Annotated in this window: 216 protein-coding genes, 7 tRNA genes, 1 pseudogene and 3 riboswitches (2 of these 227 running past the window's edge); of the genes and pseudogenes, 100 read left to right on the forward strand and 124 right to left on the reverse strand. The window is 62.9% G+C overall.

The genetic code is table 11. From position 1 onward, the window contains the following. A protein-coding gene (locus KSAC_RS07805; protein ID WP_102325522.1) for a 4-hydroxyphenylacetate 3-hydroxylase family protein crosses the window boundary here: on the reverse strand, positions 1-1,033 show its 5' portion. Its footprint begins 419 nt before the window's first position; only the first 1,033 of its 1,452 coding nucleotides appear in the window; it begins with the start codon at positions 1,031-1,033; its stop codon lies beyond the left edge, outside the window. Positions 1,034-1,054: 21 nt separating this feature from the next. Further along, positions 1,055-1,561, reverse strand: a complete 507-nt coding sequence (locus KSAC_RS07810) for a flavin reductase family protein (protein ID WP_132305008.1) — start codon at positions 1,559-1,561, stop codon at positions 1,055-1,057. Positions 1,562-1,996: 435 nt separating this feature from the next. Here KSAC_RS07810 and KSAC_RS07815 point away from each other — a divergent pair, with 435 nt between their 5' ends. Next, entirely contained in the window at positions 1,997-2,674 is a 678-nt protein-coding gene (locus KSAC_RS07815) for a DUF1028 domain-containing protein (protein ID WP_132305010.1), read from the forward strand. Between the two features lie 70 nt (positions 2,675-2,744). Here the strand turns inward: KSAC_RS07815 and speB are convergent, their stop codons facing one another. After that, positions 2,745-3,707 carry an agmatinase gene (speB, locus tag KSAC_RS07820; protein ID WP_118962787.1) on the reverse strand — a complete coding sequence of 321 codons (963 nt, stop codon included), beginning with the start codon at positions 3,705-3,707 and terminating at the stop codon, positions 2,745-2,747. Between the two features lie 686 nt (positions 3,708-4,393). Further along, the gene (locus KSAC_RS07825; protein WP_118962786.1) at positions 4,394-5,293 is read right to left on the reverse strand and encodes a 3'-5' exonuclease; all 900 of its coding nucleotides are present in this window, start codon (positions 5,291-5,293) and stop codon (positions 4,394-4,396) included. Positions 5,294-5,449: 156 nt separating this feature from the next. On the opposite strand from KSAC_RS07825, the gene KSAC_RS07830 reads away from it, so the two are divergent. Both KSAC_RS07830 and KSAC_RS07835 read left to right on the forward strand, forming a co-directional pair. Continuing rightward, complete coding sequence (locus tag KSAC_RS07830; RefSeq protein ID WP_132305012.1) at positions 5,450-6,439, forward strand: ion channel; 990 nt, start codon at positions 5,450-5,452, stop codon at positions 6,437-6,439. 25 nt (positions 6,440-6,464) lie between these two features. Beyond that, entirely contained in the window at positions 6,465-7,553 is a 1,089-nt protein-coding gene (locus KSAC_RS07835; protein ID WP_132305014.1) for a retropepsin-like aspartic protease, read from the forward strand. 10 nt (positions 7,554-7,563) lie between these two features. On the opposite strand, the gene KSAC_RS07840 is transcribed toward KSAC_RS07835, so the two are convergent. The 5 genes from KSAC_RS07840 to KSAC_RS07860 all read right to left on the reverse strand — a co-directional run bounded on the left by KSAC_RS07840 (position 7,564) and on the right by KSAC_RS07860 (position 12,953). Beyond that, positions 7,564-9,393 carry an ABC transporter ATP-binding protein gene (locus KSAC_RS07840; protein WP_132305016.1) on the reverse strand — a complete coding sequence of 610 codons (1,830 nt, stop codon included), beginning with the start codon at positions 9,391-9,393 and terminating at the stop codon, positions 7,564-7,566. Positions 9,394-9,483: 90 nt separating this feature from the next. Further along, positions 9,484-10,821, reverse strand: coding sequence for a DUF763 domain-containing protein (locus KSAC_RS07845; protein ID WP_132305018.1), 1,338 nt, complete (start codon positions 10,819-10,821; stop codon positions 9,484-9,486). A gap of 21 nt (positions 10,822-10,842) precedes the next feature. Then, a complete protein-coding gene (gene mntR, locus KSAC_RS07850; RefSeq protein WP_118962782.1) occupies positions 10,843-11,376 on the reverse strand; it encodes a manganese-binding transcriptional regulator MntR in 534 nt (177 codons plus the stop codon). Continuing rightward, positions 11,373-12,254, reverse strand: coding sequence for a formyltetrahydrofolate deformylase (purU, locus tag KSAC_RS07855; RefSeq protein ID WP_110547021.1), 882 nt, complete (start codon positions 12,252-12,254; stop codon positions 11,373-11,375). Before purU ends, mntR begins: the two co-directional genes overlap by 4 nt. Positions 12,255-12,278: 24 nt before the next feature. Next, positions 12,279-12,953 carry a peroxiredoxin gene (locus tag KSAC_RS07860; RefSeq protein ID WP_102325511.1) on the reverse strand — a complete coding sequence of 225 codons (675 nt, stop codon included), beginning with the start codon at positions 12,951-12,953 and terminating at the stop codon, positions 12,279-12,281. A gap of 90 nt (positions 12,954-13,043) precedes the next feature. On the opposite strand from KSAC_RS07860, the gene KSAC_RS07865 reads away from it, so the two are divergent. From KSAC_RS07865 to KSAC_RS07875, 3 genes are all read left to right on the forward strand, one after another. Continuing rightward, on the forward strand, positions 13,044-13,967 hold the full coding sequence (locus KSAC_RS07865; protein WP_110547019.1) for an MBL fold metallo-hydrolase: 924 nt from the start codon (positions 13,044-13,046) through the stop codon (positions 13,965-13,967). 55 nt (positions 13,968-14,022) lie between these two features. Further along, a complete protein-coding gene (locus tag KSAC_RS07870; RefSeq protein ID WP_110547018.1) occupies positions 14,023-15,309 on the forward strand; it encodes an NAD(P)/FAD-dependent oxidoreductase in 1,287 nt (428 codons plus the stop codon). A gap of 79 nt (positions 15,310-15,388) precedes the next feature. Further along, positions 15,389-15,958 carry a DUF1643 domain-containing protein gene (locus tag KSAC_RS07875; RefSeq protein WP_102325508.1) on the forward strand — a complete coding sequence of 190 codons (570 nt, stop codon included), beginning with the start codon at positions 15,389-15,391 and terminating at the stop codon, positions 15,956-15,958. A gap of 151 nt (positions 15,959-16,109) precedes the next feature. On the opposite strand, the gene dinB is transcribed toward KSAC_RS07875, so the two are convergent. Continuing rightward, the gene (gene dinB / locus KSAC_RS07880; protein ID WP_132306174.1) at positions 16,110-17,195 is read right to left on the reverse strand and encodes a DNA polymerase IV; all 1,086 of its coding nucleotides are present in this window, start codon (positions 17,193-17,195) and stop codon (positions 16,110-16,112) included. Between the two features lie 422 nt (positions 17,196-17,617). Between dinB and KSAC_RS07885 the strand changes: the two genes are divergently transcribed. From KSAC_RS07885 to KSAC_RS07895, 3 genes are all read left to right on the forward strand, one after another. Further along, positions 17,618-18,307, forward strand: a complete 690-nt coding sequence (locus tag KSAC_RS07885) for a YfdX family protein (protein ID WP_102325506.1) — start codon at positions 17,618-17,620, stop codon at positions 18,305-18,307. A 113-nt stretch (positions 18,308-18,420) separates the two neighbouring features. Then, positions 18,421-19,044 carry a hypothetical protein gene (locus tag KSAC_RS07890; protein WP_132306176.1) on the forward strand — a complete coding sequence of 208 codons (624 nt, stop codon included), beginning with the start codon at positions 18,421-18,423 and terminating at the stop codon, positions 19,042-19,044. Between the two features lie 222 nt (positions 19,045-19,266). Further along, complete coding sequence (locus KSAC_RS07895) at positions 19,267-19,527, forward strand: hypothetical protein (protein ID WP_174234098.1); 261 nt, start codon at positions 19,267-19,269, stop codon at positions 19,525-19,527. 24 nt (positions 19,528-19,551) lie between these two features. Here KSAC_RS07895 and KSAC_RS07900 read toward each other — a convergent pair whose 3' ends face one another. From KSAC_RS07900 to secA, 19 genes and pseudogenes are all read right to left on the reverse strand, one after another. After that, positions 19,552-19,950 carry a hypothetical protein gene (locus tag KSAC_RS07900; protein ID WP_102325676.1) on the reverse strand — a complete coding sequence of 133 codons (399 nt, stop codon included), beginning with the start codon at positions 19,948-19,950 and terminating at the stop codon, positions 19,552-19,554. A gap of 432 nt (positions 19,951-20,382) precedes the next feature. Next, positions 20,383-21,108, reverse strand: coding sequence for a response regulator transcription factor (locus tag KSAC_RS07905; protein ID WP_102325505.1), 726 nt, complete (start codon positions 21,106-21,108; stop codon positions 20,383-20,385). 131 nt (positions 21,109-21,239) lie between these two features. After that, positions 21,240-22,049: a bifunctional hydroxymethylpyrimidine kinase/phosphomethylpyrimidine kinase gene (thiD, locus tag KSAC_RS07910; protein WP_132305020.1), complete on the reverse strand. Its 810-nt coding sequence runs from the start codon at positions 22,047-22,049 to the stop codon at positions 21,240-21,242. 3 nt (positions 22,050-22,052) lie between these two features. Next, complete coding sequence (glmM, locus tag KSAC_RS07915; RefSeq protein ID WP_102325503.1) at positions 22,053-23,411, reverse strand: phosphoglucosamine mutase; 1,359 nt, start codon at positions 23,409-23,411, stop codon at positions 22,053-22,055. A gap of 50 nt (positions 23,412-23,461) precedes the next feature. Continuing rightward, positions 23,462-24,499 (reverse strand): dihydropteroate synthase, encoded by a 1,038-nt coding sequence (folP, locus tag KSAC_RS07920; protein ID WP_132305022.1) that lies wholly within the window; start codon positions 24,497-24,499, stop codon positions 23,462-23,464. Between the two features lie 96 nt (positions 24,500-24,595). Beyond that, positions 24,596-26,536 carry an ATP-dependent zinc metalloprotease FtsH gene (gene ftsH, locus KSAC_RS07925; protein ID WP_102325501.1) on the reverse strand — a complete coding sequence of 647 codons (1,941 nt, stop codon included), beginning with the start codon at positions 26,534-26,536 and terminating at the stop codon, positions 24,596-24,598. A gap of 130 nt (positions 26,537-26,666) precedes the next feature. Continuing rightward, the gene (tilS, locus tag KSAC_RS07930; protein ID WP_132305024.1) at positions 26,667-27,941 is read right to left on the reverse strand and encodes a tRNA lysidine(34) synthetase TilS; all 1,275 of its coding nucleotides are present in this window, start codon (positions 27,939-27,941) and stop codon (positions 26,667-26,669) included. 20 nt (positions 27,942-27,961) lie between these two features. Beyond that, positions 27,962-28,723: a tol-pal system YbgF family protein gene (locus KSAC_RS07935; protein WP_102325499.1), complete on the reverse strand. Its 762-nt coding sequence runs from the start codon at positions 28,721-28,723 to the stop codon at positions 27,962-27,964. A gap of 117 nt (positions 28,724-28,840) precedes the next feature. Next, positions 28,841-29,311 carry a peptidoglycan-associated lipoprotein Pal gene (pal, locus tag KSAC_RS07940; protein ID WP_102325498.1) on the reverse strand — a complete coding sequence of 157 codons (471 nt, stop codon included), beginning with the start codon at positions 29,309-29,311 and terminating at the stop codon, positions 28,841-28,843. A gap of 249 nt (positions 29,312-29,560) precedes the next feature. Continuing rightward, positions 29,561-30,925, reverse strand: coding sequence for a Tol-Pal system beta propeller repeat protein TolB (tolB, locus tag KSAC_RS07945; RefSeq protein ID WP_102325497.1), 1,365 nt, complete (start codon positions 30,923-30,925; stop codon positions 29,561-29,563). A 30-nt stretch (positions 30,926-30,955) separates the two neighbouring features. Next, positions 30,956-31,942: pseudogene (locus KSAC_RS07950) on the reverse strand (energy transducer TonB). A gap of 35 nt (positions 31,943-31,977) precedes the next feature. Then, positions 31,978-32,415 (reverse strand): protein TolR, encoded by a 438-nt coding sequence (gene tolR / locus KSAC_RS07955; RefSeq protein WP_102325495.1) that lies wholly within the window; start codon positions 32,413-32,415, stop codon positions 31,978-31,980. A gap of 2 nt (positions 32,416-32,417) precedes the next feature. Continuing rightward, on the reverse strand, positions 32,418-33,083 hold the full coding sequence (tolQ, locus tag KSAC_RS07960) for a protein TolQ (RefSeq protein WP_102325675.1): 666 nt from the start codon (positions 33,081-33,083) through the stop codon (positions 32,418-32,420). Between the two features lie 201 nt (positions 33,084-33,284). After that, on the reverse strand, positions 33,285-33,704 hold the full coding sequence (locus KSAC_RS07965) for a YbgC/FadM family acyl-CoA thioesterase (protein ID WP_102325494.1): 420 nt from the start codon (positions 33,702-33,704) through the stop codon (positions 33,285-33,287). Next, positions 33,694-34,767 carry a Holliday junction branch migration DNA helicase RuvB gene (gene ruvB, locus KSAC_RS07970; RefSeq protein ID WP_102325493.1) on the reverse strand — a complete coding sequence of 358 codons (1,074 nt, stop codon included), beginning with the start codon at positions 34,765-34,767 and terminating at the stop codon, positions 33,694-33,696. The genes KSAC_RS07965 and ruvB overlap by 11 nt, the downstream gene beginning before the upstream one ends. Beyond that, positions 34,764-35,384 (reverse strand): Holliday junction branch migration protein RuvA, encoded by a 621-nt coding sequence (ruvA, locus tag KSAC_RS07975; RefSeq protein WP_132305026.1) that lies wholly within the window; start codon positions 35,382-35,384, stop codon positions 34,764-34,766. Before ruvA ends, ruvB begins: the two co-directional genes overlap by 4 nt. Beyond that, the gene (gene ruvC / locus KSAC_RS07980; RefSeq protein WP_102325491.1) at positions 35,381-35,887 is read right to left on the reverse strand and encodes a crossover junction endodeoxyribonuclease RuvC; all 507 of its coding nucleotides are present in this window, start codon (positions 35,885-35,887) and stop codon (positions 35,381-35,383) included. Before ruvC ends, ruvA begins: the two co-directional genes overlap by 4 nt. 8 nt (positions 35,888-35,895) lie before the next feature. Continuing rightward, entirely contained in the window at positions 35,896-36,645 is a 750-nt protein-coding gene (locus tag KSAC_RS07985) for a YebC/PmpR family DNA-binding transcriptional regulator (protein ID WP_102325490.1), read from the reverse strand. A 57-nt stretch (positions 36,646-36,702) separates the two neighbouring features. Beyond that, positions 36,703-39,444 carry a preprotein translocase subunit SecA gene (gene secA / locus KSAC_RS07990; protein WP_110547079.1) on the reverse strand — a complete coding sequence of 914 codons (2,742 nt, stop codon included), beginning with the start codon at positions 39,442-39,444 and terminating at the stop codon, positions 36,703-36,705. A 247-nt stretch (positions 39,445-39,691) separates the two neighbouring features. Here secA and KSAC_RS07995 point away from each other — a divergent pair, with 247 nt between their 5' ends. The 11 genes from KSAC_RS07995 (at position 39,692) to KSAC_RS08045 (ending at position 51,589) form a co-directional block, all read left to right on the forward strand. Next, the gene (locus tag KSAC_RS07995) at positions 39,692-40,597 is read left to right on the forward strand and encodes a peptidylprolyl isomerase (RefSeq protein ID WP_243705148.1); all 906 of its coding nucleotides are present in this window, start codon (positions 39,692-39,694) and stop codon (positions 40,595-40,597) included. Positions 40,598-40,694: 97 nt separating this feature from the next. Then, positions 40,695-41,930, forward strand: a complete 1,236-nt coding sequence (gene argJ, locus KSAC_RS08000) for a bifunctional glutamate N-acetyltransferase/amino-acid acetyltransferase ArgJ (RefSeq protein ID WP_132305030.1) — start codon at positions 40,695-40,697, stop codon at positions 41,928-41,930. Positions 41,931-42,041: 111 nt separating this feature from the next. After that, positions 42,042-42,632: an RDD family protein gene (locus tag KSAC_RS08005; protein WP_118962773.1), complete on the forward strand. Its 591-nt coding sequence runs from the start codon at positions 42,042-42,044 to the stop codon at positions 42,630-42,632. Between the two features lie 192 nt (positions 42,633-42,824). Continuing rightward, positions 42,825-45,416, forward strand: a complete 2,592-nt coding sequence (locus KSAC_RS08010; RefSeq protein ID WP_110547009.1) for a mechanosensitive ion channel domain-containing protein — start codon at positions 42,825-42,827, stop codon at positions 45,414-45,416. Next, positions 45,409-46,143 carry a 2OG-Fe dioxygenase family protein gene (locus KSAC_RS08015; RefSeq protein WP_132305032.1) on the forward strand — a complete coding sequence of 245 codons (735 nt, stop codon included), beginning with the start codon at positions 45,409-45,411 and terminating at the stop codon, positions 46,141-46,143. Before KSAC_RS08010 ends, KSAC_RS08015 begins: the two co-directional genes overlap by 8 nt. Beyond that, a complete protein-coding gene (locus KSAC_RS08020) occupies positions 46,140-47,198 on the forward strand; it encodes a hypothetical protein (protein ID WP_132305034.1) in 1,059 nt (352 codons plus the stop codon). Before KSAC_RS08015 ends, KSAC_RS08020 begins: the two co-directional genes overlap by 4 nt. A gap of 223 nt (positions 47,199-47,421) precedes the next feature. Further along, entirely contained in the window at positions 47,422-48,558 is a 1,137-nt protein-coding gene (locus KSAC_RS08025) for an ABC transporter permease (protein ID WP_132305036.1), read from the forward strand. A gap of 5 nt (positions 48,559-48,563) precedes the next feature. Further along, positions 48,564-49,367, forward strand: a complete 804-nt coding sequence (locus KSAC_RS08030) for an ABC transporter ATP-binding protein (RefSeq protein WP_371207518.1) — start codon at positions 48,564-48,566, stop codon at positions 49,365-49,367. A 5-nt stretch (positions 49,368-49,372) separates the two neighbouring features. Then, the gene (locus KSAC_RS08035) at positions 49,373-50,326 is read left to right on the forward strand and encodes an MlaD family protein (RefSeq protein ID WP_243705149.1); all 954 of its coding nucleotides are present in this window, start codon (positions 49,373-49,375) and stop codon (positions 50,324-50,326) included. Continuing rightward, positions 50,323-51,000, forward strand: coding sequence for a PqiC family protein (locus tag KSAC_RS08040; protein ID WP_110547005.1), 678 nt, complete (start codon positions 50,323-50,325; stop codon positions 50,998-51,000). Before KSAC_RS08035 ends, KSAC_RS08040 begins: the two co-directional genes overlap by 4 nt. Positions 51,001-51,106: 106 nt before the next feature. Then, the gene (locus tag KSAC_RS08045) at positions 51,107-51,589 is read left to right on the forward strand and encodes a hypothetical protein (RefSeq protein WP_243705150.1); all 483 of its coding nucleotides are present in this window, start codon (positions 51,107-51,109) and stop codon (positions 51,587-51,589) included. Positions 51,590-51,624: 35 nt separating this feature from the next. On the opposite strand, the gene KSAC_RS08050 is transcribed toward KSAC_RS08045, so the two are convergent. After that, a tRNA-Gly gene (locus KSAC_RS08050) sits at positions 51,625-51,698 on the reverse strand. Between the two features lie 116 nt (positions 51,699-51,814). Then, a riboswitch (SAM riboswitch) is annotated at positions 51,815-51,895 on the forward strand. Between the two features lie 129 nt (positions 51,896-52,024). Between KSAC_RS08050 and metZ the strand changes: the two genes are divergently transcribed. From metZ to folE, 3 genes are all read left to right on the forward strand, one after another. Beyond that, complete coding sequence (gene metZ / locus KSAC_RS08055; RefSeq protein WP_102325479.1) at positions 52,025-53,227, forward strand: O-succinylhomoserine sulfhydrylase; 1,203 nt, start codon at positions 52,025-52,027, stop codon at positions 53,225-53,227. Between the two features lie 86 nt (positions 53,228-53,313). Further along, complete coding sequence (gene apaG / locus KSAC_RS08060) at positions 53,314-53,724, forward strand: Co2+/Mg2+ efflux protein ApaG (RefSeq protein WP_102325478.1); 411 nt, start codon at positions 53,314-53,316, stop codon at positions 53,722-53,724. A gap of 60 nt (positions 53,725-53,784) precedes the next feature. Continuing rightward, entirely contained in the window at positions 53,785-54,390 is a 606-nt protein-coding gene (gene folE, locus KSAC_RS08065; RefSeq protein ID WP_132305040.1) for a GTP cyclohydrolase I FolE, read from the forward strand. A 45-nt stretch (positions 54,391-54,435) separates the two neighbouring features. Here folE and KSAC_RS08070 read toward each other — a convergent pair whose 3' ends face one another. Both KSAC_RS08070 and moaB read right to left on the reverse strand, forming a co-directional pair. After that, positions 54,436-55,011, reverse strand: a complete 576-nt coding sequence (locus tag KSAC_RS08070) for a DJ-1/PfpI family protein (RefSeq protein WP_110547078.1) — start codon at positions 55,009-55,011, stop codon at positions 54,436-54,438. Positions 55,012-55,027: 16 nt separating this feature from the next. Next, positions 55,028-55,591, reverse strand: coding sequence for a molybdenum cofactor biosynthesis protein B (gene moaB, locus KSAC_RS08075; RefSeq protein WP_132305042.1), 564 nt, complete (start codon positions 55,589-55,591; stop codon positions 55,028-55,030). Positions 55,592-55,844: 253 nt separating this feature from the next. Between moaB and KSAC_RS08080 the strand changes: the two genes are divergently transcribed. From KSAC_RS08080 to KSAC_RS08090, 3 genes are all read left to right on the forward strand, one after another. After that, positions 55,845-57,323, forward strand: coding sequence for a carbohydrate porin (locus tag KSAC_RS08080; RefSeq protein ID WP_102325474.1), 1,479 nt, complete (start codon positions 55,845-55,847; stop codon positions 57,321-57,323). Positions 57,324-57,368: 45 nt separating this feature from the next. Next, positions 57,369-58,346 carry a phosphotransferase enzyme family protein gene (locus KSAC_RS08085; protein WP_132305044.1) on the forward strand — a complete coding sequence of 326 codons (978 nt, stop codon included), beginning with the start codon at positions 57,369-57,371 and terminating at the stop codon, positions 58,344-58,346. A 211-nt stretch (positions 58,347-58,557) separates the two neighbouring features. Further along, positions 58,558-58,743: a hypothetical protein gene (locus tag KSAC_RS08090; RefSeq protein WP_132305046.1), complete on the forward strand. Its 186-nt coding sequence runs from the start codon at positions 58,558-58,560 to the stop codon at positions 58,741-58,743. A gap of 60 nt (positions 58,744-58,803) precedes the next feature. On the opposite strand, the gene KSAC_RS08095 is transcribed toward KSAC_RS08090, so the two are convergent. From KSAC_RS08095 to budA, 5 genes are all read right to left on the reverse strand, one after another. Further along, positions 58,804-59,220, reverse strand: coding sequence for an NUDIX domain-containing protein (locus KSAC_RS08095; RefSeq protein WP_132305048.1), 417 nt, complete (start codon positions 59,218-59,220; stop codon positions 58,804-58,806). 86 nt (positions 59,221-59,306) lie between these two features. Next, positions 59,307-61,001 (reverse strand): alpha-keto acid decarboxylase family protein, encoded by a 1,695-nt coding sequence (locus KSAC_RS08100; RefSeq protein WP_132305050.1) that lies wholly within the window; start codon positions 60,999-61,001, stop codon positions 59,307-59,309. Between the two features lie 83 nt (positions 61,002-61,084). After that, positions 61,085-62,818 (reverse strand): D-lactate dehydrogenase, encoded by a 1,734-nt coding sequence (gene dld / locus KSAC_RS08105; RefSeq protein WP_132305052.1) that lies wholly within the window; start codon positions 62,816-62,818, stop codon positions 61,085-61,087. Positions 62,819-63,014: 196 nt separating this feature from the next. Continuing rightward, entirely contained in the window at positions 63,015-64,706 is a 1,692-nt protein-coding gene (alsS, locus tag KSAC_RS08110; protein ID WP_102325468.1) for an acetolactate synthase AlsS, read from the reverse strand. Between the two features lie 72 nt (positions 64,707-64,778). Further along, complete coding sequence (budA, locus tag KSAC_RS08115) at positions 64,779-65,582, reverse strand: acetolactate decarboxylase (RefSeq protein ID WP_371207534.1); 804 nt, start codon at positions 65,580-65,582, stop codon at positions 64,779-64,781. Between the two features lie 236 nt (positions 65,583-65,818). Between budA and KSAC_RS08120 the strand changes: the two genes are divergently transcribed. Next, on the forward strand, positions 65,819-66,223 hold the full coding sequence (locus KSAC_RS08120; RefSeq protein ID WP_102325466.1) for a hypothetical protein: 405 nt from the start codon (positions 65,819-65,821) through the stop codon (positions 66,221-66,223). Between the two features lie 86 nt (positions 66,224-66,309). Here KSAC_RS08120 and KSAC_RS08125 read toward each other — a convergent pair whose 3' ends face one another. Together KSAC_RS08125 and KSAC_RS08130 are read right to left on the reverse strand one after the other, a co-directional pair. Continuing rightward, positions 66,310-66,639: a chaperone modulator CbpM gene (locus KSAC_RS08125; RefSeq protein WP_102325465.1), complete on the reverse strand. Its 330-nt coding sequence runs from the start codon at positions 66,637-66,639 to the stop codon at positions 66,310-66,312. Next, positions 66,636-67,568 (reverse strand): DnaJ C-terminal domain-containing protein, encoded by a 933-nt coding sequence (locus KSAC_RS08130; protein ID WP_102325464.1) that lies wholly within the window; start codon positions 67,566-67,568, stop codon positions 66,636-66,638. Before KSAC_RS08130 ends, KSAC_RS08125 begins: the two co-directional genes overlap by 4 nt. Before the next feature lie 280 nt (positions 67,569-67,848). Here KSAC_RS08130 and KSAC_RS08140 point away from each other — a divergent pair, with 280 nt between their 5' ends. Beyond that, the gene (locus KSAC_RS08140; RefSeq protein WP_118962761.1) at positions 67,849-69,582 is read left to right on the forward strand and encodes a Na+/H+ antiporter; all 1,734 of its coding nucleotides are present in this window, start codon (positions 67,849-67,851) and stop codon (positions 69,580-69,582) included. Between the two features lie 71 nt (positions 69,583-69,653). Continuing rightward, positions 69,654-70,028 carry a hypothetical protein gene (locus KSAC_RS08145; protein WP_118962760.1) on the forward strand — a complete coding sequence of 125 codons (375 nt, stop codon included), beginning with the start codon at positions 69,654-69,656 and terminating at the stop codon, positions 70,026-70,028. Between the two features lie 68 nt (positions 70,029-70,096). Here the strand turns inward: KSAC_RS08145 and KSAC_RS08150 are convergent, their stop codons facing one another. Then, positions 70,097-71,095, reverse strand: a complete 999-nt coding sequence (locus KSAC_RS08150; protein ID WP_102325461.1) for an aldo/keto reductase — start codon at positions 71,093-71,095, stop codon at positions 70,097-70,099. Positions 71,096-71,329: 234 nt separating this feature from the next. Here KSAC_RS08150 and KSAC_RS08155 point away from each other — a divergent pair, with 234 nt between their 5' ends. Then, on the forward strand, positions 71,330-72,223 hold the full coding sequence (locus tag KSAC_RS08155) for a DUF2272 domain-containing protein (protein WP_102325460.1): 894 nt from the start codon (positions 71,330-71,332) through the stop codon (positions 72,221-72,223). A 36-nt stretch (positions 72,224-72,259) separates the two neighbouring features. Here KSAC_RS08155 and KSAC_RS08160 read toward each other — a convergent pair whose 3' ends face one another. Next, a complete protein-coding gene (locus tag KSAC_RS08160; protein ID WP_132305054.1) occupies positions 72,260-72,670 on the reverse strand; it encodes a rhodanese-like domain-containing protein in 411 nt (136 codons plus the stop codon). A gap of 149 nt (positions 72,671-72,819) precedes the next feature. Here KSAC_RS08160 and KSAC_RS08165 point away from each other — a divergent pair, with 149 nt between their 5' ends. From KSAC_RS08165 to KSAC_RS08185, 5 genes are all read left to right on the forward strand, one after another. After that, a complete protein-coding gene (locus tag KSAC_RS08165) occupies positions 72,820-73,842 on the forward strand; it encodes a cysteine synthase A (RefSeq protein ID WP_132305056.1) in 1,023 nt (340 codons plus the stop codon). Between the two features lie 82 nt (positions 73,843-73,924). Then, on the forward strand, positions 73,925-74,644 hold the full coding sequence (locus KSAC_RS08170) for a response regulator (RefSeq protein WP_102325457.1): 720 nt from the start codon (positions 73,925-73,927) through the stop codon (positions 74,642-74,644). 8 nt (positions 74,645-74,652) lie between these two features. Beyond that, the gene (locus tag KSAC_RS08175; RefSeq protein ID WP_102325456.1) at positions 74,653-76,206 is read left to right on the forward strand and encodes an ATP-binding protein; all 1,554 of its coding nucleotides are present in this window, start codon (positions 74,653-74,655) and stop codon (positions 76,204-76,206) included. A gap of 177 nt (positions 76,207-76,383) precedes the next feature. Next, positions 76,384-76,962 (forward strand): YqaA family protein, encoded by a 579-nt coding sequence (locus KSAC_RS08180; RefSeq protein ID WP_102325454.1) that lies wholly within the window; start codon positions 76,384-76,386, stop codon positions 76,960-76,962. A gap of 151 nt (positions 76,963-77,113) precedes the next feature. Beyond that, the gene (locus tag KSAC_RS08185) at positions 77,114-78,100 is read left to right on the forward strand and encodes an SDR family oxidoreductase (RefSeq protein WP_110546997.1); all 987 of its coding nucleotides are present in this window, start codon (positions 77,114-77,116) and stop codon (positions 78,098-78,100) included. Positions 78,101-78,138: 38 nt separating this feature from the next. Here KSAC_RS08185 and KSAC_RS08190 read toward each other — a convergent pair whose 3' ends face one another. After that, entirely contained in the window at positions 78,139-79,065 is a 927-nt protein-coding gene (locus tag KSAC_RS08190; RefSeq protein ID WP_132305058.1) for a 4-(cytidine 5'-diphospho)-2-C-methyl-D-erythritol kinase, read from the reverse strand. Further along, the gene (locus tag KSAC_RS08195; RefSeq protein WP_243705151.1) at positions 79,065-80,903 is read right to left on the reverse strand and encodes a tetratricopeptide repeat protein; all 1,839 of its coding nucleotides are present in this window, start codon (positions 80,901-80,903) and stop codon (positions 79,065-79,067) included. Before KSAC_RS08195 ends, KSAC_RS08190 begins: the two co-directional genes overlap by 1 nt. Positions 80,904-81,008: 105 nt before the next feature. Between KSAC_RS08195 and KSAC_RS08200 the strand changes: the two genes are divergently transcribed. After that, on the forward strand, positions 81,009-81,863 hold the full coding sequence (locus KSAC_RS08200; protein ID WP_207918665.1) for a uracil-DNA glycosylase: 855 nt from the start codon (positions 81,009-81,011) through the stop codon (positions 81,861-81,863). A gap of 181 nt (positions 81,864-82,044) precedes the next feature. Further along, positions 82,045-84,027 carry a lytic transglycosylase domain-containing protein gene (locus tag KSAC_RS08205; protein ID WP_102325449.1) on the forward strand — a complete coding sequence of 661 codons (1,983 nt, stop codon included), beginning with the start codon at positions 82,045-82,047 and terminating at the stop codon, positions 84,025-84,027. Between the two features lie 77 nt (positions 84,028-84,104). Here the strand turns inward: KSAC_RS08205 and KSAC_RS08210 are convergent, their stop codons facing one another. After that, positions 84,105-85,394 (reverse strand): hemolysin family protein, encoded by a 1,290-nt coding sequence (locus KSAC_RS08210; protein ID WP_102325448.1) that lies wholly within the window; start codon positions 85,392-85,394, stop codon positions 84,105-84,107. Positions 85,395-85,529: 135 nt separating this feature from the next. Beyond that, positions 85,530-86,711, reverse strand: coding sequence for an adenosyl-hopene transferase HpnH (hpnH, locus tag KSAC_RS08215; protein WP_102325447.1), 1,182 nt, complete (start codon positions 86,709-86,711; stop codon positions 85,530-85,532). A 452-nt stretch (positions 86,712-87,163) separates the two neighbouring features. On the opposite strand from hpnH, the gene dxs reads away from it, so the two are divergent. The 5 genes from dxs to hpnK all read left to right on the forward strand — a co-directional run bounded on the left by dxs (position 87,164) and on the right by hpnK (position 93,544). Next, on the forward strand, positions 87,164-89,179 hold the full coding sequence (dxs, locus tag KSAC_RS08220; RefSeq protein ID WP_373280094.1) for a 1-deoxy-D-xylulose-5-phosphate synthase: 2,016 nt from the start codon (positions 87,164-87,166) through the stop codon (positions 89,177-89,179). Next, the gene (locus KSAC_RS08225; RefSeq protein ID WP_132305062.1) at positions 89,176-89,838 is read left to right on the forward strand and encodes an ABC transporter substrate-binding protein; all 663 of its coding nucleotides are present in this window, start codon (positions 89,176-89,178) and stop codon (positions 89,836-89,838) included. The genes dxs and KSAC_RS08225 overlap by 4 nt, the downstream gene beginning before the upstream one ends. Positions 89,839-89,901: 63 nt before the next feature. Next, the gene (gene hpnI / locus KSAC_RS08230; RefSeq protein ID WP_110547314.1) at positions 89,902-91,080 is read left to right on the forward strand and encodes a bacteriohopanetetrol glucosamine biosynthesis glycosyltransferase HpnI; all 1,179 of its coding nucleotides are present in this window, start codon (positions 89,902-89,904) and stop codon (positions 91,078-91,080) included. Positions 91,081-91,186: 106 nt separating this feature from the next. After that, entirely contained in the window at positions 91,187-92,611 is a 1,425-nt protein-coding gene (gene hpnJ / locus KSAC_RS08235; protein ID WP_102325443.1) for a hopanoid biosynthesis associated radical SAM protein HpnJ, read from the forward strand. A 78-nt stretch (positions 92,612-92,689) separates the two neighbouring features. Further along, positions 92,690-93,544 (forward strand): hopanoid biosynthesis-associated protein HpnK, encoded by an 855-nt coding sequence (hpnK, locus tag KSAC_RS08240; RefSeq protein WP_110547313.1) that lies wholly within the window; start codon positions 92,690-92,692, stop codon positions 93,542-93,544. 24 nt (positions 93,545-93,568) lie between these two features. Here hpnK and trxA read toward each other — a convergent pair whose 3' ends face one another. From trxA to tsaE, 5 genes are all read right to left on the reverse strand, one after another. Further along, the gene (trxA, locus tag KSAC_RS08245) at positions 93,569-93,898 is read right to left on the reverse strand and encodes a thioredoxin TrxA (protein ID WP_102325441.1); all 330 of its coding nucleotides are present in this window, start codon (positions 93,896-93,898) and stop codon (positions 93,569-93,571) included. 74 nt (positions 93,899-93,972) lie between these two features. Continuing rightward, entirely contained in the window at positions 93,973-97,578 is a 3,606-nt protein-coding gene (gene addA, locus KSAC_RS08250; protein ID WP_132305064.1) for a double-strand break repair helicase AddA, read from the reverse strand. Next, positions 97,575-100,631: a double-strand break repair protein AddB gene (gene addB / locus KSAC_RS08255; RefSeq protein WP_132305066.1), complete on the reverse strand. Its 3,057-nt coding sequence runs from the start codon at positions 100,629-100,631 to the stop codon at positions 97,575-97,577. The genes addA and addB overlap by 4 nt, the downstream gene beginning before the upstream one ends. Then, on the reverse strand, positions 100,628-101,389 hold the full coding sequence (locus tag KSAC_RS08260; protein ID WP_102325438.1) for a nucleotidyltransferase family protein: 762 nt from the start codon (positions 101,387-101,389) through the stop codon (positions 100,628-100,630). Before KSAC_RS08260 ends, addB begins: the two co-directional genes overlap by 4 nt. After that, positions 101,386-101,853 carry a tRNA (adenosine(37)-N6)-threonylcarbamoyltransferase complex ATPase subunit type 1 TsaE gene (tsaE, locus tag KSAC_RS08265; protein WP_102325672.1) on the reverse strand — a complete coding sequence of 156 codons (468 nt, stop codon included), beginning with the start codon at positions 101,851-101,853 and terminating at the stop codon, positions 101,386-101,388. The genes KSAC_RS08260 and tsaE overlap by 4 nt, the downstream gene beginning before the upstream one ends. A 189-nt stretch (positions 101,854-102,042) precedes the next feature. Here tsaE and KSAC_RS08270 point away from each other — a divergent pair, with 189 nt between their 5' ends. Together KSAC_RS08270 and KSAC_RS08275 are read left to right on the forward strand one after the other, a co-directional pair. After that, complete coding sequence (locus KSAC_RS08270) at positions 102,043-103,068, forward strand: NAD(P)/FAD-dependent oxidoreductase (protein ID WP_110547328.1); 1,026 nt, start codon at positions 102,043-102,045, stop codon at positions 103,066-103,068. A 97-nt stretch (positions 103,069-103,165) separates the two neighbouring features. Then, the gene (locus tag KSAC_RS08275; protein ID WP_132305068.1) at positions 103,166-104,431 is read left to right on the forward strand and encodes a D-amino acid dehydrogenase; all 1,266 of its coding nucleotides are present in this window, start codon (positions 103,166-103,168) and stop codon (positions 104,429-104,431) included. An 88-nt stretch (positions 104,432-104,519) separates the two neighbouring features. Here the strand turns inward: KSAC_RS08275 and KSAC_RS08280 are convergent, their stop codons facing one another. The 3 genes from KSAC_RS08280 to KSAC_RS08290 form a co-directional block, all read right to left on the reverse strand. Then, positions 104,520-104,780 carry a hypothetical protein gene (locus KSAC_RS08280; RefSeq protein WP_102325436.1) on the reverse strand — a complete coding sequence of 87 codons (261 nt, stop codon included), beginning with the start codon at positions 104,778-104,780 and terminating at the stop codon, positions 104,520-104,522. A gap of 223 nt (positions 104,781-105,003) precedes the next feature. After that, on the reverse strand, positions 105,004-106,827 hold the full coding sequence (typA, locus tag KSAC_RS08285; protein WP_102325435.1) for a translational GTPase TypA: 1,824 nt from the start codon (positions 106,825-106,827) through the stop codon (positions 105,004-105,006). 186 nt (positions 106,828-107,013) lie between these two features. Then, on the reverse strand, positions 107,014-108,024 hold the full coding sequence (locus KSAC_RS08290; protein ID WP_132306180.1) for an adenosine kinase: 1,011 nt from the start codon (positions 108,022-108,024) through the stop codon (positions 107,014-107,016). A 426-nt stretch (positions 108,025-108,450) separates the two neighbouring features. Between KSAC_RS08290 and KSAC_RS08295 the strand changes: the two genes are divergently transcribed. Then, a complete protein-coding gene (locus KSAC_RS08295) occupies positions 108,451-108,903 on the forward strand; it encodes a bactofilin family protein (RefSeq protein ID WP_102325434.1) in 453 nt (150 codons plus the stop codon). A 100-nt stretch (positions 108,904-109,003) separates the two neighbouring features. Here KSAC_RS08295 and KSAC_RS08300 read toward each other — a convergent pair whose 3' ends face one another. Together KSAC_RS08300 and rnd are read right to left on the reverse strand one after the other, a co-directional pair. Then, positions 109,004-109,639 (reverse strand): GcrA family cell cycle regulator, encoded by a 636-nt coding sequence (locus tag KSAC_RS08300; RefSeq protein WP_408884757.1) that lies wholly within the window; start codon positions 109,637-109,639, stop codon positions 109,004-109,006. A gap of 149 nt (positions 109,640-109,788) precedes the next feature. Continuing rightward, complete coding sequence (rnd, locus tag KSAC_RS08305) at positions 109,789-110,976, reverse strand: ribonuclease D (RefSeq protein WP_102325432.1); 1,188 nt, start codon at positions 110,974-110,976, stop codon at positions 109,789-109,791. Positions 110,977-111,113: 137 nt separating this feature from the next. Here rnd and queF point away from each other — a divergent pair, with 137 nt between their 5' ends. Then, positions 111,114-111,593 carry a preQ(1) synthase gene (gene queF / locus KSAC_RS08310; protein WP_118962750.1) on the forward strand — a complete coding sequence of 160 codons (480 nt, stop codon included), beginning with the start codon at positions 111,114-111,116 and terminating at the stop codon, positions 111,591-111,593. 78 nt (positions 111,594-111,671) lie between these two features. On the opposite strand, the gene atpC is transcribed toward queF, so the two are convergent. From atpC to KSAC_RS08345, 7 genes are all read right to left on the reverse strand, one after another. Then, positions 111,672-112,097 carry an ATP synthase F1 subunit epsilon gene (gene atpC / locus KSAC_RS08315; protein ID WP_102325430.1) on the reverse strand — a complete coding sequence of 142 codons (426 nt, stop codon included), beginning with the start codon at positions 112,095-112,097 and terminating at the stop codon, positions 111,672-111,674. Positions 112,098-112,126: 29 nt separating this feature from the next. Further along, positions 112,127-113,602, reverse strand: a complete 1,476-nt coding sequence (gene atpD / locus KSAC_RS08320; RefSeq protein ID WP_132305072.1) for a F0F1 ATP synthase subunit beta — start codon at positions 113,600-113,602, stop codon at positions 112,127-112,129. 32 nt (positions 113,603-113,634) lie between these two features. Next, positions 113,635-114,516: a F0F1 ATP synthase subunit gamma gene (locus KSAC_RS08325; RefSeq protein ID WP_102325428.1), complete on the reverse strand. Its 882-nt coding sequence runs from the start codon at positions 114,514-114,516 to the stop codon at positions 113,635-113,637. A 16-nt stretch (positions 114,517-114,532) separates the two neighbouring features. Beyond that, entirely contained in the window at positions 114,533-116,071 is a 1,539-nt protein-coding gene (gene atpA, locus KSAC_RS08330; RefSeq protein WP_102325427.1) for a F0F1 ATP synthase subunit alpha, read from the reverse strand. After that, positions 116,071-116,667 carry a F0F1 ATP synthase subunit delta gene (locus KSAC_RS08335; RefSeq protein ID WP_102325426.1) on the reverse strand — a complete coding sequence of 199 codons (597 nt, stop codon included), beginning with the start codon at positions 116,665-116,667 and terminating at the stop codon, positions 116,071-116,073. The genes atpA and KSAC_RS08335 overlap by 1 nt, the downstream gene beginning before the upstream one ends. A gap of 307 nt (positions 116,668-116,974) precedes the next feature. After that, on the reverse strand, positions 116,975-118,405 hold the full coding sequence (locus tag KSAC_RS08340; protein ID WP_102325425.1) for an MFS transporter: 1,431 nt from the start codon (positions 118,403-118,405) through the stop codon (positions 116,975-116,977). Between the two features lie 94 nt (positions 118,406-118,499). Beyond that, positions 118,500-118,573, reverse strand: a tRNA-Gly gene (locus KSAC_RS08345). A gap of 224 nt (positions 118,574-118,797) precedes the next feature. On the opposite strand from KSAC_RS08345, the gene KSAC_RS08350 reads away from it, so the two are divergent. The 3 genes from KSAC_RS08350 (at position 118,798) to nusG (ending at position 119,742) form a co-directional block, all read left to right on the forward strand. Further along, positions 118,798-118,874: transfer RNA gene (locus KSAC_RS08350), tRNA-Trp, on the forward strand. Between the two features lie 134 nt (positions 118,875-119,008). Continuing rightward, complete coding sequence (gene secE / locus KSAC_RS08355; RefSeq protein WP_174234146.1) at positions 119,009-119,203, forward strand: preprotein translocase subunit SecE; 195 nt, start codon at positions 119,009-119,011, stop codon at positions 119,201-119,203. An 8-nt stretch (positions 119,204-119,211) separates the two neighbouring features. Continuing rightward, entirely contained in the window at positions 119,212-119,742 is a 531-nt protein-coding gene (nusG, locus tag KSAC_RS08360; protein ID WP_102325424.1) for a transcription termination/antitermination protein NusG, read from the forward strand. Positions 119,743-119,845: 103 nt separating this feature from the next. Here nusG and KSAC_RS08365 read toward each other — a convergent pair whose 3' ends face one another. Genes KSAC_RS08365 through KSAC_RS08375 form a run of 3 tightly spaced genes read right to left on the reverse strand, consistent with a single transcriptional unit; the run spans position 119,846 to position 123,666 of the window. Then, the gene (locus KSAC_RS08365) at positions 119,846-120,514 is read right to left on the reverse strand and encodes a PqiC family protein (protein WP_132305074.1); all 669 of its coding nucleotides are present in this window, start codon (positions 120,512-120,514) and stop codon (positions 119,846-119,848) included. Between the two features lie 3 nt (positions 120,515-120,517). Next, positions 120,518-122,182 (reverse strand): PqiB family protein, encoded by a 1,665-nt coding sequence (locus KSAC_RS08370; protein WP_102325422.1) that lies wholly within the window; start codon positions 122,180-122,182, stop codon positions 120,518-120,520. Beyond that, positions 122,179-123,666 carry a paraquat-inducible protein A gene (locus tag KSAC_RS08375; RefSeq protein WP_132305076.1) on the reverse strand — a complete coding sequence of 496 codons (1,488 nt, stop codon included), beginning with the start codon at positions 123,664-123,666 and terminating at the stop codon, positions 122,179-122,181. Before KSAC_RS08375 ends, KSAC_RS08370 begins: the two co-directional genes overlap by 4 nt. A gap of 95 nt (positions 123,667-123,761) precedes the next feature. Between KSAC_RS08375 and KSAC_RS08380 the strand changes: the two genes are divergently transcribed. After that, positions 123,762-123,836, forward strand: a tRNA-Thr gene (locus tag KSAC_RS08380). 222 nt (positions 123,837-124,058) lie between these two features. On the opposite strand, the gene KSAC_RS08385 is transcribed toward KSAC_RS08380, so the two are convergent. From KSAC_RS08385 to KSAC_RS08410, 6 genes are all read right to left on the reverse strand, one after another. Further along, a complete protein-coding gene (locus KSAC_RS08385) occupies positions 124,059-125,408 on the reverse strand; it encodes a GntT/GntP/DsdX family permease (RefSeq protein ID WP_110547305.1) in 1,350 nt (449 codons plus the stop codon). Positions 125,409-125,438: 30 nt separating this feature from the next. After that, entirely contained in the window at positions 125,439-126,872 is a 1,434-nt protein-coding gene (locus KSAC_RS08390; protein ID WP_132306182.1) for a TolC family protein, read from the reverse strand. Further along, positions 126,872-127,999 carry an ABC transporter permease gene (locus KSAC_RS08395; RefSeq protein WP_132305078.1) on the reverse strand — a complete coding sequence of 376 codons (1,128 nt, stop codon included), beginning with the start codon at positions 127,997-127,999 and terminating at the stop codon, positions 126,872-126,874. Before KSAC_RS08395 ends, KSAC_RS08390 begins: the two co-directional genes overlap by 1 nt. 4 nt (positions 128,000-128,003) lie before the next feature. Further along, positions 128,004-130,784: a ribosome-associated ATPase/putative transporter RbbA gene (gene rbbA / locus KSAC_RS08400; protein WP_102325417.1), complete on the reverse strand. Its 2,781-nt coding sequence runs from the start codon at positions 130,782-130,784 to the stop codon at positions 128,004-128,006. After that, entirely contained in the window at positions 130,781-131,767 is a 987-nt protein-coding gene (locus tag KSAC_RS08405) for an HlyD family secretion protein (protein ID WP_132305080.1), read from the reverse strand. Before KSAC_RS08405 ends, rbbA begins: the two co-directional genes overlap by 4 nt. Positions 131,768-131,916: 149 nt before the next feature. Beyond that, a complete protein-coding gene (locus tag KSAC_RS08410) occupies positions 131,917-132,420 on the reverse strand; it encodes a MarR family winged helix-turn-helix transcriptional regulator (RefSeq protein ID WP_371207715.1) in 504 nt (167 codons plus the stop codon). A 256-nt stretch (positions 132,421-132,676) separates the two neighbouring features. Here KSAC_RS08410 and KSAC_RS08415 point away from each other — a divergent pair, with 256 nt between their 5' ends. Then, on the forward strand, positions 132,677-134,833 hold the full coding sequence (locus KSAC_RS08415; protein ID WP_207918833.1) for an FUSC family protein: 2,157 nt from the start codon (positions 132,677-132,679) through the stop codon (positions 134,831-134,833). Here KSAC_RS08415 and KSAC_RS08420 read toward each other — a convergent pair. The 3 genes from KSAC_RS08420 to KSAC_RS08430 all read right to left on the reverse strand — a co-directional run bounded on the left by KSAC_RS08420 (position 134,814) and on the right by KSAC_RS08430 (position 136,822). After that, positions 134,814-135,416 carry a preprotein translocase subunit YajC gene (locus KSAC_RS08420; RefSeq protein WP_102325413.1) on the reverse strand — a complete coding sequence of 201 codons (603 nt, stop codon included), beginning with the start codon at positions 135,414-135,416 and terminating at the stop codon, positions 134,814-134,816. The genes KSAC_RS08415 and KSAC_RS08420 overlap by 20 nt on opposite strands. A gap of 135 nt (positions 135,417-135,551) precedes the next feature. After that, positions 135,552-136,169 carry a glutathione S-transferase family protein gene (locus tag KSAC_RS08425; RefSeq protein WP_102325412.1) on the reverse strand — a complete coding sequence of 206 codons (618 nt, stop codon included), beginning with the start codon at positions 136,167-136,169 and terminating at the stop codon, positions 135,552-135,554. After that, complete coding sequence (locus KSAC_RS08430) at positions 136,166-136,822, reverse strand: Rieske (2Fe-2S) protein (protein WP_132305084.1); 657 nt, start codon at positions 136,820-136,822, stop codon at positions 136,166-136,168. The genes KSAC_RS08425 and KSAC_RS08430 overlap by 4 nt, the downstream gene beginning before the upstream one ends. 178 nt (positions 136,823-137,000) lie before the next feature. On the opposite strand from KSAC_RS08430, the gene KSAC_RS08435 reads away from it, so the two are divergent. After that, the gene (locus tag KSAC_RS08435; protein ID WP_102325410.1) at positions 137,001-137,855 is read left to right on the forward strand and encodes an aromatic ring-hydroxylating oxygenase subunit alpha; all 855 of its coding nucleotides are present in this window, start codon (positions 137,001-137,003) and stop codon (positions 137,853-137,855) included. A 109-nt stretch (positions 137,856-137,964) separates the two neighbouring features. Further along, complete coding sequence (locus KSAC_RS17260) at positions 137,965-138,138, forward strand: hypothetical protein (protein WP_162900425.1); 174 nt, start codon at positions 137,965-137,967, stop codon at positions 138,136-138,138. Between the two features lie 177 nt (positions 138,139-138,315). Here KSAC_RS17260 and KSAC_RS08440 read toward each other — a convergent pair whose 3' ends face one another. Further along, complete coding sequence (locus tag KSAC_RS08440) at positions 138,316-139,590, reverse strand: chloride channel protein (RefSeq protein WP_132306184.1); 1,275 nt, start codon at positions 139,588-139,590, stop codon at positions 138,316-138,318. A 103-nt stretch (positions 139,591-139,693) separates the two neighbouring features. Then, entirely contained in the window at positions 139,694-141,382 is a 1,689-nt protein-coding gene (locus KSAC_RS08445; protein WP_132305086.1) for an alginate export family protein, read from the reverse strand. Positions 141,383-141,602: 220 nt separating this feature from the next. Here KSAC_RS08445 and KSAC_RS08450 point away from each other — a divergent pair, with 220 nt between their 5' ends. Together KSAC_RS08450 and KSAC_RS08455 are read left to right on the forward strand one after the other, a co-directional pair. Continuing rightward, on the forward strand, positions 141,603-141,941 hold the full coding sequence (locus KSAC_RS08450) for a P-II family nitrogen regulator (protein WP_102325407.1): 339 nt from the start codon (positions 141,603-141,605) through the stop codon (positions 141,939-141,941). Between the two features lie 26 nt (positions 141,942-141,967). Next, a complete protein-coding gene (locus tag KSAC_RS08455; RefSeq protein WP_371207733.1) occupies positions 141,968-143,308 on the forward strand; it encodes an ammonium transporter in 1,341 nt (446 codons plus the stop codon). Between the two features lie 110 nt (positions 143,309-143,418). Here KSAC_RS08455 and KSAC_RS08460 read toward each other — a convergent pair whose 3' ends face one another. Both KSAC_RS08460 and KSAC_RS08465 read right to left on the reverse strand, forming a co-directional pair. Then, the gene (locus KSAC_RS08460; protein ID WP_102325405.1) at positions 143,419-145,617 is read right to left on the reverse strand and encodes a TonB-dependent receptor; all 2,199 of its coding nucleotides are present in this window, start codon (positions 145,615-145,617) and stop codon (positions 143,419-143,421) included. A gap of 364 nt (positions 145,618-145,981) precedes the next feature. After that, a complete protein-coding gene (locus tag KSAC_RS08465) occupies positions 145,982-146,683 on the reverse strand; it encodes a TetR/AcrR family transcriptional regulator (protein WP_132305088.1) in 702 nt (233 codons plus the stop codon). 171 nt (positions 146,684-146,854) lie between these two features. Here KSAC_RS08465 and KSAC_RS08470 point away from each other — a divergent pair, with 171 nt between their 5' ends. The 4 genes from KSAC_RS08470 to KSAC_RS08485 all read left to right on the forward strand — a co-directional run bounded on the left by KSAC_RS08470 (position 146,855) and on the right by KSAC_RS08485 (position 150,760). Then, the gene (locus KSAC_RS08470) at positions 146,855-148,495 is read left to right on the forward strand and encodes an efflux transporter outer membrane subunit (RefSeq protein WP_308410035.1); all 1,641 of its coding nucleotides are present in this window, start codon (positions 146,855-146,857) and stop codon (positions 148,493-148,495) included. Between the two features lie 110 nt (positions 148,496-148,605). Further along, positions 148,606-149,019, forward strand: coding sequence for an RNA polymerase-binding protein DksA (dksA, locus tag KSAC_RS08475; RefSeq protein WP_102325402.1), 414 nt, complete (start codon positions 148,606-148,608; stop codon positions 149,017-149,019). Positions 149,020-149,117: 98 nt separating this feature from the next. Next, positions 149,118-149,192: transfer RNA gene (locus KSAC_RS08480), tRNA-Thr, on the forward strand. Between the two features lie 527 nt (positions 149,193-149,719). Next, positions 149,720-150,760, forward strand: a complete 1,041-nt coding sequence (locus KSAC_RS08485; protein WP_132305090.1) for an NAD-dependent epimerase/dehydratase family protein — start codon at positions 149,720-149,722, stop codon at positions 150,758-150,760. Between the two features lie 41 nt (positions 150,761-150,801). Here the strand turns inward: KSAC_RS08485 and KSAC_RS08490 are convergent, their stop codons facing one another. The 5 genes from KSAC_RS08490 to KSAC_RS08505 all read right to left on the reverse strand — a co-directional run bounded on the left by KSAC_RS08490 (position 150,802) and on the right by KSAC_RS08505 (position 156,625). Further along, complete coding sequence (locus KSAC_RS08490; RefSeq protein WP_118962737.1) at positions 150,802-151,254, reverse strand: hypothetical protein; 453 nt, start codon at positions 151,252-151,254, stop codon at positions 150,802-150,804. Positions 151,255-151,265: 11 nt separating this feature from the next. Beyond that, positions 151,266-152,975 (reverse strand): putative bifunctional diguanylate cyclase/phosphodiesterase, encoded by a 1,710-nt coding sequence (locus tag KSAC_RS08495; RefSeq protein WP_132305092.1) that lies wholly within the window; start codon positions 152,973-152,975, stop codon positions 151,266-151,268. Between the two features lie 107 nt (positions 152,976-153,082). Then, entirely contained in the window at positions 153,083-155,296 is a 2,214-nt protein-coding gene (locus KSAC_RS08500) for an EAL domain-containing protein (RefSeq protein ID WP_132305094.1), read from the reverse strand. Between the two features lie 10 nt (positions 155,297-155,306). Next, positions 155,307-155,462 carry a hypothetical protein gene (locus tag KSAC_RS17265; protein WP_165927304.1) on the reverse strand — a complete coding sequence of 52 codons (156 nt, stop codon included), beginning with the start codon at positions 155,460-155,462 and terminating at the stop codon, positions 155,307-155,309. A 41-nt stretch (positions 155,463-155,503) separates the two neighbouring features. Further along, positions 155,504-156,625 (reverse strand): lysophospholipid acyltransferase family protein, encoded by a 1,122-nt coding sequence (locus tag KSAC_RS08505; protein ID WP_243705154.1) that lies wholly within the window; start codon positions 156,623-156,625, stop codon positions 155,504-155,506. 232 nt (positions 156,626-156,857) lie between these two features. On the opposite strand from KSAC_RS08505, the gene KSAC_RS08510 reads away from it, so the two are divergent. Then, positions 156,858-158,045: an extracellular solute-binding protein gene (locus KSAC_RS08510; protein WP_132305096.1), complete on the forward strand. Its 1,188-nt coding sequence runs from the start codon at positions 156,858-156,860 to the stop codon at positions 158,043-158,045. Positions 158,046-158,047: 2 nt separating this feature from the next. Here KSAC_RS08510 and KSAC_RS08515 read toward each other — a convergent pair whose 3' ends face one another. The 4 genes from KSAC_RS08515 to KSAC_RS08530 all read right to left on the reverse strand — a co-directional run bounded on the left by KSAC_RS08515 (position 158,048) and on the right by KSAC_RS08530 (position 161,801). Next, positions 158,048-158,773 (reverse strand): CbtA family protein, encoded by a 726-nt coding sequence (locus KSAC_RS08515; RefSeq protein ID WP_132305098.1) that lies wholly within the window; start codon positions 158,771-158,773, stop codon positions 158,048-158,050. Between the two features lie 25 nt (positions 158,774-158,798). Beyond that, positions 158,799-158,989, reverse strand: a riboswitch (cobalamin riboswitch). A gap of 18 nt (positions 158,990-159,007) precedes the next feature. Further along, positions 159,008-159,637, reverse strand: coding sequence for a peroxiredoxin (locus KSAC_RS08520; protein ID WP_102325394.1), 630 nt, complete (start codon positions 159,635-159,637; stop codon positions 159,008-159,010). A 34-nt stretch (positions 159,638-159,671) separates the two neighbouring features. Further along, on the reverse strand, positions 159,672-160,808 hold the full coding sequence (locus KSAC_RS08525; RefSeq protein WP_132305100.1) for a lytic transglycosylase domain-containing protein: 1,137 nt from the start codon (positions 160,806-160,808) through the stop codon (positions 159,672-159,674). A 159-nt stretch (positions 160,809-160,967) separates the two neighbouring features. Further along, a complete protein-coding gene (locus tag KSAC_RS08530) occupies positions 160,968-161,801 on the reverse strand; it encodes an aldo/keto reductase (RefSeq protein ID WP_371207704.1) in 834 nt (277 codons plus the stop codon). A 185-nt stretch (positions 161,802-161,986) separates the two neighbouring features. Here KSAC_RS08530 and KSAC_RS08535 point away from each other — a divergent pair, with 185 nt between their 5' ends. From KSAC_RS08535 to KSAC_RS08550, 4 genes are all read left to right on the forward strand, one after another. Then, on the forward strand, positions 161,987-163,024 hold the full coding sequence (locus KSAC_RS08535) for a dipeptidase (RefSeq protein ID WP_132305102.1): 1,038 nt from the start codon (positions 161,987-161,989) through the stop codon (positions 163,022-163,024). Between the two features lie 81 nt (positions 163,025-163,105). Further along, positions 163,106-164,404, forward strand: a complete 1,299-nt coding sequence (ahcY, locus tag KSAC_RS08540) for an adenosylhomocysteinase (RefSeq protein WP_110547323.1) — start codon at positions 163,106-163,108, stop codon at positions 164,402-164,404. A 75-nt stretch (positions 164,405-164,479) separates the two neighbouring features. Further along, positions 164,480-164,878, forward strand: coding sequence for a DUF3597 domain-containing protein (locus KSAC_RS08545; protein ID WP_102325390.1), 399 nt, complete (start codon positions 164,480-164,482; stop codon positions 164,876-164,878). A gap of 97 nt (positions 164,879-164,975) precedes the next feature. Next, positions 164,976-166,055, forward strand: coding sequence for a transporter (locus KSAC_RS08550; protein ID WP_102325389.1), 1,080 nt, complete (start codon positions 164,976-164,978; stop codon positions 166,053-166,055). Between the two features lie 279 nt (positions 166,056-166,334). Here KSAC_RS08550 and KSAC_RS08555 read toward each other — a convergent pair. Next, positions 166,335-166,409 (reverse strand) — tRNA-Gly (locus KSAC_RS08555). Between the two features lie 216 nt (positions 166,410-166,625). On the opposite strand from KSAC_RS08555, the gene KSAC_RS08560 reads away from it, so the two are divergent. From KSAC_RS08560 to KSAC_RS08570, 3 genes are read left to right on the forward strand one after another with little or no spacing between them, the layout of a single operon-like run. After that, positions 166,626-167,588: a tetratricopeptide repeat protein gene (locus tag KSAC_RS08560; protein WP_118962729.1), complete on the forward strand. Its 963-nt coding sequence runs from the start codon at positions 166,626-166,628 to the stop codon at positions 167,586-167,588. Continuing rightward, positions 167,585-168,358: an LON peptidase substrate-binding domain-containing protein gene (locus KSAC_RS08565; protein ID WP_132305104.1), complete on the forward strand. Its 774-nt coding sequence runs from the start codon at positions 167,585-167,587 to the stop codon at positions 168,356-168,358. Before KSAC_RS08560 ends, KSAC_RS08565 begins: the two co-directional genes overlap by 4 nt. 44 nt (positions 168,359-168,402) lie before the next feature. Beyond that, positions 168,403-168,597, forward strand: a complete 195-nt coding sequence (locus KSAC_RS08570; RefSeq protein WP_102325386.1) for a Trm112 family protein — start codon at positions 168,403-168,405, stop codon at positions 168,595-168,597. Positions 168,598-168,660: 63 nt separating this feature from the next. Here KSAC_RS08570 and panC read toward each other — a convergent pair whose 3' ends face one another. Next, on the reverse strand, positions 168,661-169,515 hold the full coding sequence (gene panC / locus KSAC_RS08575) for a pantoate--beta-alanine ligase (protein WP_132306186.1): 855 nt from the start codon (positions 169,513-169,515) through the stop codon (positions 168,661-168,663). A gap of 156 nt (positions 169,516-169,671) precedes the next feature. Here panC and KSAC_RS17270 point away from each other — a divergent pair, with 156 nt between their 5' ends. The 5 genes from KSAC_RS17270 to KSAC_RS08595 all read left to right on the forward strand — a co-directional run bounded on the left by KSAC_RS17270 (position 169,672) and on the right by KSAC_RS08595 (position 174,630). Next, on the forward strand, positions 169,672-169,821 hold the full coding sequence (locus tag KSAC_RS17270; protein ID WP_162900424.1) for a hypothetical protein: 150 nt from the start codon (positions 169,672-169,674) through the stop codon (positions 169,819-169,821). Positions 169,822-169,912: 91 nt separating this feature from the next. Then, complete coding sequence (gene cysG / locus KSAC_RS08580) at positions 169,913-171,310, forward strand: siroheme synthase CysG (RefSeq protein WP_132305106.1); 1,398 nt, start codon at positions 169,913-169,915, stop codon at positions 171,308-171,310. Between the two features lie 189 nt (positions 171,311-171,499). Beyond that, on the forward strand, positions 171,500-173,473 hold the full coding sequence (locus KSAC_RS08585) for an FUSC family protein (RefSeq protein WP_243705155.1): 1,974 nt from the start codon (positions 171,500-171,502) through the stop codon (positions 173,471-173,473). Further along, entirely contained in the window at positions 173,473-173,667 is a 195-nt protein-coding gene (locus KSAC_RS08590; RefSeq protein ID WP_102325382.1) for a DUF1656 domain-containing protein, read from the forward strand. Before KSAC_RS08585 ends, KSAC_RS08590 begins: the two co-directional genes overlap by 1 nt. A gap of 12 nt (positions 173,668-173,679) precedes the next feature. Continuing rightward, a complete protein-coding gene (locus KSAC_RS08595) occupies positions 173,680-174,630 on the forward strand; it encodes an efflux RND transporter periplasmic adaptor subunit (protein ID WP_110547282.1) in 951 nt (316 codons plus the stop codon). Between the two features lie 172 nt (positions 174,631-174,802). On the opposite strand, the gene KSAC_RS08600 is transcribed toward KSAC_RS08595, so the two are convergent. Beyond that, positions 174,803-175,018: a hypothetical protein gene (locus tag KSAC_RS08600; RefSeq protein WP_102325380.1), complete on the reverse strand. Its 216-nt coding sequence runs from the start codon at positions 175,016-175,018 to the stop codon at positions 174,803-174,805. A gap of 179 nt (positions 175,019-175,197) precedes the next feature. Between KSAC_RS08600 and KSAC_RS08605 the strand changes: the two genes are divergently transcribed. Continuing rightward, positions 175,198-175,728 (forward strand): hypothetical protein, encoded by a 531-nt coding sequence (locus KSAC_RS08605; RefSeq protein WP_243705156.1) that lies wholly within the window; start codon positions 175,198-175,200, stop codon positions 175,726-175,728. A 20-nt stretch (positions 175,729-175,748) separates the two neighbouring features. On the opposite strand, the gene KSAC_RS08610 is transcribed toward KSAC_RS08605, so the two are convergent. Both KSAC_RS08610 and KSAC_RS08615 read right to left on the reverse strand, forming a co-directional pair. Then, positions 175,749-176,273 (reverse strand): nucleoside deaminase, encoded by a 525-nt coding sequence (locus KSAC_RS08610; RefSeq protein ID WP_132305110.1) that lies wholly within the window; start codon positions 176,271-176,273, stop codon positions 175,749-175,751. Between the two features lie 573 nt (positions 176,274-176,846). Continuing rightward, on the reverse strand, positions 176,847-177,098 hold the full coding sequence (locus KSAC_RS08615) for a hypothetical protein (protein WP_102325378.1): 252 nt from the start codon (positions 177,096-177,098) through the stop codon (positions 176,847-176,849). Positions 177,099-177,214: 116 nt separating this feature from the next. On the opposite strand from KSAC_RS08615, the gene KSAC_RS08620 reads away from it, so the two are divergent. Then, positions 177,215-177,532, forward strand: coding sequence for a helix-turn-helix domain-containing protein (locus KSAC_RS08620; RefSeq protein WP_132305112.1), 318 nt, complete (start codon positions 177,215-177,217; stop codon positions 177,530-177,532). Positions 177,533-177,623: 91 nt separating this feature from the next. Then, positions 177,624-177,956 (forward strand): hypothetical protein, encoded by a 333-nt coding sequence (locus KSAC_RS17520; RefSeq protein WP_243705157.1) that lies wholly within the window; start codon positions 177,624-177,626, stop codon positions 177,954-177,956. A 14-nt stretch (positions 177,957-177,970) separates the two neighbouring features. Here KSAC_RS17520 and KSAC_RS08630 read toward each other — a convergent pair whose 3' ends face one another. The 3 genes from KSAC_RS08630 to KSAC_RS08640 all read right to left on the reverse strand — a co-directional run bounded on the left by KSAC_RS08630 (position 177,971) and on the right by KSAC_RS08640 (position 179,567). Then, entirely contained in the window at positions 177,971-178,654 is a 684-nt protein-coding gene (locus tag KSAC_RS08630; protein ID WP_132305114.1) for a M15 family metallopeptidase, read from the reverse strand. Positions 178,655-178,717: 63 nt separating this feature from the next. Next, on the reverse strand, positions 178,718-178,951 hold the full coding sequence (locus tag KSAC_RS08635; RefSeq protein WP_243705158.1) for a DUF2171 domain-containing protein: 234 nt from the start codon (positions 178,949-178,951) through the stop codon (positions 178,718-178,720). A gap of 142 nt (positions 178,952-179,093) precedes the next feature. Next, positions 179,094-179,567, reverse strand: coding sequence for a hypothetical protein (locus KSAC_RS08640; RefSeq protein WP_243705159.1), 474 nt, complete (start codon positions 179,565-179,567; stop codon positions 179,094-179,096). A 224-nt stretch (positions 179,568-179,791) separates the two neighbouring features. Between KSAC_RS08640 and KSAC_RS08645 the strand changes: the two genes are divergently transcribed. Further along, positions 179,792-182,335, forward strand: coding sequence for an excinuclease ABC subunit UvrA (locus KSAC_RS08645; RefSeq protein ID WP_132305116.1), 2,544 nt, complete (start codon positions 179,792-179,794; stop codon positions 182,333-182,335). Positions 182,336-182,415: 80 nt separating this feature from the next. Here KSAC_RS08645 and KSAC_RS08650 read toward each other — a convergent pair whose 3' ends face one another. Continuing rightward, on the reverse strand, positions 182,416-183,816 hold the full coding sequence (locus KSAC_RS08650) for a GntT/GntP/DsdX family permease (protein WP_132305118.1): 1,401 nt from the start codon (positions 183,814-183,816) through the stop codon (positions 182,416-182,418). Here KSAC_RS08650 and KSAC_RS08655 point away from each other — a divergent pair. Beyond that, the gene (locus KSAC_RS08655) at positions 183,815-184,051 is read left to right on the forward strand and encodes a hypothetical protein (RefSeq protein WP_132305120.1); all 237 of its coding nucleotides are present in this window, start codon (positions 183,815-183,817) and stop codon (positions 184,049-184,051) included. The genes KSAC_RS08650 and KSAC_RS08655 overlap by 2 nt on opposite strands. On the opposite strand, the gene KSAC_RS08660 is transcribed toward KSAC_RS08655, so the two are convergent. Next, a complete protein-coding gene (locus KSAC_RS08660) occupies positions 184,045-184,575 on the reverse strand; it encodes a hypothetical protein (RefSeq protein ID WP_207918668.1) in 531 nt (176 codons plus the stop codon). The genes KSAC_RS08655 and KSAC_RS08660 overlap by 7 nt on opposite strands. Before the next feature lie 130 nt (positions 184,576-184,705). Continuing rightward, positions 184,706-185,317: a hypothetical protein gene (locus KSAC_RS08665; protein WP_243705160.1), complete on the reverse strand. Its 612-nt coding sequence runs from the start codon at positions 185,315-185,317 to the stop codon at positions 184,706-184,708. 323 nt (positions 185,318-185,640) lie between these two features. Here KSAC_RS08665 and KSAC_RS08670 point away from each other — a divergent pair, with 323 nt between their 5' ends. Then, on the forward strand, positions 185,641-186,594 hold the full coding sequence (locus tag KSAC_RS08670) for a hypothetical protein (RefSeq protein WP_243705161.1): 954 nt from the start codon (positions 185,641-185,643) through the stop codon (positions 186,592-186,594). 252 nt (positions 186,595-186,846) lie between these two features. Here the strand turns inward: KSAC_RS08670 and KSAC_RS08675 are convergent, their stop codons facing one another. Continuing rightward, positions 186,847-187,314, reverse strand: a complete 468-nt coding sequence (locus KSAC_RS08675; RefSeq protein WP_207918670.1) for a surface-adhesin E family protein — start codon at positions 187,312-187,314, stop codon at positions 186,847-186,849. A gap of 135 nt (positions 187,315-187,449) precedes the next feature. Here KSAC_RS08675 and KSAC_RS08680 point away from each other — a divergent pair, with 135 nt between their 5' ends. Both KSAC_RS08680 and KSAC_RS17275 read left to right on the forward strand, forming a co-directional pair. Continuing rightward, the gene (locus tag KSAC_RS08680; RefSeq protein ID WP_132305124.1) at positions 187,450-188,640 is read left to right on the forward strand and encodes an aldose epimerase family protein; all 1,191 of its coding nucleotides are present in this window, start codon (positions 187,450-187,452) and stop codon (positions 188,638-188,640) included. A gap of 81 nt (positions 188,641-188,721) precedes the next feature. Further along, positions 188,722-188,895, forward strand: a complete 174-nt coding sequence (locus KSAC_RS17275) for a hypothetical protein (RefSeq protein WP_162900423.1) — start codon at positions 188,722-188,724, stop codon at positions 188,893-188,895. Between the two features lie 26 nt (positions 188,896-188,921). Here KSAC_RS17275 and KSAC_RS08685 read toward each other — a convergent pair whose 3' ends face one another. Both KSAC_RS08685 and KSAC_RS17280 read right to left on the reverse strand, forming a co-directional pair. Beyond that, positions 188,922-189,113 carry a hypothetical protein gene (locus KSAC_RS08685; protein WP_102325369.1) on the reverse strand — a complete coding sequence of 64 codons (192 nt, stop codon included), beginning with the start codon at positions 189,111-189,113 and terminating at the stop codon, positions 188,922-188,924. A gap of 373 nt (positions 189,114-189,486) precedes the next feature. Then, positions 189,487-189,663 carry a hypothetical protein gene (locus tag KSAC_RS17280; RefSeq protein ID WP_162900422.1) on the reverse strand — a complete coding sequence of 59 codons (177 nt, stop codon included), beginning with the start codon at positions 189,661-189,663 and terminating at the stop codon, positions 189,487-189,489. Positions 189,664-189,884: 221 nt separating this feature from the next. On the opposite strand from KSAC_RS17280, the gene KSAC_RS17285 reads away from it, so the two are divergent. Further along, positions 189,885-190,046 (forward strand): hypothetical protein, encoded by a 162-nt coding sequence (locus KSAC_RS17285; RefSeq protein WP_165927305.1) that lies wholly within the window; start codon positions 189,885-189,887, stop codon positions 190,044-190,046. A gap of 30 nt (positions 190,047-190,076) precedes the next feature. Here the strand turns inward: KSAC_RS17285 and KSAC_RS08690 are convergent, their stop codons facing one another. Next, complete coding sequence (locus KSAC_RS08690) at positions 190,077-190,571, reverse strand: phosphate-starvation-inducible PsiE family protein (RefSeq protein ID WP_243705162.1); 495 nt, start codon at positions 190,569-190,571, stop codon at positions 190,077-190,079. Between the two features lie 273 nt (positions 190,572-190,844). On the opposite strand from KSAC_RS08690, the gene KSAC_RS17290 reads away from it, so the two are divergent. Together KSAC_RS17290 and KSAC_RS08695 are read left to right on the forward strand one after the other, a co-directional pair. Beyond that, positions 190,845-191,021, forward strand: coding sequence for a hypothetical protein (locus KSAC_RS17290; RefSeq protein ID WP_162900420.1), 177 nt, complete (start codon positions 190,845-190,847; stop codon positions 191,019-191,021). 176 nt (positions 191,022-191,197) lie between these two features. Next, positions 191,198-191,587, forward strand: a complete 390-nt coding sequence (locus tag KSAC_RS08695; RefSeq protein WP_207918672.1) for a hypothetical protein — start codon at positions 191,198-191,200, stop codon at positions 191,585-191,587. Positions 191,588-191,616: 29 nt separating this feature from the next. Here the strand turns inward: KSAC_RS08695 and KSAC_RS08700 are convergent, their stop codons facing one another. The 3 genes from KSAC_RS08700 to KSAC_RS08710 form a co-directional block, all read right to left on the reverse strand. Beyond that, entirely contained in the window at positions 191,617-191,949 is a 333-nt protein-coding gene (locus tag KSAC_RS08700; RefSeq protein WP_102325366.1) for a DMT family transporter, read from the reverse strand. A 5-nt stretch (positions 191,950-191,954) separates the two neighbouring features. After that, on the reverse strand, positions 191,955-192,161 hold the full coding sequence (locus KSAC_RS08705) for a hypothetical protein (protein ID WP_243705163.1): 207 nt from the start codon (positions 192,159-192,161) through the stop codon (positions 191,955-191,957). Between the two features lie 292 nt (positions 192,162-192,453). Next, a complete protein-coding gene (locus tag KSAC_RS08710; protein WP_132305126.1) occupies positions 192,454-193,527 on the reverse strand; it encodes a restriction endonuclease in 1,074 nt (357 codons plus the stop codon). Between the two features lie 129 nt (positions 193,528-193,656). Here KSAC_RS08710 and KSAC_RS08715 point away from each other — a divergent pair, with 129 nt between their 5' ends. Continuing rightward, the gene (locus KSAC_RS08715) at positions 193,657-194,274 is read left to right on the forward strand and encodes a GDSL-type esterase/lipase family protein (RefSeq protein WP_132305128.1); all 618 of its coding nucleotides are present in this window, start codon (positions 193,657-193,659) and stop codon (positions 194,272-194,274) included. Between the two features lie 79 nt (positions 194,275-194,353). Further along, positions 194,354-194,749, forward strand: coding sequence for a hypothetical protein (locus KSAC_RS08720; RefSeq protein ID WP_102325363.1), 396 nt, complete (start codon positions 194,354-194,356; stop codon positions 194,747-194,749). A 17-nt stretch (positions 194,750-194,766) separates the two neighbouring features. Here KSAC_RS08720 and KSAC_RS08725 read toward each other — a convergent pair whose 3' ends face one another. After that, positions 194,767-196,422, reverse strand: a complete 1,656-nt coding sequence (locus KSAC_RS08725) for a phosphoethanolamine transferase (protein ID WP_132305130.1) — start codon at positions 196,420-196,422, stop codon at positions 194,767-194,769. 231 nt (positions 196,423-196,653) lie between these two features. On the opposite strand from KSAC_RS08725, the gene KSAC_RS08730 reads away from it, so the two are divergent. Beyond that, positions 196,654-197,874 (forward strand): NADP-dependent isocitrate dehydrogenase, encoded by a 1,221-nt coding sequence (locus KSAC_RS08730; protein WP_110547269.1) that lies wholly within the window; start codon positions 196,654-196,656, stop codon positions 197,872-197,874. A gap of 88 nt (positions 197,875-197,962) precedes the next feature. After that, positions 197,963-198,559: a TIGR00645 family protein gene (locus KSAC_RS08735; RefSeq protein WP_102325660.1), complete on the forward strand. Its 597-nt coding sequence runs from the start codon at positions 197,963-197,965 to the stop codon at positions 198,557-198,559. A 36-nt stretch (positions 198,560-198,595) separates the two neighbouring features. Here KSAC_RS08735 and KSAC_RS08740 read toward each other — a convergent pair whose 3' ends face one another. The 9 genes from KSAC_RS08740 to rlmB all read right to left on the reverse strand — a co-directional run bounded on the left by KSAC_RS08740 (position 198,596) and on the right by rlmB (position 205,750). After that, positions 198,596-199,183 (reverse strand): DedA family protein, encoded by a 588-nt coding sequence (locus KSAC_RS08740; RefSeq protein ID WP_102325360.1) that lies wholly within the window; start codon positions 199,181-199,183, stop codon positions 198,596-198,598. A 387-nt stretch (positions 199,184-199,570) separates the two neighbouring features. Next, positions 199,571-200,212 (reverse strand): 5,6-dimethylbenzimidazole synthase, encoded by a 642-nt coding sequence (gene bluB, locus KSAC_RS08745; protein WP_174234092.1) that lies wholly within the window; start codon positions 200,210-200,212, stop codon positions 199,571-199,573. 583 nt (positions 200,213-200,795) lie between these two features. Then, complete coding sequence (locus KSAC_RS08755) at positions 200,796-201,665, reverse strand: aldose 1-epimerase family protein (protein ID WP_132305132.1); 870 nt, start codon at positions 201,663-201,665, stop codon at positions 200,796-200,798. A gap of 58 nt (positions 201,666-201,723) precedes the next feature. Continuing rightward, positions 201,724-202,245, reverse strand: a complete 522-nt coding sequence (locus KSAC_RS08760; protein ID WP_408884727.1) for a hypothetical protein — start codon at positions 202,243-202,245, stop codon at positions 201,724-201,726. A gap of 130 nt (positions 202,246-202,375) precedes the next feature. Beyond that, entirely contained in the window at positions 202,376-202,813 is a 438-nt protein-coding gene (locus tag KSAC_RS08765) for a CHRD domain-containing protein (RefSeq protein ID WP_118962713.1), read from the reverse strand. 307 nt (positions 202,814-203,120) lie between these two features. Further along, positions 203,121-203,243, reverse strand: coding sequence for a hypothetical protein (locus KSAC_RS17720; RefSeq protein ID WP_257997648.1), 123 nt, complete (start codon positions 203,241-203,243; stop codon positions 203,121-203,123). A gap of 46 nt (positions 203,244-203,289) precedes the next feature. Then, positions 203,290-204,294 (reverse strand): SDR family oxidoreductase, encoded by a 1,005-nt coding sequence (locus KSAC_RS08770; RefSeq protein WP_279433709.1) that lies wholly within the window; start codon positions 204,292-204,294, stop codon positions 203,290-203,292. Between the two features lie 107 nt (positions 204,295-204,401). Further along, the gene (locus tag KSAC_RS08775) at positions 204,402-204,752 is read right to left on the reverse strand and encodes a RidA family protein (RefSeq protein WP_102325357.1); all 351 of its coding nucleotides are present in this window, start codon (positions 204,750-204,752) and stop codon (positions 204,402-204,404) included. A 170-nt stretch (positions 204,753-204,922) separates the two neighbouring features. Further along, on the reverse strand, positions 204,923-205,750 hold the full coding sequence (rlmB, locus tag KSAC_RS08780; RefSeq protein WP_102325356.1) for a 23S rRNA (guanosine(2251)-2'-O)-methyltransferase RlmB: 828 nt from the start codon (positions 205,748-205,750) through the stop codon (positions 204,923-204,925). Between the two features lie 116 nt (positions 205,751-205,866). Here rlmB and KSAC_RS08785 point away from each other — a divergent pair. The 3 genes from KSAC_RS08785 (at position 205,867) to KSAC_RS08795 (ending at position 209,695) form a co-directional block, all read left to right on the forward strand. Beyond that, positions 205,867-205,952, forward strand: a tRNA-Tyr gene (locus KSAC_RS08785). Between the two features lie 574 nt (positions 205,953-206,526). Further along, positions 206,527-206,976 carry a cupin domain-containing protein gene (locus KSAC_RS08790; RefSeq protein ID WP_118962711.1) on the forward strand — a complete coding sequence of 150 codons (450 nt, stop codon included), beginning with the start codon at positions 206,527-206,529 and terminating at the stop codon, positions 206,974-206,976. A gap of 229 nt (positions 206,977-207,205) precedes the next feature. Next, the gene (locus tag KSAC_RS08795; RefSeq protein WP_243705164.1) at positions 207,206-209,695 is read left to right on the forward strand and encodes an EAL domain-containing protein; all 2,490 of its coding nucleotides are present in this window, start codon (positions 207,206-207,208) and stop codon (positions 209,693-209,695) included. Here KSAC_RS08795 and KSAC_RS08800 read toward each other — a convergent pair. Continuing rightward, positions 209,685-210,734: a redoxin domain-containing protein gene (locus tag KSAC_RS08800; RefSeq protein WP_102325353.1), complete on the reverse strand. Its 1,050-nt coding sequence runs from the start codon at positions 210,732-210,734 to the stop codon at positions 209,685-209,687. The genes KSAC_RS08795 and KSAC_RS08800 overlap by 11 nt on opposite strands. 105 nt (positions 210,735-210,839) lie before the next feature. Here KSAC_RS08800 and KSAC_RS08805 point away from each other — a divergent pair, with 105 nt between their 5' ends. The 4 genes from KSAC_RS08805 to KSAC_RS08820 all read left to right on the forward strand — a co-directional run bounded on the left by KSAC_RS08805 (position 210,840) and on the right by KSAC_RS08820 (position 215,198). Further along, positions 210,840-211,781 carry a ribokinase gene (locus KSAC_RS08805; protein ID WP_132305136.1) on the forward strand — a complete coding sequence of 314 codons (942 nt, stop codon included), beginning with the start codon at positions 210,840-210,842 and terminating at the stop codon, positions 211,779-211,781. Between the two features lie 29 nt (positions 211,782-211,810). Then, a riboswitch (cobalamin riboswitch) is annotated at positions 211,811-212,038 on the forward strand. Between the two features lie 152 nt (positions 212,039-212,190). After that, positions 212,191-213,813, forward strand: coding sequence for a carbohydrate porin (locus KSAC_RS08810; protein WP_243705165.1), 1,623 nt, complete (start codon positions 212,191-212,193; stop codon positions 213,811-213,813). 332 nt (positions 213,814-214,145) lie between these two features. Beyond that, the gene (locus KSAC_RS08815) at positions 214,146-214,682 is read left to right on the forward strand and encodes a hypothetical protein (RefSeq protein WP_243705166.1); all 537 of its coding nucleotides are present in this window, start codon (positions 214,146-214,148) and stop codon (positions 214,680-214,682) included. Positions 214,683-214,703: 21 nt separating this feature from the next. Continuing rightward, entirely contained in the window at positions 214,704-215,198 is a 495-nt protein-coding gene (locus KSAC_RS08820; RefSeq protein WP_132305138.1) for a peptide deformylase, read from the forward strand. Positions 215,199-215,216: 18 nt separating this feature from the next. Here the strand turns inward: KSAC_RS08820 and KSAC_RS08825 are convergent, their stop codons facing one another. Beyond that, positions 215,217-215,945: a response regulator gene (locus KSAC_RS08825; RefSeq protein WP_102325350.1), complete on the reverse strand. Its 729-nt coding sequence runs from the start codon at positions 215,943-215,945 to the stop codon at positions 215,217-215,219. Continuing rightward, complete coding sequence (gene phoU / locus KSAC_RS08830; RefSeq protein WP_102325349.1) at positions 215,935-216,654, reverse strand: phosphate signaling complex protein PhoU; 720 nt, start codon at positions 216,652-216,654, stop codon at positions 215,935-215,937. The genes KSAC_RS08825 and phoU overlap by 11 nt, the downstream gene beginning before the upstream one ends. Positions 216,655-216,825: 171 nt before the next feature. Between phoU and KSAC_RS08835 the strand changes: the two genes are divergently transcribed. Continuing rightward, positions 216,826-219,186, forward strand: coding sequence for a TonB-dependent receptor (locus tag KSAC_RS08835; RefSeq protein ID WP_132305140.1), 2,361 nt, complete (start codon positions 216,826-216,828; stop codon positions 219,184-219,186). Positions 219,187-219,225: 39 nt separating this feature from the next. Here the strand turns inward: KSAC_RS08835 and panB are convergent, their stop codons facing one another. Next, positions 219,226-220,056 carry a 3-methyl-2-oxobutanoate hydroxymethyltransferase gene (panB, locus tag KSAC_RS08840; RefSeq protein WP_102325347.1) on the reverse strand — a complete coding sequence of 277 codons (831 nt, stop codon included), beginning with the start codon at positions 220,054-220,056 and terminating at the stop codon, positions 219,226-219,228. Positions 220,057-220,158: 102 nt separating this feature from the next. Here panB and KSAC_RS08845 point away from each other — a divergent pair, with 102 nt between their 5' ends. From KSAC_RS08845 to KSAC_RS08855, 3 genes are all read left to right on the forward strand, one after another. Beyond that, entirely contained in the window at positions 220,159-221,085 is a 927-nt protein-coding gene (locus tag KSAC_RS08845) for a glucosamine inositolphosphorylceramide transferase family protein (protein WP_110548206.1), read from the forward strand. A 291-nt stretch (positions 221,086-221,376) separates the two neighbouring features. Then, positions 221,377-222,372 (forward strand): hypothetical protein, encoded by a 996-nt coding sequence (locus KSAC_RS08850; RefSeq protein ID WP_102325345.1) that lies wholly within the window; start codon positions 221,377-221,379, stop codon positions 222,370-222,372. Between the two features lie 197 nt (positions 222,373-222,569). Then, positions 222,570-224,555, forward strand: coding sequence for an AAA family ATPase (locus KSAC_RS08855; RefSeq protein ID WP_243705167.1), 1,986 nt, complete (start codon positions 222,570-222,572; stop codon positions 224,553-224,555). Between the two features lie 89 nt (positions 224,556-224,644). Here the strand turns inward: KSAC_RS08855 and KSAC_RS08860 are convergent, their stop codons facing one another. Beyond that, entirely contained in the window at positions 224,645-225,490 is an 846-nt protein-coding gene (locus tag KSAC_RS08860) for an acid phosphatase (protein ID WP_132306198.1), read from the reverse strand. Between the two features lie 169 nt (positions 225,491-225,659). On the opposite strand from KSAC_RS08860, the gene KSAC_RS08865 reads away from it, so the two are divergent. Then, positions 225,660-225,869 (forward strand): hypothetical protein, encoded by a 210-nt coding sequence (locus KSAC_RS08865; protein ID WP_102325344.1) that lies wholly within the window; start codon positions 225,660-225,662, stop codon positions 225,867-225,869. Positions 225,870-225,887: 18 nt separating this feature from the next. Here KSAC_RS08865 and KSAC_RS08870 read toward each other — a convergent pair whose 3' ends face one another. The 4 genes from KSAC_RS08870 to KSAC_RS08885 all read right to left on the reverse strand — a co-directional run bounded on the left by KSAC_RS08870 (position 225,888) and on the right by KSAC_RS08885 (position 228,573). After that, a complete protein-coding gene (locus KSAC_RS08870) occupies positions 225,888-226,226 on the reverse strand; it encodes a hypothetical protein (protein ID WP_102325343.1) in 339 nt (112 codons plus the stop codon). Between the two features lie 225 nt (positions 226,227-226,451). Continuing rightward, positions 226,452-227,429 (reverse strand): TrbI/VirB10 family protein, encoded by a 978-nt coding sequence (locus KSAC_RS08875; RefSeq protein ID WP_132305142.1) that lies wholly within the window; start codon positions 227,427-227,429, stop codon positions 226,452-226,454. After that, positions 227,429-228,346, reverse strand: coding sequence for a TrbG/VirB9 family P-type conjugative transfer protein (locus KSAC_RS08880; protein ID WP_243705169.1), 918 nt, complete (start codon positions 228,344-228,346; stop codon positions 227,429-227,431). The genes KSAC_RS08875 and KSAC_RS08880 overlap by 1 nt, the downstream gene beginning before the upstream one ends. Continuing rightward, entirely contained in the window at positions 228,343-228,573 is a 231-nt protein-coding gene (locus KSAC_RS08885) for a hypothetical protein (protein WP_132305144.1), read from the reverse strand. The genes KSAC_RS08880 and KSAC_RS08885 overlap by 4 nt, the downstream gene beginning before the upstream one ends. 152 nt (positions 228,574-228,725) lie before the next feature. Between KSAC_RS08885 and KSAC_RS08890 the strand changes: the two genes are divergently transcribed. Next, positions 228,726-229,290 carry the 5' portion of a lytic transglycosylase domain-containing protein gene (locus tag KSAC_RS08890; RefSeq protein ID WP_165927306.1) on the forward strand. It continues 149 nt past the right edge of the window, so only the first 565 of its 714 coding nucleotides appear in the window; the start codon lies at positions 228,726-228,728; the stop codon falls past the right edge of the window.

Consider the following 229,290-nt stretch of genomic DNA (forward strand, 5'->3'; position numbering starts at 1 on the left):
TGGCGATGGCGGCAGTCAGGTGCGCGTTGATCCCCTCGCGATAGCAGGCAAGGCGTGCGAGTTTTTCCTGAACGGCCTGCTGCCGGTCCAGACCGGTCTGGCGCACGTTGAACAACGCGGTGCCGATCATCATGTCCGCCAGTTTCAGGTTACGCTGCACGAACGCGAATGCGCTGTAGCGATGCAGGGTGGCGCGGATGAAGGTCGCCGCCTTCGTATGGCGATAGAACAGCACATTTTCCCACGGGATCAGCACGTCATCGAACACCACGAGGGCTTCGACCTCATCAAACCGGTTGGAAAGGGGATAATCCGTCTCCGGCGCGCGACCGGCAAAGCCGGTACGACAGATGAATTTCAGGTTGGGCGAGGAAAAGTCACACACAAACCCCACCGCGTAATCGGACAGGGCGGAATCCCCCCAGTTGGCGATGGTGGGTTTGGTAAAGGCCTGATTGGCGTAGGCCGCCGCCGTCTCATACTTGGCGCCACGCACGATGATCCCGGCATCCGTTTCCTTCACCACATGCAGCAGCATGTCCGGGTCCTGATCCTGCGGGCGCTTGGAACGGTCGCCCTTGGGATCGGTATTGGCCGAAACATGGAACGGATCGGCATAGATCGCCCTGGCTACATGATTGCGGATATTCTGGGCAAAGCGCGGATCGACCTCGTTCAGCAGATCCTGCCCATCGTACAGGGACCACATCTCCCCGATCGTCTCATCACCCACGCGGGTTACAACGCCTCCGACCTCGTTGAGAACGGTATCGGTGGACAGGCGCTTGTCATCCCAGTCCTGTCTGGTTTCGGGTAATTTCAGGCCAATTGCCGAACGGTTCCCCTCCCCATCGACATAGGTCATCCGGTCACGGAACGCATCTTCATGCTGCATGTCGTAAATACGTGCGCGTATATTGACGATGGGGCGGAACATCGGATGGGTGGTCACATCATTGACGCGCTCCCCGTTGACCCAGATGCGCCGGCCGTCGCGGATCGAATCAAGATACTGCCTGCCTGTGCGGATCATCGGCGAAACCTTCCGTCTGTCTTAATGGGAGAGAATGGAAACCGGGCGGCAGAATTCACGCCGGTAATGAAGAAGTGTGTGGGCATCACGGGAATTCACGCTTTCGACCGCGCACAGGAACACCATGTGGGAACCCGTGGGGATGGCGGCCGTGATGGCGCAGGAAAATGTGGACAGCGCATCATCCAGCACCGGCAGCCCCGCATCATCGCGCGCCCATGTGGCGCAGGCGAAATCAAAGGCGGAAAACCGTCCTGCCTGCCCCGCGAAGACAGACGCGATTTCGCCCCCCGCCTCGGTCAGGACATTGACGTTCATGCGCCCGTTCCGCGCCAGTGCGGCAATCATGGGACTACGCTGGTTGATGCATACCGATATGACCGGCGGATCGGCTGAAACGGAGTTGAAGGAACTGACCGTCAGCCCGAACCGGCCACCCGGCCCATCGGTGGTCACGACTGAAACCGGGGTCGCGACACTGCGCATTGCGTCGAGGAACTTCTTCTTCAGGGGGTTTGTGTCTGTCATGTCCGTACCTCGCACCAGTCCGTGCCGGATACGTGCCCGTCTGGCGGTTCACGTTCATTGCCGACCTGTCATGATCCTGTGCCGGAACCGGCAGGGGGCAAAGAATTAAATCCCGATCCCGCCCATCGGATTTTCCGATCCCCTATCGTGCGCACATGGTTTCTGGTGACGCACGAATTTTGAAATACTGTTATATTTTCATATGTCTTCTGTATTTCATCCTGCTGAATACAGAGACCACTCATCATACCGCAGCCCCATGAGGCGGATAACCTGGACCCTTGAAATCCATGCCGATCACTATAGGCTTCCGAGACGTTAATTATTCCGATCAGGAAAAGACGGGACCCGCCCCAAAGTATTGATACCCGAAGCCGGATTGATGAACGCACAAGCAGAGCGGTTCATCCGGCACGGTAAAATGACAGGAACCGCATGACATTTTCAGTTGTCGCCCGATGCGCGCGTACCGGACAGTTCGGGATCGCCGTTTCGTCCTCCTCCCCCGCAGTGGCCAGCCGTTGCGCGTTTGCACGCGCCGGTGCCGGGGCTGTCGCCACGCAGAACATTACCGATCCTTCGCTGGGTCCGGCAGGGCTGGACCTGCTTGAACGCGGCGCCACGGCGGAAGAATGTGTCGCCATACTGGTGCGCAGATCGGAATTCGCGGCTTACCGGCAGATTTCGGCAATTGATGACACCGGCCTTACCGCTGTCTGGTCGGGTGAGAAAACACTGGGCCTGTACACAACAGCCACCGGGCACAATGTCGCCTGTGCTGGCAATCTGCTGGCCAATGACACGGTTCCCGCCGCCATGGTCGAAGCCTTTTTGGCCACTGACACGACGATGGAACTGGGACAGCGGCTGGTCACAACCCTTGCCGCCGGGCTGAAGGCGGGCGGGGAAGCAGGACCGGTGCGATCGGCGGGGATGCTGGTTGTCGATACCCATAGCTGGCCGCTGGCGGACCTGCGGGTTGACTGGCATGACACCCCCATCGCGCAGCTTCAGGATCTGTGGGATCTGTGGCAGCCACAGATGCGCGACTATACGCTGCGCAGCGTCAATCCGGTGGAATCTCCCTCCTACGGTGTGCCGGGGGACGAATAGAAAGCGGCTTTCATGCCCGGCCCGGAACAGGCGACGCCCTCACGTTACTTAACGTGAGGGCAAAGAACCGTCAGGCTGGCGTCTTGCGGAAATGCAGGATGCGCCCGATCAGGTTGAGCAGCACCTGTGCCGCCAGAATGGATGTGATGTTCGACGGATCATAATCGGGGGCGACTTCCACAAGGTCTATGCCCACGATACGCCCGCGCTGCGCCAGCCCCGCCAGAAATTCCAGCACTTCGTAATACAGGAACCCGCCATGGCTGGGCGTGCCGGTACCCGGCGCGATTGAGGGATCGAAACCGTCAATATCCAGCGACAGGTAATAGTTCGCCCCTGCCGGAATACGCTCCAGCAGGGCTTCCACCCCCAGCTTGCGGACCTGCCGGACGCTGAGGATATCCGAACCGAAGCGCCGCGCATCATCATATCCTTCCCGCGCGGTGGAGGAGACATTGCGGATGCCGATCTGCGTCATGCCGGTAACATAAGGCTGTTCCGCCGCCCGACGCATCGGGTTGCCATGACCGTGCCGCACGCCCTGACGTTCATCCACGAAATCCAGATGCGCATCAATCTGGATCAGATGGATCGGTTCCTGTTCACTGAAGGCGCGGATACAGGGGATATTGATCGAATGATCCCCGCCCAGCACGACCGGCAACGCGCCTGCGGCCAGTATGGCCCGCACGCCTGCTTCGATATTCGCGTGGCTGCGTTCGGTATTGGTATGGACGATATCGGCATCCCCGATATCAACAATGCGGCAGCCTTCACCATACAGGTAGGTGGCGTCATCTTCATGATCGTACGCACCCGCATGACCGAAGGCGAACAGGGTCGATGCCTCCCGGATGCCGCGCGGGCCGAAGCGGGTACCGGCACGCCACTGCGTACCCCCATCAAACGGCGCACCCATAATGGCGACATCCGCATCGATCGCGGACCAGTCGGTCTGGATCGGGTATTTGCCAAAACTGCAGATACCGACAAAAGGAAGATCAAGGCGACCGGAATCGTAGGCGTTACTCATTTACTCGCCGTCCTGCCGTAATGGCATAAGAAGTTCAAACATCATCAGTACGCCTGCCAGCAACGCGACACCTGTCCACGACCGGATTCCGTTCAGAACGGGACAGTGGACCCGGCATCTGACAGAGGATGCACGCCCCCGAAACCTGTCCACGACAACAGCCCGATATCCGTCAAACCGAACCAGAGAGGCACGGGACTGAAACCGTATCGGATGCCCGGACATGTGCAGCGCGCCTGCTGGCCTGCACTGTAGCGGTTACGCTATCAGCGGGTATTGTCTTTATCAAGTCGTAACAAAAACATACCCTGCCTGCCGAAGCACATAGATATGACAACGCGACATTTCATTAATATTATGAAACAGTTATATCACAACTGCATGGTTTAACCATACAGTCCAATTCCCTGAAGCATCTGATAAATAAAAGTTCTGGTGAAGATTTTTCAAAAGTTCAGAAGATACGCCTTGTAAAAAAGACGACACTCAAAAACCGTCTTTTACCTACCCAATAGATGTCATTCATGCCCCGCAAACATACACGGCCAGCCCGCTCAAACGCATTCACCGGGCAGACAGCCATGCGGGTTACATGAATATCACAGGCCCCTTAATTCCCCCCAACCTGTTCCGTAATCAAATCATTCATCCCGAACGGACGGATGCAGGAAAGCAGCTTCCCCCTCCTAACACCGTGTTGAAAAACGGTCCCATGGCGTAATGCGGGTTACGGGCAGATCAACGGGGCGGGCGAACACTTCGGCTGACAGGAAGGCCAGTTCCGCCGTCACGTCCCCTTCCGGCAGGGAAATGGACCATGCGCGCGGATTGCCGTCCGTGCCGTCATTCCAGCGATAACCACGCTGGCGCAGCACGTCCTTATATTCATAGGGCGCATTTTCAGCCCAGATCCGGCACCGCACCTGCCGCGCGTTTTCCAGCAGCACCGATAGTGCCGGACGACCGGATACCGGCAGTTCGCGGTCAAGAATGGCAATCCCGGCCTGACAGTCATCCGTCGCGCGATGTCCGTCAAACCAGAAACCTGCCTGCATCCCCAGATAGGACAGCTTGCGCCCCTCATACCCTTCGGCGGCCCAGTCCACATCGCGCATGGAACAAGCCCAGGGCTTGGTTGTGAATACGGGACTGAATCGCTCGGCGAATTTGCGGTCAAAATCTGCATTATGTGCGATAATAAGTGAAGCGGGCGCGACAAACCCGGCCACTTCTTCAGGCGTTACGGACTGCCCCGCCACCATTTCGGGCGTAATGCCGGTCAGGGCCGTGATCTGCGGCGGGATGGGGCATGATGGCTCCCGCAGGCGACTGAAGGGTTCCAGACAGCCCAGAATCCGTCCCTCCAGCGTGTAGACGAAAGGAACGATCCCGAATTCGATGATCTCGTCCTTCGCCGCACTCAGCCCCGTGGTTTCAAGGTCCAGAAACATGCCAAGCCGCGTACCGGAAGACTGCGGATAGTCCGCCAGCATGCGGGGCGCGAGCGGGCGGAGAATGCGGTACTGTCCGCTCCCCTCCAGCGTGGTTGCCATATGTTCCATCTGTTCGGGGGTCAGTTCCGTCATGTGCCGCCTCCTGCGCCGTGCCAGTCATGGATATGCGAACAGCGCAGGGCCCTGTCTACCCGGCACCCGTTGCTGCACCGCAATGCTTGACATATTATGACATAAATCAGGTCAGCCGGTCCTGACACAACACGGCACATACAGACTGGATACGCCATGGCACAGAACGCCGGGCCACCGTACACACCGCCCCTGCATGCTTCCACCACCGCGGGCACGCGGCACCATAAATTCATGCACCACCGACTGGAAGACCGTGGGCATGATACGGTCGTGCGGGTCGGGCATGTGGACCGCATCTGGTCTGACTTCTACCATCATGCCCTGACCGCGCCGTGGAGCCGCTTCTTTTATGGCTCGCTACTGCTTTATGTGGGCGTCAATATTGTATTCGCCCTGCTTTACATGCTGGACGGCGCGGGTGTAAGCGGCGCGCATGCAGGCAGCTTTGCCGATTACTTCTTCTTCAGTGTCCAGACCCTGTCCACCGTCGGCTATGGCGCCATGACACCGGTCAGCCGCACGGCAAACCTGATCGCAACGGTGGAAGTGCTGGGCGGCATGATGATCAACGCGCTGGCGACGGGACTGGTCTTCGCCCGTTTTTCGCGCCCGCGCGCACGGATCATGTTCAGCCAGCAGGCGCTTATCCTGACAGAAGACAACCAGCTTCATCTTGATATCCGCATTGCGAACTGCAGGCGCAGCCCGATCCTGTCGGTAGATGTCGAATTCGCCCTCGCGCGCCTGATCCGCACGCCAGCGGGGCGCGTAGTGCGGCAGTTCGATCCCCTGCCCCTGCAGCAGTCCCATATCCCGGTGCTGCGCTTCGCGTGCACGCCCACCCATGTCATTACCGAGCACAGCCCGCTTTATGGTCTGACGGAACACGACCTGTCAGCGCAGGAAGCCGAAATCATCATAAGCCTGACGGGAACGGACGAAGCATCGGGACAGACCGTTTTCGCACGATCCGCTTACGGATTTGACCGGATGCTGTATAATCATCGTTTCGTCGATATTATAAATGCCGGGCCGGATGGACGGATCACCGTTGACTATACCCGCTTTGACCATACCGAAGCCCCGCAGGCCGAACATACCGCGACGCCGGGAGATATGGCGGACCAGCCAGAAGGGCGGTAAAGCCATCCGTCTGTGCCGGGCAATCATGCTGGCAGGCATGTCCGTAGCCTGCGCCGTGCCCGCCCGTGCAACGCCCCATCATCCCCCCGCCGCCGCGCAGGCGGCACCGCAACCCCAGCCCGATTACGACGGCCTGCCAGATGCCTGCCTGACCCATGTCATTACGGTGCCCCTGCTGACCAATAGCGGCAGCCCGATCATTCCCGCCACGTTCAACGGCGTGAACGGTCTGGCCTATATCAGCATCACACAGGGCCGGGTCGGGGTCTATGCCCGCACGCCCACCGATTTTCCCGTTCAGGCCCCGGTCGATATCCAGACCATCGCCGGGTCCGGCACGACATACACGACCGTCCTGCATGACCTGCGCATAAGCAACGGCGCGGCACAGGACGTGCCCGCGCTGCTGGAGGGCATGCGCATCCCCCAGATCGGCAATCAGGACGTACTGGGCGTGATCGGGTACGACATCCTTAGCAACTACAATGTCCTGCTGGATTTTCCGGCCCGGCGCATGACCCTGTTCCTGACTGCCGATACCCCGGACTGCGCACCCGGACTGGACTGGCTGGGGGCGGGCAGCACCAGCGTCATCATGCTGCCCGACGCCACGGGGCGGCTGACCGGCCTCCTGATGCAGGTGGGCGACCGTCCCGTACGCATGGAAATCGAACCGGGGGCGGATTTTTCATCCCTTTCACGCAGGACCGCGCGCGAGATCGGGCTGACCAAAACGATACTTCATGACGACATGAACGTACGCACCAATGCCGGAAAAATCCTGAACGGGCACAGGCATCATTTCGATAACATCACCATCGGGTCATGGCATGACCTGCCGCTGGATGCGAATATCGAGAAAACCAGCTACAACGTGCTTGGCATGAACTTCCTGCGGCGCAGGCGCATCCTCATCTCCTTTCCGCAGGGCATGCTGTTCATGACCCCGCAGCAGAACGTGCCCGACGACCGGGGACAGGCAACGCATGGCCTGCTCAGCACCCGCACCGCCGTCGCCCGCATGGTCGATACGCCGCCCCCTGCCCCCGACAGCACGCCCGCTGCAGGCGCCGCACCCGCATCACCGGCCACTACCACCAGCCCAACGCAATAAAAGCAGCCTTTCAGGGCAGCATGTCGCCCCCATGGGCCAGCAGGCGATCACGATAGGGGCCAGGCACGCGCTCCAGCTCCGCCATACTGCCCTGCTGGGCAATCCTGCCGCGTTCCATCACCACAATCCGGTCAAACCCGCGCAGGGTGGACAGGCGGTGGGCCACCGCAATTACGGTGCGCCCCACCATCAGCCGCTCAAGCGCCGCGTGGACATGGCGTTCGCTTTCGCCGTCCAGCGCACTGGTGGCCTCATCCAGAATCAGGATCGGCGCATTACGCAGGAAGGCCCGCGCAATCGCTATGCGCTGGCGCTGGCCGCCTGACAGCATCACACCGCGTTCTCCCACCACCGTATCGAAACCATGCGGCATGGCGGCGATGAAATCGGTGCAGCCTGCGGCTTCCGCCGCGGCACGGACCTCGCCCTCGGTCGCGTCGGGGCGGCCATAGCGGATGTTTTCACCCACCGTGCGGCGCAGCAGGTACACATCCTGTGGTACGACCGCCATCGCGGCCCGCAGGCTGGCTTCATCCAGTTGCAGGATGTTGATGCCATCCATCTCCACGGCACCATCCTGCACGAAGCGCTGTCGTTGCAGCAGGGCCAGCACGGTACTCTTGCCCGACCCCGAAACCCCCACCAGCCCGACGCGGGTGCCCGCGGGAATATCAAGGCTGAAATGCGACAGGACGGGCGCCCCACCGGGATAGGCAAAGGTCACATCGTGCAGCCTGACATGCCCCCGGCACGCGGCGGAAGGCAGGATGGCCGTCTCGGGCACGCCGCTTTGTTCATGCGGGGCAAGCAGATGCCCCAGCGTTTCGGACAGGCGGGTGACATGTTTCATCGCCTCCACCATCGAAAAGGCGAAATCGCGCGTGCAGTTCAGGATCAGGAAACCCAGCGTCGTCACCATCACCACATCACCCGTGGTGGCCCTGTGCATCCGCCACAGCAGCACGGCCCATATCAGCAGGCCCGTGGTCATGACCGCCGTGACAAGCGAATGGATCATGCGCAGCTTTTCCATATAGCGTAGCGAACGGCAGTGCAGCCCGGTCTCACCGCGTATGCGCCGGCGCATGCGGGCATGTTCCGAATCGATCATGCCATAGGCGCGCACAAGCGGCAGGTTCTGCATGACATCGAGCATTTCGCCATCCACCTCCGCCGCTTCGGCGGCATAGGACAGATGCAGGTCCTGCCCCCGCCCCGCCAGCCGGTATATGACCAGTCCCACCAGCATGGTCATGGCCACCAGCACCAGCGCCATCCACGGGCTGACGGTGCCAAGGGTGGCGATGGCCAGAAGAAGGTTCAGCATGGAAGGCAGCAGGTTCCACGCCCCCATGTTCTCCAGCGCCACGACCGCGCTGGCCGCCGCCGAAACCCGCGCGGCAAGGGAGCCGGACAGCCTGTCGGCAAAATAGGTGGCGGCATGACCGGTCAGGTAGCGAAACAGGTCCTGCCGCACATCGCCGCCCACGCGCACGAATTCACCCGACGCCAGCCACCCCGCGACACGCCATGCCGCGTTGTCACATATGATCGTGACACAGAACAGGATGATGGAAACCCATACGGCCACCGTTCCCTGCCCGCCTTCCGTCATGCCGTTGACCAGATGGCGGATGATGGCCGACATCCCCACATTGCACGCGACCGCCACCACAATGGCGGTAATGATGACCGCATGCCCACGTGCATGCAGCCGCACGTAGTGAAGGATGAAGCGCAGGGGCCGGTACCGGTAACGCCGCAGGGCTGTAATGCGTAGCGTATCGGACTGCGTGGCGGGAACGGATGATGAAGGCGGCGTATGATCTGGCACTGTCATGAATGATGCTGCCCCTGTGGCATGACGGATGGATTATCCGCACTTCCGCCGTATTTGGCCCCGTATCATGCCTGCATGACACATACACCCCTAGCCCGCGTGGCGGGACGCATCACGATCGGTTCCCTGCTGGTCCTGTGGCTGGTCCTCATGGCGCATGATCCTGTCCCCCTGCCCTTCTGAAACCCGCCGGGGCGGTGGTGGTTCATGCCCGAATACGGAGCGGCCGCCATATTCGTGCGAACGCCCGCGTTCTTCAGCCATGATGGCGGAAAAGGACGGGCCGCGCGCATCACGCTCCAGCCGCCGCGCCGCGCTGTCCAGACGGCGTATGGCGTCCAGCCGTTCCTCACGCCCCAGTTTCGCTGCCGTCACCGCAGCCTTCATGACCGACAGGGTCCGGTCATAAACCGCGACCGGAACAGGATAGGGGTGGCGGTCCTTGCCACCATGGGCAAGAGAAAACCGCGCCGGATCTGAAAACCGGCACGGTGCGCCATGCACCACTTCCGCCACCAGCGCCAGTGCGCGCACCGTCCGCGCGCCAACGCCGGGAACACGCAGCAGTTCGGTGAAATCACGCGGTCCCGCTTCGGTCGCCGCAGCCAGCGCGCCGTGCAGGCGGCGCATGTTCACGTCCTCCGGCCGGACATCGTGATGGGCAGGCAGACACATATACGGCAGTTCACCCTGCGCCGGAGCGGGTGGCGGGGCCAGCCCCTCGATCCGCATGAGTTCCCGCGTCAGCCGGTCCGGCCCCAGATCACGCAGCAGGTCCACCTGTCCCCGGCGGGAGACATCCGCCCGCCGGTCCGTCAGATTCATGATCGTGTCACCCGTTGCCCGACCATCTATGGCCGCATGCGGGGCTTCGACAAAATTGCCCAGACCCTCGGACAGCCAGTGATAGCGCCGCGCCATGCGCCGTCCGGTATGCATGCCCTGCTGCACGACGGTCCACTTCCCGTCCGCCGCAACAACGAAGCCATGCAGGTACAGATCAAAACCGTCCTGCACGGCGGCACTGTCAACCTTGGCCACCATGCGGCTGGTCGCCACAAGCGGCGTGGCATCCAGACCCGTTTCCTGACCCACCGCCAGCAGTTCATCGGGCGTGCGGCGCGAATGCCGCCCACGCCCGCCACACACATACAGCCCCAGTTCACCCGAAAGCGGCGCCAGCCCGCGCTTGAGCGCACCGATCACGCTGGTTGTCATGCCTGACGAATGCCAGTCCATACCCATGACCGCGCCAAAGGACTGGAACCAGAAGGGATGGGCAAGGCGGCGCAGGAATTCATCGCGCCCGTAATGATGGATGACCGCCTGCGTGATGACGGCCCCAAGGCGCGCCATGCGCTGTCCCAGCCATGCGGGCACCCGGCCCGTATGCAGCGGCAGGTCGGCCGCGCCCGCGCGTCTGGTCATGGCGTCCCCTCCCGCAACGGGTCAGCCGCTGCGCTTCTTCCTTGCCGCCACGAGAAAATCGGCCAGCCCCGCCTCAAGCGCCTGACTGAAGGCCGCCAGCGTTTCAGCCCCCACGTAATGCTCCATGCCCTCGGCATCAATACGGGCATTGGCGTCGCTGATCCCCAACGCGCGCAGAAAGCGTTCGACCGTATGGTGGCGCTTGCGACTCTGGGCCGCCATGTCATGTCCGGCATCCGTCAGGAATATGCCCCGATATGGACGGCGCGTGACCAGACCATCCGCTTCCAGCCGCACCAGCATCTTGGCCACCGTTGGCTGCGATACGCCCAGCCGCGCCGCGATATCGACCTGCCGCGCTTCCTGACCGTCATTCAGCAGATCATCGATCAGTTCCACATAATCCTCGATCAGCGCGGTCTTGCGCGCAAGGCGCGCCTGACGGAACCCGGCTGACTGCATATCGGGGTCAGGCATCGCTTGCACGCGCTGCGCTGCCACTTTCCGCGCGGGGCCCGCGCCATGGTTCCCATCAGGTGTCGGGGGTGGTGTCATGGGCTGAAAACGATTGTCTTGTGGCCGGTGGGGATAACCCGCCGTTCGGTAAAGTAGCGCACTGCGCGCGCCAGAACGCGGCGTTCGATATCGCGGCCCTTGCGGATCAGGTCATCGGGGCTGTCAGCGTGGGTGATCCGTTCGACATCCTGCTCAATGATCGGCCCTTCATCCAGATCGGGGGTTACGAAATGGGCGGTGGCACCAATCAGCTTCACCCCGCGCGCGAACGCCTGATGATAGGGCCGCGCGCCCTTGAAACCGGGCAGGAAGGAATGATGGATGTTGATGCACCGCCCCGCCAGCCATGCGCTCATCCGGTCTGACAGGATCTGCATGTAACGCGCCAGAACCACCAGTTCCGCCCCGGTATCGCACACGATCTGTTCGATACGGGCTTCCTGTTCGGGCCGGTTGGCGGATGAAACGGGCAGATAATGGAACGGCACGCCTTCCATATTGATATGGGCGTATGTCTCGCGCGGGTGATTGGCGATGATGGCGACCGGTTCGATCGCCAGTTCACCTATGCGCCAGCGGTACAGAAGATCGACAAGACAGTGATCGAAACGCGAGACCATGATGACGGTACGGGTGGGCCGCGCGCTTTCCCGCAGCGACCACTTCATGTCCAGATCGGCGGCGATCCCGGCCAGCACGCCCTCAAGCGTGGCCAGTTCCGGCTCACTGGCGGGCAGGCTGAACACGATGCGCATGAAAAAAACATGGCTTTCCTGCTCGTCAAACTGCTGTGCGCCTGCGATGTCGGCACCCAGATCAAACAGGGCGCGACTGATACCTGCGACAATGCCCGGTCGGTTCGGGCATGACAGTGTCAGGACATAGGAACGGCAGGATTCTGGCTTGTGCGCGGACATGTTTCCCCCTTGGCTGGCACGGCGCTAGCGTGCCGGCGGGCGGCCCGTATCGGGCATGACATCATAGAACCAGCGCGCGCCCGCGCTGCATACGCCGGACTGCGTGGTGGGGACAGGCCTGACCACGTCATCGCCAGGCTGCCAGCCTTCGGGTGTCATGACCGTATCGCCATCGCTGCGGCGCAGGGCCTCGACCAGACGCAGCAGTTCTTCCACCGACCGGCCAACCGACATGGGATACCACACCAAGGCACGGATAACGCCAGCGGGGTCGATCACGTAGGTCGCGCGCACCGTCGCACTGTTCCGGGCCGTGCGGTCCAGCATGCCGTAGGCACGACCCACCGCCATGGACGGATCTTCCACCAGCGGGAAAGGAATCTCGATCCCCAGCCTGCTCTGGATCGCTTCCAGCCATGCCAGATGGGCATACAGGCTGTCCACCGACAGGCCCAGCAGCGCGCAGTCCAGTTTTGCAAAACGGTCCGCGGCCTGAGCCAGCGCAATGAATTCGCTGGTGCAGACGGGCGTGAAATCAGCCGGGTGAGAGAAAAACAGAAGCCACTGCCCGCGGAAATCCGACAGGCGGATGTCCCCTTTGGTTGTACGGGCCTGAAAATCAGGCGCCACGTCACCGATACGCAACGGGCGCATGTCCATCACATGGCCGGTTGCGGATATGCTGCCCTCGCTGCTCATGTCCTGCCCTTTTGCATCTGCCGCGCCTTGACGCAAGCCATCTTATAACATACATTTATTATGTAATTTAGAAATTATGGAAGGCGTTCCATGCCAGACCCTGTCATCACGGCAGCAGCCAGCCAGATCGCCACCTGTCGCGCGACGGGACAGGTTCCGGTCATCAGGACCTTTTTTGACATCCCGACCTTCACGGCCACGCATGTCGTCCATGACCCGGCCACGCGGGCCGCCGCCATCGTGGACAGCGTGATGGATTACGACCCGGCATCGGGCCGGACCGATCCCGCCTTCGCGCAGGAAATCGTGGATTATGTGACCGCTGAAAAGCTGAAGGTGGAATGGATTCTGGAAACCCATGTCCATGCCGACCATCTGTCCGCCGCCCCGTGGCTGCAGGAACGTGTGGGCGGCAAGCTGGGGATCGGGGACGCCATCATCCGCGTACAGGGCATTTTCGGGCGGCTGTTCAACGCGGGCACCCGCTTTGCCCGCGACGGGTCGCAGTTCGACCATCTGTTCCATGACGGGGCGCAGTTCAGGCTGGGCACGCTACCGGTCACGGCCATGCATGTACCGGGCCACACCCCGGCTGACATGGCCTATGTGATCGGGGATGCCGCCTTTATCGGTGATACGCTGTTCATGCCCGATTACGGTACCGCACGCGCCGATTTCCCCGGTGGGGATGCCCGCATGCTGTACCATTCCATCCGGCGGCTGCTCTCGCTGCCAGACGAAACGCGCGTGTTCCTGTGCCACGACTACAAGGCGCCGGGACGCGACGACTACGTATGGGAAACCACCATCGGGGCGGAACGTCGCCATAACGTCCACGTTCATGAAGGGGTGGACGAAGAGACGTTCGTGAACATGCGCACCGCGCGGGACGCCACGCTGTCGCTGCCGAACCTGATCATGCCGTCCGTGCAGGTCAACATGCGCGGCGGCAACCTGCCTGAACCCGAAGACAATGGTGTAAGTTACATAAAAATACCGGTCAATCAGGCCTGACAGCGCCGCGCCCCGCCATTTCCGGTTTTTTCATTACTGAGTACGGAGACCATTCATGACAGATACCGCCGCATCCGCCCCCAGCCTGTCCAGTTCCGCACGGGGACTGACCTATGATGTCGTCGTGGTGGGCGGCGGGGCCGCCGGGCTTTCCACCGCGTCCAGCATCCTCAAACGCCGGGGCGGCATCACGGTCGCGATCATCGAACCCTCGGGTTCGCATTTCTACCAGCCGGGCTGGACGCTGGTGGGTGGCGGCGTATTCAAGCAGTCCCAGACCCGCCGGTCGGAAAAGAAGCTGATCCCCGCCGGAGCGGACTGGGTGCAGGCGGCGGCGACCGGTTTTGAACCCGACGCCAATCTTGTCCACCTGTCGAACGGATCGTCCATCCGCTACAACGTGCTGGTGGTTGCGACCGGCCTTACGCTGGACTGGGACGCGATACCCGGCCTGACCGAAACGCTGGGCCGCAACGGCGTGACCTCCAACTACCGCTATGACCTTGCCCCCTATACGTGGCAGCTCGTGCAGACGCTGGGCCGTGGCAACGCCGTGTTCACCCAGCCGCCCATGCCGATCAAATGCGCGGGCGCGCCGCAGAAGGCGATGTATCTGGCATGCGATGCGTGGCGTCGCCGTGGCCTTGCGGACAACATCCACGTCTCTTTCCACACCGCAACACCGGGGCTGTTCGGGGTGAAGGAGTTCGTTCCCGCCCTGATGGAATACATCAAGCGCTACAACATCGATCTGGAACTGAAATCCCGCCTGACGAAGGTGGACGGGGCCAGCCGTATCGCAACATTCGAGAATGTGGGCGAGGACGGCGCCAAGGCCACGGTCGAGACGGAATTCGACATGCTGCATGTCGTCCCGCCCCAGCGCGCGCCGGAAGTCATCAGCAGCAGCCCGCTTGCGGGCGATGGTGGCTGGGTGGCGGTCGATCCTGCAACGCTGCGCCATGTGAAATATGAAAATGTCTTCGCGCTGGGTGATGTTGCAGGCACGTCCAACGCCAAGACAGCCGCCGCCGTGCGCGTGCAGGCCCCGGTGGTCGCGGTCAACGTGCTGGCCACGCTGGATCACCGCCCGATGGTTGCCGATTACGATGGTTATGGCGCATGCCCGCTGACGGTCGAACGCGGCAAGATCGTGCTGGCCGAGTTCGGCTATGGCGGCAAGCTGGAGCCGACCCTGCCGACATGGCTGCTTGATGGCCGCAAGCCGACCCAACTGGCATGGTTCCTCAAGGAATGGGTGATGCCGGTGCTGTACTGGGATGGCATGCTCAAGGGCCGTGAACTCATGGTCGCACCGCACAAGATCGGCACGCCGCGCTGAACCAGCGGAACGACTGTCTTACCATACCATGGCCGCGCGGGGGTGGACCTCCGCGCGGCCATGCGTATGAATACCGCCCATGAATACCCAGCAACCGCCCCGCCACCATGTGGGCCATTCCCGCCCGCTGCGCCTTTCCGCCGATGTGGTCAGCCATGCCATTTATGGCGGACCGGACAAATGCTATCGCTACACCCTGACCCGTACATGGGACCCGGCGCTGCCGGCGGTGATGTGGCTTATGATGAATCCCTCCGTCGCGACGGAGGATGGCGATGACCGCACCGTGGCCAAATGCCAGCGCTACGCCCGCGCATGGGGATATGGCACGCTGCTGGTGGGCAATACCTTCGCCTATCGCTGCACCGACCAGAAACGCCTGACGGAAGTGCCCGATCCGGTCGGCCCGGATAATGACCGCCATCTGCTGGAGATGGCGCGCAAGGCCGATCTGGTCATCGCGGCCTATGGCTCGCCCCTGCTCAAGGGGCTGCTGGCACGCGGGCCGGAGGTGGTGCGCATGCTCCAGCAGCACGGGATTACGGTCAGCGCCATGCGCCTGAGCCGTCGCTCCGGTCGGCCGGAACATCCGCTGTACCTGCCCGCCGACCTGCGCCCCGAACCCCTGCCGCCGGTCCCGGCTGCCTGATTTTCACAACAGGCGGCAAGACATGGAGGCCATATCCCGCGTCTCCCCCTGACCAGATCACCGAATCCGGCCTGCCTTCTACAGGTGCAGGCTCCTGGGAAAGACGACGGACAGCCGGCTTTCCTGTCGCTGCCATCCGTCATCCAGGATGTTACCCGAACAGGGCAAGCTGACGAGGGGCAGGTTCCTCCCCGGCTTCGCGCAGGCCGGATACGGTGACCCCCAGCAGCCTTATGCCGCGCCGGGGCGGAAAGCAGGGAACCAGCAGATCCATGGCGCGCTGTCCCAGATCGGGCGCATCGCGCACGGGTTCAGCTTCCGTACGCCCGCGCACGATCTGCCTGAAATCGTTATATTTGACTTTCACGGTCACGGTAATGCCGGTCAGGCCGCGCGTCAGGCATCGGCCCCAGACCCGTTCCGACAGATCGGCAATCGCGGCCTGCGCGCCGACCCATTCATGGATATCGGCGTCAAATGTGCGCTCCGCGCCCACCGAACGGCGGGGCCGATTGACCTCTACGGGACGTTCATCAATGCCACGGGCGATGCCGTAATAGAAATCCGCCGCCTTACCAAAATGCCGCAACAGTCGTGACAGGGGCTGCGTGCGCAGGTCAAGGCCGGTGCGGATACCCAGCGCGTGCATGCGCGCCGCCGTGGCCGGGCCAATACCGTGGAAATCCTCCACCGGCAGGTTCGCTACAAAATCGGGGCCCATGCGGGGCGTAATCACGAACTGACCGTTGGGCTTGCGATAATCCGACGCTAGTTTGGCCAAGAATTTATTGTAAGATACGCCTGCTGATGCCGTCAGGCCCGTCGCATCATGGATCTGCGCGCGGATTGCCGTGGCAATGGCCGTAGCGGACGGATAAGCCTGCAGGGGATCGGTTACATCCAGATAGGCTTCATCCAGCGAAAGCGGCTGGATGACCGGCGTAAACCGGGCAAAGATTGCATGGATCTGGGCTGATACCGCGCGGTACACATCAAAACGCGGCCGGACAAATACAAGATCTGGACATTTGCGCTGGGCGGTGACGGACGGCATGGCCGACCGGACCCCGAAACGCCGGGCTTCATAACTGGCCGCGGCAACAACACCACGACGCCCCGCGCCCCCTACGGCAAGCGGCCTGCCACGCAGATCCGGATTGTCACGCTGTTCGACCGAGGCATAGAAAGCATCCATATCGACATGGATGATACGACGCGTCACTTCCTGCCGGTCCATCACGGCGCACCGCGACCGGAACAGGGCAACATGCCTATGGGCCGTATGGCCACACCCCGCCGGGGCATGGCCGATACGGCATTACGGCAGATCAGCCGTTGCACTTCTTCTTCTTAAGGAAAAACACGATCAGGCCGGCGATCGCGCCGAAAACCAGAACGCCCTTCAGGCAGGGGGACTTGGTGGGGCATTTGGTAGCACATTCAGACATGGTTCATTCCTTGGTCGATACATCCGTTCCGAACGGGAACGGCATATCTTCATACTACCGCATGGCGGAAACATGACCATACCGCATTTCACATTCCATGCGCCCATTCCCGTCCGGCATGCGATGACAGGGCAGCCGCATTGCATCGCTATGGCTTCTGTTCGCGCAGGGGGCACGCAATGATACCACGATAAAGACCGGAGTATGAACCATGAAGAAATTCGCCTTCCTGCCTGCATCCCTGCTCATGCTCGGTACGGTGATTGGCGCCGCCCATGCGACCCCGTCCGCCGGGCGTGCGGTCAACCGCGACTTCGCCAAGCTGTCGATCGATGGCAGCCGCGCCTTTGACGATATCGCCATGGCCCGCAGCGCGCTGGCCAATAATGACATTGCGGGCGCCCAGAAGCTGCTGGTTGACGCCAACAACGCCCTGACCCGCGCCAAGAGCGACAACCGGGTGTTCATGAAGGCCGAAGCCCAGTTGGTTCCGGCGAAAAAAGCCCCCAAGGGTGCGCCCGCCCCGTCGGCTGCGCCGGGAACCCAGCCCGTGGCATGGCTGCCGGTTGATGGCGAATACATCGTGACCGAGGATCTGGAGCCCACCTCCCCCAAGGGTGCCGCAGTGACTTCCGCCAATACGAGCCTGAACAAGGGCAAGCCCGGCCAGGCGGCGCAGACCCTGCAGGTCGCGGGCGTGGATGTTGATTTCGTGCTGGCCATCGCCCCGCTGGATGCCAGTGCGAGCGATGTCTACCGCGCAACCAACCTGCTGACGGGCAAAGACGTCAAGAATGCCGATAACGCATTGCAGGACGCGCAGAACAGCATCCGCTTTGTATCCGAAGACATGGTCGGCACCCCGGCAGGTCAGGGCGCTGGTAAAAAAGCCGCCCACTAGGACCCGGCCCAACGCCCAGGTCCGTGTATTCCATGCTCCTGCCCCACCCGGTTTCCACCACAGGCAAGCCGGGTGGTCGTGAAGGTCAGATGGAACGGGGCGGGCTGTTCCCCATGCGACTCGTCATTATTCTGGGTGTGGCCTGCGCGGCGATGACCGGCCTGTTTCATCCCGCATGGGCGGGCGGTCGCATCCAGATCTGTCTGGAACAGCATACGCTGGATAACAGCTTCATACAGGATGCCCCGGCCCGCGGGCCGGTACTGGTGCCGGCGGGGACTGCCCTGAACTATGCGGGCCATGCCTTCGGCCCCGCATCCGATCCGCTGGACCGTGCACACGCCCCGCCGGATGGGGATGGCTGGCGGGGCATTTCTGCTGCGGAAGAAACGCGCAGGCGACAGCTACAGATGGAAGATATCGGCGGCGACACCAGCTATCATCGTCCGCAGGCGGCGCTCATGACCACGCATGCCGTGACACTGTCACATGCGCATCCGTGCGCCATGGTTGGTGCGACAGCCCTGCTGTCAGATGACTGGACATGGACAATGGATACCATTCCGGCACGGCCCGACATGTATTTTCAGGCTTACGGCACGGTTCATGACGATCAGCTTGACCCGACATTCAATAACGATGCCGATCCCTTCCAGTGGACGGCGGCGCATGGCGCACTGAACGCCATCGTAACGCAGACCATTGACCAGTCGCTGACGCTGCGCTCCCCCGATTAGGGGCGGAATCGCTCTGGCGGTTATACTTCTGTTATACTTTTGCTGAACGGGCCTGTTTCGACTCCGTCATCAACATCGTGACGGCAGAGTGGCCTGTAATAATGGCAATATCCGTATTCTACATCTATGCAGCGTGTGGTGCTGCATCATAACATGGGGGATAGCGTTATCACCCTGTATACGACAGCCTTACAACCGCTACCGGCAATGATGGAGAACGGGATGGCCCTTTACCAGTCCGCGCAATTTGTTGATACGTGGACCGATCCTGAATTCGACAAGATCCATCCCCCGCGCTCGGTGGCGCCCCATTCGGGTATTTACCGCTGTGTCGGCTGCGGGGTGGAAATAGCGGCGACCGAGGGACAGCTTCTGCCCCCCATCCATGCCCATCCGCACCGCCCCGATACACGCGAAGCATGGCAGATGATCGTCTATGCCGACCATCGGCCCAAACCCACCGAAGTTCCGCCTGTCAGATAAGGCGGGTGCGGACCCGCCTGCGTATTACCACCAGCCGCCGCCCCACGGGCCGCCCCAGCCGCCGCCGCCCCAGCCCCACATGCCCCAGTTCCACGAAGCATCCTGGTATGTATCGGCGGTCATCTGCTGCTGGTCCGCCAGATTCTGCGCCTGCACGTAGGACATGTAGCGTCCGTAAGCCGCCTGATTCCCTACATAAAGACAGTTGCACACCTTGGGATCGGAATAGATGTAGAGCATGTGATCCCCGAACGATTTCTGCAGAAACCGGTTGGGGGGCAGCTTCTGCAACATCGTCTGCCGTTCGGCATTATCAGCGGGGCGCGCCACGAAACCCGCTGCCGCAAGGCTGTTTTCCTTATCCACGATCCGGTCATGCGCGCTTTCGCATGCACTCAGGCCCGTAGCCGCGGCAAGCAGCAGCGCACTGCTGGTGAATAGATGTCTCAATGCCTTTTTGTTACCCATCGCCTGCTGCCCGTTTCTATCCTGTTAATTCCCGCATCCTGTCCCATCACGGGAATGGAATAAAGATGCCACAGAAAAAGCATATGCATTATTCTGCCCAACTTTGATTTATCTCATGTCTGGGCAAGGAATACCAATGCGATAACAATAGGGCGATGGGGGCATCGCACATCGAATCATCACTTTAGACTTGGCAGGTTTCCCAGATGATGGGGAACCTGCCTTTTTTTATTTTACCGGACAGTATAGCAGCCCATTGCGTTTTTTTCAGGGCAGACGAGGCCCTGATCATCCCGGCACTTCCCCTAAAATCGGGATAGCTTCTGGATAATCAGGGAATTTCAAGCAACTGCATCTTAATCACGGACAGGTCGGTCCGGCCTGTATTCAGCTCGCCTGCACCGGCGTACCGGACGGGGTCGCAGGCACGGTAAAGGGCGCCCCATCATCCCGCAGGACATAGCCCTGCCCCCATACGGTGGAGATCAGTTGCCCGCCCCCGGCGGCCTGCAGTTTCTTACGCAGCTTGCAGATGAAAACATCGATGATTTTCATTTCCGGCTCATCCATGCCGCCATACAGATGGTTCAGGAACGCATCTTTCGTCAGCACCATCCCCTTCCGCAGCAGGAGCAGCTCAAGGATGACGTATTCCTTGCCGGTCAGATGCACCAGCCGCCCCTGCACCCGCACTTCACGACTGTCGAGACACAGTTCCAGTTGTCCCGCGCGCAGGGTGGGCTCGCTGTACCCCTTCGAACGGCGAATTACAGCCTGCATCCGGGCCGTCAGTTCCATGGATTCGTAAGGGCGCGTCACATAATCATCAGCCCCGGTTGAAAAGGCCTTCACCTTGGCGGTAGCGGCTTTCTCATCAGACAGGATGAGCACCGGCGTCGGCACCCGCGCCACCCGGCTGACACGGATCACCTCGTACCCATCCACATCGGGCAGGCAAATATCCATAACGGCCAAATCATAGTTATAGGATTTTAACATTCCCAGCGCATCATGCCCCGTGTCGACATGATCTACTGTGAACCCCGCTCTTTCCATGTGCCGGCAGGTCTCTTCGGCTTTCAGGGCATTCGGTTCAACAAGCAAAATCCGCATATCGACCATCCAGTAGATATTTACACTTCATCTACCTATAGGTGCATCGGTATTAATGAACAACCTAAAGTTGACTATATATTACCGCTTTCTCATGAATTTTATGTATATCAGAAGCGGCTACTAATTAATTAATAATTAATGTTCTGATGCCCGATACCAACAGCATGGTTAAGGGGCCCCGCACCCGCTCCATAACCTGGCGCTGCAAGAATCGCCTCGCGCACATAAGCGCGCGCGCGCATGACAGCATCACGTAATGTCATGCCCTGACCCAGCCCGGTGGCAATGGCGCTGGCCAGCGTGCAGCCCGTACCATGCGTATGGCGGGTGTGAATCCGATGCGAGACGAATTCCTCAACCTCTCCTCCCGGTCCCACCAGCACATCCACCAGTTCGTCGCCCGACATGTGCCCACCCTTGAGCAGCACGGCCTTTGGTCCAAGCGCCAGCAGATCACCGGCGGCGGCCAGCATGTCCCCACGATGCGCGATGGGGCGGCCCAGCAGGGTCTCGGCTTCCGGGATGTTGGGGGTCAGGATGGATGCAAGCGGCAGCAGGCGCGCGCGCAGGGTCGCAAGCGCACTGTCATGCAGCAGCGCCGCCCCACCCTTGGCGACCATGACCGGGTCCAGCACGTAAGGAACATCGGGGCCTGTCACCAGCACGTCCGCTATGGCCTCGATCACCTCGGCCCGGTCCAGCATGCCACTCTTGAAGGCGTCCACACCCAGATCATCCATGACGCACCGCATCTGGGCTACGATGAAGGACGGCGGCACCGGCATGACATCATGCACGCCCTGCGTATCCTGCGCGGTCAGGGCCGTTATGGCCGTCATGGCGAAACCACCCAGCGCCGTCACCGTCTTGATATCCGCCTGGATGCCAGCGCCACCCCCGCTGTCACTGCCCGCCATGATGAGAATGCGTCCGCGCATGGTTCAGTCCGCCATCTGGATCGCGGTAATAGCCTCGCACATATCCTCGACCACGGCTTTTACCAGCGCTTCATCCTCGGCTTCCGCCATGACACGGACCAGCGGCTCGGTTCCGCTTTCACGCAGCAGCAGCCGCCCGCGATCCCCCAGCCGCTTTTCCGCCGCCGCACGGGCTTCCTGCACCTTCGGGTCATGCAACGGGCTTTTCCCGGCGAAACGGACATTACGCAGCAACTGCGGGTAAGGCTGGAACAGGGTGCAGACCTCGCTGGCGGGGCGACCGGTCTCCACGACTTCGGCCAGAACCTGAAGGGCCGCGACCAGTCCGTCGCCCGTTGTGGCAAAATCGGACAGGACCATATGCCCGGACTGTTCGCCGCCAATATTGGCCGACAGTTCGCGCATCTTTTCCACAACGTAGCGGTCGCCCACCGCTGTGCGCACCAGTTCCAGCCCCTGCGTTTCCAGATACCGCTCCAGCCCCATATTGGACATGACGGTCGCCACGATATGGCGGCCAGCCAGCCGCCCCTGCCGCGCCCATGACTTGGAAATGAGGGCAAGGATCTGGTCCCCGTCCACCAGACGTCCCTTTTCATCCGAAATCAGGACACGGTCGGCATCACCATCAAGGGCAATGCCGATATCAGCCCGATGACGCAGCACTGCCGCGCACAGGGCTTCGGGCCGCGTGGAACCACAGCCTTCATTGATGTTGATGCCATTGGGATCGCAGCCGATCCGCACGACCTCGGCCCCCAGTTCCCACAACGCCGTCGGGGCCACGCGGTAGGCCGCGCCATTGGCGCAGTCGATCACGATACGCAGGCCATCAAGCCGCAGCCCGCGCGGAAAGGACGATTTGGCACTTTCCACATACCGCCCCGCCGCATCGTTCAGCCGTGAAGCGCGACCGATCTGGTCGGGTGCGGCCAGCCTGTCGGTCAGATCGGAATTCATGGCCGCCTCGATCCGGGCTTCCATCTCGTCGGACAGCTTGAACCCATCGGGACCGAACAGCTTGATGCCATTATCGCCATACGGGTTATGCGATGCGGAAATCATCACCCCCAGATCCGCCCGAAGCGAACGGGTAAGCATGGCGATGGCCGGTGTCGGCATTGGCCCCACAAGGGTCACATCCATGCCGGCGGACAGAAAACCCGATACCAGCGCGCATTCGATCATGTAGCCCGACAGACGCGTATCCTTGCCCAGCAGAACGCGGTGGCGGTGCGTGCCGTGGATGAAATGCAGTCCTGCGGCCTGCCCCAGCTTCTGCGCCACTTCGACCGTCATGGGAAAGCGGTTGGCCGTCCCGCGAATGCCATCTGTGCCGAACAGCTTTCTTGTTTTTACCATGACGGGGGATCTCCGGATACGTTCTGGTCGTACACGACCTACCTTACCTGTTATGACCGATCCAGCCCCTGCCTTACGCGCATGGCCTGCATCATGGCTGAAACGTTGTGAACCCGCATGACGATACCGGGAAAAACCATTCCCGGCAGCGTGGCCGCCACCGTTCCGGGATCGCGGCGGGAGGCATCGGGTTCATGGCAGATTTCCCCAATCATGCGCTTGCGCGAAACACCAAGCAGAACGCGACAACCCAGATTAGAAAGAATGGGCAGACGTGCCAGCAGTTCCAGATTGCCAGCACCCGTCTTGGCAAAGCCGATGCCCGGGTCCACCACCATGCGCGTACGTTCTATGCCCGCGGCCACGGCTTCATCCACGCGGCTGGACAGTTCACGCGTCACATCTGCGGCGACATCATCATAAACCGCGTGCTGCCGCATGGTTTGGGGCGTGCCGCGCATGTGCATGAGGGTAACCGCGCACCCATGCCGCGCGACAACCGCACGGGCCAGCGGGTCATGCGTCAGGGCCGAGACATCGTTGACCATGCTGGCACCCGCCAGCAGGGCCTGATCCATGACCATGGCCTGACGGGTATCCACGGAAATATGCAGTCCATCCAGCGCGGAACATGCCCGCACCGCGCGGATGACCGGGCCGATGCGCCGCCATTCCTCCTCCGCCGCGACGGGTGGAGCGCCGGGACGGGTGCTTTCCCCACCAATATCCACGATCCGGCAACCCTGCGCATACATGGCCTTTATGGCGTCGAACGCGGCCTGCGTCGTGTAATGCTGGCCACCATCACTGAAGCTGTCGGGTGTTACGTTGATGATCCCCATGACCTGCGGCCCCGGGGGCAGGCCCGCATCGGATACGGGGGCGGTGATCCGGGCCACGACATCCGCCCATTGCGACGGGATGGCGGATACCGGCACGATCCGGCCCGCTTCCCCGCCCCCGATCAGGCGGGCAAGGGCGAAAGCGTGCGTTCCCTGTCCCAGCCACAGCGCAATGCCTGCCTCAACCGCCTGCCGGGCGGCAGTACCGTGCAGCAGGCCAAGGGGTTCGATCAGCCGGTCGTCCATTGTTCCTCTTCTATCCAGTTTTTCTATCACCAGATACAAAAATGGCGGGGCAGCCCAAGGCTACCCCGCCATATATTCAACACCTGTAAGACAGTTCTAGCTCGCCGGGGCTGCGCCAACCCCACCATTGCCTTCCGGCGAAGGCAGCGGTTCGACCGGCGCTGACGGTGCAGAAGGCGGCACTGACGGACGGCGGTTTTCCGGCATCGGGTCATCGACCACCACACGCTCGATCTTCTCGCCACGCAGCACCTGCCGGATTTCCTCACCCGTCAGGGTTTCATATTCCAGCAGGGCCTCACCCAGACGGTGCAACTGGTCGATATGATCCAGCAGCAGGGTGCGCGCGCGGTCATAGGCCGCATCAATCAGCTTGCGCACCTCGTTGTCGATTTCACGCGCGGTTTCCTCGGACACGTTCTTGTTCTGCGTCACACTGTGACCAAGGAACACTTCCTGCCCGTTGCCACCATAGGCCACCATGCCGAGCTTTTCGCTCATTCCCCATTCCGTAATCATACGGCGGGCCACGTCTGTCGCCATCTTGATGTCGCCCGATGCGCCGGTGGAGACATTATCGGGGCCAAAGATGATTTCCTCCGCCGCGCGGCCACCCATCGCCAGCGTCAGCTTGCCAATGCACCATGAACGGCTTTCGGAATAACGGTCCTTTTCCGGCAGGCTCATCACCATGCCCAGCGCACGACCACGCGGGATGATCGTCGCCTTATGCACCGGATCAGAGCCGGGGGTCAGGATGCCAACCAGAGCATGGCCACCTTCATGATAGGCGGTCATCTTCTTTTCGTCCTCGGTCATGACGAGGGAGCGGCGCTCGGCCCCCATCATCACCTTGTCCTTGGCGTTCTCGAACTCCAGCATGGCGACCGTACGCTTGCCAAGGCGGGCGGCCATGAGCGCCGCTTCGTTGACAAGGTTGGCCAGATCGGCACCCGAAAAGCCGGGCGTGCCACGGGCGATGACCTTGGGGTCCACATCGGATGCCAGCGGCACCTTGCGCATATGGACACGCAGGATCTTTTCACGGCCCGCCACATCGGGGTTGGGTACGACCACCTGACGGTCAAAACGGCCGGGACGCAGCAGGGCGGGGTCAAGCACGTCGGGGCGGTTGGTCGCGGCAATCAGGATCACGCCCTCATTGCTGTCAAACCCGTCCATTTCGACCAGCATCTGGTTCAGCGTCTGCTCACGTTCATCATTGCCACCGCCGAGGCCCGCGCCACGATGGCGGCCGACGGCATCAATTTCGTCAATGAAGATGATGCAGGGGGCAGCCTTCTTGCCCTGTTCGAACATGTCACGCACACGCGATGCGCCAACACCTACGAACATTTCAACGAAGTCGGAACCGGAAATGGTGAAGAACGGCACGTTCGCCTCACCCGCGATGGCGCGGGCCAGCAGGGTCTTACCCGTGCCGGGGGGGCCGACCAGCAGCACACCCTTGGGGATCTTGCCGCCCAGACGGGTGAACTTCTGCGGATCGCGCAGGAAATCCACGATTTCCTGCAACTCGCCCTTGGCTTCATCAATGCCCGCCACGTCATCAAAGGTAACGCGGCCCTGCTTTTCGGTCAGCATGCGCGCGCGCGACTTGCCAAAGCCCATGGCGCGACCGCCACCGGACTGCATCTGGCGCATGATGAAAATCCACGCACCGACCATCAGCAGCAATGGCGCGTAATTGATCAGGTAGCGCAGGATGGGATTGGTGTCGCTTTCGAGCGGCTTGGCCGCAACCTCCACCCCTTTTTCCGTCAGGCGCGGAATCAGGGTCGGGTCCTGCGGGGCATAGGTGTCGAACGAGGTGCCATCCGTCAGGGTGCCGGTAATATTATGTTCCTGCACCACAACAGACCGGACATGCCCGCTGTTCACGTCCCCGATGAAATCGGAATATGCCAGTTGCTGCGATGCGTGCTGCACGCTTCCGGGCTGGAAAACGTTAAACAGCAGCAGCAACAGGACGATGATGATAACCCACAGGGCCAGGTTCCGGCCAAAATTGTTCATCTTGCCTACTGTTCCATCCGCTGGCCCCTTCGCATTACCCGACAGAGGGCAGACGAACAGGCGCCACGTTCACTACGTTTATCATACATAGGACGATCAAGGGATATTCACACCCCCAATCCACCACCTTTTATTGCCCGGCCCCGACAGGCAGGGCGGTCGGGCGGCCAAACAGGGCACCCGAAAAGGCAGGATGGGGGGGCTGGTTTACAAAAAACGCATCTGCGATGCCGTCATGCATGCACAGTCCCATATGCGGCACAGCCATAACCCGCCCATCGTGCCACAGGGCCGGCAACGTACGCAACACGCAGGCCGGCCACCCGGAACGCCCTTGCCCCGCAGGCCACCAGCGCGCTACCGGCCCCGCTGCACCGATATACATATCTTTCGGCACGTGTCGGGCCCGCAGCACGAAACGCCTGTCCCACACAGCGCCTGCCCCGGCGGAGACGCAGGGCGCCATCGCTGCTTCCTCACGCGCCAGCAGCCATTGCCCGTCCCGCCATGGCACGATCACGACACCCGCCAGCGTCGCCGCCCGTGGCGCATGGACCAGCCCCGCCACCGCGTCCCGCCTTGGCGGATAATCACGTCCCCCCACCACTCCGATCAGGGCGGAAAGAATGCGGGGCGGTGCCAGACCGGCAGGCAGCACGACCCATCCACCCGGATGGAACCGCGCATGCTGCGCCAGCCACAACGCATCATCGCGGTCCTGCGCCATGCGGGCCTGCCCCGCCTGCCGCGCCTGTGCAAACAGGCTGCCGCCCAGCACCGCGTCCTGACGCAGGGCCTGCCGGGCACGGGCGCGCTCGGTCCGCAGATCGGCATTGGATGGATCTTCCACCCATGTCACCCCCGCCGCGCGCACGGTGGCGTACAGCGCGGACTTGGTGAAAGCCAGAAGGGGGCGGACAAGCCTGACATCGGTAACGGGAAGGGCCAGCGCCATCCCGGCCAGACCGTCCTGACCGCTGGCGGCACGTCCGCGCATCATGACCGTTTCGGCCTGATCCCCGGCATGATGCGCCACCAGAAGATCCAGCGCCCCAAGATCGCGACAGGCGGCAAAAAGTGCCTGATAGCGCATACGGCGTGCGCGTTCGGCCATACGGGAGCCACGTTCCAGCCCCTCAAGGGTCAGCAGGCGGGCCTGTATACCCAGCATGGACAGGCGCGCGACCGTCTGTTCCGCTTCAGTCCGGGATTCCGCGCGCAGTCCATGGTCCACGACCAGCGCGATCACATCGGTCCGCCACCGCCGGGCAAGGATGGCCAGCGCCATACTGTCCGCCCCACCCGATACGGCCACCGCCACAGGTATCCCCTGGCCCGGCCATGGGCCAAGTTCGGTCATGATGGCGTCAAAGCCCTGCTGGCCTACCGGTTCAGCCGCTTCCATTCTCTGGAACCGGATGGCGGTCAGTTACACTTGGCGCGCTTGCGATAGACCTGTTCAGCGGATTTGATGCGGTCGGCAGGCTGGGGAAACTCGCTGGCCAGCTTGTCCAGCGCCTGACAGGCGGAAGCCCTGTCATTGAGCGCCACAAGCGTTGCCGCCACGCCCAGCAGGGCACTGGGGGCACGCGCGCCATGGGGCGCGCGGTTATAGGCATCATAATAGGCCAGCGCGGACTGCCGGTACTGCTTCTGCCCGGCCAGCGACTGGGCCAGCAGATATTGCGCATCGACCTGCTTTGCACTCTTGGGACCAGACAGGACCTGCTGCGCATCCGCCTGCGCCGTCACGTAATCATGCTGCATCAGCGCATCGGTCCCCGCCTTCAGCAGATCGTCCGGCGTGCGTTTTGCCGCAGGCGTTTCCGTGGCCGCCGGTGCGGTAGCAGAAGCAGCCGGAGATGCGGAAGCCGCCGCCCCGCCAGCAGGGGCCGCGCCATGGCCATGCTGCATGGCGAAATTCATGTCATCGATCTGCTTGCTCAGCGCTGCATTCTGCTGCTGGACCTGATTGGTCAACTGGTCGATTTCACCGCGCATGTCGCGCGCTTCCTGTTCCAGCGTGTTGACGCGGTCGAGCAGCTGCAGGGTCAGGTTGCCGCTGTTGTCATCAGCGCGCGCGCCACCAAGGCAGGCCAGCGATACGCCACCCGCCAGCATACCCACCCTGCCCCACTGACGGGACCGGGCAGCGACTGAAAGGAAACATGACAACACAGACCGCATGGACCAAACCCTTTTGCAACACTACGCATGCATACCTAAAACAAAACCGGCCGGGCGATAAGCGCCCGACCGGTTTCATACTTATTCCATTACGTCATGGGACGCAGGGGCAGTGGATTACTGCACCGACGTGATGGCGTTACGGTTCTGGGCCCATGCCTGCTCGTCGTCACCAACGGCGGTCGGACGGTCCTTGCCGTAGGAGATCGTCGTCAGGCGCGAGCCATCGACGCCCTTGGCAACCAGATAGTCGTGGGCGGCATTGGCGCGACGCTCACCCAGGGCGATGTTGTATTCCTCGGTGCCGCGATCATCGCAGTTACCGGCAATCTGCACGTGTACCTGCGGGTACTTCGCAAGCCACGCCGCCTGCTTGTCGAGGGTCGCCTTCGCGTCGCTCGACAGGCCGCTCTGGTTGAGCGGGAACAGAACACGGTCACCAGCCGTCGCCACCAGATCAGCTTCGCTGCCCGGAGCCGGACCAACCTGCTGCGTGGCGGCACCCGTATTCACATTCTTGTTCGCGTGATCGGAACAGGCTGCCAGGAAGAGGGCCATACCAGCCGCGCCAAAAAGCTTCAGTTTCATTACTTTTGATCCTGGATCGGTTTCTTGCGTCGAAACCATTTGTTGAATTTCCGGATTTAAATATGGGACGGCCCCGAGTCTCGTTACGTCCTGTTAAACACAACTGTAAAAACAGAGACTCGCGATCGCTGGAAACCACCGCCAGCATACATTTGGCAAGAAGTTTCCGTCAATGTCAGGCAAACACATACCGGCCATTTGATATCCACGCAGGTTCCAGAATAGTGCCCGCCCAACATATTGTAATGATTACTTATTCAGCGGCGACCATGCCGGATCGGACGCGCTTCCCGCCGGCAGGGCGCGTTCATGGAAGCCGGTGATATCAATTGTGCTGATACCTGTTGCAAATCCGGCACCATTTGCCCCCCCCGAACTCTGCCGGCAGAAGGCCAGAACACGGCCATTGGGGCAGAAGGAGGCGCTTTCCACCGTGAAGCCTTCCGTCAGGATACGCTCCCCCGTTCCATCCGGCGCCATGACGCCAAGCGAGAAGCTGCCATTGGCAATGCGCGAGAAGGCGATCAGATCCCCGCGCGGGGACCAGACCGGCGCGCCGTAATGGCCGTGACCGTAGGAAATGCGCTTCGCATCCCCGCCCGAGGCGCTCATGATATAAAGCTGCGGCGAGCCGCCACGGTCGGAGTTGAACACGATCTGCGTGCCATCGGGGCTGAAGGACGGGCTGGTGTCGATCGCACCGGAGGCCGTAAGCTGCCGCCGCGCCATGCTGGCCAGATCCACCACATACAGGTCGGACCCGGCTCCGCGCGTGACCGACAGGATGACGGACTGCCCATCGGGCGAGAAACGGGGCGCGAATGAAATACCCGAGAAGTCACCAAGCAGGCGCTGCTGGCCGGTACCAAGGTTAAACAGGTAAACGCGCGGCCTGTAATTGGCATAAGACAGGAAGGCGAGTTCATTATTGGCCGGGTTGAAACGCGGCATGAGCGTCAGCCACTGGCCATTGGTCAGGTAACGGCTGTCCGCCCCGTCCTGATCCATGATGGCGAGGCGGGTGGTCTGGTGCTGACGCGGGCCGGAACGTGCGATATAGGCGATGCGGGAATTGAAGTATCCTTGTTCACCCAGCATGCGGCTGTAGATCACATCGGCAATGATATGCGCGATACGACGCCAGTCCTGTGACCCGGCGGTATAGGCCGTGCCCTGAAGCTGGTTGCCCGTCAGCACATCCCACAGGCGGAATTCCACACGCAGCGAACTGCCCTGATCCACGACCTTGCCCGTCATGGCCGCACGCGCGCCCAGTGACTTGTAGGTGGAGAAATCCGGCGTGCCCTGCGGCATGGTGGCGCTGATGGGACGGAACAGGCCGCTATTGCCCAGATCGGCGGAAATCACATCCGTAATCTGCTGGGCCACGCCGCTGCCCAACGAGGGCAGGACGATGGGGATGGGGGCGGTCCGGGCCTGATCCACCGTTATTTCCGCATCGCCTGCCTGCGCGCGCGCCGTGCCGGAGGCGAATAGCGGTGTCGCCACCAGTCCCCCCGCCACACCGGCTGCCATGAACCCACGTCGCCCGAATGCCGCCGCCAGCCGTGCTGCGTCATCATCAGGAATCAATGGCTTTACGCTTGACGTCATTTTCTTCTCCTCGCCTTCGTCCGCTTGAGATCAGGGACGGAATACGAATTTCAGTTGCCGGGTCTGGCCCAGCAGGTTCTGCGGAATGGGCAGCTTGGCACAGGTGGGGCTGAGCACCGCATCACGCGCGCGTTCCGCCAGCGCACGATATGAGGGGTCGGAGTCCATCTGGGCCTGCGTCTGCGGTGCGAATTCCACCAGTCGCGCCGTGCCGGTCCCGTCCACGGTCACGACCAGATGCGCCACAAACTGGGCATAATTACGCGCGGCCGTATCTTCCGAATAACAGCGGCGCACGGAACTGCCGATCGCCTTCTGTTCGGCGGAACTCAGCGCACTGGTGATATCTCCGTCCGGCGTACCGCCGCCATCCGGCGCCCCGCCCTGCGCGGGGTTGGGGCGCGCCTTGGGCGGATGGGTCTGTTTCTGGTCCGCACGGAAGGAATCCAGCGTCGCGAGCAGGGAATGCGTATCGGGCACGCTCTTCTTCGCTTCATTCGGCTGGGTTATGCGCGACGGCGGCTGCACCTTGGGCGGGGCATCGGGCTGCGGCTGGGCCGATGGGGGCACCGGTGCATGCGCGGGCGCGGGTGCTGCCTTGGGCGGTGTCGGCGGAAGCCGCACGGCATCGGGCGACGGCTGCTGTTCACGCGGGGCGTGGGGCATCCGGCACGGGTTTGGGCGCCTGCTGCGGTGGCGGCATGGGCGGTGGAGGCGGCGGCGGGGGCCGCTTCCTCATTGCGCCTTTTCCGGCGGGGTGGGCGCGGGCGGGGCTTCCTGCTTTACCGGCGCGGGGGCCGGCGCAGGTTTGGGGCCGGCTTTTTCACCCTTATGGGGCGCTGATGTGCCGCCATCGTTCGTGAATTCCATCTCGATCGTAGGCGGCGGGGGCGGCTCTCTGGGAACCGGCATGGGAAGCTTGAGCAGTATGCCCAGCAGCAGGGCGACATGCAGGCCCCCCGATACCAGAACGGAGCGACGCATGAGGATACGCTCGGAACGACGCGGTGGCACCACGATCAGACGGCTCCCGGTATCAGTTTGGGTTTGGTTCAGTTACCGCCGCCGGGCGGCTGCTGCGCAAGAAGGGCGACATGCGTGAATCCACCCGCCGTGATCTGACCCATGATCTGCATCACGCGGCCATAATCGATATGGGAATCACCCCGGACGAAAATGCGGTGTTCACGGTCATTCTGCGCCGCCGCCTTGAGTTGATCGACCAGTTCGGCCTGCGACACCGGATCATCGCCCAGATACAGATCGCCGTTGGAGCGGATCGAAACCGTGATGGGCTTGGTATCGGTATTGACCGGCGCCGCATCCGTCTTGGGCAGATCGACATTCACGCCGCTGGTCATCATCGGCGCCGTCACCATGAAGATGATGAGCAGCACCAGCATGACGTCAACCAGCGGGGTGACGTTGATTTCGGCCATAAGCCGCCGCTTGCGCCGCCGCCCACGCAGATCGCCCAGGCTTGCCCCCATGGTCAGGCGCCCCTTTCTTCTGACTGGCGCGACAGGATGGCGGCGAACTCGGTGCCGAAGGCATCCAGCCGGTCCTCGAACACGCTCATGCTGTTGCTGATCACGTTATAGGCGATCACGGCGGGAATGGCCGTAACAAGGCCGATGGCCGTTGCGAACAGGGCTTCAGAAATACCCGGCGCCACGACCGACAGGTTGGTGTTGTGCATCGCCGCGATGGAGCCGAAGGCGTGCATGATACCCCACACCGTGCCGAACAGGCCGATGAACGGGGCCACCGGCCCGATGGTGGCAAGGAAAATGACCCAGCGGTTCAGCCGGTCCATTTCACGCGTGATGGTGATGGCCATGGCGCGATTGACGCGGTCCTGCACGCCGCCATGCACCAGATCGATGCCGGCGATACGGGATGAACGCCGCCATTCCCCCATCGCTGCGCCGAACACGGCGGCCATAGGATGGACCGGCTTGGCCCCGTCGGATTCGTACAGATCGTCCAGACTGCCGCCAGCCCAGAACCGCTCCTCGAAATCATTGCCCAGCCGGGTGACCCGGCGGATGGTCGTGAATTTGTCGAAAATGATTGCCCAGACAATCACACTGCACGTCACAAGCCCGACCATGACCAGCTTGACGACAATCGACGCGTGCATGAACAACGCCCACATCGACAGATCGCCCGCTGCGGCCCCGAGATTCGCCGCGTTAACCGCTTGGTCCAAATACGCCTCCTGCACACCTTGGCCGTTCGCTCAAACACGAAGATTGCCCATTTAGCAAGCCACGGCCAACCCGCTTTCCGCACAGCCCTGCGTCATGGTCAAGCCATGACACGAAAACAACGCAGAGCGTGCATGCCTTTGCGTTGTTCAGGCTACGAGTGCGCGCAGAAGATCACGCCATCGCGGCGGAAATCGGGCAGCACGCCCGTCACCGGCACGAATACAGGCCAGACGGACATCCAGCGTGCCGCAGTCGGCCCCGGCTTCATCCGCGCCAACCCGGTGGAAATCCTGCACCAGCCTGCAACTGGCGGCACCCAGTTCCGTCATGCGAGTCGTGACGCATACGATGTCATCCAGCCGTAGCGGCGCACGGTAATCCATGGCGGCATGGCGCACCACGAAGGCCAGACCATAATCGGCCAGCAGGTCGGATGCCGCCTGCCCCTGCGCGCGGATGGCCTCGGTCCGGGCGCGTTCGGCCAGTGCAAGATAGCGGGCGTGATAGACCACGCCGCCTGCGTCCGTATCTTCGTAATAGATACGGAAATCAATTTTATGTTCCATCCGGTCCGTCTCCCATGCCCCCGTCCGCCAGCAGGTCGCCCTGCCCCGGCATGCGCGCGGGTGGCTGCAACCCGAGATGGCGCCAGCCACGTTCACCCAGCATCCGGCCCCGGCTGGTCCGCAGCACGAGTCCCTCCTGAATCAGGTAGGGTTCGATCACATCTTCCAGCGTATCGCGGGCTTCAGCGAGAGCAGCGGCCAGCGTTTCCACGCCAACGGGGCCGCCATGATGAAATTCGGCAATGCGGCGCAGATAACGGCGGTCCATGCCGTCCAGCCCCATCGAGTCGACTTCCAAGCGTGACAGCGCCGCATCGGCCAGTGCGCGGTCAACCGGCCCGCGCCCGGCCCGCGCCACGGCGGCAAAATCGCGCACGCGGCGCAGCAGGCGCCCGGCAATACGCGGCGTGCCACGGGAACGGCGGGCGATTTCCTCCGCCCCTTCCGGGGTCAGGTCGAATTCCAGCTTGCGCGCGCCGCGTGTCACGATCTGGCACAGTTCTTCGGGCGTGTAGAACACCAGACGCAGCGGAATGCCGAAACGGTCGCGCAGCGGGGTCGCCAGCAGTCCCGCCCGCGTGGTGGCGGCGACCAGCGTGAAGGGAGACAGGTCGATCCGCACCGAACGCGCCGCGGGCCCCTCCCCGATAATCAGGTCAAGCTGGAAATCCTCCATCGCGGGGTAAAGGACTTCCTCGATGGCAGGGTGCAGGCGATGGATTTCATCAATGAACAGCACGTCGCGGGGCTGAAGATTGGTCAGGATCGCGGCCAGATCGCCCGCGCGCTGGATGACCGGCCCGGAAGTTGCGCGAAAGCCCACCCCCAGTTCCCGCGCCACGATCTGCGCCAGCGTGGTCTTGCCCAGCCCCGGCGGGCCATGCAGCAGCACATGGTCCAGCGCATCACCGCGCTGCCGGGCGGCGGCGATGAAAATGGCAAGGTTTTCCCGGCTGGCCTTCTGCCCGGTAAAATCATCGAGCGTCTGGGGCCGCAGGGAGCTTTCGTTACCGTCTTCCTCCCCCCGGCGGGCGTCGATCTCACGCTCGGGATGGCTGCTCATCGGGCCAGTTCCTTCAGGGCATCACGGATCACGATATCCAGATCGGCCTTGCCGTCCAGCCGGTCGATCACCCGTTCCACGACCGGCTGGGCCTCCGCACGGCGAAAGCCGAGACCGGACAGCGCCAGCAGCGCATCCGCCGCAATCCCCCGCGCGGCAGGAACGGTGATGGTCGCGGCCGAAACCACTGTCCCCGCGGGCAGGCCGGTTGGCATGCCTTCGCACTTGTCACGCAGTTCGGTCACGATACGTTGCGCCAGCCGGGCACCGACCCCGCCCGCACGGGTCAGCATGGCCTTGTCGCCCGTGGCGATGGCGCCCATCAGTTCCGGCGGCGGCAGGACGGACAGGATGGCCAGCGCCACCTTCGCCCCCACACCCTGCACGGTCGTCAGCAGGCGGAACCATGCGCGTTCCGATGCCTCGGCAAAGCCGTACAGCAGGATCGCGTCCTCGCGTACCACGGTTTCCACCAGCACGCAGGCCAGTTCCGGGGGCTGGGGCAAGGTAGCCAGCGTGCGGCTGGACGCCTGCACCAGATAGCCCACGCCACTGACGTCAATCACGCAGCGATCCGCTTCCACCTGTGCCAGCAGGCCACGCAACTGCGCGATCATGCCATCCTCGTGGCGCGGGCGATATGGGCGGCACTGGTGCGGTGATGGGCATGGCAGATGGCCACGGCCAGCGCATCGGCGGCATCCGCGCGCTTCAGCAGGGCGGTTGGGAGGATACGGCGGACCATCATGCTGACCTGTTCCTTCGTTGCCGCACCGGTTCCCACCACCGCGCGCTTGACCGTTTTCGCCCCGTATTCGGATACGGGAATATCCAGCAGCATCGGCACCAGCAGCCCTACGCCACGGGCATAACCCAGCTTGAGCGTCGCGGCCCCGTTGCGGTTGACGTAGGTTTCTTCCACCGCCGCTTCATCGGGGGCAAAGTTGCGCGCCAGTTCCAGCAGCGCGTCATGAAGCTGGCGCAACCGTTCCGGCACGCTATGCGCCGATTCGGTGGCGATCACCCCATCGGCGACATGGGTCAGCCGGTTATCCTGCGCATTGACCACGCCCCAGCCTGTAAACCGCAGGCCGGGGTCAATGCCAAGAATGCGGACCACGGGCCGGTTCAGGCCGACAGCTTTTCGGCCACGTCGTCCGGCACGTCGAAATTGGCGTACACCGCCTGCACGTCATCATGATCTTCCAGCGTGTCAATCAGCTTGAACACGCTGCGGGCCTTGTCTTCATCCAGTTCGACCGTGTTGGATGGACGCCAGTCCAGCTTGGCCGAAGCCGGTTCGCCAAAGCGGGTTTCCAGCGCGTCACGCACGGCGAAGAAGGATTCGACCGGACAGGTCACTTCGTGCATGCCGTCCACGGTCTCGACATTTTCCGCACCGGCTTCAAGACCCGCTTCGATCAGGTCGTCCTCGCTGGCCGCATCAAGCGGATAGGTGATGACGCCAAGCCGGGTGAACATGAAGGAAACCGAATTCGTCTCCCCCAGCGAACCGCCATGCTTGGAAAAGGCCGCGCGCACGTCGGATGCCGTGCGGTTGCGGTTATCGGTCAGCCCTTCCACGATCACGGCGACACCGGCGGGGCCGTACCCTTCGTAACGGACTTCCGCGTAGTCATCGCCACCGCCGGCACCCGATGCCTTCTTGATCGCGCGCTCCACCGTATCCTTGGGCATGTTGACTTCACGCGCGGCGGAAATGGCGGCGCGCAGGCGCGGATTCATGGCCGGGTCAGGCATGCCTTCGCGCGTGGCCACGGTGATTTCACGAATGACCTTGGCAAACTGCTTGGCCCGCTTGGCATCCTGCGCGCCCTTGCGGTGCATGATGTTCTTGAATTGGGAATGACCCGCCATCGTTCGTCTCTGATCCTGTCTTTCGTCTTGTATTCGTGCCTGCCTGCCGGGGGCTGGTCAGACCAGCCGCCCGTGGCAGTGCTTGTATTTCCTGCCCGACCCGCAGGGGCATGACGCATTACGTGAAACCTCGCCCCAGCTTGACGGGTCATCAGGCATGACCGCAGCCCCGCCGATCGGCGTCGCCATGGACGGATCGGGCTGGCGGCCCGTGGCATCGGGCATGAGACCCGGTCCCGGTTCGTTTTCCAGCCCCGGCACTTCGGGATCGGAATGGATTTCAGCCACACCCGCGAATGGATTGTCGATGGGCGGGGGCGCCATTTCCACCCGCGCCATGGTCGAGGTCACGCGCACGCGCAGGTGTTCGAGCATGGCATGAAACAGTTCGAATGCCTCATGCTTGAACTCGTTCAGCGGGTCTTTCTGACCATAGGCCCGCAGCCCGATGCCCTGCCGAAGCTGATCCAGCGCCAGCAGATGTTCCTTCCACACCGCATCGAATGTTGTCAGCAGAACCTGCTTTTCAACATAGCGCATGACGGACGGGCCGAAATTGGCCGCGCGGCTGGCCTGCGCCTGCGCCGTGGCCTGTTCGATCCGCTCGGTCACGACCGTACTGTCCACGCCGTCTTCCTCCGCCCACTGCGCAATCGGCAGGGACAGGTTCAGCGTGGTCTGTATGTCCTGTGTCAGTTCCTCTTTCAGCCACTGTTCGGGGAACGACTTTTCGGGGATGCGGCGGGCGACCAGATCGTGGACCACGTCTTCGCGCATTTCGGTGATGATGGCGGAAACATCCTCCGCCGCCATGTATTCCCGGCGCTGGGCATACACTTCCTTGCGCTGGTCATTCATCACGTCATCATATTTGAGCGTGTTCTTGCGCATGTCGAAATTGCGGGCCTCGACCTTCTTCTGCGCGCGCTCAAGGGCCTTGTTGATCCAGGGATGGACGATGGCCTCCCCTTCCTTCAGGCCCAGCTTCTGCAGCATGTTGCCCATGCGGTCCGTGCCGAAGATGCGCATGAGGTCATCTTCAAGCGAGATGAAAAAGCGCGAATTGCCCGGATCGCCCTGACGGCCCGCACGACCACGGAGCTGGTTGTCGATCCGGCGGCTTTCATGCCGTTCCGTGCCGATGACATACAGTCCGCCCGCAGCCTTTACCGTGGCATGGTCGCGGGTCACCTTCGCGCGCAGTTCCTGCTCGCGCATGGCGCGTTCTTCGGGGTCTTCGATACCGCCAAGCTGCTGGCTGATCAGCATGTCCACGTTGCCGCCCAGCTTGATGTCCGTCCCGCGCCCGGCCATGTTGGTGGCGATGGTGATCGCGCCCGGCGCACCGGCCTGCGCCACGATCTCGGCTTCCAGTTCATGGAAACGGGCGTTGAGCACGTTATGCTCGATCCCGTTCTGGCGCAGCAGGGAGGAGAGGTATTCACTCTTCTCGATGGAGGTGGTGCCAACCAGCACCGGCTGCCCCGATGTGCTGCTGATTTCCTTGATGAGGTTGCTGACCGCCTCGTATTTTTCCCGCGCGGTCAGGTAGACCTCATCATCGTCGTCCTTTCGGGCGACGGGCAGGTTGGTCGGGATCTCGATCACTTCGAGCTTGTAGATATCAGCGAATTCGTCCGCTTCCGTCATGGCGGTGCCGGTCATGCCGGACAGGCGCGGATACATGCGGAAATAGTTCTGGAACGTGATGGAGGCCAGCGTCTGGTTTTCCTGCTGGACCTCCACATGTTCCTTGGCTTCCAGCGCCTGATGCAGGCCGTCCGAATACCGTCGGCCATCCATCATGCGGCCGGTGAATTCATCAATGATGACCACCTTGCCACCACGCACGATATAATCGACATCGCGGGTGAACAGCGTGTGGGCACGCAGGGACTGCTGGACATGATGGATCACCGCCACGTTGTGGCTGTCGTACAGGCCGCCCTCCTGCAGGACGCCTGCCTGCCGCAGCAGGTCCTCCACCTGTTCCGCACCTTTTTCCGTCAGGATGACGGAGCGGAATTTCTCGTCCTTCTCATAGGCTTCGGGGTCAGCCACCAGGGCCACCATGACCTCGTCCACCGCGCGGTACAGGTCGGAACTGTCCTCCGCCGGGCCGGAGATGATGAGCGGGGTGCGCGCCTCGTCGATCAGGATCGAGTCGACCTCATCCACGATGGCATGGTGGAAGGGGCGCTGGACCATGTCCTCCACGCGATACTTCATGTTGTCGCGCAGGTAATCGAAACCGAATTCGTTGTTCGTGCCGTAGGTGATGTCGGCGCGATAGGCGGCGCGGCGCTCCTCCTCGGCGATATTGGGCACGACCACGCCGGTGGTCAGCCCGAGGAAGGAGTACAGCGTGCCCATCTGTTCGGCGTCACGGCTGGCCAGATAGTCGTTTACCGTCACCACATGCACGCCACGTCCGGCCAGCGCGCTGAGATAGACCGCAAGTGTAGCGACCAGCGTCTTGCCTTCACCCGTGCGCATTTCCGCGATCTTGCCATCATGCAGCACCATGCCGCCGATGAGCTGCACATCGAAATGGCGCATGCCCAGCACGCGTCGGGAGGCTTCACGACAGACGGCAAAGGCTTCAGGCAGGAGGGCGTCCAGCGTTTCGCCCTTCGCGATCCGGTCACGGAATTCCTGTGTCTTCGCGGTCAGGGCCGCGTCGTCCAGCGCCTGGATCTGCGGTTCCAGCGCATTGATCGCGGGCACGCGCCGCTGATATGATTTCAGCGCCCGGTCATTGGCGGTTCCGAACAGAGCGCGGGCAATACTGGCGAACATGAAGACCTTCCCGGAATGACATTCCCGCGCACCCGCCACAAAACCGGCAGGGCGGGGACAGGCGTGGCGGATAAAATTCTCGCGCGGAGACATGAGATAGGACCCACACCGCAACTGGTCAACCGATGGACCACAGCGATGCGGGTGGAATGGCGAAAAACAGCCATCGGGCATCCGGCCCTTGCAGGCCGGGCCGCCCTTCGTCATGATGCCTGCCGAACGCGTTCATAACTAGGGTTTTTTGCACATGCGGACGACCGGTCCGGCAAAGGCTGTCGCAACGATGGCCCTGCTTGCTTCCTCCTTCATCATTCCTCCTGCATTCGCGGCCTCCCCCGCTCCTGCGGCAGCCAAGTCGGCCACAACCGGCACGGCGGACCAGAATCCGGTCCTCGCCAGCGTGAACGGACAAGACATCCGCCTTACCGACGTGCGTCAGGCCATGGCCTCGATGCCCGAGCAGCTTCGCAAGCTGCCCGATAACATCATCGTGCCGATCCTGCTCAACCAGCTTGTCGACCAGCGCGCCATCCAGATCGCCGCGACCAAGTCCGGCCTGGACAAGCAGCCTGACGTGCGCCAGCAGATGGAAACCGCATCGCAGAACGCGCTGCAGAACGCCTATCTGTCCGCACAGGTCACACCGGCGCTGACGGATGACGCCATCAAGGCATATTACGACCAGAATTACGCCAACAAGCCGGGCGCGGAAGAAATCCACGCCCGTCACATCCTGGTCCAGACCGAAGCCGAAGCCAACGACATCATCAAGCAGCTCAAGGGCGGGGCCGATTTCACCCAGCTTGCGACCAAGCTGTCGAAAGATCCCGGCTCGGCCAAATCGAATGGCGGCGATCTGGGCTGGTTCAAGAAGGGTGACATGCTGCCCACGTTCTGGGACGCGGCATCGGCCATGCAGCCCAACAGCTTCAGCCAGACCCCGGTTCACACCCAGTACGGCTGGCACGTGATCCAGGTACTGGGCAAGCGCACGGCAGCCACCCCCACGCTTGAAGCGACACGCGACCAGATCCGCCAGAAGCTGATCCAGGACGGCGTGCAGAAAGCCGTGAGCAACGCACTGGCGCAGGTCAAGGTCGTCCGCTTCGGACCCGATGGCAAGCCGCTGCCGGAAACGCAGCCCACGCACTGAACGGTCTGCCGCCGGGGTGGGGATGCGCAGGCATCTCCACCCACGGCCTTTCCCCTGTTTCCCATCTTCCGCTGTCATTCCAGGATCGTGACTGACCATGGCCAACGCCCTGCCCGTGTCCCCCCTCGCCCGGCCACTGCCTGAACTGCCCCCACTGGCGGGTGTGCGTTTTGGCGCAACCGAGGCCGGCATCCGCTACAAGGGACGCACCGATCTGGTCATGGCGGAATTTGCGCCGGGTACGACGGTGGCCGGTGTCTATACCCGCAGCAAGTGCCCCGGCGCCCCGGTGGACTGGTGCCGCGCCGCGATGGCCGATGGCCGCGCCCGCGCGCTGGTGGTCAATGCGGGTAACGCGAACGTCTTTACGGGCCGTGCCGGTTTCGAGGCGACGCAGGCCAACGCGGCCGATGCCGCCCGGCTGGTGAACTGTGCCGCAAGCGAAGTCTTCCTTGCGTCCACCGGCGTCATCGGCGAGATCCTGCCCTACCAGAAGATTTCGGCGGCACTGCCGGGCCTGCACGCCACCCTGTCCGAAAATGGATGGGCGGATGCCGCGCGTGGCATCATGACCACGGACACATTCCCCAAGGCCGCGACCCGCACGGCGCGCATCGGGTCCACCACCGTACGCATTCAGGGCATCGCCAAGGGCAGTGGCATGGTGGCGCCGGACATGGCGACCATGCTGTCTTTCGTCGCCACCGATGCGAAGCTGCCCGCGGGCGTGATCCAGTCCCTGCTTACGGACGGGGTCAACCGCAGCTTCAACTGCATTACCGTGGATTCCGATACATCCACTTCCGACATGGTCCTGCTGTTCGCCACCGGACAGGCGGACAATGCGGAAATCACGCAGGCAGATGCGCCTGAACTGGCCGATTTCCGCGCGGCTCTCGATTCCCTTCTGCTTGAACTGGCGCTGCTGGTCATCCGCGATGGGGAAGGCGTGACGAAGATGATGCACATCACCGTCACGGGTGCGACTTCCAATGAATCGGCCCACCGGGTTGCGATGGCCGTTGCCAATTCCCCGCTGGTCAAGACCGCCGTCGCCGGTGAGGACGCGAACTGGGGCCGCGTTGTCATGGCGGTGGGCAAGTGCGGTGAACCCGCCAACCGCGATACGCTGAGCGTGGGCATTGGCGGCACATGGATCGCGCAGAACGGCACGGTCATACCGGATTATGATGAAACCCCGGTCGTCGCCCACATGAAGGGGCAGGAAATCGAAATCACGATCGACCTTGGGCTGGCCAACGGCACGGCGCAGGCGTGGGGTTGTGACCTGACACACGGTTACATCGACATCAACGGTTCCTACCGCAGCTAGCCTGCAGCGTGCGCCGGTCGGGCGCGCGCTTATTTTCCTGTTCCGTTCCGCGCGCCGCGATGGCATTGCTGTTGGGGTAATTCCATTGCAGCCAGACAGGAACGCCCCTGCATGATGTACCAGTTTGCCCGCCCTGATCCCCACCCACAGGATGTCTGGACCTATGGCGGGTTCTGGATCCGGGTCGTGGCCTATGTGATCGATTCCATCGTGGTATGGGCGATTCTGGCCCTGCTGGGGCTGCTGCTGGTTCCCCCCAGCCTGTCCTTTTCCATATTCGACCCGCAGCCGATTGGCGGCAGCGGGGGGGATTACCGCATTTCCTATATCCAGCACGCGGACTACACCATCCTGTCCACCACGCCGCACATGCACTGGAACGGCAACGGGATGTTCGAGCTGATTTCCCTGCTCCTGCCCGCCGCCTATTTCATCGTGTGCGAGGCATCGACCCTGCAGGCCACGCCAGGCAAGATGGTATGCCGCCTGCGGGTGACTGACCTGCATGGCAACCGCATCACGCTGCTGCGTTCCGCCGGGCGCTATTTTGGCAAATACCTGTCGGCGCTGATCCTTGGGATCGGCTTTCTCATGGTCATGTGGACGCAGCGCAAGCAGGGTCTGCATGACATTCTGGCCGGTACCTGCGTCATCCGCCGCGAAGCCCGCGCCCCTGCGCCGCCACCCCCGCTATGGGGCTGAAACGGGGAAAAGGCACGACGGCATGCAACCTTGGTGCCCGTGGCAATCTTTTATTACTCTGATATCGGATTCTTTTACGGCAACCTGATGCCCGGTCGCGTGCCCCGACACACGCGGCAGCATGGTCGTTACGGTGGGGCGAGTGTCGCCCTGTTGTCGGGTTTCCTATTTTCCTGGAGGTGAACAATCGGCATGCCGGCCCAATTTGCGACTAAAGCTCATCCCGTGCCACGCCGCGCCATACGGGGCGGCATCCTGACAGTCCTCGCTCTTCTCATGCTGGTGTTCACGCCCTGGTTGTCGCAAGGCAGGGCGGCGGACCCGCAGGCAGCCCCGGCCACCGCCAGCACGCAGGGCATCAACGCCCAGCAGGCGCAGCAGGTTCTGTCGGTCATGAATGACCCGCAAAAGCGCGAGGAGTTCACCCGCACGCTGGAAGCGATCGCCAAGGGCCTGCCCGCACCGGCACCGACACCCGCGCCAGCCAAGGCCGCACCGGCACCCGCCGCCAGTTCCGATGTGTCGCTCGAACCCGACAGCATCAGTTCCCAGACCATGAATGAACTGACCCACATACGCGACATCGCGTTGCAGCAGGGCCAGAACTTCATGGCGCTGTTCAAGGATCTGGCCTTTGTGGGCCGCTGGGTCCATTCGATCCTGTCCAATGCGGATTCCCGGCAGATCCTGCTGGATGCGCTGACCCGTGCGGGCATCATTTTCGTGCTGGCCCTTCTGGCCGAACGCGGGCTGTCCATCGCGACCCGCAAGCCACTGGCCGCCGTAACCGCCCGCGCGGTCGCGACCGAAGCAAACCTGAACCGCCGCCTGACGACGGAAGACCAGCAGGAAAACAGCCAGCCCGTCTCCCCCGCCGCGACCGGCGCGGACGCGAAGGCGGAACAGGAAACCGAACAGACCCGCAAGCAGGACGACCGCAAGCAGCATGAAACGCTGCGCGTCATCACGCGCATTCCCTATTCGCTGCTGCATTTCCTGATCAAACTGCTGCCCGTCGCACTGTTCTTCGGGGTGGGTTACGCCGGTTCGGCGCTGCTGACATCCACCCATCAGGCCGCAATGGTCACCATCACGCTGACGAACGCCTACGCCATCGCGCGCGTGATCTACCTGCTGCTGGAAACGGTGTTCGTTCCCCATTCCCCCACCATCCGCCTGTGCAGCGCGTCGGACGCCACGGCACGCATGGTCACGCGGTGGTGGAACTTCCTTGTCGCAGCGCCCTCCATCGTGGTCTGCCTGTCCACGCTGGGCACGGTGTTCGCCATGCCCGCGCGTGGCACGGAAGCCATCATCCGCGCGGTCGTGCTGATCGAGCATATCCTCATCGCGATCTTCATCTGGCGCATCCGCTACCATGTGGGGGCGGCGCTGCAGCCTTCCTCACGACTTCAGGAAAAGCCGTTCTGGCTGTTCGTGGGCCGGATGGTCCGCTTCTGGTGGATTCCCGCCATGTTCTTTGATCTGGCCCTGTGGCTGGTCTGGGCCACGCAGATCCGCGGTGGCTATACATGGATACTGCGCACCCTTTCGCTGACCATCATTGTCATCCTTGCCGCCCGCCTGCTGTCGGTTCTGGCATTCAGCCTGCAGAACAGGATTTTCCATGTGCCCGAGGCCACGGAAAAACGTTATCCGGGCCTGCAGGCACGGGTGGACTATTATTACCCGATCGCGCGCCGCAGCCTGTCCATCATGCTGATATTCGTGACCGTGGTGCTGCTGCTGCAGTCCTGGGGGCTGCCGGCCATCGGCTTCTTCCTGCATGGCACGCTCGGCCCGCGGATCGTGGGCGCGATGCTGACGATCATGATCGCCTACACCATCGCCATTGTGGTGTGGGAAGTCGTCAACGCGATGCTGCAGAACCAGATCACCCGCTTCGAGACATCGGAACAGGCATCGCGCGCCACACGGCTGCGCACGGTTCTGCCCATCATCCGAACGGTGCTGCTGACCTTCATCATCATCATCGTGACGGTGACCACCCTGTCGCAGATCGGCATCAACGTGACCCCGCTGCTGACGGGTGCTGGCATCATGGGTGCGGCCATCGCCTTCGGTTCGCAGAGCCTGGTCAAGGACTTCATCACCGGCTTCTTCATGCTGGTGGAAAACGCGATGCAGGTGGGCGACTGGGTTACCGCGGGTAGCGTTTCGGGCACGGTGGAACATCTGTCCATCCGCACCCTGCGCCTGCGCGCGGTGAACGGGGACCTGCATATCATTCCGTTCTCCTCCGTCACGTCGATCGCCAATACATCGCGCGATTACAACCTTGTGGTGGTCAGCTTCATGCTTGACCTGTCGGAAAACCCGCACCGGGTCAGCGCGATCCTGCAGGATGAGCTGGCGAAACTGCGCAAGGACCCGGTATATGGGCCGCTCATCAAGTCGGATTTCGCATTTCTGGGTCTGGAGCAGGCGGACGGCAACGGGGCCAAGTTCCTCGGTTCCATCCGCACGGCGGCAGGCGCGAAATGGAAGGTCTACCGTGAATATTACAGCCGTCTGGGCGCGCGGATGGTCAAGGAAAAGGTTGCCTTCCCGATCCCGACTTCCGTCAACCTGCTGGCCAACAGCCCTGCTGGCGCGCTGCGCATGAACATGGAAGAAAACCCGGAAATGATTGCGCGGGCATCACAGGCCATCGCAGCCCCGGCCAGGCCCGAACAGGCCGACGCCCCGGCTGCCGATGGATCGCATAAGGAAGGCGGCGGTGACGCCAGCGGGGCGGAAGGAAAAGATTCCACCCATGGCTGATGGCACGACTTCCCTGCTGACGCGGCTGGAATCCCCCCTGCGCATGGACGGCTACGCCTTCGTCCCGGCAGGGGAGATGCTGCCCCTGCTGGAACATTATGGCCTGCGGGACTGGGACAGCTTCGCCAATAGCTGGAACCGGCTGGGACTGGACCGCTACATGGCCGATGGTGGCCGCTACCGCCGCCGTCGCCATGCCACGTTTGCCATCAGCGATGGTGGCATCCAGCGCAAGAAACACCAGCCCCATTACCAGAGCCGCGATTACAACGAACTCAATGGTGGCATCGAACGCTGGTTCCGCGCGGTGGAACCGGAAACGGGCGCGCATCCGGCCCTTCTCGCCATCCTGCAGCTCATGCACCGGATCGTGACCGACCTGAGCGATCCGGCCAGCCTGCCCGATATCTGGCACACCGAAATCCACCAGTTCCGCATCGAGGCATCGGATGACAGTCCGGGCCAGCCCACCCCCGAAGGGCTGCACCGCGATGGTGTGGACTGGGTGATGGTGGTCATGATCCGGCGCGAAAACGTCATGAGCGGCGAAACGACGATCCATGACCTGCAACGCACCATGGTTGGCGGCTTCATGCTCGACCAGCCGTTCGATACGGCCATTGTCAACGACAACCGCGTCTATCACGGGGTCACCGCCGTACGACCGCTGGACCCGTCGCGCCCGGCCTATCGTGATGTACTGGTCGTGACGTTCCGCCATCAATGACGCCTGCTCCACCGGAGGGGGACAGCCGGTGGCGACAGTTCTGTCTGCTCGCCCTCATCACCATCGTGATGGCGGGCGGCGGACTTTACCTGTTCATCGTAACCGTTGACCCGTGGGATGCCTTGCCCCTTTCGCCCCGGTTCGCGCGGGTGCCCGTTACATCCAATGCGCGCTACACCATGCCTGCGCTGGCGCGTAACCCCCGGTTCGATTCCGTAGTCATCGGCACATCGACCAGCCGCCTCATGCAGCCTGCCCTGCTGGACCGGGCATTCGACGCCCGTTTCCTCAACATGGCCATGAACAGCGCCAGCCCGTGGGAACAGGCCCGGGAACTGGACATGTTCCTGCGCCATCATCCCCGGCCGCGCATCGTCATGATCGGGATTGATGCGGCGTGGTGTCATGAACGCCCCGGCAGCCTGACGTCCCCCAACCGCCCGTGGCCGGAATGGATGTACGGCCATCCGGCATGGACGGGCTACCTGCACATGGCCAGTCTCTATGCCCTGCAGGAAGCCGCGAACCAGTTCCTGTGGCTGGCCGGGCTGAAAGCGCAGCGTTTCGGGACCGATGGCTATACCAGCTTCGTCCCGCCCGACGATCATTACGACCCGGCCCGTGTGCAGGCCGTCTTCGCACGCTGGGCACCGCCCGACAACACGCCCGCCCCGCCCGGCATGGCCGACACCCCCCCGGCCACCATGGGTCTTCTGGCGGAAATGCTCGAACGCATGCCAGCTTCCACCCTCAAGATCCTGTGGTTTCCGCCCGCATCATCCATGCTGCACGGAACGGCAGGCAGTGTTGCTGCAGCCCGGCTGCAGGCATGCAGGCTGGGGGTGGGCCGCCTTGCGGCACGGACGCCGGACACGGTGACGCTGGATTTCAACCACGACAGCACACTTACGGAAAACCGCGATAATTTCTGGGACCCGCTGCATTACCGCATTCCCGTGGCGCAACGCCTCATGACCGACATCGCCGCCACCATCCGCACCGGCCGGGCGGATGATGCCATCATGGACAGGCTGCCCGCCGATGCCCCGCGCTAGACCATCCGCTCATGCACGCCAAAGCCATGCACTGCCATCGCGTAGCCTCCCCGGTGGCGGGGCTTGTGCCATGCGGGTCATCTGGTATGGGAACTAGAGATTGTACAGGAACCCGGCCATTCGCATGCGCGACGCAGGCAGGTGACAGGAACGGAATTCGTCTGGCGCCCGCCGTCCCCGCGACCGGGCAGGGGCGGTAGCGGCACTGAGGTTGGAGAGACAGGTGAACACGTCCGTCAATGATGCACCACAATGGCATCTGCAGCCCGAGGCGAACCGGACCCTTGTCACCCTGTCAGGAGACTGGATCGCGCAGGACGGGCGCGTGCCCGACTTTCCCCAATCCGCCCTGAAGGATATCCCGCCCAACGAACCGGTGGAATTCAGCACCGAACATCTGGGAAAATGGGATACATCGCTGATCTCCTTCCTGTGGGAACTCATGCGCGACGCACGCGAGGCGCATGTGGAACTGCGCATCGACACCCTGCCGGAATCCGCGCACAAGCTGCTGGACCTGCTGCCTGAAAATCCGCCGCAGCCGCCATCACCTGCCAGGCACGCCTTCGCGCCGGTTGCCGCCGTGGGCCAGTTCACGCTCGATACGCTGAACGAGGTCGGCTGCGTAAGCGAGATGGGGGCGGATGCCGCACGCGGCGGCATTGCCACCGCGCTGGGCCGCGGGATGATGCGCACCGTCGATCTCATGTCCGACCTGAACGCGGCGGGACCGGCGGCCCTGCTGATCGTGGGGGTGGTGAACTTCCTTGTCGGCGCGATCCTTGCGTTTGTCGGTTCGGTGGAACTGCACAAATTCGCGGCGGACATCTATGTCGCCAGTCTGGTTGCGATTGCCATGGTGCGCGAGATGTCGGCCGTCATGACCGCCATCATCATGGCGGGCCGGACCGGCGGCGCCTATGCCGCGCGCATTTCGACCATGCAGGGTAATGAGGAAATCGACGCGCTACAGGTATTCGGCATCCCGGTTTCCAATTACCTGATCCTGCCTTCGGTTCTCGCGCTCGCCTTCACCATGCCGCTGCTTTACCTGTATGGCTGCCTGATCGGCATGCTGGGCGGGTTCTGCGTGTCCTACATCATGCTGCATGTCTCGCCGCTGGGTTACTTCCACGAAACGCTGGGCGCCCTGCCGCTGGACCAGTTCACCTTCGGCTTCATCAAGAGCTTCGTATTCGGCTCCTTCATCGGGCTGACCAGTTGCCGCATCGGGCTGAAGGCCGGGCGCAGCGCGGCTGATGTGGGTATTGCCGCGACCAAGGCCGTGGTTGTGGGCATCGTGGGCGTGATCGCGCTGGACGCGATCTTCGCGGTCATCGCCAATGTTATCGGGATCTGAGCGCCATGAATAACCAGATGCCCTCCACCGACGACCGTCCGGCGCTGATTACCGTCAATGACCTGACGCTGGCCTTCGGCCCGCGCGTGATCCAGCATGACGTGTCGTTCCAGGTGAAGCGCGGCAGTATCTTCGCCGTCATGGGGGGGTCGGGCTGCGGCAAGAGCACCCTGCTCAAGAGCATGATCGGCCTGCTGCGCCCCACTGGCGGCACGTACAAGGTGGAAAAGGATGATTACTGGGCGGGCGACGACGCCAGCCGCATCCGCATCGGGCGGCGCTTTGGCGTCCTGTTCCAAAGTGGCGCGCTGTGGAGTTCGATGACGGTGGGCGAGAACGTGGCCCTGCCCATGCAGATGTTCACAAAGCTGGAGGCCCCCGTCATCCGCCGGCTGGTGGAACTGAAGCTGGGGCTGGTTGGCATGCTGCATGCCATTGACCAGTATCCATCGGAACTCAGCGGCGGCATGCGCAAGCGCGCCGGGCTGGCGCGCGCCATGTCGCTGGACCCGGATATCCTGTTCTTTGATGAACCTTCCGCCGGGCTTGACCCGATCACCTCCGCCCGGCTGGATGACCTGATCCTGAACCTGCGCGACGGGCTGGGGGCCACGATCATCATCGTCAGCCACGAACTGTCCAGCCTGTTCCACATTGCTGATGACGGCATTTTCCTTGATGCCGAACAGAAAACCGCAATCGCCCACGGCTCCCCCACATGGCTGCGCGATCACTGCGACGACCCGATGGTCCACGCCTTCATGCACCGTGAACAGCTGGACAGTTCCAGCTCCCACGGAAACGGGTAATCCCGATGGCCGGCAGGCAGACGCTGATCGGCTCGGCCGTACTGGGGTGTGGGGCCATTGCGCTTGGCATTCTGGTGGGCAGCGGCAGCCTGCCCCTGCCGGGGCGTGGCAGTGAGGCCATCGTGGTGTTTGAAGGCCCGACCAACGGGCTGGATATCGGCTCGCCCGTCAACCTGCGCGGGGTGACGGTGGGCGCGGTCGAAAGCATGTCGGTCCGGGTCAATCCGGTTGATCACAGGACCTACATGCCCGTGACCATCCTGTTCGATCCGGCACACACGCCGGGCAGAGGCGACCTGCCGCCGCTATCCGAACTGGTCCACAGCGGATTGCGCGCCGAAATGGCGCTGCACAGCCTTGTGACGGGACAGACCGAGCTTGATCTGGACATGTCGCCCGCCACCCCCGCCGTGATGCATCCGGGCATGAGCCACCTGCCGGAAATACCGATGGGCCAGACGGCGCTGCAGCAGATGGAAAGCATGCTTGTCGCGACATCCGTCAAGCGGCTTCAGGGGGATCTTGCGGCTGCGATCGTGAGCATCCGCAGGCTGGCGGCGGACATAAACCGCGACCTGCCGGGCATGATCGCCAGCATCCGCACCACATCCACCCATAGCGAGGACGCGGTGCGCAGCATCCGCGCCGCCATGGCCGACATACAGAACCAGTCAGCCCGCACCATCAATGCGATGGACAGGCTGATAACCGCCAATGATCACCAGTTCGCCGCCCGCCATGCGGAGCTGGAGGCCCTGATCGACAATACGCACCACACCATGACACAGGCGCGTGAAGCCCTTGCCAGCCTGCGCGCCCTGACCGACCCGCAATCGCGTGACAGGCTCAATCTTGACGCTACGATGCGCGACATCATGGAAGCCGGTTACGGGCTGCGCGGATTCGCCAATGAAGTCGAAAGTAATCCGCAACTTCTGCTTATGGGACGCAACCAATGAAATCGCGCCAGCCCGCTGTCTCCCCTTCCCGTCTGCATCCGGCCCTGCGGGCGGGTGGCGGCCTGCTGCTTTCGGCCCTCATGCTGTCGGCCTGTTCTTCGGCGCCGGTGCGCTTCTACACGCTGGGGGCGCCCGCCATCGCAACCGGGGCGCTGTCTCCCACCACGACCAGTCAGCCGATTACCGGCGCAACCCCGGTCATCGAGGTCGAGCGCGCCCGCCTGCCGGATTATCTGGACAGTCAGGACATCATGGTCCGCGACGGGCATGAAATCGTGCGTAGCGGGCTGGGCCGGTGGGCCAGCCGACTGTCGGTGGGCGCGACAGACCTGATTACCGCCCGCCTTGCCCAGAAATGGCCGGACATGTTCGTAACCGACCAGCCGCAGCCGGACCGCCCCACATGGCGGCTTCAGCTCAATATCAGCCGCCTTGATGTCAGCCGGGATGGCAAATCCGCGCTCAATGCGGACTGGGCTATCATTCCGGAGGATTCGCGCGCCAACATCCTGCGCAACCGCACCGTCATCGTCACGGACGGCAATACCAGCGGGAACGCCAATATCGCCGGGGTGACGGAAAACCTGCTCAACGAACTGAGCAACCGGATCGAGGCGAGCTGGCCCACCGGGGAAGCCTCCACCCCCGCCGGACATCAGCACGGCCGACACTGATCCATCGGCAACGGGGACGGTTTTCGTGCCCCGAACACGGCTGAAACCTTCCCCCGCACGGGGCATTGGGTGCATAACCTTATGTAACCAAGGGAGGGTTTCCCCCATGCCGCGTGCCTTTTCCATTTCACCGCTTGCAGGCGGGCTTGTCGCATCCATGCTGCTGGCGGCAACCCCGGGCATGGCGCGGGCGGCTGGCGCGCCTGTCATCCTGGCGCAGCATCCCGGCACGGAACTGGACCGTCAGGCCCGCAGGCTGATGGTGGAAGACCTGCATACCGCCACCACACATGGCGAACGCCCGGTGCTGCTGACCGGATCGGGACAACTGTCCGATGACCCGTCGCGCACGGCGCTGTTCGTGCAGGTGCAATCCGTCAGCCTGTGCGGATCGGCGGGCTGTTCCACATCGGTTTACCTGCCCGATGCCCGGCGCAACTGGACACGGGTGCTGGATTCCGTAAGCGGGCCGGTCGTCATAACGCCCCAGACCCATGACGGCATGCACGACCTGCTGGTCGATGGTACGGACCGCTGGGTCTGGAATGGCACGACCTATACGGACACGCAGGCCACCACAGCCCCGTAAGGGTGCATGAGGATCGCCGGGTTTTTCAGGGAAAATGGAGCGGGTGAAGGGAATCGAACCCTCGTATGCAGCTTGGGAAGCTGCCGTTCTACCATTGAACTACACCCGCATGCGGGCTTTCTATACTGCACAAGCATGCCAGATGCAATCACCCCCATGCAGCACGGGCAGCAGTTGACGCACCCGGCCCTGATCCGCAATAAGCATCAATGTCCGGCGCGCCATGTGCCGGGCCCTCGTGATTTGATATGGCCGGCTTGCGGCGAGGTAAAACATACGCGCTAAAGAGGCCTGATCCCGTCGGCAGGGCGCGGGTATCATGGTTTCCACGGTCGTGAACCGCCCTTGCGGGCCTGACTTGGCGCACATGACCCGTGCGCACGGGTCGTGGTCCGCATATCCAGACCACCCTGTTTGCAGGAATTCACATCCGTCATGACTGACCAGCCTGATCCCAGAACCCTCCGCCCGGCAACGCGCCTGATCAATGCGGGCCTTGAGCGCACCCCCTACGGTGAAACCAGCGAGGCGATGTTCCTGACCTCCGGCTTTGTGTACGACAACGCCGAACAGGCGGAAGGCACATTTACCGGCGATGTCTCGCATTACCAGTATTCGCGTTTCGGCAACCCGACCGTATCCAACCTTGAACGCCGCCTGTGCGACCTTGAAGGCGCGGAATCCTGTGTGCTGACCGCCACGGGCATGGGGGCCGTCTCCTCCGCGCTACTGGCGCAGGTGCGTGCCGGTGACCGGGTCGTCGCATCGCGCGCCCTGTTCGGTTCGTGCCACTGGATCGTAGCCGAACTGCTGCCCCGCTACGGTGTGGAGACGGTGTTTGTCGATGGCGGCGATCTGGCCGCATGGAAGGATGCGCTGTCCAGACCCACCAGCGCCGTGCTGCTGGAAAGCCCGTCCAACCCGATGCTGGATGTGCTTGATATCCGCATGATCTGCGATCTCGCCCACAAGGCGGGCGCCATCGTGGTGGTGGATAACGTTTTCGCCACCCCGCTGTACCAGAAGCCGCTGGAACTGGGTGCGGACGTGGTCGTGTATTCATGCACCAAGCATATCGACGGTCAGGGCCGCGTGCTGGGTGGCGCGGTTCTGGGTAATGCCAAGTGGATTGACGAGGTGCTGCGCCCCTTCACCCGCAATACCGGCAACAGCCTGTCCCCCTTCAACGCGTGGGTCATGCTCAAGAGCATCGAGACACTTGCCCTGCGCGTAAACGCCATGACGCAGAATGCGGCAAAGGTGGCCGACTTCCTGGCGGACGCACCGGGCATCGCGCGCGTGTTCTATCCGGGCCGCAAGGATCACCCGCAGTATGAACTGGCGCAAAAGCAGATGTCCGCCGGTTCCACGCTGGTCGCGTTCGAGGTCGAAGGCGGCAAGGAAGAAGCCTTCGCCTTCATGAACGCCCTGCGCGTCATCTCGATTTCCAACAACCTTGGCGATGCGCGCTCCCTTGTCACGCACCCGGCCACGACCACACATATGAAGCTGGCCCCCGAAGAACGTGCCCGCCTTGGCATTACCGATGGCGCGATCCGCTTTTCCGTCGGGCTGGAAGATGCCGACGACCTGATTGACGACCTCAAGCGCGGCATTGCGGCGCTGGCAAACCGCTAACCCCCGAGGAGTTCCCCTCCATGAGCAAGAACAGGCCTTTCCCTCCCCCCGGTGGGGAAGGAGCGGAGTCCCCGCTGGGCGAGACAATGGACAACGCCCCCTGTTTCGAGGCGACGACCGACAATGTGCGCGTGGTGGTCCAGACCTTCTGGCTTGATGACCAGTCGGAACCCGATGAACACCGCTATGTCTGGGCCTACCGCATCCGTATCGAAAATCAGGGTACGGAAACGGTCCAGCTCCTGCGGCGAAGCTGGCGCATCGTGGATGGACAGGGCCGGATCGAGCGGGTGGATGGTGATGGCGTGGTAGGCGAACAGCCGCTTATCGACGCCAGCGCCAGTTTCGAATACATGTCAGGTGCTGCCCTTGAAACGCCCACGGGCTTCATGGGGGGCACTTACCACATGATCTGCCCGGCCAGCCGGCAGCATTTCGATGTCACCATACCCGTGTTCAGTCTGGACAGCCCGCACCACCCGACCATCCTGCACTAGCAAATTCCCCCTCTGCCGCGCATTCCCAAGGGACGCGCCCATGCAACAAGAACCCACATAATGAACGCCATCGATTCCCGCCCCTCCCGCACGGATGCAGAAGAAGCCGTACGCACCCTGCTGCGCTGGGCTGGTGAAGACCCCGACCGCGAAGGCCTGCATGATACACCCGAGCGGGTCATAAAATCATATGACGAATTCTTCTGCGGTTATGCCGAAGACCCCGTCGACCTGCTGCGCCGGACCTTTTCCGAAGTGGAGGATTATGACGAAATGGTCCTGCTGCGCGATATCCGCGTGGAAAGCCATTGCGAACATCATATGGTGCCGATCATCGGCGTGGCGCATGTGGCCTATCTGCCGCGCAAGCGCGTTGTCGGGATTTCCAAGCTGGCCCGCGTGGTCGATGCCTATGCCCGGCGTTTCCAGATCCAGGAACGCCTGACGGCCCAGATCGCCAACACCATCAACGAAGAACTCCAGCCCTACGGTGTGGGCGTGGTCATTGAGGCATCGCACCAGTGCATGACCACACGCGGCGTGCATCGTCCCGGCGTGTCGATGGTGACAAGCCGCATGCTGGGCACCTTCCGCAGCAATTCGGACACAAGGCGGGAATTCCTGTCGATCCTGAACCGTCCGCCCATGAACAGCAGCGGCATCTGAACATGACAGCGCCGGGGCCGCACATGACGCGCCCCGGCAGACGGTTCAGAGCGTGACCTTCGCCCCAAGCACGGCGATGAACTGCGCAAGCCATGCGGGGTGGGCAGGCCATGCGGGGGCGGTCACCAGCCTGCCATCCGTTATCGCCGCGTCCATGGCGATATCGGCGTAAACGCCATCCGCCAGTTCCACTTCCGGGCGGCAGGCGGGATAGGCCGACACCTTGCGACCCGAAATGATGCGCGCGGCAGCCAGCAACTGACCCGCATGGCAGATGGCGGCGATCGGCCTGTCGGCAAAGGCGCGGACCAGTTCGATCACCCGCGCGTCCAGCCGGAGGTATTCGGGCGCCCGCCCGCCGGGCAGCACCAGCCCGGCATAATCCTGATGGCGGATTTCATCGAAACTGGCGGTCAGGGCAAAGCGGTGGCCCGGCTTTTCGCTGTAGGTCTGCGCGCCTTCGAAATCGTGAATGGCGGTCAGGACATGCTCGCCCCGGCTGCGGCCCGGACAGACCGCATCCACCTGGTAGCCCAGCATGGTCAGCGCCTGAAACGGCACCATGACCTCATAATCCTCGACATAATCGCCAGCGAGAAGCAGCAGTCTGGGTGTGGCCATTATCCGTTTCTTTCCTTCAGTGCCCGTGTCCAGCATCCGGGCCGGGGGCAAGATGTTCGCGCAGGCGGGGCATGAGTTCCACGAAGTTGCAGGGCACATGGCGACTGTCGAGCTGCCAGACGAGAATATCGTCCCACCCGTCCTTCACCGCGCCGGACGAACCGGGCAGCGCGAACAGGTAGGTTCCCCCCGCCACCCCGGCCAGCGCACGGGACTGGATCGTGGACGTGCCGATCTTCTGGTAAGACAGCATGCGGAACAGTTCACCGAACCCTTCGATACGCTTCTCGATCACCTGCCCGAACGCTTCGGGGGTGACATCGCGCCCGGTTACACCGGTGCCGCCGGTCGAGATGACGACATCAACATGCTCATCCGCGATCCAGCCAGACAGGGTGGCCGCGATCTGGCGCGCATCATCGGGCACGATGGCGCGTGCGGCCACGATATGCCCGGCACCGGCAATGCGGCTGGCAAGGATATCGCCCGACCGGTCCGTTTCCGGTGTGCGGGTATCGGATACCGTCAGGACCGCGATGCGGACCGGCAGGAAGGGTCTTTTCATATCAAGGCGCGACATGCGGCCATGTTCACCATTCCGGCAGCCAGACGTCAACGGTCCGGAACGCCCGGGGCCTGCTGGATATAAAGAAATCAGTAATATGTGAGAAGAAGCGTAAACTTACGATGTATTTGTGCGTTGCACAAAAAGATATAACAAAGATTAGCGAAGCACTGTATCAATATATTGCTATAACAAAAAAATCCTCTTTACGATTATTTTACATACCTTTAGTTTTTTCATAATTCCCCTCCCAAGGTTTATAATAGGCATGAAATATGCTATCGATGTGCGGATGATCAGAACATTTACCCGCTTTTTAATACCGTTCCCCCTGTTTCTTCTGGCGCTTTTCACCCTGAGCGCGCCCGCACGGGCGCAGGCCATCGCAGGTGAAGGTCAGGGCGTCGTGGGCTCCCAGCCCAGCCTGAACGTCAATTCCCGACGGAATGTTTCCGTACAGGACCCGGGACAGTTTTTCAGCGCGCCCTACGGCAACCAGCATTTTTTTGGTGAGTGGGCGGGGCTGCAGCCCTTCCTGCTGCGCCATGGCGTGCATATTGAAGCCGACGTTCATGAAGAACTGGCAGGCAACTTCCGCGGCGGCGCCAAGCAGGGCGTGACGGATGCGGGACAGGTCGGTGTGGAAATTGACATCGACTGGAACAAACTGGCGGGTGGCCCGAAGAATTTCTGGACGCATACCATGATCGTGAACGGCCATGGCCGTAACGACAGTACCGACTACATCCACGATTCCCTTGCGGGCGTGCAGCAGATCTATGGTGCCCGTGGTAACGTGGTCGCCCATCTTGTCTACATGTATGCCGAACAGGCGCTGTTCCATAACCGGCTGGATATCAGCGCGGGCTGGATTCCGGTGGGCAGCTTCTTCGCCGCTTCCCCCCTGTACTGTGACTTCATGAACGTATCGATATGCGGCAACCCCGCACCGGGCAAATACGTGCCGGGCGGGCGTGACTGGCCTTCGGGCAACCTTGGTGTGGTGATGCGCGTCATGCCCACGGTCGATACCTACATCATGGCCGGTATGTTCGCGGTTTCACCCCATGCCTATAACGGCGGCATTTCGGGCTGGTCATGGGCGCAGAGCGGCCTTGGCAAGTTCTCTACCCCGGTGGAAATCGGCTGGCTGCCCGAATTCGGCCGCAACCACCTCGCCGGTCACTACAAGGCGGGTTACGGCTATGACAACTCGCAGTACAATGACCTGTATTCGGATATTAACGGCCACTCCGCCGTCCTGACGGGCCTGCCCTTCCGCAAGCAGTCCGGTGTCAGCACGGCATGGTTCCAAGCCGACCAGATGATCATGCGCAATGGCGCGGGGCCCACCAACGGCCTGATCGCGCTGGCGGGGTACATGTATACTTCGGGCAAGATCTCGGCGATGAAGGACCATACCTGGGCCGGCATCGTGGAAACCGGTGCGCGGTGGGGCCGTCCCCTCGATACGCTGGGCGCGATGTTCCATTATTTCGAGATGAGCCGGGCTTCGGTGCTGCAGCAGGAATCCTCGATCCTTGCAGGGACGCCGTTCCTCACCAACCAGTGGGGCAAGGCGTGGGGCATCCAGACGCATGAGAATGTTTACGAGCTTTTCTACAACATTCACACCGCGCGCGGCATGAGCTTCCAGCCGGATTTCCAGTATATCAACCGCCCCGGCGGCACGACCACGTATCATGATGCGGCGGTGATGGGCCTGCAGTTCAACTGCATCCTGTAAAACGGTCTTCATCCCCACGACGACGCGCGGTATGGGAGGCGGATCATGACCGATTCCCTCCCCCTGCTGGCCCATGCCGCACTGGCGCATTATGGCCTGCCCGATGCGCAGGCCAGCCTGCTTTCCATTTCCGAAAACGTCATGTTCCGTGTCGATACGGCTACGGGGCAACGCTATGCGCTGCGCCTGCACCGTCCCGGCTACCACAGCGTCACTGAAATCAACAGTGAACTGGCGTGGCTGGATGCCCTGCGCGATTCCGGGGTGGAAGTACCGGTGCCGGTGCCGGGGACCGATGGCGCGCGTATCCATACGCTGCCGATGCCCGATGATACTGTCCGCCATGCTGTCATGTTCGCATGGATGGATGGGACCGAACCCACACCCGATATTGATCCCGCAGCCTTTACCCGTCTGGGCCGCATCACCGCCCGGCTGCATGACCACAGCCGACGCTGGGTTCGGCCACAGGGGTTCATCCGCAAGATATGGACACCGGACACCATGACCGGGCCCCATGCCCTGTGGGGCCAGTGGGAAGACGTTCCGGGCATGACGGATGCAGCACGCGAACTGATTGCGGACTGCCTGATACGCATCAATGCGCAACTGGACGATTACGGCCAGCCGGAGCAGCGATTCGGGCTGATCCATGCCGACCTGCGGCTGGCGAACCTGCTTGTCAGTGATGACCGGACACGCCTGATCGACTTTGATGACTGCGGCATAAGCTGGTTCATGCAGGATCTGGCAGCCGCCCTGAGTTTCCATGAAGATCACCCGCAGGTTCCCCGCTGGATCGATCACTGGCTGCGCGGGTATGTGACGGCAGGGCATATGGATCAGGCCGATCTGGATATCCTGCCCGCCCTGATCATCCAGCGGCGAATCCAGCTTCTGGCATGGACCGGCACCCATCGGCATACCCGGCAGGTCGAAAGCCTTGGCACCGATTGGTTCCCGCGCACGCTTGGCCTGTGCCGTGCATGGGCGGATGGCCGGTTCCTGCGCCATATTGGCTGAAATCCGCGCCTGAAATCCCGCATCCGTCCGCCCGGTCATGATGCTGAACGCGCGATATAAATTTAAATTTATATGAAGAAATTCTTTTTGGACCAGCTATGTCTTTTATGCCCTATTTCCAACATATATGACCGCTATGTAATGTGTCGTTCGGTTAACAGCCATCCAGCCGGAGCACGACCTGTCCTTGGCACCTAGCGGAAAAGCAGCAATGACCCCTGCAATCAACACAACCGCCCCGTCCCCCGCAACGGCGCCCGTTCCGGCCACGGCCCTGCCCATGGCAGCGGATGAACTCCCGATCCGGTCGCAGACCACACGCATGATCTATTCCCGTCATCGCCGTGCGCTGCGCGATTACGCCCGCAAACTGGACCGGGCTGTCGAACCGTCCTGATCCCGGTAGGGGTTTATTCCCCACTCACAACCACAATCAGACAGGCTCCCGCCGCACCGTTCAGGCTGATCGCTGCAGCAGGGCGGCCAGCGCCTGCCGGGTTGGCGTCGTAAGATCGTCCGGCAGGCAGTCGGGCGCGAACCATTGCGGCCCTTCATGCTTTTCCGGCTCCATCAGGGCCGGCTCCCCCTGCCATGACATGACCAGATAGACCGGGGAAACCCAGTGATGGCCACCGATGGCGTCCATTTCCTCCACCAGGCACAGCAGGTCGCGCGCCTGTATGGTTATGCCCAGTTCCTCATGAATTTCGCGTTCAGCCGCATGGGCTGTCGTCTCATAGGGATCGACTTTTCCACCCGGCAGACCCCAGCATCCCGCTTCCAGCCCCCGCAGGCGACGTAGCAGCAGGATACGGCCATCACTGTCGATAATCGCCGCGCCACAGCCTACGCGCGGTCCGGTCGTGTTCGCCATGTCCTGCCTCTCCCGTAAAGATCGCGTGCCCCCATACGACAGGGGGTGCCCGAAGGCACCCCCTGACACCTGAAAATCCCTGCCGCCTAGCGCGCTGCGGGCGGGCGGGCATTGGCGGTGGCTACACGCCGCCCCCACGAAATCAGGTCGCTGGTGCAGTCATCACGGTCGATCACACATTCGATCAGGGTTGGACCATCCCGGTTCTCAAGAGCGGCCGCAATCGCCTTTTCCATTTCCGCCCCGGTGGTGGCGCGGAAACCCTTGCCGTGGCCATCTTCCGCGTTGAATACGGACATAAGCCCCGCATAGTCCCAGTTCTTGATGTTGTTGTACGGGCCATCGTGAATCTGGACCTCGATGGTGTAGCCGCGGTTATTGATCAGGAAAATGATGACCGGCAGCTTGAGCCGGACCATCTGTGCCACTTCCTGCGCGGTGAGCTGGAAGGACCCATCGCCAATCATCGCAATGATCCGGCGTTCCGGTTCCGCCACCGCGTAACCGAACGTGGCCGGCACCGACCAGCCGATATGGCCCCACTGCATTTCCAGTTCCACGCGCGCGCCACGTGGCAGCTTCATCTGGATGGCATTGAACCACGAATCGCCGGTTTCCGCGATGACCGTGGTATCGGGCGTCAGCAGGTTCTGGATCTGACGCGCCATTTCCGCACGGACCAGCGGCGCGGTGGGGGCGGCAGGTGCAGCCTGTCCGGCCGGGGTGTGGATGCGACGGTATTCAACCAGTGTCGCATCCTTTTTCGGCTGGCCTTTCAGCCGTTCGATCAGGGCATCGATCACGTCACGCAGATGAATTCCATCAAATGCCTTGCCCCCGGCGGCAATATGGCGGCCATCCATCAGCGCGACATTCTCGCCCTTCGGCCACGCCGTCCAGCCCACGGTGGAATAGTCGTTGAAAACCGGCGCAAGGCACAGGATGCCATCGGACCAGTCGAATATCTGCTGCGCCTTGGGGCTGCTGACATCGCCCCAGTACGTGCCGACATAGCCTGCATGATCTTCGGGGAAGAAGCTCTTGGCGGCGGCCATGGTCGCCACGGCGCAGCCCAGCGCATCGGCCAGACGGATGGCCGCATCCTCGCACCCTGCGGCGCGCAGGCGGCTGCCGATCAGCATGACAGGCTTCTTGCGGGCCGCGATGAAGCTGGCCAGTTCATCCACCGCCAGGCGCAGGGTATCCGCATCGGACGGGGCATCGGCCAGAATGGCGCCCACCGGGCCGGGACGTGAGCAGGGCTGCGGGGCGATATTGCACGCGATCTCGATATAGGCGGGCTTCTTTTCGCGCAGGGCGGTGCGCAGCGCATGGTCGATCAGGACCGGCGCATCCTCGGCGCAGGTGATGGAAACGGCGGCGCAGGTCAGCCGTTTGGCGATTTCAAGCTGGTAGCCGTAATCGGGCGTGCCGATGGTGTGGTGCAGGATGTGCCCGCTGCCATGGTCGTTGGAATTGGGCGCGCCCGAAATCAGGATGACGGGCAGGTTTTCGGCATAGGCGCCACCAATGGCGTTCAGCGCGGACAGCGCGCCCACGCTGAAGGTCACGACCGCCGCCGCAGCCCCGTTTGCGCGGGCATAGCCTTCGGCGCTGAAGCCGCAATTGAGTTCGTTACAGCAATAGACCTGTTTCAGGCCGTCGATTTCCAGAAGCTGGTCCAGCAGGACGAGGTTGTAGTCCCCCGCCACTGCAAAATGATCCTTAAGCCCGATCTGTGTCAGACGTTCACCAAGATAATGGCCGACTGTATATGTCATTATTCAGACTTTCCTTCCCTTGTGCGGGCGCATACGCGCCCGTCCCCATCGGGTGGGGAACACATGCCGAAAGGACGGCAGAACTAGCCCAGACTTTCGGCAACCCAGTTCCGGCGCCTGGTGGCCTGACCGATACCGGGATTGAAACAGTTGCATGGATCAAGCTGGCGGTAATGGGCCAGCACATCGTCAGGCGCTGCATAAAGATGGCCGAAATTATGTTCCGCCGGATAGCGTGCGCCACGCCTGTCCAGCAGCGGCAGCATCCGGTGTTCCAGCGCCATGCAGTCATAGCCTTTGCGCACCACGTAATCCTGATGCATCACGTGGCACAGGTAATGACCGTAATACAGTTTGACGATGATTTCGTCCTCGATGTCCTTGGGCAGCACCTCGAACCATTCCCGGTCGTTCCGGCGCAGCGCCACGTCAAGGGCCACGATGTTCTCGGTCGTGTCGGTATGGACATTGCGGTAACGGATCGCGGCGCCAGCGGCGGCAAAGCGGTGCAGGAACGCCTTGGAACCCTCATCGGGGGTACATTCGAAAAAGTCCCCTTCATGCGTCGCGAAATGGCTTTTCAGGAAATCACGCGCTTCCTGCGCGCCTGATGCGCTGACCTTGAGCATCAGGTGATGTTCAAACCGGTCACGGTAGTCGCGCATCCGCGCAGGCAGGTGCTGCGGAAAGAAACGGCTCATGAACTGCATGGCGCGGTCACTGAAATGCTTTGGCAGAAAGCTGAAGCGATCAGCAATCCGGTCGAACGCATTCTTCATGGCAAACATGGCCGGCAGGCGTTTCGTGCCGATCATCCGGATGATGACGAAGGTGTCCTTGCCATACTTCTCGGCAATGTTGAATGCGTCGCGATGCAGGTATTCCCCCGCGATCGGCAGTTCCGTGAAGGAGGACAGGATGTGGCGGCGCACATCTTCCAGCACGTCCGTCGCGTTGGTGCCGATATAGAAAACAACCGGGTTCTTCTCGGCCTCGAACGTATCAAGGCGGACAGCGAACAGCCCCAGCTTGCCCGCACAGCCCGACCCTTCGTGCAGGCGGCGCAGATCGGCGTTGTAGCGGGCCGGGGTATCGGCATCCACTTCACGCACATGCCGGGCGTAATCATCGTCATGCCCGCGCCCGGCCTGCCAGTTGATGCTGGATTCGGGAAAGTTGCCTTCCTCCACCCGGCGCAGGATGTCCTCGGGATCATCGCCCAGTTCGATGCCCAGATGGTTGACCAGTTGCAGCCGCCCCGTTTCGGACACCTGCGCGAACAGCGCCATGTCGGTATAGGCCGGGCCGCGGCGGACCAGCGCGCCACCCGAATTGTTGCTGACGCCACCGAAGACCGATGCCCCGATACAGGACGATCCGATAACGGAATGCGGCTCGCGCCCGATGGGGGCGAGCATGTTCTCAAGCTGGTCCAGCGTGGCGCCGGGCAGGCAGACGACCTGTCTGCCATCTCCGATCAGGTGGATCGTACGCATGCGCATGCTGTGCACGATCACGATGTCACGGTCATAGGTGTTGCCATCGGGAGTGGAACCACCGGTCAGGCCGGTATTGGCCGCCTGCATGATAACGATGACGCCAGCCTGCACGCAGGCCTGAAGCACGCGCCACTGTTCCACCAGCGAACCGGGCATGACAACCGCAAGCGCCCGCCCTTCCCCGAAGCGGAATCCACGACGGTAGGGCAGTGTGGCCCCGTCCTCGGTCAGCACATGGTGATGACCGACGATATCCTTGAGTTCCGTAACCAGATCCACGCCCGCAAGCGATGACATGTCCTGTGCCATTTCCAGCATTCTTCGTTTTCCTAGATACCATGTACAAAACGTCAGCCTGCTTTAACGGATCAGGCACGTTCATGGTATGTGGCTGTCAGTCTGGCATGTTCCGCATGATGGCACTTACGCATAAAATGCTCATGTCATATGCCCGGACAGACCGGCCCGCCGCCCGTTCGGGCTGTTGCGGGGCGGATTTTGTGGCAGGGCGTCCTTACGCCGCCGCCGATGTTTCACCCAGTGTGGCCAACGGCTTCATGAGCAGGTGATTCTGCGAATAATCGACCGGAACCGAGATCACCACCGGCCCTTCGGCTTCCATGGCTTCGCGCAATGCGCCCGCCACGCCATCGGCTGACTGGACGGCAATACCCTTCGCCCCGCAGGAACGGGCGAACATGGCGAAGTCGATGGGGCCGAATTCCACACCGGAACCACGACCGTACTTCTTCTTTTCCTGCATTTCCACCATGTTGTAGGCCTGATCGACCCAGACCATGTGAATGAGGTTGCACTTCAGCCGCACCGCCGTTTCCAGCTCCATGCACGACATCATGAACCCGCCATCGCCGGATATGGAAATCACCTTCTGCGCCGGATTGACCAGACTTGCGGCAATGCCCCACGGCAGGCCGACGCCCATGGTCTGCTGGCCGTTGCTGATCAGCATCTGACGCGCGCGGAAGGACAGCAGGTAACGCGCCAGCCAGATGTGGAAGGTGCCCATGTCCAGGCACATCGTGACATCGGGGGTGATGAACTGTTCCAGTTCACGCACGATCTGTAGCGGATGGACCGCCGTGTTGCTCGTGCTGCGCGCGCCAGACAGCGCGGACAGGCGCGTGGCGTGATACTGCGCCAGGATCGTTTCAAGCTGGGGGGCACGCGGCAGCCTGCCCGCCTGGGCTGCAAGGGCGCGGACGGATGCGGCGATATCGCCAACCAGTTCAACCGCCGGGTCGTAATGGGTATCGAGTTCGGCGGCCACTACATCGACATGCACGATCTTGCGGCCATTATCGACATTCCACAGCCACGGATCGTATTCGATCGGGTTGTAGCCGATGGAAATGACCAGATCGGCCTCATGCAGCAACTGGTCGCCCGGCTGGTTGCGGAACAGGCCCACGCGGCCACCAAAACGGTCGGACAGTTCCTGCGATACCGCCCCGGCAGCCTGATAGGTGCCAATAACCGGCGCGCCTGTCGTCGCCACCAGCGCGCGCACCGCGTCGGACACGTCGGGACGGCTGGCCAGCAGGCCAAGCAGGATGACCGGGCGCTGGGCCTTGCGCACCAGTGCCAGCGCCTCGTTCACCGCCTCGACAGGGGCGGCGCCCGGCGTGGGCAGCTTGCGCCCGGCCAGAACATTGCCCTGTGCCGGCATGGACAGGATATCCATGGGCGTACTGACGAAGGCAGCACCCGGGCGGCCACTTTCGGCAAAGCGCAGGGCGTTGGCCATCACTTCCGACACGGCGGCGGGGGACGTGATTTCCGCGCTGTATTTGGTGATCGGCTGGAACAGGGCGACGGTGTCCATGCTCTGGTGGGTCAGCTTCAGCCGGTCGGCCAGCTTGACCGCGCCGCCAATGGCCAGCACCGGATCGCCTTCGGAATTGGCGGTGGCCAGACCCGTCACGAAGTTGGACGCGCCGGGGCCGGATGTGGCGATCGCAACGCCTGCCTTGCCAGTCAGCCGCCCGATGCCGCCCGCGATGAAGGCGGCGTTCTGTTCATGACGGGTCACCACCGTTTCGATGGGCGAGTCGACCAGTGCGTCGAACAATCGGTCCACCTTCGCGCCCGGAATGCCGAATACATGGGTGGTGCCATGCGCAACCAGATTGCGCACGATCATGTCCGCCCCGCACTGTGGCGCGGGCGACTGGGTCTTGTCAGTCATGATATGGTATCCTGAACCGTTGGCGCCGCAGCCCTGCGCGCGCGATCATCTCAGTGGGGCGGGGGATGATCCCTAGCCGCCCTCGGCCACGCGAATGGCTTCGTGAATGTTTTCGGGGGAGAGGTTGGCGCGCGCGAACTGCTCCGTGCGGGGAAGCTGGATTTCCACATCGGAAATGACCCCGACTTCCAGCCGCCCCTTCAGCACCGCGTAATCGGTCAGGTGCCCGCCACGACGCCCGTCTTCCGTCAGGAAGTGCAGGTGATAGCCCGCGACATTGACGCCCTGCATGTAACCTGGCGTGCGGAAACCGAGCATGGTGCCGGTGGAGGCCCCGAGCTGCATGGTCGGCTGGCGGGCGACCACGTCCAGCATCGGCGGATAGGGGCGGCACTGGCAGAATACGGTGCGGGTTTCGACACGTTCGAACATGCCGGTAAAGCGCACGGCGGCAAACAGGTTGGGATTGTTGACAAGCTGGTCGACAATCGCCTCGAAGCCTTCCTTGTCGCGCGCCGTGTCGATCATGTACTCCTTCTCCGGGTTGAAGAAGGTGACGCAGGCAAATGGCGTCTTGAGATCGCCCGGCACGCGCCCGGCCTGTCCATCGGCGCGGAACTGGTGGATCACGCTGTCATTGACGATCATTTCGCCATCCAGCGCGTTGAAGGTGCCCAGCCCGAAATTGCCGTGCATCAACAGTTCGTCAAGCGTGGTTTCGCCATCGTACACCGCGTCCAGCAGGGCCGCCATTGTCGATGTCTGATAAAGTCGGTTCATGCGGGGACGTACACCCGTCGCATCCGCGGCGCTGGACCGGGTATCGACATCGCCCAGCGAGTAGCATTTCAGCTTCAAGACCTCAGCCTCCTGCAACGGAAAAGGAATGCGTCCGGCATCCCCCGTCTTCCGGTCATATGTGATTGCCCGGCGATGGTGCTGCACGCAGGTTCGTACGTCCAATATATATTCAAGGCTACTTCCATACATAAAATATATGGCAATCTCCATGGGAAGCCCGTCTCATCCCGCGCCATGCGGGGGACCGGCTTGCCCTGTGCGCTACACGCCTGCCATTGTGGTCCGTGAATGAAGATCAGGATGACTGCATTATGAAACCACTTCACATGGCCTTTGCCGCGCTGGCCCTGACGGGCGTTGTCGCCAGCAGCGGCGTGGCCCGCGCCGATGATACCGACCCCAAGCCCCCCTATGGTCCGGGTGCGTATACCGGCGAATGGACAGCACTGGGCCTGAAGCCCGTCACCATTACCGCCAACAAGGCGACAGGCCCCGCTGCGCGGCTCTATCTCACGCTGCCGGATGCGCTGAACAAGATTACCGGGCTGACCGGCCGCACGATTGAAATGAAGGTGCAGGACGCCACATCCCTGCGTTCGGTCAATGACGATCCGCACGCCATCTTCCGCCTGACCTCGCCCAACAGCGCCGATCTGCGGATGCAGGGCACAAAGCCGGGCCAGAAGCTGGACCTGCCGCTCAGCCGCGCCGACTGAAATCAGGGGGCGACCTGAAAAAACACCCCCGCACCACGCTGTGGTACGGGGGTGAACAGGCAGGGACTTACCTGACCGTGGACGGGTCAGTCCTGCATGCTGGCCAGCAGGGCGCGCACCCTGCCGCGCAGTTCGCTTTCCCGCGGCACGCTTATGATCTCACGCAGGCGCAGCATCTGGCGGCGCGCGGCATAAAGCTGGTCAAGCAGGGACAGCACCACGGGCATGCTTTCGGCATTGACGCCCATATCGTCGCGCAGTTCGACAATCAGACGGGCGCGTGCCTCGTCAATCTCGCGGAAAAGGTAATGTCCCGGCGCGCCCTCGGGCCGCAGCCATGCATTATCGATCCAGCCCTGCACATCCGCCGCCGGCACGTTGCCGATGCGCACGCACAGGGTTTCGAGCGTGATCATGCCTTGGCCTCCCGCTGCTCCGCTGTCCCGCCGGGTGTCCAGTTCTTCAGGAAGTCCTCAAGGGCCTGATCCACCTTGCCGATGGTGACCTGAAGCTTCACGTACAGGTTGCCCGCTTCCTTTCCGCCATGCGCCTTGACCCCGCGCCCGCGCAGCCGCAGCACGCTGCCGCTGTCGGATTTGGGGGGAACGTTCATCTTGACCGATCCCGCAGGCGTGGGAATGGTGATGCTGCCACCCAGCACCGCCGTTTTCAGGTCCACCGGCAGCGACATGCGGATGTCATCGCCGTCACGTTCGTACGTGCTGTCGGGCGCAACCGTAATGGTAATCAGCGCATCGCCCGCCGGGCCGCCCTGCTGCCCCGGATCACCCTTGCCGCGCAGGCGCAGGACCTGTCCATCGGTAATGCCGGGCGGAATCTTCACGTCCAGCGTGGCGCCACCGGGCAGGGTGATGCGCGACGTACCGCCATTGACGCAGTCCAGAAAGCTGACGGTCAGCGCATACTGCCGGTCATTGCCCTTGCGCGGTCCCTGCGGCCTGCGACGGAAGCCGCCACCGCCGCCCTGACCGAACATGGTGCCGAAGATATCGCCAAGGTCATCTTCCGAAAACTGGTTGCCGCCGTAATGGAAGCCCTGCGGCCCCTCCGCATAATCGCGGTAGCCGCCACCACCACCGCCAAAGCCGAATCCCTTTTCCTGGCCGCTGGCGTCGATCTCGCCCCGGTCGAAGCGGGCGCGCTGTTCCTCATCGGACAGGAGGGCGTTGGCAGCCCCCACGGCCTTGAAGTTCTCTTCCGCCACCTTGTCGCCCGGATTGAGGTCAGGATGGTACTTCTTGGCCAGCTTGCGATAGGCCTTGCGTATGTCATCCTGGCTGGCCGAACGGGCTATGCCGAGTACTTCGTATGGGTCCTTGCTCACTTAAAAACCATCCCTTCGTCAGGAACCTGCCAGCCTGGCCACGCCACGCCCATCCCCGAACATCATGATACGGCCTTGCGGCCAGTCTTCCTTCAATAATGGGAAGTGGAGGAGGACGGGTCAATGAAGGGCGATGAAATCTTCCGGGCTGCGGTAACGCATGGCTGGCAGAAGAAAATAGCAAAGCAGAGAATTGATAATAACATCTTTTGTATTTTTAATTAAACGAAAAATGAAGTATTTGACTTAAACAATAGAAATATAAAAAGACTCAACCCCGATGCATGCCGTTTTCCTCACTCTTGCATTACTGACCGTGACCGGTATCAGCAGCCTGATATCGCGCGTGGGTCGCATTCCCGTGCCGCTGCCCCTGATCCAGATCGCGGTGGGCGCCATCGCCGCACTGGCGGGGCTGAACATCGGCTTCGATCCGGACATGTTCCTGCTGCTGTTCATACCGCCGCTGCTTTATGCCGATGCCTACCGCATGCCGATGCGTGAGTTCGGGGAGCTGCGCAACATCATCATCATGATGGCGCTGGGGCTGGTGGTGTTCACCACGCTGGTATGTGGATATTTCATCCACTGGCTGATCCCGCCCATCATGCTGCCAGCCGCCTTCGCGCTGGCCGCCGTCATGTCCCCCACCGATGCGGTATCGGTGGGCAGCATGATCGAAGGCGGGCGGGCGCCGGCGCGCGTGGTGCACCTTCTGCATGGGGAAGCGCTGCTTAACGACGCATCGGGGCTGGTCTGCTTCAAATTCGCCGTGGCGGCGGCCATGACCGGGCTGTTTTCGTTCCAGCAGGCGCTGGGCAGTTTCATTTTCATGTCCATGGGCGGCATCCTGATCGGCATCATCACCGCATGGCTGGCCTGCCGGGCGGAACATGTGCTGCTGGTACGCGGCTATGACGACCCGCCCACCCATATCACGCTGGCGATGATGCTGCCGTTCGGCATCTACCTGATTGCCGACGCGATGCAGTGTTCGGGCATTCTGGCCGCCGTGGCGGGCGGCATGACGGTCAAGTTCACCGGGGTAATGAATGAAGCGCGGACAGAAACGCGCCTGAAGGCCACCACGGTATGGGACATGGTGAATTTCACCTTCAACGCCGTGATCTTCCTGCTGCTGGGCCTTCAGTTGCCCGATCTGGTTACGGGGGGCGCGCGGATCGCGCGGGCGGGCGGGGTATCGCCATGGTTCCTGATCCTGGCGATCATCGGCATCCAGCTCATGATGAGTCTGATCCGTTTCGCGTGGATATGGATCTCGATTTCGGCGCGGCGGCTGTTCGCGCATTTCCGCCATCGCAAGACGGTCATCCCCTCCGCCCGCACCGTGCTGCTGATGACGGTGGCAGGCACGCGCGGGGCCATTACGCTGGCGGCCGTGCTGTCGCTGCCGGTGGCCAGTGCGGCTGGCCCCGGCTTTCCGGGGCGGGAACTGCTGGTCACGCTGGCGGCGGGGGTGATCATCTGTTCGCTGCTGCTGGCCAGCCTGTCCATCCCGCCCCTGCTGCATGGCATCAGCACGGATGAAAACGATCCCGCCCTGCATGAACTGGACATGATGCGCATCGAACTGGCGCAGACCGCGATCCAGACCCTGCATGCGGAACAGGCCGCACTGGCACAGCAGGAACTTGTGGTCACACCTGACAAGGAAGAATCGATCGACCTGAAACAGGAAGCCATTGGCCGCCTGCTGCACGAATATCAGGACACGGTGCACAGGCTGGACAATTCACGCGCGGCGGAAGCCAGCATCCGCGCCACCGCCATCCGTGAAAAGCGCGCCGAACTGGCGCTGCGCTTCCGCATCATCCGCCACATGCGCGAACGCCTGCACATGCGCGTCATCCAGAAACGCATCAATGATGAAACCGAGTGGACGATCAATCAGGAACTCGACTTCATTGAACAGGAACTCCAGATCGAGGCCCGATCCCTTCCCCGTCCCGACAGCGCCCCCCACGCAGGGCACGATCACGCTGGCACGACCTGACACGAAACGGCAGGGCGGCTATATCAGTCCCCCAGACGACCCTGCCCCTGCGCACAGGAGATACAGCCCTCATGCCATCCATCCGCGTCCTGACCGCCGGTGTCCTGACTGCTGGCCTGTGCGCTGCCGCCGTGACCGCACCCTGCGCCCATGCCCGTTCACACCATTTCAGCGTGCGTGAACACCATATCCACGGCAATTCCCCGTACGGGTATATCAGCGGTTATGAGCCCGTCCTTGCCAGGGAAAACCCGCGCTACGCCGCCGCCGAACAGAAATGCGAGGCTACATCCGCAACCGGCGCGATCTTCAGCGGGACCGGCGGCAGCTCCCAGATTTCCGCGGGGGGCAGCAACCACAAGAAGTTCTTTGCCCAGTGCATGGTCGAAGAAGGGGTATGGAAAGCACGCTACGACAATAACGTGGGTGGTATTGTCAGCCCGTAATGCCGGGTGATGAAATATCCATCAGGTAATCCGGGGCAGCACACTGGCCACCCCGGTCCGGCATCAGCCTAGCGGCCCGGCGGGGCCATGAACTCCGGCCCTACGGGGTCCTTGATGCAGGTGTTCAGGATCGTATCGATATCGCGCAGGTCCGCGGCACTCAGGCTCCAGCCCATCGCATCCGCGACGGCGGCAATCTGGTCCGGGCGACGCGCGCCCCACAGGGCGATGGTCGGTCCCTGATCCAGAACCCAGCGGATGGCCAGCGCCAGCAGGGACTTGCCGTGGCGTTCGCGCGCGAAATCCTGCAACTGCCGTACGGCTTCAAGATATTGCGCGAAACGCGGCGACTGGAACTTGGGATCGGCGCTGCGCAGATCGTCGGGGCCGAATTCGGTCTGCGCCGTCATCTTGCCCGACAGAAGGCCACGGCACAGCGGCCCGTATGCCAGAATGGCCAGCCCGTGCTGCCGGGCATAGGGCAGGATATCATGCTCCATCGCGCGTTCGAACAGGTTGTAAGGCGGCTGCACGGCGGACAGGGGCGCGAATGCCCGGAATTCCTCCATCTGCGCGATGGTGAAATTACTTACCCCGAGGGCCAGCACCTTGCCCTCCTGCACCAGGGATTCCAGTGTGCGGGCGGTTTCCTCCATCGAAACGGCGCTGTCGGGCCAATGCACCTGATACAGGTCGATGTAATCCGTTCGGAGCCGACGCAGCGAATCCTCGATTTCCTTACGGATGCGCGCCGCGGATGTGTTGCGGAAGGGCTTGTGATCTTCCGTCCAGTCCAGACCGACCTTCGTTGCAATGGCAACCCTGTCGCGCCGCCCCTGCAGGGCCTGACCCACAACCTCCTCCGAATGGCCGAAACCGTATACGGGCGCCGTATCGATCAGGGTAATGCCCAGATCGACCGCTTCCTGAATCGTGGCGATGGCCTGCCGGTCATCCGGGCCACCCCACATCCACCCGCCAATGGCCCATGTGCCAAGGGCGATGCGCGATACGGGATTCTTCAGGCCACGGATCGTGGTTGTTTCCATAACAGACGCTTCGGGCATGAACTGCTCTCCGTGTTTATGTTGCGGGCGCAACCGTACCGCATGCCGTGGCGAGACACCATGGCGTCACCTGCCCCCGCGGCGGCCGGGCGGCAGGCCGGTCGCTCCCTTCCCAACACGATCGGGCGGGCAGGTGTTGCAATTTTTACGCGGCCACAAGCGGCAAGGCCCCTTCCGTCAGTCTGGTTCGCGCCGTATGGATGGACAAGCCGCCTGCAATGGAGAGAGCCAATTTTGCGCAAGATAGCCCTTCTCGCCCCACTGGCCTGCCTTGCAGCCTGCGCGCATGGCCCGGACAGCCACCCTACGCGGGCCGTAACGCCGGTTGCGCAGTACGCCAACGGTTCGGGACCACTGGCCGTCAATACCCATGTACCGGATTTCGCCACCCGCAATTACGAGCCTTTTACCCGGCAGGACGTGGTGGCCATAGCGCTGCGCGAATGGCGGCTGTTCGGCCAGCCGGTCAATGATGACGACCCGCTGGAACGCCTCGAACCCACAACGCCGCTGGTCAAGCCCGAACGCACGCCCGGCCTGTGGCAGCGCGTGGGGGAATACTGGTGGATCGGGCAGGACCCGCAGGAAACCGAAGCGTCATGGGATGGCAAGCATGATGCGGACGGACATATAACCGACTTCGTGCATGACGGGCTGTATGCGTGGTCGGCGGCCTTCATTTCCTATGTGATGCGGGTGGCGGGCGCCAATGACCGCTTCGCCTATTCACCCAACCATTCCACCTACATCAACGCGGCGGCGGCGGGGGTGGAAAAGGGTGTGACGGCCCGCAATCCCGCCCGCTACGCCCCGAAGCTGGGTGATCTGCTGTGCGTGGGGCGCGGAAGCAGCAAATCCGTACGCTTCCGTGACCTGCCGACTGCGCAGGGCTTTCCCGCCCATTGCGGCTTTGTTGTCGCGACCGGACTGAACGATGCGCCCTTTGGCCGCGAAATCAGCATCATCGGCGGTAACATAGACGACGCCGTGGCCCTGACGCATGTGCCCGTAGGCCCCGATGGCCGCGTGTCCGACCGCAGGGGCCAGAGTCTGGACCCGCGTTATCCGTGGTGTGCCGTGCTGCAGGTCCATTACGATGCGGACCGCGAACCGCAGGCCGACCAGTAGGGAGCAGACCCCACGGGCCAGCCCGCAGCCGTCATGTCAGCCGCGTGACCAGGGCAGTTCCGATGCCTGCCATCCGGCAAGGCGGCCACGGTGGCCGGTTGCATCCTCCGGCCCTTCGAACCCGTCGGCCACGTTGTACACGTTGTGGTAGCCCGCATCATAGGCGGCGTGGGCCGCGGCCATGCTGCGCGCGCCGGAACGGCAGATGAAATAGACCTCATCCGTCTTGCCGATCCCCGCCTTTTCCAGCGTGGCGATGAAGTCGGGGTTGACCTGTCCCGCCGGGGGAAGCTGCCAGCTATCGCGCACCAGTTCCTTGCCCGCATCGGACAGGTCGGGCACGCCGATATGTTCCCATTCCATGGGCGTACGCACGTCCACAAGATGGGCGTTGGGGCGGCCACGCACCGCCTCCCATGTGGCGGAAGGTGAAATATCGTCAATCATTCCTGTTTCCTTTCATCGGCAAAAGCTGTTTTAGGGATATGCCAAGCCCGCCGCATTCCTGATAGTAAGGAATGCAATCCGCACGGCCTGACCGCCCTGTAGCCAGCCGTGCCACATCATATGATCCAGACCAGTGAAGGTGCTGCCTTATGGCCGAAAGTGCAAATCCCGCCTCATCCCTCTCATCGGACATGCCGGCTGCCATAGGCCATACGCCCCTGATCCGCCTGCGACGGGCATCGGAAGCGACGGGCTGCGAAATCTACGGCAAGGCGGAATTCATGAACCCCGGCGGATCGGTCAAGGACCGTGCCGCCCTTGCGATCATCGACGATGCCGAACGCCGTGGCGTGCTCAAGCCCGGCGGCACGATTGTGGAAGGTACGGCAGGCAATACCGGGATCGGCCTGACGCTGGTGGCCAATGCGCGGGGTTACCGCTCCATCATCGTCATGCCGGAAACGCAGAGCCAGGAAAAAATCGACTTCCTGCGCATGATCGGCGCGGACCTGCGCCTTGTGCCCGCCAAGCCGTTCCGTGATCCGGGCAATTATGTCCATGTCTCGCGCCGTCTGGCCGAAGAAACCGGCGGCGTATGGGCCAACCAGTTTGACAATACCGCCAATCGTGAGGGCCACCGCCACACCACCGCCCCCGAAATATGGGAACAGATGGGGGGGCGGATCGACGCCTTCACCTGCTCGTGCGGGACGGGCGGCACGCTGGCGGGGGTTACGCTGGGGCTGGAGGACATGGCAGCAAAGGCGGGCGTGGACCGTCCGCGTGTGGTGCTGGCCGACCCGGAAGGCTCGGGCCTGTATGGCTGGGTGAAATCGGGCGACCTGTCGGTCAGCGGTTCTTCCATTACCGAAGGCATCGGCCAGTCGCGCGTTACCGGCAATCTGGAAGGGCTGCATTTCGATGATGCGGTGCGCATCCCCGATGCCGAAGCGCTGGAGGAAATCTACAGCCTGCTGATCCATGAAGGGCTGTCGGTTGGCGGTTCGGCCGGCATCAACATCGCAGCCGCCATCCGCGTGGCGCGCGCGATGGGGCCGGGGCACCGCATCGCCACCATCCTGTGCGATGGCGGCGCGCGGTACCAGTCCAAGCTGTTCAATCCCGCTTTCCTGCACAGCAAGAGCCTGCCTGTTCCGCAGTGGCTGGCCTGATATCAAGGGGTTGCGGCAGGGGTAATTGCAACGGAGTGAAACATCTGGTGCGGCGATCCGCGCGGTGATGTAAACTGCGAAAATGACCCCGCTGCCGCACATCCTGATCATTGATGATGACCGTGAAATCCGTGACCTGCTGGCACGGTTTCTTGAACGCAACGAACTGCGCGTCACCACCGCGCGCGATGGGCATGAAGCCCGTCGCCGCTGGGCTGAAGGCCATTACCAACTGGTCATTCTTGACCTGATGCTGCCCGGCGAAAGCGGGCTGGACATCTCGCGCTGGCTGCGCACGCAGGCCAATGTGCCGATCGTGATGCTGACCGCCATGGGCGATGACACCGACCGGATCATCGGCCTGGAACTGGGGGCGGATGATTACGTCCCCAAGCCCTTCAACCCGCGCGAACTGCTGGCGCGCATCCGCGCCGTGCTGCGCCGCGCATCCGACACGCCTGATCCGCGCAGCGTGCCGGTGCTGCATACCCTACGGTTTGCGGGCTGGGCGCTGGATACGGGCCGCCGCCGCCTGCTCAACCCCGATGAAGTGGAAGTCCCGCTGACAGGGGGCGAATATGACCTGCTGCTGGCCCTGCTGGAACGCGCAAACCGGGTCATGACGCGCGACATGCTGTTCGACCTGCTGCGCGGGCGACAGGCGGGACCGTTCGACCGCGCGATCGACGTGGCCATAAGCCGCCTGCGCCGCAAGCTGGAGGATAACGGGCGCAACGCCCAGCTTATCAAGACCGTGCGCGGGGGTGGCTATGTCCTTGCCGCGGAAGTCGAGCGTCTCTGACAATCCGCATGTCTGCCTTCCCGCAGTCCTTCCTTTCCGAACAGAAAACCGAAACATCCCCCACCGGGGGCTGGTGGCAGCGCCTGCGCAGGCGCCTGCTGCCACAATCCCTTGCCGCGCGCACCACGCTGCTGCTGATCGGCGGCCTTGGCGTCATCCAGATCATCGGCCTGACCATCCATGCCATGGACAGGTTCGATTTTGACCAGCGCATGATAAACGCGCAGGCGCGCAGCAAGGTCTTTACCTATTACCGCGCCATTGTGGAAACCGCCCCGTCCGACCGGGCGCGGGAACTCGCTGCCCTGCCCCTGCCACCCGGGGTCACCATAACCCTTACCCCCGGCCCCGAGCCGGACATGGTCAACGGGGTGGTCATGCCACCACACGGGCCGCACCGCATGCACCCGCCCGAAGAAGACTGGCACGACCACATGCCATTCGAGGGCGACCGGCACGACCATCCCCCCTTCGGCCCCGGTGGTCATGACGGGCCTGATGGTCCGGGCGATGGAGACCCGGGGCTTGGTCCCCTGCCCCAGTCCCTGCGGCCCGAGCAGGTGATGATCTCCCCCGATACAAGGGGACGCAGGCGCACCATTGCCTTCCTGCTGCCCGATGAACGGCGCTGGGTCACGATCCATTACATCCAGCCCCGGCCCAGCCTGTTCCGTTCCCCCACCTTTCCCATCGCATTCCTGATCATGACCTTCACGGGCGGTCTCCTGATCCTGTGGGGGGTGCGCCGGCTGATCGCGCCGGTCAGCACGCTGGCCGCCGCCGCCGAGGAACTGGGCCGCAATGTAAACGCGCCGCCCATGCCCGAGGATGGCCCACGCGAAGTGGCGCGCGCCGCCCATGCCTTCAACACCATGGCGCACCGCATCCGCCGCTACCTGATGGATCGCACGCTTATGCTGACCGCCATCGGCCATGACCTGCGCACCCCGATCACACGGCTGAAGCTGCGGGCCGAATTTGTTGAAGACGACGAAATGCGGGCCAAGATGCTCAGCGACCTTGATGAGCTTGAATCCATGGTCGCTGCCACCCTGGCCTTTGGCCGCGATGCCGCACAGCGTGAACCGATGGGCCAGATCAACCTGACCGCCCTGCTGCAGACAATCGCCGATGAAGCCGCCGAGACCTGTCCCGACATGGCGGACCGGATCGCCTTCGTATCCGAAATGCCCGATGTGCATGTCCGCGCGCGTCCCATGGCGCTCAAGCGCGCGCTGAGCAATCTGGTCACGAACGCCATAAAATACGGTGGCGGCGTGCAGATCGTGCTGTTGCCGCCCCGGCCAGGGGAAGGCGAAGACGCGGATGAATCCCGTGTCACCATCCTGATTGAGGATGACGGCCCCGGACTGCCGACCGAAGATCTGGAACGCATGTTCGACCCCTTCGTCCGCGCCGAGCAGAGCCGTAACCGTGAGACCGGGGGAACAGGGCTGGGCCTGTCCATTTCGCGCAACATCATCTGGGGACTGGGCGGCGATATCCGGCTGGGCAACCGCCAGCCCCATGGCCTGCGCGTGACCGTAACGCTTGTCTGCTAGGCCGGGATTCCCGAACCTGCCCCCAGGGTGAATGCCGCGTTCCAGAAGCGCAGAAAGGTGGACGCTAAGGGGACCGGACAGCCCATCGGGTACAATTTCACGTCATATGTGAAGTCCGGATAACCACCATGCAATAAGTCCTTGCGGCACGCTGGCGGGAAATGGCATTGCCAGATCATGCTTGATCGCCTGTATGCCCGTATCATTGCGCTGGCTGCCAGCCCGCACGCCGTTATCTGGCTGGCGATCATCGCCTTTGCCGAGGCCAGTTTCTTTCCGCTGCCGCCCGACATCATGCTGATCCCCATGGTGCTGGCACGCCGGGACCGCGCATTCCGGCTTGCCGCCATCTGCACGACGGCCAGCGTGTGCGGCGCGGTACTGGGGTGGGTTATCGGCGCGTTCCTGCTGGAATATGCCGCCATGCCCATCGTGCGGCTCTATCATGCCGAACATACATTACTGTCCCTGCAGGAACGCTTTCGCGAATGGGGCATCTGGATCATCCTGATCAAGGGGCTGACGCCCATCCCGTTCAAATTCGTCACCATCGCCAGCGGGGCGGCCCATCTTTCGCTGCTACCGTTTCTGGCCGCCTGCGCCATTACGCGCGGGGTGCGGTTTTTCCTGCTGGCGGTCCTGCTGCGCCGCTTTGGCGCGCCGATCCAGAACTTTATTGAAAACCGCCTGCCGGTCGTGGCCGCGATGTTCGCCGTGGCCCTGGTGGGCGGCATACTGGCCCTGAAATATATCTGACCCGCGAACAGGGCGGGCGCGGCCTGCCTGCCGGGCAGTGTTCGGGCCGAACTGGCCGTGATAGGGTAGGCGCATCCTGATCCTGTCCTGCGCGGGCCAATACCGGTCCCCTGGACAATCGACGATTTATCCATGGTGGGGAGCACAGTTCATGCCGCAGCAGGTTGCTGTCATTACCGGAGCGGGCGCGGGTATCGGTCGCGCCACGGCACGCACACTGGCCCGTGCCGGGTGCGATGTCGCCCTGATCGGTCGTAACCTCGACCGGCTGGGCGACGCGGCAGCCGAACTGCGCGAACTGAACATCCGCACCCATATCGCCTGCGCCGATGTGGCCGATGCGAAGGCTGTCGAGCAGGCCGCCGAGGAAATCGAGGACGTCCTTGGCCCCATCACGCTGTGGATCAACTGCGCCGGGGCCACCGTAACCGGACAGCTCGCGGCACTGGACGCCGATGAAATCCGCCGCGCGACGGAAGTCACCTATCTGGGCACCGTCAACGGCACCCGCGCGGCGCTGGCCCGGATGCGCAGGCGCGGACATGGCACCATCGTCAACCTTGACCGGCTGGCAAGCCTGCGCCCGCCGCCGCTGCAGGCGGTTGAAAACGGTGCGCGTGCCGCCGTGCGCGCGTTTTCCGAAAGCCTGCGCCCCGAAATCCTGCATGATGGCGACCGCATCCATATCGCCATGGTCCACCTGCCCGCGATCAACACGCCGCGCTTTTCATGGACCCGTAACCATACCGGCAAGCACCTGAAGCCGATGGGACCGGTCTATGAACCCGAAATCGCGGCCGAAGCCATCTGCCGCGCGGCGTTCGGGCGTGAACGCGATATCTGGGTGGGCCTGTCGGGCGTGCGGAACTGGGTGCTGAGCACATTCGTGCCGGGCCTGTCGGACCGCTGGCTGGCGGGCAAGGGCTACGCCAGACAGATGGAAAAGGTGGCCGTGACGGGTGATGAACCCGATGACCTGTACAAAACGGTGCCCGGCGCCTATGCCGCCCATGGCCGTTTTGACATGATCACCCGCAAGGCCATGCCGCTGCTGCTGACCACCCGTCATGCGCAGTTCGCCACCGTGGCGGCGTTCATGGGTTTCGTGCTGTTCGCCCTGCGCCGCAGGCGTCACTGACGGGTCAGGGGCGCCATACCCACGCCCCGCCCCCTTTTTCAGGCGTGCAGGGAATCGGCGGCAGTCGCCAGCCGTGCGCCGCTACGGCACAGATCGCCCGCCCATACCCACCAGTCTGGCTGGCTGATCGTCGCACCCGCGGCCTGTGCCGCCGCTGGACTGTCGAACAGGGCGTAGCACGTAGCCCCCGAACCGCTCATGCGCGCCAGACGACAGCCGGGGGCGTTACGCAGGGTGGCAAGGACGGTTGCGATTTCCGGGCAGATGGCGCAGGCCGCGTCCTGCAGGTCATTGGTCTGTTCCGACAGGTCGCGCACCATATCCGCCAGTGTGTCCCAGCGCGCGGGAAGGCTGGCACGCGGCGTGAAGACCGGCGCACGGGTCCTGAACACCTGCGGGGTGGAAACGCTCTGCCCGCAATTGACCAGAATCATGCCGCAGGGCGGCAGGGTGGGAGTGGGTGACAGTTCCTCCCCGATTCCCTCCATCCGGGCGGAAAGCTGGTCCAGACAGACCGGCACGTCCGCGCCCAGCCGGGTCGCCAGCGCCATCAGGGCGTCGCGGGGGATGGACAGGTTCCACGCCCGCAGCAGCAGCCGCAACGCCGCCGCCGCATCCGCCGAACCACCGCCAATACCCGATGCCACCGGCAGTTCCTTGCGCAGCACGATCCGCACATCCGGCAGGTGGCGCGCAGCCTCGGCCCCCAGATGTTCGCGCAGCAGCGCGCCCGCACGCACGATCAGGTTATCGGCGCTGTCATCACGCAGGCCGGGGGAAAACGTGCCTTCGATATGCAGGTCCACATGCCCGCCCAGTCCCGCACCCCGGCTCAGGCGCAGTTCATCCGCCGCCCCCGCGAAGACGGCAAGACTGTCCAGCAGGTGATAGCCATCATCACGCCGTCCCGTAACATGCAGGTACAGATTGATCTTTGCATGGGCCAGTTCGTGCACAGAAGACATTAGTGATGGGTTCCATTCGTGTGGGATGAAGGGGAGGCGGGCGCCACAGCCGGCCTGAGATCGGCCGGAAGCGCTCCCGCCGCCGAAACGCCGCCATTCTTCCACGCCGTGGCATAGGCCAGCGCCGCCGTGATCTTGCGCCTGTCCTCCGGGTCGGGCTGGAACTGGATGGCGTTCTGCCATTCATTCACCGCTTCCAGCCTGCGTCCGGCCATCCAGTAGGCAACGCCCAGATGGTAATTGATGGCCGGGTCCTGCGGCATCTGCTCGACCGCCTGTTCCAGCAGCGGCAGCCCTTCCGCCACATGGCCAAGCCGCATCAGCACCCAGCCCACGCTATCGCGGATCTGGTTGTCGGATGGCGCAAGGGCGAGGGCGCGGCGCAGGTAGCTTTCCGCCATAGCGGGGTTTTCGCCGTGTTCGACCATGGAATAGCCAAGGTAGTTCAGCAGGTCCGGCTCGTTGGGAGCAAGCTGGAGCGCCTGCTGGAGTATGGTGCGTGCCTGCGGCCAGTGGTTCTGGCGTTCCTGGGCTATGGCCTCGCCGAACAGCAGCCGCCAGTCATCGCCTTCCAGCCGGTGTGGCGTCAGGGCGATGGCGTGCTGGTAGGCATCAAGGGCTTCGGCCCATTTCTGCTGGTCCAGCAGCGCATCGCCAAGACTGGACCACAGCATCCGGTCGCCCGGCGCCTGCCGCAGCAGGTCGCGCAGTTCCTGCGCCGCCTGTTCCTTGTGTCCCATGACAAGGTCCAGATCCGCCTGTTCCGTCCGGTAGACAGGCTGCAGGGGATCATCGGCGGGTGCACCCTCCAGCGCTTCACGCGCCTGCCGGTCCTGCTTGCGTGCATGCAGCATGGAGGACAGGAGTATCCGCGCTTCCGAATCCGCCGGGTCCAGCAGCAGCGCCATGCGCAGCATCATCTGCTCGGTACCCCGCAGCGTGCCCAGTTCCATGGCGGCATCAGGCTGGCGGTCATCATCCGCGCCATCATGGGCATAAAGCTGCTGGTCGATCAGCAGGGCAACCAGACCGTAAGCCTGCGCCAGTCCCTGCACCGGACGGGTCACCACAGGGCGATGGATCATGGCCATGATGTTGGCCCGCGCCGTTTCCAGAACCGGCATGCCGGCGATACGCTGGTTGACCAGCGCCCTGGCTTCCGCCTCGCGCCCCTGCGATACCAGCCAGTGCGCCATGACCAGCGTGGTGAACAGGTCGCCCCCCGCCATGCCGGTGGACTGCCCGAACAGCACGTCGGCGCGCATCTGCCGCCCGCCAAGCTGCGCGATCAGCGCCGCATGCAGCGTGTAATATCCCCCCAGTGTGCGATCCATGCGCGCGGGTTCAAGCACCGCCAGCGCCTCATCCGTCTTTCCCGCCCCCTGCAACGCCCAGGCGTGCAGCAGCGGGCGCAGCAGGCCCATGATCTGGTCGGACGGGGCCTTGACGTAATGGGTTACCGCGTCATCCCATTTACCCGCCAGCGCCGCCGCGTTGCCCATGGCCAGTTCCGGCATGACGCCGGGCGGCTGCGCGGGGGCGAGCGCCCCGGCTTCAGGGCTGCCCGCCAGAATGCTGTAGAAAAACGCCCGTTCGCTGAACAGGCTGAAATTCGGCGCCAGACGGGCGGCGGTGCCGAACGCGCGGGCCGCCTGCGCGTTATCGCCCTCGCTGGCGGCAACGCTGCCGACCAGCAGGTTCGTGGCCAGATCCTGCTGCCCGGCCCGGACAATGGCGTCATCCGGCGTGGCGGCCCGCATTTCCCGGTTGGGAATCCCGGTCAGGAGCGGTACAACAAGGGAGGCCACGACCATGCGTGACAGACGAGGTAAGAGCATGACGCCAGAATCTACCGCGTGCGGCGTCCGCTGCCAAATCCCGCGCCCGAAGGCGGGCTGGCGCGTCTTTGCATTACCTGTGTCGGTACGGGGTATATCCATCCGATGACTGATTCCATGACCCTGTTGCGTCTGTATGTGGAGTGGGGCGCCGATGACGCGCTGGATATCCACCCGCATGACCGGATGGCGCACCCGGCCACGATACACCACGCGGCCCCGCCTACCCAGTCCATCCCCATACAGCCAGACCGGGGGAATGGACATAAAAATCACCCATCCCGGCCCGCCCTTCCCCCGCGCGGGACGGCAAGCGCCATCGATCAGGCGGTCGCGGCGGCACGCGGGGCAGCACAGGCGGCCCGGACGCTGGAGGAACTGCATGCCGCCATACGCGGTTTTGGCGAATGCGGCCTGCGCGACACCGCAACCCACAGCGTTTTTGTGGAAGGACCGGCCAACGCCCCCCTCATGCTGATTGGCGAAGCCCCCGACGAGGACGAGGACCGCAGCGGCCACCCCTTCGCGGGGGAAAGCGGGGCGCTGGTCAGCACCATGTTCGCCAGCATCGGCACCGACCGCGCCAGCATGCTGGTGGCCCCCGTCATTCCATGGCGGCCACCCGGTGGACGCCCCCCTTCCGCCGCCGAGACACGGATCTGCCTGCCCTTCATCCAGCGCGCCATCACGCTGGCCCGTCCCGGACGGGTGATCCTGATGGGGAACCTGCCGGTTTCCATCCTGCTGAACCAGCGCACGACCGCCGCGCGCATGCGGGGCCGCTGGCGGGAAATCACCCTGCCCGCCGACCCGGCGGACCCGGCCGCCACACACGGCGTGCAGGCCCTGCCCATGCGCCATCCGTTGCAGTTGCGCGCGAGTGCCACAGCCCGACGCGATGCATGGAAAGACATGCTGATGATACGCGAAACACTGGAGAGTGTATCTGCCGTGCCATAAAGCGTAATAGCATAATGTTTCCGGGATATTAGCCTACAGAAAAGCAGGTATTCATTCCGCATTTCCTGTATGTTTCCCGCTGTTACATCCTGCATTCCCATCTGTTCTGAACACTTATTGACGGCTGCAATCGGGGCTGGCTATTGCTTTCCATCTGCATTGCGCCTACATCCCCACCGCTATGCGAGGGACAACCAATACCCCCCATCATGCGGTAACGGCTTTTCTGGCCGGTGCGGCATTTCTGGCAGGGGCGGCGTTCGCGCCGCTGCGTGCCCAAACAGTGGAAGCCAGGGCGACGGATCAGGATCCGGCTCCCGCCGGTGACCATAACGAGGAAACGGCACTCGCCCTTCCACGCCTGCCCGCACATGGTAACGCCGGGGCGCCGCGTCCCCTGTCCCCTGATGACGTGAGCCGCATCCGCCGGGTCTTCAAACTTCAGGCCGACGGCCAGTTCGACGCCGCCATCCGCGAAACCGCCGCCATCCATGATGACACCCTGCTGGGCGACATTCTGGCCGCGCGCTATCTTAACCCCGCCTATCATGCCGATGCGGGGCAGTTGCGCCTGTGGCTGCGCACGTTCTCGGGCCTTGCGGATTCACCGGCCATCTATTCCATGCTGGCCGCCATGCCGAACCGGGGCGGCCCGCTGCCCCCCGCACCGGCCCGCAACGCGCTGGACAGCAACAGCAGCCATCCGCCGCCCCATATCCACCTGCCGGAGGAGGACGATCCCTCCCTGCGGGTCTTCACGCGCAACAGCCTGCTTGACCATACCGTGCGCGAACGCGCGGCACAGGGGCCCAAGGGCGCGCGCAGCGCCCTGCACCTGATCGCCATCACGCCGGGGATGAACGACCTGTACGCCGCCCATCTTCAGGCGGAAATCGCCATGACGATGTTCAGCGCCGGTGAAAACAGGCTTGCGCTGTCCATTGCCCGCGACGCCTTTGCAAAATCGGGCCAGCGGCTGGGACTTGCGGGTTACGTCGCCGGTCTGGCCGCGTGGCGGCAGGGACGGCCCGACGCCGCCGAACCCCTGTTTGAAGCCGCGTCCCGCGCACCGCTGACACCCGGCGGCATCCGTGCGGGGGCAGCCTACTGGGCCGCCCGCGCCCACCAGACCACGGGTGATGTCGCGGCCTATTCACCATGGCTGCACCGCGCGGCGGCGGCACCCCATACATTCTACGGCCAGCTTGCGTCCCAGATACTGGGCCTGCGCACGTCAGCCGGTCGCCCGGCCCATACACCCGACACCATCGGGACGGAGGCCCCCCTTACCCTTGCCACGGACCAGCAGCCTGTTCACGCAGGCAGCCCCGTACTGGGGGAAATCGACATAGAGGCGGTAGCCGCCACCCCTGCAGGGCGACGCGCCTTCGCCCTGTTGCAGGTGGGTGAGCGTGACCGGGCGGAAGCAACGCTGCGCCGCATGTGGCCTGACATCCAGAACGACGCCGCCCTGTGCCATTCCACGCAGATGGTGGCGGATGCCATGGGCATGAAAAGCCTGTCAGCCCAGATGATCATGCTGATGGACACCAATGAAAGCGAGCACAGCACGCATGATGCCCGCTTCCCCCTGCCCCCGCTGCAGCCCGAGCATGGCTTCCGGATGGACCCTGCTCTGATCTATGCCCTGACGCGGCTTGAATCCAATTTCGACAGCAATGCGGTTTCAGGCTCCGGCGCGCATGGGCTTATGCAGGTGATGCCGGTTACGGCGGGGTTTGTCATGCATGACAGGGACCGCTTTACCCGCCGCCCCGCCGCGCTGCATGACCCCGCCACGAACCTCGATATCGGGCAGCGCTACGTGCTGTATCTGGCGCAGCTTTCCACGCAGGCCGATGGCAGGCATGTCCCGCCGGGTGGCGACATGATCCGTATGCTGGCCAGCTATAACGCCGGTCCGTCCGCCATTTCGCGCCGGAGTGCGACGATGGATGAGGATGAAGATCCGCTGCTGTATATCGAAAGCCTGCCCAATAACGAAACGCGCGATTATGTCCGCCGCGCCTTCACCTATCTGTGGATCTATGCCGACCGACTGGGTCTGGCGGCGCCGTCGCTTGAGACACTGGCGAAAAATGAATGGCCCGCTTTCGGCGCGGAAGTCGCCATGAGCGGACACGCAGGCCACACCATTCACTGATAATGACGGTCGTATGGCTGTAAAAAAAGGGGGTGCATCCGGGCTGGATGCACCCCCTTTTTGTCAATGGGCCGACTTCAGTTCTCGGCAAGAAGCTGGCGGCTGGCCTGCACCCGCACCACGCGGCGGCCTTCCATTTCCAGCACCTCGAACAGCCAGCCCGAAAACACCACCTTGTCGCCACGGGCAGGCACACGGCGCAGCAGGGCCAGAATCAGGCCGGCCAGCGTGTGGTAACTGCCTTCCGCCGGAAGATCGGACAGGCCCAGACGGTCCTTGACCTCATCGGCGGGCATGGAGCCGTCCAGCACTAGCACGCTGTCCAGCGCCAGACGCTGCGGCGGCGTATTGCCCGGCTCATGCTGTTCACCCACGATCGCGCCGAACAGGTCGGAGGACGTCACGATCCCCTCGAACGAGCCATATTCATCCAGCACCAGCGCCATCCCCAGCGAGGAAGCGCGCATCCGCTCCAGCATGTCAAAGGCGGACAGCGTATCGGGGACCGATATGGGATGGCGCAGCCCGATTTCGATCGACGGGCTCTTGCCATCCAGAAAACGGTCCAGCATGTCCTTGGCCAGAATGATGCCCACGGGATTATCCACCCCGCCCTCGCACACCACGATGCGCGAATAGGTGGTGGAGCGCAGGATCTGGAGCAGTTGCGCGCGTGATACATGCCGCTCCACCCAGCACAGTTCGTTGCGTGGGGTCATGATGGCGCGGACGGGACGTTCGGCCAGACGCAGCAGGCGCTCGATCATGTCGCGCTCCTCCTGCTCCAGCACGCCCGCCTGCGCCCCTTCGGCAATATAGGCGCGCAGTTCCTCCACCGAGACGGACTGGCGGATCGCCCCCCCGATTCCCATGATCTTCAGCACCAGTTCGGAAGACCGCCCCAGAAGCCACACGACCGGGCGCGTCACCCACGCCATCCATTCCAGCAGGAGCGACAGACGGGCCGCGATCAGTTCCGGCTGCCGCAGCGCGATCTGCTTGGGCACCAGTTCACCCAGCACCAGCATGACGGCGGTGATGGCGCTGACCACCAGCAGCATGGCGACTTCATCGGCAATGGACCGCAGGGCGGGAATCCGCGCCAGCCAGTGGCTGACCCCCGCTTCGATACTGCTGCCGCCAAAGGTGCCCTCCAGAATCGAGACAAGGGTCATGCCGATCTGGACGGTGGGCAGGAAACTCTGCGGATCACCCGCAAGCTTCAGCGCCCGGTCAGCCCCTGCCGTGCCGTCGCGTGACAGAATGGCCAGCCGCGCGCGGCGGGCGGAAATAAGGGCCAGTTCGCCCATGGCAAAAAGCCCGTTGAGCAGAACGAGGCATAATATGACAATCAGTGAGACAAGCATGATCCCACGATCCTACAGCATAATTGCCCCGGCTGGCACAGTTCCCTGCGCATGGGCCTGCACGCAAAAGAAAAGGCGGAGCCGAAGCCCCGCCTTTTCCCGATCCGGTTACACAGGATAATCCCCGCCGGAAGATCAGTCCGCCGCGTCCGCCGTTTCCACGGGTGCGGATACGCGGTTCACGCGCGGCGCAGCCGCAGGCTTCTTGCGGGCCGCGAGTTCTTCCATCTTGGCATCGACATGCTGGGTGAACATGTATTCCGCCGGACGCTGGTTTTCGAGCGAGATTTCGGGCGCCATCGGCTTTTCCGTCTCGGGACCGAAAAGGGCGACCTTGGCAATGTGCCAGGGGCGACGGACGGCATCCATAACCGCAGTCGATTCATAGCCCGAATGGACCATGCAGTCGGCGCATTTTTCGTAATTGCCGGTACCGTAGGCATCCCATTCGGTATCGGACATAAGCTCGTCAAAGCTCTTGGCGTAGCCTTCACCCAGCAGGTAGCACGGACGCTGCCAGCCAAAGACGTTACGCAGCGGCTTGCCCCACGGGGTGCAGTGATACTGCTCGTTACCCGCAAGGAAGTTCAGGAACAGCGGCGACTGCGTGAAGCGCCACTTCTTGCCCTTGCCCAGACGGAAAATGTCGCGGAACAGTTGCTTCGTCTTCTGACGGTTCAGGAAGTGTTCCTGATCCGGCGCACGCTCATAGGCATAGCCCGGCGCGGTCATGATGCCATCGACGCCCATGGCCATCACTTCATCAAAGAAGGCGGCGACGCGCTTGGGATCGGCACCGTCGAACAGGGTGCAGTTGATCGAAACGCGGAAACCGCGCGCCTTGGCCTTCTTGATGGCGGCTACGGCACGCTCGTACACACCGTCCTGACAGACGGATGCATCATGCATTGCCGGATCACCATCCAGATGCACGTCCCACGAGAAGAACGGACCCGGCTCGTAATCATCCATCTTCTTTTCCAGAAGAAGGGCGTTCGTGCACAGGTACACGTACTTCTTGCGCGCCGTCAGCCCGCGGATGATCTCAGGCATTTCCTTGTGCAGCAGCGGCTCACCGCCAGCAACGGCGATAACCGGCGCACCGGCCTCGGTATCCGCATCAAGGCATTCCTGAACGGTCATGCGCTGATTGAGGATCTGGGCAGGATAGTCGATCTTGCCGCACCCGGCGCAGGCCAGGTTACAGCGGAACAAGGGCTCGAGCATAAGCACGAGCGGATAACGTTTACGCCGCGTGATATGCTGCTTGACAACATAGGCGCCCACGCGGACTGCCTGCATAATAGGAACGGCCATGAAACCTCTGCTCCTGCACCGGCTCAACCGCCGGTTACATATTCCAAGTCTGGTAGGCGGACTATGGACACATCCACCCACGAGAAAACAAGTCCAACCTTACCCAGCCGTGCATCCAGAGCATGCCGAGGTTGCGGACTTGTACGACACATGAAGCCTTTCGCGAGGGTATAGGACAGAAACCATCCTGTATTCAATTGCTATCGCCTTCGGTGTGGCCAATTAACAACAGTCAGGGAATTAGAGACTGTATTTGCACGCTTAACCGGAGTAACACAGCCCGATTACGCTACGGTCGCCATGGTTTTCATGCCATGAGCCGCCATTCATCGCCGCCGGGGCAGCCCTGTCCGGCCCCATCAGACCGGGGCGGACGGGCCAACCGAAAACCGGGTCGGTTCCTCCCCATCATATGGGGGAAGGGTCGACACAGAACAATGGACGCGAACATCATGGACCAGCCCAAACCCGCGATTCCGACCCTTGGGCGCTATGCGCAGCTTGACCGGGTGCGCGCGCCGCATGACATGCGCAACCTTTCGGTGGAGCAGTTAAAGCAACTGGCGGATGAACTGCGGTCGGAAACGATCGACGCGGTGTCCACCACGGGCGGGCATCTGGGCGCGTCGCTGGGCGTGGTTGAACTGACGGTGGCGCTGCATGCCGTGTTCGACACGCCCGATGACCGGGTGATCTGGGATGTCGGCCACCAGGCCTATCCGCACAAGATCCTGACCGGGCGGCGTGAGCGCATCCGCACCCTGCGCCAGCCGGGCGGGCTTTCGGGCTTCACCCGCCGCAGCGAGAGCGAATACGACCCGTTTGGCGCCGCCCACTCCTCGACTTCCATTTCCGCGGGCCTCGGCATGGCCGTCGCCCATCACCTGCGCGCGGAGGAAGACCCCTCCTACCGCGAGCGCAACGTGATTGCGGTGATCGGCGATGGCTCGATCTCGGCGGGCATGGCGTATGAGGCGATGAACAACGCCTCGCATTGCGGTCCCGGCGCCGAGCGCCTGATCGTGGTGCTCAACGACAACGAAATGTCCATCGCCCCGCCGGTCGGCGCGATGTCGAGCTACCTGTCGCGGCTCATGTCCTCGCGCAAGTTCCTGTCCCTGCGTGAACTGGCGGGCAAGATGGCCAAACGCCTGCCGGGCCGTCTGGAACGCACGGCGAAGAAGGCGGATGAATACGCGCGCGGCATCATGACCGGCGGCACGCTGTTCGAGGAACTGGGCTTCTATTATGTCGGCCCCGTGGACGGGCATGACATGAACCAGCTTGTCCACATCCTGCGCAACCTGCGCGACGCGGAAGATGTCGGCCCCGTGCTGCTGCATGTGATCACCGAGAAGGGCCATGGCTATACGCCGGCCGAATCGGCGGGCGACAAGTATCACGCCGTCTCCAAATTCAACGTCGTGACCGGCGAGCAGAAGAAAGGCCCGGCCGGGCCGCCGAGCTATACGTCCGTCTTCGCCAGGGAACTGGTCCGTCAGGCCGCGACCGACGACAGGATCGTCACCGTCACCGCCGCGATGCCGTCGGGCACGGGTCTGGACAAGTTTGCAAAAGCCTATCCCGACCGCTTCTTTGATGTCGGCATTGCCGAACAGCATGCCGTGACCTTTGCCGCAGGCATGGCGACCGAGGGACTGCGCCCGTTCTGCGCCATCTATTCCACCTTCCTGCAGCGCGCCTATGATCAGGTGATGCATGACGTGGTGCTGCAGAAGCTGCCGGTGCGTTTCGCCATCGACCGCGCGGGGCTGGTGGGCGCCGATGGCGCGACCCATGCGGGGTCGTTCGACATCGCCTATCTGGGCTGCCTGCCGGGCATCACGCTGATGGCGCCCAGCACCGAACTGGAACTGCTGCACATGACCGCGACCGCGGTCGCGTTTGACGAAGGCCCGATCGGGCTGCGCTATCCGCGTGGCAACGGGCTGGGCCTCGACCTGCCCGCGGCGGGCGAGATCCTCGAGATCGGGCGGGGCCGGATCGTGCGGGAAATGAGCCGCCAGTCCGGGCCGGAACAGGGCGGCATCGCCATCCTGTCGCTTGGCCCGCGTCTGGCCGAGGCGCTGAAGGCCGCCGACATGCTTGCAGCCCAGGGCCTGTCGCCCACGGTGGCGGATGCCCGCTTCGCCAAGCCGCTGGATACCGCCCTGATCGAACAGCTTGCGCGTAACCACGCCGTGCTGATCACGATCGAGGAAGGATCGGTCGGTGGCTTCGGGTCCTATGTCATGACGCATCTGGCGAAAACCGGCCTGCTCGACCGTGTCCGCTTCCGCCCCATGACCCTGCCCGACCGCTTCATCGACCACAACACGCAGGATGCGCAATATATCGAGGCAGGGCTGGATGCGGCGGCAATCACCAATACCGCCCTTGATGCGCTGGGTGTCGGAATCAGCATGACGCAGCCCTTGCTAAAGACAGCAAACGGACCGAAATCATGAACATTATGAAATATGTCCTGAAAACCACATCGCTGGCGCTCTGCGCCGGGCTTATGGCGGCGCCCGTCATTCCGGCCGTCTTCCCCATCAACGTGGCCCATGCCGCCAGCGCGACCGACGCGCAGGTGCAGGAACCGATCAAGTCGCTATATGCGGCGCTTGACCGGATTCAGGCCAAGAACGCCGGTTCGTTCGAACAGCGCGCGCAGGTACTGGCCCCCGCCATCGACCGCGCATATGACATGCAGGCCGTGCTCGCCTCCTCCGTCGGCCCCCGCTATGCCGGGCTGCCCGATGACCAGAAGCAGCTTCTGCTGTCCACGTTCCGCCAGTTCACGATCGCCCGCTACGTCTCCAGCTTCAAGCCGGGCAGCGACGCGCGCTTCACCATCGATCCCGGCGTGACAGCTTCCCCCGTGGATGGGGAGCGCATTGTTATAACACGAATCGGCTCCTCCGATGACCCGAACGGCACGGAAATCAACTACGTCATGCGTTCCGGTGCGAAGGGATGGCAGATCGTTGACGTGCTGCTCAACGCCCATATCAGCCAGGTCGCGGCCCAGCGCGCCGATTTCAGTTCCGCGCTGGCGGGTGGCAATGTGCAGAAACTGACGGATCTGTTAAAGAAGAAGATCCAGAGATTCTCGGAAGAGTGATATCACAACTCTCCGATACCGTTTTCTGATTCGCTCCATACGCGGGACCTTGCCGGAAAGATAATGTCTGTTTTCAACGCTCTTGTTTCACCCGCCGGACTGGCCGCAACCATTGCGGCCGCCGGGTGCATGCAGGCAGCGCTAGGCACTTTTCTGGTCTCGCGTTTCCGCTGGCAGGAAAAACGGGTGGACCGGTCGGTGCCCATGCCACCGGTCTCCGTGCTCAAGCCCCTCCACGGCGACGAACCGCTGCTGGAGGAGGCGCTTGAAAGCTTCTGTACGCAGGACTATCCGCACATGCAGATCGTCTTTGGCGTGCAGGACGAAAACGATGCCGCCATACCGATCGTGCGCCGCCTGATGGAACGCCATCCGGACGTGCCCATGAAACTGGTGATCGATCCCACCTTCCATGGCGTCAACCGCAAGATCGGCAACCTGATCAACATCATGACCTGCGTGGAACATGATGTGCTGGTCATTTCCGATTCGGATATCCACGTCGCCCCCGACTACCTGCGTCACGTGGTCGGCGCGCTGGTACCGCCCGATGTAGGGCTGGTCACCACGCTGTATGCCGGGCTTCCGGCATCATCCAGCGTGCCGCGCCTGCTGGCCGCGTGCCAGATCAACCACAACTTCCTGCCCGGCGTGATGCTGTCGCGCTATCTCGGGCGGCAGGACTGTCTTGGTGCGACCATGGCGCTGCGGCGGTCCATGCTGGAGAAGATCGGTGGCCTTGCCGCCCTTGTACCGCATGTGGCCGATGATGCGATCCTGGGCCGCTATGTCCGTGAACAGGGCAAGGATATCGCCATCGCCGCGTGCATGACATGGACGACGGTGGGCGAGACCTCAATGCGGGAGGTGCTGGCGCATGAACTGCGCTGGGGCCGGACCGTCAAGACACTGGAACCGGTGGGCTACGCCGCATCGGCCATCCAGCTTCCCCTGTTCTGGGCCACTGTCGCCATGGTACTGGCGCCACATGCGTCCTGGACATGGTTTTTCTTCCTTGGTGTGTGGGGATGGCGGGCAGTATGTTCCTTCATCCTGGACCGGACGCTGGCGCAACGCAGCCTGCTGCCATTACTGCTGCTGCCCCTGCGGGACTGGATCTCGGCCGCCGTGATGGTTGGCAGCGTTACAGGCACACGGGTTGCCTGGCGCGGACAGACGATGCATGTCACGCCACATTCGGTTATGACACCACGATCCCAGCCGGCTTCCCCCGGTGACTGACCCCCCGCCGGCAGGCCAGACTGCCGTAAGATACCAACCCTGTCGTTAATAAGAACGGGTATTAAGGGAACCCCGTTCCCCGCCAGAACCCGAGGATACGCGTAGCATGATGAAGACCCTCTTTCTCCAGCCGCCTTCGTTTGATGGATTCGATGGCGGAGCCGGTTCCCGCTATCAGGCCAAGCGGGAAATCAAGTCGTTCTGGTATCCGACATGGCTGGCGCAGCCCGCCGCCATGGTCGAGGGCAGCCGCCTGATTGACGCACCGCCCGCGCGCATGGGCATGGAGCCCATTCTGGAAGACGTGCGCAACCGTGACCTGGTCATCATGCACACCTCCACCCCGTCCTTTGCGTCAGATGTGCGCGTGGCCCAGATGCTCAAGGACGCGAACCCGAAGGTGAAGATCGGCATGGTTGGCGCCAAGGTTGCCGTCCAGCCGGAAGAAAGCCTGCTCAACGCCCCGCCGGTCGACTTCGTGGCGCGCAACGAATTCGACTTCACCATCAAGGAAATGGCGGAAGGCCGCGACTGGAAGGATGTCGATGGCATCTCCTGGCGCGATGCGGATGGCAAGATCGTCCATAACCGCGACCGCGCGATGATCGAGGACATGGACAGCCTGCCGTTCGTGACCGAAGTGTACAAGCGTGACCTGAAGATTGAAGATTACTTCATCGGTTACCTGATGCACCCGTATATTTCGATCTATACGGGCCGTGGCTGCAAGTCGCGCTGCACCTTCTGCCTGTGGCCGCAGACGGTGGGTGGCCACCACTACCGCACCCGCAGCCCCGAGCATGTGGCGGCGGAAATCCGTCTGGCCAAGCAGTATTTCCCGCAGGTGAAGGAATTCTTCTTCGACGACGACACCTTCACCGATGACCTGCCGCGCGCGGAAGCGATCGCCAAGGAACTGGGCAAGCTGGGTGTGACGTGGTCGTGCAACGCCAAGGCGAATGTACCCCGCAAGACGCTGGAAGTGCTGAAGGCCAACGGCCTGCGCCTGCTGCTGGTCGGTTACGAAAGCGGCAACCAGCAGATCCTGCACAACATCAAGAAGGGCATGCGCGTCGAAACGGCGCGTGAGTTCACCAAGAACTGCCACGAACTCGGCATCAAGATCCATGGCACCTTCATCCTCGGCCTGCCGGGCGAGACGAAGGAAACCATTCAGGAAACCATCCGCTTCGCCACCGAGATCAACCCGCACACGCTGCAGGTCTCGCTCGCGGCGCCCTATCCCGGCACGTTCCTGCACCAGCAGGCGACCGAGAATGGCTGGCTGGATGAAAAGAATGCCGAACTGATCGACGATAACGGCGTGCAGATCGCACCGCTGCACTACCCGCACCTGTCGCACACCGAAATCTTCCAGAGCGTGGAAGAATTCTACCGGAAGTTCTATTTCCGTGCGCCCAAGATCATGTCGATCCTGAACGAGATGGTCCGCAGCCCGCAGATGATGAAGCGCCGCCTGCGCGAAGGGGTGGAGTTCTTCCAGTTCCTGCGCGAACGCCGCGCCGCCTGATCCGGCCAGTCTGCGTTATCCCATGCCGGGACCTTCGGGTTCCGGCATTTCTTTTTTCAAGCCACCCGGTTTTCCACCATGAAGCGCGTCATCATATCCGCCGATGATTTCGGCCTGTCCGAAGAAGTCAACGAGGCGATCGAGATCGCCCATCGGGACGGGCTGCTGTCGACCGCGAGCCTCATGGTGTCCGGCCCCGCCGCAGCCGACGCCGTGCGCCGGGCCAAAAAACTGCCGGACCTGCGCGTGGGGCTGCATCTGGTTGCAATCGAGGGACCGGCCACCCTGCCCCCTGCCGACATTCCGCTGCTGGTGCCGCAGGACGGGCAGTTCCCCTCCGACCAGTTGAAGCTGGGTGTGGAGTATTTTTTCCGTCCCGCCGTGCGCCGCGAACTCGCCGCCGAGATCGAAGCCCAGTTCCGCGCCTTTGCCGCAACGGGACTCGCGTTGGACCATGCCAATGCCCACAAGCACATGCACCTGCATCCCACCGTGGGGCATTACCTGATTGAAAGCGGATTGCGTTACGGGCTGCGCGCGGTGCGCGTGCCACTGGAACCACCCAAGCCCCTGTATGCCGCCGGAACCTATACCGACACGCTGGGCGATGCCGCGCTGCGCCGCTGGACGGGTCTGCTGCGCCACCAGCTACACAAAGCGGGCATGGTTACGAATGACTGGTGCTTCGGACTGGCATGGAGTGGTCACATGACCACCGACCGTGTCTCGGCCCTTGCCGCGCACCTGCCCGATGGCCTGTCGGAAATCTATTTCCACCCGGCCACGGCAAAGAATAAACTGCTTCAGAAACTCATGCCCACCTATGAGCATGAAGCGGAATTCCGCACGCTCTGCGCGCCGGGTTTCCGCTCGGGACTGGCGCATGCGGGCGCCACACCCACAACATGGACGGACGTAGCCCGCGCCCGCTAGGGACGCAGGCCACATCCCATCGGCTCAGCCGATGTTGCTCTGCACCCATGCCTTGAGCTGGCTCTTGGGCATCGCACCCGTCTGGGTCGCTACCGGCGCACCATTCTTGAACAGGATCAGGGTCGGGATGCCACGCACGGCGTAATCGTTGGGCGTGCGGGGATTTTCATCAATGTTGACCTTGGCCACGGTCAGCTTGCCCTTGCCTTCCGCCCCGATTTCATCCAGCGCGGGGGCGATCATCTTGCACGGCCCGCACCATTCCGCCCAGAAATCGACCAGAACGGGTTCCTTGGATTCCAGAACAAGCTTCTTGAACTGGTCATCGCTGACGGCAATCGTGTTTTCGCTCATCACTTATTTCTCCTTTGCGGTGGCATGAAGCCACCCCCTTGATCCTACTGACATGGCCACACCCGCGCACGCGGTCAAGACTGCGCTCCACCCTTTGTGCGCGACGGCCCATCCGGCGCGTTCTGGTCCAGCAGGGCGGACGGCAGGATGTCAACGCGCACCCCTTCCGTCCAGACCAACGCGCACACGACCTCCTGACCTGGATAGACACCCCGCAGCAGCGCACGATAGGCCGCCATCTGCCGCAGGTAGAGCACCGGGGTCTGCCCGACTTCCGCCGGTGGGTGGCGGTTGGTCTTGAAATCACAGACCGTAACCCTGCCCCCGCTGACCGCCATACGGTCCACCTGCCCCACAATGACCTGCTGCCCCACGATACCGGCCAGCGGCTGCTCGGCACGACTGCCGGGCGCGAACAGGGCGGCCAGATCGGGACGGTCCATGACCGCCAGCACCTGTGTCACCAGTTCATCGCACAGCGCAGGCTCCAGACCCGCCGCCGGACGGGAAAGCCATGCATGCGCCAGCTCCGCCCGCTGGTCCGGGGGACAATCAGGCAGGTACTGCAGCAACGCATGCACCAGTTGCCCCCGTTGCAGGGCACGGGCCCGCCGGGTGGCCGTATCGGCGCGGTCGCGGACCATGTCCGCCGACAGCAGCGGCGAACGCACGGCAGGCTGCGGGCCAAGGCCGATATCATCGGGGCGGCTGGGGGCCAGCGGACGGGCAAGCGGTCCCTCCACCACCGGCATGACGGGCTGCCAGCGCGGGGCATGACCCATCCAGTCCGGCAGGGTCACGTCAGGGGCCATTACCCTGCTGTCCGTGCCGTGCCCTGGCTGCGGCGTGGGAGCGGGTGAAATGGCCCGTGCCTCCTCCAGCACCAGACTGTCACCCTCCCAACCCAGATCGAAGGGCTGGACCGTGGCTGCCGCACCTGTAAAACCCTGACGGCACAGGTCGTACCAACAGCCATCGGGTATGCCCCGGCGCGGTTCCCACCCACACACCACCAGCCGGTCGCTGGCGCGGGTCAGCGCGACATATAGCAGGCGGTTATATTCCTCCGCCGCGGCCAGCCTGATCTTTTCCTGCAGACTGGCGGTCGTGTCCGTAACCAGTTCCCGCCGGGGCACCCATATCGGTATGTCCAGTTTGGTCGCCCGGTCGCGTTCCCACAGGATGGCGGTATCGGAACGCGGGGTCGCGACCGTATCGGGCAGGATCACAAGACGCGCCTGCAATCCCTTCGCCCCGTGCGCGGTCATGACACGGACCATGTTGGCCGAGGCATCGGGTTCATGGCGCACGGTTTCATCCGACGCATTGAGCCAGTGCAGGAACCCCTGCAGGGAAATGGCGTGCGTTTCCTCGAAACGGAGCGCCGCCGACAGCAGTTCGTCAACCGGCTCCACCGCTTCCGGGCCAAGACGGGCCAGCAGACGCGCGCGACCGCCCAGCGGGCCAAGCGCTTCGGCCAGCAACTGATACGGCGTTGCGTAATCAACCTGCCGGAACAGGGTATTGAGGCAATGCCATGCAGCCGACCAGTCGGGCCGCTCAGCGTGGCGGGCGCGCAGCACGGCCCATAGCGGCTGTCCATCACGCCCGGTTGCCAGATCCATGAGCGACCTGTCATCCAGACCACCCAGCGGCGAGGTCAGGACGCAGGCAAGGGTCAGATCATCCTGTGGCAGCAGAAGGGCCGCGCACAACGCCATCAGATCCTGCACCGCAAGCTGGTCCGTCAGCACGGTGCGCACCAGTGTCGCCACGGGCACGTCATTGCTCTTGAGCGCACGGATCAGCGCACGCGCGAACGCGGAACGGCGCGGCACGAGGATCAGCACATCCCCTGGTGCCAGCGGGGTTTCACCCGGCGGAGGGACGCGCCGCAGTTCTGCTGCGATCCATGCCGCCAGCGTATCCGCCAGCCGCTGCTGCGCGGTGGACTGTCCGGCATTGTCGCGCGGGGCCATCCACGGGCTTACATCCGTCTCATCCACCACGACGGGCACGGGTGGCCAGATTTCCACCCGCCCCCCCTGCCCCGGACGTGCGGTGACATGGGCGGGGACGGAGCCATCCGGTTCCACCACGCCACGCGCGGCGGCGGGATTGGCGAATACACTGTCCACCAGTTGCAGAACGGGGGCTGTGGAGCGGAAGGAGACCGTCAGCGCCGGTTCGCGCCATGTGGCTTCCGCTGCCTGCGCGCGGTCGCGGAAACGCTGCCGCCATGCGCGGAAGGCTTCGGGATCAGCACCCTGAAAGGAATAGATCGACTGCTTGTAATCACCCACCGCGAAAATGGTGCGGGGGCACCCGTTTTCATCCCGCGTGCCTTCGCCTGCGAAGAATTCGGATGTCAGGCCACCGGCTATGGCCCACTGGTCGGGGGATGTGTCCTGCACCTCATCAAGCAGCAGGTGGTCAATGCCGCCATCAAGCTTGTACAGCACCCACGCGGCACCCGGATCGCGCAGCAGGTCCAGCGTGCGGTCGATCAGGTCATCATAATCGACCATGCCCTGTGCGCTCTTGCGCGTGGCGTAGCGTTCCAGCACGGGCTGGGCGACAGACAATAGCGCGCAGGTCAGTTCAAAGACCGTCAGGGCGCGAAGCTGTGCATCAACCCCGATCACCCGGTCCGCTTCCGCCAGCAGGATGTCAGCCAGCCCTTCACACGCCGCGTCGATTTTGGGATTCAGGCCACCACGCTTGCGCGGCGCACCTTCGCGCGTCAGAAGCGCCTGCCGCCATACGGTCCACTCCGCCGCCCGCGCCGCCGTATCACCACCCAGCCATGCCAGCATGGCTTCAGCCTGCACCCGGACCCTGGGCGATCCCGCGCTGGCGACAAAACGCAGGCCATCGCGCAGGGCTTCCTCATCGGGAATGGTGGCGCAGGCGGCGTGCAGCACTTCATCCGCACTGCGTCCGCTCAGGCCCATCATCCGCATCAACGCCGCTTCCACGCTGCCGCGGTCATCCACCCACTGGCGCGCCAGTGGCAGGATACGGCGGGACTGGGCCTGAAGGCTTGCGATCAGCGTGGTGAATTCCCCCACCCCGATCTGCCCCGCCAGCAGGCTGACCGCCGCGCCGCCGCGCCCCACGATATCCTCCACCGCCGCGCGCTGGGCCAGGCGGGCATCGGTTTCCTCGATCAGGGTGAAATGCGGGCTGATGGCGGCCTCGACGGGAAAGCGCCTCAGCAGCGACTGGCAGAACGCATGGATGGTGCCAATGCGCATCCCGCCGGGCAGGTCCAGCACCCGGGCGAACAGTTCGCGCGCGACACGGCGGCTTTCCTCGCCCGTCGGCACCGACAGGCGGGCCAGTTCGGTATCCAGCGCCTCATCGGGCAGCATGACCCACTGTCCCAGCCGGTTCTGCAGGCGGATGGACATTTCCGCCGCCGCCGCCTTGGTAAAGGTCAGGCACAGGATGCGGGCGGGATCGCTACCGGGCACGCGGGTCGGCGTGCCGTCACGATCCGGCACGATGCGCGGCAGCATAAGGCGCAGCAGGCGGTCGATCAGCAGCTTGGTCTTGCCACTTCCTGCCGAGGCCGAGACGAATACCGAAGCCTGCGGGTCCGATGCCAGTGTCTGGCTGCGGTTGGCGATGCCGATGGCATCCGTCGTGCTGTCATGGGGCAGAATGGGTCTGTTCATCCGCCATTCTCCTCACGCGCGGCGCTCCATTCCGCAACCCGCGCCAGATGCGCATAATCGGCGAAGCGCGGTTCTTCCCCCGGAAAGGGATGGGACAGGTAAGGCTGGTCGGGATTGTCATAGGCACTGACCAGCGCACGCAGCCCCGCGCGGCAACTGGCGATCAGTTCTGCCAGTTCCTCCCCCCGCGCGACATCAAGCACCTGCGCCGGGACGTGGCCCCCCGTCAGCCGCCAGTACACCAGTTCCGATACGCTACCCGCAACCGGGGGCGGGAATCCGCCGCATTCGATCATCGCCGCTTCCAGAACAAGCTGGGACTGCCAGCCTTCCACCACGCTACGCCGCAGGGGCAGGGTGCCGGTCTTGTAATCGAACAGGCTAAGCCCGCCATCCCCATCATGCAGGTCGATCCGGTCCGCGCGGCCACGCAGGATAAACGGACCACCAGGCAGGTCTTCCAGTCGCATCCGGCCGCTCAGTTCCGTCAGGACCGTGCGGGGCGTGCCGGTGGCGCGGCGCGCTTCCTCCGTCCGGGCGCACCATGCGGCGATACGGTCCAGCCGGGGCGCCCACCACGCGGCAAGGGCGGGACGCAGCCCGGCCTCGCGCAGCACCTCGGCAAACACCGCCTGCATCCGTTCCGCCCCGCCTGAGGGCCAGTCGGATGGATGGGCGCGGAACCAGCGTTCCAGCGCCGCATGCACGATCTGGCCATAATCGGCGGCATCAGCCAGTTCTTCCAGATCCGCAAGCCTGCGCAGGCGCAGGATGCGACGCGCGTAGATGGCGTAGGGATCGCGCATCCATGTCTCGATTTCCGTCACCGACAGACTGCGGGGGCGCAGGCCAACGGGTGGGCAGGGCCGTGGCGGGGAAACCGGGGTCGCTACACCCCCTTCCGGCCGGTCCAGACTGTCCAGCCAGCGCAGCGCCGGATGTACGGGCAGGCTGCGCCCATGCCCCGCCAGATAGGCGTCAAGCCGCACCAGCCACCGCGCGGGCACGGTTGGCGCGCCCTGCCGCCGGGCCGCGACCGACAGCACGACCTGCCCCGCTGCACACGCGCAGGACACGAAATCCCGCGCCGCCTGACCAATCCCCCATTCCGGGCTGGGCAGGCCGACGCGGGTGCGCATCGGGCGGCTCATCCACGGTCCGGGATCGGTCGCGGGTGGCCAGACGGTTTCCACCAGACCGCCGAGGACGATGGTGTCCGCCGTCTGCAACCGCGCTTCCAGCAGGCCCCATATGAACACGCGCGGATGCGCCGTCATCCCGTCGCGCCCACGCACCGCCCGACGCCCGTGCACCGTCATGCCCGCCAGCGATGACGCCAGCAGCCCGTCCAGCGCGCCAAGCCGGGAATCGGGCAGCACGTCGCACCATGCCAGCAGCGCACTCATATGCTGGCCCAGCGCGTTGCCTTCCTCCCCCGCCCACAGCCGTTCGGCGCCATCCACCGTATCGGTCGCGGCAAGGGCCTGCGCGGTTTCGACCAGTGCCGCAAGCAGCACGGATACCGGCACCATGGTATCACGCGGCAGGGCCAGAAGCGGGCCGAACACCGTTTCCAGCCGGTTGATGAAGGCGCTGATTTCTTCCGGCGCATCCGGCGCGTCGGCCAGTGCGCCATGCGGGTCTTCCGTCGCGCGCTGGAGCGCGCTGCGCAGTCCGGCAATCCCCGGCGGCGGGGCCGGGCCACGCAGCACGAGGCGTTCAAGCTGGCGGGCGCTGGCGCGGCATGTTCCCGGCGAAAGCCCGCAGGCTGCCAGCGGATGCTTGATGGCCGACAGCAGCGCCACGGGCGACAGGCCACCATCCACCGCCTGCACGATCAGCCGCAGGAAGGCGGTCTGGGGCACGGTGAGCATGCTTTCACCCGCGCTGTCATCCGCCACCACGCCCCAGCGGACCAGTTCCGTCGCCACACGTCCGGCCAGTGCGCGATCGGGCGTGACCAGGGCTGCGCGTCTGCCGGGCCGTTCAAGCACCTGACGCAGGACCATGGCGATGGCGGCGGCTTCCTCCTGCTGGTCGGCGCTGCGCAGGATGGACAGGCCGTCCGCTTCCACCGGCACGTCGCGTTCGCGCCAGCGTTCCAGCGCATGGGCGGGCAGCAGGGCGCGCGACAGCAGGCTGGCGCGGGAAACCGGACTGCTGGCCACGCAGTCATGCGGCAGGCTGGACCATATTTCCATGCCGGCACGCTCCACCCCCAGTTGCGCCAGCATATGGGCAGTGCCCGCCTGCGGGTGGTCGGGCGGAAGGTGCCGCCAGATGGCGTCGTCACATTCCATGTCCACACCCGGCAGGATCAGCATGCCGTCAGGCTGGTCCAGCACCGCACGCAACATGACGATGGTGGACGGCACGGCATCGGAAAAGCCGGCAGCCCAGACGGGATAACCCACCGGCGGCGGGGAATCACGCCACCGCGCGGCCTGCGCGTGCAGCAGGGCGGTCTGGCGGGCGACGGGGTTCATGACCCCCTGTTCCGCCAGCCATGCGGGCCAGACACTGGTGACAATGGACAGGAACTGCAGCGTCTGGTGCCAGTGCTGCGCGAAATCCCCCTCCGCCGCGTGGGGCAGGCGTTCGCACAGATCACATTCGGCCCATTCCGCCTCGCCCATCAGTTCGGCCAGCGCACGGGCCAGTGGCCATGCCTGATCCACGCCCTGCACATCACCAAACGCCTTGCCCGCCTGCATCACCAGCAGGGTCAGCGTGGCCAGGCGACGCATGGGGTCAACGGCGGGCGGCAGGTCCAGCGCGTTCTGGCCGGACAGGACAAGCGACGCCTCGTCCAGCGCGCCGATCGGCGCGATGCGCGGCAGCAGGATGGGACGGCCATCGACCTGCCGCACGAAGGCTTCGGTCAGGGCACGGCCCGCGCGGCGGCTGGGCAGCAGGATCAAGCCATTGCCGCATGCCTGCGGATCATGACCGGCCTGCTCCAGCCAGCGCGCGGCAATCTGATCGACAAACGGCACATGCGGCGGCACGACCGCCACCCGGCCCCGCACGGGGGCTGCGGCGCGTGCGGTCATATGTCGTTATCCACATCCGGGTTGAAGACGGAATGCAGCGCGCGTTCCGCAGCGGCGATATCATCGGGGCGGGACAGGTGAAACCACAGCGAATCATGCACGATCACGCCCAGCCTGCCCGCGTCAATGGCACGATCCCACAGATGGTTCATGCTGAATCCGCCTTCGGGCGCCTGCGCAAACAGGCGGGGGGAGACAATCTGCACGCCGGTAAAGACGTAAGGCGTAATCTCGCCCGCGCGGGGGCGGCGCGGCCTGCCATGCGCATCAACCGCGAAATCTCCATGCCCTACTTCCCCCACCGCGCGCGTCATCGCGCCCAGCAGCAGCATGGCGTCCATCGTGTCGGGATCGAACGCCGCTGCCAGCCGCCGCAGGGCGGGAACCGGGCCGTTAAGCCACATGACATCGCCATTGATCAGGTAGAATGCATCCGGCCCCAGCCGCCCCGCACGCAGGGCGGCGGCAGCACTTCCCCCGGTTTCCAGCAAGGTGGGTTCAGGCTGTTCGACCGTCAGCGGGCCACGGCCACTGGCCGCGCGATCCGCCAGCGCCCTGTGGATCGCATCGGGCTGCCAGTGGGCGTTGACCACCACCTGTTTCACACCTGCGTTTTCCAGCCGGTCAAGCGTATGATCGAGAATCGGCTGTCCGCCCACCCGCAACAGCGGCTTGGGGACCGATTCGCTCAGCGGTCGCATCCGCCGGCCCATACCGGCGGCAAAGACCATGGCGGTGGCCGGAATGTTCACGCTCATGATGCCTCTCCTGTCCGTGGGGCTTCCAGCGATGCAAGCCGCCCGTCCCATCCGCCCAGCCGCGCGATGCGCCCGCCCGCACCATCATGCAGCAGATGGATGTGCAGCGCGCCATCGGGCTTCAGCGCGCCCAGACGGTCCGGCCATTCGACAAGGACGACGCCTTCACACGCATCGTCCCATCCCAGTTCATGCAACGCATCGGGACCATCAAGACGCCACAGGTCAAAATGCGAGATTTCGGTCCCGGCAGCCTCATAGACCTGTACCAGCGTATAGGACGGGCTGGGCACCTCCATTGTCGCATCCCCGCACAGCGCGCGCAGCAGCGCGCGGGCAAGCGTGGTCTTGCCCGCGCCCAGATCCCCCTCCAGCAGCACGGCGTCGCCCGCGTGCAGATGGGCCGCCAGCATGCGGCCAAGGGCTGCCGTGGCCTGTTCGTCAGGCAGGGGAATGTCACGCATGCCCGTCATGATTCCCGGCCCTTACGTGGTTGTATTTCATGCAATGATTGTGCCCCCACCGGGCATGCGCGCACAAGGGGCGACGGCATGGGCACGCTTGAGGCTTGCACCGATGCGGACAACAACGCAAAACCGCATGCAGCCTATGCCTTTGACCAGACCATGGATTACGGGACACCAGAGCCGGACATGACCACGCCATCTTCCCCCCTTACCGTCGATGTCGCCATTATCGGCGCGGGCCCTGCCGGGCTGTTTGCCGCTTTTGAATGTGGCATGCTCAAGCTGTCATGCGTGCTGATCGACGCGCTTGACGAAATCGGGGGCCAGTGCGCCGCCCTGTATCCCGAAAAGCCGATCTATGACATTCCCGCCCATCCCGCGATCGAAGGTGGCGCACTGATCGAGGCCCTTGACCGCCAGATCGCCCCCTTTGACGTGCCCCGCCTGCTCGGCCGCCGGGTGGAAAGCCTGGAGGGGACACGCGGCGCCTTCCGCCTTGGCACCACGCAGGGTGATGTCATCCATGCGCACGCCGTCATCATCGCGGCGGGTGCTGGCGCGTTTGGCCCCAACCGCCCCCCGCTGGAAGGGCTGGAGGCATTCGAGCGCACGGGCGGCGTGCAGTATTTCGTCCGCCGTCGCGCCGATTTTGCGGACAGGGATGTCCTGATCGCCGGTGGCGGGGATTCAGCGGTGGACTGGGCGCTGTCGCTTCGTGACATCGCGCGCAGCGTGCGGCTGGTGCACCGGCGCGACCGTTTCCGCGCGGCCCCCGAAAGCCTGCGCCAGCTTGATGAGGCCGTGGCGTGTGGCCAGATCGAAAAGATCATCGGCTACCAGCTTCATGGCCTGCACGGAACGGACGGGCAGTTGCGCGGCGTGGATCTGGCCACCATGGACAACAGCATCCGCCATGTCGCATGTGATCACCTGCTGCCCTTCTTCGGGCTGGCGACCGATCTGGGACCGATCGCACAATGGGGGCTGGACACCATACGCGGCACCATTCCCGTAACCCCGTCCACCTGTGAAAGCAGCCAGCCCGGCATCTTTGCCGTGGGCGATGTCGCAACCTATCCCGGCAAGCTGAAGCTGATCCTGCAGGGCTTTACCGAAGGGGCGATGGCGGCCCATGCCATTCATCCCATCGTGCATCCCGATACGGCGCTGCATTTTGAATATTCGACATCCAAGGGGGTGCCCGCAGCCTGATTCCTGCCACCCGTTCCTGTCATAACAGAAACGGTTGACCATTCCCCCGCTCTGGCGCATCCCCGGTTGTGTTGATGACGGAAATAAGGATGAGACTGTGAAAGTTATCGTTCTGGGCGCGGGTGTGGTCGGGGTCACCACGGCATGGTACCTGGCAAAGGAAGGCCATGACGTCACGGTCATAGACCGCCAGCCCGCCGCGGCGATGGAAACCTCCTTCGCCAATGCCGGTCAGATTTCGCCGGGCTATTCCGCCCCATGGGCCGAACCTGCCCTGCCGTTCAAGGTCATGCGGTGGATGTTCAGCCGGGATGCGCCGATCGCCATCCGCCCGCGCATCGATTTCGCCATGATGCGCTGGCTGGGGCAGATGATGGCCAACTGCAACGCCCATGACTATGACATCAACAAATCCCGCATGCTGCGCGTGGCGGAATACAGCCGCGACTGTCTCGATACCCTGCGCCGCGATACGGGCATTACCTATGACGATGAACAGCGCGGCCTGATCGAGCTTTTCCGTACGCAAAAACAGGTGGACCACTGCGCGCATGACATGCGGCTGCTGGAACAGGCTGGCATCGCCTACGAATTCCTCAGTCCCGACGACATCATCCGCCACGAACCCGGACTGGCGGAAAACCGGCACCTGCTCCGTGGCGGGCTGCGCCTGCCGGGCGACGAATCAGGCGACTGCCACATGTTCACCCAGCGTCTGGCGCAGAAGGCGGAAGCGGAACTGGGCGTCACCTTCCATTACGAAACGGCGGTCGAGGCATTGGACGCGACCGCCACCGATATCGTGGGCGTCCGTACCACGGCAGGCAGGATGGTGGCCGATGCGTATGTGGTCGCCATGGGCAGCTATTCCCCGCTGCTGCTGCGTCCGCTTGGAGTAAGGCTGCCGGTTTACCCCACCAAGGGCTATTCGCTGACCCTGCCCGTAACCGATCCGGCGCGGGCCCCCCTGTCCACCATAAGCGACGCCACCCACAAGGTCGCCATCACGCGGCTGGGGGATCGTATCCGTATCGGGGGGACTGCCGAACTGACGGGCTACAACCTGCGGCTGAGCCGTGACCGGCGGCGCCTGCTGGAACTGTCCTTTTCGGAACTGTTCGGGGCGGGTGGGGACCTGTCGCAGGGCGCATACTGGACGGGCCTGCGCCCCAGTACGCCTGATGGCACGCCGATCATCGGTCCGGCGGGACGCTTTGGCAACCTGTGGCTCAATACGGGCCATGGCACGCTGGGCTGGACCATGGCCTGCGGTTCAGGCCGCCTGCTGGCCGACCGGATCAGCGGCAAGCGCACCGACATCCCCTGCCTTGACCTGTCCCTTGACCGGTACATCCCGAACTGAGGCATAAAAAAAGCCCGGCGTGAGCCGGGCTTTTTTCTGAAAGTGCAACGCTGGCATCGCGGGGAAGCCAGCATTGACGCAGCAGTAATTACTGCGCAGCCGGAGCGGCTTCCTTCGTTTCGTCCTTCTTGGCACCGTGATGGTGGCTGCCGTGATGGCTGCCGTGGTGCTTTTCCTTCTTCGCACCCGCTTCGGCGCCAGCGACACCTTCGGAAGCGTCGGGAGCGTGCTGCGGAGCAGAAACAGACGGGGTGGTGGGTTCAGGCGTCTGGGCCATGACGGGAGCGGCAACACCCATAACGGCAACAGCAGACAGCGCGGCGAGGAAACGGCGGGGGGAAACGGTCATATGAAAATACTCCACAAGTCAGGATTTTCTATCCCAATGCGCCTATCAGGTGGCGAATCGGCACACCCGATCTGACTTCCCTGCTGTAACATGCCGCAGGAAAGCCGTCTCGGATTAAAATTCTTAAATATATGGAGAGTGAACCGTTTTTGCCGCAAGATGACCGCAATCTCAAGAACTGAAACATTACTAAAGATTGCAGCCGGTCCTGCGGCAGTCGGAATCAGTCGACCGAACCCGAACGCTCACGCTTCTTGCGCTCGTGCGGGTCGAGGTAGCGCTTGCGGATACGCACGGCGGACGGCGTGACCTCAACCAGTTCATCGTCCTCGATATAGGCGATGGCCTGTTCCAGGTTCATCTTGCGCGGCGGGATCAGCAGCAGGGCCTCGTCCTTGCCAGCGGCACGGATGTTGGTCAGCTTCTTTTCACGGATCGGGTTCACCTCGAGATCATTCTCACGCGAATGCTCACCGATGATCATGCCGACATAGACCTTCTCGCCCGCATCGACGAACAGCGTGCCACGGTCCTGCAGCGAGAACAGCGAATACTGCGTGGTCGCACCATCTTCGGACGAGATCAGCGAACCGTTACGACGGCCGGCAATCGGGCCGACATAGGGCTGATAGCCCGAGAACAGGCGGTTCATGATGCCCGAACCACGGGTATCGGTCAGGAATTCGCCATGGTAGCCGATCAGCCCGCGCGACGGGATCAGGAAGCTCAGGCGCACCTTGCCGCCGCCCGAAGGCTGCATGTCCTGCATGATGCCCTTACGCAGCGCCATCTTTTCAACCACGACGCCCGAATACGGCTCGTCCACGTCGATCAGGACTTCCTCGAACGGTTCTTCGCGCTCACCGGTTTCCTCGTTGGTGCGGAACAGCACGCGGGGACGACCGATGGTCAGCTCGAACCCTTCACGGCGCATCTGTTCGATCAGCACGCCAAGCTGGAGTTCGCCACGGCCCGCGACCTCGAAGGCCTCGCTCTCGGGGCTTTCGGACACGCGGATGGCGATGTTGCCTTCCGTTTCCTTGAACAGACGGTCACGGATCTGGCGCGACGTGACCTTCTTGCCTTCACGGCCACCCAGCGGGCCATCGTTCAGGCGGAAGGTCATGGACAGCGTCGGCGGATCAACGGGGGTGGAGGGCAGCGGCTCTTTAACTTCAGGAGCTGCGATCGTTTCCGGAATCGTCGCGTCCGACAGACCGGCCACGGCCACGATGTCACCGGCTTCGACTTCTTCCACCGGCACGCGGTCAAGACCACGGAAGGACAGCAGCTTGGTCAGGCGGCCCGTTTCCACAACCGATCCGTCGGGACGCAGCACATGCACCGGCATGTTCATCTTCGCCGTGCCCTGTTCGACACGGCCGGTCAGCACGCGGCCAAGGAAGTTGTCGTTCTCGAGGATGGTGGCGACCATCGCGAACGGCGCGTCCTTGTTCACTTTCGGGGCCGGAACGTGGCGCAGGATCAGGTCGAACATGGGCGAGAGGTCCTTGCGCGGACCGTCGATTTCCGTATCCGCCCAGCCCTGACGGCCAGAAGCGTACAGCATCGGGAAATCAAGCTGTTCGTCATTGGCGCCAAGGGCTGCGAACAGGTCGAAAATCTCGTTATGCACTTCATCGGGACGGGCATCGCCACGGTCGATCTTGTTGACGACCACAATCGGCTTCAGGCCGCGCGCCAGCGCCTTGCCCACCACGAACTTCGTCTGCGGCAGCGCGCCTTCGGCGGAGTCGACCAGCACCACGGCGCCATCGACCATGCTCAGGATACGCTCGACCTCGCCACCGAAATCGGCGTGGCCCGGGGTGTCGATGATGTTGATGCGGGTATCTTTCCACACCACGGACGTGCACTTCGCCAGGATGGTGATGCCACGCTCACGCTCCAGGTCGTTGCTGTCCATCGCGCGCTCGGCGACGTGCTGGTTCTCACGGAAGGAGCCGGACTGTTTAAGAAGCTGATCGACCAGTGTGGTCTTGCCATGATCGACGTGCGCGATAATGGCGATATTGCGGATATCCATAACTGCTCTTGACCTGACTTTCCTTGGCGGGGACGCCATAAGGGACGCGGCGGCACCGGCGCTGGGCGCCCGTGCGGCGGCGGATTGGGTGGCTGCTGGATGCGTAGATAAAGCGGACGGGCGCGGATTGCACGCGAAACTTCGCGCACAACCCCATCACACGCCCGGCACGACGCGCCCCGTGGATCAGAAATCCATGTCCTGTCGCATGTTGATCAGCGGGCGCGCACCGTAATGGGAAATCACTTCCGATGCCGCGACACTGCCCAGACGCCCGCATTCGGCCAGCGTCCGGTCCGATGTCCAGCCCGCGAGGAAGCCCGCGGCATAGGCATCGCCCGCGCCGGTGGTGTCGATGACCTGCGTGCGCACGCTCTCGATCACGATGCGCTTCTGGTCCTGTATGATGACGCTGCCCCGTTCGGAACGGGTCAGCACGGCGAAATGCGTCTCCGCCGCGACACGGCGGGCGGCTTCATCAAAATCATCGGTCTGGTACAGCGCGCAGATCTCATCCTCGTTGGCGAAGAGGACGTCCACATGCCCGCGCACGAGATCATGAAACGCCGCGCGGTGGCGGTCGACGCAGAAACGGTCCGAAAGGGACAGCGCAACCTTGCGCCCGGCCTCATGCGCGATGCGGGCTGCGGTGCGGAAGGCTTCCTGCGCTGCCGGCGGATCGAACAGGTAGCCTTCCATATAGATCACCTTGGAAGCCTGCACGACATCAGCCAGCACATCCTCGGGGCTGAAGGTGACGCAGGCCCCCAGATAGGTGTTCATCGTACGCTGGCCATCGGGCGTGACCAGAATGATGCAGCGCGCGGTGGGATTGTGGTCGCCCTCATCGCCCTGCAGCGGCACGGAAGGAAAATACACCCCCGCCGCCTGCAGGTCCGCGCCAAAGGCCTGACCGGGGGCATCATCGGCAACCTTGCCCAGATACGCCACGCGCGCGCCCATGTTGGACGCGACGACACAGGTATTGGCAGCCGAGCCGCCCCCCATTTCCTTTTCCCTGCGGATCTGGTTGTACAGCGTCTGCGCGCGCTGGCCGTCAATCAGCGCCATGCTGCCGGGTACCATGCCATTGCGCTGCGGGAAGTCAGCTTCCACCGGTGCCAGCACATCGACAATCGCATTGCCGATACCCAGCAGATCAAACCGGCATTCCGCCGCCCGTCCCGAATTTTCCATATTCTGTTCCACTACCGTCGTTAATCCGTCGCGCATGCAGCCGCAGCGCCTGAACGCCACGAAATAACCTCTTTTTTCCTGCATGAGGCCCGTATCGCTATCATCGGCGGTTAACCGGCGCAATGCGTGATGTTTTCACGCGCCTCCCCTTCGAACGCCCTTGTCGACCTGATCGGGGGGCGTATAACCGTTAAGGGGGCTGCAGCCTGCAACCAGCCCGAAAGCGTAACCTCCTCCAACCGGAACGTCCGCGTTCCGGCGCAGCATAAATCCAAAGCGGGGTAACTATTGTTCAGACGACGCAAGCCAGCAGAAACCCAGCCACCCGCCCCAGCTCCATCCCCCGTGCAGCAGCCGGGCCGTCCGGCGACAGCAGCCGGTGGCGCTCCGTCCACTTCCAACCCTGCCAGCAAGGAAAACACATCCATGGCCCGTCCGCCCTTCCCGCCCACGCCCAACCCTTCGCCCGCACCCGGTGGCGTACGTCCCGGTGCGCCTGCAGGTCAGGCCGCGAAGAAGGAAAATGACCGCCGGACGCTGGTCGTGGGTCGTGGCATCAGCGTGCAGGGCACCATTCAGGACGCCGAACGGCTGGTTGTGGAAGGGACGGTTGAATCCTCCATGATCAACGCCTCCGAACTCCAGATCGCTCAGGGCGGCGTGTTCAAGGGCGAAGTAGAGGTCGAGGACGCTGAACTGGCGGGCACCATCGACGGCACGCTGACGGTGCGTGGTGGCCTGACCATCCGCTCCACCGGTCGCCTGCTGGGCAAGGCCAAGTGCCGCCGCCTGAAGGTGGAAGATGGCGGCCAGATCACCGGCCAGCTTGAGATGATCACCACCCCGGCTCCCGAGCCTGCGGCCCCCAAGCCCGAATAGGATACGCCTCCCCTGCCCGCCTGCCGGGCAGGGACAAAAAAACGCCAGCGGCAGCAATGCCCTGGCGTTTTTTAATGGACCCGTAAAAAGGTAGTCCGGATCAGGCTACGTTATCGCGGCGGTCACGCAGCTTGACGTAGGCAAGCTGGGCATGTTCGGCGCAGTATGGCTTGCCCGGCAGGGGTGTTGCCCCGCAGAAATGGAAGCCGGGCGTGCCCGGATCGCCCAGCGGCCAGCAGCAGGACTGGCTGCTGCGGCGGCGCGGTTCGCTGACCGGACGCAGGGCCGAACGCGGGGCGCGGGCCTGACTGCGCGCCGGGCGGGCTGCGGGTTCCGGCTCACTCGTCAGCGCATCCCCTGCGGATGCCGGGGACGTAGCCTGCGTGGCGGTTGATACGGTGGGGGCGACAGTGGATGGCGCGGGGGCTTTTTCCGGCTGGGGCGCAGGGGCCCTGGACACGACCGGGGCGGAAACCGTTTCCTCTTTCGCTACGGACGGCGCAACGGGCGCGCTCTCCGTTACAGCGGCGGGTGCCGACGTATCGGCCACAGCTTCGGCGGGTGCGCCCTTGGGTGCGCGGCGGATGGGTGACGGACGGGGCTTGAGGCCCAAACGGTGCGCCTTGCCCACCACTGCGTTCTTCGTGACAGAAAGCTGGCGCCCGATTTCTGCGGTCGACAAACCCTGCTGCCACAGATCACGCAGGCGCGCGATCGTCTCCTCGGTCCATTCCATCGCCATCGTTCTGCACTCCTTACGCGGAATGGTGCGAAACTAAGCTTATACTGTGCCCGGCTCAACTACCATGCCACAGAATCTTGTGGACAGTTCTGAGCATAACCTGTTCGCAACCCCGGTAAAACCGTAACCCGGTTAATAAACGCCTAATCGTGGATCAGTTTTACCTTACCGCCCTCGACGCCCATTATAAGTCTGCCCGCCTTGAGTTCACGCGCCAGCTTGCCAAATACGGTATTGCGCCAGCCGTGGAAAGCAGGAATATCCGCATCATCATCAAGCGCGAAACGGTCCAGATCCTCGGATGAGGCAACCAGTTTCGGGGCGACGCGATGGGTTTCACAGCAGGCAGCCAGCAATACCTTGAGCAGGGCGATCAGCGCGGGCGATGGGCGCTGCGCATCCTTTCCCCGCCCCTTTGGCATGCGCGGCAGGTCCGCTTCCGGTTCCGCCATGGCACCCGTCACGGTTTCCAGCAGGGACTGCCCGCTACGCCCTTCGGCAAAGCCACGGGACACGCCCCGCACGCGGGCCAGTGCCTCCACCGTAACGGGAGCCGTGGCTGCGATTTCCATCAGGCTCTCGTCTTTCAGAAGACGCTGCCGTGGCACGTTGACACGCTGCGCCTCGCCTTCCCGCCATGCGGTAACCGCGCGCAGGATACCCAGCATACGCCGGTTATTCGTGCGTGGGCGCATCTTTTCCCACAATGTCAGTGGATCAGGACGGAAGGTTGCGGGATTGTTCAGGATATCCAATTCTGCTGCCACCCAGTCCAGCCGCCCTTCCTTTTCAAGCTGTTCGAGCAGCCTGCCATAGACCAGACGCAGATAGGTAACATCCGCCGCCGCGTAACCGATCTGCGCTGGGGAAAGCGGACGGGCCGACCAGTCGGAAAAACGGTGGGATTTATCGATCTGTACCCCCAGCAGGGAGGAAACGAGGTTATCGTACCCCACCTGATCGCCATATCCCGCCACCATGGCCGCCACCTGCGTATCAAACAGGGCGGTGGGCAGGCGGTCGAACAGATGCAGGAAGATTTCCAGATCCTGCCGTGCCGCGTGAAAGACCTTGACCACGCCGGCATCATCCAGCAACGCCCCGAGGGACGACAGATCCAGCCCTGGCGCCAGCGTGTCGATCACCACGACATCGTTTTTCCCCGCCAACTGCACCAGACACAGTTCCGGCCAGTACGTACGCTCACGCACGAACTCGGTGTCGATTGTCACAAACGGCTCAAGCCGCAGTCGCGCGGTTACAGCCTCAAGCTCCGCCGTGGTGGTAACCTGCGCGGGAGCGGGGAATTCGGGTCGGGATACACGTGCCATGAGGAGCAGTTATCATGCCTCCGCCAATTTGCAAAAGCGGGGAAAATCACATGCCGCCCACCCGCATTTCCGTTGACGCCAGACCGGACCTTACGGCATCAGCCACACATCTCCTTCCCTCTGCTGACGGATGCCCCATGAACACCCGCCCCACCACCGACGATGGCAGCCAGTTCCTGACCCAGCTCGGCCAGAACACGACACAGCCCGCAAGCCCCGAGGAAGCACGGCTGGAACGTGTTCCCGCCCCCGAACGCGGGCGGCATTATGTCGTGCGGTTCACCGCACCCGAGTTCACGTCCCTCTGCCCCGTGACCGGCCAGCCGGATTTCGCCCATATCGTCATCGACTACATCCCTGACGAATGGATCGTGGAAAGCAAGTCGCTCAAGCTGTTCCTGACCAGCTTCCGCAACCATGGCGCATTTCATGAAAAATGCTCCGTGCAGATCGCAACCACACTGGTTGACCTGCTGAAACCTGTCTGGCTGCGGATCGGTGCCTACTGGTACCCACGCGGCGGCATGCCCATCGATGTGTTCTGGCAGACCAGCACCCCGCCGGAAGGTGTGTGGATACCTGCGCAGGACGTGCCCGGCTATCGCGGACGCGGCTGATCCGGACATAAAAAAAGCGCCCCGGACAGGGCGCTTTTTTACTGGTTCTGTCCGCGCCCGAAGGCGCGGGGGAAACCATCAGATGGACATGGCCGGAACGGCAGACTGCGCCGCGTCGATTTCGGCGCGGGCGGACTGCATCTTGCCCATGAGAATATCCAGCGCGGGCACATTCATCTTGTCCGCTTCCTCATAGGATTTCTCAAGTGCCGCCAGACGGGCTTCGGCGTCGTCAACCGACAGCTCCGCCAGTCCGGTCGCCCGGTCGGCAAGGATGGTGCAGTGGGTCGGCGCGATATCAGCAAACCCACCAGCCACGAAGAAGCGGTGCGTCACGGCACCGTCTTCGTAAACATCAACCACGCCACCGCGCAGCGTCAGCATGAGTGGCGCGTGTTCCGGCATGGCCGCGATGTCGCCTTCGGCCCCCGGCATGACAACCATATCGGCGTCATGGGCGAACAGCACCTTCTCCGGACTGACAATCTTGACCTTAATGGACATGGTCTATCTTCCTTGCGTCAGGGGTGGTGTCAGGCCGATTCCTTCATCTTTTCGGCCTTGGCCACCGCTTCCTCGATCGCACCGACCATGTAGAAGGCGCCTTCGGGCAGGTGATCGTATTCACCAGCCACGATCGCCTTGAACGAACGGACCGTGTCTTCCAGCGAAACCAGCTTGCCCGGCGCGCCGGTGAACACTTCGGCCACATGGAACGGCTGGGACAGGAAACGCTGGATACGACGGGCGCGGGCAACGACCAGCTTGTCGTCTTCCGACAGTTCGTCCATGCCGAGGATGGCGATGATGTCCTGCAGGGACTTGTAGGTCTGCAGGATGCGCTGCACGTCACGGGCCACCTGATAATGCTCGTCACCGACGATCTTCGGATCGAGCGAGCGGGAGGTGGAGTCCAGCGGGTCCACGGCCGGGTAGATGCCCATTTCCGCGATGGAACGGTTCAGCACCGTGGTCGCGTCAAGATGGGCGAAGGTCGCGGCAGGCGCCGGATCGGTCAGGTCATCGGCCGGCACGTACACGGCCTGCACGGACGTGATCGAGCCCTTCTTGGTGGAGGTGATGCGTTCCTGCAGCGCGCCCATTTCGGTCGCCAGTGTGGGCTGGTAACCCACGGCGGACGGAATACGGCCCAGCAGCGCCGACACTTCGGCACCAGCCTGCGTGAAGCGGAAGATGTTATCGACGAAGAACAGCACGTCCTGACCTTCGACATCACGGAAGTATTCCGCAACGGTCACGCCGGACAGGGCGACACGGGCACGCGCACCCGGCGGCTCGTTCATCTGGCCATAGACCAGCGCCACCTTGGACCCGTCGGTCGAGTCGCCATCAATCTTGATAACGCCCGCATCCTGCATTTCGTAATACAGGTCGTTACCTTCACGCGTACGTTCACCAACACCCGCGAAGACCGACACGCCACCATGCGCCTTGGCGATGTTGTTGATCAGTTCCTGAATGATGACGGTCTTGCCAACACCGGCGCCACCGAACAGACCGACCTTACCGCCCTTGAGGTACGGGCACAGCAGATCGACAACCTTGATGCCCGTGGGCAGGATTTCGGTTGCGGCGGCCTGCTCGTCAAAAGCGGGGGCAGCACGGTGGATGGGCGAACGGCCTTCGGCATTCACCGGACCACGATCGTCAATCGGCTCACCGATCACGTTCAGGATACGGCCCAGCGTTCCCGGTCCGACCGGCACGGTGATCTGGTTGCCGGTGGCGGTGACTTCCGTGCCGCGGGACAGACCATCGGTCGTATCCATGGCGATGCAGCGGACTTCATGCTCGCCGATTTCCTGCGCCACTTCCAGCACCAGGGTCTGGCCGTTCAGCTCGACGTGCAGCGCTTCGAGGATATGCGGCAGCACACCTTCGAACTGCACGTCAACGACGGCGCCGCGGATCTGCGTTACGCGACCAACGACATTGCTTTTCTGCGCCTGCGTGGAGACAGGAGCCTCTTGAGTTGTGGTTTCCGACATGGGACAGCTCCTGTGAGCGTGAAGATCGGTCCTCAGACAGCCTGGGCGCCCGAGATGATCTCGATCAGTTCATTGGTAATATTGGTCTGACGCGTACGGTTGTAGGTCAGGGTCAGGCGGTCGATGGCCTTGCCGGCATTCCGGGTCGCGTTATCCATGGCCGTCATCCGCGCGCCATTTTCACCCGCAGCGGTTTCCAGCATGGTCGCATAAAGCTGGACCTGCAGGTTACGCGGCAGCAGGCTGGACAGAAGCGTCGCTTCATCCGGCTCGAACTCGTAGCTCGCGACATCCGCCTGTTCGGCATTGTCGTTTTCCGGCAGCGCCAGCGGGATAAGCTGCATTTCCGTCGGCGTCTGGGTCATGACATTGCGGAACTGGTTATAAACCAGCGTGCAGACATCGAATTCGCCCTTGTCCAGCAGGGACGAAATCTGTTCACCCAGTTCAGAAGCAGCGGAAAAGGGGATTTCCTTGCCCGCGGCCAGATGACGGTGCCCGATGATGAGATCGGAAAACTCACGCTCAAGAAAGTCGTGTGTCTTGCGCCCGACCGGCAGCAGCTTGACCGTTTTGCCTTCAGCCTGGAGCCTGAGCACCAGATTGCGCGTCGTACGGTTGATGTTGGAGTTGAACGCACCCGCAAGGCCACGGTCGCTGGACATGGGGACCAGCAGATGCACCTTGTCCTGACCCGTTCCGGTCAGCAGCGCGGGCTGCCCGCCTTCACCTGCCACGCTACGCGCGACTTCGGCCAGCATGCGGCGCATTGCGTCGGCATATGGCCGTGCGGCGGCTGCGCGGGTTTCCGCCCGACGCAGCTTGGCCGCAGCGACCATTTTCATTGCGCTGGTGATCTTGCGCGTCGATTTGACGCTGCCAATCCGTGCGCGCAGTTCCTTCAGGGAAGCCATGGTTGCCCGATCTTCCTCAGTTGACGAACTGACGGCCGAATGTCGTCAGGAAATCATTCAGACGGCTTTCGATATCCTTCGTCAGCTGGCGCTGCGTCCGGATCGATTCGAGAATGTCCTTGCCCGACGTGCGGACATCATCCAGCAGGCGCTTCTCGTACGTCGTGACCTGATCGACCGCCACGGCGTCGATATAGCCACGCGTGCCAGCGAACAGCACCACAACCTGTTCTTCAACCGAAAGCGGGGAGGTTTCGGGCTGCTTCAGCAGTTCGACCAGACGTGCGCCACGGGCAAGCTGCTTCTGCGTGGCCGGGTCCAGATCGGACGCGAACTGCGAGAAGGCTGCCATTTCACGATACTGCGCCAGTTCCAGCTTGATCTTGCCGGCAACCTGCTTCATCGCCTTGATCTGGGCTGCGGAACCAACACGCGACACCGAACCGCCCACGTTCACCGCCGGGCGGATGCCACGGTAGAACAGGTCGGTTTCAAGGAAGACCTGACCATCGGTGATGGAAATCACGTTGGTCGGGATATAGGCGGACACGTCACCAGCCTGCGTCTCGATCACCGGCAGGGCCGTCAGCGAACCGGCGCCGAACTTGTCGGACATCTTCGCCGCGCGTTCCAGCAGGCGCGAATGCAGGTAGAACACGTCACCCGGATAGGCTTCACGTCCCGGCGGACGACGCAGCAGCAGCGACATCTGACGGTAAGCGACGGCCTGCTTGGACAGGTCATCATACACGATCAGGGCATGCATGCCGTTATCGCGGAAATATTCACCCATGGAGCATGCGGCATAGGGAGCCAGATACTGCATCGGGGCCGGGTCGGACGCGGTTGCTGCCACGACGATGGAGTATTCCATCGCGCCGGTTTCTTCCAGCGTGCGCACCAGCTGCGCCACGGTCGAACGCTTCTGCCCGATCGCGACATAGATGCAGTACAGCGACTTGCTTTCGTCACCCAGCGCGTTGACGCCCTTCTGGTTGACGATGGTGTCGATCAGGATGGCGGTCTTGCCGGTCTGGCGGTCACCGATGATCAGCTCACGCTGGCCACGCCCGATGGGCACGAGCGCGTCAATGGCCTTGATGCCGGTCTGCATCGGCTCACTGACGGACTGGCGCGGCATGATGCCGGGGGCCTTGATTTCAGCGCGCTTGTGGATGACATCGCCAACCAGCGGGCCCTTGCCGTCGATCGGGTTGCCCAGACCGTCAACCACGCGACCCAGCAGCGCCTTGCCGGTGGGCACTTCAACCACCTTGCCGGTGCGGGCGACGGTATCGCCTTCACGCATGGCGCTGTCATCACCGAAAATGACAACACCGACGTTGTCATTCTCAAGGTTCAGGGCCATGCCCTTCTGACCGCTGGCGGGGAAGTCCAGCATTTCGCCGGCTTCGACATTCTGCAGGCCGTACACACGGGCGATGCCGTCACCCACCGACAGGATGGTTCCTGTCTCGGCAATGTCAGCTTCCTTGTCGAACGTAGCGATCTGCTGCTTGAGGATATCCGAAATCTCGGAGGGGCGGATTTCCATCACGCGGCTCCCTTCATGGCATGGTGCAGGCGGGTAAGGCGGGATCTGAGGCTGGTATCATACAGGCGGGCGCCTACGCGCACGACCAGACCGCCCAGCAGGGCCGCGTCAACACGCTCCTGGATATTGACTTTGGAATAGCCGGCCTCGGCAAGGCGGCTGCGAAGCTGGATACGCTGCAGGTCGGTCAGGGGATGGGCGGAGACGACATCCGCCACCACTTCCCCGCGCCGACCGGCAGCGATGGCCGCCAGCGCGGCAAGAATGTCACGCAGGCGCGGAAGGCGGCGGTTATTCGCCACCACGCCAACAAAATCACGCATAAGGGGACTGAAACCTTCGGCATCCAGCACCGCTTCAACCGCACGGCGGCTGATACGGATATCCAGCGTCCGGTCCGTCAGGACGGTGCGCAGGTCGGCGCTGCCGTCAATCATCGCGACAAGACGCGAAGCCTGCTCCAGAACAGGGTCAAGCTGCTGGCGTTCAGCCGCAAGCTCATAAAGCGCCGTCGCGTAACGACCGGGAAGGCCATTGGCAATGGAGGCGATCGGTATTGAGGTCGTTCCACCCGAATCCACTGTCCGCTTTTCCAATCCAGAATCTTGATTCAAACACCAGCCGCCTGCCCGGAAACCCCGGTCCCGTGCGCTGCTGGCGCGGCTCTAGCACGCAGCGCATGCACACGCAACAGAGCAGGCAATACAACAGCATCGTCCAATGCCGCGGAACCGCCCGTTTTGATGCACATCCACAACCACCGGCTGAAGGCTGGCGGGATCATACATGCGCCACGGCATTTCGGAAACAGGCAAAGCCCCGTTTTTTATGGCGCACAAACAGAAATCAGCGCATCGGAATGATGGCGCTCAAGTTATGCAAATTATGCATAGTGATAATGCGTCAGTTTGAATCGAGCAGTGCGGCAACCGCCTGCGCGCTGCGCCGGGCACGGACTCCGGTGGACACAAACCCCAGCAGGCCAATCGCCAGCGCGGCCACGATCATGCTCCACCACACCGCATGGGTCGCCTGCGGGAAGCTGGCCCACTGCACCGCGCCGGAATGGATGCTCGTCGCCGTCAGCGCGCCTCCCAGCGCAATTCCCAGCAGCGCGCCGACCTGCCGACTGGCGGAAGCGATGGCCGCAGCCACTCCAGCCTGCGTCCGGGGCATCCCGGCAATGGCGGAATTGGTAATGGGCGCGTTGCACAGACCAAAGCCGCATCCACACAGCCCATAGGATACAAGCAGCAGAGGCAGCGGCGTGAGCGCATCCAGCCCGGTCAGCAGCACCGCGCTCGACCCGAATCCAACAGCCGAAAGCAGCAGCGGCAGGCGCGCGCCATAGCGCCCCGTCAGCCGCCCTGAAACCGGGGCGCACAGCATGCTGCCAAAAGCGAATGGCAGGGTGCACAGACCGGCCTGAAGCGCGGGCAGGCCCCGCACATCCTGAAGATAGAGCGTATTGAGGAACAGGAAGGCGCTGAAAATGGCAAAGGCCAGCACGGCGGTCACGATCGCGCCGGAAAACGGCCACGCACGGAAGAACCGCAGGTCGATCAGGGGCGAGGTCGCACGCTGCTCCACGATCAGGAAGCCCGCGATGGACAGCAGCCCGAACCCGAGGAATCCGGAAATGGTAGGCGATGACCAGCCGTAATTATGCGCTTCGATCAGCCCCGACGTCACCATGGCCAGCGCCACGATCGCCAGAAGCTGCCCCGGCGCGTCGATGCTGCGCCCCCTGCTGCCGGAGGATTCGGGTATGAAGCGCAGCGTCAGCCCGATCGCGATCAGCCCGATCGGCACATTGACCCAGAAGACCGCCTGCCAGCCGACCCAGTGTACCAGGATGCCGCCCACAACCGGACCCAGCGCCAGCGCCACGCCGGAAGTCGCCCCCCATATCCCGATGGCCTGCGCCCGGGCACGAGGCTCGACATAGACATTGGTCAGAATCGACAGGGCCACGGGATTGAGCATCGACCCGCCGATTCCCTGCACCGCACGCGCCATGACCAGCATTTCCACACTGCGCGCCAGACCGCACAGCGCGGAGCCGGTACAGAACAGACCTATCCCCAGCAGGAACATCCGCCGCCGCCCGAAGCGGTCCGCAAGCGATCCCACCAGCAGCATGAGGCTGGCGACCATGAGGGTATAGGCGTCCACCACCCATTGCAGGGTGGAAAAACTACCATGCAACTGCGCGCGGATGGAAGGAAGGACGACATTGACGACCGTTACGTCCATCATGACCAGCAGCAGGCTGAGGCAGCAGGTACCCAGCACCACACGCGGATGGACGGCGGAAGAAGTGGTTTTTACCATGAAGGATCGCCCCTGACCGTGCCGGACTGCCCGACAAGGCGGGTACCGTCCAAATTCCAGCCATGACTGGAAGAGTTTTTCATACAGGGCGATATGGAGCGGGCGAAGGGAATCGAACCCTCCTCAGAAGCTTGGAAGGCTACTGCATTACCACTATGCTACGCCCGCTCATAAGGTTGCCCGACCTATACCGTTTCAGCCGCCTGCCTTGCAAGCCCATAAACCACTGGCGGGACGCAAACACATAAAACTTCTCTTTTTCCTTCATGCCCCCTTGACTTTGGACGCGAGTCATACTTTTTTCCGCTTCCTGTGCCGGGTTCGCATGGACGACCCGAAACGGCGCGGCGCAAGCCGCACCACATGTTTCGGGCATTCGCAGGCGGCTTTGCAGGGGTGTAGCTCAATTGGCTAGAGCGCCGGTCTCCAAAACCGGAGGTTGCGGGTTCGAGACCCTCCACCCCTGCCATTCTCCGGTCGGGCATTCCCCTTCCGGCCTGGCACCCGATGGGTCGGGCCACAATGGTCCGCACCGGTTCTAAGGCCCCGCATCGGCTGGAAATTTCCGGTTGGTGCGCCGTGGCGTTGCAGGAAGGGTATTTCGTGTCGGTCGGTCCCGCGAAATTTGTTGAAGACGTCCGTGCCGAAGCCAGAAAGATTACCTGGCCAACGCGGCGCGCCACCCTCATGACAACGGGTGCGGTGCTGGCCATGGCCGGTCTTGCGTCGGTATTCTTCTTCCTCGTCGACGAGGTGATCGGCCTTGGCGTACGGAAACTCTTCGGACTGGGAGGCTGAGTTCAGCCATGGCCAAGCGGTGGTATGTCATCCACGTCTATTCGGGCTTCGAGAAAAAGATAGCCCAGCACATTACGGAACAGGCGGCCCAGAAAGGGCTGGCTGATCATTTTGGTGAAATCCTTGTCCCGTCGGAAGAAGTGACGGAAGTGCGCCGTGGCCAGAAGGTCAATGCGGAGCGCAAGTTCTTCCCCGGTTATGTTCTGGTCAACATGGAACTGACCGACGAGGCATGGCACCTTGTCAAGGATACGCCCAAGGTCACCGGCTTCCTGGGCAGCAAGACCCGTCCTTCCCCCATCCCCAAGGTGGAAGCCGAACGGATCATGAAGCAGGCGCAGGAAGGTGTGGAACGGGTCCGTCCCTCCGTCACCTTCGAAGTGGGCGAGCAGATCCGCGTGGCCGACGGGCCGTTCACGTCCTTTAACGGCACGATCGAGGAAGTCGATGAGGAACGTGGCCGCCTGAAGGTCAGCGTCTCCATCTTCGGTCGCTCCACGCCGGTCGATCTGGAATACAATCAGGTCGAGAAGGTCTGATCCTTCCCATACCCAATTGATTAAAGGCACCTTCGGGTGCCTTTTTTATTGCCTGCCGGTGGTGGACCGGCGCATCCCTGCCCCGGCCCAACAACGACGCGCCTTATCGGGAACGATGCGGCTGCGGGCGGGTATCCGTGGATGGCGCGGGCGGAAGGGACTGCAACCGCTCCGTCGCCATATCCGCCACCTGCCCCGTCAACTGGCTCAGTGCTGCGACCATGGCGCGCGTGCCAGCCCCCGTGGGCGAGGCCGTCAGGGCCAGCGGCACGGACAGGACCTGCGCCGCATCGCCCGCCCGATGCACGGACAGGCTGCCGGTCAGATGGACCAGCCCCGCCGAATCCCTTGCAAACCGGCTGATCTCGACTTCCACAAATGCCTGCGCGGGAACGCTTGTCGCATCGTTCTGGGCAAACACGGTCCGTCCGGGCAGGCGCTGCTGCAGGTCGGCTGCCAGCACATGGCCCACCATGGGCGCCAGCGGTTCGCTCCACGCCGCAGCAGGCAGGGTGGAGAGGGAATAATCATCCTGCACCCCCACGATATTCTGCCGGTCCAGTGACGGCGGAATGCCGGGGGTGCGGACCTCGATCACATCGGGCACCGTTGCGACAGCCATGACCGGCTGCGTGGTGGCGACGGGGGCAAGGGAATACAGCGTCGGATCGGACGACCCGCAACCGCCCAGCGCCAGCAGACCGGCGGTGGTGACCCCCACCGCCATATGATGCCGCGCGGAATGTATGAAATGCCGGATGGGGCGTTGCATGTCTTATCGTCCCGTAATCAGTGCCGAGGGATGGCGGGTCAGGAAGTCGGACAGGAAGCGCAGCGAGCGCGCGGCCTCGTTAAGCTGCAGCATCATCTGCTGCAGGTTGCGATGGAAATCGGTATCGCCGCCATAGCTGGACAGAACCGCATTCGCGTTCTTCAGCGTGCTGTCCATGCCATTGAGCAGTTGCGGCATGTGGGCGCGCGCGTCATGCGATATGGCCTGAAGGTTCTGAAGCGAACCACGCAGCGCCGTCAGCGCCTGTTTCGTATCGGGGCTGTTGATGCGTGCATCGGCATGGGCCAGCAGGTTGTTCAGGTTTTCACCAACCTGCGTCAGCGGCATCGCGGCGATCTTGTCGCTTATGACCGACAGCGAATCCATGATACCGGCCATGCCGCCCGCCTGTCCGGGCAGGACAATGGCGTTGTCTTCCATCGAAATCTGTTCCGGTGACGCATTCTTCACGAAGGTCAGCGCGATTTCGGATTCACCGGTCAGCATGCTGGTGCTCTGCACCGTGGCCCGCAGCCCCGCCGCGACCTGCATGCGCAGCAGTCCGGTCATGGCTTCGGGCGGCACTTCCTGATTATCCAGCACGCGTTCGGGCTGGAGTTCCATGGCCACCCGCACATGCGCCCGGCCCGTGGCGGGATCGACCTGCAGCCGGACATCATCGATCATGCCCACCTGGATACCGAACATGGTCAGTCGCCCGCCCTTGGTCAGGCCGGATACGGAACTGGTCAGATAGGTTACAAGCGGGATGCGTTCGCGATACCCGGCGCTGTTGGCTTCTTCCGCACTGTCATAAAGCTGGAAGACCGGGTCGGCCCCCGGATTGACAGGCAGGGTATTCTTTTCATTGCGCGCATCAGGCGGATCAAAGGCAACACCACCGGACAGCAGCGCCTGAAGCGACTGGAGCTTGACCTTCAGCCCACCCGGACCAAGGCCCACCTGCACGCCCGATACGTTCCAGAACCGCGTATTGGTGCGCAGGTAATGGTCATACGGGGCGCGGATGAAAATCTGCACCCGGATCGGCCCGCGTCCTTCGGGCGGCATGGTGTAGCCCAGCACTTCACCCACCACCACATCACGGAAGAAGATCGGCGCACCCTGCCCCAGTGAACCAAGCGACTGGGTAGTCAGCGTATAGGTATGTCCCGGCTGGTCCGAACGTACCCCCGGCGGCGCTTCAAGCCCGGTGAAATGCGTCGTGTAGCGTCCGCCCGGCTCGCCCGCATCCATGGCGATATAGGCACCGGACATGACGGTCTCCAGCCCGGTGATGCTGGCGCCGTTGATGCGCGGACGCACCACCCAGAACCGGGCGTGATCCGTCAGCATGCGCCCCGCGGCCGAGGTCATGCGCACGCGGACTTCCACATGATGCAGGTCGTCGCTAAGCCGGATGGAATCAACCGTGCCCAGCGGAACCGCCTTGTTCTTCACCTCGGTCTGGCCACTGGTCAGGCCGTCCGCCGTATCGAAGGTTATGACCACCAGCGGCCCGCGCCCCGTAAGCCCGCGCCAGCCCAGATAGCCCGCGATCAGGATAGCGACGATCGGCACCAGCCAGACAACCGAGAAACGGTACCGCCGCGTCCGGGCCTGTGGCGGGGAGGCCTGCTGGTCATTTGAAAGGAAATCGTCGTTCACGCCTGATCTGGCTCCATGCTGACCGGCGCGGGGCCGACCGGGGAAAGGGAAGATGTAGCAGCAGTGCCGTCACGCATTTTTCGCGCGCGCAGCACGGCAGGCGGCAGGCCATCGGTTACGGGACCGTTGCGCCCTGCCGCATCCCACATGATGCGTGGGTCGAAACTCCAGGCCGCCAGCAGGGTCAGCACCACAACGGCGGCGAACGCCACCATCCCGGCATTGGCCGTGACGCTGGCCATCGCGTTGAAACGCACGACGGCGACCAGAATGGAAATCATGAACACGTCGATCATGGACCACCGGCCCACCATGTCGACCAGACGGAACAGCCGCGTGCGGGCGACCAGATGACCCCGCGCACCCCGCCATGTCTGCCCGATCATCCACCCCAGACTGAGGATCTTGAGCATGGGCACGGTGATGGAGGCGAAGAACACCAGCAGCGAAAGCGGGATCATGCCATCCACCCACAGTTCGATCGCCCCTTCGATGATGGTATGCCCGCCACCGCCGCCCATGCGCATGAAAGTCATGACCGGGTACAGGTTGGCGGGAATGTAGAACACGATGGCCGCGATCAGGAAGGCGGTGGTGCGTGTCAGCGTCTGCGGCAGGCGGCGCCAGACCCTGTGTTCGCAGCGTGGACAGATCCCCACGCAGGACAGGTTGGACACCGGATGCGCAAGCTCGCCCACCAGTCCGCAGGCGCTACAGGCCACCAGATGGTCCACCGGTGGCATGGCAATGTCATCAATATGGGTATAATCGACCGCCACCATTCGGTCGCCTTCGGCGCGGGTAAGGGAATCGATCCGGCGGTGCCGCCAGATCATTTCCGTATCCAGCGTCGAATCCGTGGCCGCCATGGTCAGCATCAGCGCACCGATCAGGTACACCGCAGGCCCCACATCGACATGGGCCATGTCCGTCAGCTTGGTATAGGCGACGAAGATGCCAAGGATATACACCTCTACCATCGACCAGGGGCGCAGCTTGTCATACCAGACAAGGATGCGTGGCCCCCAGTCCGGCAACTGCGCGCGCGACCCCGCATACAGAATGGCGAACATGAAGCCGATGGCCACAGCCGGGGCCAGTATGGTCACCGCGCCGACAAGGATGCCCGCTTCCCCCCAGCCTTCGTGCATGAGTTCCATCGGACCGGTCAGCAGGTCGACCGTGCGCTGCCTGCCGTAAACATCCAGCGTCATGAGCGAGGAGGCGAGTGCTGCGAAATAGAAGGCAGCCGAACTGATACAGAACGCCAGCGGGGCGGCCAGCGGGGCCGTGCGCCGCCTGCGCGCCAGTTTCTGCCCGCAGCGCACGCATGACGCCTGCTGCCCCGGTTCCAGGTCGGGTATGCGCTGGTACAGCCCGCAGCCGGGACATTCCGACAGGCCGCCGATAATCCGCACATGGCGGACGGGATTCAACCCGGCATCATCGCAGCGCAACTGCGGGGAGGAGGATGACATGCTCATGCCATCTCTAGCATATAGATCAAATTAAAATGGGGAATGCCGCATTTGAGATATTGCATCATGCCAGACCATCGTTTATCAGACGCCACAGGTTTGCCGACATAGCTCAGGGGTAGAGCAACTGATTCGTAATCAGTAGGCCCTCGGTTCAATTCCGAGTGTCGGCACCACCTACTTTTCCTGGAATGACTGATCCACGCTACTGCCCGCTCTGGCAGGCGCCTTGTGCTGTCATGTCTGCGTGACGCTGAAACTCCCCCTTTCTTTCTCCGCCATGCACGCACCTGTGGATATGAGCCTTTCCACTCCGTAGGCATCCCGGTCGAACGGGCACACCATACCCTGCCTTGCGTTGATGAAGGATTAAGCGGGTCGCCCGGCCCCGGTTCCGCCTATAACCCGCACCATGCCAGAATCAGGCACATCCCCAGTCCCGCGACCCCGATCAGGGTTTCGATAACCGACCACGTCCATACGGTCTGCGTCACACTCAGGCCCAGCGTATCGCGCACCTGCCAGAAGCCGGAATCGTTCATCGGGCCGAACATGACCGCGCCCGCCCCCGTGGCCAGCACCAGCAGTTCAGGCGAGACACCATGGGCATGCGCCATGATCGGCGCGACGATCCCGGCAGTCGTGCTCATGGCCACGGTGGCGGACCCCACAGCCACCCGCATGCCCGCAGCCAGCCCCCATGACAGAAGCAGCAGGGGAACATGCATGTCCACCGCCGCGCGCGCGATCGCATCCGAAATGCCGCTATCCATCAGTTCCGCGCCAAAACCGCCGCCCGCGCCGATCATCAGCAGCAGGCTGGCCAGCGGGCCAAGACATTCATTGGAACAGGCGAGTATCTTTTCCTTCGACAGCCCGCGCCGCAGCCCCAGCGTCCAGAAGGACAGGAGCGCCGCCAGCGCCAGCCCCACATTGGCATCCCCCACGAAACGCAGCGCACTGCCCCAGCCATCCGCCATCGGCCCCATGAACCGCACGGCCGATCCCGCCAGCATCAGCACCATGGGGGCAAGGATGGTAAACAGCGTGATCCCGAAACCCGGCAGCGCGGCCGGGTCGCGCGGCACATCGCGCTCATGCTGTCCCGCAACCGCCGATCCCGCATCGGCAGGCAGGCGGGGCACGATGAAACGGGTGTAAAGCGGCCCCGCGATGATCGCCACCGGCACGCTGACCACCATGCCCAGCCAGATCAGGCGGCCCACATCGGCATGATAGGCCGCAACGGCGAACATGGTGCCGGGATGGGGTGGCATGTAGCCCTGCACCACCGATAGCGCCGCCGTAACCGGCAGGGCGACATGCAGGACGGGCATTTTTGTCTGCCGCGCGATGGAAAAGGCCAGCGGCACCAGAATGACGAAGCCGACGGTAAAGAAGACCGAAAGCCCGACCAGCAGCCCGATCAGCATCATGGCCCAGTCCAGCCGCCTTGCCCCGGCCAGTGACACCACGGTCATGGCAATACGGTCCGCGCCACCTGAAACTTCCAGCATCTTGCCCAGCATGGTGCCCAGCGCGATGACGGAGGCAATCTGGCCAAGCACTTCCCCTGCCCCGCTCTCGAACGATGTCACGACCTTTGTGGCGGGCATGCCCGCGGCAAAACCCAGCAGGACGGACGCGATGAACAGGGACAGGAAAGGGTTGAGCTTGACCCGCTCGATCAGGAAAACAACGACACATATGGCCACAACAGCCAGTAACAGGGCCATTCCGACCGACATCGCTGCTTTTCCCTTTTCCTGCGGCTACCCCTAATGCGCGGCGGGTGTCGCCTGCTGCCAGCCCCCCCCAAGGGCGCGGGCAAGCTGTATGGTCGCCGCCGTGCGGGCATCCTGATTGGCCAGCACGCTGCCCTGCGCATCCAGCGCCTGCACGCGCGCCTGAAGCACATCGCCCAGCGTGCGCTGCCCACCGGCATACAGTCCGGCCATTTCCTGCGCAACCTGCCCCGCCTGCCGCATGGCGCGGGTCAGTTCCACATCGCGGCCATCCAGCGCCAGACGGTTTTCATACCCGTCCTCCACCTCCGCCAGGGCACGCAGGATGGTCTGGTCATACCCGGCCACGGCGGCATCCAGCCGGGCATCGGCGGCATGGATGCGCGCCTGTATGCGGTTGGCGGTGAAAATGGGCAGGTAGGACGTCAGCGCGATCAGGCCACCCGTGCCGGAAATGCCGGGGATGCCATCAAAACGCAGCCGCCCGTCACCGCCAAAAAACTCAAGCCCGAAGCGGGGCAGCAGATCCGTTTTCGCACTTTTCAGCCGGTTCAGCGCGGCATCCACCTGATCGCGGCGCGCACGGATGTCCGGCCTGCGCTCCAGCACGGTATCAGGCATCTGGCCCGCAGGTGGGGCAGGCACGAAAAACGCGGGTGGGGGCGGCAGTTCGGGCAGCCCTTCCGGCGTCTGTCCCGACAGGACAGCCAGCCGCCTGCGCACAAGGTCAAGCTGTGCCACCAGCATGGGGCGGCGCGCGCGCAGGTCCGACAGCCTGCGGTCAATGGCGGTCACATCCGCCGTCGTGGCCTGCCCCGCCGTAAAGCGGGCCTGACCGTAAGCCCGCAACTGCCCCAGCGTGGCGAGAGCCTGATCGGTCAGGGCGATCTGGCGTTGCAGGCCCTGGATCTGCAGGTAGTCATTCGCGGCATCGGCGGCGATGACCATCTGCACGCCGTGGAAATATTCCTCCTGCGCCAGCATCCCCGCCCGGGCGGCTTTTACATCGGCATGACGGCCGCCGAACAGGTCCGGTTCCCACGATGCGCCGATACCGGCCAGATGCCCGTCCGTACCCGGATCATTGGCGGGCAGGTTATCGGGATTGCGCCAGTACATGCCGCCACCCAGCATATCACCCGTCGCCCCCACGGTGGGATACAGCGCGGACCGGGCCACCGTATGCAGCGCCCGGGCTTCACGCACGCGATCACGCGCCATGCGGATGTCCGGGCTGGCGGCGAGCGCCGTCTCGACCGCCTGCGTCAGGCCCGGATCATGCCATGCCTCCCACCAGCGCGTCAGGTCCGTCGCGGGCTGCGCCGTTGCCGGTGCCTGCGTGAACCGTGCCGGTACCGTTACACGCGATGCGGGCGCGCGCGTGTGAAACGGGGAACATCCCGCCACCAGTCCGACCGCCATCGCGATGCCCCCCATACGGGCCAGCCGCGCCAATCTGTTCCCCATCATTCCTGCCTTGCCAACATGGATCTGAAGCGCGCAAGCGCGAATACAAGAAAAACGATACCTGTAATACTGACGGTCAGCAGCGGCAGCATGATCGCGCCCAGCCCGGCCCCCCGGTACAGGATGGCCTGCGACAGGTTGACGAACTGCGTCGTGGGCAGGAAGCGCACCACCACCTGCATGGCGGCGGGCATGCTTTCCACCGGCGTCGCCGCCCCCGACAGCAGGTAAGCCACCGCATAGACCGGCACCACCAGCAGCCCGAACTGCGGCATGGTGGGGGCGACCGTCGCCAGCATGATGCCCAGCGCCGTTGCCGAAAACAGGTACAGGAGCGAACACACCGCAAACAGCAGGATCGAACCCGCAAGCGGCACCCCCAGCCACACATGCACCACCAGCCACAGTGACAGCATGGCGCCGACGAAAATGACCAGACCGTTGGTTACGATCTTGGCGACCGCGATCTCGCTGGCCGTGACCGGCATCACCAGCAGGTGTTCCAGCGTGCCGTGTTCACGCTCGCGGATCACGGCGGCCCCCACCAGTACGATGGACAGGATGGTGATGTTGGTCACGATCTGCATGACGGAGGTGAACCACTTCGATTCACTGTTGGGATTGAAGCGGATGCGGCTCTGCGCCGTGAAAGGCACCTGATCGGCCACGGATGGCGCATGCAGCATGTCCGCCACCGCGTTGAGCAGGATCTCGTTCAGATACGCCGTGCCCAGCCCCGCCTGCGTCATGGCGGTCGCATCCACCCGGATCTGCACGGCGGGCGTGCGACCGGCCAGCACGTCGGCTTCGAACCGTGGGGGAATATCGACCACGAATATGTAATCGCCTTCATCCATGCCCCGCAGCGCCCCGGCGCGGTCCACCATGACCGGCGGCTTGAAATAGGGCGGCAGGATCCTGTCGCGCATGCTGCGTGACAGGGTGGACTGGTCTTCATCAATAAAGGCGACCGTGGCGTTGGAGACTTCAACCTTCACGCCATTGGCCACCAGCAGCACGCCAGCGCTGAAGGCGAACACGATCAGCCCCAGCAGCACGCGGTCATGGACCAGACTGCGCAGTTCCTTGACGCATAACAGACCGACATTGACCAGCCAGCGCATCATCGGCTCAGGCTTCCTGCTTTTTCAGCAGCAGGCGGGCAGCCACCATATAGATGGCCGCGAACCCGCCCAGGGCCAGGTACATGGTCCCGAAACTGCCGGTCCCCAGCCCCTTGGTAAAACAGCCAAGGCTGATCAACTGGTACCACGCCGCCGGAAAACCCAGCCCCACCATCCGGCTTATGCCCGTAAGCGTCGAAGCCGGGTACAGCAGGCCGGAAAAATTGACCGACGGGATCAGGCAGATGATGGACGTGCCGAAAATGGCCGCCACCTGTGAACTGACAAAGGTGGAAATCAGCAGTCCCAGCCCCGTGGCGGACAGCACGAACAGTACACCGCCCACCGTCAGCGCCAGCAGCGACCCCTTGAGCGGCACCCCCATCACCACAACCGCCACGATGACCAGCATGACATAGCTTATGGTCGCAAGCGCCGCATAAGGCGCCTGCTTGCCCATAAGATACTGCCCCACCGACGCGGGGGAGGCATACAGGTTGACGATGGACCCCACTTCCTTCTCGCGCACCACGCCAAGGGCGGTCAGCATGGTGGGAATCAGGATCAGGGCCAGCATGATCACGCCCGGCGTCATGGCATAGATGCTGCGGAATTCCTGATTGTAGGAAAAGCGCGGCTCCACCGTAATCGGCAGGCCCGCCGTGCCGGGCATTTCCCGCCCCAGCGTACCCGCGTAACCCATCAGCACACCGGTCGCATACGCACGCACATTGGCGGCGAGGAACGGCACCGCGCCGTCAATGATCACCCCGATTTCGGGCCTGCGCCCCGCTTCCATGTCACGGGCGAAACCGGCGGGAATATCCAGCGCCATCTGCGCATGGCCGTTACGGATGGTGCGGTCCAGCGTATCGGCATCGGCGACGGGCGGCAGTTCATGGAAATAGGGGGAGCCACGGAAACTGTCGATCAGTTCATGACTGATCGTGGTGCGGTCGTGGTCGCTGACGGTAAAGCCCACCCCTTCCACATCGAAGGAGATGCTTGACGCGGCAACCACCAGCAGGATCAGCGGCCCCACCAGCGCGAACATGAGGCGCAGACGGTCGCGCAGCAGTTCCACTGCCTCACGCCGCGCGAAGGCCCAGGCGCGCGGCAGCCACGCGCCACCCCACTGCCCTGCCAGCGCACTCCATTTCCGTACTGCCGCATGCCACCATCGCGCACGCGCGGATGGAGCCGGTCTGGCCGCCGCCGTGGCGGTTTCCTGCGCGTCCGTTACCGCCTCCGCATCCTGCAGATAGGCGATGAAGGCGGTTTCAAGATCCGGCGCACTGCGCTTTTTCACCAGTTCGGCAGGCGTGCCCACCGCAAGGACATGGCCACGATGCATGAGCGATATCCGGTCGCATCGCGCCGCTTCGTTCATGAAATGGGTGGATACGAAAATGGTCACGTGATCCTGCCGTGACAGGCGGATCAGGTGCCGCCAGAACATGTCACGCGCAGCGGGGTCCACGCCGGATGTCGGTTCATCCAGAATCAGGATTTCGGGATTGTTGATGCACGCGGCGGCAAGCTGCAGGCGCTGGCGGATACCCAGCGGCAGGGATGCGGGGCTGACATCGGCACAGCCACGCAATTCGAACGAATCAAGCGATTCCTCGACCCGGCTTACGGCCTGTGCCGGTGGAATGCGGTACAGCCGCGCCTGAAGCATGAGGTTCTGGCGCACGGTCAGTTCTTCATAAAGCGAGAACGCCTGCGACATGTACCCAATGCGCATGCGGGTTTTCATGTCGCCCGCCGTGATCTGTTCGCCGAACAGTTCCGCCGTGCCGCTGGTGACATCCAGCAGTCCGGTCAGCATCTTCATGGTGGTGGACTTGCCGCACCCGTTGGAGCCGAGGAAGCCGAAAATCTCGCCCCGGCTGATGGTAAAGCTGACATCGCTCACCGCCGTAAAACTGCCAAAGCGGCGGGTCAGGTGTTCGGCCTCGATCGCGGGGGGACCGCCGGGATCGACATAGGGCGGAATGACAAAGCCGCTTGCCTGCTGGCGCTTGCCTTCAGGCAGAAGGGAGATATACGCCGCCTCCACCGATCCGGTGCCGGTGCGCGCCAGCACGTTGGGGGTGCGGTCACTGATCAGGACGCGGCCTTCATCCATCGCCACCAGCCATGAAAACCGCTCCGCTTCCTCCATATACGCCGTGGAGACGATGACCGTCATGGACGGGCGTTCCGCGCGCAACTGGTCAACCAGCGTCCAGAACTGCTGGCGTGAGAGGGGGTCAACGCCAGTTGTCGGTTCATCGAGGATCAGCAGGTCCGGGTCATGCACCAGCGCGCAGCACAGGCTGACCTTCTGTTTCATGCCACCCGAAAGATGCCCCGCCGCGCGATCGGGGAACGGGGCAAGGCCGGTAGCGTCCAGCAGGCGCTGGATACGCGCATCGCGCGCCTGCGCGTCCATGCCGAACAGGCGGGCGAAAAAGTCGATGTTTTCCCACACTGACAGGGTCGGATACAGGTTGCGCCCCAGCCCCTGTGGCATGAAGGCAACCCGTGGCAGGAAGGCTTCACGCGCGCGCCGCACGGCCATGTCCGCCCCCAGCACCGCAAGCCTGCCGGACTGGAGGCGCCGCACGCCCGCAATCAGCCCCAGAAGGGTGGACTTGCCCACGCCATCCGGCCCCACAAGGCCGATGGTCGTGCCGCCGGGCAGGTCAAGCGTCACATCATCCAGCGCGCGGACCGGACCATAGCGGTGGGTCACGCCGGTAATGGCGATGCCTGTCGGGTCCTGCGCGCCTTCCACGCTCATTGCGCCGCGTCAGCCACATCAAGGCCCGCGGGCCAGTGCATTGCGGAATCGGTGCGGACGTAGCCATCACCCGTCATGCCCGCCTTGAGCATGGTGCCATACCGCTGCGCCACGGCGGGGGCGACGCGCAGCTTGATACGGTAGACGAGCTTGTCACGCTCGGTCGCGGTCTCGACATATTTGGGGGTGAACTGCGCCTCTGGCGAGACAAAGGAAATGGTGGCGGGGATCACCTGCCCATGCAGGGCGTCAAGGGCAATGCGCGCCTCATCGCCCACATGCAGCCGTCCCGCCTCCCGCGATGGGCAGAATATGGTCAGGTACATATCCGTGGGGTCCAGCAGCGAGGCCACCCGCCCCCCACCGGGCAGGACCGCGCCCTTTTCCACGATACGGTATTCGATCCGTCCGGCCACGGGCGCATGAATGGTCATGTCATCCACCGCCACCGCCGCTTCCGCCACCTGCGCGCGGGCGGCTTCCACCATGGCCTTCGCCGCATCCACCGCCCCACCGGCCGCATCGGCAGCGGCGGTTGCGGTGTCCAGACCCGTCTGACGCTGGGACAGTTCCATGTCCGACACCAGATGCTGGCGGAACATGGTGCGCGCATGGTCCAGATCCATCTGCGCCAGATGGCGCGCCGCCTGCCGCGCATCACGTTCCGCGCCCGCACGGGCCACATCGGCCAGGGCCGCGTTCAGGTGGGCGCGGGCAGCGTCGAGGCGGGCGCGGGCGCTGGCGTCATCCTCACGCGCAAGAACCTGCCCGGCAGTGACGGTATCGCCTTCGTTAAAATCCAGTTCGGTGATGCGGCCGGGATATTTTACCGCCACATCAATGCGGGCCAGCTCCAGCCGCCCGTTGGCGCGCGCAAGCCCCGGTGGCAGTTCGCCGCGGTGCTGGACCACGTACCACCCGGCCCCGCCAGCCGCGACCAGTACGGCCAGTCCCGCACCGATCGCCCCATCACGCCACTTCATCCCAACAGCCTTTCCTTCGCATGCGATCCGGCACCCCTAACATGAAACGATACCGCATCGTATCTTTAATTTGCCCCATAAACCGGGACGCTGACCCACACGCCCCATTTCACGGCAAACCTGCCCTGCCCACCGAAAGGGATATGCAGCTAGGGCGTGCTGTCGTTGCAGGCCCCGTCATGCTGCATCACATCCTCGGCCCGGCGCAGGACAAGCGCAAGCACATCCATCATCGCCTGCGACCGCTCCGGCGTGACGCCTTCCAGCACGCGGGTTTCCATCGCAGCACAGATCTGATGCAGGACGGCGCATTTCTGCCGGCCCCGCCGGGTCAGGACCAGATTCTTGGCCCGCCGGTCATCCTGATCAGGATGGCGTTCGACCAGCCCCTCGTTTTCAAGCAGGTCCAGTACGCGCACCAGCGCCGAACTGTCGGTATTCATCGCATGCGCCAGCGTGCGCTGGCTTACCCCCGCGGGCAGCATCATGAGATAGGCGAGCGGGCGCATCATCGCCATGCTCATCCCCTCCGTCCGCAGGGCGCGATCCAGCAGCAGCCGCCATGTATTGGCCAGCCGCATGGTCAGGAACGTCATGCGCATGTCCTGAAAACCTGTACCCTCGATATCGGGCAGTGGTGAACGTTCGGCCATGCGCGTCTCCTGCTGATGATCGACCCTGCGGAAGTCCTTCCGCGCCCGATAGCATGCCCGCCGGGGCGGATCATGGTCCATTTATGTGATGGCTGCCCGGAGGGGATAATATGGATATTATCGTTATAATTGACATGGCACTAGTTGTCATACAATAGATATTGACCGCCATACCGCTTTATCTTCCCGTGGCATGCTCTATCACATGCCCACATGCCCACATGCCCACATGCCGCAGCCCGGAGCCTGCACCCAGATGCTGTCCACCCTCATGCGCAGTTTTTCGAACGACGCCCGATGGGCCGCCATGCGCACCACGGCGGCCTACAGTGCGCGTGCGCTCCTGTCTGTCGGTATTGCGCTGTTCCTGGCCTTCACCTTCCAGCTCCAGTCCCCCATGAGTTCGGTCACGACCGTCATGATCGTGGCCAATCCCACGGTGGGCGCGCTGGTATCCAAAAGCGTATGGCGTGTGATCGGCACCATTATCGGGGCCTCCATCAGCGTGGGGCTCATGGCGGTATTCGTGCAGTCACCCACGCTGTATTTCATGGGGCTGTCGGTCACGGTGGGACTGGCCTGCATGGCCGCGACCTTCCTGCGGCTGTTCCGCGCCTACGCCGCCGTGCTGACGGGCTATACCATCGTCATCATTTCCGCCCCGGCGTTTGACGACCCTGACGGCATCTTCCTCAGCGCCATGTCGCGCCTGTCGGCAGTGGTGGTGGGGATCGTGACCACGGCGGCAGTATTCATGGTGACATCGCCGCGCCGGTCGGACACGCTTTTTGTCCAGATCCATGACCTGTTCCGCGATACGGTCAGCTACATCCTGTCCTTCCATCAGGGTTACAGCACGGTCCCCGCGCAGAACCCCGATGCCCCGCCCGCAAGTACTTTCCGCACGCTGCCCGCCACCTTCCATGACAGCCGCGCCGCCATGCTGGCGCGCATCGGGCGGCTGTCGGACGCGGTGGAATACGCGGCGACCGACAATTACGACATCAGCGTGCGCCAGCGTGAAATCCGCGCGGGACTTGCCCGCCTGTCCGGCATTGTGGCGTCCTACCATCCACACACCGTCACGGCGTCCAACACGGCGGAAGACCGCGCGGTGCATGGCGAAATCGTATCCATGCTGCAATATCTCATGGACCTTACCGCCGACAGCCCGCTGGAATCCATCTGGACCCTGGGATGCGCACGCATAAGCCAGACGCGCGCCATCATGATCGCGCAGGCCCGTGACAGCCATTCGCCCCAGTCACTGCTGTTCCTTGACGATATTCAGGATCTGCTGGGCCAGATCGAAACCGCGCTGCAGGACCTTTCCCGCCGGGGCAGCGCCGGGCGACGGCTGCGGCTGCAACCCTATCTGGAATGGCCGACCGCACTGCGTAACGGCGCGCGGGGCGCAACGACGACCATGCTGACGGCGCTGATCTGGTACGTGCTGCACTGGACGGCGGGGCCGACCATGATGCTGTATGTCGTGGCGGCGGCCAGCCTGCTGTCCACCCTGCCATCAGCTTCCCGCGCGGCGGGACTTATGGCGTCGGGCACCGCGCTGGGGGTACCGGCGGGACTGTTATGCCATATCTACCTGCTGCCGCAGATTGATGGCTATCCGCTGCTCTGGCTTACGCTGTGCATCATGCTGCTGCCCGGCGTATGGCTGCAGTTCCATCCCAAGGTGGGGATCGGGGCGTTCGGCTACTGCGTGTTCTCGACCATCATGCTGCAGATCAACAACCCGATCCACTATTACAACGACATAAGCCTGATGAACGGCTGGCTGGCGCTGCTTCTGGGCTGTGGCATGCTTGTGCTGTCGTTCCGTGTGATCCTGCCGCCCAACCACCGGCTGGACGCGGCCCGCCTTGTCAGTTCCCTGACGCGCAGCCTGCGCAGGCTGGCGCTGTCGGGGCGCAGGCAGGGAAAAGAGTGGCTGGTATGGGAAAATCTTCAGCTACAGAAGGTACTGCGTCTTGCGATGCGCCTGTCCTTCTTCGCAAGGCCCGCGGCCATGCACCAGTATATCGACGCGGCACTGGCCACCCTGTCGCTGGGGCGCCTGATCGAGCGTGTGCGCATGATCGCCACAAGCCCCGATGTCACCCCTGCCCAGCGTAGTGCGATTTACGACGCGCTCGACGCTTTTTCCGAACTGGCGCACAACCCGCTGCTGACCGCGAACGCGCTACGGCGGGCCGCCGGGGTGCTCTGTCCGCCCGATGCGATAACGCAGCGTCCCGCAGCACAGGTCGAAGCCATGGCCTGTCTGGAACAGGCCGCCCGGATCATCCATGACATTCCGGGCTTTCTGGACCAGCGCGGCCCGCTGCAATGGGGAGAGGACTACCCTGCGGCCCATCGCCCTCCCCTTGCCGCCGTCAGGCCGGAAGCCGGCTGAGAACCGAGAACGACACCGCATCCATCACGGTTGTATCGACTTCATCGCCGACCTTCAGGGTCTTGAGGAATTCCTGCATCGGCTTCTGGCGCACCAGCACGACGCGGGTGATTTCATCGGGGTCGACAAAGGTGACCTGGTTGCGGGCCGTATCCACACCCGTCACTTTCACACGTTCCCGCTTGAAGGAAATCATCATGCCATGCGGATGCTGGCCGGTGCGGGTGCCCGCTGCATTTTCGGTCGATTCCGGCACCGGCGTACCGGGGGCGGCAATAGACGCGTCAATGGTGCGGACGATACGCAGGCCGATCTTGTCGCCCGCATGCAGCACCGGCAGCTTGGCGCGCAGATCGGGGTCCACGCGCACGGTGTCCAGATTGCCCGCCTTGTCCCGCAGCAGGATCATCCCGGCGTCATGATCCACACTTTCGACCGTCGCGGTCGCAAGCTGGTTGCCCACGATAACCGGCGCCTGCGCCATGGCCGGCATGGCTACACCGGACAGACCGGCGGCCCCACCCACAACAGCCGTCGCCAGCGCCACGGCAACCCGACGGGATGCAAACAGCTTTTTATTCATACTTCAGGTTTCTTCCCTTATTATCAATGAATGCGAATCCCTGTGACCGGGGTTACACCCGGTCCAGCTTCCCCTATTCCGTAACGCAGGGCAACGCACAGATATCCAGCCGTTACCGTGCGGGGCACCCATGCGTCAGGCGTAATCCGGCACGCCGGGCATGACCGCAAAGCCCGGAAGGGCACGCAGGCCACGCGCCCAGCGCCGCAATGCCGGGCATGTATCGCGCTCCACCCCCACATCGGCGGACAGCGCGAACACGACAAACAGCATCACATCGGCAATGCTGGCCGCAGGGGCCGCGAACCAGTCATGTCCGTCCATCGCACGCACGGCCATGTGGTCTTCCATCCGGCGCAGCACGGCATCCAGCGCCCCGGTCGCGGGCGGGACCGGCATGGCGGTGGCCAGCGCCGCGCCACGGGCGGATGCCAGCGTATCGAGCGCACTAACACCAAAATCCAGCCAGTCCAGAATGGCCCATTCATGCGCGGGATCAAGCCATGCCCGCGCCACATCGGGCTGGCGGGCAATGTAATGCAGGATCGTGCCGGGCCGGGTCAGCCTGACGCCAGCGCATTCCAGCACGGGCGGGCATTCCCCCGCCAGCAGGCCATCCGCATGGTGCGGAGCGGGCAGGTCCATATCCACCGCCTGCATGCGGCATTCCACACCCATAAGCGATAGACCCAGACGCACGGCGTAGCTGCGCACATCCGGCGTCCAGTCATACAGCACCCTGTCCGCGCTCATGCCAGTTCTCCCATGATCGTCGCGGTCGGATTTCCGCTTTCCACCGCATCGCGCAGGCGCGACGCCCAGTGCGACAGCGCAACCGGGGTCAGGGCCGGTTCCCCGCTCCGCGCGCATACGACATGCAGCATGGCCTGCCCCGCGACGGGTTCATGCACCGCAAGGCCGACGGAGCCGCGCCAAGCCATGCCATCCATTTCCTCAAGGCCGATCGCCTGCCGCAACTGCGTGGCGCCACGGCGTACATGCACGCTGCGCACCGGCTGCACATCATCGGGCCAGTGCGTGGCATGGACGGGGAAGCCATCCGTCCCTTCCATGTTGACCCATGCCAGTCCGGCATGTTCGCGCACACCATAGGCCCGCACATGGATCGAAGCCGGAACCCGCACCTGCGGATGGGCCGGGATCAGCCTGCACCGCCCGGCGGCACCGAACTGCCAGCCATGGTACAGGCACCCCATCGCATCCCCGCGCACGAAGCCGAAACTGAGCCGCATGCCGCGATGGGGGCAGCGATCCTCCCACGCATGCAGGCTGGCGGCGGGGGTATCCTCACGCCATAGCACGACTTCATGCCCGTCGATCCGCACGCCCGCGACCTCGCCGGGGCGTATGTCGGACAGGACACTGACCGAATGCCATCTTTCCATGCAGTTTCCGCTCCCCCTATACATCCGGCCCGGCCAGTACATGCGCGTTCAGGCGCGACCGTCCCATCTTTTCACGCAACCATATGGCGTGCCATCACTGGTGCAGCTAACATTACACCGTCGTTACGGCAATGCGCCCCGCGCAATGGATCATCCACCCCCCAACAGGAACCGGGCCATGACATCAATCCCTTCTGCCGCCGAAACCGTTCTGGGCGAATGGCATGTGATCAGCCCGCTGTCGCAACTGCGCACCACGCCGACCGATACCATGCTGCTGGACCGGCACATCACCTTCGGCCATGACAGCCGGGGCGAACCGTTTGCCTGTGACGTGGCGGAAAAGCGCATGCTGCCGGTGCAGGCGCGCTATGGCTGCCTGTGGACCTGCCTTGGCACGCCAAAGGGCGATATCGCGGCCATTATGGAAGCGGACGAGCCTGACCGCAGGGTGGTGGACTGCGGGGTGTTCACAGTGCGCACCTCCGCGCCGCGCATTGTCGAAAACTTCCTCGACATGGCGCATTTCCCGTTTGTGCATACCAACATCCTCGGCGCTGAACCGAATACGGAAGTTGCGCGCTACACGATTGAAATGCGCGAAAACGGCAACGAAGTCTGGGCCACGGACTGCCATTTCTACCAGCCGCAGGCCGCCCTTTCGGCCACGGGTGGAATCGAGACCGAATACCTGTACCGCGTGGCGGGACCGTTCATTACCCTGCTGTACAAGACCTGCCCCGCGCAGCCCGAACGCTTTGATGTCATCACCCTGTTCGTCCAGCCCATGACGCAGGAATGCAGCCGCGCGCATCCGGTCATGTTCCTGATCGATGATGTCTCCGCGCTGGATAGTCTGGTTGAATTCCAGCAGACCATCTTCCTGCAGGACCGCATCATCCTGGAAAACCAGCGTCCGCGCCGCCTGCCGCTTTCCGGCGGGGCGGAGGTGCCGACAATGGCCGATCGCATGTCGGTCGCCTACCGCCGCTGGCTGCGTGACCGCAATGTCGCCTACGGCACCATAAGCTGAACACCTGCACATAGCGCATTACGCCTGTTCATCCCGTGGGGCTGTCGGTGCAGGGTGCATGGTGTAAATCTGCAGCATTGCCAGACAGCGCACGTCAGGAAGAACAGACATGACCGAACAGAACACGCAGGATGCCTTTGAACAGGGCAAGGCCGCAGCGACAAAGGGTGAACCGCTGATCGAAAACCCGTTTGATGAAACCCTGCCCGCTTACGCCGAATGGAACAAAGGCTGGTGGAGCGTGCGCGAAAACGACGGTGATTTCGACCCGTTTGCCGCGTAATGCGCCCAGGTCCCGCAGGGCCGCCCGGTCATTGAAACGTGACCGCCCCCCGGATTGTGGGGGCGCGCGGCGTGTGGAATTATTCAGGGCGACGGTTCGTTGATTACGAAAACGGCGACTGTCCTCAGGGTAAGGCGGCATCGGCAACGATGCCGCCTTATTTGTATCCGGTAACCGTCAGGACCGCGCCGATACGCTGCCGGGGGCATCGGGCTGCGCCTGCACCACCGGGCGCCTTGCCCGCGCGCTGAAGCGGAAGGCCAGCATTGCCCCCGCCGATGTCAGGAAAATGGGTATCCACATGTCATGCCCGACCTGTGTGAACTCGATACCCAGTGCAACGGCGGTCAGCGGCATGGACATGAACGTGCCCAGAAAGGCGATACCTCCCAGCAGGGCCACGGTGCCCACTTCCACCGGCGGCAGCCACAGGTTCCATACCGATGCCAGCACGCTCGCCAGCAGGGCACCCATGGTCAGGCTGGGTGTCAGCAGGCCACCTGCCGCACCAGCGCGCAGCGCGCCCATGATGACGATGATCTTCAGCACCAGCAGGCTGCCCGCAAGGCCAGGCCCGAGCTGCGCCGACAGTGCCAGTTGCATCGGCCCGCGCCCGTTACCGGGCAGTTGCGGGTAGAAGCAGGTCAGCACCCCAAGGGCGGGAAACACCAACAGACACCACCCTATGCGCGAAAGGCCTTTCGCCGCCCGGTTCTGCGCCACACCCGCCAGCCGCTTGACCCCCTGCGCGCCAATCCCGATGACCGGCCCCGCGCACAGCGCCCACAGTACCACGGGGGCCGTAACCGCCATCGGGCCGATTGCATACTGATGCACGTTGCCCAGCACTGCCCAAGGCACGAACGCCCCGATGGCCGATGTCGCAACCGCGCACAGCACGGCGCGCTGCCCCACACTGGCCAGCAACACTTCCAGTATGAACAGCGCACCACCCAGCGGCACGTTATAGACCGCCGAAAGCCCCGCCCCCGCGCCACAGGCGATGATGATGCGCCGGTCTTCGGCCGTAAGGCCCATTACCCGCCCCGTGCCCGTGGCCAGCACGGCACCGAGTTCACGCGGCGCAACCTCCCGCCCCAGTGGCGAACCCAGCGCCACCGTCACGATCTGCAGCAGGACATGCACCACGGTAGACAAAGGCGGCATGACCCTGCCGCTGCCGGGCTGCTTTCCAACGGCTGCGGCGATGCTGACCAGTGGCCTGCCAAAACGCCCAAGCGCCCACCAGCCCACACCCGCCACCACGCCCGCCATGCACAGCGCGACAAACCGCCGCCATGGCGGGGCCGCACTCACGCCCTGTACGAAGTTGTGCGGACCACCCACCTGCCCGTAGCCATAGGCCAGATGCTGGATCGTGTGCAGCATTACGGACAGCGCAATACCCCCCAGCCCGGACAGGACACCCGTGCCGATGACCGCCACCATCATGGCGGGCCATGGCGAGGTTGAAGCCGGAGCGGACGGGGAAGAAGCGGAAGCTGTCATGATTGCATCAGGTATGCCGGATAAGGGCCGGGGCGCAAGGTGGGTTTCAGAAGCGCAATGACAGGCTGGACATGTAATATGTCCCGCTGCTGCCACCCGCGCGCGTCAGCGCGGATGAGGTCATGAACCGCGCCAGTGTCTGCGCCCATGAAAGATGGGGATCGATCGTCCATGTCAGCGTCGCCTGCGGGGCAGAACCGATAAACCGCCCCGCATACTGGAACGCGTACTGCGACCCCGGTCGCGACACGGGCGCCTGTGTCGAATACCGCCAGTATACCGGGTAGCGCGCCTGCACGCTGAGCGATCGGTAGAAGGTCATCCGCAGTTCCGGCCCGATATCGATCATGTTCGATTCGGATACGGTCAGCGAGGAATCGACATAAGGCAGTTGCGGGTTGAAGGGCTGGACGTAGGTGCCGATCGTATTGCGCCGCGCGTCACCACCTGAAAACACATCCGCCTGCATGGCGATGAAACTGTGGAACCGGTCACGCGGGATGCGGTAGCCCACCGTTGCGTTGACAGACCACGCATCGATGGGACGCGCGGGGCTGTTCGGCCCGGTGGCCCGGAAACTGCCCCCCTGCCATATCCCTCCGGTGGAAAATTCGATCGGGCCTGCAATGCCATGCCAGCGGCCACCGAAATTGTTACGCGTGGCCGAACCCGACTGCACCGTAAAGGCGGGAGTGGACACGGCGGACAGCGCGCCACCCACCTTGGTGCCCAGATAGAACAGGTCGAGGAACGAATACCCCGTCTGCCCGGCAAAGGTGAAATCCGGCGGTGCCCATGTCGTCGCCACCCCGTACAGCCGCGTGCCGTAATCCTGCGTATCGTGAAACATGCCGCGCGGCGTGATGTCGGTGCCGACGAAATCCCACGCATCCACGCGCACACGCGGCCAGACCGCGTATGTCCTGAACCCGTTCCACGCCAGCGGCACGCTGGAAGACATGCGGTAGTACAGAACATAGGACGGCATATCCAGGAAAGCCTGCCGCCCGAACAGGAATCCCGCCTTTGCCCCGGCCACCTGTCCCTTTACTTCAACAAACGCCTGCTGTGCATCCAGATGCTTGCGGTACGTGCTGCCGTATCCGTAAGCCGCCCATCCTCCCGCATCGGCATTGACCAGTTCGCCGTACAGCCGCACATGTGTGCCCACATGCACGTCCGCCCCATACAGGTTACGCACCGCAAAACGCCCGGAATCCGTTACATGCGCGCTTCCCATAAGGGGACGGTTCTCGAACCAGTTGCGTACCCGCGTCTCGCCCGAAAAACTGACCCATACCTGACCATTCCCGGTGATCGGGACGTATTTCAGCACATCGAACGGATCATCATGCTTCGTTGCGTTGCGCAGGAAGCTCCAGTCCTCCGCCCAGCGTGCGACGCTGTACAGCCCCACCGCGCCGAAGCCTGAATCCTCCGCGTTGTCACGGTTGAACACGCCCCAGTCATACCGGTGGCCGGATGGATGGCGGTACGCCGTAGCGGAGGGACGGATAGGCTGGCCCACCGGACTGGGCGATGGCAGGTACTCGGCCGGGGGCGGCACGGTGGCGGCTGCATGAACCTGAATGGTTTCGGACGCGGGACGGGCCGTGATGCTGACCGACGCCAGCGCGGAAGAAACCGGCACACAGCAGGCCAGGGCGCCAAGGCATCCCCTTGTGGTGTGGGACGGGACGAACATCCTGCGGGGCAGGACGGAAGGTACGGACATACGCTGAAAAGAAGCCTTTCGTTACGGATGCTTTCCAATACCGGCATTTATCCCCACCGCAACCCCGGATCACCCCAAAAGGTGTGCAGGACGGCAACACATGGATAAAGGAACGACCTGCCTGAAAGACTGTAGCAACTTCATATTGCTTCGAGATATAGTTGCATGTACGGAATTACAGACAATAAAAATTTCAGGGGCAAGGCAGGAAGGGAACACAATGAAATTCGTAATTGCCATCATCAAGCCGTTCAAGCTCGATGAGGTACGCGAGGGGTTGCACTCCATCGGTGTGGACGCGCTGACGGCAACCGAAGTGAAGGGATATGGCCGCCAGAAGGGCCAGACCGAAATCTATCGCGGCGCTGAATACAACATCCAGTTCCTGCCCAAGATCAAGCTTGAGATCGCGGTGCCGGACAGCCAGTGCGACAAGGTGGTCGAAGTGATCCAGAGCGCTGCCTGCACCGGCAAGATTGGCGATGGAAAGATTTTTGTCCTGGATCTGGAACAGGCAATACGGATCAGAACACAGGAAACCGGAGAAAACGCACTGTGATCACGAAGATTGGCAAGAAAGCCGCACTGGCGGGAGCGGTTATCGGCGCCCTGACCACCAGCCTGCCCGCCCTTGCGGCGGATGCGCCCGCCCCTGCGATAGACACCGGCGACACGGCATGGATGCTGACCAGCACCGCACTTGTGCTGATGATGACCATTCCGGGTCTGGGCCTGTTCTATGCCGGCATGGTCCGCAAGAAGAACGTCCTTGCCACACTCATGCAGTCATTCGCGATCTGCTGCATCATGACGGTGGTGTGGATGGTGCTGGGCTACAGCCTGGCCTTCACCTCCGGCAACGCCTTCATCGGCGGCCTGTCGCGCGTGATGCTGAACGGTCTGGGGGCCGGTATTTCCAAGGGGGCGGATGTACCGTTCACCATGGCGGCGGGCACATCGGCCGCAACGACCATGACCATCCCCGAAAGCGTGTTCATGACGTTCCAGATGACGTTCGCGATCATCACCCCTGCCCTGATCGCGGGTGCGTTTGCCGAACGGATGAAATTCAGTGCGCTGTGCCTGTTCACCGTGCTGTGGTCGCTGCTGGTTTACGTGCCCGTCGCCCACTGGGTCTGGGGGCCGGATGGCTGGGTCGCGAGCCGGATCGGGGCCATTGACTTTGCCGGTGGCACGGTCGTGCATATCAATGCCGGTATCGCCGGTCTGGTGGCGGCACTGGTGATCGGACGGCGCAAGGGCTATGGCGTCGATGACCTGTCTCCCTACAACCTGACCTATGCCATCATCGGTGCATCGCTGCTGTGGGTTGGCTGGTTCGGCTTCAATGCGGGTTCCGCCGCCGGGGCGAATGGCCGCGCGGGCATGGCCATGGCCACGACCCAGATCGCCAGCGCCGCCGCGGGCGTGTCCTGGATGTGCGCCGAATGGATGAAGACCGGCAAGCCGACGGTTCTGGGCATCATTTCGGGTGCCGTGGGCGGTCTTGTGGCCATTACCCCGGCATCGGGCTTCGTGCTGCCGGGCGGTGCGCTGGTCATCGGCCTGGCGGCAGGTGTGATCTGCTTCTGGGGTGCAACCGGCCTGAAGCACATGATGGGCTATGACGACAGCCTTGACGCGTTTGGCGTGCATGGCATTGGCGGGATTGTCGGCGCGCTGCTGACGGGCGTGTTCGCCTACGGGCCACTTTCCGCCACCGACGCCAGCCCGGAAGGCGTCAGCGGTTCGTTCGCGCAGTTCATCGCGCAGGCGGAATCCGTGGGTGTCACCATCGCATGGTGCGCGGTGCTGACATTCATCATCCTCAAGGTCGTGGACCTGACGGTTGGACTGCGGGTTTCCACGGATGAGGAAATGGAAGGTCTCGACATGGCCCTGCATGGCGAGCGGATCAACTCCTGATCCCTTCTTTCCCCTGACCCTGAATGGAAAGGGCGGCCCCGATGGGCCGCCCTTTTTTTATGTCCGTCATTATGCCGCAGGCCCTGCGCAATACGCCTGTGGCCGGTGGATCAGAACGCCTGTGAAATACCCGTCAGGATCGTCCGGCGCAGCCCGTACTGCGGTGCCCCCACGCCGATGCCCGTCCCGCTGCGCAGCATGTAGGGATGGTCGAACAGGTTCGTCACATCCAGCCGCAACTGCGTGGTGCGGAAGAAGGGGGAGTGGAACAGATCGCGGAAGGACTGCACGACCGACATGTTGAACGTCGCATACTGCGGCACCACGCCCCCATTGGGAATATCGGTATCCTGCCGCAGTCCGCTGCCATAAACCATGGTTGCCGACAGCCGGGTGGGATGGCCGGTGCGGTGGAAGAACGTGTACGCGCCCCCCGCCGATGCGGTCCAGCGCTGGTCATGATCCAGATGTACCCAGCGATGGCTGATATAGTTCAGGTCATCGGGGTCGAAATTGAACTGCGCGCTGGTGATGTCTTTCCCGATCGCGCGCGACCACGCGAGATTACCGTATAGCGAGAGCGGCCCGCGATCATAGGACGTGGCGAACTCATATCCGTTCACCTGTCCGCGCCGGTAATTAAACCCCGTCAGGATGATGGGCGCGCCGAACTGCCCTTCATCAATCAGGTTATGGGCCAGCTTGTAATAGGCGTCGAAGGAGACGCGTAACCCGGGCACGATCACCTGTTCGATCCCGGCATCGAAGTAATGATCGCGTTCAGCCTTGACCGTGCCATTTCCCGTTGAGGGTGCCGCGGCGGAGGTATTGGCGAACTGCTGCAGGTCCGCACCGCCCACGACCTCAAACGGCGGGGGCGTGAAGTACCGCGAATATCCCGCATGCAGGGTCGCACCCTTCCACGCGCGCCAGACCACGTTTATGCGCGGGCTGAGCTGGTGTTCATTGGTATATTCGCCCACACCATCGAACCGCAGGCCATAATTGACCGTCACGTTGCGCAGGGGCTGCCATTCATCCTGCACGTACAGGCCATATATGTCGCCCGTGCGGCCATTGCCGGTATGGATTTTGACGGGCTGGTCATTTGCATCGAATACCGTTGCATCCGCCTTGGTTATGTTCCGTTCCGCAAAGACCTGAAAGCCGAAACGGATGGTATGGTCAGGCCGGACGCGCCATGTCACGTCGCTCTGGGTGCCGGTGGACATGACCGAGCGTTCGGCATGCTGGCTGATACCCATATAGGCCAGATCACCCATATTCGGGTCGGGGCTGTAGCCAAGGCTGCTGTAGCGCGAGAAAACCGATGTCTGCAGGCTGAACGCCCCGATATCCTTCTGTAGGGACAGGATACCGAAATCGGTGATTTCCTTCTGGCGTTCATTCAGGTTGCCGCTGGACGGGGCGCCGGGCAGCAACCGGGTATAATCATCACCAAACAGCGGCTGGCCGGCAATATTGGGCAACTGGTACTGCGCGTTCGATACACCGGCAATCAGGCTGATACGGGTATTTTCATCCACCGTGTACCGTAAATGGCCCAGAAAATGATACTGGTTGCTCAGGTCGTGCGGCGCGTTGAACGCGGCTGTCGTGTTCTCGATCCCGACACGGTCATGCACGTAATCGGCGGTCAGGAAATAGTCCCATTTCCCGAACTGTCCCCCATATTGGGCGGAAGGGAAAAAATAGTCCCGCGCACCGCCATAGATCGAGACATTGCCCCCCTTGTTGGTTGCGCCATTCTTGGTCGTGATGTCCACCACCCCGGCCTGAAGGAAGCCGTATTCCACCGGTAGCGCGCCAGTGGTCAGGGAAAGGTTGTCGGCAAAACGGGTCATGAGCGTCTGACCGAATACATTCATGCCTTCAGGCAACTGGACGCCATCAAGGCGGAACTGCACCTCGTTATGGTCGCCGCGCACATGGATCTGCCCGTAACTGTCCTGCGCCACGCCGGGGGCCTGCAACAGCACGGAATTCAGCCCCGCATTGTCGCCGCCGGGAATGGTTTCAAGCGCCTTGCGGCTGAAGGCATGTACCGTCGCCCCTGTCGAAGGCTGCAACTGCACGCGGGCACGGTCCAGTTTCGCGGTCACGGTCATTGTATCCGGGGCGGAGGACAGGTGCGTGACACCGGTATCCGCCGCCTGCGTGCCGGTGGTGGCGGACGGGGTCGCGGCCGTCACGGTCTGGGCGATGGCGGCACCCGGCGGGGTCAGCGCCGTCATGGCCACGAGCATGGCGGGAGGCAGGGAACGGGAGGAAAACCATAAGCGCATCATGGTGAAACGGGCTCGCATCCGGAGGGAAGATTTCGGGATGCGCAGCTTTATTTGGTACAATATAACATAACAATATGAAAATGCAGGCGATGCGCCGCCAATCGGTACATGTTGTATTTTCGCAACATAAAATCAGGCAGCCGATCCACGCGCCCGCTACCGGGCATGCAAACACCTCATGTCGCCCCGGATGGGGACAGTGTCAGGAAGGATCGGGAGGGGAGAAAACCATTTCACGCTTGCGCCCGCAGGCGCGCCGGACCGCGCACCGCACGGGGCGATGCCGGCAGACGTACACACCGGGAAACGTCCCCCTTTTCAGGCTGGAACTGTCATAAGAACCGGCGGATGGACTGGTATGCGCTCAGTCGTTCGGGGGCGTTTCCATAACGACGGGCGGCAGGCGCGGCCCCTCGCGCAGATAGGCGTTAAGGAAGGTGCGCACGGCCGAACGGGCGATGAAATCAATATGCGCCTGATCCGTATTGACCGGCAGTTGCAGGCGCGCCCGCGCGGCAATGCGGGTCTGGCACAGGGCATAAAACTGTTCGGCGGCGAAAACCGGGTCGGGAATGTTCAGGATACCGGCATCGTTATGCTGCATGAGCCATGCGGACAGGATGTTGATCGCCTTCTGCGGACCATGTTTCCAGAAGGTTTCGGCCAGTGTGGGGAACTTGCCTGCTTCGGAAATGATGATGCGGTTGAGCATGAGTGACAGCGGCGAAGTCAGCAGCCGGATCATGGCGACCGCCAGATGTTCCAGCGATTCCGTAAGGTTGGCCCCTTCGTCAATCCGGCTGAACAGTAGCGGCATCTTTTCACACGCGCATTCTTCCACAAAGGCGGAGAAGAGCGTGGCCTTGCTGTCGAAATAATTATACAGCGTCCCCTTCGATACCCCGGCATCGCGCGCGATGCCGGACATGCTGGCGCCTTCATATCCATTTTCGGCAAAAACACGGGCGGCACCAGCCAGTATCTGCTGGCGCTTGGCAGCGGAGGCACCGGAAAGCGGGCAGTCCTGCGCCTGCATCTGGCCTGAATGGTCTGGCGTAGCGCCCATTGAAATCATCCTGCTCCCAAGTCGGTGCGTACTTTCGATTGACCCCGTGAGGAAAGCCGATAGGCTAGGGGACTGACCGAACTGATCGGTCATTCATGCCATGGTAGCGAAACCATGCCGTGCAGGACAGATTTATATTAACTGTTACAGGGACAACAGGGGGCCGCGTTGGTGGGTAGGGGAATTTCATGGCGCACGGCAGTGGTCGGGTTGTCGGTCGTGACCGCCGGGTGCGCGGTCGGCCCGAATTTCCATAAACCCACACCGTGGACGCCCAAACAGTATGGCGGCCCGGACCGGATTCAGGCCGCAACCGACGCGAAAGGCCAGCCGCCCAAGGTCGAAAGCCAGATCACGTCCGATGAACCGGATGCCGCATGGTGGAATATTTTCCACGATGCGGAGCTGACAAAGCTTGAGCAGCGCGTGGCGACAGACAACCTTGACGTGCGCCGCTATGCGTACCGCATGGCCCAGAGCCGCGCGGAACTGCGCATTGCCGGTGCAGAACGCTACCCTGCCATGTCGGCTACCGGTTCGTATGCGCGTCAGCAGTACAGCACCAAGATGCTGCAGCGTATCGTGACCGATGTGGAAAGCGATCCGCAACTAAGCAATAATCCTGTATTTTCCCAGTACGCACCCTCTCCCGGCCAGGCCAAGATTCCCCTGTTCAACCAGTGGCGCGACAGCATCGACGCCACATGGGAAGTTGACCTGTGGGGCCGCGTGCGCCGCCAGTACGAAGCTGCCGCCGCCGAAACGCAGGCCACGAACGAAGCCCGGCGCGGCATGCTGATTTCCCGCCAGTCCGAAGTGGCGCGCGATTACATGGAACTGCGTAACACGCAGGAACAGCTACGCATCGTGATGGAAAACCGCGATGTGGCGAAATCCATGCTGGACCTGAACCAGCAGCGTTACAGCAAGGGACTGGCCAGCAATCTGGAAGTGGAGCAGGCCCGCGCGCAGTATGAAAATACGCTGGCGCAGATCCCCCAGCTTGGGCAGCAGCTTACCGTGCAGGTCAATGCGCTGAGCCTGCTTATGGGTGAGCCGCCGCGCGCCCTGTCCGATGAACTGCTGACCGCATCGGCCATTCCCCCCGTGCCGCCGCGCGTGCCGGTGGGCGTACCGTCCGAACTGGCCCGCCGCCGCCCCGATATCCGCCGCGCGGAAGCCAACCTGCACGCGGCCATCGCACAGGTGGGCGAGGCCGTGGCCGAGTTCTATCCCCGCGTCACCATCAATGCGGGTTTCGGGTTCGAGTCCCTGTCCTTCCGCGATCTGGGGTTCTGGAACGCCAAGGCATGGAATGTCGGCCCCTCCATCACGCTGCCCCTGTTTCAGGGCGGCAGGCTGCGTGGACAGCTTGAACTGCGCAAGGCCGCGCAGAAGGAAGCCGCCATTTCGTACCAGCAGACCGTGCTGGGCGCATGGCACGACGTGGACAACGCCCTTACCGCCTATACGGACGAGCAGATCCGCAATGACAACCTGGCCCAGCGCGCCGATGCCAGCCGTCACGCCCTGCAACTGGCACAGGACCAGTATCGTAACGGTATGGTCACGTACCTGACCGTGCTGGATACACAGCGCCAGTATCTGTCCGCGCAATCCGACCTGACCACCAGCCGGGCCACCATATCGGGCAATCTTGTGCGCCTGTACAATGCGTTGGGCGGTGGATGGGAGACGACCTACCCCGAACCGGTCCGTCGCACGAAGCAGACTGCCACCACCCCAACCCCGGTTGCGACCGGATCGCAGGCGGCTTCGCCCGCCCCTTCCACTGCACGTCAACCCGCATGAAACTGCGTTAAAGGCTTGGCGCGCACGCCCCTTGCTAGTATAAGCCGCCCCGTTCCCGACTGGCTGGCCAGTGGCCGCCATGTGGAACCACGGCGCAGGGATCTGTCATAATGATTACATTGCCCCCCGATTATCGCCCTTCGGAGGATGAGGAGTTCATGAACCCGCAGCAGGTGGAATATTTCCGCCTGAAGCTGTTGAGATGGCGGGCCGATCTGCTCAAGGAAGCGGATGAGACGCTGGCCAGCCTGTCTGAAGGCGGTATCCACGAAGCGGATATTACCGACCGCGCCAGCGTCGAGACCGACCGGGCGCTGGAACTGCGCACGCGTGATCGCGCACGCAAGCTGATTTCCAAGATCAACCAGGCCCTTCAGCGGGTTGAGGCGGGCACCTATGGCTACTGCGAGGAAACGGGCGAACCCATCGGCCTGAAACGGCTGGAAGCCCGCCCGATCGCCACCCTGTCGATCGAAGCGCAGGAACGCCATGAACGCATGGAACGCATCCATCGCGACGACTAGTACGCCCTTCCAACCGGCCAGCAGCCCCAATTAGTCAGAACACGGCAAATAAGGGGTTGCCAGCCGGGACAGGAAAAGTTAGGAAGCGCGCATACAGTGCTGCTGTAGCTCAGTGGTAGAGCACTCCCTTGGTAAGGGAGAGGTCGACAGTTCAATCCTGTCCAGCAGCACCATGATTTCCCTATATTTTTTTGCTCCGCATTTTCGTGTCGTCTGGACCATATGGACCAGGGAATACCGATAGTGCGTCGATAGCCTTTTTCCGCCAGTCCGGACCGGATGTCCGTAAACCCGTTCGATCATGGCGACCATCGCAAAAACACCCCGGCCATCGCCATTCAATGGCGTAGCATGTGCGGCATCATATACTTCAGGCCCGCTTTGGCGACGGGCCTGCTGAACACGGTCCTGATCCTCGCAGATCCCCTTCCCGCGATATCGACAGGCATGCACCGCCCCCCGCATCCATCACATATTCCTGAAGAGACCTGACCGCCCCTGACCGGACTGGTATGTCAGAACATGTCGTGACCGCTACCGCGGGAAAAGCGGGCCGCTACAGGCACCGCAGGGATTTGCACGTCTGCCCCTCAGGCTACAGACGTGCCAACCGTCAGGCGGGAATGTAAACAGCACAGCACCACATATGGAACAGACAGGGTAAAGCAGCACGGGTCGTATGTACCCGCTGGAGTTTTGGATGCGTATTCTTGTTACGGGCACTGCCGGATTCATCGGCTACCATATCGCACGCCGCCTGCTGGCGGACGGGCATAGGGTAACGGGCATCGACGGCATGACCCCTTATTACGATGTCACGCTCAAACGCCAGCGCCACGCCATGCTACGCGCCTTTGACACCTTTGCCTGTAACGAATTCATGCTGGAAGATGCGCAGGCCGTCGGCGACGCATTTGCACGGTGCAGGCCGGAACTGGTGATCCATCTGGCGGCGCAGGCGGGCGTGCGGTACAGCCTGGAAAATCCCGGCGCCTATATCAATGCCAACCTTGTCGGTACCTACAACGTGCTGGAACAGGTCCGCCAGCATGCGCCCGACCACCTGATGATGGCTTCGACGTCTTCCGTCTACGGGGCGAACCGGGATCTGCCCTTTGTTGAATCCCAACGCTGCGACCACCCGCTCAGCCTTTACGCCGCCACCAAGAAAGCGGCGGAGGAACTGGCCCATTCCTATTCCTATCTGTGGAAAATTCCGGTCACGGCATTCCGTTTCTTTACCGTTTATGGCCCATGGGGCCGACCGGACATGGCCCTGTTCCGGTTTACCGACAGCATGCTGCATGACAGGCCGATCGACGTTTATAACAACGGCGATATGGCGCGGGACTTCACCTATATTGACGATCTGGTCGAAGCGGTGCGCCTGCTCTGTACGAAACCACCCTGCAAGGCGGGTGAAAGCGACCCCGGCGCCAGTCCGGTAGCACCTTATCGTGTCATCAATATCGGTAACGGCCAGCCTGTCAGCCTGCTGGCATTCATCGCGGCGATCGAGAAGGCGCTGGGCAGGACCGCCATCCGCAACAACCTGCCCATGCAGCCCGGTGACATGCCGCGCACATGGGCGGACTGCTCCGCCCTGCAGGCCCTGACCGGCTTCGCCCCCGCCACGCCCGTGCAGGCGGGCGTGGATGAATTCGTTGCGTGGTACAGGGACTATTACAGGGTTCCCGCCGCTACCGCGCCCACGGAACAGGATTGCGGGCACGCGCTGTAAGCCGATGGGAAAACCAGAGCGGGCAAAAAATCCGCCTGACCTTACGCCGGGTTATCCAGCCCAAGCCCCGCGATATCGGCCGGTGGCCCCGCCAGCATGCAGGCCACTCCCGTAGCGCCATCCACAACCATGCGGATGTCAACCGGTCCCTCCGCCCCAAACAGGTCCGATGTGACACTGTAAGCCGGGCGCAGCGGTTCATCATGCTGCGCGTCATGGTGGACGATCTCCGTCATGATCCGGCCCAGAGCCTGTTCCAGCCCTTCCATCACCCGTGAAGGGGAAAGACGGGGACGATCCTGCACCTCATCCCCCATGCAGTGCAGTTCCAGCAGGCGTGCCCATGATGCCGATGGGATGAACAGGGGCATGCGCGTTCCATCATTATGACGTTCGGCATGCATGATGCGCCTTGTATTGGCCAGTCCGATAACATCGATGCGGGGCAGGTCATCGCCAATGCGGGCCGCAACCGTGCGGGGGGTATCAGTCATGGGTATCCCGTTCAGTCAAAATATGTGGGCAGTTTCACGATATCGGCGGCCGACAGGGCGGTGGAGATGAAAAAGCCCTGTATCCGCTCCGGCTTCATGGCCATGACCAGATCAAACTGGGCACGGTTCTCGATCCCTTCCACCGTCACTTCCATATCCAGTCCCTGCCCCATCTCGATCAGGCTGGACAGGACCATGCATGCGCCCCGGTCATCCACGATGTTCGCGACCATGGACTGGTCGATCTTGATCTGGGAAAAGGGCAGTTCGCGCAGATGGTTGAGAACGGTTGCCCCCCTGCCGAAATTATCAAGCGCAATATTGAACCCGGCCTGAGCAAGTTCGCGCAGATGGCGGATGCCCTGATCCGCCCGGCGACCATGCAGCATGGCTTCTGTCACTTCCAGCACGAAACTGTCTGGGGCCATGCCGGAATGGCGCAGCGCCGCTTCAAACTCACGCCCGTAATCATCGCGGATCAGGTCCATGCGCGACAGGTTGATGGCAAGCTGGCGCGGGGGCAGGTCGTGACTCTTCCACATGGCGACATTGCGCCGGAAGGCTTCGATCATGTTTGGCCCCATGGCCTGCGCCAGACCCGCATCCGTAAACACATCGGAAAAGTCTTCCGCCGCCAGCAGCCCGCGTTCGGGGTGATGCCAGCGCAGCAGCGCCTCGACCTGATCCATCTGCCGGGTGCGGCAGTTCAGGATGGGCTGGTAATAGATCTCGAACTGGTCATGTTCCACCCCGCAGCGCGCCTCGCTCAGGATCGTGACGCGCGCCTGTGCGCGTTCGCGCAGGGTCCGCGTAAACATCTGCGACTGCTTGCCGCCCGCGCGCTTGGCGGCATACATGGCCATATCGGCGTTTTTCTGCACGTCCTCCATCGTATCGTTACCGTCAAGCAGCACAGCACCCACACTGCCCGCGACGCATACGGTCACCGTCTCGATATCGATCGGGCGTTCCAGAACGGCCTGAAGCCGGTCGAGGTACCGATCCAGCGGCATGTCTTCCAGCGTCCGGTTCAGGATCACGGCGAATTCGTCCCCGCCCAGACGGCTGACCGGATCATCGGGATGCGTCAGTTCGATCAGGCGCGAAGCCACGGCCCGCAGCACGATATCGCCGGCATGATGGCCATGCACGTCGTTGATCTGCTTGAAGCCGTCCAGATCGAACATGACCAGTGCGGGCTGGATCGCCCCGCCTTCCCGACAATGCGCGATTTCATCGGCCAGTGCCGTATTGAAGCCACCGCGGTTGAGCAGCCCGGTCAGCGTATCCGTTTCCGCCAGTTCGCACAGACGGTCGCGGGTGTTCATCAGTTCGGTAATTTCGTAGCGGCTGGCCACATAGCCCAGTATCTGACCGTGCGCATCCATCTTGGGGATGATGGTGGTCGCGACCCAGTAAAGCGAGCCATCCCTGGCGCGGTTACAGATATTGCCACGCCACAGTTCACCCGCGCCGATCGTGCGGTACATGTCGCGAAAGAAGTTGGCGTCGTGATAACCGGAATTGACAATACTGTGGGTAGAACCGATCAGTTCCTCACGCGAATACTGGCTTATTTCACAAAAACGGTCATTCGCATATGTAATGACGCCCTGCCTGTCGGTAATGGCGACAATCAGGATATTGTCAACCAGATCAGCCCAGAAATCCACATCCTGACGTGTCAGTGCCCGCAGCCGATCATCGTGTTGCAATGCCATCTTCCTGTCTGAAAACCAAAGTAGAAAATGGGGCGTTATCCATTAAATTCAACTGACAATGGGTAGCGCCCCCTGACCCGGATGCGCCACCCCGGCAGGCGCACCATCTATTGCCCGGGAAGAATGAACGATCCACGCTCCTGCCCCGCACGGAACCATTCTTCCAGTGCCGCAGGTGGAAGGGGCTTGGCGAACAGGTAGCCCTGCATCACATCGCAACGCAGTTTTTCCAGCAGTTTGTGCTGCTGCACCGTCTCCACCCCTTCGGTCACGACCGTCAGGCCAAGCCTGCTGCCAATGCCGATTACCGCCATGGTCACGGCCTGCGCATTTGTATCGTGTTCAAAATCATTTATGAAGCTGCGATCGATCTTGATTTCGCTCAGCGGCAGGCGCGTCAGGCGTGACAGGGAAGAATAGCCGGTACCGAAATCATCCATAGACAGCCCGACATCCAGCCTGCGGATGGCGTGCAGCACCTCTTCCGTATCACCGCTGCTGTCCATCATCACGCTCTCGGTAATTTCAACCGTCAGGCGGTCGGGCGTGAGGTTATGGTACTGAAGCAGGTTGGCGATATATTCGGGCAGGCCACGATTGCGGAAATGCACGGCTGAAAGATTGACCGAAACGGTGGGCACATGCACGCCGTCCTGATCCCATTTCATCATCTGCGTGCAGGCTTCCTTCAGCGACCACCGGCCGATGGCCTCGATCTGGCCGGTTTCTTCCGCCACGGCGATGAAACGGGAAGGATAGATGTTGCCCAGCTTGGGATGATGCCACCGCGACAGGGCTTCCACCCCGTACAGGCCGCCGGTCATGGTTTCCACCTGCGGCTGGTAATGCAGGTTGAGCATGCCGCGCGCCAGGGAATCCCGCAGCGCCGAACCCAGCATCAGCCGGTCCTGCGCGACCTGGTTCTTCTCGCGTCCCGCAAAGCGGTAGACGCCGCGCCCGTCTTCCTTGGCCTGATGGGCGGCCACGTCGGCCAGGCTGAGCAGGGTTTCACTGTCCGGCCCGTTTTCGGGAAAGGTGCTGATGCCCACACAGCAGGAAATGCTGAGCGTATTTTCCCCCACCTGAAGGGGTCTGGCGATGGCGTTGATCAGCCCTTCGGCAAATTTTTCCGCCTTTTCATGCGAACAGTCGGGGATAACGATGATGAACTCATCCCCGCCCGAACGGCTGACGATGCATTCATCCTTCACCTGCGATCGGATGCGCCGCCCGATCTCGATCAGGAAACGGTCGGCGTTCACATGGCCAAGCGCGTCATTGATATCGCGGAAACGGTCAATATCGACCATGAACAGCGAAAACCGGCTGTTGCCGCCGCGCAGGATCAGACGTTCGATGACATTATGCAGCGACGAACGGTTCAGCAGGCCCGTCAGGCGGTCAAAATTGGAAAGCTGGGCAATATGCAGCCGTGTCTCGTTCTGTTCGATCGCCAGCGCGCAGAACGGCATGCAGGCGGCCACCACCCGGTCCGCCCATTCATGCGATTTCTCACCCCCGCGAAGATAGATGGCGAAAATACCCATCACCTTTCCCGTGCGCGAGACAACGGGGGATGAACAGCACCGCACCAGCCCCAGCGAACGGGCCACCGACTGGTAGCTGTCCCATACCACCGCGTTGCTGGTGGCCGGGCTGCTGCCCAGTTCCTCCACCTGCGCATCGGTCAGCACCATGCTGTCCAGCCCGGCACGGAACCGGGCCGGCATGCCGGGGGCGGCAAGAACCTTGAGCGCATGCGCGCTGTCGATCAGGATAAGGGCGGCCATGCCATCGGGCACGAACCTGTCGGCCCGGCGGCACAGCAGTTCGCCCACTTCGCGTACCGTCTGGTCGGATGCCAGGGCCTGCAGCACATCGTTCTGCAGGACGAGTATCCTGCGCTGCCGGCTCTGTTCCGTCACGTCCTTCATGACGGCGATGTAATAGATCTTGCTGCTGCCGGTCAGTTGCACGCGGGAAATCGACAGTTCACCGCATACATATTCGCCAGTGGAACGCTGGAACTCGACTTCGCGGGATGTTCCGACAATCCGGCCTATTCCGGTTTCCCGGTTGCGGTCGATATAGCCGTTATGCTTCGCACGTTCCGGTAATGGTACAAGGCAGTTTACGTTCTGGCCCATGACCTGTTCACGCGGAAGACCCCATATCTCCTCGGCGGCGGGATTGAAGAAGATGATATTGTTATGCTCATCAATCACGACCATGGGGTCGATGGCCTGCTCCATGGCGGAAAGCAGGACATCGGCGCTAATCTCGGGCTGATCCACCATAAACTCCAGATCGTCGGGGCGCATGATGCACCATTTAAAGCCACGCTTCGTAATTGTGGCAGGCAGGCAGCCCATACCACATGCGCATCCGCTGCGTCAGTCCCGTCATGGTCGGGCAACACAGCGTAATACGCATGATGGATCTGGCGGTACGGTGCCGCTGCATCTGCATCCGAAGGGTGGTGGCCATATCACGTCCATCCCCGCCAGCACAGGACCATAAGCCATCCATCAGTCACGACGGCGTTCCAGATCCTGTGGCAGCATGCCCGCCAGCGGGCGGCAGGCATAGGCACTTTCGCCTTCCGGCTGGGGCATGTTCTGGCGCAGCTCGGCAGCACCTGCTGAAACCGCACGCCACGCCGCCTGCGCCAGCGCCTTGCGGCTGGGGAAATCCGCCGGGTCCAGCGGCGGGTGCAGCAGCACGGTCGCGCGCATCGAACGCCATTTGACCAGTTGCCATACATGGGGGCCAAGGTCCATGTCCCCGTACCATGCGAAGACCGGGCGGCGCGCGCGGTTGACCGGCACGCCCTCAAGCTGGTCGTACACGACCGAAACCGGCTGGATCAGCGGGATCATGCCCGGCTTCGCGGCGATGGTGGCGGCCTCGCTCAACGGTTCGTCCGGCACCTTCCCCGCGGGCAGGCGCGGCGGCTTGGCGATGGCGAAAAAGGCCGACAGGAACGGCAGCACCCGTGACCCGTCCGATGATGTACCCTCGGGGAACAGGATCAGGTTGTCCCCTTCCACCATCAGGCGGTGCAGCATCTCGTCCCGCTCGCGGCCCGTGGTGCTGCGCTGGCGGCTGACGAATATGGTCCGCCCGATGCGGGACACCAGCCCCATGATCGGCCAGCCCTCGATATCGCCCTTGGCCACGAAATTGGATGGCAGCACGGTGCCCAGCACCGGCACGTCAAGCCATGTGGAATGGTTGGAGACGTAAATGACCGGCCGTTCGCCTTCGCGCCGGGCACGCCTGCCCCCCACGCCGCCCGCCCTTCGGCCAACCACGCGTATGCGCAGCGACAGAAGCAGGCACAGCCCGCCCCAGACCATGCGCGTCCAGCGTATCTTGGCCGTGCCGGGAACCAGCAGCAGGACCGCCTCGAACCCGACCGAAAGCGGCACCCACACCGTAATGGCGGCCAGCCGTCCCACGCCACGGGCGGTACGGGCATATTCACGCAGGCGGCCCGACGGGGTGACGGACATGGTCGCGATGGCCCGCGCGGCATCCGAACCCGCTTCAGGGGCGATCACCTGCCGGGAGGCACGTCGCGCGGGCAGGGACTGGACAGGTGGTGTGGAACGACGCCGGGTAAAGCGGCGGATGAAATCGGCGATCATGCGCCTATCCATAGCCCGCCATCATGGCACGCGACAATATAGGGCGGCAGGACAGTCTGGCTGCCGTGTCATGCATGCAACGCGCGCGGTGTGCGCCCGCCGTCATCGTGCCGTCATATTGCCTGGCGACAAGGAATACGGACCGGCGCGGATGGCCTGTGTCCCGTCCGCCGCTGGACCGGACGTGATGACCGGTCCATGCTAGGTACTTATCCCTGAGGAGTTTTTCCCCATGTCCGCATGCAGCCGTCGCGGCGTCCTGTTCGCCGCCACGACCGCCTTCACCCTTCTTGCGTCCCTCCCGCATGGCCCCGCGCGGGCAGCGGATGATGTACTGAACGTGCTGACATGGTGCGATCATGAAGACCCTGAACTGCTTGGCCCCTTCGAGCAGGCCAACAGGGTACGTATCCACTTCAAGGACATCGACAGCGGCGATGCCACCCGCACCATCCTGCGCCAGTCCAGACCGGGAGACTGGGACGTGGTGATCATGGATGAAACGGATGCCCCCCGTCTGGCTATGGCCGGAATGCTGCAGCCGCTGGACCCCGCCGATTTTCCCGCAGCCGAAGTGCCAGCCCCCATCGCCGATCCGGCAATCGGGTCCTATGGCGGCAGGCTGTATTCCGTGGCGGAGAAATATGGCTTCAATGCCGTAGCCTTCAACCGCACACGGGTAGACCCTGCGGATATGGAGGACATCAACGCCATCTGGCAGCCACGCCATCACGGGCGGATCGCGATATATGACAGCTACCTGCCGGTCCTGTCCTATATCGCGCTGGCCATGGGCCTTGATCCCGCACACCTGCACGATACCGACCTGCCCGCCCTGCGGGACAGGCTTGTCACCCTGCGCGCCAGCGCCGCACTGGTAGGGGACATGGCCACGGTGCAGCAGGCGCTGGCGGATGGTCAGGTGGATATTGTCGTGGGCGGTGGCGCATGGACCACGGCGGGCGTGGGCGAAGGCGGCGCAGTGGCGACGGCCGATGCGCAGCCCCCCGCCACAGCCCGGCGCCCGGAGCTGACCTTTACCGTGCCCCGGCAGGGCGGCATACGCTGGCAGCACGGGATTTCGATTGTCGCCACATCGCAGCGCAAGGCGCTGGCGCTGGCATTCGCGCAGTATCTGCGCACGCCTGCCGCGCAGGCGCGGCTTGCCACATCATCATGTTACTGGGGCATGCCCGCCAGTCCGCTTGCCCCGCTGGATGACGCGGCCCGCGCCGCGCTGCACTGGGACCAGCAGCCGGGCTATATCGCCGCAAGCCATCCCTACCCCATCGTTGACGAGGCCATGGATGGCAGGCTGCATGCGTTATGGGACGGCGTGATGAAGGACAGTACTCCCGTCACGCCCACCACGGTCACACCCGCCACAGACAATGCGGATGACGGCACAGCCGGTCCCTGATTTCAGCCGTGACGCACGGCCCGGGGCGTAAGCAGCCGTTCGGCCAGAACACCGAACATCAGCCCCAGGCTACCCCACAGAACAAGCTGCATGCCCAGTGCTGCCTCCCGGAAGCGCCACAGCACGAGGGCGGGGAAATTGTCCGGCACCTCGTTCACATCAGGCAGCACCCATTGCAGCAGCGCGATCAGCACCACGAACACCGCCGCCCCGCACAGCGAGGCACTCCATTCACCCAGCCGCGCCACCAGCGCGCGGCCAGAAAGAACCGCCAGAACGAGCGCGCATAGCGAAAAGACCACCATCTCGAAATAGGTGGCCGTGCGCAGGCCGATCGTCTCCGGCGTACCGACGCCGGGCGGGTTGGCCGGGTATTTGAGATCGGGCACGACAACCACCGCCAGAAATCCCGCCCCGGCCAGAAGCAGGGCGAGCATGCGCGGCGAAAAACGGCCAATCCGGCCATAAGCGGTTGCAAAGACCAGCGAAAACAGACCGCCATAGGCGGCACCATACATGACGGCGGCGGTCAGCATGCCGATGGATGCCTGCACCGCGCGGCTGACCAGTTCCGGCTCTGGCGCATCGCCTGCCGCCGCGTCCTGTGCCGCTTCATAAGCGATGGAAAGGGCGACCTGCGGTTCACCGAACACGCGGGCGAACACGAAGGCAAGGCAGGCGGCAAGAATACCAGCCAGCATGCCACGCAGCAGAAGGCGGCCCGCCATCAGCCAGCCCCCCGACCGGAAAGGGAGGAATGGAAATTCATTGTCAGATCTCCTGTCGGGAAAGCGCGTCCCGCAACGGAATTATTCTTTATCCACCGGGAGAGGTCTGACTTCCGCATGACGACATGCGATGTACAGTGGCGCGACCGTGCCGGAATCCCACCGGCTTCCCTCCCGCGGATCACGAGGGGCGCAGTCAATACCGCGCCCGCATCCAAGTCAATATCGCGCGGCCTACGGCGCAGCCGTGGCCGGGGACTGCGGCAACGTCACCCTGCTGGCCTGACCCTGCGCCGCACGCCACTGCCGCAGCGCATCAAGCGTATGAGCGACATGGCCATCGGGCGAAAGCGCACTATAGGCGTAAATCACCTTGCCATCGGGCGCGATCACATAGGATGTGCGGTTGGCCCGGTTCAGCAGCGGCAGGCGGCTGTCATACTGCCGCGCGATCTGCCCCTTCGGGTCGGTTGCGACCATCAGGCGGCCATGGCCTTCGCTGACGGAAAAACGGTCGAGGGTGGGCAGGTCATCGGTCGAAACGCCGATCACCGTGGCGCCCAGCGCCGTGTACTGGTCCATGGCGGCAGCAAAATCGTGGGCTTCCATGGTGCAGCCACGGGTAAAGGCCGCAGGATAGAAATACACCACCACCGGCCCCTTGCGCAGCGCATCGGCCAGATGGAAGCTGAATTCACTGCCATTGCGCGTGGCCTGGGTATCAAACATCGGGGCCTGGCTGCCCACCGGCAACGCCGCGCGCGCGGGTGAGAAACACACGAACCCGGCAAACGCCAGCACCCCCGCCAGCGGCAGGCACAGCCCCGGCATGCACCAGCGCGAACGCCTGTAAAAATACCTCATGTTTCCTCACACCCTGAAAGCAGGGTTCCAGCCATCATGTGGCGGGCGGCAGGATCTGGCAGCCACCGCCACCCAGTCGCTGACAGACCTGTTCGGCAGCAGCGTGCGACAGGCCGGTCAGCCTTGCACGATAGACATGACCGCGTTGCGATGCAACGCTGGCGACCTGCGTGCGCACCCCGCTGTAGGAAACCCTGGCCTTTGCCTGCCCCGCCGCATGTTCGGCCTGCCCGGCGGAACCGAAGGCGCCCACCTGCACCGCCCAGTCATGTCCACCCGCCATGCTGATGACCCCGGGATGCACCGCAGCCGATGTCATGGGGGTCACGCCGCTCTGTTCACGCGCGCTCCATGCCGCACGGACGGCGGCAGCTTCGGGCGACGGGGGCTCGGCTACCGTATCCTGCGGTGCGGCCGCCATCAGGGTGCGGGCGCGGTTTCGTCCGCCACGGCTGTTCTGCGCCGCCTGCGCGCGGGCCAGTGCGCGCGCTTCCACCAGCAGGTCCGCCTGCGAGCGGTTGAGCGGCGTGCTGCCCGCGATCTTCGGTCCGATGGAGGCTACGTAATCGCGGGTTTCCTTGGGCAGGGTGTGGTAGCGGTCCAGAAAATCATCCAGCCGTCCCGGCCCGCTGTTATAGGCGGCAAGAAAGCCGGGGGAGCCGTAAATGTCGTACATCTCGCGGATGTAGGCGGTGCCTGCCACGATGTTGTCATGGGGTTCATAGGCATCGGGGCCGAGGCTGTAGCGCGCGCGCATCTCGTCATAAGTGGGCGGCATGAGCTGCATGAGCCCCATCGCACCGGGCAGCGAGGTCACGAACTGCCCGTTACGGTAAAGCTGGCCACCAGATTCGCGCTGCATGACCTGCCTGATCCAGACGGCGGGCACGTCGAAGCGCTGCGACGCCTCGGTAATATACGGTCCCCATGGATCGTCCGGCGGGCCGGGCGGGGTATAGCTGGTATGGGCGCGGGCGCGATAGGTATCGGCTTCGTCCATCATCTGCGCTTCGGTCATGGGGCGTGGCCCCTGCGCGCAGGCGGCCAGAAAACCCGCGAATGCCAGCGCCAGCCACCGCACGGCCCCGCGCGTAGTGGTGGACCGGGCGACCGGGGCCGCCTGCCCACATTCGTCAGATGCCGGTTCCACTACTGCCTGCGCTGTTGCCATGTCCTGCCGTTATCCCGCTCATGCCCATGTTCCCATGGTGGACATGCCAGCATGGCCCCATCCGACGGGAGGGCCGCACCATAACAGCGCGGCTCCGGCTTGCGCAATCCTGATGCGCAGGCTGCGTACATGCCATTTCCCGCCCGGAATTAAAGGAAGTTATTCCTCGGTGCAGGTCGCGGGGTCGGGACCGGTGCGGTGGCTGGGGCTGTCCAGTGCCGCAAGGTCACGCATGTCCTCATCCGTCAGCTTGAAGCTGAATGTCTGCAGGTTGGCGCGCATGCGTTCGGGATGCGCACTTTTGGGAATGGGCACTGAGCCGGTCTGTACTATCCAGCGCAGCATGACCTGTGCGGGGGTCTTGCCATGACGTTCCGCTACGCGGTTGAGGACCGGATTCTCCATCACCGCGCCCCGGCCCAGCGGACTCCACGCCTCGGTCAGGATGCCGTGCTTGCGGTGCATGGCGCGCAGGCCCGACTGCGCGAAATCGACGTGCATCTCGATCTGGTTGACGGCGGGCACCACGCCGGTTTCGTCAATCAGGCGCTGGATGTGTTCGGGCAGGAAGTTAGACACCCCGATGGAGCGTACATGGCCATCCTTCTGCAACTGGATCATTGCCTTCCAGCTTTCCACATACAGGTCCTTGGCCGGAAGCGGCCAGTGGATGAGGTAGAGGTCGACATAACTCATCTTCAGCCGTTCAAGGCTGCGTTCGAACGCGCGCAGGGTGCTGTCGAAGCCATGGTCGGCCCCGCGCAGCTTGGTGGTGACGAAAATATCCTCACGCCCGACATCGAAACTGAGCAGCCCCGTACCCACCCCGCTTTCATTGCCGTAACGCGCCGCGGTATCGAACAGCCTGTACCCCGCCGCCAGCGCTTCACGCACCGCTGCTTCAGCCTGCGGGTTATCCAGTGGATAGGTGCCGAAACCGATCGCGGGAATCCTGTATCCGTCATTGAGGGTAAGCAGGGGAATCGTGGTCATGGTCATTCCTTCGCCAGACGCTCCCGGCAGCAACTGACCCCGCGCGGGCGGCGGGGCGGCGATCTGGCCGGGGCAGGACGTGTCGCCTATGGTCAGGGTAACGATGCCCGGCCCCGTTTGGTTTATGCCCAGTTTTCATTACTGGGCTGCATATGGTTCATTGTCCCCGCTCAGAAAGGACAGACATGACCGATACCCCCACCCCGCCTGCCGCCGATCTTCACCACACGATCCTGACGATCGATACGCATATCGACATCCCGTGGCCCGACCGGAACGATTTCGCCACTGGCGCGCCGTCGCGCCGGGTGGACCTGCCGCGCATGCGCGCCGGTGGGCTGGGGGCGGCGTGCCTTGTGGCCTATGTGGGACAGGGCGCGTGCGATGCGGCGGGTCATGCCGCGGCGTCGGACCGGGCGCTGGCCATGCTGCGCGTAATCGCGGACACCGGCCAGATACCGGGCGTGCGGGTATGCGATACGGTCGAGGGCGTACGCGCCGCCCATGCGGCGGGTGACATCGTCATTATTCCCGCCGTCGAAAACGGCTACACCATCGGCGAGGACCTGTCCCTGATCGCCGCGTTCCGCAAACTGGGCGCGCGTTACATGACGCTGACCCATAACGGGCATAACCGTCTGGCCGATTCGGCCCGGCCGATGCAGCACCTGCAGGACCCCGAAAGCATCCATGGCGGCCTGTCGGCGCTGGGCCGCGACGCGGTGGCGGAAATGAACCGCCTTGGCATGCTGGTCGATGTTTCCCACACCGCGCGCAGCACGATGATGCAGGCCGTCGAACTGTCACGCGCGCCGGTATTCGCCAGCCATTCCTGCGTGCGCGCCCTGTGCGATCATCCGCGCAACCTTGATGATACGCAGCTTGACGCGCTGAAGGCGTGTGGCGGGGTGATCCACATTACCGCCATGGACGCTTTCCTGCGCCCGCGCGACGTGCGCGACACGCGGGCCGTGACCGTGGCGGATTTCGTGGACCATATCGATTACGCCGTGCAGCGAATCGGTATCGAACATGTCGGCATCTCGTCCGATTTCGATGGCGGCGGCGGAATACGCAGCTGGGCCAATGCCGCTGAATCCGGCAACCTGACCGCCGAACTGCTGCGGCGCGGCTATGATCGCGACCAGATCGCGGCGCTGTGGGGAGAGAATTTCCTGCGCATCATGAAGCAGGCGGAAGAGGTGGCGGACACGATCGCGTGACCGTCATATCCCGCCCGCTCTGGATCACGCGCGCCCAACGGGCTATATCCTGTGCCGTACTGACCGAATATGGAACAAGAAATGACCACCAGCACTGACTACAAGGTCAAGGATCTCTCGCTTGCCGAGTGGGGACGCAAGGAAATCTCGATCGCGGAAGGCGAAATGCCCGGCCTCATGGCGCTCCGTGAGGAATATGGCGCGTCCCAGCCGCTGAAGGGCGCGCGGATCGCGGGCTGCCTGCACATGACGATCCAGACCGCCGTCCTGATCGAGACCCTGACGGCGCTGGGGGCCACGGTCCGCTGGTCGTCATGCAACATCTTCTCGACGCAGGATCAGGCCGCGGCCGCCATCGCAGCCACGGGCGTGCCCGTTTTCGCATGGAAGGGCCTGACGGAAGACGAATTCAACTGGTGCATCGAGCAGACCGTCCGCGGTCCCGATGGCTGGACGCCGAACATGATCCTGGATGATGGCGGCGACCTGACCGTCCTCATGCACGACAAGTATCCCGAACTGCTCAAGGACGTGCGCGGCCTGTCGGAAGAGACGACAACGGGCGTCCATCGCCTGTGGGAGATGGAAAAGAAGGGCACGCTCAAGGTTCCCGCCATCAACGTCAATGACAGCGTGACCAAGTCCAAGTTCGACAACCTGTATGGCTGCCGCGAAAGCCTGGTGGACGCCATCCGCCGTGGCACGGACGTGATGATGGCCGGCAAGGTTGCCGTCGTTGCCGGTTATGGCGATGTGGGCAAGGGTTCCGCCGCGTCCCTGCGCAACGCGGGCTGCCGCGTGCTGGTGACCGAAGTGGACCCCATCTGTGCGCTGCAGGCCGCAATGGAAGGCTACGAGGTCGTGACGATGGAAGAAGCCGCCCCGCGTGGCGACATCTTCGTAACCGCCACGGGCAATGTGGACATCATCACGCTCGACCACATGCGCGAGATGAAGCACCGCGCCATCGTGTGCAACATCGGTCACTTCGATTCCGAAATCCAGATCGGCGCCCTGCGCAACTTCACGTGGGACAACATCAAGCCGCAGGTGGATGAGGTCGTCTTCCCCGATGGCAAGCGCCTGATCGTGCTGTCCGAAGGCCGTCTGGTGAACCTGGGCAACGCGACGGGCCACCCGTCCTTCGTGATGTCCGCGTCCTTCACCAACCAGACGCTGGCGCAGATCGAACTGTGGACGGCACCGGCGGGCAAATACGAAAACAAGGTCTACACCCTGCCCAAGGTACTGGACGAAAAGGTTGCCGCACTCCATCTGGCGAAGGTGGGTGCCCACCTGTCCCGGATGACCAAGGAACAGGCAGCCTACATTGACGTGCCCGTAAACGGCCCGTTCAAGAACGACTTGTACCGTTACTAAGCACCGCCAGAGTCCCTGATATACGCTTGACCGGTCCGGCACCCGCCGGGCCGGACCCTGCGATGGAGAGAGAATATGAGCATCTTCGGTTCAATCATGTCCAAGATCTTCGAATATACGGGACTCAGCCACGCTGATGCCGCGACACCGGCGGCAGCCCCCGCTGCTGCCCCGGCCGCCGCTGCGGCTCCGGCTGCTTCCGCCGCCCCGGCCCAGCCGGTGGACGTGGATGCGGTTCTGGCCGCCATGGCCGCCAGGAACCCCGAAAAGCTGAACTGGCAGACATCCATTGTCGACCTGATGAAGCTGCTCGGGCTGGACAGTTCCCTTGCCGCGCGCAAGGAACTGGCGTCGGAACTGCACTACACCGGCGACACCAGTGATTCCGCGTCCATGAACATCTGGCTGCATGCCCAGGTGATGCAGAAACTGGCGCAGAATGGCGGTAAGGTCTCCCCCGACCTGATGAAATGACGCCAGGCGGGACGGGCGCGCGTGGCAGCCAGCCATCGCGCGCCCGTTTTGCATACCGGCCCCACCAAGCGACACGACAGCCGCCACGATACGCGGCATGACGGAAGGATACGCGATGGAGACCGTGCCCGATTTTCCCATGACGGACAGCGCAACCCTGTCGTCGGGCATGTCATCAGCCTCTTCCGTGTCCAACGGTCTGGTCTGGGCCATTGCCTGCCGCGCAGGCCAGAAGCCTGAACGCCTGACCGATGAACAGATCGCCCGCGCGCTTGAAGGCGGCGACCCCGCCACACCGGGGACATGGGTCTGGCTGCATTACGATATCGTCCATACATCCACCCGTGCCCACATACAGGCCATACCCTGCCTGCCCGAAGAAGTGCGTCTGGCGCTTGGCAGCACGGACCGGGGTACGAATGTGGAAGCCGAGGGCGACATCGTATATGGCGCGCTGCCCGGCTTTGACGATGCCATGTCGGAAGATGACAAGAACCTTTCCGCATGGCGTTTCGCGGTCCTGCCGACCCTGCTCATCACCACCCGCCGACAGCCGGTGCCGGCGCTGGGGGTGGTCTATCGCACGCTCCAGCGCATCGAATCCTTTGATTCCCCTGCGGAAGTGGTCGATTATACGCTGCTGGAGTTCGCGGATACCGTCCGCCGCAACATCGCCATGCTCGATGACCAGCTGGACCGCGCGGAAGACCTGCTGCTGACACTGGACCAGCACACGGATTTCGGTCGCATAAGCGGGCTGATCGGTCGGGTCCGTCGCCGTTCGACCGAACTGCGGCGCGTGATTTCGCCCGTGGACCGCATTTTCCATAACGAGGATCTGGAACTGCCCGAATGGGCGGAAGATGACATACGCGACCGGTCGCAACGCCAGATCCACGCGGCGCTTGATGACCTTCTGGCGCTACAGGACCGCGCGCGCTCGCTACAGGACGAACTGGCATCGGGACAGGCGGAAGAAACCAACCGCCGCCTTTATACCGTGTCGATCGTGACCACCCTCATGCTGCCCGCCACATTCGTCACCGGCTTTTTCGGCATGAATACAGGGGGCATGTTCCTGGCATCCGGCGCGATGGGCACGGTGGAGGCCGGTGGGATCTGCTTCCTGTTCATGATGATTACGTGGCTGCTGCTCAAGGTCATGAAACTGCTCTAGGCAGGCAACAGACGAGCTGCCTGAAAGACCGGCCTGCATGCCAGATCAGGGCGCAGCGCCCTTCATGTCGACGATAGCAGGCCCCTGCCCGGCATGATGTCATGAAGGGCATAAGCGCCGTATGGGGCTGTAGCAGCAGGCCATGATTACGGGATGGCCGCGATGCCGAATGCTGCGCCCCGCAGGCGGAAGAACCCTTAATGGATTGAATTGAGGCCCAAACGCAAAAAACGGCCCCGAAAGGCCGTCTTTTAATCCGCTGATCTTCCGTAGAAGATCTGGAGCGGGCGATGGGATTCGAACCCACGACCCCAACCTTGGCAAGGTTGTGCTCTACCCCTGAGCTACGCCCGCGCTCCGCGTCGGTGAGGCGGTTTCTAAGCCAATGCCGCAGGGTGCGCAAGGGGGTAAAATGCTTTTTTCGAAGTTTTTTTCATCGGGGCAGAAGGCGGTTGCGGGTACGGCCCGGAATGCCAATCTATTACGCAGCGATATGAATCAGTCCCCATGGGTATCCGGGCCACAGCACCCACCCCATGGTGGCCGCACACCGACAGGATACAGAACCAGATGGACTACATTATCGGCCAGACACCCCGGCCTGCCAGTTCCGGTCCCGCAGCCGCCAGCCCCGCTGGCGCACCGGATCCGGTCATGGACGGCACGCAGAACACCTTCATGCGCGATGTGGTGGAAGCCAGTCGTAACCTGCCGGTGCTGGTCGATTTCTGGGCGACATGGTGCAAGCCGTGCAAACAGCTTACGCCTGTTCTGGAAAAGGTGGTGCGCGCCGCAGGCGGACGCGTGCGGCTGGTGAAGGTGGATGTGGACGCCAATCAGGCGCTGGTGCAGCAGCTTGGGCAGATCGGGCTGCCGGTGCAGTCCGTGCCGCTGGTCGCGGCTTTCTGGCAGGGACAGATACTGGACCTGTTTCAGGGCGCCAAACCGGAAAGCGAAGTGCGCCGCTTCATCGAAAACGTGCTGAAGGCAGGCGGCGGCGCCCTGCCTGCCGCCGACCTGATCGATGCGGCCCGTGCCGCGATGGACGAAGGCCGGGCGGAAGCCGCTGCCGGGCTGTTTTCGCAGGTTCTGGAAATCGAGCCCGAGAACCCCGCCGCATGGGGTGGCCTTGCCCGCGCGCTGATTGAAATGGGCGATGAGGAAGGGGCAGAGACGGCGCTTCAGGATGCGCCCGCGTCCATCGCCAGCCATGCCGAGATCACGGGTGCTAGGGCTGCGCTGGAACTCAAGCGCGAAGGCCGCAAGGCCGCCGAGGAAGCGGAGGAGATCCGCGCCCGTCTGGCAGCCAACCCCAGGGATTACGCAGCCCGCTTTGAACTGGCCGCCGCCCTGAACGCGGCAGGCAAGCGCGCGCAGGCCGCCGATGAACTGCTGACCATCATGAAGGCGGACCGGACGTGGAATGACGACGCGGCCCGCCTGCAACTGATCCGCCTGTTCGAGGCATGGGGCCAGACGGACCCCGACACCATCGCCGCGCGGCGGCGCATGTCCTCGCTGCTGTTTTCGTGACGCGGCATGACAACAGGGGAAGTGTCATCATCCATGATGACATTCCCCGTCACATTCCGCAGCTTGGCGACATCACGCTGGCGGATTTCCCGGCGGAACTGGGGCTGTTCCCGCTTGATGAAGCGCTGCTGCTGCCGCAGGGCCGCCTGCCGCTGAACGTGTTCGAACCCCGCTATGTCGCATTGGTTGAAGACGCGCTGGCCAGCAACCGCCTGATCGGCATGATCCAGCCCCGCCCGCTGGAAGGGATGGGGGATACCGGTCCCGGTGACGATACCGTCACCGATCCCGGCATGGATGATGGCTACAGCGATACCCCGCCCCTGTATGGAATCGGATGCGTGGGGCGGATCACCGCCATGACCGAACGGGTGGATGGCACCTACGCCATTACGCTGACCGGCATCGCGCGTTTTCGCCTGCTGCGCGAGACGGCGCTGCGCCGGGGCTACCGGGCGGGACGGATCGACGTATCCTCCTTCGTATCGGACCTGACGGATAGCGGGGATGACATTCCCTTTGACCGGGAAGGGCTGCTGAACGCGCTTCATGATTTCTGTGAGGCACAGGGCGTGAGCACGCATTGGGAAGCCCTGCGCCAGATGGATGATGCCGCCCTGCTGGTCACGCTGCCCATGATCTGCCCCTTCGGCACGGCGCCCCGGCAGATGATGCTGGAAGCGCCCACCCCGGCCGCGCGCGCGCAGATCCTGCGCAATCTGCTGGACGGGGCTGGACACGAACCCGATGAGGGTGCATCCCCCTCGTAACTGATGTCGCATGTAATACTGCAACCTGCACGGGATATGCCGCCATGACTGAAAAGCCACCCGCACCGCCACTTGATCCCCGGCTGCTGTCCGTCCTTGTCTGCCCCGTGACCAAGGGGCCGCTGGTCTATGACCGCGAGGCTGGCGAACTGATCAGCAAGCGCGCCGGACTGGCCTTTCCGGTCCGCGATGGCATTCCCATCATGCTGCCCGACGAAGCCCGCCGACTGGACGCCTGAACCACAGCCCTGCCGCCCGTGTCTCCAGTCAGGGACACGGAACCGGCAGTCAGTTTCATGGTTTTACGCCGCCGGGGGCACCGGCATACCGTCGATCAGACGCACGCCATCCAGCCATGCCGCCGCCAGCAGGCGCGCGGACATGCCCGGTGGAAGGGCAGTCAGGGGCTGCAGGTCGGCCTCGGCGCGCAGTTCGACATATTCCACGCGTTCAAATCCTGCCGCCGTCAGGTCCTGCGCGACTTTCGCCAGTGCGGGGACGACCTCCGCGCCGCCCGCGATTGCCCGTGCACAGGCTTCAAGCGCACGCGGCAGGGCCACCGCCGCCTGCCGCATGGACGCGCCCAGCCGGCGATTGCGCGATGACAGGGCCAGCCCGTCCGCTTCGCGCAGGGTGGGGCAGGATATGATCTCGACGGGCAGGTCAAGGTCGGTCACCATGCGACGGATGACCTGCACCTGCTGGAAATCCTTCTCCCCGAAAAAGGCGCGATCGGCCAGCGTCTGCAGCAGCAGCTTGCACACAACCGTCGCCACACCATCGAAATGGCCGGGACGCATGCCGCCGCACAATCCCTCCGACACGCCGGATACGGTTATGCGCGTGGCGAAGCCGGGCGGGTACATCTGCGCTGCCGTCGGGGCGTACAGCACGTCCACGCCCGCATCGGACAGAAGGCGCGAATCCGCCTCAAGCGTGCGGGGATAGGTTGCGAGATCATCGGCATTGTCGAACTGGATCGGATTGACAAACACCGTCACGATCACGCGGTCCGCCTGCTGCCGCGCGGCATGGACAAGGGACAGGTGACCCGCATGCAGCGCACCCATTGTCGGGACCACCGCCACACGTTCCCCTGCCTGTTTCCATGCCCTGACCCGCGCGCGCAATGTGGCCACGGTGCTGAGGGTTTCCATCGGCTGCATTCACCCGGTTCCTTATCCACATCCCGCAACATGCGGGTGCATGGCGGGCGTGTGCTGCTTAACACCATTGTCCCCCCCCATGTGAAGGGCGTGGTGAAGGGATGGCTTTTCTGCTATGTCCACCCTTGCGTCATGCAGGAGGTTTTTTTGGCCCGTTTTCTTCCCGTTCTTGCTCTCTGCGGCATTGTGCTGTCACTGGCGGCATGCGCCAGCAATACGCCGGGATCGGTCAGGGACCGTTCGACATGGGCACGCTGGGGCTATGCCGAAGGGGTGAAGAACGCCGCCTCCCACTAACGCGGCCCTCTTCTTTGCCTGCCGCACGTTACATGACTGCCCTGCCTTACCTTCAGCTACGGGATGCCGGTTCTGCCGGCTGCTTGACTGTATGACCGATACTTCCGAACCCGCATGGTTCCCCATCGCGCTGCGGCTGGACGATGTCCGGGTGCTGGTGGTGGGCGGCGGCATGATCGCGGCGAACAAGGTCCGGCTTCTGCTGGCCCACCGGGCGAAGGTGGATGTCATCGCCACCCGTCTGGACGAAGAAATGCGGCGGTGGGGGGAAGACGGCACGATCACCCATATCGCCACCACCGCCGATGAAGGCGCCCTGCGCGCTGCCCTGCCGGGCTGCCGGCTGGTCTATGCCGCAACCGACGACCGCGAAACCAACCGCGCCGTGGCCGCCATCGCGCGTGAGATGAACATTCCCGTCTGCGCGGTGGACGACCCGCAGCCTTCCACCTTCATCACCCCGGCCCAGATCCATCGCGGCCTTGTCCGCATCGCCATATCGACCGGCGGCGCGGCCCCGGTACTGGCCCGCCGCCTGCGCGAGCAGGTCGAAAGCTCCATACCCGAAGGCACGGGCGAACTGGCCATCTTCATGCAGCAGCAGCGCGAATATGTGGGACAGGCCTGCCCCGACATTTCACGCCGCAGGCGGGTATGGGAAACCTTCCTCGACGGTGCGGGCGCGCAGGCCGCCCGGCAGAACGAGACAGCCCGCGCGCGCGCCATACTGGATGACATCATCGCCGGCACCACCACGCGCGGTGAGGTCTGGCTGGTTGGCGCGGGGCCGGGGGACCCGGACCTTCTGACGCTGCGCGCGCTGCACATGATGCAGAACGCCGATTCCGTGCTGTATGACCAGTTACTCTCCCCCGCCCTGCTGGACCGGGTACGGCGGGATGCGGAACTGGTGTTCGTGGGCAAGCGCCGCAACCGGCACACCATGCCGCAGGAAGAAATCAACGCCGAGCTGGTACGCCGCGCGCAGGCGGGCCAGCGCGTGCTGCGGCTGAAGGGTGGCGACCCGTTCGTGTTCGGGCGGGGGGGCGAGGAAATCGAGGCCCTGCTGGAATCCGCCATACCGTTTCAGGTCGTGCCCGGCATTACCGCCGCCAATGGCTGCGCGGCCTATGCCGGTATCCCGCTGACCCACCGCGACTGCGCGCAGGCGTGCATGTTCGTGACCGGCCATGCCCGTGCCGACGGGACGCTGCACCTGCCATGGGACAGCATGGCCCGACCGGGACAGACCGTGGTGATCTACATGGGTGTATCCGCCCTGCCCGCGCTGTGCGCCAGACTTGAGGAACATGGATTGCCCGCCGACTGGCCCGCCGCCATTGTCGAACGCGGCACAAGGGCGGACCAGCGTGTGCTGACCGGCACCCTCGCCAGCCTGCCCCGGCAGGCCGCAAGCGCAGGCGTTGGCAGTCCGGCGCTGATAATCGTGGGGGAAGTCGTCCGGCACCGGGTCATTTCTCCCGCCTGACCGCATGGCGCCACGGTGCTGCCGTACACGATTTGTTATGAATTTACGGCAACTTTCATTGTATTGAGCGCAATGAGCCACTGAACGGTCAGGGAGGCCATGCCAGACTTACCGGCAGGAAACGCACGCAGCGCACATGCTGTCGCCCGCGCGTTCTTACCATGGATAGATCGCCTTCCCCCCGGCTGGATGGGTTTCAGCCTGCGCACATGGTGTTCGCTTGTCCTCGGGCTGGCGACCGCTTTCTGGGTCCAGATCGACAACCCGCTTCTGGTCGGCGTTACGGTCATGATCCTGGCCCAGCCATTGCGGGGACAGGCCCTGTCCAAGGCGTTTTACCGGCTGCTGGGTACCGTGGTGGGCATGGGTGTGTCCATCGTGCTTGTGGCGGTGTGGAATGAACAGCGTGGGCCATTCCTTGGCGGGGTCGCGCTGTGGCTTGCCGCCTGCGCGTTTGTCGGCTCGCTGGAACGCGACTTCCGTTCCTATGGCGCGCTGCTGTCGGGCTATACCGTCGCCCTTGTGGCGGTAAACTGCATCGACACGCCCCAGAATGTTTTCAACGTTGCCGTCTCCCGGGCTTCAGCCATTTCCATCGGGGTGTTCGCGGTGGCGGTGGTCAATATCCTCTCCGGCTCGCCCGAAGCATGGCGTGGCCTTGCGGACGGGCTTGAAAAACTGACCCAGCCCATCAGTGCCACGGCACGCGCCGCCCTGCTGCATCTGTATGACCGGGGGGCACAGGCGGATGTGAAGCTGGGGTCACGCATTCTCGCCCTGACCACGCGCCTGTCCTATGCCCGCACGGAACTGGAACGGGGGGGCGCACGTGCCAACGGGGCGCGTCTGGCCATGGTGTCGATGCTCAACGTACTGGACTGCGCGCGCGGACTGGGGCGGCAGGCCGGTCGCGCCAACATCGACCCCGTGATTGACGACGCCATTGCCCGGACTGCCCGGCAACGGGAACTGCGCGGCGATCAGGTGGCTTTCACCGTCCATATCCTCAATACCATCCGCGCGGATCTGCCCGGTCATGTGCCCAATGCGGACGAAGCCTTCGCCATCGAACGCGCGGCGCGCATGCTGGCCGCACGCATCAATTCCCATGTGGGCCAAGCCATGCTGGCGGGCACAAAGAAGGTGGATGCCCATTGCGGAACCATCCCGATCGCCACCCAGCCCAATTACGGACTGGCGCTGATCGGCGCGCTGCGGGTGCTGATCGGCTTTTCGTTCGCGGCGGGTGTATGCGTGATAACCGGCCTGCCGGGGGCGACCGTCGCGCTGGCCCAGACCGCGCTGACGCTGACACTGGCGGCGACCAATGTGGATACGGCCCGTTTTGGCATGGGGGCCGTAATCGGCATACCGTGCAGCGTGCTGGCCGCGGCCGTACTGAACTTTATTGTCCTGCTACATGGGGCGGACATGCCGTTTCTGGCGCTGAGCCTGCTGCCGCAGACATTTATTGCGTGCCTGCTGCTGATGCGGCCTGCAACGGCTGCGATCGGGTTCAATTACGGTGTCTTCTTCTTCGCCATACTGGGGCTGGACAATCACCAGAGCTACAACCCCACCGAATTCCTCAACCGCAACATCTTCTACCTGCTGGCGGCACTGCTGGCCTTCATCATTCTTGTCCTGCTGTTTCCCCCTTCCCCGCGCAGGCAGCGGTTCTGGATGGCCGCGACCATCGTGCGTGCGCTGGAGCGCCAGATGAAGGGCCATGGCGAAGTACAGGGTCCCGCCCATCTGACCCGCAGTTTTGACCGGCTGGCGCAGATGCAGTTCTGGACCGAGCGGCTGCCCGCCACCGGCAGCAGCCGCAACCAGATCGAAAGCTTTACCGCCCTTGCGGAGCTGGACATGGCCCTTGCACGCGCCCGCGCCTATGCAAGGCAGGCACGCGACATTGCAGCACTGCGTCCCGCCGCCGAAATGGCGGAACGCGAACTGGTGGTACACACCCCGATGGCCATGAACGAGCAGATACACAGGGCGCTGGATGCCGTTCCCGCCCCTGCGGTGGACCAGCCGTTACCGACACAGGTTGCGGCCATAAACCTGCTGGCCGGGCTGAACGCCGCGCTGCGTGCATGGCAGGTCGCCCTGCCCCGCCTGCGCCATTACGGCATCGTCAACATGAAGAAGGGGCTGTGATGCGGCAGGTTGTCGATGTGGAAGGCGTGCTGGTTTCGGCCTTCGTCATGAATCTGGGGCTGGCGCTGTGCACGCTGCTGGTGCTGCGTGGCCTGCTGTCATGGCTCAACCTGTGGCGGTTCATATGGAACCCGCCACTGGCGCAATTCGGGCTGCTGATCTGCCTTGTCGGCCTGTATACACTGATCCTGTGAAAGAATACTGACGTGTTCGCTTATGCAAACCGCCTTGTGCGTCTGGCCATTACCCTTGTCATCCTGCTTGTAGCAGTCATCGTGGCCGTGGTGCTGTGGGATTACTACACGGCCTCTCCCTGGACCCGTAACGGGCAGGTACGTGCGCAGGTTGCCAATATCGCACCGCGCGTTTCGGGACAGATCAATGAAGTGCGCGTGCATGACAACCAGTTCGTCCATACGGGCGACATCCTGTATGTCATCGACCCGTTCGATTTCCGGGTGAAAGTGGATATCGCCACGGCTGCGGTGAACGAACGCAGGGCGGATCTGGAATTCAAGACATCGCAATATGAACGCCGGCAGAGCATTTCCGGCGTGGCCGTATCGGGTGAGGAAAAACAGCAGTTCGAGGCCGTGGCCCAGCAGGCGGAAGCGCAGTATGCCGCTGCACTGGCGGACCTGCGGCAGGCCCGCATCAACCTTGAACGCACCGAAGTACGCAGCTCGATCAACGGTTACGTCACCAACCTGACCATGCGCGCGGGCGATTACGCCAATGCGGGACAGGTGAACGTGCAGGTGATCGATGCCGATTCCTACTGGGTGGACGGGTATTTCGAAGAAACGAAAATCCACGCCATCAAAACCGGCGATCCGGTCCGGCTTGATCTCATGGGGTTCCATGAACCCCTGTTCGGTCATGTGGAAAGCATTACGCGTGGCATCGCCAGCAACAATGCCGCCACGTCCACGCAGGGACTGCCAGCGGTAGACCCGATCTATACTTGGGTGCGGCTGGCGCAGCGTATTCCCGTGCGCGTGCATATCGACCGTGTGCCGCCCGATCTGGTGCTGGCTGCGGGCATGACCACGACCGTTACCGTGGTGTCGGCAGCGGGTAACCGCCGCCACATGTCCATCCGCGATGCGCTGCGCCATGTGGGCGATGACATCCAGCATCTGGTCGGTCACCGCTAGACAGTGCGTCACATCCGTTATCCACAGATTCAGGGGACGAATATCCGGGCAACCCTGTGGACAGACCCATCAGCAAACGGGGATAACGTGGGTGTTCACAACGACTCGTGAAAGAAAGGGCTGAATTCGCGCCGCATCGGCCCGCCTGTATTTTCATGGCGGGGCTGCCGGGTCAGATGCCCGGCGGGATCGTGTAGGGATCAGGCTGCGGGGTCGCAGCAGGCGCGCCCATGCGGTGGGCGCGGTAAAGCAGCCCATGGCCCAGTTTTTCAATCAGCACGCCACGACGCTGCAGGCGGTCACTGGCAATGGCGTAACCCATCTCACGCACGATCTGACCCCGCAGCACCTGCAACCAGCCACGCAGGGCAAGTTTCATCCGTGTCATGTCCCGCACGTTTCCTTCTCTCCACCAAGTCAGTCATCTTCCTCATGGCAGATAAGATTTAAATGCATGACTTTCAAGACCAGTCAGCGGGCTTAAAGGGTTATTTTTACGGAATTCATGTCATGACATGAAATCCATACCCGCCCACACGCACCGGGCAGGGTCCATTCCTGACAGGAATGGCCCGTACCAATCCTGCCATGGGGGATTCCTTGCGCTACCTGTTTATTCTACTTGTTCTTGTCGGCGGTTATTGTGTTCCGGCTTCTGCCCAGACCCCGGCGGCGCAGGTCATCAGCACATTGTTTTCCGACAAGCTGACCATGATGGATCTGGGCCTGATCCGTGCCGAACGCGCCATGCAGCACGAAATTGATACCCTGCCCGACAGCTATGACAGCGACATGGCGCCGGTGGCCGATTTCGATCCCCGGCGCAACAGCATCCTTGTTGGCATCTGGTACGAAAACCACGACAGCTTTACCCGCGACCAGTGCGACAGGCTGCTTGATACCGTCCATAAATCCTTCGGAAACCAGCCGACCACCATCATCGCGTCGTGGTTCCGCCATCATGGCTATACATCGCTGCGCGATGCTGGACAGTTCTATACCGGGCTGCGCAACATCATCTGGCTGGTGGTGACCGATGGGGAACGCGCGTGCTCCTATTCCATGGCCACCGGACAGCGGACCGTAACCGGGTTCTGAGCGTTCCGGTAAAGCTGTTTTCAGTCAGTCTTTCCGCCCTCGTCCCGCCCGCTCCAGAAACTGCGCTGCAGTTCCGCCGCCTCGGATTCCAGCAGGGGGCCAATGACATCCACCATACGCTGGCCCGCTGCGAATACGGTACGGCACGGCAGGTCCAGCGTCGGGTTTTCCGGATGATTGCCGGTCATTTCCTTCAGGTTATGCTCGCTCTGTCCAAACACCACCCGACCGATGCCGGTCCAGTACACCGCCCCCGCACACATCGCACATGGCTCGGCCGATGTATACATCGTGCATGACGCCAGTGCCGCCGGTGGAAATTTCCTGGAAGCCCGCGTGGCCAGCAGCCGTTCGGCGTGCGCGGTCATGTCACCGCCTTCTGCCGTGTAGCCATTACCCTGTTCCAGCACCACTTCGCCCTGCGCATCGACCAGAATGCAGCCGAAGGGATGATCGCCTGCCTGCCGCGACCGTTCGGCCACGGCAAAAGCCTGCCGCAGGAAATGTTCATGATCGAGATCGGGCAGACGCGCGGTATCAGTCATTGCTTATCCGTAAAAAATATCTGTTGCCGTTGCGGCGTCCCACTATGGCTTTTCAAAAGCCTGGCGCAATCCCTGATCCCACGCGAAGGGGTTACAAATGCGGGCCGCACGACCGAAGAATGATCGCCCCCCTACCGCCGCCATCCCACCATACCGTCCGGATATACCGCTCCATACCGGGCACAACAGTTACGTTTCTGGCATGAACAGGCACGGATGGCATGATGCCTGATGTGTCGTGCCACTGGTGCTTGCCCTGACCCGGCAGAGGACCGGAGCTTTATGGCTTACATAGTGAACGAGCGGGACCACGTGGTAGAGCAATCCAGATTTTCTGTTTCTGAACGTCGGAGCTTTCCGTTCAATAGACGAACAGGTTGAAGCACGGTCGGACAAGCCACCTGTACACGCCAATATTCATCCGTAGAAAGAGTACTGACACAATTCTCTGAAACGAGCCATGCTACGGCGCGAGGGACCGCTTCCGCGCGATAACAGGGCATCCGAAACAGGCTGCCCCACCATACGCAGGCCGATCTGTGGACTTCTTTCATACAGGGCAGCACCCTGCATCTAAGCCTGTCGGGGATGGGCCATGGCCATTGTGACCGTTTCCATCTCGTCATCCAGATATCCCAGAATATCCGCACCGTCGTAGGCGCCATCGAAACGGATGGCCGCCAGTTCCGCGCGGATGGCGGCCAGACGGGCAAGCCGCTGTTCAAGCTGCGCTACGTAGCGGGCAACCCAGGCGGGTTCATCCGCCTCGAATCGGGCATCGATGGCAGCGGGACTACAACCATCGGGCAGACACGGATCGGGCATGACTGCCTCCTTCATTTGTATGAAAAAAATATACAAATTAGAGGCAGGCACGGAAAAATTCCGCCACGTGCAATTATTTTCTTGCTGCATGTGTGGTTTTTAGACACAAATTAAGTATGAAAAATACGCACATCCTTGCAGCAGCCGAAACTCCTGCCCGTCGCACCCGTCCACCCCGTGTGAACTGGCGCACACTTGCCCCTTCCGTTGAAAATCTTCGCACACAGGGTTATTCCACCCGCGAAACCGCACGCAAGCTGGGCCTGAACGTCAAAACGCTGGAGGCCCATCTGCGCCGCCATCGCCTGCGCCACGCCATCCCGCTGGACAGACCCGATCAGGTCCGGCGCAACTGCCTGAACTGCGACAGCGCCTTTGTCGCCGATGGCCGCTTCCTGCGCCTGTGTCCCGAATGCCGGACAATGTTCGGTTAACCCGCTTCACATTTCCGTGCATCCGCAACCGGACCGCCAGTTTCAGACTTTCCAACCCATCAAGGTCAGCCCTCCGGACATGGATACACACATGCCTCTTCTCTCCCCGACTACCGCTTCAGGCATCGATACCGACGACAACCGCATCCAGATCCGTCTGGCCCTGCATCATCAGAATGAAACCGCCAGAACGGATAGCCGCGACACCGCGCGCCCCGTTACGCGCAGCGTGCGTTCCTTTGCCATGATGGCCCTTGCCCTTGTGCTGGCCAGTCAGGGCCTGACCGCGTGCAAGCGCCATCCCGAAACGGTCGGGGAAAAAGTGGACCACTTCGGGGACAAGGTGCAGGACACGTTCGACCCGCCCAAGGGACCGGCAGAAAAAGCGGGACGTTCGATTGACCGTACCCTGCACAACGACTGAACCGAACACCGGGCTCAGGGCGTGACACCACGCCCGATCGCGGCAAAGGACAGGTTCATGACCGGATAGTCCTGCCAGTCCGCGTAATCGAAATGCCACCATTCTTCCGCCAGCGGCACAAAGCCGGACGCGCACATGATACGCGCCAGCAGATCACGCGCGGCCCGCGCTTCGGCGCAACCGCCAGCGTAGCTGGTATGGGCGCGCGGCGTCATTTCATCAAATCCGGATGGCATGGCAACAGCCCTGCCATCGGACAGGTTCCACAGGGTCAGATCAACCGCGCAGCCACGGTTATGCCGTGACCCGGTAGCGGGATCGCCCACAAAATCATACAGCGTTTCGGGCACGGCCTGACGGAACAGGTAGCTTACATGCCACGGGCGGTAGGCATCATAAACCAGCAGGCCGTATCCATGTTGCGCGGCAAGGCTGCGGGCATGTGACAACGCCATGGCCGCCGGTCGCTGCAGGAAGGCCCGCGCTTCGGGATAGACCGGAAAACCCAGAAAATTCCCTGCCGTGGCGTAGCGGATATCCAGCCGGACCGCTGAATCAATCCGCGTGATTTCCACCATGTCGGCAGGTTTGCGCGCGACCGGAAAGGTGGGCATCCGCGCCGTCGCCGCGCGTTCCAGCAATATGTCGGGGGCCAGTTGCAACGGCGCCCGGAATGTATCGTCCCCTGCCCCCGTCATGACCGGGCGCGGCCTTTCAGCCCGCGTCCGTGCCACGACAGGCTGATGCCCGACGTGCCGGGTTTATGATGGCGGGGTGTAGGACTGCACATCTTCGACCGTGTGGCCGAGCAGGATCTTGCCATTATCGGTGGACTGCACCCACGACTGGGGAACGGTAAACGTACTTTCCGCCGGTCCATCGACCGTGATCTGGATCGTCGCATCGGAATTGACAGCCGTAAGGGTACCCATCCGGCCTGAACCTGACGCTATTACGTCCTGACCCACCATGGCCTGCGTTACATCTGTCATCATTTCCCTTTCGCTGTCACGCACGGGGCCGTTCCATATCGTGCCCCATGTTTTTCCGGCCTGCGCCTGCCCTGATCGCGCGGAACAGGGCGCCCGGATGGCCGCCCCAGCGTAACGCGTGGCAGGGACGGAAGTTGTATCCGCCTCAGTTCACGCCAAACTGTTTGCGTTGCGACATGACCTGATTCAACTGCGCATTGTAGCGGTTGTAGGTTCCCTTGGGCACGCAACCCATTTCTTCCAGATCCTCGAGCTTGATGCTGTCATTCAGCCAGGAATTGACATCATTGAACGCAATTTTCGTGGGTACGTCGCGGCCACTGAACACGACCGGATCATCCTGCCCCTGCACGTAGCCGAATTTCCTGAACACGCCATCGGGCGGCGGATTGTGCTGTGCCATTTCGCCACACACCACGGATGCCCCATCCATGGCGTGAACCGCGACATTACGGAACGTGGCCGTGTGCGGGTCCGGCAGCGTGGCCGCCGCGTGGCGTTCGGCCTCCGCTATGATGGTGGCGTTCCCCCCGCCCTGCGCCGCCGCATGGGCCTGCACCACAGGCTGGCCCACGGAATACAGGCATAGGGATGCCCCCAGTATGATGAACCTGTTCATGCTTCTGCCTGATCCCATCATTTAGACTGTTACAACCCGATCTTTCTGATGCGCTGCCCGTCTCCATCGGTCAAGCAGGGGGACGTTGACCATGGCTAAATCAAATACATAACGTTCGATAATTCCAGTGGCCTGTTCGGGCAGCGCGAATTCATCTAACACCGTTCGTAATGGTGCCGTAACGCAGGCGCCGCTGACGACCCATTGCACAAAGGCCCGCTTTCATGCCGCAGCGCCCCACAACCGTCCCGGTTCCATCCGCCCCGCAGGATCAGGCCAATTTCGTGCGTGTCCGTGGCGCGCGTGAACACAACCTGAAGGATGTGGACGTGGCCATGCCGCGTGACCGGCTGGTGGTGTTCACGGGGGTTTCGGGGTCGGGCAAGTCATCACTGGCGTTCGGCACGCTGTATGCCGAGGCACAGCGCCGGTATCTGGACTCCGTCTCCCCCTACGCAAGGCGGCTGTTCCGGCAGATGCCGGTGCCCGATGTCACCGCGATCGAGGGCCTGCCCCCCGCCATCGCCCTGCAACAGCAGCGCGGGACAGGGACGGGACGCTCGTCCGTAGGAAGCATCACCACGCTGTCCAACCTGCTGCGCATGCTCTATTCGCGCGCGGGCCGTTACCCGGCGGGCATGAAGCGGCTGGAAGCGGAATCCTTTTCCACCAACACCCCTGCCGGTGCCTGTCCCCAATGCCATGGACAGGGCCGCATCATGGATACCACCACCGGGCTGCTGGTGCCCGATGACAGTCTTTCCATCCGTCAGCGCGCCGTCGCCGCGTGGCCCACCGCGTGGCAGGGCCAGAACCTGCGCGATATCCTGATTACAAAAGGGGTGGATGTGGACTGCCCCTGGCGCGACCTGCCACAGGCAACGCGCGACTGGATCCTGTATACGGACGAAACCCCGACCTATCCCGTCTATCCGGGGCTGGACCATGCGGAGATACAGCGCGCCATCCGCCATGATATCCCGCCATCGTATAACGGCACCTTCACCGGCGCGCGGCGCTATGTGCTGCATACCTTCGCCACATCACAAAGCGCCAGCATGCGCAGGAGGGCCGAAAGCTTCCTGACCGCGACACCATGCCCCACCTGCCATGGCCAGCGTCTTAATCCCGACGCCCTGCGCGTGACGCTGGCGGGGATGAATATTGCGCAGATGACCGGCCAGACCCTGTCCACCATCGCGCGCACGCTTGCCCCACTGGCCGAAGGTGCGGCAACGCTGGACGATACCCCGCAGGCTGGGGACGCCACGGCCATCGCCGCACACCGCATGGCGGCAGACCTGATCGGGCGCATCGCGGTGCTGGAACATCTGGGGCTGGGATACCTGCAGGCCGACCGTTCCGTCACGACGCTTTCGCCGGGGGAATACCAGCGCCTGCGGCTGGGCACCCAGATCCGCTCCAGCCTGTTCGGGGTGGTCTATGTGCTTGATGAACCATCCAGCGGGTTGCATCCCGCCGATGCCCATAACCTGCTTGATGCGCTGGAAGGGCTGAAAGCGGCAGGAAATTCGCTGTTTATCGTTGAACATAACCTCTACCTGATCCGCCGGGCGGACTGGATTGTCGATGTCGGCCCCGATGCGGGCACGCGCGGCGGTGAAGTGCTGTATAGCGGGCCGCCGGAGGGCCTGCGTGATGTCCCCCTCTCCCGCACCGCCCCGTATCTTTTTGCCAGTGACGCCCCCATCGCGGGCACGCCACGCACACCCACACGCTGGCTGAAACTGGCGGGGGTGACATGGAACAACCTGCATGATCTGGGCATCGATATCCCGCTGGGCTGTTTCGTAACCGTGACCGGCCTGTCGGGTTCGGGCAAGTCCAGTCTGGTCAGTCAGGCGCTTCCCATCCTTGTCGCCAGCGCGCTTGGCCAGAAACTGGCTGCGGACACGGATGGGGACGATATCGCGGACCGCCCCGTCGGCACACCGCAGGGGCATGTGGTCGGGGGGACAGGGCCACTGAAACGGCTGGTCATGATCGACCAGAAACCGATTGGCCGCACACCACGCTCCAACCTTGCGACCTATACCGGCCTGTTCGATACGATCCGGCAGATGTACGCGGCCACCGATCTGGCCAAGTCGCGTCGATACGATGCTGGCCGCTTTTCCTTCAACCTGCCGAAAGGGCGCTGTCCCACATGCGAAGGGGCCGGATCGGTCATGGTGGAACTGCTGTTCCTGCCCAGTGTCTATTCACCCTGCCCCACCTGCCACGGCACGCGCTACCAGCCGGAAGTGCTGGAAGTCACGATACGGGGCAGATCCATTGCCGATGTGCTGGACATGACCGTGGATGAAGCCGCCACATTCTTCGCGCAGACCCCTGCCCTGTCGGCGGCACTTGGAACATTGCAGCAGGGCGGGCTTGGTTATCTCAAACTGGGGCAGCCCGCGACCGAACTGTCTGGCGGTGAGGCCCAGCGCATCAAGCTTGCCACCGAACTGCAGAAACAGCGCCGGGGACATACCCTGTATATCCTTGATGAACCGACCACCGGCCTGCACCCCGCCGATGTGGACCGGCTGCAGGTTCACCTGCAATCGCTGGTCGATGCAGGGCATAGCGTGGTGGTAGCCGAACATGACATGCGCGTCGCAGCACGGGGAGACTGGATAATCGACATGGGACCGGGCGCGGGCGATGCGGGGGGGCGAATTGTCGCCGCGGGCACGCCGCAGGCAGTCGCGCATGACCCGGCCAGCCAGACTGCCCCCTTCCTGCTACCGCTGACGGGCTGAAGGCGTGTCGGGAGACAGCGTTTTCTAACGCCTTCAGTCTTTGCCCGAATGCTCAAGACCCGGGGGCGGCGCCATGCCGATCAGGCAGGCAGCACGCCCCACAGCGTGGCGACGCCCGCGAAAGCCAGAAGGGCGGCAACCAGCGTCATGAGGCTCCAGCTTTGCAGTCCCTCACGCACGCTGACACCGCACAGACGGGTCACAATCCAGAACCCGGCATCATTGACATGGGAAAGGGCCATGCCCCCCGCCCCCATGGCCAGCGCCACGAGGGCAAGATGCGTCTGGTCCAGATTCATCCGTCCGATCATGGGGCCAAGGATGCCCGCCGTGGTCATCAGCGCCACGGTGGTCGGCCCCTGCGCCACGCGCAGGATCATGGTCAGGACAAAGGCCAGCACCAGAAGCGGCAGCCCCGTGGCCGCCAGCAACCCACCCAGCGCATCGCCTACGCCACTGCCAACCAGCACCTGCGCGAACGCGCCCCCCGCGCCGGTAATCAGGATGATGATGGCCGTACCCGGCAATGCGGCCGCCACCACATCGGACACGGTGGCAAGCGCCATGCCACGGCGCAGCCCCAGCAGCCACGCACATAGCAGCACATCCAGCCCAAGGGCGACAAAGGGAATGCCCGCGAACACCAGCACACTGCGCAGGCGACCGGGCGACATGAGATCCCCCGCCAGCGTGCCCGCCACCATCAGTACCACCGGCACGGCAATGACGGACACGATCTCCATTCCGCTGACCGGGTTGCGCTGGCATGCCTGCATGAAGGACCGGGCCGGTTCATCCGCCGCATCATGGTTGTGGGCTGCGGTCCGGGCCTCATCCACCACGGCGCGGATATCGGGCGTGCAGCCAAAGGGCTGCGTCATGATCGGGCGCGTGACCACATAGGTCAGCAGCGTCACCACAGCCGCCAGCGGCAACCCCAGCAGCAGCATGCGGCCCGCCCCGACCCCCAGCGCACCCGCCACCGCCACGGCACCGGGATGAGGCGGCAGCAGCGCATGCACGGTCAGCATGGTCACTGCCATCGGAATACCGAATATGGCGGGCGCGCGGCCTGTCTGCCGCGCCATGCCATAGACCAGCGGCATCAGCATGATGACGCCGACTTCAAAAAATACGGGAATGCCCACCCCGAAGGCGGCGATGACCAGCGCCAGCGGCACATGGGCCGCCCCCACGCGGCGGACCAGCCCGTCGGCCACCACGGCAGCCCCGCCAGACAGGTCGATCATACGGCCGATCATGGCCCCAAGCGCCACGATAATGGCGATATGGCCCATAGTCCGGCCCATGCTGCCCTGAATCGCATCGGTCAGTTTTGCCACGGGCATGCCGGTCAGCAGCGCCACGCCAATCGCCACGACCAGCAGGGCCACGAAAGGATGCAGCCGCAGCCGAAGGATAAGCAGCAGCAATACGGCAATGGAGCCGGTACCGGTCAGTATCAGCGCGAGCGACGTCATGGGCGAATCCCGTGCAGAAGAACGGCCAGCACCGCCTGACCCTTCCGACCTTATCGGGCATCCCGCACCAGCCCGCAACGCTGCCATGCCGGAAAAACAGTGCCGTCCGTCACGCGACGACTGTTTTCAGGGGCTGATCCATCCGGATTTCATGGATGGGGGAAACCAGCCGCCCGCCCGCACGTCACCCGAAGGGGCTGTATCACCCCTTCATGCACGGACGATGCTTCAGTGAGCGGCGTGATGTCCGCCATGCATTTTTTCCACCGGGTGGGCCGTGGGTTCCGCCAGCCACTGGATGCGGACGTTACGCAGTTCGAAATTACGCTGCCCCTGCACGCCCATATCGCCAAACGGGTCATACACCACGCCGCTGACCTCGGCCCGGCACTGTTCATGCTGGCCGGTATCGCCACAGATCTGCTGCGCCCTGCGGAAGGATGTTTCCTCCATCGTGGGGCCATCAAGCGGCACGGACCCGTTCCAGTCCACCTGACCGGGCAGGTCGGCGATACGGAACGCGGCGCAGTCCGCCCCACCCGAATTGGCGGAGGTGATGTAGCACCCGGATACATGCACCAGCCTGCCCACATACTGGCCCGCCTGGGTCTGGAACGCCGCCACATCCATCGTTGCCGCAGCCGGGGTGGCCACTTCGTGCCGTGTCTTCGCTTCCCGGGCCATGGTGGCGGCCGGGGTCATTCCCGCAGCCATGATGGCCAGCCCGGCCAGCGCGCCCACATGCAAACCTCGCCTCACGTCCTGTCTTCCTTCTCTTTCAGCATCAGCCCGCGCTGACGATCCGGAGGGAAGTTTCTGCCATACACGTCGCCCATGTCACCACAAGGCAACGTGCGGGCTGCCATGCGCGCGACAGCCGGGCGGCCTGCTAGAAAGGCGACGCCTTCTGTCCGGCACCCTGCCCCAGATCAGCGAAATGCTGGGTTTCCGCGCACCCGCGGAAGCGGTCAAGCACCGGCACGCTACCCGCAAGATTGACGCTGAGGGTGGTGTGATCGCCAAACTTCACCACCGCCATGTGCGTATGCGCCATTGCATTGAGCAGGGTGGTCAGGTTCGCTGGCGTAATATCCGCCACAAGGGTCGTGGCGTCATTGGCCTGCATGTGGAACACCGTGCTGTAGGCGCCGACCGTTACGGTCATGTCGCCTTTCTGGCCCGTGCCCAATGTCCAGTGGTCATCGGCGCTGCGTACCTGAAGCGAGTCGGCATCGGCGCGGAACATCAGGATCTCGCTCTCTGATCCGGCGATGCACAGATCCGTATGCACGCCCGCATCAGGCGTGTGATGGATGGCGACCCAGCCGCCCGCACGCTCATCCACCAGCATCTGCGACGGGCTGGGGCCACGGTTCTCATCTTCGGGCTGCATGGCCACGGGCACCGCCTGCGGGCTTGCGTCATAGGACTGCGCCCGTGCCATCGCGGGCACGCTGGCAATCACCATGCAGGCCAGTAGAAAATTCTGTTTCCTGTTCACTTTGCAACAATCCCCATTGCAACAAAGACCGACGAATCGGAGTGGAGGGTAAGTCTGTCTATCGCTGGAACGTGATATTGACACATATTGTCATAATTATGCACAAGGCAGAAGCTCATGAACGCATGACCGGTTTTCCCCAATAGGAAGATGATACATCCCGGCGCGGCATCATGGCTGATCTACGACAAAGTGTGTCTGCTCCCGAACGCGGTCCCTGCCACGTCGTCGCCGACAATAATAGTAAAGAAGATTTTCATTTTCCTGCCCGCAGCCCTGCACAGCGGCAGGCGGCATTGGCCAGTGGGTCACGCACCGTTATCATGGCGGACCACACAACCTGCGGATTATGGAAGGAAAAAGCCGGGATGCGCCTGTTACCTGCTGCCATCCTGGCAATCGGGACCCTCTGCGCCACATCGCATGCGCGGGCGGCTGACCCGGACTGGGTTTTCGCCAATGGCGGTGCGGGCGGCCAGCCCATGATCATGTCCCATCAGGGTTCGCTGGATATCATGTTCTACCGCTCCGCCAGCGGGACACTCGGCCTTGCCGTTCACCAGCGCCATGGCCGCTACCGCAACCCGGCGGGCATACAGACAGCCGTGGTCATGATCGGCCCCAAATTCAGCGTAGCGCTACAGACCTTCCAGACCGGCCAGAAATGGGACACGGCGGGTGGCGACCTTAAGGCAGACAGTATGCCCGATCTGGTCAACGCGCTGAAAACGGCGCAAACGGGCACGCTGATCCCCTTTGAACATGACCCCGTTTCCTTCTCCCTCAAGGGCGGATGGGCGGCGCTGGACGATATGGCGAAATACGCGCTGGCGCATGGCGAAAGCCTGCCGCCGCCGCTGGAACCAGCCCCCGCGCAGGCAGCCGCCACACCGGGACTGGACATAGAGAAACTGGCCCACCATCCGTATGACACCCAGCATGGTCGCCGGGTCGTGCTGCCGCATTACGACATCGCCGCCAATTGCGACCGCGCCCATATCGAAATGCAGGACACGGATGGGGAATGCGTCACCGCCGAACAGGGCAGTCAGGCCAGCCTGACCGCCCAGTGGACGCAGTATGACAGCGACCTGCGCGCGGCCTGCCTTTCCCTTGTGACCGATCCGGGGCGACTGGAAAAATATCAGGCGCTGTTCATGTGCCTGTCACGCTATCAGGATGACCGCCGGCAGTGGCAGCTTGTGTCCGGGTCCAGCGGCAGTGACGACATCCTGCCCGCCAAGAACGGCAATGCCGCCGCCACGCCCAGGCCCTGACTTCCCCCTGATGGCCCATACATAAAAACAGGCGCGTCAAACCCGCACGCAATCAGATGCGTTATGGCAGGGACCAGCCGCCCTGCATCAACGCCGCAGGGTCTTACCCGCGCAACCCGGTCAGGCCAGCGTCTGTCCACAGAAGGGGGAATGCCTGTTTTTACCTGTTTCCCCGGCCATTCATGGGATAAGCATGCGACTCATCCACGCCGTTATCCACATGATTTACCGCATTATCCACAGATGGAGGACTCAGTTGTCCCCTTCATGCTTTCCCGCCACATGGGAACAGGCAATGCGCCTGCCATCCCGCAGGGACGGGTCCACAGCCATCTCGCCACGCGGCACCGGGCCATCGGCTATCCTGTGGCCCGTGCCCATATGGGCCGACCATGTGGAATAGGACAGGGTGCGATAGGTATCCGCCGCGCAGTTATAGACGACCGAAAACCTGACCGAAGCGAAAGGCAGGCCGTGGCGGATCATCTCCTCGTCAAAATCCTGAATGAAAGCGGCGGTGGCATGCGTGCCGTGTACCTGAACGGAAGCAAGGTCGATATATTCGTTCACCTTGTTCTGGTAGGGGGGCAGTTTCTGCAAATTCGCCGCCGGATGCGCGGATGGGAAAAGCGGCTGCTCCTGTGCCGCCCGCGCATCGTCCGCCATGCCGCCGCAGGCGATACCCGCGGCCAGCACCGCCACCACAACCCTGTATCCCATTTTCTCCCTTTCATCCGCGCAGGCACCATCCGGGCCCCGCATTCCTGTCACTGTTTTGCAGGATCGGGCCAGTAGCAGCAAGGCATGTCTGGACAATACGGGATCATCCTGAACCCATAATGACGGAAAGCGTTCATGTACCCCCGTTTTTCACACATAAACCGTACCCTGTTACTGGCGATGCTGATCGGCGTGATGCTACCCGATGCCCATGCCGCGCCGGATGCCCCCACACTCACACGCGCGCCGTTCGGCCTCACGCCGGATGGACAGCGGGTGGAAGCATTCACGCTTTCCAACACGCATGGCATGCGCGTGAAGATCCTGACCTATGGCGCGACCGTGGCCGCCATTGATGCCCCTGACCGTAACGGCCATGTCGATGACGTGGTGCTGGGTTTCCCGACACTGGAGGGCTACACCAGAGACAGCGCACAGGGCGGGCTGTTTTTCGGATCGACCGTCGGACGTGTGGCCAACCGCATCGCCAATGGCAGTTTCCGGCTGGATGGCCAGATCCACCATATCCCCCAGACCGAGGGGACCAGCGCGCTGCATGGTGGCCGCAAGGGGTTCGACAAGCATGTCTGGACGGTGGAGGACACGGACACCACGCCGGATCATGCCAGCGTCACACTTGGACTGGTCAGCCCGGACGGGGATGAAGGCTTTCCGGGCACATTGCGGGTACATGTCACCTTCACGCTGGACCAGCACAACGCGCTGGTGCTGCATTATCGCGCAACGACCGACCGCCCGACCGTGGTGAACCTGACGAACCACAGCTATTTCAATCTGGCGGGGGAAGGCAGCGGATCGGTCGAAAACCATATCCTGCAGATCAATGCGGAGACCTACACCCCGACCGATTCCCACTCGCTGCCCCTTGGCACCATCGCATCGGTGGCGGGAACACCGCTGGATTTCCGCACGCCACACCGCATTGGCGCCGGATTGCGCAGTAGCGATCCACAGATGATGTACACACATGGCTATGACCAGAACTGGATCGTCAACGGACAGCTTTCATCCACGCCGGTACTTGCTGCCCGTCTGGCTGATCCCGCATCGGGGCGGATGATGGATGTGCTGACAACGCAGCCGGGACTGCAGGTCTATACCGGCAATGCGCTCGACGGGCGGTACACCGGTCCTTCCGGTCATGCCTACCGGCAGACCGATGCCGTGGCGCTGGAAGCCGAACATTACCCCGACAGTCCCAGCCATCCGGATTTTCCCAGCATCGTACTCAGGCCGGGGCAGACTTACGACGAAACGACCATATACCGTCTTGGCGTGGAACCGACCGGGCGCACGCAGCCTTAGCGATAAGGGACGAAAACGTTGATTCCTCGGGATGACCCCTTAAATACATCACTCAAGCGTGATCGAAGGATACAGGACCCCATGAGGATATTTTCCGTGCTGCTGCTTCTGGCCGGACTTACGGCGTGCGAATCCGGCCATGCACCCAGCGACCCGAGCCAGAGCGGCGGCGTGGGCGGAATGACCGGTTCCCCCGGTCAGGATGGACCCGGTGATGGCCCCGGTGGCTCCGGCGGACCGGGCATGGGGGGATAAGGCATGCCCATGCGGGCGCGTGGAGCCTAATCGCGCCCGCCACTGATATTGACCAGACCAAGGCCCAGCAGGCCCAGACCCGCCAGCCCTTCAGCCACCATCCACGAAACCGGGCCGATCCCATCGGCCGTCATACCACGCACCAGAACGCCAACGCTGCCAATCATTAGCAGCAGGGACACGATGGTCGCCCATTTCACAATCTTGCCGCGGTTCATCAATCTCTTCGCTGTCTCTCGGTCCGGTTTCCGACGGGAACCCTCTCCCTGCCTTGTATCACCGTGGTTACACAATCGTCCAAACATGGCATGCGCAGCGGCAATGCGCCTGCCGCGCAACAGGCGCATGCTCATGCATACGTGATCCCTGCCACTGCATTTTCCATGCTTCCCTGTCTTTACGGCACACGACGAGGGGCATGGTCCCCCATCCCCGACGCGCTACCGTTACACGACAAGGAGGCCAGATCATGACACCGTTGCGCACCCCACAGCAGTGGACCACGCAGATGCGGCATCTTGTCCGGACCTGCCTGACCTACCCTTACGCCTTCATACACCTTTGGGAAGGGGACTGAGTCCACCCGCCCGCCTATTCCTGCTGCAAGGCGTTTGCGGGAAACCATTCGTCATTACCGGTACTGTCATTGCGCACGCGGACCTGACCATTATCGATCATTTCGACAATAGTGCCCTTGACGCCACGCAGTTGGGGTTTGACTGACGCGTCATCCCTGACTGCGACAATATCGCCCATCTTGAAATCCATCCGCTGATCTCCCTTTCCGGTCGTGACGGTGGCCTGCGCCGGAGTACTTGCCGCCTACGGTCCGGCACCCCGGTTCATGGCCGCGGTTATCATGCCAGTCATATCGGGCGCTGCAAGCATTGACCCGCCCCGACATATCTCCTGCGCATAAACAGCAGGTTGTGACGGGCGGATACGTGCCGACATGTCAGGAAACCCTTTTTCATACAGGAACCTGAACAATGGCATCAGAACATCATCTTCCTTCCACCACCGATCTGGCACGCGAACTGGAACAGATCCGGCGTGAGCATGACATTGCGCTGAAGGACCGGCCGGAACACGCCCGCGCGCTCGAACAGCGCATCCACAAGCTGGAAGCCGAACTGGCGCGCCAGAAATAGTGGCGTGGCCGGTTGCCGGGGCCTGATCCGTCAGTTCCCGGCGCCGGCGGTTACGGAAGCTGCCTGGTCATCCGTTCTGACGGCGGCGGGCTGTGGCGCCCGCACCAGCCAGTAGACGATACCCAGTGACAGGATGGCAGCCGACAGCGAAAGCAGCTCCATCACGTTGACCTCCTTGAGGTCGATGACAATGAATTTACGCACCGTGGCCAGCATGCCGATCAGCAGCACGGAGCGCATGCGGATCATGCTGTGCGGCTGTGCATCGGGCAGCACCAGAATGGAATGCTTGAATTCCAGCGCGATCAGCACCGTAAAGAACATGCCGAAAATACTTTGCAGCACATCGGGGCTGGTTGGGTTCAGACCACTTGAAACCAGCATGCGCCAGACCGCCACCACCACATGCACAAGCGATGTCCCGGCAATGGCGACGATCAGCAGGGTCAGGATCAGCATCACCCCCTCCTCGAACAGGTCGAACAGGCGGGCCATCTGAAAAAAGCCGGGCAGGCGTGTCATCATAAGCGTAAGCGGCCAAAGGTCAGAGAAATGAAGGACGCCGCCTTCAGCCACGCCATGAGAGGATCAGGGTTGTAACAGAAACATGCCAGACAGTGCAAAACCGTGGGGCATGACCATGACAGGCGGGACCGGTATCCTGACCTGCCCTGTCAAGCCAGCCGACCGGTATGCAGGCATGCGGGGGGAGATCTTGGATCGCGGCCCATTCATCCTATGTCTAGAAAACCGGACCCCATATGGGACCCGCATGTCACAACACGACAGGAGACGATCATGAGCAACGTCACGACCAGTGGTCCCGATGCGCAGGGCAAATTCAGTCTTGAGGTCAATATTGGTGGCCTGACCGGCACCATCTCCGGTTTCAGCTCCAAGATGGAAGGAGAGGATTACGCCGTCTCCCTTCTGCGCCGGGTCAAGGAACTGGCCAAGGCCGACGGGCTGAAATAAGCCTGCATAACGGTCAGCGCGGGGGCGATGTAGGGACAAATGTGCATCGCCCCTGTCGTCTGGCCGATTTTCATGAAAATCGGCCTGCATCGTCCTGCCACCTTTTTTCTTTATACAGAATGAACCTGACAAGATCAGGACGGAACGCCGTATTGGAAAAAAGGAACTGCCTGCCCATGAAACGACTGATCCGGCCCTTGGGCGCACTGGCGCTGGCCAGCACTCTGGCCGCCTGCGCCGATGGTCCGCCGCCCTACTATTACGGGGGATATGGCGGCTATGGTTATGATGGTGGCTATTACAGCGGGTATGGCGATTATTACGGGGGCGCTCCCATATATATGGGACGGGGCGGTCGTGGCGGCCCGCGTGGCGGGGGACATTTTGGCGGACGCGGCCCCGGCGGGGTGGCGGACATGGCGGTCCAGGGGCGGTCCCGGTGGCGGGGGCGGTGGACGTGGCCCCGGCGGGGGACCCGGTGGTGGTGGCCACGGTGGACCCGGCGGCGGGGGCGGTCACGGTGGTGGTGGCGGTGGTCACGGCGGCGGCGGTCGACACTGACCTGATGGCTGGCTCCCGACGGGGCCAGCCTTTTTCATCCATGCTCTCCCGCACCTGACAGCAGGTTCATGACCAGCACCCCGCCCACGATAAGGGTCATGCCCAGCACGGCGGCCATATCCAGCTTCTGCCCCAGCACCACACGGCATACCAGTGTGATAAGCACGGTGCCCACGCCCGACCAGATGGCATAGGCCATGCCGGCAGGAATGCTGCGCAAAGCCAGCGATAGCGAATAGAAAGCCGCCGTATAGCCCACCACCGTCACACAGGACGGCGCCAGCCGGGTAAAACCATTGGACAGCGTCAGGCAGAACGTGGCCGTGACCTCCGCCACGATGGCGAGGGCCAGATAGAAATAGGCCATGCCGTTCAGCCCTGTGTGGACGCGGGCGTGGCACGCGGCGGCAGCCCGGCCATACGGGGGCGCGGCCGGCGCGGGGGGCGGGGCGTTTCATCACGAATCGCCACCGCATCCTGCCCGCGCGCGCGCAGGGCTTCGGCAAAGCGCTGGACATGGGTCCACTGTGCCCCTGCATAGAGTTCGCGCCCGTCCAGCATTACACGATGTCGTCGCAACTTTTCCCCCATACGGCCATTATCTGCCAACAAAGATGGGCAGGCCACGCCTGAATCGCAACCGGCGCGGAAACTGTTTGCAATGTTGCAGGAAACCTTCGCTTTCCCGAAACGCTTCATGTATAGGGAAGATAGGAGGTATGATACATGAGCAACTCTGCACGTATGATCGCCCATCTGCTGATCACGGCCCGTCTGAGTACGCGCAATCAGCCTTCCGTGCCGGTTTCACAGCCCCGAAAGGGCTGATGAACCGGAGCCGGAACGGGGCGACCATCCCCTATCTGACATGTTATGACATGAACGCCTTGCCGCGTGCCCGCGCCAGACGGGCCGCGAAGGCGGGCAGTTCCTCATGATGGAGCAGAAACACGTCATTGGACCGCGCCAGCGCACGGGCCGAAGCCGTATAATCAGCATTGGAAACGACAGCCGCCACATTACCCCGGTAATGCATCCGCGCGGCTGATACCTGCTGCACCGCCTCATTCCCCACAGCACTGCGATACAGCTTGCACTGCACGACCAGCCGCAGCCTGCCGCGCGTGGCGATCACATCAGCCCCCTGATCGCTGCCAGGCTGGGTTGCGCGCGCGTCCCATCCGGCAGCCCGCAGGCTGGCCGCGCAAAAGCGTTCATAGGCGATGGGGTCCATGTCAGGCGTATAGCGGGCGTCCTCATGCCTGTTACCCGCACCGGCCAGCGGCTGGCGGGCAACCTGTTCGATACGGGCAAGCACGGTCCGGGCAATGCTGGGCCATACGCCTTCCAGCCGACTGCGCCGCAGGGCTGGCTGGATGACCGTCTTGATGAATTCCGCCTGTTCACGCCGCCACCGGCCCGTGCGTTCCACACCATAGCTGTTGATCTGCACAAGCTGCCTGCGCCGTATGCGCAGCGCGTCGGCATGCCGGTTGACCATGCGGATACACAGCCGCCATGCCCAGCGACGCCGCAGCCACCGCCAGCCATACCGCATGAAGGGCCAGAGAAGCGTGGCCGCGATCCCGACCAGCACAAGTCGCATCAGCCCCCCCGCCAGACCCGACGCGGGCCGGACAGTACTTGCGAGAAAATAGAGGGAGATCGCGCCACGGGACGCCGACAGATGGCGCAGAAGCACGGTATCCGCATGATGGCCGAGCAGTTCCCATTCCCCGCCCGTGGCCACGCGCTGGCAATGCAACTGGGCCAGCGCATGGGCCTGCCCCGGCCCGGCGGACAGATTATCCGCCCGGTGCAGCGCGCCCGGCTGTGCGCAGCCCACGGATGCGGGCGGTACGTAACAGGCTTCCGACGCCGCGCGCGCGGGAACAGGGGCCAGCAGCAACCCGCACCACAGCCATGGCATGATCCCTGCACCCATCTTTCCGTTATCGCCCCCTGGCTTTGGTTACGGGGCGAGACTAGAGCATGAGAACAAAATAGGAAAGTACGGAAACCCCAGTCACTTACGCCATGGCATCAGGGCCGTCAGGCGCGTAATATACCGCACATGCGACTCTGCTTTATCGGTGACAGCTATGTCACGGGAACGGGCGATCAGACCTGCCAGGGCTGGGCCGGACGGCTATGCGCCATGGAACGGCGGGGCGGGCGGGATGTCACGCTGTACAATCTGGGCGTGCGCGGACAGACCAGTTGCGACATCGCCCGGCGCTGGCTGACCGAAACCCGCTCCCGGCTGGACGGGCGGCATGATGGCGGCGTGGTCCTGTCCTTCGGGGTCAATGACTGCACCACCACGCCGCGTGGACAGACCCGGGTTACATGGGCGGACAGCATGCGCGCCACCCGGGGCATACTGGAACAGGCGCGGCAGACATGGCCCGTGCTCATGGTCGGGCCGCCGCCCGTGGGGCATGAGGACCATGACTGGCGCATCCGCGCCCTGTCGGACGCCATGGCCCGGCTATGCGCGGATATGAAGATACCCTTCCTGCCGATATGGGAACCCCTGCGCGCGCGCCCCCTGTGGTGTGCGGAAATCGCGCGCGGCGACGGATTCCATCCCATGGGCGGCGGATATGCCGAACTGGCCCGGCTGGTTCACGACTGGCCCGCATGGCGGAAATGGATGGGCGCGGTTTCCCCGCTGCGCGTCCCATCATGACGCTTGGCAGCAGCAGCCATGCTTGCCACATTACCCGCCATGACGGCTGGTTCCGTTTTCTGAAACAAGGCATGCAGACATGAAAAAGATCATCCCCTGTGCCCTGCTGGGCATACTGGCCGTGGCCTGCGCTCCCGCCGCCCGCGCCGATGTGCCCGAAGGGGAACTCAATTCCCTGTATATCCGCCCCGAAGTGCAGTTGCCCGCCCCTGCCCTTTCCTTCCCGAACTATCCGGTGGTGGATGACTGCACGACCGAATTCGGCGATGCGGTCACCAATGCCTGCGTCACGGGGGAAAAGGAACGCGCGCTGGTCCTGCAGCCCGCATGGGATGAATATACGGACAGCGACAAGATCGCCTGTCAGGAAGACGTGACCCATATCCGCCACATCCAGTTATACAAGAACCTTGCCTACTGTCTGGACAGCCGCCGCTACGAAGCATGGCGCAAAAAGCATCCGGCGGGACACTGATCGCCGCCTGCCCCACATCAGTCCGGGGCGATATGGCAGCGCCCGTCATCATGGCTGTGGTCGTAATCAACATTCTGGTTGGCGCTGCTGTCGCCGTGGATGATGCGGCGCGGACGGGCGGGATGGGCTGACAGGACGGACTGCTCCCGCCCGTCCCCCACATAATGCAGGTCGGCTGCATCCAGCACGCTGCCGGGAATGGCGGAAAGCATGAAGGGCGCGTGCAGGTTGTCATGCGCCGCCTGATCCGCCTGCGGATGGGTTGCCCGCCACGCGGCGGACGCCCACAGATAGAACGGGATTTCATAGGCCGCGCGCACATCCCCATGCGCCGGAATCCCGCCCGAACACTCACTTACGCGCACCCCGTGGTCCGAGACGTAAAACAGCACTGCCGGACCGCCATGGGCATGCAGGGTGGATACGACATGGGCCAGCATATGGTCGGTATAGGCAATACTGTTGTCATAGGCCGTGCCCAGCCCCCCGAAACCGCGGGGATAACGATCACCCGCGTTTTCATGGCTGCCGAACAGGTGCAGCACGATAAAGACCGGGCCTTTCGCGCCGGTAATCGCATCATCCACTACCGGCAGCATCCGTTCATCCAGCACCGGGCTGCTCATCAGTCCGTCATGCACGGTGGTATAGGCGATGTGGTGCGCCTGTTCCGAATAGGCGCCGATCACGCTGTCATAGGGGCCAAGCCGAGGATGGTTGCTGATCCACCAGGTATCATATCCCGCGGCGTTGAAGACCGAGACCAGATCATGTCCCGGCCCACCGCCCGGCCGCAGCCGGTCGTAGCCCGACAGGATGACCGGCACCGCGCCGACCGTGTAGTCGAAGGGTGTCACCATGTCATCGAAATGCAGCAGGCTGTTCACCTGCTCCATTTCCGGGGTGGTTGGCGATCCGTAGCCGTAAATGTGGTGATGGTCGCGGCGCGCGCTTTCCCCGATCACCAGCACGATAACCTGTCGCGGTTCCATACGCGGGAGCGTAAGGAAATGGATCGGTTCATGGCTGATCCGCCGCGCCATGTCGGTTACACGGCGGGTTTCGCGCCGCGCCGCGACATAACCCGTCGCCATGCCCCACGGCCATGCCCGGTCGAAACGCGAATGAATGGCCACCATGGGATTTTCGGTGCCCCCGCGCGTGGGCGGCAGATGCTGCCATAACCGCACCGTCGGCACGACAATCCATGCCAGCAGCGCGGCGACCGCACCCAGACGCGCGGGAATCCCCCATCGCACCACCGGCCCGCGCGGGCGGGCGAGATAGAACCCCGCCAGCACCGTCCATATCCCGATCCACACACACAGCCACGGCAGCACCGGGCGCACATAACCCACGACAACGGGCACGGAGCAGTAAAACAGGATCAGCCACAGCGGATAGCCCGGCGGTGTCCCGCTTATGCTGATGTAATACACGGCGGCCGGAAACAGCATGACCACCGGCAGGAACAGCGCCATCAGCACCCGCCTGCTGTTGAACAGCAGCGCCACCACCGCCCAGAGCACCACCGCGCGGATGACGCCCTGCAACGCCGTACAGGCGGGCAGAAGGGCCAGTACTCCCATAATGGCCAGCAACGCATCAGGCCACGCCGGTCGGCATGGAAGACGCCAGCGGGATCTGGCAGGCGGGCTGGGCGGGATCGTCATGGACGTTTCATGCCATGGGGCGGCCCCTGCCGGTAGCCCCATGGTACCGGGGCGAGAACAGGCGATGGCACGTTTGTGAATGAACCGGCGCGCGGCAACGCTTTTTATCCCCCGTCCGGACGCCTAATAATGCGCCCCCCGGGAGGCCCGCGCAGACGGGTGCCAGAAGAACAGTCGTTGATAAAAAACGGTTACCAGAAAACCGGAATCATAAAGGCAGACAAACGTATTATGGCAAAGATCAAGGTCAGGAATCCCGTTGTCGAGATGGATGGCGACGAGATGACCCGCATTATCTGGCATTTCATCCGCGAACGGCTGATCCTGCCGTATCTGGACATCGATCTGAAATATTATGATCTGGGCATCCGCCATCGTGACGAGACGGACGACCGCGTAACGGTGGAGGCGGCGGAAGCCGTGCGCCGCTACGGCGTGGGCGTGAAATGCGCCACCATCACCCCTGACGAGGCACGGGTGGAGGAATTCGGCCTGAAGAAGATGTGGCGTTCGCCCAACGGCACGATCCGCAACATCCTTGATGGCACGATTTTCCGCGAACCGATCATCTGTTCCAACGTGCCGCGGCTTGTCCCCCACTGGACCCAGCCGATCGTGATCGGCCGCCATGCCTATGGCGACATCTACCGCGCCGCCGAAACCCGCATTCCCGGCCCCGGCAAGGTGACGCTGCGCTACGCCCCGGCCGATGGCGGCCCGGAACAGGTGCTGGACGTGCATGACTTCACCGGCCCCGGCGTGGCGCTGGGCATGCACAATACCCGTGCATCCATCGAAGGATTCGCGCGCGCATCGCTGTCCTACGGGCGCGACCGCAAGCTGCCGGTCTACCTGTCCACCAAGAACACCATCCTCAAGGCCTATGACGGCATGTTCAAGGATGTGTTCCAGGAAGTGTACGAACGGGAATTCCGTGCCGATTTCGAGAAGCTGGGCCTGACCTACGAACATCGCCTGATTGATGACATGGTCGCCTGCGCGCTGAAGTGGAAGGGCGGTTATGTCTGGGCGTGCAAGAACTATGACGGCGATGTGGAAAGCGACATCGTGGCGCAGGGTTTCGGTAGCCTCGGTCTCATGACATCGGTCCTGCTGAACCCGACGGGCGACGTGGTGGAAGCGGAAGCAGCACATGGCACCGTGACCCGCCATTTCCGCGAACATGAAAAGGGACGCCCGACCAGCACCAATCCCATCGCCTCCATCTTCGCATGGACGCGCGGACTGGCCTATCGCGGGCGGTTTGACGATACCCCCGATGTGACCCACTTCGCCAACACGCTGGAACGCGTGTGCATCGAAACGGTCGAAGGGGGCCAGATGACAAAGGATCTGGCCCTGCTGGTCGGCCCCGATACGAAATGGCTCGATACCCAGCCCTTCCTCGACGTGCTGGACACGAAGCTGCGCACCGCCCTGTCGCGTAGCTGAACACGCGGACGCGCCGCATGGATGAAAAATCATCCATGCGCGCAGATGCGCCTACCTGTCGGGATGGGGGCGTGATTATATGATGGTTATGCACGACGACCATCCACCCGCCGTAACGCCCCCATCTCCCGCCGCGCAGAAAACGCCGTGGCTGGAAGGCACGCTGGAACAGCTTTTCTTTCGCGCGCGGTGGTTATGCGCGCCGCTTTATCTGGGCCTGACAGCGGGTCTGGTGGTCATTCTGGTCAAGTTCCTCCAGACCATGTGGGGGCTGCTGCGCGACAGCTACACGCTGCAATTCGACGATGTATTCGTCGGCATCCTGGACATGATCGACCTTGTGCTGCTGGCCAACCTGCTGCTGATCGTGATGTTCGCAGGGTACGAAAATTTCGTCTCCAAGCTGGATGTGCGCAACCACCGCGACTTTCCGGACTGGATCGGCCATGTCACGTTCGGGGACATCAAGATCAAGCTCATGGCCTCCATCGTGGCCATGTCCGCCATTCATGTTCTGGCGGATTTCATCCGGGTAGACACGATCCCAAGCCGGACACTGGCATGGAGCGTCGGCATCCATCTGGCTTTCGTCGTATCGGGTCTCATGCTGGCGATGATGGACCGCATGATGGAAGCGCCCGGCGCACCGGCGCGGCATGAAAGCGTGAAACCGGACGCGCACTGAAACGGATTACCTGATCCGTTCCCGCCCTGCGCCCGATTACGCCGCGTCAGCCCCCTTCGCTGCATCGTCCATGCGGGCTTCCCGCAGGGCCTGCTGCGTCAGGCGTTCTTCGTTACGGCGCAGGAAAAGCGCGCTGGCGATCAGCCCCACCGCCACCGCGATACCCATTGCGATACTGGCCGGGCCGGAAACCTGCGTTACCTTGCGGCCCAGATAATAGGCGCCCGTGGCATACCCGCCGGCCCAGCACAGCCCGCCCAGCGCATTGAACAGCATGAAACGCGGCCACGGCATATGGTTGGCCCCCGCGAGCAGCGCCACGAAAACGCGCAGAAGGGCAATGAACCGACCGAAGAATACGATGGCGCTGCCATGATGGCGGAACAGGAAACGGCCCAGCAGAAGCCGGTCCGGCGTAAGGCGGATGCGCGGGCCGTATTTCTGCAACAGGGGCAGGCCGACCTTCCGCCCGATGAGGTAGCCGATATTGTCCCCGATCACGGCACCCGTCACCGCCGCCAGCGCGACCCACTGGATATCAAGCCGCTGCGTGGCGGCACAGTAGATGGAGGCTGAAATGATCAGGGTCTCGGCCGGTAGCGGAAGCCCCATGCTTTCAAGCATCACGATCAGGGTAATGACCCCGTAACCGTAGTGCTGGAACAGATATTCAAAATGATGCAGCAGTGTCCGCTCCTCCGTTCGGGAAAATCATGCACGGCTTCATATGCCAGCCCCGCCGGAGCAGGAATTGCGCGCCGGACCTGAACCCCGCCCGGCATGCGGTCACCGGAACTGCGCATGTCGATTACCCGACTGAAATCCGGCTGGCACAATGGGTGAAACGGCCCCGGAGCAAAACCGGATTTAGTGAATATCTGCCCCCCGTTTTCTGGATCGCACCGAACCGCGCCAGCGCAACAGGGACCATGCCACAAATCATAAAGACGTTTTTGGTGAAGCTTTTTTCAAAAAGTTTCAGAAAACGGCACAGCCACCCTGCCGCATCACTTACCGCTGTATCCATTCCCGCCGTTCGGGTGCGCGGCGCTCCCACCCCCGGCGTTCCAGTTCCGGCGTGCTGGCCGGTTCCGCCGGGTAGCCGACACATAGATACGCCACCAGTTCCAGCGTCGGTTCCACATCCAGTACGCGCATGATCTGGTCCGGGTCGATGATCGACACCCATCCAACCCCGATTCCCTTTGCCGTCGCCGCCAGCCAGAACGTATGGATGGCCATGACGGTGGACCATGTTGTCGTCTGCGGCATGGTGCCGCGCCCCAGCCCGCGTCCCTGCGCCGGTTCGGGATGGGACAGCACGGCAATATGGTGCGGGGCGTCGTCCAGACCCGCCAGTTTCAGGCGTGCGTAATGCTGCGCATCCGGCCCGGTGCGGTCGGCCAGCGCTTCGGCATTGCAGCGCATGAAGTCCTGCCGCACGGCCTGACGCCGCTGCGGGTCGTCCACGCGGACGAAACGCCATGGCTCGCTCAGCCCGACCGATGGCGCGAGGCAGGCAATACGCAGCAATTCATCCAGAACCGGTTCGGGCACGGGTTCGCGGCGGAAGTGCCGTACATCCCGCCGCCAGCGAAACAGGTCGTCCAACTGGTCCATGAAGACGGGAGAGAATTCGGGCATGGTCGTCATGCCCTTCTCTTTCGTTCATTGCGGCCCGTCTGTCACGTCCCCAATCCCTGGGTGGCCACGGCACGCCTGCCTTATGGGGATGCCACCGTGCAGATATGAATATGGCGGCGCACCGGAATGCGCCGCCATATCAGGATATATCCGGCAGGACTGACCGCCGCCGCAGGTCAGTTCCGGTCCCAACCCCGCAGGGCCAGCAGGGAAGGCGCTCCTTCAATCCCGGCATGGCAACCGGACGGCACGGCGATACTGGGCAGCGTGGCCAGCAGCATCATTCCCTGTTTCCGATACGCGGCACCAACCCACGCGACGACGCGCCGGGCCCTGGTACGGATGGAAAGGAAAGCGGGAGACGGGGAAAATCCCATGGCAGGGACAGGAGAAAAACTACGCATCGAGGCGTTTCCCGTGAGCCTAGCGGGCGCGCTTGCCGCATGCTGCTCCTGCCGCGCACGCTACGCCGCAACCCGATGCTTGCAAATATAATATTTTCGCAGATTTCCGGGCCGATCCATGCTTTTTTCGCAGGGCTTTTTCCGGCAGGTGTTGCATGAAAAATGCACCTGCCGGAACGTCCGTTTCCTCAGATACAGCCAATCTGCCACGAAGCCCGCCATTCCTGCCCCGGCTGTAGATGGAACACTGCGGGACGGGTGGAAAATTCACCCTTGAATCCGACAGGACTGGCCAGCCCGTACCACGGTTCGATGCACAGGAAATCGGCCCCCGGCTTCATCCATATGCCCAGTTGCGCAAACCCTTCCCATGTCAGCCGCAGGCCGGGACCATCGGGAATGCGGTATGTCAGGCCCCGGCTGGCGGGTCGGTCCATAATCAGGGCATCATGCGTAAACAGCGCCTCATCCAGATGGAGCATACGCCCCCGTACCGGGGTGGGAAGCGGATCGGGTAGCAGCAGCCCCCCGTCCAGCCTGCGCACGTCTTCAGGTTCGGGCTGATCGAATTCGATGGCATGGCGATCCTTGGGCACATCGGGCGCCAGCGGCCAGATAAAGGCCGGATGCGCCCCCAGCGATGCGGACAGGACGCGCTGCACATCAGGGTTGGTGACGCAATACCCCACGGACAGCCTGCCCTGCGTGATGCGGTATTCAATGACGAGACTGAAGGCAAAAGGAAAGACTTCGCGCGTCTGCGCCGTATCGACCAGTTCCAGACGGCAGCCGGTTTCATCACGCTCCAGCCAGCGAAAGGCACTGTCGCGTGCGAAACCGTGCTGGGTCATGTGATACCCGCGCCCGTCGATCCACGCGGTATCATCCACCAGCCGCCCCACAATGGGAAACAGCACGGGGGAATGCCGCCGCCACGGTTCCTGCCCGCTCCACAGCAGGTCGCGGCCACCGGCGCGCAGGGCACGAAGTTCCGCCCCGTGGGCGCTTACGGTTGCGCCCAGAACACCATCGCCGAATGTGTGGGTATCGTCAGTCATGCCGGTGGCTCCATCCATTTCATGATGGGCCACCATGCACGATCAGGGTGGTCCCTGCCTACTGATGCGCGGTTGAAGCAGATGTGAGCGGAGCAGGCGCGCCTTTGTCCCCATTGGCAGGTTTGAGTTTCAGGGTCAGGCGTTCCACTGAAAAGGCCAGCCGCGCCCCGCTGCTGCTGGATGTAAACTTGATATATATGCCGTTATTGTTTTCCATGACGGCGCCACCCTTGCCCGCGCCCACCGTCGCTTCGCCCTGAACGGACCAGTATGTCCCTTCGATATCCTGCAGGCGGTACAGGTTATAGACGGTGCCCGTAGCCCGTGTTCTGGAAAACCCGATGGCGGCACCGGAGCCACCATGAATACGGAAGGAATAGTCGTGCCCTTCAAACGTCAGGATACCCTTCCCCCACGAAACACCCGCCCCCAGATCCGCCGCCGACAGGGTAAAGGCAATGGTTCCCGTGTGATCACCCAGCGCATCGGCTGCATGAGCATACGTGACAGGGCCGATAGAGGACACGGACATAACGACCGCCGCGGCGGCCAGAGATGCAAGGCGCAAAGCAGACTCCATGACTTCCGGCGAACGGTGTCGCCCCATATCCTTACATGGCCGACATGGTTTCCATGTCACACGTTGAGAGTGCCGCACAAATACCAGCCATGCAAATTATATCATGGACATGTACCGCTTCAGCTTCAGTTTATTTCGCCCCGCCGGGCGTGACCGGGGCCAGTTGCGCGCGCGCTTCCCCATTGGGCAGGGCCGCTGTGTGCAGGTTCACGTAAACCTGTCCGTTCTGAAGGGCCTGCGCCTGTTCGGATGAAAGCAGGACGGAACCGTGCTGGCCGGATTTGTAGGGGGCGGGAATGGGCACGAGCACGCCCGCTTCCTCACTGGCCGAAGCGGGGCCATGGAAATGGGCGGCGACGACCGGCCCGCTCAGCCCGGTCCATGTCAGCGTATATTTGACCAGATTACTGTGGGTATCGAGCGTGGCCCGGACCGTACCTTCGGGGTGGGATGTCGTTGCATGTTCGGGCTGGAAATGACCTTCCAGCCGCACGGTTGCCGCCATAACGGGAGAAGCGACCGCGATGCTCGCCGCAAGAAGGGCGGGCAGGGCGAAAAAACGGACCATATCAACCTCCACTACAGAATACTGCCTTCATGCAATACTTTATTGTTGATGTAATGTTTACGCAGTGAATGTTTATGTGATGCATGAACGTACCGGTCATGCAATACAAATCATTATCAGACCCGGTACGCAGGCCCCTTATATATCCAGCGGGCGCGGGCGTTCCATCCATGCCATATCCGGCCGGAACCATAGCGAAACCCGCTGATAGCACCCACGCCGACGGGGCCATAACAGGCTGGCGAGGCCATGCGTGTTGATCCACTGACAGTGCATCACACCCTCCGCAAGGGCAGGACGGCACCCGTTACCAGGGGTGCGCGTCTGATATGAAACGCCCGGTATCCACCACCATGCCCATGGCAAAGTAGCACACCACGATACCCAGCAGCATCAGCAGGCAGGACAGGATCACACGCATCCATGCCATGTGCCACCGATCCCGTAAGGCGACAAGACGCGGTAGCCACCTGCCGTCAACCCACGCCCGTACCGCCCGCTGCCCCGTAGACCTGACCGGTAATGTAGCTGGCCTCGGCCGATGCCAGCAGCACATAGACCGGGGCCAGTTCCGCAGGCTGCCCGGCACGGCCCATGGGGGTATTGCCGCCAAAATTGTGGATGTTCTCCTCCGTCTGGCCACCACTGATCTGCAGTGCGGTCCAGAACGGGCCGGGGGCGACGGCATTGACCCTTATGCCGCGCTGTACCATCTGCTTGGCCAGTGATTTGACAAAGGCGACAATGGCCCCCTTGGTCGCGGAATAATCCAGCAGGATTTCGGACGGATTGAACGCGTTGACCGAAGCCGTGGCAATAATCGCGCCGCCACGCGGCATAAGCGGGATCGCCGCCTTGCTAAGGTAAAACAGCGAATAGATATTGGTGCGGAAGGTTTCGTCAAACTGTTCGTCGCTGATATCAAGGATGGAATCCTGATGACGCTGGCGGCCCGCATTGCTGACCAGTATATCCAGCCCGCCCAGTTCGCTATGCGCCCGTTCAACCAGCGAGGTACAGTATTTCCTGTCCCGCAGATCGCCGGGGAGTGCCACCGCTTTCCGTCCGGCTTCCCGGATCAGGGCGACAACCTCGCGCGCATCGGGTTCTTCCTGTGGCAGGTAGGCGATGGCGACATCCGCCCCCTCCCGCGCATAGGCGATGGCCGCAGCACGGCCGATGCCGGAATCCCCGCCCGTAATCAGCGCCTTGCGCCCCGCCAGCCGACCGGACCCGCGATAGCTGGTTTCCCCATGGTCGGGCCGTGGCGTCATCTTGCCCGCAAGGCCGGGCCATGGCTGTGACTGTTCGGGAAACGGGGGGCGGGGATAGGCGTTTTCCGGATCGACCAGCGCGGCGTGCGGGGCGGTCATTTCCGCGCCCTGCGCCCGGCCCGACGCGGCGGCGGCCGTGACAAGACCGGCCGCCACACCCGTCAGGACCGTCCGGCGGGATGAAGAATGATGCATGTCATCAGGCATGATGGAATGCTCCTTGTCTGTGGGGTGCTGACACCCTGTTTACAGACCAGAACACCCTTCGCCGCCGCAGGGTTGCCTGCCGGGCGCGTTTTCTGCCTGCGTGCGGATCAGGGCAGGGCTGCGATTCCGGTGATCTCGACCTTCCAGCGCGGATCGGCCAGGCGGGCTTCCACCGTGGCGCGCGCAGGCTTGCACGCGGGATCAAGCCACGCATCCCATGCACGGTTCATGGCCGCCATATCGTTCATGTCGCTCAGGAAAATCTGGACTGACAGCAGGCGCGCACTGCTTGTGCCCGCTTCCACCAGCAGGGCGTCAATCTGGCGCAGGATGTCCGCCGTCTGGCCCTGTGCATCAAGGTCGGGATCGTCGGCCACCTGTCCGGCCAGATAGACCACGCCACCATGCACGACGGCGCCGGTCAGCCTTTCTTCGGGTTGCAGGCGTGTAATGGTCATATGAAGGTCCTTCCGTGCTGGGATTCGTTATGCTCGCGGGCATGGCTGCCCCTGCTGGCCTAACCGATCATGGCGTGGATGGAAACGATATGAATTGATGCGTCACCCGCCTGACATCCCTGCCCACCCGATGCGCAAGCGAAACCACGTGACAGTTGCGCGGACGGGAATCAGCGGTGGCGGAACATCTCGTACAACGCGACCGCCGCCGCATTGGATACATTCAGGCTTTCCATCTGGCTGCTCATGGCCAGACCGGCAATCTCGTCACAATGCTCGCGCGTCAGCCGTCGCAGTCCGGCCCCTTCGGCCCCCAGCACCAGTGCGACGCGACGCTGGTGGAAGGATGCGCCATCCAGTACGCCACCGCCCGCATCCAGCCCCACCACCCACAGCCCACGGGTCTTGAGCGCGTCCAGCACGCGCGACAGGTTGACCACACGGATCAGCGGCACGATTTCCAGCGCACCGGATGCCGCGCGCGCAAGCGTGCCGGTTTCTTCCGGCGCGTTACGGTCCTGCATGACAACAGCCACCGCACCAAACGCCGCCGCCGAACGCAGGATGGCCCCCACATTGCGCGGGTCGGTCACCTGATCGAGCACCAGAACCGGTCCGGGCTGTTCCAGCACGGTATCAAGATCAGGCGCGGTCAGGGCATCGGCCAGCAGGGCCATGCCCTGATGAACCGCATCGGCACCACACAGCATGTCCAGCCGCGCGCGTTCGGTCCGCACGGGCTGGATGGGAAAACCGCCTTCCAGCTTTTCGGCCAGCGTTTCCTCGGCTTCGGCTGTCACCAGAAGCTGGCGCAGCTTGCGATCCGGGTTTTCCAGCGCCGCCTGTACGGCATGCAGCCCATACAGCCAGCAGGTGCCACGCGGGGCTGAGGCCGCCCCACGCCCCCCCCGACCACCCCGGTCAGGTCCGGATCGGGAAGACGAAGCGGAAGGGGCCGCAGGCGAATGGCCGCGACGACGGGGAGCGCGCATGTTCATGCCCGTTCTTTAAGCCTAACGACGGGCCGCGTCATTCCCCGAAATGCACGCGGGCGAAGTTTTTCGCCAAACCTATTGACACCCCCCGCCATACCCCTTAATTACCCCGCCAACCCGGAGGGATGCCCGAGTGGCTAAAGGGGGCGGACTGTAAATCCGCTGGTGTACGCCTACGTTGGTTCGAATCCAACTCCCTCCACCATTCTCCTTTCTCAATATAATATCAGGTCTTACCGCTACACGCGGTCGCTCACCCGTGCCGGTAACGGTCTGGCAGCAGTCCATGCGCGCGCGGGACCGCTCCGTAGCGGCAACGCACGTGGGGTATGGACCGCCCGCACGGAATCCACGTCTGACGGGCAGGACGACTTCGGTCATGCACCCTGCGCAGGCGCAGGATACATCCCGTACGCCGCTCATTACTGTCAGATTATGAATTTTTCCTTCGTTTTCATTTTTTTGACATAATGAAAACAATACATCCCATCAGATGCCTTCCATTCCGAATGAATTGATGAAAATTATTCCCATAACTTCTCTTCTGCGTTGATTGATATTTACTTAATATTGTCGATTATTTTTCCGTACAGAATGAACCATTATTTTACTCTACGAATAATTATTTCTATATTGTTTGTAACATATTGTAAGATAATGATATTTTAAGTATTTGGCCGATAATATCCGATAGGGCCGACCATTTTCCTATTATTATGGCAACGCCTGACCATACCGTGCGCTATATTTCAGAATGACAACCAAATGGAAAGATACAGATGCTACGGTCAATCCCCATTCTTGCCGCCTGTCTGTCAATTGCCGTTACCGCCAGCACGGCGGGACATGCGCAGTCGGTTGCGTCCGGTCATCGGGATATCCTGCTTCAGGCCGATCACGCATGGAATGGCATGGCGTATGAAAAATACCCCACCACACAACCGGAACTGACCATGATCCGGCTGACCATTCCCGCGCATACCGCCCTGCCATGGCACACCCATCCGGTACCGAACGCGGGGTATGTGCTGGAAGGGCAGTTGACAATCCATGACCGGGAAACGGGCAAAACGCAGACCTTCCATCAAGGGCAGGCCTTTGCCGAATCAGTCAACGATACCCATCGCGGCGAAACGGGGGAGACACGGACCGTCCTGCTGCTGACCTATGCCGGCACACCGGGCACACCGACCTCCATTCCCGCAAAAGGGGAAAAACCGGAATACTGATACAGACTGTTGCGAAATCGCAATAACGTTATTTGTGTTTAAAAAACAACAAGGTACACGAAAACGATTCCGTGAGGGCAACAGGAAATATATTTTGGTGATCGCTGTTGCCTGACAGCCTGCGCCGTTCCACACTCCTGCCCTTCATGCCGTGACGACCCCATCCGCTACCCCTGGTGAAGTGAGACGACACATAGTGAAAGAGGCGACCATGTCGGACATCTCACAGATGTCTTCACCCTTGCTGGAGAAGCTGTCGCTTGCCGTGATGATAGCGGACGGGTCGGGTCGTATCGTCTACAGCAATTCCCCGGCCCGCGAGATGACCGGCCATGATGAAGCCGAAATGGCCGACACACGGCTGGGCCGGCTGTTTCCCGACCTGTCCCACGCCTGCGAACCCATGCCGGTGGAGGGTGCGCGCAAATGCCACACCACCCTGCGCCGCCAGGACGGGCTGGGCGTGCCGGTGCATCTGTGCCGTGAGGGCATAAACTGGAACGGCCATCCCTACGAACTGCTCTGCCTGCACGACCGGACGGAGGAGGAACGCAACCGCGAAGAAGTGGAGATCAGCAAACTGATCGTCCATGCGACCGACCGGGGCATTCTGGTTCTTGACCCGCAATACCGCATCACCCATGCCAACCGCGCCATCCTCGCCCTGCTTGGCACGGAAGCGGATGTGCTGCACGGCATGGCCTTCAGTTCCCTGCTGTCCGACACGCAGGGCGATATCGAAACCCTGCGCCAGTTCCAGCAGCACCTCTCGCACCGCACTGGCTTCGAACTGGATATGCGCACGCGCACCCCGCAGGGCAGGGAACTGCGGCTGCGTTGCGCGGTCACCCCCCATTACGCAACGAATGAAACGTTAAGCGATATTATCGTCGTCCTGCACGACATCACCCATGACCAGCAGTTACGCGAACTGCAACGCGATGTGGTGGAAGCCCTGACGGACCAGTTCCCGCTGGATGTCATGCTGGACTTCATGTGCCGCCGGATCGAACTGATCGCGCCCGACTGCATGGCCGTGGCCATGCTGGGCAGTGGCCCGACGGTGCGTCCGGGCGGCCATGGCAATATTCCGCTGCCCATGCTCCACGCTCTTGAGGGGCTGGAGGCCAGCACGACAGGCGGGGCCTGTGGCACGGCCATGGCCACGGCGGAAGAAGTGGTCGTGGCGGATTTCGCCACCGAAACCCGCTGGCCCGAACTGCGCGCCACCATGCGCGCGCATGGGATTGCAGCGGAATGGGCCGTGCCCATCATCCTGCGCAACGGCGATGTGGCGGGCAGTTTTTCACTGTATTTCCGCAATCCCGGCGCACCTGATGTCTGGCACCGCCGCATCGTCAGCGCCTGCGTGCATCTGGCCATGCTGGCCATCGAACAGCAGCGCAGCCGTGAATCCATCATACGCCTGTCCTATACGGACCGGCTGACCAGCCTGCCCAACCGCATGTGGCTCAACCGCCGCATGCAGGAACTTGATAACCGCCAGCCCGCCGCCCCGATCAGCCTCATGATCATCGACCTCGACCGCTTCCGCAAGATTGTGGAGGCACTGGGACAGGGCCGGGCCGACCAGCTACTTCTGGAACTCTCCCGCCGCCTGCGCCACGGCATTGCCGGGCGCGATGTCCTGATCCGCACGGAAGGGGACGAGTTCGTCATCATTACCGAAGAAAACGCGCCCGACGTTACCCTTCTGGCCGAACGCATCATCCATAACCTTGAAGAACCGTTTACCGTGGATGGCATCCCGGTCAGCATTTCGGGCAGTATCGGCATCTGCACCCATATCGACGATCAGGACATGGAGGAAACCCTCCGTCAGGCCTATACCGCGCTGGCACAGGCCAAGAAGGCGGGCCGCGGCTGCTACCGTTTCTTCCATCCGTCCATGACCCGCCAGGCCGATGACCATGTCATACTGGCATCCAGCCTGCGTGAAGCAATTGCCGACAGGCGGCTGAACCTTGTCTACCAGCCGCAGGTGAACGTGCTGACCGGCAGGCTGCACGGGGTGGAAGCCCTGTCACGCTGGACCGACCCGGTGCTGGGCACGATCCCGCCGGGGCGGTTCATTCCCGTGGCGGAAGAAACCGGCCAGATCCGCGCGCTGGGTGCATGGTCGTTACGGGTGGCATGTGAACAGATGGCCGAATGGATTGCACGCGGCGTGGCGGTGCCGACCGTGTCGGTCAACCTGTCCGCCATACAGTTTCAGGACCCCGAACTGGTTTCCCAGCTTGCCACCGTGCTGCACCAGACCAACGTCCCGCCGGAACGGCTGATCGTGGAACTGACCGAAACCACCATGATCGAGAATTTCGAGCAGACCATGACCACGGCGGTCGCAATCCGCAATCTGGGGATCGGCCTGTCCATGGATGATTTCGGAACCGGTTATTCCAGCCTGGCCAACCTTGCCAGCCTGCCCATAAACGAGGTCAAGATCGACCGCAGTTTCATGAAGGGTTTCGGCAGCACCGGCAATGTACGGCAGGTGGTGACCGCCATCATCCGCATTGGCCATACGCTGGGCATGACCGTAATTGCCGAAGGCGTGGAAGAAGCCGAACAGTGCATCCAGCTACGCGCCATCGGCTGTGACGTGATACAGGGGTACTATTTCGCCCATCCAATGGATGCTGAATCACTCGATACATGGATACGCGAACGCAGGTTCCAGTCCGCCCTCAACCCGTAAGCGGGGCGCTGGCTTCCCGTGCCGCCGCCATGGACGCCTCGTTGAACGCAAAGGGCAGACACGCATACCGCACCCCCTGCGTTACCGGGCGGACCGCATGCAGCAGCGCACACGAAAACACCACCGCGCCACCAGCAGGCGGCCGCAGGCCGCGCGACGAAAATTCGGGGAAGGTGAGTTCCCCGCCCCCATAATCATCGTTCAGCGTGATCGAGATGGCGAACAGCCTGTGGGCCGCCCCCGGCACCGTATTGTCACGATGCGGACCGAAGCATCCACCCTCCGCCGCATCGTACCGGCCCAGCACCATGCGGTCCATGCGGGTCACGGTGCACTGGAACACACGGGTAATTTCGGGCACCACACGCCGGATGATGCGCGCCTGTAACTGCCGGACAAGATCACCGTCGCGTAACAGGCAGTCACGTCGGCTCTTGAACCCAGAATCAATTATATTGACCGGCTTTCCATCCGCCCCGCGCGTCAGCACGGCAGACGGACGGGATTCGTGCGTGTGGTAATAATCCATCAGCACCTGACAGAACGCCGGTTCCAGCACGGCAGGCAGCATGAGTGCGGGAACCGGCCCATCCTGCACGGGCGGCAGGCGCATGACATGATCGAGCACGCGCGCCGCCACACCCGGCGCATCGGGCATGCTGAGGCATACACGCAGCATGGGATCGACCACGACCCAGAAGCATTGCCCCACCCCGATCCCGTACAGGTCATGCACCCTGCGGTCGGCATCCCGGAAAAACCGGATGGATTCCCCGCCTGTTACAACCGGGATACGGGTTTCATCCGCACTGTCCGCGCTGACGCCAAAAAAACCGACCGCACCGTCCGCCTGCTGCGCGGCCCGCGCCCGCATGACCGACAGGGCGCGAGCCGCGCACGGATCAAGGGTGGAGGGAAAAAAGAACAGAATGCTGTATCGGCCCGCCGCCATGTCAAAGCTGTAATGACCCCACCGCGTTGTACAGCGCTGCACAAACCGTGGGGCCGGATCGCCCGCTGCAACCGGCAATACGTTCATGATTTCCCATCCCCCATGGCGGCATCATGCCAGCACCATATATTTTTCTGTCCGGCGACATGCTGATATGACTGTTGTCATCCGTTGCATCATGTCAGGTCCGCCATGTCCACGTCCCCCGCCCATATTGCCGTGATCGGCAGCACGAACATTGATTTTGTCACGCATGTCGAGCGTTTCCCGCATCCCGGTGAAACGCTGCATGTCCATTCCTCCACGACCGGGCTGGGGGGCAAGGGCGCAAATCAGGCGGTTGCGGTGGCGCGGCTGGGACAGGACGTGGCACTGGCTGGCTGGACCGGAACCGACATGCTGGCCGAGATGGCGCGCACCACCCTGCACGATGCCGGGGTGAACGCGCGCTGGCTTCTGGCCGATCCGCAGGCGGGCACGGGCCGGGCCTTCATTACCATCAACCATGCGGGGGAAAACCAGATTCTGGTGGATGGCGGCGCCAACATGGCCCATGGGGCCGAAGCCTGTGCCCATCTGGCCCCGGTGCTGGACAATGCGGCAGTAGTCATGATGCAGATGGAAATGGATGCGGAGCTGGTGCAGGCCGTCGCACGACAGGCCCGTGCCCGGAACATACCGGTCGTGCTGGACCCGGCCCCGGTGCCTGCAACCGGTCTGCCCGACGCCTTATTCGCCCTGGCGGATATCCTGACCCCCAATGAAAACGAAACGCGCGAACTGACCGGTATCCTGCCCGTCGATGAAGCTACCGCCCTGCACGCCGCCCGGATCCTGCATGAACGCGGCACGCACACGGCCATTATCAAGCTGGGGCACCGGGGCGTGGTATATTCCACCGCCACGACACGGGGTTTCGTACCACCTTTCGCGGTCAGGGCGATTGATACGGTCGCGGCCGGGGACTGTTTCAACGCCGGACTGGCGACTGCGCTGGCGCGTGGGGCGACGCTGGGCGAAGCCGTGCGCTACGCGGCTGCCTGCGGGGCGCTGGCCACCACCCGAGCGGGTGCAGCCGAAGCGGCACCGACCGCCGATGAAGTCGCATGCCTGCTTGACCGGACACCGGGCTGAGCTTGCATGCAGGGCGGCAGGCATTATAGTCCGCCCCATCAGTCAACGGTCCCGTGCAAGCGGGTAAAAGAGGGAATGCCGTAGACCCGGCAGGGTGCAATGCCCGGGGTCGCAGTCGGTAGCTGTACCCGCAACTGTAGGCGGAGAGTATTTCATCTGGCGTCGCCATCAGGCGGCAACCACTGGCTCCGACCGGGAAGGTAGATGAAATGCAATGACCCGCAAGCCAGGAGACCTGCCGTTGTCCACCTACCATATCGCCGGGCGGGTATTCCCGGAGATGGGCATAAAAGAATGTATCCGACCAGTTAACATCCCGTATTGCCAGTTCCGCACCGACCAGACACCCGGTTAACGCCGCGTGGTGGCCGGTTATGACCAGACCCATCCTGACGGGATGTTTTTGTTGATGAAATTCTTTCATTCCCTGCGGGTGTGCAGGTACCTGCCCCGCATCATATTACTGGGCTGCTGCGCTGCCGGCGGTCCCGAGGCCCACGCCCAGACACCCCTCACCCAGCTTGCGCAGGACCGCGCCCGCCTTGGCAATTCCACCCCGCTGGTCCAGCAGATCGACCCTGCGACGGTGCGCGATTCAGAACGCGCGCAGGCCGATGCGGAGGAAAAGGCCGCGGGCGATGGTGACAGGCTCGATACCAGCGGCAACCTGCTGGGCAATATGTGGAGTGCGCGGCCATGGCTGTACAAACACGGCATCACCTTCGACATTCAGGAAGTCGATGAACTCTGGGGCAACGGCACCGGCGGTTCGGCCTCGGGCAATGACGGGGCAGCCGGTTCGGGCACCGGCCCGTCCTATGATGGCGTGACCATGCCGACGCTGACCGTTGATACCGAAAAGCTGTTTGGCCTGAAGGGCGGCCTGTTCCAGGTCAGCGCGCTGCAGACGCGCGGGCGTTCGATCTCGCAGGATCACCTGGCCAACTTCAACCCCGTCAGCGGGTTCGAGGCCGACCGCTCCACCCGCCTGTTCGAACTGTGGTACCAGCAGACCTTCCTTAACGGAAAGCTGGACGTGAAGATCGGGCAGCAGGATCTCGATACCGAATTCCTCATCAGCGATTACGCATCGCTTTACCTCAACGCCAATTTCGGCTGGCCCATGGCCCCGTCGGTCAACCTGTATGGCGGCGGCCCGTCATGGCCGCTGTCCTCGCCCGCCATCCGCATCCGCTACCGCCCCAGCGAGAAGTTCACCTTCATGTTCGCCGCCGCCGACGACAACCCGCCGGGCAACCGCTACAACTCGCTTCCCATCCAGCAGGCTACCGGGTCCATCAGCGGTTACAATTCCGATCCCACCAGCCAGACCTATGACGGCGCCAATGGCACCAACTTCAACATGGGCACCGGCGCGCTGCTGATAACCGAACTGCAATACGCGCTGAACCCGCAGCCCGCCGACATGTCCCATGTGACGAAAGACCCCGGCCTGCCGGGCATCTACAAGCTGGGCGGGTATTACGACACGGCGAAATTCGCCGATTACCGGTATAACCGCAACGGTGGTTCGCTGGGGGCGGCGACGCTGAACGTGAACAGCACGGAGTCCGACCTGACCCCGCGCTGGGACCGGGGCAACTGGATGGTGTATGGCATCATCGACCAGATGATCTGGCGGCCTTCGCTGCAATCCGCACGGTCGGTGGGCGTGTTCCTGCGTGCGACCGGCAATGGCGGCGACCGCAACCTGATCAGCTTCGCCATCGATGCGGGCGTGAACCTGAAGGCGCCGTTCAGGGGGCGTGACAACGACACGATCGGGCTGGGCTGGGGCATTGGCCGGGCCAGTTCAGGCCAGCGCCAGTTCGACCGCGACAGCGGATCAATCGTGCAGGGCAATGAAAACCATCTGGAACTGACCTATCAGGCGCAGGTCACGCCGTGGATGGTGATGCAGCCTGACTTCCAGTACGTCTGGAACCCCTCCGGGGGGGTGACGGACTGGACCGGAAACCGCCGCGTGGGCAACGAGGCCGTTTTCGGCCTGCACAGCAGCCTGACCTTCTGAAAACGTCCCGTTCGCCCCCCCGCATTATCGTCGTGATGCACGGGGGCAAATGGAAATGTTTTCACACCACAAGGGGACTGCCAGCACATACTGGCGGTCCCGGCAGGTCATACGGGAACAAAAGCACAGACCGGCATTGAAATTTACATTATTGTGAGGCCGCCAGCCCTTCTATACCCGTGAAGGGACAGGGCGGATGACCATGTCACGCACCCTAACTGTAAAGGAAGAATCCGTTGCGCCGTCTTGTTGCTTTATGTCTCCCGCTCAGCATGGCCGCCTGCGCGCAGCATGCACCGCGTCCACTGGTGAATTACTGCAGACAGCCAGCCGTGACGTCCGCCGTGGTGGCAACTGCCAATCAGGGTGCGCCGCAGGCTTCCCCCGCAATCCGTTTTGAAGATGGCACGATCAAAAGCGCCGTCTATGACGACCATATGCAGGTTCTGGCCTGTCACGGCACGGTGGTGCGCAAGGATGGCACACGGCAGGATGGCGTCGCCATTGCCCGCCTGCCCCACATGCACACCGGATGGAAGCAGATCTGGCATACATCAGTCGCCACGCATCAGTGGATACCCGATGCGGATATCATCAAAAACCGGCAGGAACAGTACGCCCGCTATTACGACCATACGCCGCAGGCGTGCAAACCCTACGCGCATGAACTGTTTTACGGCACCCCGAAGTCCGATAAGGAAAACAGCACCCTGCGCGAGACGCTGTACGACTGCCTTGCCGAACACGATGTCAAACCCATGCGGCCCGTATCGGGCATTGACCATACCTACAGCCCGTTTGGCATGAATTTCTATATTCCCTACTACACCAACCTGAACGCGGACGATAACGGTCCTTTCCTTTACTGACCGGGGAGCCGGACACCTGTCATGGCCATTCTGCCCATCATCCGCTTTCCACATCCCTGCCTGGAACAAGCCGCAGACCCGGTGGACGCCTCATCGGCGGCTACGCGACAACTGGCCGCCGACCTGCTGGAAACCATGCATGCGGCACCCGGCATCGGCATTACCGCCTGCCATGCAGGCATCAGCCAGCGGCTTGTCGTCATTGACCTGCCGGACGGTGACGGGCCGCATGTCTATGCCAACCCGGAAATCGTCTGGCAGTCCGATGAAAGCGTAACCCGTGAGGAGGGCAGCGTGTCCATGCCCGGCATCCATGGCCCGATCACGCGCCCGGCGCGCGTGCGGGTGCGCTATACCCGCCCCGATGGCACACAGGCCGAGGAGGAGGCGGATGGCCTCATGGCCGTGTGCCTCCAGCATGAAATCGACCAGATCAACGGCATTTTCTGGATACGCCGCCTGTCCCGCCTGCGCCGGGAACGGGCGGTCAAACGGTTCGCCAGGCTGGAACGGTAATGGATGGGTGGACCGGGTTCAGTCCACCTTCCCGTCATCAAGCATATAGCCACTGGAACGGACCGTACGGATCAGGTCCGCCCCGCCGGATGCGTTGAGCGCCAGACGCAGCCTGCGGATATGCACGTCCACGGTGCGTTCTTCCACATGGATGCCGTCATCCCACGCCGATGCCAGTATCTCGGCGCGTGAAAAGACCCGGCGGGGATGACGCATGAGGTGCAGCAGGATACGGTATTCCGTGGGACCAAGGGCAATGGCTGCCCCCCCACGCGTAACCCGGCGCGCGCCGTGGTCCAGCGTGACATCGGCAAAGTTCAGCACGTCTTCCACCGGCAGGGCGGAAGCCCCCGCCGCCCGGCCCATGCTGCGCCGCATGACGGCGCGCACACGCGCATGCAGCACGTCCATCCCGCACGGCTTGACCAGATAGTCATCCGCACCCAGATCGAGTGCATGGACGGAATCGCGTTCTTCCCCGCGCGCGGTCAGCATGATGACGGGCAGGTAGCGCGTGGCGGTGGCCATGCGCAGCCTTCGGCACAGGTCCACCCCTGACAGGCCCGGCATCATCCAGTCCAGCAGCACGAGGTCGGGCTTCCACTCGGTTACTTCGCGCAGGGCGTCCAGACCGTTATCCACCGGCATGACGGTGTGGCCCGCAGCCTCCAGATTGTAGGACAGCATGACGGACAGGGCGGCATCATCTTCCGCAACAAGGATGCGAAGCGGTCGGTCAGGCTGCACCGTCCCGCCCTCCCTGCCCGGAGAAGCCGCCACGCGGGCGCACGACAGGCAGGATTTCGCCCGTGGCGGTGTAATAGACCCGTTCGGCGATGTTGGTGGCGTGATCGCCGATGCGTTCAAGGTTCTTGGCGATGAACAGCAGATGCGTGCAGGCGCCGATGTTGCGCGGGTCTTCCATCATGTAGGTAACCAGTTCACGGAACATGGCGTTGTACAGTTCGTCCACCGCCGTATCGGACTGCCAGACTTCCCGCGCAAGCGTGGCGTTGCGCTGGCTCATCGCGTCAATGGCGCGGCGCAGGTTGTCCTGCACGAGGCGGCCCATGCCGCGCAGCCCGCTGAGCGAGACACGCGACGCCACCAGTTCCGCCCGCAGCGACCGCCGCGCGATGGAGGCGGCGCAGTCGCCGATGCGTTCCATGTCCCCCGTGATCTTCAGCGCCGACACCACTTCACGCAGGTCGCCCGCCACCGGCGAACGCAGGGCGAGGATGCGGATGACCATGGCTTCCACATCGCGTTCCAGCGTATCGACCTGCGGATCGAGGTCGGATGCGATCCCGGCGGCGCTTTCGTCACGGTCGGCGATGGCGGCGATGGCCTGCGATGTCTGTCGCTCCACCAGGCCGCCCATGCGTGCCATCATGGAGCGCAGATGCTCCAGCTCCTGTTCATAACTGCGTACGATATGTGCCGATTCCTGTCCCACCTGCGAACCTTCCTGCCTGCCCGCACAATTATACGGGATGTGCCCGAAAACGGGGCTTACGATACGCTATTTGAGTATATTATATCGGTCCCGAATTTGTTCAAGACGATGTCATACCCCAGCGGGGTGGGACAAAATAATGAAATAAAAAGATTTTTTCAGGAATACGAAATGCCGCGCACACCCCGCCCCCCTGTTGTGCCCGATGCCGGTATTCTCTCATGCCGTCAGATGCTTACGGCGGCCCTTGGCATGGCGCTGGGCATGGGGCCAGGCATGGCCGCGGGTAACGACAACGTCCCCGCCACATCCACCGCCGCCCCGGCCACGTCCCATACCACCAGCCAGCCAGCCGCCCCCAAGGTGGAGCGGATGACCGTGACCAGCCAGCACGTGGTCGGCACCCAGCCCGGTGGTGGCCTGATCCGGGAGGAGGACGCGGCAAAATCCGTCAGCACCATCGGCACTGATTTCATGCGCAAGCAGGCGCCAAGTGCTACCGCGTTCGACATGGTCAGCCTGCTGCCGGGCGCCAATGTATCCTCATCCGATCCGCTGGGATTTTCACCCCAGACCAATATCAGCGTACGCGGGCTGGGCGGGGATTCGCTGGGTTACGTGCTTGAAGGCATGCCGCTTAACGACATCGCCTATTACAACGGTTATCCGGGTCAGTTCGCCGATACCGAGAATTACCAGAGCGTCTCGCTCGAACAGGGATCGGCGGATCTTGATTCCCCCGTGCTGAACGCGGCGGGTGGCCTCATGAACCTGTCCTTCCGCGATCCGTCCACCCGCGCGGGTGGGTATGCGGATGTGTCCTATGGTTCGTACAACACCAACCGGCAGTTCCTGCGGCTGGAAACGGGGCAGATCGGGCATACCGGCATACGGGGCTTCGTGTCGTATTCCCATGGTTATACCGATAACTGGCGCGGTCCCGGCCATGATGAACGCCAGCATATCGATTTCAAGTTCCTGCGCGAATGGGGGGCGGGCAACCGCGTTTCGGTGCTGGGCACGTGGAATACGATGGTCGCCAGCTACTATCCCCCCGTGGACAAGGCGGACTGGCAGGCCGAAGGACCGCATGGGGCGGCAAACAACCTTGCCGCCACCTACAACCCGAACGATGCCGCGGGGGGCACCGATTACTGGGCGCTGTACCGCCAGCCCGAACGTATCTTCTACGTCGCGGCACCGGCGCGGCTGACGCTGGCGGACCGGCTGCACCTCAAGCTCACGCCCTATGCCCAATGGAGCTACGGCAACGATCCCGGCGGCACGACGATGGGGGAAACCGGAATGTTCAGCGGGGCAAGCCCCGCCGGGGTGCCCGATGCGGATGCCGTCGTGCGCGCCAACTGGACCCAGACCAGTTACCGTTCCGGCTTCAATGCCGCCCTGGACTGGCAGGTAGCCAACCATGATCTGGTGTTCGGCTACTGGTACGACTATTCCGACGATAGCGAACACCAGCCCTTTACCGCCGTAAACGGCAGCGGTTACGCGCCGGACATATGGGTGGACCGGATCAGCCGCACCGTGCTGCTGCCCGATGGCCAGCAGCTTGATGCAGGCAGCTACCATATGATTTCCCAGACCAATGCGCTGTATGTGGGCGACCGGATGCACTTCCTCAACCACAGGCTTATGGTTGATGTCGGCTTCAAGGAAGTAATGCTGGACCGCCATGGCACCACCACTTCGGCTGGCGTGCAGACGGCTGCGGGCAGCAATGCCGCTACGCCACTGCCGCGCATCGCCATCCGCTACCGCATCACGCCCCGGCATATGGTATTCTTCAACACCACCACCAATTTCCGCACACCGGATGAAAGCGCGCTGTTTGGCGGAGTGACGGCCAGCGGGATCACAACCCAGCTCAAGAACGAATATTCCGTATCGGAGGAACTGGGCTACCGCTACAGCGGCAACCTGATTATCGGCAGCCTTACGCTGTTCAACTATGATTTCACCAACCGCGAAATCCAAACGCTGCTGAACGTGAACGGCGCGCAGGTTGATTCCACCATCAATGGCGGGGGCCAGACATCACGCGGGGTCGATGTGGAAATCGGGCTGAAGCCATGGCATCACTTCGCACCCTATCTGTCGGGGGAATACCTGCACGCGACCATTGACAGTGACATCCCCTCCACCAGCGGCATGCTGGCCACGCGGGGCAAGACAGCGGTGGAAAGCCCGACGCTGCAGGCTTCCGCCGGGCTGAGTTATGATGACGGCCACTTCTTCGGTATCGCGTCGGTCCATTATACGGGCCGGCAGTATTCCACCTTCATGAATGATGAACGCATGCCCGACCACACCACGGGCAATCTTGCCATCGGCTACCGCATGGACGACCATGCCTTTCTGTCACATCCCGAATTCCGGATGAACTTCGTCAACATCACCAACCAGCATTACCTGTCCGGCGTTGCGACCCCTACCCTGACCGCAGCCGACGGGCCGCAATATTACGTGGGCGGCGGGCTGGCGGTGCTGTTTACGGCAGCATCAGGCTTCTGAAGGCCGCATGCCCGCGCCGATGCGGCGCGGGCAAGGGGATCAGCCCGGCGTAACCTGACGGCGCACGCCAAAACATTCCTCCGGTCCGGGAAAACGGCGCGCACGCACGTCATCGGCGTAACGGGCGGCGGCATCTTCAATCACATTCCCCACATCGGCATAGCGGCGGACAAAACGCGGCGTAAACGTGCCGAACACGCCCAGCATGTCATCGACCACCAGCACCTGCCCGTCACAGGCAGGCGATGCCCCGATACCGATAACCGGCACCGGAACACTGGTTGCGATTTCACGCGCCAGAGGCTCTATGGTGCCTTCCAGCACCACGGCGAAGGCCCCGGCGGCGGCAATGGCGTGGGCGTCGTCATGCACCTTGCGGGCCTGCTGTTCATCGCGGCCCTGCGTGCGGAAGCCCCCGGTGGTGTTGACGGCCTGCGGCATAAGTCCGACATGGCCGCATACCGGTATGCCGCGCTGGACGAGGAAACTGACGGTCGCGGCCATTTCGGTCCCGCCTTCCAGCTTGACCGCGCCGCAGCCGGTTTCCGCCATGATGCGGGCCGCATTGCGGAAAGCCTGCGCCGGTGATTCCTGATAGGAACCAAACGGCATGTCCACCACCACCAGCGCCTGCCGCGATGCGCGGACAACGGCCGCGCCATGGGCGATCATCATGTCCATGCCCACGCCAAGCGTATCGGGCATGCCATAGACCACCATGCCCAGCGAATCCCCCACCAGCATGACATCCACATGCCCGTCCAGCAGGCGTGCCATGGGTGCGGTGTAGGCTGTCAGCCATACACCGGGCACGTCCCCCTTGCGAACGTCACGAATGGTCCGCCGCCGGGGCTGTTCCACATTGGCCATGCTTGCTATTCCCCTGATATTCCATCTGGTACAGATGGCATCTGGCATATTGCAGCACCCCTGTGTTTGCAAATCCAACCCGGACAGGAGCGGGATAGCGTCATGGGACTTGGCCGTACCGACATATGGCAGACGGGCATCATAAACCGTCCGCTGCCTGATATCATCCGCGCCGGTACGCTGGATTCCATGCCGGTTACATGGCTGCCCGATCCCGGTTCCTTCCGCTTTCTGGCCGACCCGTTCGGCATCTGGCATGAAGACCGTCTGTACCTGTTTGCCGAAGCCTATGATTACCGCGTGAAGGTGGGACGCATCGACGTATTCGTGCTGGACCGCACCCTGCGCATCCTGTCGCACCGCCCCGTTCTGGTGGAGCCGTGGCACCTGTCCTACCCCGTCATCATGCGTGATACGGACGGCAGTTTCCTGATGATGCCGGAATCGGGGGCCAGCGGCACGCAGCGCCTGTACCGGGCAACGGATTTCCCCTTTCACTGGAAAGCGGTGGAAAACTGCGTCTTTCCCGGTGCGCTGATCGATGCCTCCCCCCTGTTCCACGATGGCAGATGGTGGCTGTTCTATACCCCCTGGGATGAGGCGGCACGCCCACGGATCGATACGCTGCACGTTGCATGGGCCGAACGCATAAGCGGGCCGTGGCACCCGCATCCGGGCAATCCCGTGCGGCGCGACATACACAGTGCCCGCCCCGGCGGCACGCCGGTCGTGATGGAAGATGGCACCATCATCCTGCCCACGCAGGACTGTGCCCGGACCTATGGGGGCGCCATCACCCCGCTGGCCATCACCACCCTGACCACCAGTACCTTTGCCGCCCACCCCCTTGCGGCCCTGACAGCTCCCCCCGCGTGGCGACCGGCCACCGACGGGCTGCATACCCTGTCCGCCGCCGGGCCGGTGACACTGGTGGACGCAAAGCATACCAGCCGGTCCGTCATCAGGCGGGCCGGGGTGGATATCGGACGCATGACGCGCGAACTGATGCAGCGGTCGCGGCGTTACTGACGCGGCCGAGGTAATGCGCGTTACCGGGCGGGGGAACCTGTCCCGGATTTAATGTGATATTAATAACGATTATCATACATTCGTGCCTATAATGCGAATGGATATGGCGTATTGGCGATAGATATTCCGCCGCCCCCAGCCTGTTGCCCCGACAGGCGCCGTATCCTGTGTGACCTGTTTCCATCGCGTTGAACGCATGGCCGTGCAGGACGCAGGCAATGCCTGCGGCAATAACAATAACCGTTACGCAACATCTGCCCCCATGGCCCCAGATACTTCAAGGACCGTCCGATGCGTGAAACACGCTCCGCCCTGGCTACCTGGCATATGCAGCATTCCCGCCCCGAGCGGCTGGTAAACTATTTCGACCCCTGGCAGCCGGTTGCGCGGCAGCTTGACCTTCTTTCCAACCGGTTCCGCGCCATACGCGCCCTGTGTGACGGACAGGCAGATACCGCCATGGCGGAAGATGCCCGTCTGGCGGCGCTGTGCGACAGCCTTGCATTCCACCTGCTCAAGGCCTGCGTATGGTGGCAGGTCGACTTTTCCCCGCGCGCGGTGACGGGACTGGCGGCCACCAGTTTCATGGCCCATGTACGTCGCCACACGGATCGCATGGTGGAAGATGAAACCCTGCTGGATGTCATGACGTGGCAGCATTACATGCATCGCACCGACGCCAGTCACATCATGGTGACGGGAACCGATCCGCTGTGCCGGGGCACCACCACCATCCTGTACGGCATCGATGGCCGCCGGGGCTTCCGTTTCGCCATGCAGCGCGCGGGACAGGCGCTGGCGTGGAATGACCTGACCCATACGGACTTCATCTCGGCCTGCCTGAACGCGCGTGCGCTGCACTGCCTGATCGAGACGGAATGCACCGCCATTGGCGAATGGGATCTGGCGCGGGAGGAACACGGGCAGGCTTCGGTCTATCATACCCAGCATTTCCGCACGCCGGGACAGGCCAACCCTGTGGAGCGTTACGCCGCGGCACTGGACCAGCTCAGCCGCTGCCATTCCCGTTTCGGACGTTTCGAGTTCGAGAACATCGTCAACCACATGGCGTTTTCCGTGGTGCATGCCGCCCACGCGCAGGGGGCCAGCATTGCCGACCTGCTGCGCAACGGCGCGCAGCGTCCCATCAACCCCCGTATTGCGGGCAGCCTGAAAAAACGCGCCCGCGCCCATGTCTCCACCGGCACCGACCCGCTGCGGCGCACAGAACTTGATGGCCTGCTGAAACAGGTTGAAACCGGTTTTGCACTCTCCGACCGGAGCTGAAGGATGGGGGGAGAGAAAACAATTTCTCTCCCCCCACGACATCCGGCCCTGCAAGACCTATATTCATACCGGAGTAGCAGGAGACCCCATTTATGGCGCTAGCCAAAAGCAGAATACCGGCACCCCGCCGCAGGCCAGTCCCAACACGTTCGCCGCGCGTACGTGGTGAAACGCGTCGGCTGCTGGAAATGCTGTGTATGCTGCATGGGTCAATCCATCGTGGCGCGCGCGATGCGGGTGCCCTGGTCCGCTGCGTGGTGCAGGCCCAGCCCGAACTTGGCCTGCCCGACAAGGTCCTGCCCGCCGCCCCCCGCCACGATGGCGAAACCCCGCCGACCGTGACCGAGTGGAAACACCTGGGTCACGCGCTGGAGGAAGCGCGCCAGCAGCATGCGGGCGAACGGGGCTACGTGGATACATGGCTTGAGGAACTGACGCAGGCCACCGGGCTGGGCCGGGTCGCCAGCGAGATCCTTGGCCTTGCCATGTGCTACCGCCTGAACGGCCATTTCGAGCAGTTATGGGATGACCTGTGCGAAAACCGTTCGCGCGGTCCTTTCCTGTGCGAGGACATTCCCCTGCTGCACCTGCTGCTGGGGCAGGAGGAGGACGCGATCGCCACCGCCCTCGCCCCCGACGGGCAGTTGCGCATGAGTGGCCTCATGACCGTGGACGAGGACGGCGACATCACCCTGCTGCCCCGGCTCATGGCGCTCATGAACCGGCGTGCCAGCGTGGTGGGCGACATCCGTTCCCTGCTGCTGGGCCAGCCCCGCACCGCGACCCTGCCATGGGACGCCTTTTCCCATCTGGGCCAGCAGGCGGAAATTGCCGCAAAACTGCTGGAAGCGGCGGTACGGACGCATGCGACCGGCATCAATATCCTTCTCTATGGCCCCCCCGGCACCGGCAAGACCGAATTTGCCGCCACGCTGGCGCAGCATATCGGCGCGATCCTGTATCCGGTAGGCGAGGCCGACAGCGCGGGCGATGAGCCCTCGCGCCATGAACGGCTGGCCGACCTGCGGTGCAGCACGCGCCTGCTGCGCAACACGGATTCGATCCTGCTGTTCGACGAGGCGGAGGACCTGTTCACCGCCAGCCTGTTCGATCCGCCGCAGTCCTACAGCCGGGTGTTTTTTCACCGTCTGCTCGAACAGGGTGGAACCCCCGTGATCTGGACGGCAAACGACCTCAATACGCTTGGCCCCGCCATCGCGCGGCGCATGGCGCTGTGCATCGAGGTCCGCCAGCCCGGCATCGGCGTGCGCACGCGCCTGTGGCAGGACATGGCGCGGGAGGAAAAGGTGGCCCTGGCGCCCGAGGATGCGGCGGACCTTGCGCGCGCCATTCCCGCCGCCCCCGCCATCTTCCGCAATGCGCTGCGGTCCACCCATCTGGCGGGTGGTGATTCGGCCATGGCCAGCATGATCGCGACCGGCATCGCGCGCGCGGCGGCAGGCGGGCAGATGCCCATGCCGTCACAGCCCGATGTCGCCGATTACGACGAAACGCTGATCAATGCGGATTGTGACCTGCAGGCCCTGACCCGGCGGCTGGCGCGCCCTGGCGCACCCCGCGCGGTCTCGCTACTGCTGTCCGGCCCGCCGGGTTCGGGCAAGAGTGCATATGCCCGCCATCTGGCCAGCCAGATGGACATGCCGGTACTGCAGAAGCGTGCATCCGACCTGCTGGACAAATATGTGGGCCAGAGCGAACAGCAGATTGCCGCCGCCTTTGCCGAGGCATGCGACAGCGGGTCCTTCCTGATCATTGACGAAGCCGACAGCCTGCTGGGCGATCGCCGTGGGGCCGAACGGTCATGGGAGATCAGTCAGGTCAATGAAATGCTGACATGGATGGAACAGCATCCCCTGCCCTTTGCCTGCACCACCAACCTTGTGGAAAAGCTGGACCCCGCCAGCATGCGGCGTTTCCTGTTCCGCGCCCGCTTCGGCTATCTGAAGCCTGAACAGGCAGCCCATGCCTTCCGCCGTTTCTTCGATCAGGAACCACCCGCCGCGCTGCGCCATGTCAGCACGCTGGTCCCGTCCGACTTCGCGCTGGTACTGCGCCGGGCGCGGCTTCTGGACGAAAACCCCACCCCAGATGAACTGCTTGAACGGCTGCGGGCCGAAATAGCGGGGCGTGACGGCAACCGGCGGATCGGGTTCCTGTCCTGATTACCGGACGGACACGGGTGCATTCATAAGGCAGATAACCGAAAGGCCGGGCGTCCCGGCCTTTCGCGCATATGGCCCCGTACGCAGTCCTATTGCGGTGGATGGGCTGCGGCATCCGCCTCCACCGCGCATTCGGCGGCTGGCGGGGCGGCCATGGTGGTGCGCAGGGCCGTGACCTCCGCCCGCGCTTTGTCCATTTCCTGCCGGAATCCCTCGTCCTGTTCCATGGCGGAATACAGCACGCCGCCATTCATCCAGCCTGCGGCGACATCGCTCTGCCACTGCACGCCACAGACAACCCGGCTTTCACCAAAAACCCGCGCGCGCTGCATGATCCATGCCGTGCGTTCGGGCAGGATATCCGCCAGAATCAGGCCCGCAACCCAACCCAGCGTCGCATGGAGCGAAGGATAGGACGGGTCCTGCCGCAACTGCGCCCGCAGCGGAATGCACCGCGGCAGTTCGGCTTCGGTAAACGGACGGGGACGATTCCACAGTTTCTTCTCCGCCTGTACCGCAGGGGTCAGCCGGTGTTCGAGCCGGGTAAACAGCCCCACCAGTTCGGGCAGACGTTCAGGCGGCAGTGTAAACCCCACGGCACAGGAAAAGGCCGAGACCATATGCGCGGGCGTATCGCGGTTGTCCGCCTGCGCCAGTTTCCATCGCGGCGTGTTTTCCAGCACGCGGGTCGCGCCATAGATGCTGGCATCAGCCGCACGCTGGGCGGTATCCGGGCCGGGTGGGGGCGGCAGGAATACCTGCCCGTCGGGCAGGGGTGGGCCTGCGGGCACCTCCGCCTGCGCGGCCTGATCGTGGGCGGCCATGGCAGGGTGATGATGATGCGGATGCGCCCCCGCGCGCAGAGGTGTCCCCAGCAGGGGCAGCACGACGCAGGCGGCCAGTCCATACGAAGTGGCAAAACGTTCGAGACGCATCATGTTCCTGTCAGTACACCGGTCGCCGCAGGTCATGGGCGCATGCATATGACCTTTCCCCGCGCATAGCATGCGCGCGGGACGTGGCAAATCCCCGATGGCGGCGATGCGCCTTCTGCCCGACCCTGTTTTATGGCAGACTGACGCCACAGCCCGGAGGCACGCAGCAATGAACCGCAGAAACCAGATATGGCCCACGTCGATCAGCCCGGTGCGCATCGCCCTGTGCGTGATCGGAATGACGCTGGTGGTGGTCCAGTTCATGTACGGACTGCATATCAGTCCCGATGCCATGCCCGGTCAGGTCATGTTCCACATTGCCATGCTGACACTGGGGATGATCCTGTTTCTGGCGGGGATGTGGGGCCCATCACTGTAGAACCCGCCTGGAACGGGTTCAGCGGCGTTCGGAATCCGCGCCGCTGCCTTCATCCGTGATCCCCGCGCGGGAGGGGGCGTCGGACCCCGGCTGCACGGTACGGCTCATGCGTTCCACACCCCTGTCATCACCAAAACCCTGACCCGATACCCGGCGGCGCGGGACGGGATTTTCCATCAGCACGTTTTCCAGCGCTTCGGGGTCGGTGCGTTCGGCTTCGTCAAACAGTTCGTCGGCCCGGGCCTGATCGCCTGCGCGTTCGGCGCGCAGTCCGGCCTCCGCCAGTCGGCGCGCGGTGCCATGCTTGCCTTCGCCCGCATCATCGGGGCGGTCATCATCATTCATGAAACGGGGCATCTGTATTCCCTTTCCTGACGGTTGGTAAGCGACGGATTACCTGCTGCCAATCATCGCGCCAAACCGGGATACAGTTCAACAGGAAAATAAATTCCTCCATCCCTAAACTTATTACTTTAAGATAACGAGAATTGTTCTTGAAAATTACTCAATGTACACACGGCATGCGACAGTCATCATGGAAACTGACTGCACATCATCAGAAAAGAAATCCGGGCAACAGTCCTACCGGTCCGTCAGCGTGTAAACGCTGCTGAAATCCAGATCCCGCGCCACATAGATCTGCACCATGTCGCCCTGCTGCACATACAGGCTGGGGGGCACGTTGCTGGTCTGGGCAAGGATGATCTTTTCCACCTGCCCCACAACGGAATTGGTGTCATCGCTGCTGGTGGAAATACTGGTCGTGCCGGGTTTGGACGCAAGGTTGGTAATCGCCTGCACCATCATCTGCCCGACATTGGTAATGATCGACACCATGATCGCATCGCCAAAACGGGCCCAGAAATGGGTATTGACCTTGCCCTTGACCCCGCTGCCGCCAAGGGGCGTGCTGCCGGGGCTGAGCAGGTCGATCGTGACCCCTTCCGGATTGCGCAGGCGCAGCCAGTTCACGAAAATCCGTTTCTGGCCATATTGCAGGGCGGATGTCACTTCGCCTTCCGCCACCGCGCCCTTGTCGATCAGCCGGACCTTGCCATTGATGGAATAGACATCGTGGCTGACGCGGCACGTCACCATGCCCGGCAGGGTGGTGTTGATTTCGTTTATCATGCCGCACGGTATCAGCGTGCCCTTGCCGACCGTCAGGTTCTGGTTATGCATGACCGTGGCGACAGCAGGGGTCATGCTGTCAGGCTGAAGGCGGGTCAGCAGCGCGTTATCAGTCTTGGCAGGAGCGGCGGCCGACGTGGCGGACGATGCGGCAGCGGTATCGGCTACGGGCGTGGCAAACACGAAATCATGGCCGAGCCTGCGCTTCATGGCGGCGTCTTCCACGTTTTCGACAGCGGGCGCGGGCGGGGTGGGTGCTGCCACGGGCGTTGCCAGACAGCCCGCCTGTCCCTGACCATCCACGACAACCGTGCCACCGGGGCATTTCAGCGTGATGCGGGCCTGATCATCCGCCCGTGCCCCGCGCCCGGTCAGGGCAAGCATCGTCAGGGCCGCCAGCGCAAGAGGCAGCGGAAGGCGCACGCGCATCACGATGCCCCATCGCGCGCGACACGCCGGACAACAGGCGAGATGGTGCCATTTTCCGCACTGCCGAGCGAAGGATTATACCCGTCATTCACAACGCCAATGACCAGACTTCCGTAACGGATGCGCCACTGCCGCGCCGTCATCTGGGCGGCAAGGATATTATGGTCACGCCCCAGCACGACCGCATTCACTATCGTTTCCTGACCGCTTTCATTCATGACGTATAATGCGGGCAGGACGCCGTTTTCGGGAAAGCGGAAATAGGTGAAGCGGTAATCATCCCATACATTCAGCGGCGCGATGGCCCGGTCCCTTGTCCCGTCGGAACGGCGATAGGCGGTATTGCGCGGTCCGTCGCCATACGCATCGGCCAGTTCCGCCTGAATGTGGCTGGCGCGATCGGCGGCGGCTTTCCGGCTGTTTTCCTCGTCGGGATAGAGATAGGTCAGCTCAACGGTCGCCTGTTCCACGGCCCACGGGGTGGGGGCGAATACGGTGCGGACATGTCCATCCGGTCCCTTTTCCTGCCGCCCGCCCACGTAATGCAGCAGGATATGGTAGACATGGCGGTCGGTCACGATGGTCAGGTTGGTGTCACTCTCCTGCTCACGGGGGCGGATGAAGCAGTGGTTTTCCCGGCAGGCGAAGGACCAGCCGCCCTCCTCGCCAAAGGCATGGGTGACGTAATGCTCCTCCGGGGAAAGGGTGATGTCGGTCGCAATCCCGACGACGCCATCAATCTCCACCGTGTCACGCGGGTTATAGACAACCGACTTGATACGGTAATCGTAGGGGGAAACACTTTTGCTACCTGTCGCCCGTGCGCCATCGGGATACAGGCAGACAGCCGCGAACCCGGCCATGAAACTACCGGCCATCAGCGCCCGCAGGCCGGGCAGATACAGTTGCCGCATCATGCCCCACCCGCCTGTGCCGCAGGCGGGACAGCGGGGGCAACCGCGTCCGCGTGACCGGACAGTTCCGGCGGCATGCCATGGTTGACCGGCACCAGATACAGCATATTGGGCTGGGTGACGTGACCGGGGCGCGCAGCACAGGCGGCCAGCAGCATGCCCGTCGCCACCATCATACTGACCCGGACGCTGGCGGGATGACGACTGAAAAACCCTGATTCCGCTCTCACAGGCAGGGACATCCGGCTATAACCGGAATGACCGCTGACTGCTCAACACCATGTTTTGATAACCCGCACATGGCAAAAGGATAAAAAAGCCCCTCATGCTTTGCAAGTCTGGGACAGAAAAAGCGCAATCCTGCTGGCGGATGGGCCTGGTCATGCTCTGCGCATCAGCAGCCCCGACATGGGCCACGACCATCCCGGCTGTGGAGACGATGAGCCCTGTCGAAGCACTGGGTCGCCGCTGCGCGCCGGATCTGTCACCGCGCACGCTTGCCCTCATGATCCGGCAGGAATCAGCGGGCGTGCCATGGGCGGTCCACGTCAACGGTCGCTATCGCCTGCCCCGCGCACCGGCCAGCATGGCGGAAGCGGCGGCGACCGTGCACTGGCTTGCGGATCACGGCCATGATTTCGATATCGGGCTGCTACAGGTCAACAGCCGCACCATAACCCGGCTTGGCCTGTCCCCCGCAGCGGTACTGGAACCGTGCCGGAACCTGCATGTGGCAAGCCACGTCCTGCATGACTGCTACAGCGCACAGCCCCCTTCCGGCACGGCGCAGGACAGGCTTCGCCATGCGCTGAGCTGCTACAATACGGGCAGCCCCGTCCGTGGCCTGCGTAACGGGTATGTCGCCGGACTGCTGGCGCTTGCGGCACAGCATGACAGTACCCCTGAAACACTGATGATCCCGGCCCTTGAGGCCCCGCCCCCTGCCG

The sequence above is a fragment of the Komagataeibacter saccharivorans genome (genome assembly GCF_004348195.1).
In the GTDB taxonomy this organism is placed as follows: Bacteria; Pseudomonadota; Alphaproteobacteria; order Acetobacterales; family Acetobacteraceae; genus Komagataeibacter; species Komagataeibacter saccharivorans.

Coding starts and splice junctions, on each gene's coding strand:
- KSAC_RS08090 (WP_132305046.1), top strand. CDS start 58,558: ATGACCCCTGCAATCAACACAACCGCCCCGTCCCCCGCAACGGCGCCC.
- KSAC_RS08005 (WP_118962773.1), top strand. CDS start 42,042: ATGATGTACCAGTTTGCCCGCCCTGATCCCCACCCACAGGATGTCTGG.
- KSAC_RS08685 (WP_102325369.1), bottom strand. CDS start 189,113: ATGAACCGCGGCAAGATTGTGAAATGGGCGACCATCGTGTCCCTGCTG.
- bluB (WP_174234092.1), bottom strand. CDS start 200,212: ATGACGACCATGCCCGAATTCTCTCCCGTCTTCATGGACCAGTTGGAC.
- KSAC_RS08435 (WP_102325410.1), top strand. CDS start 137,001: ATGACATCAATCCCTTCTGCCGCCGAAACCGTTCTGGGCGAATGGCAT.
- KSAC_RS08550 (WP_102325389.1), top strand. CDS start 164,976: ATGACGGAAGGATACGCGATGGAGACCGTGCCCGATTTTCCCATGACG.
- KSAC_RS07890 (WP_132306176.1), top strand. CDS start 18,421: ATGCGACTCGTCATTATTCTGGGTGTGGCCTGCGCGGCGATGACCGGC.
- rnd (WP_102325432.1), bottom strand. CDS start 110,976: ATGGCACGTGTATCCCGACCCGAATTCCCCGCTCCCGCGCAGGTTACC.
- KSAC_RS08185 (WP_110546997.1), top strand. CDS start 77,114: ATGCCGCAGCAGGTTGCTGTCATTACCGGAGCGGGCGCGGGTATCGGT.
- KSAC_RS08735 (WP_102325660.1), top strand. CDS start 197,963: ATGCACGACGACCATCCACCCGCCGTAACGCCCCCATCTCCCGCCGCG.
- KSAC_RS08450 (WP_102325407.1), top strand. CDS start 141,603: ATGAAATTCGTAATTGCCATCATCAAGCCGTTCAAGCTCGATGAGGTA.
- KSAC_RS08460 (WP_102325405.1), bottom strand. CDS start 145,617: ATGATGCGCTTATGGTTTTCCTCCCGTTCCCTGCCTCCCGCCATGCTC.
- KSAC_RS08295 (WP_102325434.1), top strand. CDS start 108,451: ATGGCCCGTCCGCCCTTCCCGCCCACGCCCAACCCTTCGCCCGCACCC.
- KSAC_RS08805 (WP_132305136.1), top strand. CDS start 210,840: ATGTCCACGTCCCCCGCCCATATTGCCGTGATCGGCAGCACGAACATT.
- KSAC_RS08610 (WP_132305110.1), bottom strand. CDS start 176,273: ATGACTGATACCGCGCGTCTGCCCGATCTCGATCATGAACATTTCCTG.
- ruvB (WP_102325493.1), bottom strand. CDS start 34,767: ATGAGCAGCCATCCCGAGCGTGAGATCGACGCCCGCCGGGGGGAGGAA.
- KSAC_RS08160 (WP_132305054.1), bottom strand. CDS start 72,670: ATGATTGACGATATTTCACCTTCCGCCACATGGGAGGCGGTGCGTGGC.
- KSAC_RS08730 (WP_110547269.1), top strand. CDS start 196,654: ATGGCAAAGATCAAGGTCAGGAATCCCGTTGTCGAGATGGATGGCGAC.
- KSAC_RS08630 (WP_132305114.1), bottom strand. CDS start 178,654: ATGACGGGGGCAGGGGACGATACATTCCGGGCGCCGTTGCAACTGGCC.
- hpnJ (WP_102325443.1), top strand. CDS start 91,187: ATGATGAAGACCCTCTTTCTCCAGCCGCCTTCGTTTGATGGATTCGAT.
- KSAC_RS08145 (WP_118962760.1), top strand. CDS start 69,654: ATGCCATCCATCCGCGTCCTGACCGCCGGTGTCCTGACTGCTGGCCTG.
- rlmB (WP_102325356.1), bottom strand. CDS start 205,750: ATGAACATGCGCGCTCCCCGTCGTCGCGGCCATTCGCCTGCGGCCCCT.
- KSAC_RS08525 (WP_132305100.1), bottom strand. CDS start 160,808: ATGGCAACAGCGCAGGCAGTAGTGGAACCGGCATCTGACGAATGTGGG.
- KSAC_RS08760 (WP_408884727.1), bottom strand. CDS start 202,245: ATGGAGTCTGCTTTGCGCCTTGCATCTCTGGCCGCCGCGGCGGTCGTT.
- cysG (WP_132305106.1), top strand. CDS start 169,913: ATGACCGATACTTCCGAACCCGCATGGTTCCCCATCGCGCTGCGGCTG.
- dksA (WP_102325402.1), top strand. CDS start 148,606: ATGATTACATTGCCCCCCGATTATCGCCCTTCGGAGGATGAGGAGTTC.
- KSAC_RS08875 (WP_132305142.1), bottom strand. CDS start 227,429: ATGCGCGTGCGCCTTCCGCTGCCTCTTGCGCTGGCGGCCCTGACGATG.
- KSAC_RS08225 (WP_132305062.1), top strand. CDS start 89,176: ATGAACATTATGAAATATGTCCTGAAAACCACATCGCTGGCGCTCTGC.
- KSAC_RS08080 (WP_102325474.1), top strand. CDS start 55,845: ATGAAATATGCTATCGATGTGCGGATGATCAGAACATTTACCCGCTTT.
- trxA (WP_102325441.1), bottom strand. CDS start 93,898: ATGAGCGAAAACACGATTGCCGTCAGCGATGACCAGTTCAAGAAGCTT.
- secA (WP_110547079.1), bottom strand. CDS start 39,444: ATGTTCGCCAGTATTGCCCGCGCTCTGTTCGGAACCGCCAATGACCGG.
- KSAC_RS08790 (WP_118962711.1), top strand. CDS start 206,527: ATGCTACGGTCAATCCCCATTCTTGCCGCCTGTCTGTCAATTGCCGTT.
- KSAC_RS08325 (WP_102325428.1), bottom strand. CDS start 114,516: ATGGCTTCCCTGAAGGAACTGCGCGCACGGATTGGCAGCGTCAAATCG.
- rbbA (WP_102325417.1), bottom strand. CDS start 130,784: ATGAGCGTGGAAGGCGCGCAGGACCCGACAGGCATCGCCATTACCGGC.
- tolB (WP_102325497.1), bottom strand. CDS start 30,925: ATGACGTCAAGCGTAAAGCCATTGATTCCTGATGATGACGCAGCACGG.
- metZ (WP_102325479.1), top strand. CDS start 52,025: ATGACTGACCAGCCTGATCCCAGAACCCTCCGCCCGGCAACGCGCCTG.
- ahcY (WP_110547323.1), top strand. CDS start 163,106: ATGACCACCAGCACTGACTACAAGGTCAAGGATCTCTCGCTTGCCGAG.
- tsaE (WP_102325672.1), bottom strand. CDS start 101,853: ATGCGTGACATTCCCCTGCCTGACGAACAGGCCACGGCAGCCCTTGGC.
- KSAC_RS08535 (WP_132305102.1), top strand. CDS start 161,987: ATGACCGATACCCCCACCCCGCCTGCCGCCGATCTTCACCACACGATC.
- queF (WP_118962750.1), top strand. CDS start 111,114: ATGAACACCCGCCCCACCACCGACGATGGCAGCCAGTTCCTGACCCAG.
- pal (WP_102325498.1), bottom strand. CDS start 29,311: ATGAAACTGAAGCTTTTTGGCGCGGCTGGTATGGCCCTCTTCCTGGCA.
- KSAC_RS08690 (WP_243705162.1), bottom strand. CDS start 190,571: ATGATGACACGCCTGCCCGGCTTTTTTCAGATGGCCCGCCTGTTCGAC.
- KSAC_RS08010 (WP_110547009.1), top strand. CDS start 42,825: ATGCCGGCCCAATTTGCGACTAAAGCTCATCCCGTGCCACGCCGCGCC.
- KSAC_RS08260 (WP_102325438.1), bottom strand. CDS start 101,389: ATGAGCGTGAACATTCCGGCCACCGCCATGGTCTTTGCCGCCGGTATG.
- KSAC_RS08605 (WP_243705156.1), top strand. CDS start 175,198: ATGGCCCGTACCAATCCTGCCATGGGGGATTCCTTGCGCTACCTGTTT.
- KSAC_RS08530 (WP_371207704.1), bottom strand. CDS start 161,801: ATGACCACGATTCCCCTGCTTACCCTCAATGACGGATACAGGATTCCC.
- KSAC_RS08465 (WP_132305088.1), bottom strand. CDS start 146,683: ATGGGCGCTACGCCAGACCATTCAGGCCAGATGCAGGCGCAGGACTGC.
- KSAC_RS08495 (WP_132305092.1), bottom strand. CDS start 152,975: ATGGCATTGCAACACGATGATCGGCTGCGGGCACTGACACGTCAGGAT.
- KSAC_RS08085 (WP_132305044.1), top strand. CDS start 57,369: ATGACCGATTCCCTCCCCCTGCTGGCCCATGCCGCACTGGCGCATTAT.
- KSAC_RS08170 (WP_102325457.1), top strand. CDS start 73,925: ATGACCCCGCTGCCGCACATCCTGATCATTGATGATGACCGTGAAATC.
- folE (WP_132305040.1), top strand. CDS start 53,785: ATGAACGCCATCGATTCCCGCCCCTCCCGCACGGATGCAGAAGAAGCC.
- KSAC_RS07995 (WP_243705148.1), top strand. CDS start 39,692: ATGCGGACGACCGGTCCGGCAAAGGCTGTCGCAACGATGGCCCTGCTT.
- KSAC_RS08030 (WP_371207518.1), top strand. CDS start 48,564: ATGAATAACCAGATGCCCTCCACCGACGACCGTCCGGCGCTGATTACC.
- KSAC_RS08725 (WP_132305130.1), bottom strand. CDS start 196,422: ATGACGATCCCGCCCAGCCCGCCTGCCAGATCCCGCTGGCGTCTTCCA.
- KSAC_RS08510 (WP_132305096.1), top strand. CDS start 156,858: ATGTCCGCATGCAGCCGTCGCGGCGTCCTGTTCGCCGCCACGACCGCC.
- KSAC_RS08515 (WP_132305098.1), bottom strand. CDS start 158,773: ATGGCGGGCCGCCTTCTGCTGCGTGGCATGCTGGCTGGTATTCTTGCC.
- addA (WP_132305064.1), bottom strand. CDS start 97,578: ATGAACAGACCCATTCTGCCCCATGACAGCACGACGGATGCCATCGGC.
- KSAC_RS08615 (WP_102325378.1), bottom strand. CDS start 177,098: ATGCCCGATCCGTGTCTGCCCGATGGTTGTAGTCCCGCTGCCATCGAT.
- KSAC_RS08560 (WP_118962729.1), top strand. CDS start 166,626: ATGGACTACATTATCGGCCAGACACCCCGGCCTGCCAGTTCCGGTCCC.
- KSAC_RS08045 (WP_243705150.1), top strand. CDS start 51,107: ATGCCGCGTGCCTTTTCCATTTCACCGCTTGCAGGCGGGCTTGTCGCA.
- KSAC_RS17520 (WP_243705157.1), top strand. CDS start 177,624: ATGCCTCTTCTCTCCCCGACTACCGCTTCAGGCATCGATACCGACGAC.
- moaB (WP_132305042.1), bottom strand. CDS start 55,591: ATGTCGCGCCTTGATATGAAAAGACCCTTCCTGCCGGTCCGCATCGCG.
- KSAC_RS07860 (WP_102325511.1), bottom strand. CDS start 12,953: ATGAGCAGCGAGGGCAGCATATCCGCAACCGGCCATGTGATGGACATG.
- KSAC_RS08770 (WP_279433709.1), bottom strand. CDS start 204,294: ATGCCTGATGACATGCATCATTCTTCATCCCGCCGGACGGTCCTGACG.
- KSAC_RS08490 (WP_118962737.1), bottom strand. CDS start 151,254: ATGACTGATACCCCCCGCACGGTTGCGGCCCGCATTGGCGATGACCTG.
- KSAC_RS08485 (WP_132305090.1), top strand. CDS start 149,720: ATGCGTATTCTTGTTACGGGCACTGCCGGATTCATCGGCTACCATATC.
- KSAC_RS07885 (WP_102325506.1), top strand. CDS start 17,618: ATGAAGAAATTCGCCTTCCTGCCTGCATCCCTGCTCATGCTCGGTACG.
- alsS (WP_102325468.1), bottom strand. CDS start 64,706: ATGACTGACAAGACCCAGTCGCCCGCGCCACAGTGCGGGGCGGACATG.
- glmM (WP_102325503.1), bottom strand. CDS start 23,411: ATGGTAAAAACAAGAAAGCTGTTCGGCACAGATGGCATTCGCGGGACG.
- purU (WP_110547021.1), bottom strand. CDS start 12,254: ATGTCCGCGCACAAGCCAGAATCCTGCCGTTCCTATGTCCTGACACTG.
- KSAC_RS08445 (WP_132305086.1), bottom strand. CDS start 141,382: ATGTCCGTACCTTCCGTCCTGCCCCGCAGGATGTTCGTCCCGTCCCAC.
- KSAC_RS08410 (WP_371207715.1), bottom strand. CDS start 132,420: ATGGCCGAACGTTCACCACTGCCCGATATCGAGGGTACAGGTTTTCAG.
- KSAC_RS07865 (WP_110547019.1), top strand. CDS start 13,044: ATGCCAGACCCTGTCATCACGGCAGCAGCCAGCCAGATCGCCACCTGT.
- typA (WP_102325435.1), bottom strand. CDS start 106,827: ATGGATATCCGCAATATCGCCATTATCGCGCACGTCGATCATGGCAAG.
- KSAC_RS08020 (WP_132305034.1), top strand. CDS start 46,140: ATGACGCCTGCTCCACCGGAGGGGGACAGCCGGTGGCGACAGTTCTGT.
- KSAC_RS08720 (WP_102325363.1), top strand. CDS start 194,354: ATGAAAAAGATCATCCCCTGTGCCCTGCTGGGCATACTGGCCGTGGCC.
- KSAC_RS08415 (WP_207918833.1), top strand. CDS start 132,677: ATGCTGTCCACCCTCATGCGCAGTTTTTCGAACGACGCCCGATGGGCC.
- addB (WP_132305066.1), bottom strand. CDS start 100,631: ATGACCGCACGCGCCGCAGCCCCCGTGCGGGGCCGGGTGGCGGTCGTG.
- dxs (WP_373280094.1), top strand. CDS start 87,164: ATGGACCAGCCCAAACCCGCGATTCCGACCCTTGGGCGCTATGCGCAG.
- KSAC_RS17275 (WP_162900423.1), top strand. CDS start 188,722: ATGAGGATATTTTCCGTGCTGCTGCTTCTGGCCGGACTTACGGCGTGC.
- KSAC_RS08100 (WP_132305050.1), bottom strand. CDS start 61,001: ATGACATATACAGTCGGCCATTATCTTGGTGAACGTCTGACACAGATC.
- KSAC_RS08820 (WP_132305138.1), top strand. CDS start 214,704: ATGGCCATTCTGCCCATCATCCGCTTTCCACATCCCTGCCTGGAACAA.
- KSAC_RS07875 (WP_102325508.1), top strand. CDS start 15,389: ATGAATACCCAGCAACCGCCCCGCCACCATGTGGGCCATTCCCGCCCG.
- KSAC_RS08600 (WP_102325380.1), bottom strand. CDS start 175,018: ATGACACGGATGAAACTTGCCCTGCGTGGCTGGTTGCAGGTGCTGCGG.
- KSAC_RS08340 (WP_102325425.1), bottom strand. CDS start 118,405: ATGGTAAAAACCACTTCTTCCGCCGTCCATCCGCGTGTGGTGCTGGGT.
- speB (WP_118962787.1), bottom strand. CDS start 3,707: ATGAGTAACGCCTACGATTCCGGTCGCCTTGATCTTCCTTTTGTCGGT.
- KSAC_RS08505 (WP_243705154.1), bottom strand. CDS start 156,625: ATGATCGCCGATTTCATCCGCCGCTTTACCCGGCGTCGTTCCACACCA.
- tolR (WP_102325495.1), bottom strand. CDS start 32,415: ATGGGGGCAAGCCTGGGCGATCTGCGTGGGCGGCGGCGCAAGCGGCGG.
- nusG (WP_102325424.1), top strand. CDS start 119,212: ATGGCCAAGCGGTGGTATGTCATCCACGTCTATTCGGGCTTCGAGAAA.
- dinB (WP_132306174.1), bottom strand. CDS start 17,195: ATGGACCGGCAGGAAGTGACGCGTCGTATCATCCATGTCGATATGGAT.
- KSAC_RS07830 (WP_132305012.1), top strand. CDS start 5,450: ATGGCACAGAACGCCGGGCCACCGTACACACCGCCCCTGCATGCTTCC.
- KSAC_RS08635 (WP_243705158.1), bottom strand. CDS start 178,951: ATGATGACAGATGTAACGCAGGCCATGGTGGGTCAGGACGTAATAGCG.
- KSAC_RS08855 (WP_243705167.1), top strand. CDS start 222,570: ATGCTGCATGGGTCAATCCATCGTGGCGCGCGCGATGCGGGTGCCCTG.
- KSAC_RS08175 (WP_102325456.1), top strand. CDS start 74,653: ATGTCTGCCTTCCCGCAGTCCTTCCTTTCCGAACAGAAAACCGAAACA.
- KSAC_RS08795 (WP_243705164.1), top strand. CDS start 207,206: ATGTCTTCACCCTTGCTGGAGAAGCTGTCGCTTGCCGTGATGATAGCG.
- KSAC_RS07815 (WP_132305010.1), top strand. CDS start 1,997: ATGACATTTTCAGTTGTCGCCCGATGCGCGCGTACCGGACAGTTCGGG.
- KSAC_RS08375 (WP_132305076.1), bottom strand. CDS start 123,666: ATGAGCATGTCATCCTCCTCCCCGCAGTTGCGCTGCGATGATGCCGGG.
- KSAC_RS08585 (WP_243705155.1), top strand. CDS start 171,500: ATGGGTTTCAGCCTGCGCACATGGTGTTCGCTTGTCCTCGGGCTGGCG.
- hpnK (WP_110547313.1), top strand. CDS start 92,690: ATGAAGCGCGTCATCATATCCGCCGATGATTTCGGCCTGTCCGAAGAA.
- KSAC_RS08710 (WP_132305126.1), bottom strand. CDS start 193,527: ATGGGTGCAGGGATCATGCCATGGCTGTGGTGCGGGTTGCTGCTGGCC.
- KSAC_RS17285 (WP_165927305.1), top strand. CDS start 189,885: ATGGCATCAGAACATCATCTTCCTTCCACCACCGATCTGGCACGCGAA.
- dld (WP_132305052.1), bottom strand. CDS start 62,818: ATGCTGGAAATGGCACAGGACATGTCATCGCTTGCGGGCGTGGATCTG.
- KSAC_RS07825 (WP_118962786.1), bottom strand. CDS start 5,293: ATGACGGAACTGACCCCCGAACAGATGGAACATATGGCAACCACGCTG.
- KSAC_RS08775 (WP_102325357.1), bottom strand. CDS start 204,752: ATGACCATTACACGCCTGCAACCCGAAGAAAGGCTGACCGGCGCCGTC.
- KSAC_RS08755 (WP_132305132.1), bottom strand. CDS start 201,665: ATGACTGACGATACCCACACATTCGGCGATGGTGTTCTGGGCGCAACC.
- KSAC_RS08765 (WP_118962713.1), bottom strand. CDS start 202,813: ATGGTCCGTTTTTTCGCCCTGCCCGCCCTTCTTGCGGCGAGCATCGCG.
- KSAC_RS08670 (WP_243705161.1), top strand. CDS start 185,641: ATGGCGGACCACACAACCTGCGGATTATGGAAGGAAAAAGCCGGGATG.
- ruvA (WP_132305026.1), bottom strand. CDS start 35,384: ATGATCGCGCAGTTGCGTGGCCTGCTGGCACAGGTGGAAGCGGATCGC.
- KSAC_RS08270 (WP_110547328.1), top strand. CDS start 102,043: ATGACCACGCCATCTTCCCCCCTTACCGTCGATGTCGCCATTATCGGC.
- KSAC_RS08165 (WP_132305056.1), top strand. CDS start 72,820: ATGGCCGAAAGTGCAAATCCCGCCTCATCCCTCTCATCGGACATGCCG.
- folP (WP_132305022.1), bottom strand. CDS start 24,499: ATGGACGACCGGCTGATCGAACCCCTTGGCCTGCTGCACGGTACTGCC.
- KSAC_RS08845 (WP_110548206.1), top strand. CDS start 220,159: ATGGGACTTGGCCGTACCGACATATGGCAGACGGGCATCATAAACCGT.
- KSAC_RS17265 (WP_165927304.1), bottom strand. CDS start 155,462: ATGGCCACCACCCTTCGGATGCAGATGCAGCGGCACCGTACCGCCAGA.
- KSAC_RS08385 (WP_110547305.1), bottom strand. CDS start 125,408: ATGTCGGTCGGAATGGCCCTGTTACTGGCTGTTGTGGCCATATGTGTC.
- KSAC_RS08120 (WP_102325466.1), top strand. CDS start 65,819: ATGAAACCACTTCACATGGCCTTTGCCGCGCTGGCCCTGACGGGCGTT.
- KSAC_RS08395 (WP_132305078.1), bottom strand. CDS start 127,999: ATGATGCGCTGGCTGGTCAATGTCGGTCTGTTATGCGTCAAGGAACTG.
- KSAC_RS07985 (WP_102325490.1), bottom strand. CDS start 36,645: ATGGCGGGTCATTCCCAATTCAAGAACATCATGCACCGCAAGGGCGCG.
- KSAC_RS07840 (WP_132305016.1), bottom strand. CDS start 9,393: ATGACAGTGCCAGATCATACGCCGCCTTCATCATCCGTTCCCGCCACG.
- KSAC_RS08180 (WP_102325454.1), top strand. CDS start 76,384: ATGCTTGATCGCCTGTATGCCCGTATCATTGCGCTGGCTGCCAGCCCG.
- KSAC_RS08545 (WP_102325390.1), top strand. CDS start 164,480: ATGAGCATCTTCGGTTCAATCATGTCCAAGATCTTCGAATATACGGGA.
- KSAC_RS07810 (WP_132305008.1), bottom strand. CDS start 1,561: ATGACAGACACAAACCCCCTGAAGAAGAAGTTCCTCGACGCAATGCGC.
- argJ (WP_132305030.1), top strand. CDS start 40,695: ATGGCCAACGCCCTGCCCGTGTCCCCCCTCGCCCGGCCACTGCCTGAA.
- KSAC_RS08300 (WP_408884757.1), bottom strand. CDS start 109,639: ATGGAATGGACCGAGGAGACGATCGCGCGCCTGCGTGATCTGTGGCAG.
- KSAC_RS08520 (WP_102325394.1), bottom strand. CDS start 159,637: ATGAGGTATTTTTACAGGCGTTCGCGCTGGTGCATGCCGGGGCTGTGC.
- atpD (WP_132305072.1), bottom strand. CDS start 113,602: ATGTCGGAAACCACAACTCAAGAGGCTCCTGTCTCCACGCAGGCGCAG.
- KSAC_RS08645 (WP_132305116.1), top strand. CDS start 179,792: ATGCCGCAGCGCCCCACAACCGTCCCGGTTCCATCCGCCCCGCAGGAT.
- KSAC_RS08570 (WP_102325386.1), top strand. CDS start 168,403: ATGACTGAAAAGCCACCCGCACCGCCACTTGATCCCCGGCTGCTGTCC.
- KSAC_RS08835 (WP_132305140.1), top strand. CDS start 216,826: ATGCCGCGCACACCCCGCCCCCCTGTTGTGCCCGATGCCGGTATTCTC.
- KSAC_RS08425 (WP_102325412.1), bottom strand. CDS start 136,169: ATGAGCGCGGACAGGGTGCTGTATGACTGGACGCCGGATGTGCGCAGC.
- KSAC_RS08880 (WP_243705169.1), bottom strand. CDS start 228,346: ATGATGCGGCAACTGTATCTGCCCGGCCTGCGGGCGCTGATGGCCGGT.
- KSAC_RS08430 (WP_132305084.1), bottom strand. CDS start 136,822: ATGGAAAGATGGCATTCGGTCAGTGTCCTGTCCGACATACGCCCCGGC.
- KSAC_RS08095 (WP_132305048.1), bottom strand. CDS start 59,220: ATGGCGAACACGACCGGACCGCGCGTAGGCTGTGGCGCGGCGATTATC.
- atpC (WP_102325430.1), bottom strand. CDS start 112,097: ATGTCCATTAAGGTCAAGATTGTCAGTCCGGAGAAGGTGCTGTTCGCC.
- KSAC_RS08205 (WP_102325449.1), top strand. CDS start 82,045: ATGCGAGGGACAACCAATACCCCCCATCATGCGGTAACGGCTTTTCTG.
- KSAC_RS08365 (WP_132305074.1), bottom strand. CDS start 120,514: ATGCAACGCCCCATCCGGCATTTCATACATTCCGCGCGGCATCATATG.
- KSAC_RS07965 (WP_102325494.1), bottom strand. CDS start 33,704: ATGGAACATAAAATTGATTTCCGTATCTATTACGAAGATACGGACGCA.
- KSAC_RS08740 (WP_102325360.1), bottom strand. CDS start 199,183: ATGCTTGAAAGCATGGGGCTTCCGCTACCGGCCGAGACCCTGATCATT.
- KSAC_RS08680 (WP_132305124.1), top strand. CDS start 187,450: ATGTACCCCCGTTTTTCACACATAAACCGTACCCTGTTACTGGCGATG.
- KSAC_RS08715 (WP_132305128.1), top strand. CDS start 193,657: ATGCGACTCTGCTTTATCGGTGACAGCTATGTCACGGGAACGGGCGAT.
- KSAC_RS08140 (WP_118962761.1), top strand. CDS start 67,849: ATGCATGCCGTTTTCCTCACTCTTGCATTACTGACCGTGACCGGTATC.
- KSAC_RS08655 (WP_132305120.1), top strand. CDS start 183,815: ATGGGCGAATCCCGTGCAGAAGAACGGCCAGCACCGCCTGACCCTTCC.
- KSAC_RS08420 (WP_102325413.1), bottom strand. CDS start 135,416: ATGAATAAAAAGCTGTTTGCATCCCGTCGGGTTGCCGTGGCGCTGGCG.
- KSAC_RS08620 (WP_132305112.1), top strand. CDS start 177,215: ATGAAAAATACGCACATCCTTGCAGCAGCCGAAACTCCTGCCCGTCGC.
- KSAC_RS08870 (WP_102325343.1), bottom strand. CDS start 226,226: ATGCCCCGTTTCATGAATGATGATGACCGCCCCGATGATGCGGGCGAA.
- KSAC_RS08440 (WP_132306184.1), bottom strand. CDS start 139,590: ATGATGGTGGCGGTCATCGGCACGGGTGTCCTGTCCGGGCTGGGGGGT.
- KSAC_RS08195 (WP_243705151.1), bottom strand. CDS start 80,903: ATGCTCTTACCTCGTCTGTCACGCATGGTCGTGGCCTCCCTTGTTGTA.
- KSAC_RS17280 (WP_162900422.1), bottom strand. CDS start 189,663: ATGGATTTCAAGATGGGCGATATTGTCGCAGTCAGGGATGACGCGTCA.
- KSAC_RS08800 (WP_102325353.1), bottom strand. CDS start 210,734: ATGAACGTATTGCCGGTTGCAGCGGGCGATCCGGCCCCACGGTTTGTG.
- KSAC_RS08015 (WP_132305032.1), top strand. CDS start 45,409: ATGGCTGATGGCACGACTTCCCTGCTGACGCGGCTGGAATCCCCCCTG.
- KSAC_RS08200 (WP_207918665.1), top strand. CDS start 81,009: ATGACTGATTCCATGACCCTGTTGCGTCTGTATGTGGAGTGGGGCGCC.
- tilS (WP_132305024.1), bottom strand. CDS start 27,941: ATGGAAGCGGCTGAACCGGTAGGCCAGCAGGGCTTTGACGCCATCATG.
- ftsH (WP_102325501.1), bottom strand. CDS start 26,536: ATGAACAATTTTGGCCGGAACCTGGCCCTGTGGGTTATCATCATCGTC.
- mntR (WP_118962782.1), bottom strand. CDS start 11,376: ATGACACCACCCCCGACACCTGATGGGAACCATGGCGCGGGCCCCGCG.
- KSAC_RS08695 (WP_207918672.1), top strand. CDS start 191,198: ATGAAACGACTGATCCGGCCCTTGGGCGCACTGGCGCTGGCCAGCACT.
- tolQ (WP_102325675.1), bottom strand. CDS start 33,083: ATGTGGGCGTTGTTCATGCACGCGTCGATTGTCGTCAAGCTGGTCATG.
- atpA (WP_102325427.1), bottom strand. CDS start 116,071: ATGGAAATCCGCCCCTCCGAGATTTCGGATATCCTCAAGCAGCAGATC.
- apaG (WP_102325478.1), top strand. CDS start 53,314: ATGGACAACGCCCCCTGTTTCGAGGCGACGACCGACAATGTGCGCGTG.
- KSAC_RS08640 (WP_243705159.1), bottom strand. CDS start 179,567: ATGAACAGGTTCATCATACTGGGGGCATCCCTATGCCTGTATTCCGTG.
- KSAC_RS08650 (WP_132305118.1), bottom strand. CDS start 183,816: ATGACGTCGCTCGCGCTGATACTGACCGGTACCGGCTCCATTGCCGTA.
- KSAC_RS08125 (WP_102325465.1), bottom strand. CDS start 66,639: ATGATCACGCTCGAAACCCTGTGCGTGCGCATCGGCAACGTGCCGGCG.
- KSAC_RS08190 (WP_132305058.1), bottom strand. CDS start 79,065: ATGTCTTCTGTGCACGAACTGGCCCATGCAAAGATCAATCTGTACCTG.
- KSAC_RS17260 (WP_162900425.1), top strand. CDS start 137,965: ATGACCGAACAGAACACGCAGGATGCCTTTGAACAGGGCAAGGCCGCA.
- KSAC_RS08150 (WP_102325461.1), bottom strand. CDS start 71,095: ATGCCCGAAGCGTCTGTTATGGAAACAACCACGATCCGTGGCCTGAAG.
- KSAC_RS17720 (WP_257997648.1), bottom strand. CDS start 203,243: ATGGCATGGATGCGTGTGATCCTGTCCTGCCTGCTGATGCTGCTGGGT.
- KSAC_RS08035 (WP_243705149.1), top strand. CDS start 49,373: ATGGCCGGCAGGCAGACGCTGATCGGCTCGGCCGTACTGGGGTGTGGG.
- hpnH (WP_102325447.1), bottom strand. CDS start 86,711: ATGGCCGTTCCTATTATGCAGGCAGTCCGCGTGGGCGCCTATGTTGTC.
- KSAC_RS08500 (WP_132305094.1), bottom strand. CDS start 155,296: ATGCGCCCCGACGATCTGGAGTTTATGGTGGATCAGCCCGAGATTAGC.
- KSAC_RS07845 (WP_132305018.1), bottom strand. CDS start 10,821: ATGACCAGACGCGCGGGCGCGGCCGACCTGCCGCTGCATACGGGCCGG.
- KSAC_RS08865 (WP_102325344.1), top strand. CDS start 225,660: ATGAACCGCAGAAACCAGATATGGCCCACGTCGATCAGCCCGGTGCGC.
- KSAC_RS08810 (WP_243705165.1), top strand. CDS start 212,191: ATGAAATTCTTTCATTCCCTGCGGGTGTGCAGGTACCTGCCCCGCATC.
- KSAC_RS08390 (WP_132306182.1), bottom strand. CDS start 126,872: ATGGGGAACAGATTGGCGCGGCTGGCCCGTATGGGGGGCATCGCGATG.
- KSAC_RS08700 (WP_102325366.1), bottom strand. CDS start 191,949: ATGGCCTATTTCTATCTGGCCCTCGCCATCGTGGCGGAGGTCACGGCC.
- panB (WP_102325347.1), bottom strand. CDS start 220,056: ATGGCCAATGTGGAACAGCCCCGGCGGCGGACCATTCGTGACGTTCGC.
- KSAC_RS07870 (WP_110547018.1), top strand. CDS start 14,023: ATGACAGATACCGCCGCATCCGCCCCCAGCCTGTCCAGTTCCGCACGG.
- KSAC_RS07905 (WP_102325505.1), bottom strand. CDS start 21,108: ATGCGGATTTTGCTTGTTGAACCGAATGCCCTGAAAGCCGAAGAGACC.
- KSAC_RS08590 (WP_102325382.1), top strand. CDS start 173,473: ATGCGGCAGGTTGTCGATGTGGAAGGCGTGCTGGTTTCGGCCTTCGTC.
- panC (WP_132306186.1), bottom strand. CDS start 169,515: ATGGAAACCCTCAGCACCGTGGCCACATTGCGCGCGCGGGTCAGGGCA.
- KSAC_RS08070 (WP_110547078.1), bottom strand. CDS start 55,011: ATGGCCACACCCAGACTGCTGCTTCTCGCTGGCGATTATGTCGAGGAT.
- KSAC_RS08290 (WP_132306180.1), bottom strand. CDS start 108,024: ATGGAAAATTCGGGACGGGCGGCGGAATGCCGGTTTGATCTGCTGGGT.
- KSAC_RS07895 (WP_174234098.1), top strand. CDS start 19,267: ATGGCCCTTTACCAGTCCGCGCAATTTGTTGATACGTGGACCGATCCT.
- KSAC_RS08675 (WP_207918670.1), bottom strand. CDS start 187,314: ATGGGATACAGGGTTGTGGTGGCGGTGCTGGCCGCGGGTATCGCCTGC.
- KSAC_RS08210 (WP_102325448.1), bottom strand. CDS start 85,394: ATGCTTGTCTCACTGATTGTCATATTATGCCTCGTTCTGCTCAACGGG.
- KSAC_RS08850 (WP_102325345.1), top strand. CDS start 221,377: ATGCGTGAAACACGCTCCGCCCTGGCTACCTGGCATATGCAGCATTCC.
- KSAC_RS07835 (WP_132305014.1), top strand. CDS start 6,465: ATGCTGGCAGGCATGTCCGTAGCCTGCGCCGTGCCCGCCCGTGCAACG.
- KSAC_RS07935 (WP_102325499.1), bottom strand. CDS start 28,723: ATGCGGTCTGTGTTGTCATGTTTCCTTTCAGTCGCTGCCCGGTCCCGT.
- thiD (WP_132305020.1), bottom strand. CDS start 22,049: ATGCGCGGACGCATTCTCATCATGGCGGGCAGTGACAGCGGGGGTGGC.
- hpnI (WP_110547314.1), top strand. CDS start 89,902: ATGTCTGTTTTCAACGCTCTTGTTTCACCCGCCGGACTGGCCGCAACC.
- KSAC_RS08405 (WP_132305080.1), bottom strand. CDS start 131,767: ATGAAGTGGCGTGATGGGGCGATCGGTGCGGGACTGGCCGTACTGGTC.
- KSAC_RS08860 (WP_132306198.1), bottom strand. CDS start 225,490: ATGCGTCTCGAACGTTTTGCCACTTCGTATGGACTGGCCGCCTGCGTC.
- KSAC_RS17290 (WP_162900420.1), top strand. CDS start 190,845: ATGAGCAACGTCACGACCAGTGGTCCCGATGCGCAGGGCAAATTCAGT.
- KSAC_RS08040 (WP_110547005.1), top strand. CDS start 50,323: ATGAAATCGCGCCAGCCCGCTGTCTCCCCTTCCCGTCTGCATCCGGCC.
- KSAC_RS08280 (WP_102325436.1), bottom strand. CDS start 104,780: ATGACCGTTTCCCCCCGCCGTTTCCTCGCCGCGCTGTCTGCTGTTGCC.